Source organism: Sphingobacterium litopenaei, from assembly GCF_014692495.1.
Taxonomy (GTDB): Bacteria; Bacteroidota; Bacteroidia; order Sphingobacteriales; family Sphingobacteriaceae; genus Sphingobacterium; species Sphingobacterium litopenaei.
This window is the reverse complement of sequence record NZ_JACOIJ010000004.1, coordinates 1-221,922: the sequence shown is the minus strand read 5'-3', so window position 1 is coordinate 221,922 and position 221,922 is coordinate 1. Positions and strand designations below refer to the sequence as shown.

Annotated in this window: 173 protein-coding genes and 2 pseudogenes; 127 read left to right on the top strand and 48 right to left on the bottom strand. The window is 37.3% G+C overall.

Annotation, left to right across the window (positions count from 1 at the left end; translation table 11 throughout):
* The 35 genes from H8B04_RS04040 to H8B04_RS03870 form a co-directional block, all read left to right on the top strand.
* Positions 1-291 (top strand): zinc ribbon domain-containing protein (locus H8B04_RS04040; protein WP_190301513.1); only part of this gene is annotated, 291 nt, incomplete at its 5' end.
* 284 nt (positions 292-575) lie between these two features.
* Positions 576-1,193 carry a 50S ribosomal protein L3 gene (rplC, locus tag H8B04_RS04035; RefSeq protein WP_165292316.1) on the top strand — a complete coding sequence of 206 codons (618 nt, stop codon included), beginning with the start codon at positions 576-578 and terminating at the stop codon, positions 1,191-1,193.
* A gap of 5 nt (positions 1,194-1,198) precedes the next feature.
* The gene (rplD, locus tag H8B04_RS04030; protein ID WP_165292317.1) at positions 1,199-1,828 is read left to right on the top strand and encodes a 50S ribosomal protein L4; all 630 of its coding nucleotides are present in this window, start codon (positions 1,199-1,201) and stop codon (positions 1,826-1,828) included.
* A gap of 1 nt (position 1,829) precedes the next feature.
* Positions 1,830-2,120, top strand: coding sequence for a 50S ribosomal protein L23 (rplW, locus tag H8B04_RS04025; RefSeq protein ID WP_159633085.1), 291 nt, complete (start codon positions 1,830-1,832; stop codon positions 2,118-2,120).
* 7 nt (positions 2,121-2,127) lie between these two features.
* Positions 2,128-2,955, top strand: coding sequence for a 50S ribosomal protein L2 (rplB, locus tag H8B04_RS04020; RefSeq protein ID WP_132777942.1), 828 nt, complete (start codon positions 2,128-2,130; stop codon positions 2,953-2,955).
* Positions 2,955-3,221, top strand: coding sequence for a 30S ribosomal protein S19 (gene rpsS, locus H8B04_RS04015; protein ID WP_132777943.1), 267 nt, complete (start codon positions 2,955-2,957; stop codon positions 3,219-3,221). Before rplB ends, rpsS begins: the two co-directional genes overlap by 1 nt.
* Before the next feature lie 6 nt (positions 3,222-3,227).
* On the top strand, positions 3,228-3,659 hold the full coding sequence (gene rplV / locus H8B04_RS04010) for a 50S ribosomal protein L22 (protein ID WP_165292318.1): 432 nt from the start codon (positions 3,228-3,230) through the stop codon (positions 3,657-3,659).
* Between the two features lie 11 nt (positions 3,660-3,670).
* On the top strand, positions 3,671-4,465 hold the full coding sequence (gene rpsC / locus H8B04_RS04005) for a 30S ribosomal protein S3 (protein WP_165292319.1): 795 nt from the start codon (positions 3,671-3,673) through the stop codon (positions 4,463-4,465).
* Between the two features lie 56 nt (positions 4,466-4,521).
* Positions 4,522-4,944, top strand: coding sequence for a 50S ribosomal protein L16 (gene rplP, locus H8B04_RS04000; protein ID WP_045753978.1), 423 nt, complete (start codon positions 4,522-4,524; stop codon positions 4,942-4,944).
* A gap of 94 nt (positions 4,945-5,038) precedes the next feature.
* Positions 5,039-5,257, top strand: a complete 219-nt coding sequence (gene rpmC, locus H8B04_RS03995; protein ID WP_165292320.1) for a 50S ribosomal protein L29 — start codon at positions 5,039-5,041, stop codon at positions 5,255-5,257.
* A 14-nt stretch (positions 5,258-5,271) separates the two neighbouring features.
* A complete protein-coding gene (gene rpsQ, locus H8B04_RS03990; protein ID WP_099370336.1) occupies positions 5,272-5,526 on the top strand; it encodes a 30S ribosomal protein S17 in 255 nt (84 codons plus the stop codon).
* 1 nt (position 5,527) lies between these two features.
* Positions 5,528-5,896 (top strand): 50S ribosomal protein L14, encoded by a 369-nt coding sequence (gene rplN / locus H8B04_RS03985; protein WP_132777948.1) that lies wholly within the window; start codon positions 5,528-5,530, stop codon positions 5,894-5,896.
* 2 nt (positions 5,897-5,898) lie between these two features.
* Positions 5,899-6,240 carry a 50S ribosomal protein L24 gene (gene rplX / locus H8B04_RS03980; RefSeq protein ID WP_165292321.1) on the top strand — a complete coding sequence of 114 codons (342 nt, stop codon included), beginning with the start codon at positions 5,899-5,901 and terminating at the stop codon, positions 6,238-6,240.
* On the top strand, positions 6,240-6,809 hold the full coding sequence (gene rplE, locus H8B04_RS03975; RefSeq protein WP_159633100.1) for a 50S ribosomal protein L5: 570 nt from the start codon (positions 6,240-6,242) through the stop codon (positions 6,807-6,809). The genes rplX and rplE overlap by 1 nt, the downstream gene beginning before the upstream one ends.
* Positions 6,802-7,071: a 30S ribosomal protein S14 gene (gene rpsN / locus H8B04_RS03970; protein ID WP_149912421.1), complete on the top strand. Its 270-nt coding sequence runs from the start codon at positions 6,802-6,804 to the stop codon at positions 7,069-7,071. Before rplE ends, rpsN begins: the two co-directional genes overlap by 8 nt.
* Positions 7,072-7,214: 143 nt before the next feature.
* The gene (rpsH, locus tag H8B04_RS03965; RefSeq protein ID WP_149912422.1) at positions 7,215-7,613 is read left to right on the top strand and encodes a 30S ribosomal protein S8; all 399 of its coding nucleotides are present in this window, start codon (positions 7,215-7,217) and stop codon (positions 7,611-7,613) included.
* Positions 7,614-7,636: 23 nt separating this feature from the next.
* Positions 7,637-8,191, top strand: coding sequence for a 50S ribosomal protein L6 (gene rplF, locus H8B04_RS03960; protein WP_165292322.1), 555 nt, complete (start codon positions 7,637-7,639; stop codon positions 8,189-8,191).
* Positions 8,192-8,196: 5 nt separating this feature from the next.
* The gene (rplR, locus tag H8B04_RS03955; RefSeq protein ID WP_159633106.1) at positions 8,197-8,550 is read left to right on the top strand and encodes a 50S ribosomal protein L18; all 354 of its coding nucleotides are present in this window, start codon (positions 8,197-8,199) and stop codon (positions 8,548-8,550) included.
* Positions 8,551-8,562: 12 nt separating this feature from the next.
* On the top strand, positions 8,563-9,081 hold the full coding sequence (rpsE, locus tag H8B04_RS03950; protein ID WP_165292323.1) for a 30S ribosomal protein S5: 519 nt from the start codon (positions 8,563-8,565) through the stop codon (positions 9,079-9,081).
* 5 nt (positions 9,082-9,086) lie between these two features.
* Complete coding sequence (gene rpmD, locus H8B04_RS03945; RefSeq protein WP_099365466.1) at positions 9,087-9,266, top strand: 50S ribosomal protein L30; 180 nt, start codon at positions 9,087-9,089, stop codon at positions 9,264-9,266.
* Between the two features lie 126 nt (positions 9,267-9,392).
* Positions 9,393-9,839 (top strand): 50S ribosomal protein L15, encoded by a 447-nt coding sequence (rplO, locus tag H8B04_RS03940; protein WP_165292324.1) that lies wholly within the window; start codon positions 9,393-9,395, stop codon positions 9,837-9,839.
* 3 nt (positions 9,840-9,842) lie between these two features.
* Positions 9,843-11,183 carry a preprotein translocase subunit SecY gene (secY, locus tag H8B04_RS03935; RefSeq protein ID WP_165292325.1) on the top strand — a complete coding sequence of 447 codons (1,341 nt, stop codon included), beginning with the start codon at positions 9,843-9,845 and terminating at the stop codon, positions 11,181-11,183.
* Between the two features lie 8 nt (positions 11,184-11,191).
* Positions 11,192-11,974, top strand: a complete 783-nt coding sequence (gene map / locus H8B04_RS03930) for a type I methionyl aminopeptidase (RefSeq protein WP_165292326.1) — start codon at positions 11,192-11,194, stop codon at positions 11,972-11,974.
* A gap of 77 nt (positions 11,975-12,051) precedes the next feature.
* Positions 12,052-12,270: a translation initiation factor IF-1 gene (gene infA, locus H8B04_RS03925; RefSeq protein WP_010599888.1), complete on the top strand. Its 219-nt coding sequence runs from the start codon at positions 12,052-12,054 to the stop codon at positions 12,268-12,270.
* Positions 12,271-12,308: 38 nt separating this feature from the next.
* Positions 12,309-12,425: a type B 50S ribosomal protein L36 gene (gene ykgO / locus H8B04_RS03920; RefSeq protein ID WP_021071232.1), complete on the top strand. Its 117-nt coding sequence runs from the start codon at positions 12,309-12,311 to the stop codon at positions 12,423-12,425.
* Positions 12,426-12,454: 29 nt separating this feature from the next.
* Positions 12,455-12,832: a 30S ribosomal protein S13 gene (gene rpsM, locus H8B04_RS03915; RefSeq protein ID WP_165292327.1), complete on the top strand. Its 378-nt coding sequence runs from the start codon at positions 12,455-12,457 to the stop codon at positions 12,830-12,832.
* Positions 12,833-12,842: 10 nt separating this feature from the next.
* Positions 12,843-13,232 (top strand): 30S ribosomal protein S11, encoded by a 390-nt coding sequence (rpsK, locus tag H8B04_RS03910; RefSeq protein ID WP_159633127.1) that lies wholly within the window; start codon positions 12,843-12,845, stop codon positions 13,230-13,232.
* Between the two features lie 67 nt (positions 13,233-13,299).
* Positions 13,300-13,908: a 30S ribosomal protein S4 gene (gene rpsD, locus H8B04_RS03905; RefSeq protein ID WP_165292328.1), complete on the top strand. Its 609-nt coding sequence runs from the start codon at positions 13,300-13,302 to the stop codon at positions 13,906-13,908.
* Positions 13,909-13,994: 86 nt separating this feature from the next.
* Complete coding sequence (locus H8B04_RS03900; protein WP_165292329.1) at positions 13,995-14,987, top strand: DNA-directed RNA polymerase subunit alpha; 993 nt, start codon at positions 13,995-13,997, stop codon at positions 14,985-14,987.
* 145 nt (positions 14,988-15,132) lie between these two features.
* Positions 15,133-15,660, top strand: a complete 528-nt coding sequence (gene rplQ, locus H8B04_RS03895; protein WP_165292330.1) for a 50S ribosomal protein L17 — start codon at positions 15,133-15,135, stop codon at positions 15,658-15,660.
* A 207-nt stretch (positions 15,661-15,867) separates the two neighbouring features.
* Complete coding sequence (locus tag H8B04_RS03890; RefSeq protein WP_190301512.1) at positions 15,868-17,001, top strand: aspartate aminotransferase family protein; 1,134 nt, start codon at positions 15,868-15,870, stop codon at positions 16,999-17,001.
* Positions 17,002-17,028: 27 nt separating this feature from the next.
* Positions 17,029-17,994, top strand: coding sequence for a Rossmann-fold NAD(P)-binding domain-containing protein (locus tag H8B04_RS03885; RefSeq protein ID WP_190301511.1), 966 nt, complete (start codon positions 17,029-17,031; stop codon positions 17,992-17,994).
* Positions 17,995-18,004: 10 nt separating this feature from the next.
* The gene (argB, locus tag H8B04_RS03880; RefSeq protein ID WP_165292333.1) at positions 18,005-18,802 is read left to right on the top strand and encodes an acetylglutamate kinase; all 798 of its coding nucleotides are present in this window, start codon (positions 18,005-18,007) and stop codon (positions 18,800-18,802) included.
* 21 nt (positions 18,803-18,823) lie between these two features.
* Positions 18,824-19,624: a pyrroline-5-carboxylate reductase gene (gene proC, locus H8B04_RS03875; RefSeq protein ID WP_190301510.1), complete on the top strand. Its 801-nt coding sequence runs from the start codon at positions 18,824-18,826 to the stop codon at positions 19,622-19,624.
* Positions 19,617-20,687: a M20 family metallo-hydrolase gene (locus tag H8B04_RS03870; RefSeq protein WP_190301509.1), complete on the top strand. Its 1,071-nt coding sequence runs from the start codon at positions 19,617-19,619 to the stop codon at positions 20,685-20,687. Before proC ends, H8B04_RS03870 begins: the two co-directional genes overlap by 8 nt.
* Before the next feature lie 27 nt (positions 20,688-20,714).
* On the opposite strand, the gene H8B04_RS03865 is transcribed toward H8B04_RS03870, so the two are convergent.
* From H8B04_RS03865 to H8B04_RS03840, 6 genes and pseudogenes are all read right to left on the bottom strand, one after another.
* Complete coding sequence (locus tag H8B04_RS03865; protein ID WP_190301508.1) at positions 20,715-21,266, bottom strand: hypothetical protein; 552 nt, start codon at positions 21,264-21,266, stop codon at positions 20,715-20,717.
* A gap of 123 nt (positions 21,267-21,389) precedes the next feature.
* A complete protein-coding gene (locus H8B04_RS03860) occupies positions 21,390-22,859 on the bottom strand; it encodes a glycine--tRNA ligase (RefSeq protein ID WP_165292635.1) in 1,470 nt (489 codons plus the stop codon).
* 40 nt (positions 22,860-22,899) lie between these two features.
* A complete protein-coding gene (bcp, locus tag H8B04_RS03855) occupies positions 22,900-23,367 on the bottom strand; it encodes a thioredoxin-dependent thiol peroxidase (protein WP_190301507.1) in 468 nt (155 codons plus the stop codon).
* Positions 23,368-23,394: 27 nt separating this feature from the next.
* Positions 23,395-23,754: pseudogene (locus H8B04_RS17405) on the bottom strand (four helix bundle protein).
* 45 nt (positions 23,755-23,799) lie between these two features.
* Positions 23,800-25,521: a M23 family metallopeptidase gene (locus H8B04_RS03845; RefSeq protein WP_190301506.1), complete on the bottom strand. Its 1,722-nt coding sequence runs from the start codon at positions 25,519-25,521 to the stop codon at positions 23,800-23,802.
* Position 25,522: 1 nt separating this feature from the next.
* Complete coding sequence (locus H8B04_RS03840) at positions 25,523-26,134, bottom strand: fumarylacetoacetate hydrolase family protein (protein WP_190301505.1); 612 nt, start codon at positions 26,132-26,134, stop codon at positions 25,523-25,525.
* 342 nt (positions 26,135-26,476) lie between these two features.
* Between H8B04_RS03840 and H8B04_RS03835 the strand changes: the two genes are divergently transcribed.
* The 8 genes from H8B04_RS03835 to H8B04_RS03805 all read left to right on the top strand — a co-directional run bounded on the left by H8B04_RS03835 (position 26,477) and on the right by H8B04_RS03805 (position 36,477).
* Positions 26,477-27,370: a glycoside hydrolase family 76 protein gene (locus H8B04_RS03835; RefSeq protein ID WP_223815259.1), complete on the top strand. Its 894-nt coding sequence runs from the start codon at positions 26,477-26,479 to the stop codon at positions 27,368-27,370.
* A 52-nt stretch (positions 27,371-27,422) separates the two neighbouring features.
* Positions 27,423-27,623, top strand: a complete 201-nt coding sequence (locus tag H8B04_RS16985) for a hypothetical protein (RefSeq protein ID WP_223815258.1) — start codon at positions 27,423-27,425, stop codon at positions 27,621-27,623.
* A 497-nt stretch (positions 27,624-28,120) separates the two neighbouring features.
* Positions 28,121-31,066: a SusC/RagA family TonB-linked outer membrane protein gene (locus tag H8B04_RS03830; RefSeq protein ID WP_223815257.1), complete on the top strand. Its 2,946-nt coding sequence runs from the start codon at positions 28,121-28,123 to the stop codon at positions 31,064-31,066.
* An 11-nt stretch (positions 31,067-31,077) separates the two neighbouring features.
* A complete protein-coding gene (locus tag H8B04_RS03825) occupies positions 31,078-32,709 on the top strand; it encodes a RagB/SusD family nutrient uptake outer membrane protein (protein ID WP_190301503.1) in 1,632 nt (543 codons plus the stop codon).
* A gap of 126 nt (positions 32,710-32,835) precedes the next feature.
* On the top strand, positions 32,836-33,315 hold the full coding sequence (locus H8B04_RS03820; RefSeq protein WP_190301502.1) for a gluconate 2-dehydrogenase subunit 3 family protein: 480 nt from the start codon (positions 32,836-32,838) through the stop codon (positions 33,313-33,315).
* Position 33,316: 1 nt separating this feature from the next.
* A complete protein-coding gene (locus H8B04_RS03815) occupies positions 33,317-35,032 on the top strand; it encodes a GMC oxidoreductase (RefSeq protein WP_190301501.1) in 1,716 nt (571 codons plus the stop codon).
* Positions 35,033-35,330: 298 nt separating this feature from the next.
* Positions 35,331-35,987, top strand: coding sequence for an HAD family hydrolase (locus tag H8B04_RS03810; RefSeq protein ID WP_190301500.1), 657 nt, complete (start codon positions 35,331-35,333; stop codon positions 35,985-35,987).
* Positions 35,988-36,048: 61 nt separating this feature from the next.
* On the top strand, positions 36,049-36,477 hold the full coding sequence (locus tag H8B04_RS03805; RefSeq protein ID WP_190301499.1) for a Dabb family protein: 429 nt from the start codon (positions 36,049-36,051) through the stop codon (positions 36,475-36,477).
* Positions 36,478-36,519: 42 nt separating this feature from the next.
* On the opposite strand, the gene H8B04_RS03800 is transcribed toward H8B04_RS03805, so the two are convergent.
* The 5 genes from H8B04_RS03800 to H8B04_RS03780 form a co-directional block, all read right to left on the bottom strand.
* Positions 36,520-38,034 carry a S41 family peptidase gene (locus H8B04_RS03800; RefSeq protein WP_190301498.1) on the bottom strand — a complete coding sequence of 505 codons (1,515 nt, stop codon included), beginning with the start codon at positions 38,032-38,034 and terminating at the stop codon, positions 36,520-36,522.
* Between the two features lie 250 nt (positions 38,035-38,284).
* Complete coding sequence (gene nrdF, locus H8B04_RS03795; RefSeq protein ID WP_190301497.1) at positions 38,285-39,271, bottom strand: class 1b ribonucleoside-diphosphate reductase subunit beta; 987 nt, start codon at positions 39,269-39,271, stop codon at positions 38,285-38,287.
* 88 nt (positions 39,272-39,359) lie between these two features.
* The gene (gene nrdE, locus H8B04_RS03790) at positions 39,360-41,465 is read right to left on the bottom strand and encodes a class 1b ribonucleoside-diphosphate reductase subunit alpha (protein WP_165290754.1); all 2,106 of its coding nucleotides are present in this window, start codon (positions 41,463-41,465) and stop codon (positions 39,360-39,362) included.
* On the bottom strand, positions 41,425-41,829 hold the full coding sequence (nrdI, locus tag H8B04_RS03785; RefSeq protein WP_165290755.1) for a class Ib ribonucleoside-diphosphate reductase assembly flavoprotein NrdI: 405 nt from the start codon (positions 41,827-41,829) through the stop codon (positions 41,425-41,427). Before nrdI ends, nrdE begins: the two co-directional genes overlap by 41 nt.
* Before the next feature lie 25 nt (positions 41,830-41,854).
* Complete coding sequence (locus tag H8B04_RS03780; RefSeq protein ID WP_165290756.1) at positions 41,855-42,091, bottom strand: glutaredoxin family protein; 237 nt, start codon at positions 42,089-42,091, stop codon at positions 41,855-41,857.
* Positions 42,092-42,529: 438 nt separating this feature from the next.
* Here H8B04_RS03780 and H8B04_RS03775 point away from each other — a divergent pair, with 438 nt between their 5' ends.
* The 3 genes from H8B04_RS03775 (at position 42,530) to H8B04_RS03765 (ending at position 46,141) form a co-directional block, all read left to right on the top strand.
* Positions 42,530-44,932 (top strand): alpha/beta hydrolase family protein, encoded by a 2,403-nt coding sequence (locus H8B04_RS03775; protein WP_190301496.1) that lies wholly within the window; start codon positions 42,530-42,532, stop codon positions 44,930-44,932.
* Positions 44,933-45,025: 93 nt separating this feature from the next.
* Positions 45,026-45,433, top strand: a complete 408-nt coding sequence (locus tag H8B04_RS03770; protein ID WP_190301495.1) for an RrF2 family transcriptional regulator — start codon at positions 45,026-45,028, stop codon at positions 45,431-45,433.
* A 57-nt stretch (positions 45,434-45,490) separates the two neighbouring features.
* A complete protein-coding gene (locus tag H8B04_RS03765) occupies positions 45,491-46,141 on the top strand; it encodes an NAD(P)-dependent oxidoreductase (RefSeq protein ID WP_190301494.1) in 651 nt (216 codons plus the stop codon).
* 103 nt (positions 46,142-46,244) lie between these two features.
* Here the strand turns inward: H8B04_RS03765 and H8B04_RS03760 are convergent, their stop codons facing one another.
* The 17 genes from H8B04_RS03760 to atpD form a co-directional block, all read right to left on the bottom strand.
* A complete protein-coding gene (locus H8B04_RS03760) occupies positions 46,245-46,772 on the bottom strand; it encodes a DUF2911 domain-containing protein (protein WP_190301493.1) in 528 nt (175 codons plus the stop codon).
* A gap of 11 nt (positions 46,773-46,783) precedes the next feature.
* Positions 46,784-46,960 carry a hypothetical protein gene (locus tag H8B04_RS03755; RefSeq protein ID WP_190301492.1) on the bottom strand — a complete coding sequence of 59 codons (177 nt, stop codon included), beginning with the start codon at positions 46,958-46,960 and terminating at the stop codon, positions 46,784-46,786.
* A gap of 142 nt (positions 46,961-47,102) precedes the next feature.
* Positions 47,103-48,356: a threonine ammonia-lyase IlvA gene (ilvA, locus tag H8B04_RS03750; RefSeq protein WP_190301491.1), complete on the bottom strand. Its 1,254-nt coding sequence runs from the start codon at positions 48,354-48,356 to the stop codon at positions 47,103-47,105.
* Between the two features lie 55 nt (positions 48,357-48,411).
* Entirely contained in the window at positions 48,412-49,566 is a 1,155-nt protein-coding gene (locus H8B04_RS03745; RefSeq protein ID WP_165290763.1) for a 2-isopropylmalate synthase, read from the bottom strand.
* A gap of 37 nt (positions 49,567-49,603) precedes the next feature.
* Positions 49,604-50,677 (bottom strand): 3-isopropylmalate dehydrogenase, encoded by a 1,074-nt coding sequence (leuB, locus tag H8B04_RS03740; RefSeq protein WP_165290764.1) that lies wholly within the window; start codon positions 50,675-50,677, stop codon positions 49,604-49,606.
* A 51-nt stretch (positions 50,678-50,728) separates the two neighbouring features.
* Positions 50,729-52,216: an ATP-binding cassette domain-containing protein gene (locus H8B04_RS03735; protein ID WP_190301490.1), complete on the bottom strand. Its 1,488-nt coding sequence runs from the start codon at positions 52,214-52,216 to the stop codon at positions 50,729-50,731.
* Positions 52,217-52,223: 7 nt separating this feature from the next.
* On the bottom strand, positions 52,224-52,826 hold the full coding sequence (gene leuD / locus H8B04_RS03730; protein WP_165290766.1) for a 3-isopropylmalate dehydratase small subunit: 603 nt from the start codon (positions 52,824-52,826) through the stop codon (positions 52,224-52,226).
* Positions 52,827-52,926: 100 nt separating this feature from the next.
* A complete protein-coding gene (locus H8B04_RS03725) occupies positions 52,927-53,745 on the bottom strand; it encodes a methyltransferase domain-containing protein (RefSeq protein WP_190301489.1) in 819 nt (272 codons plus the stop codon).
* Positions 53,746-53,797: 52 nt separating this feature from the next.
* The gene (gene leuC / locus H8B04_RS03720) at positions 53,798-55,195 is read right to left on the bottom strand and encodes a 3-isopropylmalate dehydratase large subunit (RefSeq protein ID WP_190301488.1); all 1,398 of its coding nucleotides are present in this window, start codon (positions 55,193-55,195) and stop codon (positions 53,798-53,800) included.
* 90 nt (positions 55,196-55,285) lie between these two features.
* Entirely contained in the window at positions 55,286-56,767 is a 1,482-nt protein-coding gene (gene ilvC, locus H8B04_RS03715) for a ketol-acid reductoisomerase (RefSeq protein WP_165290769.1), read from the bottom strand.
* A gap of 35 nt (positions 56,768-56,802) precedes the next feature.
* On the bottom strand, positions 56,803-57,276 hold the full coding sequence (locus tag H8B04_RS03710; RefSeq protein WP_190301487.1) for a DinB family protein: 474 nt from the start codon (positions 57,274-57,276) through the stop codon (positions 56,803-56,805).
* Between the two features lie 4 nt (positions 57,277-57,280).
* The gene (ilvN, locus tag H8B04_RS03705) at positions 57,281-57,871 is read right to left on the bottom strand and encodes an acetolactate synthase small subunit (protein WP_165290770.1); all 591 of its coding nucleotides are present in this window, start codon (positions 57,869-57,871) and stop codon (positions 57,281-57,283) included.
* 1 nt (position 57,872) lies between these two features.
* Positions 57,873-59,615, bottom strand: a complete 1,743-nt coding sequence (ilvB, locus tag H8B04_RS03700) for a biosynthetic-type acetolactate synthase large subunit (protein WP_190301486.1) — start codon at positions 59,613-59,615, stop codon at positions 57,873-57,875.
* A gap of 143 nt (positions 59,616-59,758) precedes the next feature.
* Positions 59,759-61,459: a dihydroxy-acid dehydratase gene (gene ilvD, locus H8B04_RS03695; RefSeq protein ID WP_165290772.1), complete on the bottom strand. Its 1,701-nt coding sequence runs from the start codon at positions 61,457-61,459 to the stop codon at positions 59,759-59,761.
* A complete protein-coding gene (locus H8B04_RS03690) occupies positions 61,443-62,333 on the bottom strand; it encodes a branched-chain amino acid transaminase (RefSeq protein ID WP_165290773.1) in 891 nt (296 codons plus the stop codon). The genes ilvD and H8B04_RS03690 overlap by 17 nt, the downstream gene beginning before the upstream one ends.
* A 364-nt stretch (positions 62,334-62,697) precedes the next feature.
* Entirely contained in the window at positions 62,698-62,946 is a 249-nt protein-coding gene (gene atpC / locus H8B04_RS03685; protein ID WP_165290774.1) for an ATP synthase F1 subunit epsilon, read from the bottom strand.
* A 105-nt stretch (positions 62,947-63,051) separates the two neighbouring features.
* Positions 63,052-64,554 (bottom strand): F0F1 ATP synthase subunit beta, encoded by a 1,503-nt coding sequence (gene atpD, locus H8B04_RS03680; protein WP_165290775.1) that lies wholly within the window; start codon positions 64,552-64,554, stop codon positions 63,052-63,054.
* A 281-nt stretch (positions 64,555-64,835) separates the two neighbouring features.
* Between atpD and H8B04_RS03675 the strand changes: the two genes are divergently transcribed.
* Both H8B04_RS03675 and H8B04_RS03670 read left to right on the top strand, forming a co-directional pair.
* A complete protein-coding gene (locus H8B04_RS03675) occupies positions 64,836-66,443 on the top strand; it encodes a M14 family metallopeptidase (RefSeq protein WP_190301485.1) in 1,608 nt (535 codons plus the stop codon).
* A gap of 11 nt (positions 66,444-66,454) precedes the next feature.
* Positions 66,455-68,212 carry a M14 family metallopeptidase gene (locus H8B04_RS03670; protein ID WP_165290777.1) on the top strand — a complete coding sequence of 586 codons (1,758 nt, stop codon included), beginning with the start codon at positions 66,455-66,457 and terminating at the stop codon, positions 68,210-68,212.
* A 35-nt stretch (positions 68,213-68,247) separates the two neighbouring features.
* On the opposite strand, the gene H8B04_RS03665 is transcribed toward H8B04_RS03670, so the two are convergent.
* Positions 68,248-68,943, bottom strand: coding sequence for an NUDIX hydrolase (locus H8B04_RS03665; RefSeq protein WP_165290778.1), 696 nt, complete (start codon positions 68,941-68,943; stop codon positions 68,248-68,250).
* Positions 68,944-69,073: 130 nt separating this feature from the next.
* Here H8B04_RS03665 and H8B04_RS03660 point away from each other — a divergent pair, with 130 nt between their 5' ends.
* From H8B04_RS03660 to H8B04_RS03580, 17 genes are all read left to right on the top strand, one after another.
* A complete protein-coding gene (locus H8B04_RS03660; RefSeq protein WP_190301484.1) occupies positions 69,074-70,723 on the top strand; it encodes a ribulokinase in 1,650 nt (549 codons plus the stop codon).
* Positions 70,713-71,405 (top strand): L-ribulose-5-phosphate 4-epimerase, encoded by a 693-nt coding sequence (locus H8B04_RS03655; RefSeq protein WP_165290780.1) that lies wholly within the window; start codon positions 70,713-70,715, stop codon positions 71,403-71,405. Before H8B04_RS03660 ends, H8B04_RS03655 begins: the two co-directional genes overlap by 11 nt.
* A 29-nt stretch (positions 71,406-71,434) precedes the next feature.
* Entirely contained in the window at positions 71,435-72,934 is a 1,500-nt protein-coding gene (araA, locus tag H8B04_RS03650; protein WP_190301483.1) for an L-arabinose isomerase, read from the top strand.
* An 18-nt stretch (positions 72,935-72,952) separates the two neighbouring features.
* Complete coding sequence (locus H8B04_RS03645) at positions 72,953-74,650, top strand: sodium:solute symporter family transporter (protein ID WP_190301482.1); 1,698 nt, start codon at positions 72,953-72,955, stop codon at positions 74,648-74,650.
* 21 nt (positions 74,651-74,671) lie between these two features.
* Positions 74,672-75,814: an aldose epimerase family protein gene (locus H8B04_RS03640; protein ID WP_223815256.1), complete on the top strand. Its 1,143-nt coding sequence runs from the start codon at positions 74,672-74,674 to the stop codon at positions 75,812-75,814.
* Positions 75,815-75,839: 25 nt separating this feature from the next.
* On the top strand, positions 75,840-77,780 hold the full coding sequence (locus H8B04_RS03635) for a glycoside hydrolase family 97 protein (RefSeq protein ID WP_165290783.1): 1,941 nt from the start codon (positions 75,840-75,842) through the stop codon (positions 77,778-77,780).
* Positions 77,781-77,801: 21 nt separating this feature from the next.
* Positions 77,802-79,370, top strand: coding sequence for an alpha-N-arabinofuranosidase (locus H8B04_RS03630; RefSeq protein WP_223815255.1), 1,569 nt, complete (start codon positions 77,802-77,804; stop codon positions 79,368-79,370).
* Positions 79,371-79,395: 25 nt separating this feature from the next.
* Positions 79,396-81,366, top strand: coding sequence for an alpha-L-arabinofuranosidase C-terminal domain-containing protein (locus H8B04_RS03625; RefSeq protein WP_190301481.1), 1,971 nt, complete (start codon positions 79,396-79,398; stop codon positions 81,364-81,366).
* A 2-nt stretch (positions 81,367-81,368) separates the two neighbouring features.
* The gene (locus H8B04_RS03620; protein WP_190301480.1) at positions 81,369-83,729 is read left to right on the top strand and encodes a glycoside hydrolase family 127 protein; all 2,361 of its coding nucleotides are present in this window, start codon (positions 81,369-81,371) and stop codon (positions 83,727-83,729) included.
* A 25-nt stretch (positions 83,730-83,754) separates the two neighbouring features.
* Complete coding sequence (locus H8B04_RS03615) at positions 83,755-85,683, top strand: family 43 glycosylhydrolase (protein ID WP_190301479.1); 1,929 nt, start codon at positions 83,755-83,757, stop codon at positions 85,681-85,683.
* A 32-nt stretch (positions 85,684-85,715) separates the two neighbouring features.
* Positions 85,716-87,644, top strand: coding sequence for a family 43 glycosylhydrolase (locus H8B04_RS03610; protein ID WP_223815246.1), 1,929 nt, complete (start codon positions 85,716-85,718; stop codon positions 87,642-87,644).
* Positions 87,644-90,136: a sugar-binding domain-containing protein gene (locus H8B04_RS03605; RefSeq protein WP_190301478.1), complete on the top strand. Its 2,493-nt coding sequence runs from the start codon at positions 87,644-87,646 to the stop codon at positions 90,134-90,136. The genes H8B04_RS03610 and H8B04_RS03605 overlap by 1 nt, the downstream gene beginning before the upstream one ends.
* A gap of 294 nt (positions 90,137-90,430) precedes the next feature.
* Positions 90,431-93,562: a SusC/RagA family TonB-linked outer membrane protein gene (locus H8B04_RS03600; protein WP_190301477.1), complete on the top strand. Its 3,132-nt coding sequence runs from the start codon at positions 90,431-90,433 to the stop codon at positions 93,560-93,562.
* An 11-nt stretch (positions 93,563-93,573) separates the two neighbouring features.
* Positions 93,574-95,187 carry a RagB/SusD family nutrient uptake outer membrane protein gene (locus tag H8B04_RS03595; protein ID WP_190301476.1) on the top strand — a complete coding sequence of 538 codons (1,614 nt, stop codon included), beginning with the start codon at positions 93,574-93,576 and terminating at the stop codon, positions 95,185-95,187.
* A gap of 18 nt (positions 95,188-95,205) precedes the next feature.
* Positions 95,206-95,889, top strand: coding sequence for a hypothetical protein (locus tag H8B04_RS03590; protein ID WP_190301475.1), 684 nt, complete (start codon positions 95,206-95,208; stop codon positions 95,887-95,889).
* Between the two features lie 16 nt (positions 95,890-95,905).
* Positions 95,906-96,895 (top strand): DUF5007 domain-containing protein, encoded by a 990-nt coding sequence (locus H8B04_RS03585; RefSeq protein WP_190301474.1) that lies wholly within the window; start codon positions 95,906-95,908, stop codon positions 96,893-96,895.
* Between the two features lie 252 nt (positions 96,896-97,147).
* Positions 97,148-100,117: a beta-L-arabinofuranosidase domain-containing protein gene (locus H8B04_RS03580; RefSeq protein WP_223815244.1), complete on the top strand. Its 2,970-nt coding sequence runs from the start codon at positions 97,148-97,150 to the stop codon at positions 100,115-100,117.
* A 73-nt stretch (positions 100,118-100,190) separates the two neighbouring features.
* Here the strand turns inward: H8B04_RS03580 and H8B04_RS03575 are convergent, their stop codons facing one another.
* Both H8B04_RS03575 and H8B04_RS03570 read right to left on the bottom strand, forming a co-directional pair.
* Positions 100,191-101,588, bottom strand: coding sequence for an aminopeptidase P family protein (locus tag H8B04_RS03575; protein ID WP_190301473.1), 1,398 nt, complete (start codon positions 101,586-101,588; stop codon positions 100,191-100,193).
* Between the two features lie 3 nt (positions 101,589-101,591).
* On the bottom strand, positions 101,592-104,306 hold the full coding sequence (locus H8B04_RS03570; protein WP_223815243.1) for a DUF5695 domain-containing protein: 2,715 nt from the start codon (positions 104,304-104,306) through the stop codon (positions 101,592-101,594).
* Positions 104,307-104,540: 234 nt separating this feature from the next.
* Between H8B04_RS03570 and H8B04_RS03565 the strand changes: the two genes are divergently transcribed.
* The 29 genes from H8B04_RS03565 to H8B04_RS03425 all read left to right on the top strand — a co-directional run bounded on the left by H8B04_RS03565 (position 104,541) and on the right by H8B04_RS03425 (position 159,234).
* Positions 104,541-105,404: an AraC family transcriptional regulator gene (locus H8B04_RS03565; RefSeq protein WP_165291147.1), complete on the top strand. Its 864-nt coding sequence runs from the start codon at positions 104,541-104,543 to the stop codon at positions 105,402-105,404.
* Between the two features lie 107 nt (positions 105,405-105,511).
* A complete protein-coding gene (locus H8B04_RS03560) occupies positions 105,512-106,435 on the top strand; it encodes a dihydrodipicolinate synthase family protein (RefSeq protein ID WP_165291148.1) in 924 nt (307 codons plus the stop codon).
* Positions 106,422-107,873, top strand: coding sequence for an aldehyde dehydrogenase (NADP(+)) (locus H8B04_RS03555; protein ID WP_223815241.1), 1,452 nt, complete (start codon positions 106,422-106,424; stop codon positions 107,871-107,873). The genes H8B04_RS03560 and H8B04_RS03555 overlap by 14 nt, the downstream gene beginning before the upstream one ends.
* 3 nt (positions 107,874-107,876) lie before the next feature.
* Positions 107,877-108,875 carry a 4-hydroxyproline epimerase gene (locus H8B04_RS03550; protein WP_165291149.1) on the top strand — a complete coding sequence of 333 codons (999 nt, stop codon included), beginning with the start codon at positions 107,877-107,879 and terminating at the stop codon, positions 108,873-108,875.
* Positions 108,876-108,896: 21 nt separating this feature from the next.
* Positions 108,897-110,150, top strand: coding sequence for an NAD(P)/FAD-dependent oxidoreductase (locus H8B04_RS03545; RefSeq protein WP_190301472.1), 1,254 nt, complete (start codon positions 108,897-108,899; stop codon positions 110,148-110,150).
* 82 nt (positions 110,151-110,232) lie between these two features.
* Entirely contained in the window at positions 110,233-111,924 is a 1,692-nt protein-coding gene (locus H8B04_RS03540) for a DUF885 family protein (protein WP_223815239.1), read from the top strand.
* A 4-nt stretch (positions 111,925-111,928) separates the two neighbouring features.
* Complete coding sequence (locus H8B04_RS03535) at positions 111,929-113,341, top strand: APC family permease (protein WP_165291152.1); 1,413 nt, start codon at positions 111,929-111,931, stop codon at positions 113,339-113,341.
* Positions 113,334-115,571 carry a S9 family peptidase gene (locus H8B04_RS03530; RefSeq protein WP_190301470.1) on the top strand — a complete coding sequence of 746 codons (2,238 nt, stop codon included), beginning with the start codon at positions 113,334-113,336 and terminating at the stop codon, positions 115,569-115,571. The genes H8B04_RS03535 and H8B04_RS03530 overlap by 8 nt, the downstream gene beginning before the upstream one ends.
* Before the next feature lie 154 nt (positions 115,572-115,725).
* Entirely contained in the window at positions 115,726-119,121 is a 3,396-nt protein-coding gene (locus H8B04_RS03525) for a family 43 glycosylhydrolase (RefSeq protein ID WP_190301469.1), read from the top strand.
* Between the two features lie 311 nt (positions 119,122-119,432).
* A complete protein-coding gene (locus H8B04_RS03520; protein ID WP_190301468.1) occupies positions 119,433-122,594 on the top strand; it encodes a SusC/RagA family TonB-linked outer membrane protein in 3,162 nt (1,053 codons plus the stop codon).
* Positions 122,595-122,608: 14 nt separating this feature from the next.
* Positions 122,609-124,087, top strand: a complete 1,479-nt coding sequence (locus tag H8B04_RS03515; protein WP_223815238.1) for a RagB/SusD family nutrient uptake outer membrane protein — start codon at positions 122,609-122,611, stop codon at positions 124,085-124,087.
* An 18-nt stretch (positions 124,088-124,105) separates the two neighbouring features.
* Positions 124,106-125,239 (top strand): DUF4859 domain-containing protein, encoded by a 1,134-nt coding sequence (locus H8B04_RS03510; protein WP_190301466.1) that lies wholly within the window; start codon positions 124,106-124,108, stop codon positions 125,237-125,239.
* Positions 125,240-125,258: 19 nt separating this feature from the next.
* Positions 125,259-126,662 (top strand): DUF4859 domain-containing protein, encoded by a 1,404-nt coding sequence (locus H8B04_RS03505; protein WP_165291158.1) that lies wholly within the window; start codon positions 125,259-125,261, stop codon positions 126,660-126,662.
* A gap of 226 nt (positions 126,663-126,888) precedes the next feature.
* Complete coding sequence (locus tag H8B04_RS03500; RefSeq protein WP_206366851.1) at positions 126,889-130,206, top strand: SusC/RagA family TonB-linked outer membrane protein; 3,318 nt, start codon at positions 126,889-126,891, stop codon at positions 130,204-130,206.
* A gap of 10 nt (positions 130,207-130,216) precedes the next feature.
* The gene (locus tag H8B04_RS03495) at positions 130,217-132,214 is read left to right on the top strand and encodes a RagB/SusD family nutrient uptake outer membrane protein (protein ID WP_190301465.1); all 1,998 of its coding nucleotides are present in this window, start codon (positions 130,217-130,219) and stop codon (positions 132,212-132,214) included.
* Positions 132,215-132,331: 117 nt separating this feature from the next.
* Positions 132,332-133,636 carry a BNR repeat-containing protein gene (locus H8B04_RS03490; protein ID WP_165291160.1) on the top strand — a complete coding sequence of 435 codons (1,305 nt, stop codon included), beginning with the start codon at positions 132,332-132,334 and terminating at the stop codon, positions 133,634-133,636.
* Between the two features lie 165 nt (positions 133,637-133,801).
* Complete coding sequence (gene rhaT / locus H8B04_RS03485; protein WP_165291161.1) at positions 133,802-134,875, top strand: L-rhamnose/proton symporter RhaT; 1,074 nt, start codon at positions 133,802-133,804, stop codon at positions 134,873-134,875.
* A 17-nt stretch (positions 134,876-134,892) separates the two neighbouring features.
* Positions 134,893-137,007: a bifunctional aldolase/short-chain dehydrogenase gene (locus tag H8B04_RS03480; RefSeq protein WP_190301464.1), complete on the top strand. Its 2,115-nt coding sequence runs from the start codon at positions 134,893-134,895 to the stop codon at positions 137,005-137,007.
* 69 nt (positions 137,008-137,076) lie between these two features.
* Positions 137,077-138,351 carry a TIM barrel protein gene (locus H8B04_RS03475; protein WP_190301463.1) on the top strand — a complete coding sequence of 425 codons (1,275 nt, stop codon included), beginning with the start codon at positions 137,077-137,079 and terminating at the stop codon, positions 138,349-138,351.
* 17 nt (positions 138,352-138,368) lie between these two features.
* Positions 138,369-139,727: an FGGY-family carbohydrate kinase gene (locus tag H8B04_RS03470; protein WP_165291164.1), complete on the top strand. Its 1,359-nt coding sequence runs from the start codon at positions 138,369-138,371 to the stop codon at positions 139,725-139,727.
* A 93-nt stretch (positions 139,728-139,820) separates the two neighbouring features.
* A complete protein-coding gene (locus H8B04_RS03465; protein ID WP_190301462.1) occupies positions 139,821-141,128 on the top strand; it encodes a rhamnogalacturonan acetylesterase in 1,308 nt (435 codons plus the stop codon).
* Between the two features lie 374 nt (positions 141,129-141,502).
* On the top strand, positions 141,503-143,719 hold the full coding sequence (locus H8B04_RS03460) for a fasciclin domain-containing protein (RefSeq protein WP_190301461.1): 2,217 nt from the start codon (positions 141,503-141,505) through the stop codon (positions 143,717-143,719).
* A 14-nt stretch (positions 143,720-143,733) separates the two neighbouring features.
* Positions 143,734-146,991 carry a SusC/RagA family TonB-linked outer membrane protein gene (locus H8B04_RS03455; RefSeq protein ID WP_165291167.1) on the top strand — a complete coding sequence of 1,086 codons (3,258 nt, stop codon included), beginning with the start codon at positions 143,734-143,736 and terminating at the stop codon, positions 146,989-146,991.
* Positions 146,992-147,001: 10 nt separating this feature from the next.
* Entirely contained in the window at positions 147,002-148,468 is a 1,467-nt protein-coding gene (locus H8B04_RS03450) for a RagB/SusD family nutrient uptake outer membrane protein (protein WP_190301460.1), read from the top strand.
* A gap of 6 nt (positions 148,469-148,474) precedes the next feature.
* A complete protein-coding gene (locus tag H8B04_RS03445) occupies positions 148,475-150,283 on the top strand; it encodes a fasciclin domain-containing protein (RefSeq protein ID WP_165291169.1) in 1,809 nt (602 codons plus the stop codon).
* 15 nt (positions 150,284-150,298) lie between these two features.
* The gene (locus H8B04_RS03440; RefSeq protein WP_190301459.1) at positions 150,299-151,759 is read left to right on the top strand and encodes a fasciclin domain-containing protein; all 1,461 of its coding nucleotides are present in this window, start codon (positions 150,299-150,301) and stop codon (positions 151,757-151,759) included.
* A gap of 9 nt (positions 151,760-151,768) precedes the next feature.
* Positions 151,769-154,948 (top strand): SusC/RagA family TonB-linked outer membrane protein, encoded by a 3,180-nt coding sequence (locus H8B04_RS03435; protein WP_190301458.1) that lies wholly within the window; start codon positions 151,769-151,771, stop codon positions 154,946-154,948.
* 4 nt (positions 154,949-154,952) lie between these two features.
* Positions 154,953-156,800 (top strand): RagB/SusD family nutrient uptake outer membrane protein, encoded by a 1,848-nt coding sequence (locus H8B04_RS03430; RefSeq protein ID WP_190301457.1) that lies wholly within the window; start codon positions 154,953-154,955, stop codon positions 156,798-156,800.
* Positions 156,801-156,885: 85 nt separating this feature from the next.
* Positions 156,886-159,234 (top strand): glycosyl hydrolase 115 family protein, encoded by a 2,349-nt coding sequence (locus H8B04_RS03425; protein WP_190301456.1) that lies wholly within the window; start codon positions 156,886-156,888, stop codon positions 159,232-159,234.
* A 50-nt stretch (positions 159,235-159,284) separates the two neighbouring features.
* Here the strand turns inward: H8B04_RS03425 and H8B04_RS03420 are convergent, their stop codons facing one another.
* Positions 159,285-160,568, bottom strand: a complete 1,284-nt coding sequence (locus tag H8B04_RS03420; RefSeq protein WP_223815237.1) for a glycoside hydrolase family 28 protein — start codon at positions 160,566-160,568, stop codon at positions 159,285-159,287.
* A gap of 301 nt (positions 160,569-160,869) precedes the next feature.
* Here H8B04_RS03420 and H8B04_RS03415 point away from each other — a divergent pair, with 301 nt between their 5' ends.
* The 12 genes from H8B04_RS03415 (at position 160,870) to H8B04_RS03365 (ending at position 183,308) form a co-directional block, all read left to right on the top strand.
* A complete protein-coding gene (locus H8B04_RS03415; protein ID WP_223815262.1) occupies positions 160,870-163,677 on the top strand; it encodes a glycoside hydrolase family 2 protein in 2,808 nt (935 codons plus the stop codon).
* A gap of 892 nt (positions 163,678-164,569) precedes the next feature.
* On the top strand, positions 164,570-165,898 hold the full coding sequence (locus H8B04_RS03410; protein WP_190301453.1) for a rhamnogalacturonidase: 1,329 nt from the start codon (positions 164,570-164,572) through the stop codon (positions 165,896-165,898).
* A 103-nt stretch (positions 165,899-166,001) separates the two neighbouring features.
* The gene (locus H8B04_RS03405) at positions 166,002-167,768 is read left to right on the top strand and encodes a rhamnogalacturonan lyase (protein WP_262891402.1); all 1,767 of its coding nucleotides are present in this window, start codon (positions 166,002-166,004) and stop codon (positions 167,766-167,768) included.
* A gap of 12 nt (positions 167,769-167,780) precedes the next feature.
* On the top strand, positions 167,781-168,551 hold the full coding sequence (locus H8B04_RS16980) for a rhamnogalacturonan acetylesterase (RefSeq protein ID WP_206366861.1): 771 nt from the start codon (positions 167,781-167,783) through the stop codon (positions 168,549-168,551).
* Positions 168,552-168,600: 49 nt separating this feature from the next.
* Positions 168,601-169,338, top strand: a complete 738-nt coding sequence (locus tag H8B04_RS16975; RefSeq protein ID WP_223815236.1) for a rhamnogalacturonan acetylesterase — start codon at positions 168,601-168,603, stop codon at positions 169,336-169,338.
* Between the two features lie 150 nt (positions 169,339-169,488).
* The gene (locus H8B04_RS03395; protein ID WP_190301452.1) at positions 169,489-170,658 is read left to right on the top strand and encodes a glycoside hydrolase family 88/105 protein; all 1,170 of its coding nucleotides are present in this window, start codon (positions 169,489-169,491) and stop codon (positions 170,656-170,658) included.
* A 50-nt stretch (positions 170,659-170,708) separates the two neighbouring features.
* Positions 170,709-173,618, top strand: a complete 2,910-nt coding sequence (locus tag H8B04_RS03390; protein ID WP_317170636.1) for a DUF4982 domain-containing protein — start codon at positions 170,709-170,711, stop codon at positions 173,616-173,618.
* Positions 173,619-173,620: 2 nt separating this feature from the next.
* Positions 173,621-173,929 (top strand): L-rhamnose mutarotase, encoded by a 309-nt coding sequence (rhaM, locus tag H8B04_RS03385; RefSeq protein WP_190301450.1) that lies wholly within the window; start codon positions 173,621-173,623, stop codon positions 173,927-173,929.
* A gap of 3 nt (positions 173,930-173,932) precedes the next feature.
* Positions 173,933-176,677: a glycosyl hydrolase gene (locus H8B04_RS03380; RefSeq protein ID WP_190301449.1), complete on the top strand. Its 2,745-nt coding sequence runs from the start codon at positions 173,933-173,935 to the stop codon at positions 176,675-176,677.
* Positions 176,678-176,754: 77 nt separating this feature from the next.
* A complete protein-coding gene (locus H8B04_RS03375; protein ID WP_165291254.1) occupies positions 176,755-177,786 on the top strand; it encodes a GntR family transcriptional regulator in 1,032 nt (343 codons plus the stop codon).
* 326 nt (positions 177,787-178,112) lie between these two features.
* On the top strand, positions 178,113-181,175 hold the full coding sequence (locus H8B04_RS03370; RefSeq protein ID WP_223815235.1) for a SusC/RagA family TonB-linked outer membrane protein: 3,063 nt from the start codon (positions 178,113-178,115) through the stop codon (positions 181,173-181,175).
* A 33-nt stretch (positions 181,176-181,208) separates the two neighbouring features.
* Positions 181,209-183,308, top strand: coding sequence for a RagB/SusD family nutrient uptake outer membrane protein (locus H8B04_RS03365; protein ID WP_165291252.1), 2,100 nt, complete (start codon positions 181,209-181,211; stop codon positions 183,306-183,308).
* A gap of 81 nt (positions 183,309-183,389) precedes the next feature.
* On the opposite strand, the gene H8B04_RS03360 is transcribed toward H8B04_RS03365, so the two are convergent.
* Positions 183,390-183,989 carry a hypothetical protein gene (locus tag H8B04_RS03360; protein WP_165291251.1) on the bottom strand — a complete coding sequence of 200 codons (600 nt, stop codon included), beginning with the start codon at positions 183,987-183,989 and terminating at the stop codon, positions 183,390-183,392.
* 344 nt (positions 183,990-184,333) lie between these two features.
* On the opposite strand from H8B04_RS03360, the gene H8B04_RS03355 reads away from it, so the two are divergent.
* Positions 184,334-185,698 (top strand): glycoside hydrolase family 28 protein, encoded by a 1,365-nt coding sequence (locus tag H8B04_RS03355; protein WP_223815234.1) that lies wholly within the window; start codon positions 184,334-184,336, stop codon positions 185,696-185,698.
* Positions 185,670-187,835 (top strand): hypothetical protein, encoded by a 2,166-nt coding sequence (locus H8B04_RS03350; protein ID WP_223815232.1) that lies wholly within the window; start codon positions 185,670-185,672, stop codon positions 187,833-187,835. The genes H8B04_RS03355 and H8B04_RS03350 overlap by 29 nt, the downstream gene beginning before the upstream one ends.
* Before the next feature lie 52 nt (positions 187,836-187,887).
* On the opposite strand, the gene H8B04_RS03345 is transcribed toward H8B04_RS03350, so the two are convergent.
* The 3 genes from H8B04_RS03345 to H8B04_RS03335 form a co-directional block, all read right to left on the bottom strand.
* Entirely contained in the window at positions 187,888-188,466 is a 579-nt protein-coding gene (locus H8B04_RS03345; protein ID WP_223815230.1) for a DUF4136 domain-containing protein, read from the bottom strand.
* Between the two features lie 63 nt (positions 188,467-188,529).
* Positions 188,530-189,318, bottom strand: a complete 789-nt coding sequence (gene nadE, locus H8B04_RS03340; protein ID WP_190301447.1) for an NAD(+) synthase — start codon at positions 189,316-189,318, stop codon at positions 188,530-188,532.
* Between the two features lie 93 nt (positions 189,319-189,411).
* Positions 189,412-190,068, bottom strand: coding sequence for a porin family protein (locus H8B04_RS03335; protein ID WP_190301446.1), 657 nt, complete (start codon positions 190,066-190,068; stop codon positions 189,412-189,414).
* Positions 190,069-190,114: 46 nt separating this feature from the next.
* Here H8B04_RS03335 and gldB point away from each other — a divergent pair, with 46 nt between their 5' ends.
* Positions 190,115-191,152 carry a gliding motility lipoprotein GldB gene (gene gldB, locus H8B04_RS03330; RefSeq protein WP_190301445.1) on the top strand — a complete coding sequence of 346 codons (1,038 nt, stop codon included), beginning with the start codon at positions 190,115-190,117 and terminating at the stop codon, positions 191,150-191,152.
* Positions 191,153-191,188: 36 nt separating this feature from the next.
* Here gldB and H8B04_RS03325 read toward each other — a convergent pair whose 3' ends face one another.
* The 7 genes from H8B04_RS03325 to panC form a co-directional block, all read right to left on the bottom strand.
* A complete protein-coding gene (locus H8B04_RS03325) occupies positions 191,189-191,779 on the bottom strand; it encodes an FKBP-type peptidyl-prolyl cis-trans isomerase (protein ID WP_165291246.1) in 591 nt (196 codons plus the stop codon).
* Between the two features lie 59 nt (positions 191,780-191,838).
* Positions 191,839-192,498, bottom strand: coding sequence for a hypothetical protein (locus H8B04_RS03320; RefSeq protein WP_165291245.1), 660 nt, complete (start codon positions 192,496-192,498; stop codon positions 191,839-191,841).
* A gap of 75 nt (positions 192,499-192,573) precedes the next feature.
* The gene (locus tag H8B04_RS03315; RefSeq protein WP_190301444.1) at positions 192,574-193,068 is read right to left on the bottom strand and encodes a thioredoxin family protein; all 495 of its coding nucleotides are present in this window, start codon (positions 193,066-193,068) and stop codon (positions 192,574-192,576) included.
* A gap of 10 nt (positions 193,069-193,078) precedes the next feature.
* Positions 193,079-195,307 carry a TonB-dependent receptor gene (locus tag H8B04_RS03310; protein ID WP_190301443.1) on the bottom strand — a complete coding sequence of 743 codons (2,229 nt, stop codon included), beginning with the start codon at positions 195,305-195,307 and terminating at the stop codon, positions 193,079-193,081.
* A 181-nt stretch (positions 195,308-195,488) separates the two neighbouring features.
* A complete protein-coding gene (locus H8B04_RS16970; protein WP_317170635.1) occupies positions 195,489-195,851 on the bottom strand; it encodes a hypothetical protein in 363 nt (120 codons plus the stop codon).
* A gap of 16 nt (positions 195,852-195,867) precedes the next feature.
* A complete protein-coding gene (gene panD / locus H8B04_RS03300; protein WP_165291243.1) occupies positions 195,868-196,218 on the bottom strand; it encodes an aspartate 1-decarboxylase in 351 nt (116 codons plus the stop codon).
* A gap of 39 nt (positions 196,219-196,257) precedes the next feature.
* On the bottom strand, positions 196,258-197,109 hold the full coding sequence (gene panC / locus H8B04_RS03295) for a pantoate--beta-alanine ligase (RefSeq protein ID WP_190301442.1): 852 nt from the start codon (positions 197,107-197,109) through the stop codon (positions 196,258-196,260).
* 145 nt (positions 197,110-197,254) lie between these two features.
* Here panC and H8B04_RS03290 point away from each other — a divergent pair, with 145 nt between their 5' ends.
* Positions 197,255-198,082 (top strand): glycogen/starch synthase, encoded by an 828-nt coding sequence (locus H8B04_RS03290; RefSeq protein WP_190301441.1) that lies wholly within the window; start codon positions 197,255-197,257, stop codon positions 198,080-198,082.
* A gap of 53 nt (positions 198,083-198,135) precedes the next feature.
* Here H8B04_RS03290 and H8B04_RS03285 read toward each other — a convergent pair whose 3' ends face one another.
* Entirely contained in the window at positions 198,136-198,456 is a 321-nt protein-coding gene (locus H8B04_RS03285) for a DUF493 domain-containing protein (protein WP_165291240.1), read from the bottom strand.
* Positions 198,457-198,525: 69 nt separating this feature from the next.
* Positions 198,526-200,784 carry a GH92 family glycosyl hydrolase gene (locus H8B04_RS03280; RefSeq protein ID WP_223815228.1) on the bottom strand — a complete coding sequence of 753 codons (2,259 nt, stop codon included), beginning with the start codon at positions 200,782-200,784 and terminating at the stop codon, positions 198,526-198,528.
* 133 nt (positions 200,785-200,917) lie between these two features.
* Between H8B04_RS03280 and H8B04_RS03275 the strand changes: the two genes are divergently transcribed.
* Positions 200,918-201,904, top strand: a complete 987-nt coding sequence (locus H8B04_RS03275) for a LacI family DNA-binding transcriptional regulator (RefSeq protein ID WP_190301440.1) — start codon at positions 200,918-200,920, stop codon at positions 201,902-201,904.
* A gap of 1 nt (position 201,905) precedes the next feature.
* Here H8B04_RS03275 and H8B04_RS03270 read toward each other — a convergent pair whose 3' ends face one another.
* Complete coding sequence (locus H8B04_RS03270) at positions 201,906-202,280, bottom strand: methionine-R-sulfoxide reductase (protein WP_223815260.1); 375 nt, start codon at positions 202,278-202,280, stop codon at positions 201,906-201,908.
* Positions 202,281-202,695: 415 nt separating this feature from the next.
* Here H8B04_RS03270 and H8B04_RS03265 point away from each other — a divergent pair, with 415 nt between their 5' ends.
* Genes H8B04_RS03265 through H8B04_RS03190 form a run of 16 tightly spaced genes read left to right on the top strand, consistent with a single transcriptional unit; the run spans position 202,696 to position 219,741 of the window.
* Positions 202,696-203,979, top strand: a complete 1,284-nt coding sequence (locus H8B04_RS03265) for a cytochrome c3 family protein (RefSeq protein ID WP_190301439.1) — start codon at positions 202,696-202,698, stop codon at positions 203,977-203,979.
* Between the two features lie 38 nt (positions 203,980-204,017).
* Entirely contained in the window at positions 204,018-207,032 is a 3,015-nt protein-coding gene (locus tag H8B04_RS03260; RefSeq protein ID WP_190301438.1) for a TAT-variant-translocated molybdopterin oxidoreductase, read from the top strand.
* Positions 207,033-207,061: 29 nt separating this feature from the next.
* Complete coding sequence (gene nrfD, locus H8B04_RS03255) at positions 207,062-208,543, top strand: NrfD/PsrC family molybdoenzyme membrane anchor subunit (protein WP_165291235.1); 1,482 nt, start codon at positions 207,062-207,064, stop codon at positions 208,541-208,543.
* 5 nt (positions 208,544-208,548) lie between these two features.
* Positions 208,549-209,085, top strand: a complete 537-nt coding sequence (locus H8B04_RS03250) for a DUF3341 domain-containing protein (protein WP_165291234.1) — start codon at positions 208,549-208,551, stop codon at positions 209,083-209,085.
* Positions 209,078-209,713, top strand: coding sequence for a c-type cytochrome (locus H8B04_RS03245; RefSeq protein ID WP_317166099.1), 636 nt, complete (start codon positions 209,078-209,080; stop codon positions 209,711-209,713). Before H8B04_RS03250 ends, H8B04_RS03245 begins: the two co-directional genes overlap by 8 nt.
* Positions 209,714-209,732: 19 nt before the next feature.
* Complete coding sequence (locus H8B04_RS03240; protein ID WP_165291232.1) at positions 209,733-210,959, top strand: quinol:cytochrome C oxidoreductase; 1,227 nt, start codon at positions 209,733-209,735, stop codon at positions 210,957-210,959.
* A 42-nt stretch (positions 210,960-211,001) separates the two neighbouring features.
* Positions 211,002-212,318, top strand: coding sequence for a cytochrome c oxidase subunit II (locus tag H8B04_RS03235; RefSeq protein ID WP_165291231.1), 1,317 nt, complete (start codon positions 211,002-211,004; stop codon positions 212,316-212,318).
* 26 nt (positions 212,319-212,344) lie between these two features.
* On the top strand, positions 212,345-214,219 hold the full coding sequence (locus H8B04_RS03230; RefSeq protein ID WP_190301437.1) for a cytochrome c oxidase subunit I: 1,875 nt from the start codon (positions 212,345-212,347) through the stop codon (positions 214,217-214,219).
* 53 nt (positions 214,220-214,272) lie between these two features.
* Positions 214,273-215,319, top strand: coding sequence for a COX15/CtaA family protein (locus H8B04_RS03225; RefSeq protein WP_190301515.1), 1,047 nt, complete (start codon positions 214,273-214,275; stop codon positions 215,317-215,319).
* A 46-nt stretch (positions 215,320-215,365) separates the two neighbouring features.
* The gene (gene cyoE / locus H8B04_RS03220; RefSeq protein ID WP_165291230.1) at positions 215,366-216,274 is read left to right on the top strand and encodes a heme o synthase; all 909 of its coding nucleotides are present in this window, start codon (positions 215,366-215,368) and stop codon (positions 216,272-216,274) included.
* A gap of 5 nt (positions 216,275-216,279) precedes the next feature.
* Positions 216,280-216,864 (top strand): cytochrome c oxidase subunit 3, encoded by a 585-nt coding sequence (locus H8B04_RS03215; RefSeq protein ID WP_190301436.1) that lies wholly within the window; start codon positions 216,280-216,282, stop codon positions 216,862-216,864.
* 9 nt (positions 216,865-216,873) lie between these two features.
* Positions 216,874-217,614 (top strand): cytochrome c oxidase subunit 3, encoded by a 741-nt coding sequence (locus tag H8B04_RS03210; RefSeq protein WP_165291228.1) that lies wholly within the window; start codon positions 216,874-216,876, stop codon positions 217,612-217,614.
* 29 nt (positions 217,615-217,643) lie between these two features.
* On the top strand, positions 217,644-218,021 hold the full coding sequence (locus H8B04_RS03205; protein WP_165291227.1) for a cytochrome C oxidase subunit IV family protein: 378 nt from the start codon (positions 217,644-217,646) through the stop codon (positions 218,019-218,021).
* 2 nt (positions 218,022-218,023) lie between these two features.
* Positions 218,024-218,737, top strand: a complete 714-nt coding sequence (locus tag H8B04_RS03200) for a thioredoxin domain-containing protein (RefSeq protein ID WP_190301435.1) — start codon at positions 218,024-218,026, stop codon at positions 218,735-218,737.
* Position 218,738: 1 nt separating this feature from the next.
* Complete coding sequence (locus H8B04_RS03195; protein ID WP_165291225.1) at positions 218,739-219,281, top strand: DUF420 domain-containing protein; 543 nt, start codon at positions 218,739-218,741, stop codon at positions 219,279-219,281.
* Between the two features lie 4 nt (positions 219,282-219,285).
* On the top strand, positions 219,286-219,741 hold the full coding sequence (locus tag H8B04_RS03190) for an NAD-glutamate dehydrogenase (RefSeq protein WP_165291224.1): 456 nt from the start codon (positions 219,286-219,288) through the stop codon (positions 219,739-219,741).
* A 56-nt stretch (positions 219,742-219,797) separates the two neighbouring features.
* On the opposite strand, the gene pckA is transcribed toward H8B04_RS03190, so the two are convergent.
* Entirely contained in the window at positions 219,798-221,417 is a 1,620-nt protein-coding gene (gene pckA / locus H8B04_RS03185; protein ID WP_223815226.1) for a phosphoenolpyruvate carboxykinase (ATP), read from the bottom strand.
* Positions 221,418-221,698: 281 nt separating this feature from the next.
* Positions 221,699-221,908 (bottom strand): annotated as a pseudogene (locus H8B04_RS17400) (transposase).
* Positions 221,909-221,922: the final 14 nt, after the last annotated feature.

The window sequence follows — 221,922 nt, the reverse complement described above, 5'->3', positions numbered from 1 at the left end:
TGGAACGATAAACAGATTGTAAAAATCAATCGCTTCTATCCATCAAGTAAAACCTGCTGTGAGTGCGGTTGGATAAATCAAGACTTAAATCTTTCAATAAGAGAATGGACTTGCGAAAATGGACACGTTTTAGACCGTGATTTAAACGCTGCAAAAAACATTCTGAAAGAAGGATTAAAAATAATATCGTCAGGAACTGGCGATTACACGGGCGGAGACTCAAATAAGACTTTGGCAACAAAGCACAAATCTGTGAAGCCCGAAGCCCATTTGTCTTTAGCAAATGGGTAGTTCACTTGCTAATTTGAATGGGCACAATGGGATTATAAGTTTGTGAAACCTTATTTAGAAAATCTATTCTCTATTTAACATTGCGAACGTTCAACTTTTATCCCTTTATTTTGTAGTAACATGCTACTTAATACATATGATGGCTAAATAATTTATAAAAAATAATTCACTAATTATTTGATAGTTATAAATTTCTTTGTACTTTTGCAGTCCCTTATTGGGGAAAGTATGTCTTGAGCGAAGCCCTACTGCTTCGATGGACTTTAATTAATTTAATTTATAACATGTCAGGAATTATTGGTAAAAAAGTAGGAATGACCAGCCTGTTCAATGCTGAAGGGAAAAACATCCCTTGTACAGTAATCGAGGCTGGGCCGTGCGTGGTAACGCAGATACGTACGGTAGAGAAGGACGGTTATTCAGCTGTTCAACTTGGCTATGATGATGCTAAGGAAAAGAACACAACTGCTCCTCTTAAAGGACACTTCGCGAAAGCGGGCGTGACTCCTAAGCGTAAACTAGTTGAATTCAAAACTTTCGAGGATGAGAAATCACTAGGTGACATCGTTGATGTAACTTTATTCGAAGAAGGTGAGTACGTAGACGTAGTTGGTACTTCAAAAGGTAAAGGTTTTCAAGGTGTTATGAAGCGTCACGGATTTGGTGGTGTAGGTGGTGCGACTCACGGTCAGCACAACAGACTACGTGCTCCAGGTTCATTAGGTGCTTCTTCTTGGCCTTCACGTGTATTCAAAGGAATGCGCATGGCGGGTCGTACAGGTGGTGAGCGTGTAAAGGTTCAAAACTTACAAGTATTGAAAGTTTATGCTGAGCAAAACCTAATCGTAGTTAGTGGCTCTATCCCAGGAGCTAAAGGTTCTTACGTAATCTTAGACAAATAGTAGAGATGGAAGTTAATGTATTAAATTTATCAGGTAAAGAAACAGGTGCCAAGGTGCAACTTCCTGAAACAGTTTTCGGTGTAACACCTAACGACCATGCGATCTATTTAGATGTGAAACAATACTTAGCGAATCAACGCCAAGGTACTCACAAGTCTAAACAACGTAATGAAATCGCGGGTTCTACTCGTAAACTACACAAACAAAAAGGTACTGGTGGTGCTCGTGCGGGTTCTATCAAATCTCCATTGTTTAACGGTGGTGGTCGTGTATTCGGTCCTCAACCTCGTGATTACTCGTTCAAATTGAACAAAAAATTGAAACAAGTAGCACGTAAATCAGCGTTATCTTACAAAGCACAAGAAAACAATGTTGTAGTTTTAGATTCAGTATCATTCGATACAATCAAAACTAAAAACTATGTAGCTTTAGTTAACGCATTAAATGTAGCTGACGAAAAAACTTTATTAGTATTGCCAGCTTACGATAACAATGTTTATTTATCAAGCAGAAACTTGAAAAAAGCAAAAGTTGTAGTAGTGTCAGAATTAAATACATATGATGTATTGAACGCTACTAAATTATTGTTAACTACAGATTCTGTTAAAACTTTGGAGGAAGCATTCGCTAAGTAATATGGAGATTATTAAAAAACCTATTTTAACTGAGAAAGCTTCATTATTAACGGAGAAATTGAACCGTTATGCTTTCAAAGTAGATCATAGAGCTAACAAAATTCAGATTAAATCTGCTATCGAAGAAATGTTTGGTGTAACTGTAGTTGCAGTAAATACTTCAGTAGTAGCTGGTAAAGCAAAAAGCCGTTACACTAAAGCAGGATTCGTTTCTGGAAGAGCTCCTAAGTATAAAAAAGCCATCATCACAATTCAAGATGGTGAAACTATTGACTTTTACAGTGTTATATAAATAAAAAATGGCAGTTAAAAGATTCAGACCGGTTACCCCTGGTACTCGTTTCAGAGTAGGCGCAGACTATTCTGATGTTACTACAAACGTTCCTGAAAAGTCGTTGGTAGTAGGAGCAAACAAAAGATCAGGTGGTCGTAACAAGACTGGTAAAATGACTATGCGTTATATCGGTGGCGGACACAAGAAAGTTTACCGTATTATAGATTTCAAACGCGATAAAAAAGAAATCCCAGCAACAGTAGCTACTATCGAGTACGATCCAAACCGTACAGCACGTATTGCATTATTGCACTACGCAGATGGTGAAAAACGCTACATCATCGCTCCTACAGGATTACAAGTGGGTATGACTGTAATTGCAGGTGAAAAAGTTGCTCCAGAAGTAGGTAATACATTACCATTAGCAAACATTCCATTGGGTTCTATCATCCACAACATCGAATTGAATCCTGGTCAAGGAGGTTCAATCGCTCGTTCGGCTGGTACTTATGCTCAATTGTCTGCTCGTGACGGTAAATATGCTATTATCAAATTGCCATCAGGCGAAGTTCGCATGATCTTATTGACATGTGTTGCGACTATCGGTTCAGTATCAAATGCTGAAAAAGCTAACCAAGTATTAGGTAAAGCTGGTCGTAAACGTCACTTAGGTCGTCGTCCTCGCGTTCGTGGTGTTGCGATGAACCCAGTTGATCACCCTATGGGTGGTGGTGAAGGCCGTACATCAGGAGGTCACCCACGTTCTCGTACAGGTGTGTTAGCTAAAGGTTTCAAAACACGCTACAAAAAGAAAACATCGAATCGTTACATCATTGAAAGAAGGAAAAAATAATGGCTCGTTCAATTAAAAAAGGTCCTTACATCGATCACAACTTAGAAAGAAAAGTTCTTTCTCAGAATGAAACAAACAAAAAATCAGTTATCAAAACTTGGTCTCGTAGATCAATGATTTCACCTGATTTTGTTGGCCATACCTTCGCAGTGCACAACGGGAATAAATTTATTCCAGTTTATGTAACAGAAAATATGGTTGGTCACAAGCTTGGTGAATTTGCGCCTACGCGTACATTCAAAGGCCACGCAGAAAAGAAAAAATAATAGGTAATGGAAGCAACAAAAAAAGTTAAGAAGTCTGTACTTATCAGACAACGCAAAGAGCAGGCAAAAGCTCAAACAGGAGGAGCTTCTACTGCCAAATTATTGAATTGCCCTACTTCTCCACGCAAAATGCGTTTAGTAGTGGATCTTATCCGTGGCGAGAAAGTAGAGAACGCTCTTTACATTCTAAAACATTCAAGCAAAGAGGCAGCAGCTCGCGTAGAGAAATTGTTATTATCTGCAATCAAAAACTGGGAATCTAGTAATGAAGGTGCATCTGTAGCAGACAGCGCATTATTCGTGAAAGAAGTTTCAGTAGGTGGTGGTCGTCAATTGAAAAGATTACGTCCAGCTCCTCAAGGTCGTGGATATAGAGTACGCAAACGCTCAAACCACGTAACATTGGTAGTAGATAGTTTAAATAACGTTAACAACTAATTTATTATAGAATGGGACAAAAAGCAAATCCAATAGGTAGCAGATTAGGAATCATCAAAGGATGGGATTCTAACTGGTTCGGCGGAAAGAACTATTCCGATAAATTAGTTGAAGACCAAAAAATCAGAAAATATCTTTCTGTACGTATCGCTAAAGGTGGCGTAGCTAAAGTTGTTATTGAAAGAACTTTGAAACGCATCACTGTAACTATTCACACGGCTCGTCCAGGAATCGTTATCGGTAAAGGTGGTCAAGAAGTTGACAAGATCAAAGAAGAGTTGAAAAAATTGACTAAAAAAGATGTTCAAATCAACATCTTCGAGATCAAACGTCCAGAACTAGATGCTAAATTAGTAGCTGAAGGTGTAGCTAAGCAATTAGAAGCGCGTATTTCATTCCGTCGTGCAATGAAAACTTCTATCGCTTCTACAATGCGTATGGGCGCAGAAGGTATCAAAATCATGTGTTCAGGTCGTTTAGGTGGTGCTGAGATGGCTCGTACTGAGCAATACAAAGAAGGAAGAACTCCTCTACACACATTACGTGCTGATATCGACTACGCTTTAGCAGAAGCTTTAACTACTTACGGTAAAATTGGTATCAAAGTATGGATCTGTAAAGGTGAAGTTTACGGTAAACGTGACTTATCTCCTAACATTGGTCAAACTTCTAACACGAAAACTCGTGGCGGAAACGAAGGCGGTGAGCGTCGTGATAACCGTGGTGGTAATAACCGTGGTGGTCGTCGTGACAACAACCGTGGTGGAAACCGTGGCGGACAAAACCGTGGTGCTAAAAAAGATTAATTAATAACAAGATTTAAAATTGTCCCGTCATAGGGCGGGATTAAAAAAATACGAACATGTTACAGCCAAAAAGAACGAAGTTCAGAAAGATGCAAAAAGGCCGTATGAAAGGTAATGCTTCTCGTGGAGCAGAATTAGCTTTCGGTTCTTTCGGTATCAAATCAATGGAAGAAGCATGGATCACTAGCCGTCAAATCGAGGCAGCTCGTATCGCGGTAACACGTTATATGAAACGTGAAGGTCAAGTATGGATCCGTATCTTCCCTGACAAACCGGTTACTAAAAAGCCTGCAGAGGTACGTATGGGTAAAGGTAAAGGTGCTCCTGAATATTGGGTAGCAGTTGTAAGACCAGGCCGTATGTTATTCGAAGCAGAAGGTGTATCTTTAGAGATTGCTAAAGAAGCTTTACGCCTTGCAGCTCAAAAATTACCGGTACAAACTAAGTTTGTAATACGTAGAGACTACGTTGAAGCATAAAAATCGTTGGTAATGTCAATAGTTTAGCCTCTCGACCGTTACTCGGGAGGCATCATATAAACAGAATTGATAACCCAGCATAACACTGAAAACAATGAAAAATTCAGAAATCGTAGAATTAGCAAATGACGCTCTAACAGCTAAATTAGTTGAAGAAAAAGCAGCGTTAAACAAATTGAAATTTGCACATGCTGTTTCTGCTTTAGAAAACCCTAACGTTTTGAAAGCAGCTCGCAAAAATATCGCTCGTATCTCTACTGAGATCTCTAAGCGTAAAAATGCAGCAAAATCTGAAACAGCCTCTGAGGCGTAAAAATCAAAGTCGAAATGGAAAGAAATTTAAGAAAAACAAGAATCGGCTTAGTAGTTAGCAACAAGATGGACAAATCTATCGTAGTAGCTGTTGAACGTAAAGTAAAACACCCTATCTATGGTAAATTCGTTAAGAAAACTACTAAATTCAAAGCTCATGACGAAACTAATACCTGCGGTATCGGCGATACGGTATTAATCATGGAAACTCGTCCGCTGAGTAAAACAAAGAACTGGAGATTAGTTGAAATATTAGAAAGAGCTAAATAACATGGTACAACAAGAATCAAGACTAAATGTAGCTGACAACAGCGGTGCTAAAGAAGTTTTAGTTATCCGTGTGTTGGGCGGTACGCGCAAGCGTTATGCATCAATCGGTGATAAGATTGTTGTATCTGTAAAGAGCGCTATGCCTTCAGGAAACGTAAAAAAAGGATCAGTTTCTAAAGCAGTAGTAGTACGTACGAAAAAAGAAATCCGTCGTAAAGATGGTTCTTACATTCGTTTCGATGACAACGCTGCAGTATTATTAAATAATAATGATGAACCTCGTGGAACACGTATTTTCGGCCCAGTTGCCCGTGAATTACGTGAGAAACAGTTCATGAAGATTGTATCACTAGCACCGGAGGTTTTATAATTATGGCACAGAAAACAAAAACAACTCACAAAATCAAAATTAAAAAAGGTGATTTAGTGAAAGTTATCGCTGGTAACTCTAAAGGTGTTCAAGGAAAAGTATTGCAAGTTTTAGTGGATGCAAACAGAGCTATCGTAGAAGGCGCTAACATCGTAAAAAAACACACTAAACCTAGCGCAGCTAATCCTCAAGGTGGTATTATCGAGAAAGAAGCTGCTATCAACATCTCAAACTTAGCTTTGATTGATCCTAAAACAGGAGCTCCTACTCGTATAGGTCGCAAAGTTAATGCAGATGGCAAAATTGTTCGTTACGCTAAAAAATCAGGGGAGGAAATTAAATAATGACTTACGTACCAAGATTAAAAGCGAAATATGCGGAAGAAATCCGTACAGCGCTTAAAGAAAAATTCCAGTATAAAAGCGTTATGCAAGTTCCGAAACTTGAGAAAATTGTCGTATCACAAGGTATCGGTGCTGCAACAGCAGATAAAAAATTAATCGATAACGCTATCGCTGAATTAACATTGATCACTGGTCAGCAAGCAGTTGCTACTAAATCGAAAAAAGATATCTCTAACTTCAAACTTCGTAAAGGAATGCCAGTTGGTGCTCGTGTAACATTACGCGACAACAATATGTACGAATTCTTAGACCGTTTGATCGCAGTATCTTTGCCTCGTATCCGCGATTTTCGTGGTATCAATGACAAAGGTTTTGACGGAAGAGGTAACTACAACTTAGGTATCACAGAGCAAATCATTTTCCCAGAGATCAACATTGACAAAATCAACAAAATCGCTGGTATGGACATCACTTTCGTGACTTCAGCTGGAAATGATATCGAAGCGTTGGAGTTATTAAAACAATTCGGTTTACCATTCAAAAATCAAAATTCGAACAACAATGGCTAAAGAAGGATTAAAAGCACGCGAAGTTAAACGTCAAAAATTAGTTGCTAAATATGCAGCTAAACGTGCAGCTCTTAAAGAAGCTGGAGACTACGCAGCGTTAGACAAATTACCTAAAAATGCTTCACCAGTTCGTTTACACAACCGTTGTAAATTAACAGGTCGTCCTAAAGGATATATGCGTCAATTTGGTATCTCTCGTGTAACTTTCCGTGAGATGGCACTTGATGGAAAAATCCCAGGGGTAACAAAAGCTTCTTGGTAATCAAGAAAAAATAATTATTTTTGCCCGGATAAGTCTGAAATAAGGCTTATCAGGGCTTTTGCATTGCAATTTATTTTTTAACCGGCAGTAGGTCTGGCACTCCGTGAGAGTAGAAGAAACCGTTGTCACAATATTTTTACATAATGAATACAGATCCAATAGCGGATTACCTTACACGAGTAAGGAATGCCATTAAGGCCAACCACAGGGTTGTTGAAATTCCTGCATCGAACCTTAAAAAAGAAATCACAAAAGTTCTTTTTGACAAAGGTTACATTGCTAATTACAAATTCGTAGAAGAAGGACCTCAAGGTTCTATCAAAATCGCGTTGAAGTATAACCCAATTAGCAAAGTACCGGCTATTCGCACTTTGACACGTGTGAGTAAACCTGGTTTAAGAAAGTATGCAAGTGTTGACAACATGCCTCGCGTTTTAAACGGTTTGGGTATCGCTATCTTATCTACATCTAAAGGTGTAATGACAGATAAAGAAGCTCGCTTACAAAACGTAGGTGGTGAGGTTTTATGTTACGTTTATTAATCTAGGAAAAAAAACACGAAGAAATGTCAAGAATTGGAAAAGCACCTATCGCTATTCCTGCGGGAGTATCGGTGACTGTATCAGACAAGAATCTGGTTACAGTAAAAGGTCCTAAAGGTGAATTATCACAACAAGTAGATAGCGACATTACAGTAAAAGAAGAAGATGGTAACATCGTAGTATCTCGCCCTACTGAACAAAAGAAACACAAAGCATTACACGGTTTATACCGTTCACTATTAAACAATATGGTGATTGGTGTAACTGAAGGTTACAAAACTACTCAAGAGTTAGTTGGTGTAGGTTACCGTGCTGCAAACACTGGTAATACATTAGAGTTAACTTTAGGTTTCTCTCACCAGATCGTTTTCGTATTGCCAAAGGAAATTAAAGTTACAACTACTGCTGAAAAAGGTAAAAACCCTACTATTACTTTAGAGTCTGTAGACAAGCAATTGATCGGACAAGTAGCAGCGAAAATCCGCAGCTTCCGCGCTCCAGAGCCTTACAAAGGTAAAGGTATCAAGTTCGCGGGTGAAGTATTAAGAAGAAAAGCAGGTAAATCAGCTAAAAAATAATAACCATGGCAGGAAGTAAAACATCTCGCAGAGAGCGAATCAAACAAGGAATTAGAAAAAACCTTGCTGGCACAACTGAGCGTCCACGTTTATCAGTTTTTAGATCTAATAAAGGTATCTACGCACAAGTTATCGACGATACTACAGGTAAAACTTTAGCTGCAGCTTCAAGCTTATCTAAAGATTTCGTAGCATCAGGAAACAAAGTAGAACAATCTAAAGCTGTAGGTAAATTAGTAGCTGAGAAAGCTGTTGCAGCAGGTATTAGTAAAGTAGTTTTTGACCGTAATGGGTACTTATACCACGGCCGTGTTAAATCATTGGCAGAAGGTGCTCGCGAAGGCGGTTTAGACTTTTAATCAAGAAAGATAATGGCATTAAGCAATATTAAAAGAGTAAAATCAAGCGAAATTGAGTTAAAAGATCGCTTAGTAAGCATCCAACGCGTAGCAAAAGTAACTAAAGGTGGTCGTACTTTCAGTTTCTCAGCTATCGTAGTTGTTGGTGATGAAAACGGTATCGTAGGTTACGGTTTAGGTAAAGCTAAAGAGGTTACTGAAGCTATCACTAAAGGTATCGATGACGCTAAGAAAAACTTAGTGAAAGTTCCTATTATCAATGGAACTGTTCCTCACGCTCAATACGGTAAATTTTCAGGTGGTTCAGTTTTAATTAAACCAGCTGTAGGTGGTACTGGAGTATTAGCAGGTGGTGCGATGCGTGCCGTATTAGAATCTGCTGGTATCAAAGACGTATTAGCTAAATCATTAGGATCATCAAACCCACACAACGTAGTGAAAGCAACTATTGCAGCATTAGCAGATTTGCGTGATGCATATACAGTAGCTCAACACCGCGGTGTCGATTTAAATAAAGTATTTAACGGTTAATTATCATGGCAAAAATCAAAATTACCCAGATAAAGAGCGTTATCGACAGAAGCGAGCGCCAAAAGAAAACTATTGAGGCATTAGGTTTGAAAAGAATCAACCACTCAGTAGAAGTAGAAGCTACTGCGGCTATCATCGGAATGGTACGTAAAGTAAACCATTTAGTTGCTGTAGAAGCTATCTAATAAGCAAAAATATACTACATGGAAGGAGTGCTTCACTCTTTCCATTAGTTGTTTATTAATATTATTTGTTAATCGTTGTCTCCTGTATAGTGAAAGCGAAGGGGCAACACAATCTTAGTTTAAAAAATGAACTTAAGTAATTTAAAACCAGCAGCTGGTTCAACAAAAAGCAGAAAACGTATTGGTCGTGGTCAAGGTTCTGGTCGTGGTGGTACATCTACACGTGGTCACAAAGGTGCTGGCTCACGTTCAGGTCACTCTACTAAAATCGGTTTCGAAGGTGGTCAAATGCCTTTGCAACGTCGTGTACCTAAATTCGGTTTCAAAAATGCTAACCGCGTAGAATACAACGGTGTGAACTTAGACATCTTGCAAGCTCTTGTTGAAAAACACAACTTGACAGTTATCGATTTCGATACGTTGAAAGCACATGGTTTAGTTTCTAAAAATGATCTAGTAAAGGTATTAGGTCGTGGCGAGTTAAAAGCTAAAGTTGAAGTTAAAGCGCATGCATTCTCAGCGTCTGCTCAAAAAGCAATCGAAGCTGCAGGTGGTTCTATCGTAAAACTTTAATACATGAAAAAACTAATCACAACCTTAACCAATATATGGAAGATTGAAGATTTACGTAACCGTATCTTGAATACGTTGCTATTTCTTCTAATTTATCGTATCGGATGTCACGTGGTACTGCCAGGTGTCGATCCTAGTGCGTTAGCAAGTGTAGGCGAAAAAGAAGGCTTACTAGGCATGATCAACATGTTCTCTGGAGGTTCTTTCTCTCGTGCTGCAATATTTGCCCTTGGTGTAATGCCTTACATCTCGGCTTCTATCGTTGTACAATTATTGGGGATTGCAGTTCCTGCTTTTCAAAAAATGCAAAAAGAAGGTGAATCTGGTCGTAAAAAAATGACTCAGATTACACGTTACCTAACAGTAGCGATCACATTGGTACAAGCTATAGCTTATGTGAAGACTCAAATCGATGCTTCAGCAAAAACTATCGCAGACCCAATGTTCACTATTCTAGCTGCTATTGTTTTATCTGCAGGTACTTTGTTTGTGATGTGGTTGGGTGAGAAAATCACCGATAAAGGTATTGGTAATGGTATATCTTTGATTATCATGGCCGGTATCATCGCACAATTACCAGGCGGTATTATTGCCGAATGGGGTTCTCGTATGAGTCCTAGTGGTGGTGGTATTATTCCATTTATCGTAGAGTTTATTGCTTTATTCTTTGTTGTGATCTTTACTATATTGATCGTACAAGGGGTTCGCAAGATACCAGTACAATATGCTAAGAAAATTGTTGGTAATAAACAAGTAGGTGGTGTACGTCAGTACATTCCTTTGAAAGTAAACGCAGCAGGTGTAATGCCTATTATTTTTGCGCAAGCGATCATGTTTTTACCAATGTCGTTGGCACAATTTTTCCCAAGTCTTCAATCTGACTTCTTGACTTCATTGACGGATTTCACTTCACCAGCTTATAATATTACGTTTGCAATATTGATTATTGCATTCACGTTCTTCTATACAGCTATCATGGTGAATCCACAACAAATGTCAGAGGACATGAAGAAGAATGGTGGTTTTGTACCAGGCATCAAACCAGGATATGATACAAACTTATTCATTGATAATGTAATATCACGTATCACATTCCCAGGTGCAATCTTTATAGCTATTATAGCCATACTACCAGCGATGGCAAGTGCAGCGGGAGTTAACAATAACTTTGCTCACTTCTACGGAGGTACTTCGCTATTGATTTTGGTAGGGGTAGTGTTAGATACACTTCAACAAATCGAATCTCATTTGTTAATGCGTCACTATGATGGATTGATGAAGACTGGCCGTGTTAAAGGTCGTTCGGCTGTTGGAGTAGAAGGGTATGATCAATCAGCTATTTAATTCTTTAGATGTCTAAAGTAATTTATAAAACAGAAGAACAAATCGAGCAAATTCGAGAGTCAGCAAATGTACTCTCGAATTTACTTGCTGAAATTGCCAAGGTTATCAAACCTGGTATTACAACCATTTCATTGGACAAGTTAGCTTATGACTTTATTCAGGATCATGGTGGTACACCAGCGTTTTTAAATTACCATGGTTTTCCTTATTCCCTATGTATTTCTGTAAATGATCAAATCGTACATGGTTTCCCTAGTGACTATGTCATCAAAGATGGTGATTTAGTTTCTGTAGATGGGGGGGTAAATCTTAATGGTTTTATTTCAGATTCAGCTTATACATTCGGTGTAGGTGAAATATCAGAGGAAGCTCAATTACTATTAGACGTAACAAAAGCTTCTTTACAAAAAGGAGTAGAACAGGCTGTTGCTGGCAAACGTGTGGGGGATATTTCTTCAGCCATTCAAGAATATGTTCAACCTCATAATTTCGGTATCGTAAGAGAATTAGTAGGTCATGGTGTGGGTCTTAACTTGCATGAAAAACCTGAAGTTCCTAATTACGGTAAACGCGGTTCAGGACCAAAATTGGAACCAGGACTAGTGATCTGTATTGAACCAATGATTAATGCAGGCAAAGCTGGAGTGAAGTTTTGGGATGACGGTTGGACGGTGAGCACCGTAGATGGAAAGCTTTCTGCGCATTTTGAGCAGATGGTTGCGATTCGAAAAGGCACACCAGATGTATTGTTGAATTTTGATGAAATTGAAAAAGTTTTAAACAAAAAGTAGTTGGTATACAATATTTTTTGATTATCTTTGCACTCCTGTTAAGTGCAGGTTGTTAAAACGTAAATAAGAATTGATATATGGCTAAACAAGCCTCAATAGAACAAGACGGAGTTATCAGAGAAGCATTATCTAATGCTATGTTTCGTGTAGAATTAGAAAATGGGCATGAAATCATTGCTCATATTTCGGGTAAAATGCGTATGCACTACATCAAAATTCTTCCAGGAGACAAAGTTAAATTAGAGATGTCCCCTTATGATTTAACAAAAGGTAGAATAACGTATCGTTATAAATAAGATAGCGCTCTGTGAAGAGCTTTAACAATTTTATTACAATGAAAGTAAGAGCATCAGTAAAAAAACGTAGCGCGGACTGTAAAATCATCCGTCGTAAAGGAAAGATTTTTGTGATCAACAAAAAGAACCCTAAATTCAAACAACGTCAGGGATAATTAATTAACAAAATCGCTTAAAAAATTATATGGCAAGGATATCAGGTATAGATTTACCTAAAAACAAAAGAGGTGTTATTGGCCTTACCTACATTTTCGGTATTGGTCGTGCCACTGCTGCTTATATCTTGGATAAAGCAGGGATTAGTCAAGACGTTAAAGTATCAGAGTGGAACGATGATCAATTAGCAGCTATTCGTACTATCATCAACGATGAGATCAAAGTAGAAGGTGCATTACGTTCAGAAGTTCAGTTAAACATCAAACGTTTGATGGATATTGGTTGTTACCGTGGATTACGTCACCGTAAACACTTACCAGTTCGTGGTCAACGTACTAAAAACAACTCTCGTACTCGTAAAGGTAAACGTAAGACAGTTGCAAACAAGAAAAAAGCTACTAAATAATAAGTAAGAAATGGCTAAAAGTAAAAAAGTTACTAAAAAACGTATCGTTGTTATCGAGCCTGTAGGTCAAGCTCATATCAATGCTACTTTTAACAACATTATTATTACTTTGACTAACAATTCAGGTCAAACTATTTCATGGTCATCAGCTGGTAAAATGGGCTTTAGAGGTTCTAAAAAGAACACTCCATACGCTGCAGGTCAAGCTGCTTCAGACTGTGGTAAAGTTGCTTACGACTTAGGATTACGTAAAGTTGAAGTTTTCGTTAAAGGACCAGGTGCAGGTCGTGAATCAGCGATCCGTACATTACAAACTGTGGGTATTGATGTAACTACTATCAAAGATATTACACCACTTCCTCACAACGGTTGTCGTCCTCCAAAACGTAGAAGAGTTTAATAATATTATTGTTTAAGATAAGATTCGTCAGCTAAAGGCTGATTGATACTTCAAACAGAGAAAAGAAATGGCAAGATATACAGGACCTAAGTCCAAAATTGCACGTAAATTCAGAGAGCCAATTTTCGGCCCTGATAAAGCATTAGAGAAAAAAAATTATCCTCCTGGACAACACGGTCCATCAAAAAGAAGAGGTAAACAATCTGAATACGCTATTCAGTTGTTAGAAAAACAAAAAGCTAAATATACTTACGGAGTTTTAGAGCGTCAATTCTCTAACTTATTCGTAAAAGCGTCTGCAAAACACGGTATCACAGGGGAGAACTTCTTGAAATTATTAGAAGCTCGTTTAGATAACGTTGTATACCGTTTAGGAATTGCTCCTACTCGTTCAGCAGCACGTCAATTAGTTTCACACAAGCATATTACTGTTAACGGCGAAGTTGTTAACATTCCATCATATAGCATCCGTCCAGGCGATGTAATCGCTGTGCGTGAGCGTTCTCAAACTTTAGAAGCTATCACTACTTCAGTAGCTGGTAGAGCAATCAACAAATATGGTTGGTTAGAGTGGGATGCTAAAAATCTTACTGGTACTTTCTTAAGCTACCCAGAAAGAGCAGATATCCCTGAGAATATCAAAGAAAACTTAATCGTAGAGTTGTACTCTAAATAATAATTAATAGCGATATGCATAATCCTCGATGGATTATGCATATACTATTAAGAATACATTGTTGAAAAAATATTAAAATATTATAAATGGCAATTTTAGCATTTCAAAGACCGGATAAAGTTATCATGCAAAAATCTACAGATTTTGATGGTACTTTCGAATTTCGTCCATTAGAGCCAGGTTTTGGTGTAACTATTGGTAATGCTTTGCGCCGTATTTTATTGTCCTCATTAGAAGGATATGCAATTACGTCGATTAGAATTTCTGGCGTGTCTCACGAATTCTCTACTATCAAAGGTGTAGCAGAAGACGTAACAGAAATCATCTTAAATTTGAAACAAGTACGTTTCAAAAAAACAGGTGAACAAGGAGACAGCGAGAAAATCTTTGTAGTTATCAATGGTCAAGAACAATTCAAAGCTGGTGATATCACTAAGTTTTCTAACAACTTTACAGTGTTGAACCCTGACTTAGTAATTTGTAACATGGAGAGCTCAGTTACTATTGAGGTCGAATTGTCAGTTGCTAAAGGTCGTGGTTACGTAAATGCGGAAGAGAATAAAGTAGCTGATGGTCCTGTAGGTGTAATCGCTATCGATTCGATCTACACTCCGATTAAGAATGTGAAATATACCATTGAAAACTACCGTGTAGAGCAAAAAACTGACTACGAGAAATTGTTGTTAGACATCTCTACTGATGGTTCTATTCACCCAGAAGATGCTTTGAAAGAAGCTGCTCGTATCTTAATTCAACACTTTATGTTGTTCTCTGACGAAAATATGTTGTTAGAGTCACAAACTAAAGAAGAAACTAAAGTTGTTGACGAGGAAATCTTACACATGCGTAAGATCTTGAAAACAGAATTAGTGGATTTAGATCTTTCTGTTCGTGCATTGAACTGTTTGAAAGCTGCTGATATTCGCAGTCTAGCTGAGTTAGTAACTTATGACGTAGCTGACATGTTGAAATTCCGTAACTTCGGTAAAAAATCATTAAGCGAAATTCAAGAGTTGGTAAAATCGAAAGGTTTATCATTCGGAATGAACTTGTCTAAATATAAATTAGACGAAGACTAATATTAATTAAATAATTAAGCGACCTGTTGCATAATTCCTCGAACGAAGTTAATTAAGTAAGAATATAGAAGTCAGAATTTTTCTAATTTTTAAGTTCTAACCTCCAACTTCCAGCGAACGGTATGCGCAAAAAACAAAAACTAAAATGAGACACGGAAAAAAAGTAAATCACTTAGGCCGCACTGACAGTCACCGTAAGGCGATGTTAGCTAACATGGCGACTTCATTGATCAAACACAAACGTATTACTACTACTTTGGCTAAAGCTAAAGCATTACGTAAATATGTTGAGCCATTGATTACTAAATCTAAAACTGATACGACTCACTCACGTCGTACAGTATTCGCTTACTTAAAAGATAAAGACGCTGTAACAATCTTGTTCCGCGAGATCTCTGAAAAAGTAGCAACTCGTCCAGGTGGTTACACTCGTATCATTAAATTAGAAAACCGTTTAGGTGATAATGCTGAGATGGCATTCATCGAGTTAGTAGATTACAACGAAGTTTATGGCAAAACTGCTAAAACTGAGAAAAAATCTACACGACGTCGCGGTACTTCTAAGAAAAAAGCTGCTGAGACTGCTGACACAGTAGAAGTTGCTGAAGAAGTAAAAGCTGAAGAAACAGCTGCTACAGAAGAAGCTCCTGCTACTGAAGAGAATAAAGACTAATTTTAGTTTTAATCTTATAAACAAAGCCTATCATCAGCGATGATAGGCTTTGTTTATTTATTTGGGTTTTCAATCTTAGATGAAAGTTCACTTTACTATGGAATTTCTCTGTAATATCCTATGAAAGTTTGCATCATTAAGGCTACTAATTAACTATATTTGTCAAGTATTTTGTGAATACACCGACATCATTATTAATATTAAAAAATGAACCTATTTAATGTTTACCCGATCAATCCTATTAACATTGTTAAAGCACAGGGTTCTACAGTTTGGGATTCGGAAGGTAATGAATATCTAGATCTTTATGGAGGTCATGCTGTTATTTCAATTGGACATACCCATCCACATTATGTACAGCGTATTACTGAACAATTAAATAATATTGGATTCTATTCAAATTCTATTGAGATTCCTATCCAAAAGCAATTAGCTCAACAATTAGGTGAAGTTTCAGGTAAAGAAGATTACACGTTATTCTTGTGTAATTCAGGAGCTGAAGCAAACGAAAATGCATTAAAGCTGGCTTCTTTCCACACTGGACGCAAGAAAGTGATTGCTTTTACTAAGGCGTTTCATGGACGTACCTCTTTAGCAGTGGCTGCTACAGATAATCCATCTATTGTAGCTCCCGTTAATCAAACAGACAATGTTTTGTTTTTACCATTCAATGATGAAGAAGCTTTGACAAAGGCTTTCTCGGAATTTGGAGTGGAAATTGCAGCAGTCATTATTGAAGGTATCCAAGGCGTTGGCGGTATTCGTGAAGCATCAGTTTCATTTTTGAAATTAATTCGTTCATTGTGTGACCAATACGGAGCGGTGTATATAGCTGATTCGGTACAGTGTGGTTACGGTCGAACTGGTAACTTCTATTCGCACGACTATGCGGGTGTAGATGCAGATATCTATTCTATGGCCAAAGGTATGGGGAATGGTTTCCCAATTGGAGGTATTGCTATTGCGCCCAAATTCAAAGCTTCTTATGGCTTATTAGGCACTACTTTTGGTGGTAACCATTTAGCTTGTGCTGCTGCAGTAGCTGTATTGGATATTATCAGGCAAGATAATTTAGTGGAAAATGCCCAAACAGTAGGATCTTACTTAATCGAAGAATTAAATAAATTCGATAAAGTACTAGAAGTAAGAGGACGTGGTTTGATGATCGGCATTGAATTACCTGCAGAATTAGCTAATGTGAAGAAAGATTTGTTATTAAAAAATCGAATCTTCACGGGTGAAGCAAAACCAAATGTGATTCGTATTTTACCAGCGTTGAATATCACAAAAGAAATTGCAGATAGATTTTTAACTGCTTTGGACGAACGTCTTAAAGCGTAACATTAAATATTCATAGATAATATATCAATGAAAAAGTTTTTCTCCGTAGCGGATGTTGATAGTTTGGATGCTATCGTCAAAGAAGCTTTAGAATTAAAAGCAAATCCTAATGCGAATGAAGCCTTAGGTAAACATAAAATGTTAGGTTTGGTATTCTTAAACCCAAGCTTACGTACACGTCTTAGTACGCAAAAAGCAGCTATGAACCTGGGCATGAACGTAATGGTCATGAATATGGACAAAGATGGCTGGGCTTTGGAAACTCAGGATGGTGTGGTGATGAATGGTACAACAGTAGAGCACATTCGTGAGGCTGCTGCTGTCATGGGCGAATACTGTGATATCTTAGGTTTGCGTTCATTTCCTTCATTGAAAGATAAAGAAGCGGATTATACCGAAGATTTGTTCAACAAGTTTATCAAATTCTGTGGTGTTCCAGTAGTTTCGTTAGAAAGTGCAACACGTCACCCATTACAAAGTTTGACTGATTTAATTACGATTACTGAGCACAAAAAAGTAGCTAAACCAAAAGTGGTATTGGCTTGGGCTCCACATGTGAAAGCATTGCCACAAGCAGTGCCAAATTCATTTGCGGAATGGATGTCAAAAGCACAAGAGCAAGGTTTGGTTGACTTCACTGTTGCTCATCCTGAAGGATATGACTTAGCAGAAGATTTCACTAAAGGGGCTACTATTACCAATAATCTGGATGAAGCATTAGCTCGTGCTGATTTTGTATATGTAAAAAACTGGTCTTCGTACAAAGAATACGGTCAAGTCTATCCAGTAAGTGAAAATTGGATGATGGACAACAAAAAGCTAGCATTGACAAATGATGCTAAAGTAATGCACTGTCTTCCTGTTCGTCGCGATTTAGAATTGTCTTCTGAAATCTTGGATGGTCCTAATTCATTGGTGATCAAGGAAGCGAGCAACCGTGTGTGGGCTGCGCAAGTTGTATTGAAAAGAATGTTAGAAAGTCTAAATAAATAAGCAGATAAGTATGTCAAATAGTACATTGAATATTATTAAAATCGGTGGTAATGTAATTGATGATGATATTCAATTAGAAGCTTTCTTAGAAAAATTTGCAGCCATTCCAGGAAAAAAAATCTTGGTACATGGTGGTGGTAAGATTGCAACTCGTATAGCTTCCAAATTAGGTTTAGAAGCGAAAATGGTCGAAGGACGTCGTATTACAGATAAGGAAATGCTAGACGTGGTGACGATGGTTTATGCTGGTCTAACCAACAAGAATATTGTGGCAACGCTACAGAAATATAAATGCGATGCTATCGGTTTGAGTGGAGCAGACGGAAATGTGATCAAAGCGGTAAAGCGTCCGGTAAAGGAAATCGATTACGGTTTTGCAGGTGATATCTTAGCGGATTCTGTAAATTCCTTGGCGATTAAGAAATTCCTAGACGCAGGTTTCACTCCTATTTTTTCCGCTATTACGCACAATGGTAGTGGACAGCTGCTAAACACAAATGCAGATACTATTGCTTCTGCTTTGTCTACAGCAATGGCGGATCATTATGAAACCTGTTTAATTTACTGTTTTGAGAAAAATGGCGTGTTAATGGATGTGAATGACGAAAATTCGGTCATTGAAAATATTACTGCTAAGGATTTTTCAAAATATAAAGAACGCGGTATTATTAGTGATGGAATGATTCCGAAATTGCAAAATGCATTTGATGCGATAAACAAAGGAGTTAAATCCGTATATATAGGCAATGCTTCGAATTTGCATTTGTTTCAACAGCAAAAATTCGGAACCTGTCTTATCAATAAGTAATTAATTTTACAAACCTAAATCATGAGCAAGATAACAATAATAGGATCGGGAAATATCGGTTTATCATTAGCTAAAGGCTTGGTGAAATCTAATATTTACAAGGCTGAAAATATCGTCTTAACACGTAGAACTTTAGCTTCTTTAACAGAAGAAGCTGCGTTGGGTTTTGGTGTGAGTGCGGATAATTCTGAAGCGATTAAAGGCGCTGAAATCTTTGTTTTGGCAGTTCTTCCACAACAGATTAAAAAAGTTATGGAGGATATTTCAGCGATGGTAGAACCCCACCAAATTATTGTTTCTGTAGCTTCAGGAGTTTCTTGTCAGGATGTAAAAGAAATTTTAGGTCAGGATAAGATTGTCGTGCGTGCAATGCCAAATACGGCTATTGCTATTGGGCAGTCTATGACTTGTATAGCAACAGATAATGCAAGTGATCAAGCGGTAAACCAAGTTGAAAAGTTATTTGAAGCCGTAGGTTCGGTAGTGGTTATTAACGAAGATTTAATGACTTCTGCTACAGCTTTATGTGCTTGTGGTATTGCGTTCTTCTTGCGTGCTATTCGTGCCGCTTCCCAAGGTGGTGTTGAAATAGGCTTTCATGCGCATGATGCTTTAAAAATGGCCATTCAAACGGCAAAAGGTGCCGCAGATTTGTTATTACAGACGAATAGCCACCCAGAGAGTGAAATTGATAAAGTAACTTCACCTAAAGGCTGTACTATTGCAGGATTAAACGAAATGGAGCATAATGGATTGAGCTCTGCCTTCATCAAAGGAATTAAATTGTCAGCGAAAAAAGCTGGCGGACTATATAATGAATAAAAATATAGATCAACTTATTGAAGATAGTAAATCTCTATTGGCACAGCTGATAGAGATTCCTTCTTTTAGTAGGGAGGAGGAACAAACTGCGGATTGTATCAGTAGTTTTCTTATCGAACGTGGGATTTCGAATAATCAAGTAGGAAATAACGTAATTGCTTATAATACACATTTTGATCCTTCGAAACCTACTATTCTTTTAAATTCGCATCACGATACAGTAAAACCAAATCCTGGCTATACCAAAGATCCATTTAAAGCAATTATCGAAGATAATAAACTCTATGGATTGGGTTCTAACGATGCTGGTGGTTGTTTGGTTTCGTTGATAGCTACCTTTTTATATTACTTCAATGACGAAAATCTAGCCTATAATATCTGTTTAATCGCCTCGGCAGAAGAAGAGGTTTCAGGAAAAAATGGTATAGAGGGAGCATACAAGCATGTGCATCCATGTGATTTTGCAATTGTAGGCGAACCGACACTATTGGATTTAGCTGTAGCAGAAAAAGGTCTAATGGTCTTAGATTGTACCGCTCAGGGCGAATCTGGTCATGCTGCGCGTGAAGAAGGTGTCAATGCGATTTATAAAGCTATTGAAGATATCAATTGGTTTAATACCTATAAATTCCCAAAAGAATCGGAATTCTTAGGTCCTGTGAAAATGTCTGTCACGGTTATCAATGCAGGGTCACAACACAATGTTGTTCCAGCAGAATGTAATTTCGTGGTGGATGTTCGTACAACGGATGTTTATTCTAATATAGAGGTGTTGGATATTATCCAAACTCATGTAAAATCTGACGTGAAGGCGCGATCTACACGTTTAAATCCATCAACGATACCTGTAGAACATCCAATCGTTCAAGCAGGCTTATCCATGGGTAAGAAGATGTATGGCAGTCCCACAATGAGTGATCAAGCTCTTTTACCAATTCCTTCTATCAAAGTGGGGCCAGGAGATTCGGCACGTTCGCACACTGCGGATGAATTTATCTATCTGAAGGAAATAGAAGAAGGAATTAAGTTTTATATAGAATTATTAGGCAAAGTCTTAAAATAAAAAAGGAAGTCAACTTCCCCTTTTTTGTTATCTTAATTTCTTAACATCTCTTTCTGCCTTCTCAAAGTCTTGTTCTAGTTCTTTCAATTTAATTTGCTCTTTACTGATTTTGATAATTTCTTTTTCTCTGTCGATATCAGAAATTCGATTTCTACGAATTTTTTTATCTAAAGCATCTTCTAATTTTTCAATTTTAGCAGTTTGCTTTTTGATATTGTTTTCCAGCTTGTTTGCTTTTATTAAAGCTTTATCAAATTTTTTAGTTGCTTTTTCACGTGCTTTTTGTTGCTTTTGAAGTTTTTTAGCTTGCTTTTCAACTTCCTTTTGACGTTTTTTTAGTTCTTTTTCGGCTTTTAATCTTTCTTTCTCTGCTTTTTGGGCAGCCTTTTGAGCTTCCAAACTAGCTTTTAATAGCGCTTCTTCCTGTAGACGTTTTTGTTCTTCTGTAAGTACAGTAGGGGTAATCGTATCAGGCTTAGTTGATTCGATAGATGTATTTGTTTGGACTGGTTGTTGGGCTTTTGCGATACCTGAAATTGCAACTAATGCGGTGAGGGCTATAACTTTTAGAGTTTTCATTTCGTTTGTGTATTTATTTTTAGCTATTTGATGCTAAAAAATTTAACACAAATATAAAAAATAAAAAGAGTAGCATATGCAATTATGCTACTCTTTAATCTTTATCTTGTAGAGAAATCTCTATTATGCTAGTTGTGCTAACAAGCTTGTTAAGCTAACACGCTCTCCGATAATACGGCTTAAATCTTCGATAGCTACACGTTCTTGTTCCATAGAATCACGGTGACGGATAGTAACCATATTGTCTTCTAATGATTGGTGATCTACAGTAATACAGTACGGTGTACCGATTGCATCTTGACGACGGTAACGTTTACCTATAGCGTCTTTCTCGTCGTATTGAATGTTGTAATCCAATTTCAATTTTGCCATGATTTCACGTGCTTTTTCTGGAAGACCATCTTTCTTAGTCAATGGTAATACAGCCGCTTTCACTGGAGCGATAGCAGGGTGGAATTTCAACACCACACGTGAATCTTGTTTTTCTTCTGTCGAAAGATCTTCGTGAACCAATGAATTTGCCAATACAGTCAAGAATAAACGATCCAATCCAATCGAAGTCTCGATTACATAAGGGATGTAATTTTGGTTGATCTCAGGATCGAAATACTGCATTTTGCGTTTTGAATATTCTTGGTGTTGCTTCAAATCGAAGTCAGTACGAGAGTGGATACCCTCCACTTCTTTGAAACCAAATGGGAATTCATACTCGATATCTACAGCTGCATTAGCATAGTGCGCCAATTTAGCGTGATCGTGGTAACGGTATTTTGCAGCATCGGCTCCTAATGCCAAATGCCATTTTAAACGTGTTTCTTTCCATTTGTTGTACCATTCCATTTCCGAACCTGGACGTACAAAGAATTGCATTTCCATTTGTTCGAATTCGCGCATACGCATGATAAATTGACGAGCAATTACCTCGTTACGGAATGCTTTACCGATTTGAGCGATACCAAAAGGAATCTTCATTCTTCCGGTTTTTTGAACATTCAAAAAGTTAACAAAAATACCTTGTGCTGTCTCCGGTCGTAAGTAAACTTGCTCAGCACCATCAGCCATTGCGCCCATTTGCGTAGCAAACATCAAGTTGAATTGACGTACGTCAGTCCAGTTTTTTGTGCCCGAAATAGGGCATACAATATTATGCTCCTCAATAATTGTTTTCAAACGCACTAAATCATCTGCATTTAATGCATCATCTAAATCTTTTTGTAATTGAGCTGCTTTATCTGTTTTACCGTCTTTTTCATAACGATCGATTTTATCTTCAATCAATTGATCTGCACGGTAACGTTTTTTAGAATCTTTGTTGTCGATCATTGGATCATTGAATCCATCTACGTGCCCAGAAGCTTTCCAAGTCGTAGGGTGCATGAAGATTGCAGCATCGATACCTACAATGTTTTCATTCAACTGCACCATGGATTTCCACCAATATGTCTTCAGGTTATTTTTTAGTTCTGAACCTAATTGTCCGTAATCGTATACGGCACTCAAACCGTCATAAATCTCACTTGAAGGGAATACAAAACCGTATTCTTTAGCGTGTGATATAATGTTTTTGAAAAAGTCGTCTGTTTGTTTGCTCATAAGGGGTAAAAGTATAAAATTCTACGTCAAAAATCAACAGCTATTTGGCTTCGTATAAGTCCAAAATTTGTTGAGACGCATTCTTATTATCTACCTTCTTGATGATATGTTCAATTACTCCTTCTTCGTTAATGACAAACGTCGTACGGGCAGTACCCATATACTTTTTACCGTACATATTTTTCTCTACCCAAACACCATAGTCGTTAACGATTTTTTGGTCTTCATCCGCTAATAAGTTGAATGGTAATTCAAATTTTGCAATGAATTTTTGATGTGATTGTTCGCTATCGATACTTACTCCTAATACTTCAAATCCTTTGCCCAATAAGAATTGATAATTATCTCTGAAATTGCACGCTTCAGTTGTACAGCCCGGCGTATTATCTTTTGGGTAGAAGTATAAGATTACTTTCTTTCCAAGGAAATCCGATAGGTTTATGGTTTCACCTTTTTGATTTTTTGCAATTATTTCTGGAGCTTTTGCGCCTATTTCTAATGTTGTCATGTTTAGTTGTATTTTAGTTGTCTGTAGTCAGTTACCAGTTGATTTTAAATATTTAATTAGACCAGTGATGATTTTAGATATTTCAGTACATTGTTGATTAAGTTCAGTGGCTTTTGTATGATTAATATATTCTAACCTTTCAGCTAAATAAATCATTGATTTTACTTCGCTTGATGAGCCTAATACGATATATAAAAACCTAATAAATTCTTTGGATGATTGTCTATCAAAACCTTCGGCTATATTATTTCAAATAGAAACAGTTGCTCTGCATATCTGATCTTTAAAGGAAAAATCTTTAAGATTTCTAAATGAAGAATATATAGAAATAGCAAGATTCTGTGCTTTTTGCCAAGCTAGAATGTCTTCAAATTTTTGTATTTTCATCTTGCCTTAGAGATTAAATACTGACAACTGTTAACTTTTAACTGTTTACTTTGTAAACCTCGCCTCATACACTCTCTCGTTATCTTTCCAGTCTTTAACAATCAATTTAAATATATGTTCTCCTTTCGACAATGAAGGATCAAAACGATGCCATAGATGTCTATTCTTGGAATCATATTCCATCAAAACCCATTTGTCATCGATATAGCCATTAAAGGATTGTATCCCTGAAAAATTATCCGAAATGGTAAAATCAATTTTGCTTTGTGTGGCTACATTTTTACCATTTACCAAATTTCGAGGGGTAATAGTCGGTGCTATTGTATCCACAGCTACATAGAAATTTCCGAAGTTTCTGGTGTTAACAATAACCCAACCCTTTTCAAATTTTCCGCCTTCAGCACCTCCGTCCGTAGAGGCGATAAGAGCTTTACTTTCCAAGAGTGGTGGAAGATTTGTGGGTTTGATGGACAAGGAATAAGATGAAAACAGCGGAGTTAATGTATTGTGCACTTTGTGCAATGCAGAATATGCATTGGGCAGTTGAGTAGCTTCCTCATATACAAAGTCCAAATTATCGTATAACACTCCATTGGGAATTTCCAATTTTATGCTTTCCGTAGAAAACGTATGATTGGTATTGTATTCCAACATTTTACCTTTCAAAGGCACAGCAGCTTTTGCTGCAATTGAATTATTTGCTACTTTAAAATCTAACTCACTGCAGTTGCCAGCAACATCCTTTACCACATATTTGACGTTATAAACTTTATTTTCTGTCAACTCAATTACGCCATTATTTGTAAGCGTTTTGAATATTTCCAATGGATTTCCCGGATCTTTAAAAGACTTTTGAACTTTAGCCTTTGTCCTTTTCCAATGTGGATAATCGATATAAGAATGAATGGCACGTGTGGTGTTAAAATCCAATTCTTCGAATACAACAGAAGAAATTACTTGTCCATCTACAAAAAGTTCAATAGAATATACGCCATTTTGAAATCCTCCCGCACGGTGTCTATCAATTGTATTGATTCCTAATCCAAATTTTCCTGAAACAGGGATTGGTGTAGCTTGTGTCAAGCTATATCTTCCTGCACCAATGCTTTTTACTGCTAAGGTTTTTCTTGGTGTGAATTCATTGAATAGTTTATCATTCAGCTCATAAATCATTACACTATTTATGGTGGGATTGAACTTATCAGCAAAACGCAATCCAAACAATTGTGGGTTCAGTGGATGCTGTGTTTTGGTATCCCGAATTTCGAAATGAAGATGAGGACCTCCAGAACCACCCGTATTTCCTGCATTACCAATGAATTGGCCTTTTGTTAATTTTACTTGGTCTGGACTAAGTGTAATATCTACATCAAATCGTTGCTGTTTGTACTGTTCTGCGCGTACGATTTGGGTCAATTGCACATTGAAAGAATCCATGTGCAGGTACGCCGTCGTATATCCGTTTGGATGGTCAATATATACTGCATTACCGCCACCGCCAATCTGTACACGCACTCTGGAAACAAAACCTTCAGCCGCAGCATGCAAAGGAAGTCCAATTTTTTGTTGTGTACGGTAATCATCGCCTCCATGAAAGTGTGTGCTACGTAACTCGGCAAACGTGCCCGAAGCATCCATAGCAATATTCAATGGATTGCGAAAATAGCCTTGCGGATAATTACGTGATGCAATTATATTCTTATTCTGTGCTTTGATGTTAAAAAGTGTACTTACCACTCCAAGCAACAGAAAACCTAATTTTTTCATATTATTTGATTTGTGTCGTGAACATCAATGTGTCCCCGATATATCCTTCGAATTTGTCCCCAATAGCAATTGGACCGACCCCCACAGGAGTACCTGTGTAGATTAAATCTCCTTTACGAAGGGTGATGAATTTCGATATATATACTATTAACGAATCAATATCGAAAATCATATCTTTCGTATTGCCTTCTTGTACAATTTCCCCATTTTTTCTCAATGAAAATTTAATTTCATTGATATTTTCAAATTCTTCTTTCGTAATTAAAGGACTAATTACAGCCGAATGATCGAAAGCTTTTGCTAGTTCCCAAGGTAATCCTTTTTCCTTGTGCTTAGCTTGAATATCTCTAGCCGTAAAATCGATCCCTAAACCTATAGCATCATAATACTTATGTGCGAATTTTTTAGAAACATGTTTTCCTTCATTGCATATCCTGAAAACCACTTCGCATTCGTAATGTACATCGGAAGAAAACTCCGGATAATAGAAATCTTTATTGTCTTTTAAAACCGCAGTGTCGGGTTTCATAAAGATAACGGGTGACTCGGGAACTGGATTATTTAACTCTTTAGCGTGATCTATGTAATTTCTACCAATGGCAATTATTTTCATCTGTTTATGTCTTTTATACAAATGTACATAAAATGATAGAAGTGATTTTTGTTTCAAAAGTGCTATGATTGCTAATTTCAATTATTACTTAATTCTTGAAAGATTATATCTGATTTTTTACAATTCAAATTTTATCACTCCTAATATCCCTAAACTAAATTATTTTATAAAGTGCTTTATTTTGGGTTGATATCGGGATTTAGGTTTTGCTAAATCGATTAAAAATCATTTAATTAGAAAATAATTATAAACAAAACTCACAGAAAAAATATTGTTATCCACTATCCCAATCCAATTGTGGTAGTGTACACCATCTATATTATGATCAAAAAAATCTTTTTAATGCTCATTATCATTATGACCATTTCTATACATATATTGTTTGCGCAGAAAAACCGAAACCTTATTCGGGCGTCAGAAACTTTAGATTCTATATATAAATTTTTCAGCATTCCCAATAGCTATTTGTTGCGGGAACATTACCCCTTTACGGGGGATTTCAAAGCAGACTATTTGGGAGCAGGTGATAATTCTAATAAAGCAAATCCTTATGCTTATCTCTGGCCGTATTCAGGTTCTCTTTCTGCGCAGGTAGCATTTTATGAAAGCACAAGATATAAGAAAACTTTGAAGGCCATAGATAGTAAAGTGTTAAGGGGTTTAGATGAATATTTTGATAAGCGGTCGCCTGTGGGATATGCTTCATATGTTAATTCTGCACCGCAATCTGATAGGTTTTATGATGATAATGTATGGTTAGGAATTGACTTTACGGATCTTTATCTGCTTACAAAAGATAAAAAGTTCCTAAAAATGGCGTTAGAAATATGGGAGTTTGTAGCAAGTGGAAAGGATGAGAAACTTGGAGGAGGGATCTATTGGTGCGAACAAAGAAAGGAGTCTAAAAATACCTGTTCGAATGCTCCAAGTGTTGTTTACTTAGCCAAATTGTATCTTGCTACCAACGATAAAAAATATTTAATAGAAGCGGAGAATTTGTACAAATGGATCCAATCTAATTTAATGGATACAAAGGATTCTCTATATTATGATAATATCAACCTCAAAGGCGTGGTAGATAAACGAAAATACTCCTATAATACTGGGCAAATGATTCAAGCAGGGGCATTGCTGCATCAGCTAACCAAAAAACAAAAATATCTTTTGGATGCCCAAAATTCTGCAAAGGGTGGTTTTGATTACTTCTTTTATAATACTAAAGATAGCGATACATAAAGTATTAAAACAAAGTAATAATTGGTTTATAGCGGTCATGATGCGTGGGTATATGGAATTATATACTGTTGATAAAAATCCGATTTATATCCAAGAATTTCATAAAAATCTGGATTACGCATGGGAACATATGCGTGAGCGGACAGGGCTGTTTAATAAAGATTGGTCTGGAGCACAGCAAGAAAAGTCTAAATGGCTTTTGGATCAATTTGCTATAGTTGAAATGTATGCAAGAATATCAAACATGAAATAAGATTTGTTTATACTTTTCTCTGATTCAAAATAATAGTTGTATTAAAATACAACTTCATCATTTGGGTAGCTTATTTATAGGCTACTTTTTTATGTGCTTCGTTACAATTATTTATACAATTCAGGTTAATTAAAATCTGTCAAAAGCAATGAACTTAATTTTTTCATAAATAGGTACCTAGCTAATGTTGAACGCGTAAATGTTATTAAAACTTATAAGAAAACCATCATATGTTAGTCAATCTTTATTTAATATTTTGATTTAATATTTAAAAAATATTGTAAATGACTTTGCTAAATCGATTAAAATGATTTAATTAGTACAAATTATAAACTAATTCTACCACTAAAATATTTGTGTCTTATATCTTATTTCAAGGCATAAGTATGGAATCAACTGACGAGAACATTGACTAATTAAATTATATTATGTGGAATTCAGACAAACTTAAACTTCGGAAGGGCAGGCTTTGTGTCCTCACCTTAACCTTACTTGCTTTGAGCAATAGTTCAGTTTATGCGAATAAGCTTTCTGCTGAAGAGGTTTATTTTAATGCACTAAAACAACAATCGGTACAAGGAACAGTCGTTGACGCTTCTACGGGACAAGGAATTTCGGGGGTCACCATTAGTGTTAAAGGTTCATCCGTTTCAACGCAGACGGATGAAAATGGAAAGTTTACCATTACAGCGAATAATGGAGCAATTTTGGTCGCTTCTTATTTAGGCTTCGAAACCGCTGAAAAGTCTGTCAGCGGAACGCAAGTGACATTTTCGTTAATTCCTATTCAATCTAATCTGGATGAAGTAGTCGTAGTTGGTTACGGTACCCAAAAGAAAAGCGAGATAACTTCTGCTGTTTCTTCGGTAAAAGAGAAGGATTTTAACCAAGGCGGAATGCGTAGCCCAGTAGACCTTGTGCAAGGTAAAGTAGCAGGTTTAAATGTAACGCGTACGCAAGGGAGTAACCCAAATTCTGGAACGAGTATACAATTGAGAGGTATGGCTTCTATCAAAGGAGGTAATACGCCACTGATTGTAATTGATGGTATTCCTGGGGGCAATTTAGACCTGATCAAACAAGGTGATATAGAATCAATAGATGTGTTGAAGGATGGTTCTGCTGCGGCCATTTATGGTACACGCGGAAATGGAGGGGTCATTCTGATTACAACGAAGAAAGGTCGTTCTGGTGTTTCTGCATTTGAATACTATACCTATGGTCAGCATGAGGCTGTCGCTAGAAGACCGCGCATGTTGTCCGCTTCTGAATTCCGAGATCGCGTTATAAAAGGTCAAAACAAACCAGATTTGGATTTAGGAGCTTCCACAGACTTATATGATGAATTAATAAACCACAACAATTTTTCGACATTTCATAATTTTGTAGGTAGTGGAGGCGGAGAAAACTCTTCTTATCGTGCTTCCATCAATTATGAAAAAGCTCAAGGTATAGCCAAACAGAACGAAAGAGATCAATTTGGTGGAAGGGTTAATTTTTCCCAAACAGGTCTAGCAGATCGGTTAACCTTTACAGGGAATATTGCTGCAAATTTTAATAAAGCAGATCTTAACGGAGGAAAAACTGAATTTTTCGAACAAGCTATTCAGCGTAATCCAACAGCGCCGCTGTTCAATGATGATGGTAGTTTCTATCAAACGCAAGGGTATAATAACTTCAATCCATTGGATCGTATGGCCAATCGAATTGAAGATCGTAACCAACAGACTTTTTCGGGAGATGCCCGTCTAAAGTTGCAAATTATCGATCCTTTGAGCATCAGCACATTTGCTTCCTATGTTCGGGATAATACCATTAATAGACAGTATCGTTCTATTAAAGATTGGGACCAGCGTGAAGTATCTGACTACCAGGGTATGGCTTACGCGTGGAAGGGGAATGATCTGAATTGGGCAAAAACATTTGAAACGACCATCGACTATAATCAAACCTTTAGCGATGTACATACCATAACAGGATTATTAGGGTATAGTTATCAGTACAATACGTATGAAACATTCTCCATGTCCAATAATGGATTCACTACGGATGCTTTTTTGGATTGGAATATGGGGTCAGGAACAGCTTTGACAAATACTAAATTGCCGCGTCCAGGCATGAGTTCTTATAAAGATGACAATACTTTAATTGCCTTTTTTGGTCGTGTAAATTATAATTATGCGGATCGCTATTACCTTACTGCAATTTTGAGAAGAGAAGGATCATCACGTTTTGGTACAAATAACAAATGGGGGAATTTCCCAGCGATTTCTGCAGGTTGGAACATTACCAATGAAGAATTTTTTACTAATAAAGATTTAATAAATAATCTGAAACTGAGAGTGGGTTATGGGGTAACGGGTAATCAAGGTTTCCCGAATTACCAGTCTATGGTATTGTTAGGTACTGGTGGAGTATATCCGCAGGACGGAGTTTATTATCAAACATATGGTCCGACACAAAATCCTAATCCTTTCTTGAAATGGGAACAAAAAGCGGAAACAAACGTAGGTTTGGACTTCGGATTATGGTCTAATCGTTTGACAGGTTCATTAGATGTGTATACTCGTAAAACTACGGATTTACTCAATCAATATACAGCTCAACAACCCGCATATGTATCAGGAAGTATTTGGTATAATGTAGGTGAAGTGACTAATAAAGGGGTTGAATTTCAATTGTCGGGTTCACCAATTTCTAATGAAAACTTCACTTGGACTGTTGATTTTGCAGGTAATTACCAAAAAAATAGATTAGTGCAAATGTCCAACGATACGTTCAAAAGTAATTGGATGACTTTTGGCGGATTGCCTTCGCCAGGTAATTTGGGTGATGCTATTCGATTAGAAGAAGGGGGAGAAATTGGTTCTTTTTATGGTAAAAGATATGCTGGAATAAATGATGAAGGTAAATGGTTATTCTACAAAGCGGATGGGTCTACAGGTACTGCAGCTGAAATGAATGAGAATGATTTAACGTATATCGGTAACGGAGTTCCTAAATATCAAGCTTCTTTAGGTAATAGATTTAATTATAAAGGATTTGATCTGACTGTGTTTTTCAGAGGAAAATTTAAATATGATATTCTGAATACACCTGATATGTATTTCGGTAATCAAAAATGGTTGCCAAATAATGTGTTGCAAAGCGCATTTGACAAACATGATGCTATTAAAGATGATCCTCAATATTCTGATTACTACCTTGAGAATGGAAGTTTTGTGAAGCTGGACAATGTGACTTTGGGTTACAATTTCAAATTTAAAACGCAATATATCCGCAATCTTTATGTGTATGTGACTGGTAGAAATATTGCTACCATCACGAGCTACACTGGCTTAGATCCCGAATTGCAAGATGTTGGATTTGATGCTGGTATCGACAGCCGTGGATTCTATCCAAGAACGAGATCATGGACATTTGGGTTAAATATTGGATTTTAAAGTAGAGTAATATGAAAAAGATAAATAAAGTTCTGTCAGCAGTTGCGGTTCTGGGTGCTGGATTATTCTTTCATTCTTGTACAGACTTGACAGAAAATGTATATAGCAGTATAAACGAAAACAGTTTTTATAACAATAAACGTGAGGTAATGCAGGCTGCATTGCGTCCATTCACACATATGCAGGCTTGGTTAGCGCCAACAGGCCAAAGTGGATATTATTACCATTCGGAATTAAGCGCCGATCAATTGGCTTGGCCTCAAAAAGGAAGACATGGTTACGACAGTGGAGATCATATTCGTCAGCATTATCATACTTGGACGAGTAATGAAAGTAGATTGAGAAACGTGTGGACATTAATGTGGGGAGGAGTAGGCTATGTCAATAATGCCATTGCCGATATAGAAAGTTTGGATGTCACGAAGGTACAAGGCTTGACAGAAGAAGAGCGTGATGTAATTGTCTCGCAGTTGAAAGTGTTAAGAGCATTTCATTATATCAAAATAATGGATTTGTGGGGGAATGTTCCCATAGCAACAAAAGTGGCCGACCCCATTAATCCAGAGACACAATCTCGATCAGAAGTATTTGATTTTATTCATCAAGAGTTAGTAGACAATGTGGAGAATTTGCCTTTAACGTCGGCTTCAAATATAGGACAAGTATCACGCGCAGCAGGATATGCCATGCTGTCAGAATTGTATTTGAATGCCCAAAAGTGGAAAGGGCAAGCGATGTGGGATGAATGTATTGCGGTTTCGGACAAGATTATTAATGGTCAGGGTGGAGGAATTGGCGGTACGCCTAAATTATCGCCTGATATTAATTCCTTATTTAGCAATACCAATTCCGCGAATCCAGAATCATTGTTTCAGTTTCAGTTTAGTAGAGAAGCAGGTTTTACATTTGATTGGGCGGGTTTCTTCTTCGGATATGATTATATGAAAGAAGTGTTGAAAGTTGGCTATGGTGGATGGAACGCATTAGTAGTTATTCCTTCAGCATTTGACGCGTATGGAGAAGAGGATTTACGTAAAAAAGACTGGTTTTTGTTTGGTCCTCAATATAAATATGGTACTACCACTCCAGTGTTAGGAACAGAAGAATACAGCGGTAAGCCATTGGTATTTGTAAATAGTATACGTCGTGAAAGTGAAGGAGATCGTACAAGTCAAGGAAGTATGACAGAGGGTGAAGAAAACTCAGGTGCAAGATTCCATAAATACAAATCGGGCACTTTGGATGATCCTAATTATTGGGAGAATGATTATATCATTTACCGTTTGACTGAGATTTATTTCAATAAGGCAGAAGCAATCATGCGCAAAAATAATGGATCTGCAAATGCGGAAGCTGTGTCACTGATTAATGAATCGCGCAAAAGAGCTTTTGCGGAAGATGATTGGACGGCAAACCAATATACCACAGCTACTTTAACGCTAGATGAATTATTGAAAGAAAGAGGTAGAGAATTTATTTTTGAAGGTAAGAGAAGAACGGATTTAATTCGTTTTGGAAAGTATACCACCGCTTCTTGGTGGGATCACACTCCTTCAAATGATCCTAATAGAGAATTATTCCCTGTGCCGAATAATCAACTTTCAATAAATCCGAATTTAAAACAAAATCCAGGATACGAATAGCATAAGGGCTCTGCAATAGCAGAGCCTTTTTTATTCTACTACAATTACTTTTACGATAAGGATATGTTTTTAGCTAAATCGTTTTTATTAAATATTTCCTATATTCGGATTACCAATTAATTCGAAATGAAAAGAAGAACCGCCATTAAGCAACTCTTTATTCTTGCTGGAGGAATGGTCATTGCGACTTCATGTACGAGAGATCGTAAGAAATCTACTATTGCTTTGTCCAACCTTGATTTTTCGAAAGAGGATGAAGAACTACTTGCCGATTTAGTTGAAGCAATTATCCCCGAAACAGATTCTCCAGGAGCAAGAACCTTGAATTTACACTTGTTTGTGATGAAAATGGTCGATGATTGTCATTCTCCAGAGGATCAAAAATCTTTTGTGGAAGGGCTCAAAAAATCCAAACCACTTAAAGGTAAATCTTTAGGTGAGATTCAAACCTATTTTTCCACCTTGCCAAAAGAGGATACATTTTTTGCTATTCTGAAAAATAGAACCATAATGGGCTATCAAAATTCTGAATATGTGATGAAGAACAAAGTGATTTATGAATTGGTGCCAGGTAGATACGATGGCGCAGTAAAAGTTAACAGTTAATATGGCATATCTCAATATAGATTCGCAAAAAGATAGAACATATGATGCTATTGTCATCGGTTCAGGTATAAGCGGTGGATGGTCTGCGAAAGAATTATGTGAAAAAGGTCTCAAGACATTGGTTTTGGAACGTGGGCGCGATGTGAAACACATCAAAGATTACCCTACAACCAATATGTATCCTTGGGAATTTGAGCATCGCAATGAGATGCCTTATCAGGTAAAGCAGGATAATCCCATCGTGAGCAAGTGCTACGCATTCCATGAAGATGCGGCACACTTTTTTGTTAAAGATAACGAACATCCCTATATACAAGAAAAACCTTTTGATTGGATTCGTGGCTATCAAGTCGGTGGAAAATCATTATTATGGGCAAGACAGACCCAGCGGTGGTCCGATTTTGATTTTGAGGGACCTGCACGAGATGGTTTTGCGGTAGACTGGCCAATTCGTTATGCAGATTTAAAGCCTTGGTATGATCATGTAGAACGTTTTGCTGGTATAGCCGGTGATAAAGATGGATTGCCAGAATTACCGGACGGGGAATTTTTGCCAGCCTATCCGCTGAATGTCGTAGAGAAATATTTTAAGCAAAGTGTCGAGAACAAATATCCAACACGGAAAGTTATTTCGGCACGTTGTGCTCATATTTCTAAACCGCAGCCTATTCATATCCAGCAAGGACGTACCCAATGTCAAAATAGAACCTTATGTCAGCGTGGTTGTCCTTTTGGAGGATATTTTAGTTCGAATGCTTCCACTTTACCCTGGGCAGCAAAAACTGGAAACCTGACACTAAGACCAAACTCTGTGGTTCATTCTATTTTGTATGATGAACAAAAGGGGAAAGCCGTAGGAGTAAAAGTTATTGATCGAAATACGAAGGAAGAGATTGATTTTTATGCAAAAATCATTTTTGTGAATGCAGCAGCTATTAATACCAATTTGATCTTGTTAAATTCTACATCTACCCGTTTCCCGAATGGTTTAGGCAATGATAGTGAAACGTTGGGTAAATATGTGGCTTTCCATAATTATAGTGCCCGAATATATGCTGAGTACGAGGGGTTGTTAGATTATACTGTCGAAGGTCGTAATCCAGCAGGTGGTGCTTATATTCCCAGATTCAGAAACCTATATAAGCAAGAAACGAATTACTTACGTGGCTACGCGGCTGGATTCGGGGCTTATCGTTCTTCGTATGCTGATACTTCTGGATTAGGCGAAGATTTAAAAAAATCTTTGTTGAATCCAAAACTCGGAAGTTGGGGAGTAGGTTCGCACATGATGGGGGAGACTATTCCAAAAGCATCAAATTATGTAGCATTAGATAAGGACAAAAAAGATGAATGGGGTATTCCTTTGCTCAAGATTTCTATTGATTACGACCAGAATGATGAGAAGATGAAGAAGGATTACTTGGATACTTTGGAAGAAATGTTTACTGAGGCAGGTTTTACCAACATTCGTCGCGATGACAATTGGCAGGCACCTGGATTAGATATACACGAAATGGGTGGTGTTCGTATGGGACTTGATCCTAAGACCTCTATGCTCAATAAATGGAATCAACTGCATGCTGTACCGAATGTTTTTGTTACCGATGGTGCAGCCATGACCTCTACTTCTACTCAAAATCCCTCTCTTACCTATATGGCATTTTCAGCGCGCTCAGTTGATTATGCAATTAAAGAAATGAAAAAGGGAAGTTTTTAAAAATTTTATTTTTAAAGAAAAAAATGCTATTTCAAGTGATTGAGATAGCATTTTTTATGTGCGTCCGGCATGGGCGTGAACTCTAGGGTGTAAGTCCCGAACGTGCCTTGATAGTGGGAAACGTTAACTTAAGGCAAGGGTGTCCTTCGCGAGGGGGAATCTGAAGGAAGCCGGCGGTAAATCTCTGGCCTGACGCACAGAAATCGAATGAGGCCGTTGGAGACAGCCTCTTCTTTATTTACAATAAATCCATATTGCATGGTGCTATTTCACGATATATTTTGCGAACTTTAGTCCTATGATAGCATCTACCGTAAAAGCCGTATTATTTGATTTGGATGGCACATTAATAGATTCAGAATATTTTTACTACAGTAATTGGGCACCAATACTATCCGATGAATTCGACTTACATATTACTTTCGATGATTGGTTGAAGAATTTTGCTGGACACACCTTAGTCCGTAATGTTGGATTTTTGAAAGATCAATTTGGTATTGAGACTACGGAAGAATTTATGTGGACTGCCACGAGAGCCAATTATGCGAAATCGGATATGACTACAATTCGATTAATGCCTTTCGCGAAAGAAACCTTAGAAAATTTACGACAAAAGGGTTTGCGTATGGCGTTAGTCACATCCAGTTATACAACGACAGTAGATACAGTTTTAGGGCATCATGAATTACTCGATTATTTTGAATTTTTTATTACAAGGGAACTCGTTGAAAATCCAAAGCCTAATCCAGAACCTTATGAGTTGGCTACACAGAAATTAGGTCTTACAAAAGAACAAATAATAGCTGTAGAAGACACGATTACAGGTTTTACATCGGCTACAGCAGCTGGATTAACTTGTGTTGCGGTTTCCAAGCACACTACGGAGCGTCAAAGACTTGCTGTTGCGAAGTATCTAATCGAAGATTTGTCAAATCTTCTTCAACTTATTGTATAACGTAATATATTTACTATCTTGTTGTAAATGAACTACCTAATGTGATTCTAAATTTTAATTTATGAAAAGAAGATTTTTTCTTGGTGCTGGTATCGCAGGCATATCTACAAGCGTATTAGCCTCTTGTACAGTTTCCAGTAATCCTAACGAAGAGAAGGGAAACACTATGAAATCAGGTAATATAATACACCAAGTTTATTTTTGGCTTAAGGAGGGGATTACAGCAGAGGAGGAAAAGGATTTTTTAGAATTTTTTAAAATTCTAAAAACAGTTCCTGGTATTCAATCTTTTACTACAGGAAAACCCGCTGGGACGAATCCTCGATCGGTTGTAGATAATTCATTCTCTTATAGTATTACTGTTGTTTTTGAAGAACTCGCAGATATCAATGTCTATGAAACGCATCCTATACATACTGAGGCCGCGGCGAAATACAGTAAATATTGGACAAAAGTGCAGGTGAGAGATACAGAAGTATTGGATATATAAAACAAAAACAGGACTTATTTTAAGTCCTGTTTTTGTTTTATATTATTTTAATTTGATCTTTTCTTTGCCGAACTTAAACATACCAGCGTCTGTTGCTCTATTGCTTTGAATAGATTTTAATAGATGAGTATTGTTAATTCGTTGTGCATCTTTTGCGGAAACAGCAGAACGGGTCGCTGTAGAATACGATCCATTTTTAATATGGTAAATTGCTTCTGCAATAAATCCTTCTTCCACATCTCCGAAATCTTTCAGGAAATCTTCTCTAGTCAGTTTATTTGGAACAAGGCCTTCGAAGTAATTTCCGTAATTGTCGGCATTAAACATTTGGAAAGAAGTGACATAAATATCAGCCTGTGCTCCTTTTTTACCAATAGGAATACCCCAGAATCCAACCGGTTTGCCGTAAGTATTTTCAGATCCTATGATTTGAACATTCAAGTAGGGTTTCAATGAATTAATTAACAGTTCACTTGCTGATGCCGTAGAACTTGTCACTAAGAAATAAACTTTAGTTAAATTAAGATTTCCAAATTTGTTGAAATCAACCGGCTTAAAATCTTCTGCCAGTTCTTCCTGTACAATAGGATTTAGTTTATAATAGTACATTCTTTTTCCTGTCGCAGCAGCAGGGGCAAGTTTATTAGCTAAATATTCAGCAGTATAGGTTGATCCTCCACCATTGTAACGTAAATCTATGATGAGCTCTGATACCCCTTGTGTTTCGTAGCTATTAAACAGATTTTGAAGACTGGTATATAAAGAGTTTAATTGTCCCTGATTGCTGAGTATACTGATAAATGAACTAAAAGCAAAATAACCTACCTTTTTGCCTTCAATATCTTTAACCCAAGTACTTAAAATAGGATTGATATTATATTTAGCTTGAGTAATTGTTTTTTCTATAATTTCGCCATTCGGTTTCTGCCACTTGACATTCATAGAATTGGAATTTAGTGCATCATTAATTCCCTTGAAATTCTGAGCTTTTTGAGTGTTATAATCGTATTTTGTATTTCCATTAATACTTAATATTCTATCACCCCTTCGTAATCCGGCAACATACGCAGGTGAATTTAAATCCAACATTCTTACATATAGATCCGCATTGTTATTGTCTTTAGCGGATTCGGCTGTTTGCAGGTATAATACATATATACCATAACTTGTGCCTGTGCCTTCTTGAATTTCTTCTGCTACAGCACCTTGTCTATCCAAGAAGCTAAATCTGTCATAGGGTTGTCCTTTGGAATCTTTTGGAGTAAGTCCAATTAGGTAATCTAAAAGATCTTCAGCCTTGTCATAATCTTTGGTAATCCGTCTTACTTTTACGGTGTCTAGAATGTCATTGATATTGGATGGCACAATGCTTTCTTGCCATAAGGACAATAATTTTGTTAGATACAATGTGGAATCTCTTAGATACGCTTCTGGAGATTTATCCCAATTTTTAATAATCTCTTGATCTGTATCAGCCTTTGTAGGAGAGGTATTATCCTTTTCACAGCTTAATGCTAGCAAAAACAGAAAAGGTATAACATATAAAATTCTTCTCATATAATTTTTATGAATGTTAGTGCAACTGTATTCAGTTGTTATCTAAGGTAATAATTTTACAGCAATTGTTTTTAATTTTAACATTTGTGTTTTACTTTTTATAATCCTTTATTATTCTTTCTATCTCTTTGATAATTAATTTATTGTTTAGGTAGAATAACCAAGTGACATTGCATTTTCTTGTATAAAAAACTCCCTTCCAGAATTTCTGAAAGGGAGTTTAAAAAATCGCTTTATTATATAAAATTTCTTAAATATCTACGGAAGCATCCATATCAAAGTCATCATGCATCAGATGGACAATTTCAGTTGCTTTCTCGTAGTTAGTGGATTTCTTGGAGAAAAAATCATGTTGTGTCGTATCCGTATTCAAACCGTTCAATACAATAGGGTTGACTTGTTTTACGTCGAAGATAGGCTCGAAACCTAGGTTCATCAAAGCTTTATTACCATTGTAACGAACGTATTCTTTTACTTCAGAAGTCAAACCTACTACTGTATATAATTCTTCTGTGTATTTGATTTCGTTCTCGTACAAGTCGTTTAGTAATTTCAAGAACTTCTCTTTTACTTCTTCTTTGTTTGGCAGTTTAGCGAATACTTCTTGTGCAATTAATCCTACGAAAACACCATGGATAGATTCGTCTGCTACAATTTTTTTGATGATATCTGCAGAAGCAACCATTTGTCCTTGACCACACAACCATAATGGTAAGAAGAATCCAGAATAGAACAAGAATGACTCTAACAATACCGAAGCACCTAAAGCCATGAATAATTCTTCATCCGAAGGATTTTCTTTGTCAATAGCACGGTAATATTGGTCGATAGTAGAAGCTTTATATTGCAAGAATTTGTTTTGCGATACCCAACCAAATACATCGTTGATTTCGTTTGTAGTGGATACAGTCGTAAAGATTGTAGAGTATGATTTGGCGTGGATAGCTTCCATCATACACATATAAGACAATACAGCTTTGTTTTGTAAAGAGGTGATATGATCAATGATTTTAGGCATACCCGTATGACTTTGTAGCGTATCCAATAAAGTCAATCCACCTAAAGCTTTTTTGTAACACTCTTTCATATCCCAGCTAAGACCTTTCCAGCTGTCGATATCTTTTGAAGGAATGTATTCGGTATCAATCCAGAATTGTTTAATATTCTGTTCCCAGAACATTAATGCATAATCATTGTCTGGCGTATTCCAATTTACGGCCGTATATTGCTTACTCATTATTTGAAGTCAAAAATTAATAGTAAAAAGTCAAAAATATGAATAAGCTAAAGATTTAGCTTATTCATATGATGTATAAAATTTTAGGTTATGCTGAACATGAGATACACTCATCGATCGAAGACTTGCGTGTACGGGTATAGTATAATGATTTCAAGCCCAATTTATGCGCATAAATATAATATTTCGCTAAATCACGAGTCGAATCTTTTGAATTCGTGTGCAAAATAGTAGATACACCTTGGTCGATGTGGCGTTGGATTACTGAAATCAGTTTCAATACTTTCATTTGATCCATATCGTATGCTGACTTGAAGTAAAAGTAATTGTCATTTGTCAAGTAAGGCATAGGGTAGTATGTAGTACTATCTCCATATTCACGTACTTCGATGATATCCACAATTGGCATTACCGATGCCGTAGCGTTCATAATGTATGAAGTAGATTGGTTAGGAGCGATAGCCAAGCGGTAAGCATGATAAATACCATGTTCTTGTACTTGTGCTTTCAGATTGTTCCAATCTTCAATTGTAGGAATGTGCAATCCTTCAAACAGTTCTTTTACTTTGTCCGTTTGTGGTAAGTAATCTCTTTCTAAGTATTTGTCAAAATATGCTCCTGATGCATAATCTGATTTTTCGAAACCTACGAAAGTACGTCCACGCTCTTTAGCAATCTCCATAGAAGCTTCCAAAGAATAGTAGTTCATCATCATGAAGAATGTATTCGCAAAGTCTAAAGCTTCGCGAGATTCGTACATGATAAAGCTTTTTGCTAGGAAGCCATGTAAGTTCATTGCCCCCAAACCTACAGAGTGTAATTCTCTGTTGGCTTTGGCGATCGAAGGTACCATAGCGATATCTGTTACATCTGTTACTACCGTTAATGCACGCATAGCTGTTTTCACAGATTCTTTGATACGCTTGTTGTCCATTACAGTAGCAATATTCAACGAACCTAAGTTACAGGAGATACCGTAACGGATCGTGTCTTCTTTGCCATAGATTTCGATATCCGAAACTTCAGATACTTGCATGATCTCTGTACAAAGGTTAGAGAATTTTACACGACCAATGCCATTTAATGCATGTGCACGGTTTGTGTTCTCTTTGAAGAAAATATAGGGATATCCAGACTCTTTTTGTGTCTGTGCAATTTTCACTAATAAGTGACGCGCATTGATTTTCTTTTTCTTAACGTTCGGGTTGGTGATCAACTCATCGTACCATTGATCCATATCCATTTCGTCCAAATACTGACCATACTCTTGCATTACAGTATGTGGATAAATCAAGTAACAAGGCTCGTCTTTCTCTGCCAATTCCATGAACTTATCTGGAACGATGATACCAATAGACAATGATTTGATACGTACTTTCTCGTCCACGTTGATTTTCTTACAATCTAAGAATTCTTCGATGTCCGAGTGGAAAATATTTAAGTACACCGCACCAGCACCAGGACGTTGACCTAATTGGTTGGCATAAGAGAACGTATCTTCCATGATTTTCATAATAGGAAGTACACCTCCTGCGCGACCGTCTACGCCTTTGATAGCTTCACCGCGTGCACGGATTTTTGATATGTTGAATGAAACACCACCACCGATAGATGATAATTTCATTGCAGAATCTACAGCATAACCAATACCATTCAAGTTGTCACCGATTTCATCCAAGAAACATGAAACCAATTCACCAGAACGTTTTTTACCAGCATTCAAGAATGTCGGGGTAGCAGGCTGATATTCTTGATTAATCATGATTTCGGCATACTCGATAGCTTTTTGTACACCTTCTTCACGTGCTAAAAACAACGATACCGCTACAACACGGTCTTCATAGCGCTCCAGGAATTTCTCTCCGGAGTCATCACGAAGTGCATAACTTTGGAAAAATTTGAAGGCTGCCATGAAAGACTGAAAACGGAATTTTTTAGCATACACATAATTGTACACCTTTTCCATGTCTTCAAATGTAAACCACTCGTAGAAATTGATATAATAATTGTGTTCGATCAAATAATCAACTTTTTCTTTAAGTGTGTAAAAGAATACCGTATTCTTGTTTACATACTCTAAGAAATAGGCGCGCACAGCTTCCTTGTCTTTATGCAAGCTGTACTCGTCATCATGTTTGATCATGATTTCATTATTAAGCAATATCCAGTTTTTTGCTACCTCGTTTGCTATCATAGTATTGATTCTTAATTATGTCTATAAATTGATTAATATCTTCCATCGTGCCCGAAAGCTCAAATTTGAATGCTAACGGAATTTCAAAATGTGCCGCTACTTTGTCTGCTGCTACACCGAAGTTTCTACCCCAATTGCGGTTTCCGCTAGAAGTTACAGAATATAGCTTTGCACTATTTTTAGATGCAAAATCTTCCGTAATAGCTGGAATTTGACCAAAATTGGTCGTAAAGGTCACCAAATGACCTTCTTCTTCGATAAGCATATCTTTTTGAATGCGAATCGCTGTCCATCCAGTAATTTGTACCACTTTATCAATAAAGCGCTGTACATTTCCTGTTTTTGAGTCGTAATAGAGTATCATAAATAGATAGTTTTATGATAAATATTTATTGAGCTACAGCTTCTTCTAATTCTTGAGGTTTGAAACCGATCACACGGTGCTTCACTTCTTCACCGTCCAAAACGATTACTGTAGGGACAGTGCGAACTTTAAACTTAACAGCCAACTCCGGTTCATCAAATGGATTGATCGTCTCATACGAAATACCCTTACTGTCTAAGTACGCCGACACTTGTGCGCATGGAGCACAATCGTTTTTTTCGAATTTAATGATTCTTGCCATGTTGTATATTAAGTTTGACAGTAAATCCTATCCAAAAGTGTTTCTTTTGAACAAAAAATTTACTAAGATTTGTAAATAAACGCTGCGATCACAGATGATTTTCTGGGATCCTTAACAAATATCATATATTTTAGTTCCGAGAGGTAGTTATACTTTTCCACATTCTTCAGATCTTTCATTATAAAACTGCCTCAGTTGAATGGTTTTGTTTGTAAAAGACTGTAAATCAATATTTGGCGGGTGTGGATAACTTTAAAAATTTGTTTTTTATCCTAATTTTTGCATGACAATTGGATTAGAATTTTATTGTCAAAAAAGAAATTTATTTTGCTAATATTCTATATTATTTGTTATATTTTTAGAGGATTCAAAAAGAAAAAAACTTCATCCAAAAATTGATAAAATTATATCGCTTTTTTCTTTGATTATACTCTAATTATGAAAAAAATACCTTTCTTTTTTCTATTCTTATTAGGACTAAATGTCCATGCGCAAGAAAATGTTACTTTTCAAAAGCCTTCTTCAGAAATTTTGGCATTGGCGGATTATCAAAGGCCGCCCGCTGTCAGTTTAAGCCCCGATAAATCATGGGTACTATTAAGTTATAGACCTACTTACAAAAGTCTGGAGGAGTTAGGACAAGAAGAATTGCGATTGGCAGGTCTCCGGATAAATGCAAAGACTAGAATTGCGAGCACAGAAAATTATTTCTACAATATTCGTCTGCGTTCTGCGCAAGATGGAAAAGAATTTGATATTGCAGGATTGCCAGCCAATGCGTTGATTTCTAATGTGTCGTTTTCAATTGATAGTAAGTACATTGCTTTTACACATACCAATGATTCAGGAGTCTCGCTTTGGTTGGTGGATGTAGCAAACAAATCAGCAAAGCAATTGACAGATTATGATTTGAATGCCGTATTAAATGATCCGTATCAGTGGTTGCGTAATTCTCAAGGATTACTTATTAGCAAATCACCAGCTAATCGTCCCGCATTAATTGATCACAGCAAAGATTTGCCTTCTGGACCTGTTGTTTCGACGAGTGGTGGGCAAATTTCGCAATTGCGTACTTATCAGGATTTACTTAAAAATCCACAGGATGAACAGGATTTCGTTTCGTTAGGAACGGCAGAATTGTACTGGATTGATTTGCAAGGAAAGCAAACTAAATTTTTAGCTTCGGATTTATATACACAGGCAAATGTATCACCAGATGGTAAATATGTATTAGTATCAAAATTGAAAAAGCCGTTTTCCTATGTAGTGCCTTATATTTCCTTTCCGCAAGAAGCAAATGTATATGCTGTAGATGGTACCTTGATTCTAAAAGTAAATGAAACTCCTTTGCTGGAAATTCAGCCCAAGGGTTTTTCTTCAACGCGTCCTGGAAAACGTATGTTGACATGGCGAGCGGATAAGCCTAATACCTTGTTCTTTGTACAGGCATTGGATGGTGGCGATGCAAACAAAGCTGTTGAATACAGAGACGAACTTTTTACATGGGAATATCCTTTCAATGGAGAACCAAAATCTTTAACCAAAGTAAAAGATCGTTTCGCTGGAATTATTTGGGGTAATGATACTTATGCGTTGGTGTCCTCAAGCTGGTATGATACACGAAACAGTAAAACTTTTTTATTGAATCCAACTTCAGGTGATACGAAAGTGATCATTGATCGCAATAGTCAAGATGTGTATTCAAATCCGGGTTCAGTGTACCGTGAACGAAATCAATTCGGTACTTATTCTATGTTTATCAATAAAGATAAGACATATTGGGTTGGTCCAGGCTTTACAAAAGAAGGAGAGTTTCCTTTTATCGATGAGTTGGATTTAAAGACTTTAAAGAAAAAAAGAATTTATACAGCTCCATCTTCTGAATTGCAGGAACGCATTGCGGAAGTTGTAGATATCACAAAAGGCGATATTTTGATTTCGTTGCAATCGGCTAAACAATACCCAAATTATTATACTAAAAATATCAAATCAGGTAAAACGAAAGCCGTAACAGCAATTGAAAATCCGTTTAAAAGTTTAGAAGCTGTTCATAAAGAGGTGCTCAATTACAAACGTAATGATGGAGTTGAACTTTCTGGTACACTTTATCTTCCTGCAGGTTATGATTTCAATAAAAAAGAGAAATTACCACTGCTGATTTGGGCTTACCCACGTGAATATAAAGATAAAGCGACCGCAGGTCAAAGCACGGCAAACCCTAAAGAATTTACTTTTCCAAGCTATGGTTCATTTATTTATTGGGTGACCAAAGGTTATGCGGTATTGGATAACGCAGCTTTTCCAATAGTAGGAGAAGGCAAAGCTGAGCCGAATGATACGTTTATTCCTCAATTGGTAGCGAATGCGGAAGCGGCAATTAATGCAGTGGATGCTTTAGGCTATATTGATCGTAAGAAAGTAGCTGTCGGAGGACACTCATATGGTGCTTTTATGACCGCGCATTTATTGTCTAATTCTAATCTTTTTGCTGCGGGAATTGCACGATCTGGTGCGTACAACCGTACCTTGACACCGTTTGGTTTCCAATCGGAGCAACGTAACTTTTGGGATGATCCTCAATTGTATATGACTATGTCTCCATTCATGAGTGCTGATCGTATGAAAACACCGATGCTATTGGTTCATGGTGCTGCGGATAACAATCCCGGAACTTTTACTCTGCAAACTGAACGTTATTTCCAAGCCTTGAAAAATTTAGGCGCTCCAGTACGTATGGTGATTCTTCCACGCGAATCGCATGGTTATGCTGCTAAGGAGAATATTTTCCATTTACTTTGGGAACAAGATCAATTCTTAGAGAAATATTTGAAAAATAAATAATTACGAGGGGAGAATGTAAATTCTCCCTTATTTATAAATCTTTAATGTAATAAAATTTGTTACATTAAAAATTATTGTTACTTTTGTACCGATATGAATAATTTAAGATTCTCAACGGCTATACATATTTTGGTGTTGCTTGACAAAAATCAGGGAGAATTAATTACTTCGGATTTTATTGCAGGAAGCATCAACGTGAACCCTGTAGTGGTTCGTAGAGAAATCAAATTATTACGTGAAGCGGGTTTAATCGACGCTAAGAAAGGTAAAATAGGGGGCTGTGCTTTGGCTATTGATGCGCGAAAGATTTTGTTGGGGGATCTGTATAAGATTGTCAACAAAGAGAATATGTTGGGAAGAAAAAATCAGCCTAATCCGAATTGCGCTGTTGGAAGACAAATGAATGGGAGGTTAGATGAACTATTTGATCAGACCGATACGGTATTGATAGAAACATTAAACAAGCAAACCGTAAAAGATTTTTCGAATCAGTTCGAATAAAATTTTTTAAACATTATTGTAACAAAATTTGTTTCAATTAAATATAAAATAAGAGATATGAAAATTGCAGTTATTGGTGCCTCTGGATTTGTAGGTAAGCATCTAGTTTCGGAATTAGTAAACCGTAAACACTTTATTAAGGCTTTTGCACGTAATACAGAAAACATTCTAGCACATGAAAATGTAGAAAAAATTGCTTTAGATGTGAATGATGTAGAAAAATTAGCCACTAATCTTAAGGATGTAGATGTGGTGGTAAGTGCGTACAATGCAGGATGGACTAATCCGAACTTATATGATGATTTTTTGAAAGGATCTAAGTCCATTCAAGAAGCGACTAAAAAAGCTGGTGTAAAACGTTTAATCGTGATTGGTGGTGCTGGAAGCCTGCAAGCCACTCCAGAAATTCAAATTGTGGATACTCCTGAATTTCCTGCAGAAATTAGACCGGGTGCATTAGCTGCCAGGGATTATTTGAATATATTGAAAGAAGAAACAGAGCTGGATTGGACTTTCTTTTCACCAGCACTCGAAATGCATCCAGGTACTTCAGGCGTACGCACAGGTACTTACCGACTAGGAACCGATTATCCCGTAGCCGATGAAAATGGAAGAAGTGTACTTTCGGTAGAAGATGTTGCGGTAGTTATTGCTGATGAAGTAGAACAGCCAAAACACATTAAACAACGTTTCACTGCGGCTTATTAGAATTATTAATATTTTTTTCTTCATACTCCCGTGCGGGCGATATGATGTTTAATAACAAAGGACAAGATTATATGATCTCGTCCTTTTATTTCTGTTTTTAAAATTATTTTGCCGCCTTAATGGTAATCGGAATGATATATTCTCCCCACGCTAAATTAATTTTTCCGGATGCATCCGCAGAGATCGTAAATTGTTCTACAGAAGGATTACCCATTGAGTTTTTAACATTCACACGAAGCTGGTCATCTTTATCACTATAGCCAACGCCCCAACCCTGCCATTTTTTACTAAATATCACTGTTGTTTCAGATTCGCCTGGAATCGTCCACAAACCATATTTACCTTTTGGTAAGGCTTGCCCCTCTACCAAAACATCCTTGTCGAATGATATGATAGTTATTTCATTAGCACCAGTGCGCCACACTTCTCCAACTTTTGCAATATCTACACCAAGCTGCCTTCCTTTTAAAGAAGGTTTGCTGTAATCAATAGCAATATGAACACCGTCCGAGGTGGTAACATGAACCGAATCCGGTGGGCTAGGTCGTTTGGATTTGTCTTTTTGAGCAAAAGCAAAATTAAATGTAAAAAAAGCTAGTAGACATACTACTATTGTTAATTTAGATTTCATAGTTTTTAAGTTTATTCGTTATCTGTTGATTTATTATTTTTCTGAGGTCCATTCTTTCGAGCTCCTAGATTTGGTAATCCCTGATGTCTTTTCAATGTTTTCGTTTCGACAAATTGTTTATCAGATGTAGGATTTCCCATTGCTACATTTCTACTCTTGTCTTGTGCTGTTGTGATTTTGTTTTTCATAGCTAAAATAGTTTTAGTTTACAATCTAGTACCTATTTATAACGTCTGAAAAATTAAATTGTTCATTCATAGATAAATGAGTCATCAATATAATAAAAAAAGCTCAGGATTTCCTGAGCTAATATTTTAAGGTATATGATTTTTAGACTAAATATTCGAATAATGTCTGGTCTTTGTTGACCTCAATAAAGTCGAATTTATAAGCCTTCAATCGTTCAATGAATGGAATGTAATCTTTTGGATTATTTAATTCGATACCTATTAACGCAGGACCACGCTCGCGTTCTGTTTTCTTGATATACTCAAAACGCGTAATATCATCTTTAGGACCCAAAACTTCGGTTACTAAAAGACGAAGTGCACCAGGTCTTTGTGGGAATCGAACGATAAAGTAGTGTTTGAAACCTTCATAAAGCAAAGACATTTCTTTGATTTCACTCATGCGATCGATGTCATTGTTTCCTCCAGAAACTACACAAACGACTTTTTTACCTTTGATTTCCTCTTTGTGGAATTCTAAAGCTGCAATCGCCAAAGCGCCAGCTGGCTCAGCTACGATAGCATCTTTGTTATACAATTCTAATATTGTGGTACAGATTTTTCCTTCGGGAATAGATTTGACAGAATCCAATAATTGTGAGCTGATATCGTAAGTCAATTGACCTATTTTCTTTACTGCAGCGCCATCCACAAATTTGTTTATTTGTTCCAATTCTATAGGACCTCCATTCGACAGAGCTGCTTGCATCGAAGGCGCGCCTTCAGGTTCTACGCCGTATAATTTTGTCGTAGGCGAATATTTGCGCATATGATAACTCAATCCGGACGATAAACCGCCTCCTCCAATTGGAATAATCACGGCATCAACATCAGGAAGATCTTCTAAAATTTCCACCGCAACAGTTCCTTGCCCTTCGATAATTTGTACATCATCAAAAGGAGGGATGAAAGTCATATTGTTTTGTGCACAATAATCCAACGCCGCTTTTTGACAATCGTCAAATGTATCTCCTGTCAAGATAATTTCAATATTGCCATTTCCCCACATCTCAGTTTGGGTGATTTTCTGACGTGGTGTAGGACCAGGCATAAAGATTACGCCTTTGATATTTAGTCTTTTGCATGATAAGGCTACGCCTTGGGCATGATTACCAGCACTAGCACATACAACACCAGCAGCACGTTGAGCTGCTGATAAAGATGAAATTTTGTTAAAAGCACCGCGTATTTTGTACGAGCGTACGACTTGTAGATCTTCTCTTTTTAGATAAATATCCGCACCATATCTCTCGGACAAATGTATATTGTATTGCAAAGGAGTCCTTGTCACTACAGCTTTTATTCTTTCTTTAGCTTGTAAAGAATCTATCGGTAAAGTAGCAATATCTAAGCTCATTGTTTAATTGTTGTATAGGTGATTTTAAAAAAGGCTGGATTTGCCAGCCTTTTAATTATTGTACCAACGTCAATAAATCTTCGTCAGTGATTTCTTTTTTAGCATCTGCTAACGTTAAGAAACGTTGGTAAGTATCCGCTAATGTATCTTTATCTAATGTATAACCTAGACGTTCTAAGTGGTGTTTCAGCGCGTGACGACCTGAACGAGCTGTCAAGATAATATCCGCTTCTTCCAAACCAACATCCTCTGGACGGATAATCTCATAAGTCTCACGGTGTTTCAAGAATCCATCTTGATGGATACCTGAACTGTGCGCGAATGCATTACGACCTACTATAGCTTTGTTTGGTTGTACAGGCATATTCATCATATCAGACACTTTACGTGAAATGTATGTGAATAATTTGCTGTCTATATTAGAAGTTAAACCTCCGAAAGCTTGGTTATGTACTTTCAAAATCATAGCAACCTCTTCTAATGATGTGTTACCTGCTCTTTCACCAATACCGTTAATAGTACATTCTATTTGACGTGCACCATTTTGGACAGCAGCGATAGAGTTAGCCGTAGCTAAACCTAGATCGTTGTGACAGTGTGCCGAGATTATTGCTTGATCGATGTTTTTCACATTCTCTTTCAAGAATTTAATTTTAGAACCGTATTGATCGGGTAAACAATATCCGTTTGTATCTGGAATATTAACTACAGTTGCACCAGCTCCAATTACAGCCTCAACCATTTTAGCAAGGAATTCAATATCAGCACGACCTGCATCTTCAGCGTAAAATTCTACGTCTTCTACATACGATTTAGCATGTTTTACAGCGGCTACAGCGCGTTCCAAGATTTCTTCGCGTGTACTATTGAATTTATATTGAATATGTAAATCTGAAGAACCAATACCAGTGTGGATACGAGGTCGCTTTGCATATTTCAATGCTTCAGCTGCAACATCAATATCGTTCTTATTTGCGCGAGTCAAAGCACAAATGATTACATCATTTACAGCTTTTGATAATTCAACTACAGATTGAAAATCACCAGGACTTGAAACAGGGAAACCTGCTTCGATAATATCTACACCTAAGCGCTCGAGATCTTTTGCAATATCGATTTTTTCAGGTGTTGTCAATTGACAGCCCGGTACTTGTTCACCATCACGTAATGTCGTGTCGAAAATATATAAGTGATTCGGATCGTGTAACATAGTCTTTTCCTTTATATGTTTATACCTTGGTTATTTCTTATTTAATAAATTCTAAAACTTTAGCGCCCATTTCGTTTGTGCCCAAAATTTTGTCTGCAGGTGTTTCTCCATTTGCAATATCACTTGTTCTCCAACCCGCTTTCAATGTGTCAGCTACAGCTGTAGTTACTGCTTTCGCTTCTTCTTGAAGACCAAATGCAATATCCAATAACAATGCCGCTGATAGGATAGAAGCTAATGGGTTCGCTTTGTTTTGTCCAGCGATATCGTGTGCAGAACCGTGTATGGGCTCAAAGAAACCTGTACTATCACCGATAGAGGCTGAAGCTAACATACCCATTGAACCTGCAATTTGTGAAGCTTCATCAGTCAAGATATCACCAAATAAGTTAGCAGTCAATACGACATCAAATTTTTTCGGATTTTTAACCAATTGCATCGCTGCATTATCGATAAACATGTGTTCTGTTTCCACATCTGAATATTCTTTAGCTAATTCCTGAACCACTTCTCTCCAAAGACGTGATGTTTCCAATACGTTAGCTTTATCTACTGAACATAATTTTTTGCCACGTGTACGTGCAGCTTCGTATGCTTTGCGCGCAATACGCTCTACTTCATAACGGTGATAGTTCATCAAATCTGAAGCAAAAGTGTTGTCTTCGTTACGTTTTTTCTCCCCGAAATAAACGTCACCTGTCAATTCGCGGAAGAATAAAATATCTGTTCCACGTAACACTTCAGGTTTCAAGCTTGATGCATCTAATAATTCATCAAATAATAGAATAGGACGTAAGTTTGCATATAAACCTAATTCTTTGCGGATTTTCAATAAACCTTGCTCTGGACGAACTTTTGCTGAAGGGTCATTATCGTATTTAGCATGACCGATAGCACCAAATAATATCGCATCCGAAGCTTTCGCTTTCTCTAAAGTTTCATCCGGTAATGGATTACCAGTCGCTTCGATAGCAGTATGTCCCATGATAGCTTCGTCAAAAACGAATTCATGGTTATATTTTTCCGCAATAGCTTCTAAAACTTGTTTACCCCAAGTTGTTACTTCTTGTCCGATTCCATCACCTGGAATGATTAGAATATTTTTCTTCATTTTTTTCAAAAGTATAAAGTAAAAATCAAGAGATATAATCGCTCTCAACTCTTACACAATAGCGCTTTCTAAATGTTTATTTTTTACAGTTATATTTTCTATGGCTTTTACTTCGCCCTTCTCTAATACAATTCTATGTTCGATGCAGGATGGCAATTGCGTCTCGTAATGCCCAACATAAATCAATGTTTTGCCGTATTGCGCCAATTCATCTACTACATCGTTGAAATATTTGGCTTGGTCATTATCCAAACCTTGACAAGGTTCATCCAACACTAACAATGGCGGATTCTTAACTATTGTCCTTGCCAACATCGCTAGTCTTTGCTTTCCTAACGGGAGTGTTTGTAGATTTTGATTTTTGTATTCCGTCAAATCAAAAAACTCCATCAATTCTTCTATTTGTTTTTGCTCTTGGTATTTTACATCAATAAACCATCCGATACTGTCATAAAAACCAGAAGCAATGGTATGCCATACCGTAGCATTTTGGTCGAAATACCAATGCATTTCGGGAGAGATAATCCCGATTTTTTGTTTTATATCCCAAATACTTTCGCCAGAACCTCTTTTGTTGCCAAATAAAGAAAGGTCGTGGCCATAGGCTTGAGGATGGTCGCCATTGATAAGACTCAATAAAGTCGATTTACCAGAACCATTTGGCCCTTGCAACAACCATTTCTCACCAACATTTACCTTCCAAGAGACATCTTTCAAAACTACTTTTTCGCCATAGCGAATAAAAATGTTGTTCATCTCCGCAACAGTTTCGTAGTTTGTTTGTGGAATTTCATGTAAGAAGGCAGGTAATTCTTTCTTCTGACGTTTTTTATCTTTCGCAAATGCTGCTGGAGAATTCACAATTTCTATCTGGCCATTCACTACATGTGCAAAGCGATTGATAAAATTTGGTAATAAAGTATCGTTAGTAATAAGAATAAGCTGTACGCCTTCTTGTACTAATTCATCCAACCAAGTATTCAATACTGCTCTTGCGTTCTTGTCCAAACCTGTATATGGTTCGTCAATAATAAGAAGTTGCGGTTTCGTCCATAGCCCGCGGACCAATTGCAATTTCTTGTGTTCACCACTTGACAATTCAATCAATTGAGAAGATTGTACATCTTCAAATCCAAAATCCTGAATGCGTTGTCGAATAGCTGAAAAGTCTAAATTTTCTTTCTTGGCGAAGTGCTCCAACTCTGCTTTCACGGTCAAGGTATCGTGACCTTGATGGTGGTTGTAGCGTTGTTGGTAGTAGAAATTGCGGTCCCCTTCTAAATTGGTAAACTGATACCAGTTGGAAATATAGACAACTTTAGCAGGAAGGGATTTCGATGCATCGAAGTTTAATTTAATCGCATTATCTGCAGGAATTAATCCTGCTATAGCTTTAGCTAAAGTTGTTTTGCCAGAACCAGACGTGCCTCCAATAACATAATTTTCCCCTTGCTGGATAGACCAAGATAGGGAATTCAATACCACATTATTTGGGTATTGAATTGTTAAATTAGCAATATGGACGACTGGTTCTGTCATTTATTTTTTATCTATAAAAAGAAAAAGGTCTTGTTTGCTCGAAGTTTTCAATTTCAGCTTTGTGGCTTAAAATAAAGTCGATATCGTCATAACCGTTAATCAAACATGATTTTTTGTACGGATTGATTTCGAATTCGAATGATTCGCCAGTTGCTGCGATTGTCAATGTTTGTGCTTCCAAATCCACCACTAATTGTGCGTTGTTGTCAGCAAAAACTTGAGCGAATATTTTTTCTAAAAATTCTTCTGATACAGTGATAGGCAATACGCCATTGTTCAAGGCATTACCTTTGAAAATGTCGGCAAAGAATGAACTTACTACAACTTTGAAACCGTAGTCATCGATAGCCCATGCTGCGTGTTCACGTGATGAACCACAACCGAAGTTTTTACCAGCGACTAAGATTTGACCTGAAAACTTCGGGTCATTCAACACAAAATCAGCTTTTGGTTGATTGTTGCTGTCGTAGCGCCAGTCACGGAATAAGTTGTCGCCAAAACCTTCGCGAGTCGTCGCTTTTAAGAAACGAGCCGGGATGATTTGGTCGGTATCGATATTTTCAATCGGTAGTGGAACTACGCTTGAAGTTAATTTTTCAAATTTTTTCATCTTTCAAAGTAAAAAGTCAAAATTAAAAGGGCAAAAACCTATTTAATTTGAGTTTAAATGAATTATTATCTTGTGCTTTTTAAATTTTAATTTCTAATTTTTAATTAGCACGAGCTCTTACTTCTCTCAATTTTAGGGTCATACTGGTTGCTTCTTTATCTGCCCAATTGTTATAATCTGCGATAGCTTGCAAACGCTCGGCATCGGAAATGTAACCTTCTTCCACCATTTGTTTAGAACCTGCTACTTTGGACCAAACTTTGATTTTTTCAACGTGGCCAGGGAACATTCTTTCATAATGTTCGTCTGCGTTGAAAATCTCGATTTGGTCAAAGCCGTGTTCTTCAAAGATATCAATCAGGTCAAAACCGATGCGGTTGTTCATACCTGCATCTTTACGCCACATCAAAAACATGTTGTAAAAATTCTGCATGCTTTCTGGAATTTTTGGTGTCCAATTGATGGCTTCGTGGTTATAATCCAAAATCGAAATCTGACCATTAGGTTTCAACAAGGATTTTATTTTATCAATGGCTTTATCCAACGTAGAAATCCATTGAAATGTACGCGCAGATACAATTAGGTCAAATTTTTCTTCTGTTTCGAAATCTAAAAAATCCATATGGATAAGCTCTAGATTCTCCACATCAAAAAGCTTTTTGCCTTCGGCAATAAATGACTCGGTATTGTCTACACCAATAACATAACCCGTTGGACCAACCAACTGTGCTATATCCTTGGTAATCGAACCGGAACCACAGCCAATATCCAAAACTCTCAAACCTGGCTTCAAAGCCGATTTAAGTGTTCTGTAATCCTGTTCCAAAGTACGTTGGTTAAAGATAGAAGAAGCATTCTGACCTGTTCTATCAATGACCTTGTTTTCGGTAACAGTTACTGCCTGACAAATTTGACACATTTTGTTAAAGTAATAAGTTAAAATTCAATAGGATAAACCTTTAAAATCTATCTTAAATTAATTCTCTTACATCTACAACTTTACCTGTGATAGCTGCTGCCGCTGCTGTCAAAGGACTTACCAACATTGTACGTGCGTTAGGACCCTGACGTCCTTCGAAGTTACGGTTTGACGTAGATACACAGTATTTACCTGCTGGGATTTTATCTTCATTCATACCCAAACAAGCTGAACATCCTGGCTCACGTAATTGGAAACCTGCTGCTTCGAATACTTTGTCAATACCTTCCGCTTTCGCTTGCGCTTCTACTTGTTTCGAACCAGGAACAATCCAAACTTCTACACCCTCCGCTTTTTGTTTTCCAGAAACAAAAGCTGCTACCTGCCGTAAATCTTCGATACGTGAATTAGTACAAGAACCAATGAAGACGTAATCTACTGGTTTACCTAAAACTTGCTCACCATCAGCAAAGCCCATATAGTCTAATGCTTTTTGGTAAGATGGTTGTTCGCTTTCTGGTTGTGTAGCTGTAGTAGGGATGAATTGTTTTACACCGATCCCCATTCCTGGATTTGTCCCGTAAGTAATCATCGGTTGAATATCTGCTGCATCGAATGTCAACACAGCATCGAATTCTGCGTCTTCGTCCGAGTACAATGTTTTCCAGTAGGCTAATGCTTCCTCCCATTTTTCACCTTTAGGTGCAAATTCGCGACCTTTGATGTATTCGAATGTAGTTTCGTCCGGTGCAATAAGACCACCACGAGCACCCATTTCGATACTCATGTTACAAACGGTCATACGACCTTCCATACTTAACGAACGGATTGCCGATCCAGCAAATTCTACGAAATATCCTGTACCACCAGCAGCAGTAGTTTTAGAAATAACGTAAAGAATAATATCTTTTGCGCCAACACCTTTTTGCAATTCACCGTTAACTTCGATTTTCATCGTTTTAGGTTTTGATTGCAATAGACATTGTGTCGCGAAAACTTGTTCTACTTGTGAAGTACCAATACCGAAAGCAATAGCACCAAATGCACCATGCGTAGATGTGTGGCTATCACCACAAACCATAGTTTTACCCGGTAATGTGATACCCAATTCTGGACCGATAACGTGAACAATACCTTGGTAAGGGTGTCCTAAACCATACAATTCAATTCCAAATTCAGACGTGTTTTTAGTCAACATATCCACTTGGTAGCGCGATAATTCTTCTTTAATAGGAAGGTGTTGGTCTAATGTTGGAACGTTATGATCGGCTGTGGCAACAGTTTGATTAGGACGGAAGACAGGAAGACCTCTTTTGCGCAATCCATCGAATGCTTGAGGAGAAGTCACCTCATGAATCAAATGCGTATCGATATACAATATATCTGGAAAACCCTCCGCACGCTTGACGACGTGAGCATCCCAAATTTTTTCTACTAATGTTTTTCCCATTTCTCTTATGATAGTATAAGTAATTTCGAAAGGGATAAAGGCATTGAATGCGCTTTATCCCTTTGTTGTAATTATCAAAATTACGAAATATTAAACTGTTTTAATCGTCTTCATTGCAGTCATCGCTTTACGTAATTTACGTCCAACGATTTCTACAGGATGATTGCGTAAGATTTCGTTTACTTGTACCAATTTAACGTTATCTACAGAACCATCTTTACCTTCGTTGTAGTTTTTACCAACGATATCCGTATCAACTTTTTTCATGAAATCAGCTAATAATGGCTTACAAGCTTGGTCGAATAAGTAACATCCGTACTCTGCTGTATCCGAAATTACACGGTTCATTTCGAACAATTTACGACGTGCAATCGTGTTAGCGATAAGCGGTGTTTCGTGTAATGACTCATAGTATGCAGACTCAGGTTTGATACCCGCTTCTACCATTGTTTCGAAAGCTAATTCAACACCTGCTCTTACGAAAGCAACCATCAATAAGTAATTGTCGAAGTATTCTTGTTCTGAGATTTTAACATCGCCAGCAGGAGTCTTTTCGAAAGCCGTTTCACCTGTCTCTGCTCTCCATTTTAATAAGTTTGCATCGCCATTAGCCCAATCTTCCATCATAGTTCTTGAGAACTCACCTGACATGATATCGTCTTGGTGTTTTTGAAATAATGGACGCATAATATCTTTCAATTCTTCTGATAATTCAAAAGCTTTGATTTTAGCAGGGTTGCTCAAACGGTCAAGCATACCTGATACACCACCGTGTTTCAAGGCTTCAGTGATAACCTCAACACCGTATTGAACTAATTTAGAAGCGTAACCCGCATCGATACCTTTTTCAACCATTTTGTCGAAAGAAAGGATAGATCCTGTTTGTAATAAACCACAAAGGATAGTTTGCTCACCCATCAAGTCAGATTTAACCTCTGCTACGAATGATGATTTCAATACACCTGCACGGTGACCACCTGTACCTACACAGTAAGCTTTTGCTTCAGCCCACCCTTTACCTTGAGGGTCATTTTCAGGGTGAACAGCGATTAATGTAGGAACACCAAAACCTCTCAAGTACTCTGCACGTACTTCAGAACCTGGACATTTAGGTGCAACCATGATTACGGTAATATCTTTACGGATTTGCATACCTTCTTCTACAATGTTGAAACCGTGCGAATAAGATAATGTAGCTCCTTGTTTCATCAATGGCATTACCGCATTGATTACTGCTGTATGTTGTTTATCTGGAGTCAAGTTGATAACTAAATCTGCTGTAGGAATTAATTCATCATACGTACCTACTGTAAAGTTGTTATCTGTTGCATTTTTCCATGAATCTCTTTTTTGTTCAATAGCTTCTTTACGTAAAGCGTAAGAAACGTCCAAACCAGAATCTCTTAAATTTAAACCTTGGTTCAAACCTTGTGCACCCGCACCTACGATTACGATTTTTTTACCTTTTAAAGCATTTACGCCATCAGCGAATTCTGATGAATCCATAAATTCAGCTACACCAAGTTGGTTTAATTGCTCTCTAAGAGGTAATGTGTTAAAATAATTTGCCATTGTAGTACTATTTTAATTTGTCTTTTCTTAAGTTTTTATTTATTGTTGTTGATTATTCTTCTCTGTGCGATAGCATAGCCATAGTGAAGATTATCGTGACCTGAGGTCAAGGTGATAACCTCTTCGATAGTTGCCATCGTCTCGCCATAAGTATCTGTTGCAAAAGGAGCGATTTTGTTAAAAACACCAGCTGCGTAATCTTTTTCAAGTTGTTCGATAGTTTCTACAGCTAGACGTTTCAAATCATCTACTTCTTCTTGTGTAACGAAATACGTTGGTTTGCTTCCTTTTACGTAAGAAGCTACATATTTAATAGAACTTGCATCTTGACGAATGCCTGTACGCACATAGCAAAGCGCTTGTGTGGCTACCACGGCATGTCCAAAATTCCATATAATATTATTGTTAAAACCTGTCGGAATTTCATTAAGCTGTTCTAATGTCAATCCATCCAATAATTGGATAAATGCTTGACGGGTTTGTTTGATAAATTTAAATACTTGCTCCATACAATTACATCGTGAACACTTGGTCTTGTTGGTCTAAGAATTCGTTTTCTACAATTTCTGGTGCTGGCTCTTGTTGTTCGAATTGTTTTAATTTTTCGTGGAAACCAGCGCTCGCTTTGATGATAGCGATTCGTGCACCACGAACGAATTCGATTAAGCCGTATTTAGTCAATTCTTGAGTTAATTTGTCGATTTCTTCACGGTGGCCTGCTGTTTCGAATACGATGTAATCTGGACGAATAACAACAACATTTGCTCCGTATTCACGCAATAAACGTTCTACATAAACTTTTTCATTTACTACTTCTGTAGGTACTTTGTACAACGCTTGTTCTTGCCAGATTAATTCATCATTCGTGTTGAAATAAGCTTTCAATACTTCGACTTGTTTTTCGATTTGACGACAAAGTTTACGAACCACATCTTCTGATTCGGTAATCAAAATAGTGAAGCGGTGAATGCCTTCCACCTCAGAAGGAGAGGTGTTCAAGCTTTCAATGTTGATTTTACGTCTTGAAAAAATATTAGAAATACGACCTATCATACCGATAGCGTTTTCTGTATATAGGGTAATGGTAAATTCTTGCTTTTCCATTTTATTTTAATCTAATCTCTGATACTGAAGTTCCTTGCGCTACCATTGGGAATACATTGTTTTCTTTGCCAACCATTACTTCCAATAAATAACCGCCATCGTGAGCCAACATTGTTTTTAAAGCAGACTCTAAGTCCTTACGGTCTGAAATCTTATTTCCATCCAGATAGTATGACTTCGCTAATACGACAAAATCAGGACTTGTGATGTTCACGAATGAATAGCGTTTGTCGTGGAACAATTGTTGCCATTGACGTACCATTCCTAAGAACTCATTATTTAAAATCAAGATTTTAACCTTAGCACCGAACTGCATAATAGTGCCCAATTCTTGTAAAGTCATTTGGAAGCCCCCGTCACCGATAATAGCTATTACATCACGGTCTGGAGCTCCATACCACGCACCAATAGCTGCTGGCAAACCAAATCCCATTGTTCCAAGACCTCCAGAAGTTACATTAGATTTCGAAGAGTTAAATTTCGCATAACGACAAGCAACCATTTGGTGCTGACCAACGTCAGTTACGATGACAGCGTTACCGCCTGTCAATTCATTCAATACGCGAATTACTTCGCCCATCGTCATGATATCACTTGTAGGATTTAATTCGTTATAGATAACCTCTTTAATCTCTTCTTGCTCTAACTCACGGAATTTTTGTAACCATTCCGAATGGTCAGTTGGAGTAAGCAATGCAGTCAATTGAGGTAATGTTTCTTTACAGTCTCCCCAAACAGGAACTGTAGTTTTTACATTTTTATCAATTTCGGCAGGGTCAATATCTAAGTGAACAACTTTTGCTTGTTTAGCATATTTATCCAAACGACCTGTCACGCGGTCATCAAAACGCATACCTATAGCAATTAATACATCACACTCATTAGTCATTACATTAGGTGCATAGTTACCATGCATACCCAACATACCAACGTGTTGTGGATGGTCAGTTTCCAAAGCACTTAATCCCATTACAGTTGTAGCAGCAGGGAAACCACCTTTTTCTATGAATTCTTTAAATTCTTGTTCTGCTTTACCTAAGATTACACCTTGACCAAAAATCACGAAAGGTTTTTTAGCTGCATTAATAAGTTCAGCGGCAGCCTCCACGTATTCTTTGCGAACAATTGGAGCTGGTCTGTAACTACGGATATGATTACATTTTTCGTAACCTTCGTAATCGAACAACTGCATTTGTGCATTTTTGGTAATATCAATCAATACAGGGCCTGGACGACCTGTACGTGCTATATGAAATGCTTTTGCCAGCACAGCAGGAATTTCTGTTGCATCAGTTACTTGATAGTTCCATTTAGTCACTGGACTGGTAATGTTGACTACGTCAGTTTCTTGGAAAGCGTCAGTTCCTAATAATGATGCAAATACTTGGCCTGTGATGCAGACGATAGGGTTGCTATCAATCATAGCGTCCGCTAGACCAGTTACTAAATTAGTTGCACCAGGACCTGATGTTGCGAAAGCGACGCCTACACGACCTGAAGTACGTGCGAACCCCTGAGCAGCGTGAATGCCACCTTGCTCGTGACGGACCAGAATATGTTTTATTTTGTCATTATAATCATATAATGCATCATAAATTGGCATAATCGCGCCGCCTGGGTAGCCGAATACCGTATCTACTCCTTCATGAATCAAAGCTTCCAAGACCGCTTGCGAACCCGATATCTGTGTGTTGGCTGCAATGGTTTGGGTTTTCTTTGTTTCTGTTTTCTCCAGTGTACTCATTTTGTTGTTAGTATTAAGATATTAGTATTGTGTATTTAGACTTATCGTCTAATAATCCTAATTATTTTTTCATTGATATAAATTAGTAAAGAATATATGGCGTATTTAAATCTAATTACTAAATACTCTTTACTAAATACTTATTATAAATCCGTTACACAACCTTCTGATGCGTCAGCTACTGTTTTCGCGTATTTGTACAATACACCTTTGGTAACTTTCAATGGGGGTTGTGTCCATTTTGCACGACGTTCAGCGATTATGCTGTCTTCTACTTTTAGTGTGATTGTGTTGTTTACTGCGTCAATTTCGATTATATCGTTATCTTCTACTAATCCAATCAATCCACCTTTATAGGCTTCTGGTGTAATGTGACCAACTACAAAACCGTGTGTACCACCTGAGAAACGACCGTCAGTAATTAATGCTACCGATTTACCAAGACCAGCACCAATGATTAGTGACGTAGGCTTCAACATCTCAGGCATACCAGGAGCTCCAATAGGTCCTTCATTTTTAATAACGACAACATCGCCTTTTTGTATGCGTCCAGAAGCAATACCTGCTACCAAATCATGTTCTCCATCGAATACACGAGCCGGACCTACAAAACGTTCGCCTTCTTTACCCGAAATCTTCGCTACAGAACCTTTTTCCGCTAAATTTCCGTAAAGGATTTGCAAGTGACCTGTTGCTTTGATAGGCTCACTCAAAGGTTTGATGATAGGTTGGTTGTAATCAATAATAGATTTTACATCAGCCAAGTTTTCTGCTACAGTTTTACCTGTTACAGTCATACAATCTCCATGCAATAAGCCATTATCTAATAAGTAACGCAATACCGCTGGTGTACCACCATATTGTTGTAAATCTTGCATCAAGTATTTTCCAGATGGTTTGAAATCCGCCAATACAGGAGTCTCGTCAGACATACGTTGGAAATCATCTTGTGTGATATCTACACCTACAGCTTTACCGATAGCGATAAAGTGCAATACTGCATTGGTACTTCCTCCTAATATGATAATTGAACGTAAAGCATTTTCAAACGCTTTGCGCGTCATGATATCCGAAGGCTTAATATCTTTTTCTAATAAAATACGGATGTATTTGCCTGCGTCAAGACATTCTTGTTCTTTCTCTTTAGAAACGGCAGGGTGTGAAGATGAATATGGTAAACTCATTCCTAAAGCTTCAATCGCTGAAGCCATTGTGTTTGCAGTGTACATACCACCACAAGCACCAGGACCAGGACAAGTATGTTTGATGACACCTTGGAAATCTTCGTCCGAAATGTTACCACAAATTTTTTGACCTAAAGCTTCGAAAGCCGAAACGATATTTAATTCTTCACCTTTATAATGCCCAGGAGCAATTGTTCCGCCGTAAACCATAATTGCAGGGCGGTTCAATCGAGCCATAGCCATAATAGCACCAGGCATGTTTTTGTCACATCCAGGGATAGCAATTAATCCATCGTAATATTGACCGCCACATATAGTCTCAATACTATCTGCAATCACATCACGTGATACTAAGGAATAACGCATGCCATCTGTACCATTACTCATACCATCACTTACACCAATAGTACCGAAGGTAAGACCGACTAAATCATTGTTCCATACACCTTTTTTCACGACCTGAGCTAAGTCATTTAGGTGCATATTACATGTGTTACCATCATAGCCCATACTGGCGATACCCACTTGCGCTTTATCCATATCGGCATCAGTCAAGCCAATACCATACAACATCGCTTTGGCAGCAGGTTGTGTCTCGTCTTGAGTGAATATGCGGCTGTATTTATTTAATCCCTTTTCGTTATCAGATGATGACTTCATAATTCTCTTGCTCTAATACTAAGTTTTTATATTTTCTTTGGATCGTAGCACCAATGCTATGTTCCCATTCTTCTTTGTAAACGATATGGTCCACCTGTTTGATACCAATAATCTCAGCAGCAGTGCCACTTAAGAAGGCACTGTCAGCTGTATAGATATCCTGGACGGTTAGTTTCTTCTCGATGATTTCGAATCCCAATTCTTTGCAGATGCCAATCACCGTTTTTCTTGTTATGCCAGGGAACACATCTCCCAATGGCGGTGTATAGATTTTATAATCCTTTTCAATAAAAATATTCTCACTCGAAGCCTGTGCGACGTAACCATCTTGATCCAACATCAAGGCTTCATCGTATCCATTACGAATAGCATCTGTCGAGGCAAGAATGGAATTGATGTACTGTCCTGAAATCTTCGCGTCTATATGGAAAGATTTTGGGTTAGGACGCTCGTATTTTGAAATGTTAACGTTCAATAGATTTTGTCCTAAATAGGGACCCCATTCCCAAGCGGCCAACATGATATTCGCATCTTCTGAAGAGGTAAGGTGCATATTAGATCCAGAGAATACTAAGGGTCTTATATATGCTGCACGAAGATTGTTTATTTCCAATAATTCGTAACACTTTTCAATCAACGTTCTGTTGTTCCATTTATATGGAAGTCCAATAGACTCACAAGATTTACGTAATCTTTCAAAATGTGCTTCTGCCTTGAAGATACGCGTACCATTGTGTGTGTTGTAAGCGCGTAATCCTTCGAAGGCTCCATAGCCATAATGCAACGACTGACCAAATAAATCTACGCCAGCTGATTTCGCTAATACGAACTCACCATTTAGAAATATTTTCGTGTTCTGATTATAGTATTGCATATGTTTAAATTTTAAGGTGTCCTTTCCCTCCCCAAAGACTAGGTACACATCTTCGAATAAGAAGCTTCGTCAAGTTAAGACGAAAAAAAATTCTTTACAATAGACAAACACTTTATTTTAAAAAAGTTTATTGTTTCGTGTTTATTTATTTTTCTTAAATATATTTTATAATACATGTATTAAACAAAATAAAATTTTTCAATAGCTGAACCGAAATTAAAATTGGTTTATTTTCTAGGTTTTGAAAAATTTCGTATTATCCTCAAAATTCTTCCTAAAATGGTCTTGTAGCTAAAAAAAGTTGCAAAAAAATAGCCCTTAAAACCTGAAGTTTTAAGGGCTATTTTATCATTATCTTTTATCGTTATCCTTGCACTATTCCTTCCGCCAAAACGATGATATTGTTGTCCTTTACTTCAACTACACCACCTTTGATAATAATGACTTGTTCGCCATTACTACCTTTAATAATGACTTTGCCATCTTCTAACGTAGAGACAATAGCAGCGTGGTCTTTCAAAATTTGAAAAGATCCAGCAGATCCAGGTACTGTAACGGCTGTTACTTCGCCTTCGTATGCTATTTTGTCTGGAGTTATTACTTGTAATTTCATTCTTTTGTTAGATATGAGATGCGAGATATGAGATTTGAGAACGAATTCTTCAAATAGATATGAGATAAAAAATCTATTATCTCATATCTAATTTCTAATATCTAATTAAACTGCTTCTGCTAATAATTTCTTACCTTTTTCGATAGCTTCTTCGATAGAACCTACTAAGTTGAAAGCTGCTTCAGGGTATTCATCCACTTCACCATCGATGATCATGTTGAAACCTTTGATAGTGTCTTTGATGTCTACTAATACACCTTTCAAACCTGTAAATTGCTCAGCTACGTGGAATGGTTGAGATAAGAAACGTTGTACACGACGTGCGCGGTGTACTGTTAATTTATCTTCTTCAGATAACTCATCCATACCTAAGATAGCGATGATATCTTGAAGTTCTTTATAGCGTTGTAAGATTTCTTTCACACGTTGAGCTGTATTGTAGTGCTCAGCTCCTAATACACTTGGAGATAAGATACGTGAAGTAGAATCCAATGGGTCTACCGCAGGATAGATACCTAACTCAGCGATTTTACGTGATAATACTGTAGTTGCATCCAAGTGAGCGAATGTAGTCGCAGGAGCAGGGTCAGTTAAGTCATCGGCAGGTACGTATACCGCTTGTACTGAAGTGATAGATCCGTTTTTAGTTGAAGTAATACGCTCTTGCATCAAACCCATCTCTGTAGCTAATGTAGGTTGGTAACCTACCGCTGATGGCATACGACCTAATAAAGCTGATACCTCAGAACCTGCTTGCGTGAAACGGAAGATGTTATCGATAAAGAATAATACGTCTTTACCTTGACCATCACCTTCACCATCACGGAAATATTCTGCAACAGTCAAACCAGACAAAGCCACACGAGCACGTGCACCTGGAGGCTCATTCATCTGACCGAATACGAAAGTACATTTAGATTCTTTCATCAATTCTTGGTCAACAGTATCGATAGGCCATTCGCCTTTTTCCATACCTTCCATGAAGTGCTCACCGTATTTGATGATACCTGATTCCAACATCTCACGTAATAAGTCATTACCTTCACGTGTACGTTCACCAACACCAGCAAATACTGAAAGACCACCGTGACCTTTAGCGATATTGTTGATAAGCTCTTGGATTAATACTGTTTTACCTACACCAGCACCACCGAACAAACCGATTTTACCACCTTTAGCATAAGGCTCTAATAAGTCAATAACTTTGATACCTGTGAAAAGTACTTCAGTTTCAGTTGACAAATCTTCGAATTTTGGAGGTGTATTGTGGATAGGACGTCCATTAGTTTTGTCCAATTCGCGAATACCATCAATAGGATCTCCAACTACGTTGAAAACACGACCTTTGATCTCTTCGCCTACAGGCATTTTGATAGGAGCACCAGTGTCAACTACTTTCATACCACGTACTAAACCTTCTGTAGCATCCATCGCAATAGTACGAACACGTTCCTCACCTAAGTGTTGTTGAACTTCTAAAACGATACGTTGTCCATTTTCTTTTTCAATGTACAATGCATCGTAAATCTTAGGAAGATTTTCATTGTCGGCAAAGTTGACGTCAACCACTGGGCCGATAATCTGCGCTATTTTACCAATATTGGGCATATTATAGGGACTAAAATTTATTAATCAATTTATTCACAGCCTGTTTAATCAGGCTGCATTTTGGAATGCAAAAATAATGTATATCTTATTAAAAGCAAAGCGTTTGTTAAGAATAATTTAAAATTTATAATTAGCTCTTCGGATACGAAAATTTGTTGTTCAAAATTAATAAGATAATATACGTATATTATATCAAACAAGTTACTTATACTTAATAAAAAATTAGTGTTAAAAGACTATTTTTAGCCTATAGTATTTACCACTACTTCTAACCTAAGATTATGAAAAAGACCTTTTTGGGTTTGTTACTTATTAGTCCGTTGTTGTCTTTAGCACAGCTCAAATATCCTTCCTATGCTGAAGTACAATCTTCCATTAGCGGATACTCGACCAAGGGATTGGTTTCGCAAACTGTTATCGGAAAAAGTTATGGGAATGAAAATATTTCCGTCATCAAACTACAATTGGATGAAAAACCGAAGCCTACTTTGCTAGTAGTAGCCGGGATAGACGGTAAACATCCTGCTGGTACGATAGCTTCTTTGCAGCTGACCAAACAAATTTTAGCTTTACCTAAAGATTCTCTTCAAGCTTTGCTGAAAGACAAGTCTATTTGGATTATTCCGTTAGTAAATCCTGATGCTTACAAACGTAATTCATCTACAAAGCAATGGCTTTCGGGGAATAGTCGTAAAATAGACAATGATCGAGATGGTCGTTTGGATGAAGATTCTGCTAAAGATTTGAATGGGGATGGTATCATTTCACAAATGCGCGTAGAATCGCCGATTGGGAATTTTAAGGTGCGTAAAGATAATCCTAATTTGTTAGTCGCTGCTGATAAGTCCAAAGCTGAAAAAGGAAATTATATTGTATTTCCTGAAGGTATAGATCAAGACTTTGATGGACGATATGGCGAAGATGGTGAAGGCGGTGTAAATATAGATCGTAATTTTACTTTTGATTATCACGCTTTTTTAGCTGAAAGCGGCGACTATGCTGCATCTGAGCCCGAAACACGCGCATTGGTAGATTTTATTTTTGCTAATCCACAAATTGCTAGTGTCCTCCATATAGGTCTAGCGAATAATCTTTCCGAACCTGAACGATATGATGCGCGTGCGGCCAACGAACGTATTGTGAAATCTTGGAGTGTAAATGATGTAGAAATGTCTAAATACATTTCTACTATATATAAGGAACACACTAAATCTTTAGGTGAAGCAAGCAAAATGGTATCCTCGCCTGGAAATTTTTCAAATACGGCATATTATCATTTGGGAAAATTTAGTTTTTCCACTCCATTGTGGTGGCCTTCCGTTACTGATTCTACGAAGAATACAAATAAAACTACAGATGCCAATGAAACTTTCTATAAATGGGTGGATATAAATAATGTTCAGGGCGCCATCTTGCCTTGGTCAAAAGTTAATCATCCTGATTTTTCAAATCAAAAAGTTGAAGTTGGAGGTGTTGTCGATATTTTTAGAAATAATCCACCAGTAGAGTTTTTGGAAACTTCCGTGCAAGCGCATACCGGCTTCGTGGTAAAGCTCCTAGAGAATATGGCAAAATTGGTGTTTTCTACGCCTAAGGTGACTTCACTGGGAGATGATATTTACCGAGTGGAATTATCTGTAATGAATGTAGGTAATATGCCTACCTATCCTGAAATAGCAGATCGTATACGTTTTGTATCACGATTCAAAACGGTTTGTGATTTACAAAGTAATCAGCAGTTTTTGAGTGGAAAAAGGCTGCAGCTATATAGCGCATTAGGAGCAGGTGATTCAAAAACTTTTTCTTGGTTGATAAAAGGTAAAGGTGCCGTGAAAATCCAAGCTGGATGTCCCACTTCTGGAGAACAACAAATCGAAGTAAAACTTTAATCTGTCGTCCAATGAAAATTAAACATATAATTTTAGCCCTATTCTTGTGTACTCAAATGAGTACAAGCCTGTTGGCTCAAAAAGAAAATAAGGACATCGATATCCCAGGACTACGTGCAATTGGGACTCCGGCAAATCCAAAAGTTCCGATGAATTGGAATCGTTATCATGATAATAAGCAGATCGAGCAATTCTGTAAGGACTTGCAGAAAGCTTATCCTAATTTGGTGAAATATGAATCCATAGGAAAATCATACGAAGGTCGAGATATTTTTGTTTTGACGGTTTCAGATTTTAAAGATGGGAATACCGATCGCAAACCTGGACTTTGGATAGATGGAAATATTCATGCCAATGAATTACAAGGTTCGGAAATTGCTATGTATACAGCTTGGTATTTGGCCGAGAATTATCATCAAGTAGACTTTATTAAAGAGTTATTACGCGATAAAGTATTTTATATAGCGCCGACTATTAATCCAGACTCTCGTGATTATTTTATTTATGAACCGAATACGATGCATTCGTCACGTACAGGTCGTCGTCCTTTTGATAATGATGGAGATGGTTTGGTCGCAGAAGACTTGTACGATGATTTAGATGGAGATGGACATATTGTGACGATGCGTCGTAAATCCAAAACTGGTCGTTATAAAGTTGATCCTGAAAATCCCAATCGCATGGTGTTAGCAAAGCCAGGGGAAGTAGGAGAGTACGAACTTTTGGGATATGAAGGCATAGATAATGATGGAGATGGGTTGGTCAATGAAGATATAACAGGTACGTATGACCCTAACCGTGATTGGGGCTGGAATTGGCAGCCGAATTACGTGCAGAATGGTGCTTTATATTATCCTGGAACGCTGCCAGAAACTATGGCTGTGAAAAATTTCTTTTTTAAGCATACTAATATTGCAGGTGCACAATCCTATCATAATTATGGGGGTATGATTTTGCGTGGTCCAGGAGCTGCAGACGATGAACGTTATTATTCCCGTAAAGATGTGCAAGTGTATGATGCGTTAGGTAGGACGGGAGAAAAAATGTTGCCAGGCTATAATTATATAGTAATTCATAAGGATTTATATACGGTTTTTGGAGGAGAGATTGATTTCTTTGCTTTAGGTAGAGGTGTCTATACCTTTTCCAATGAACTGATGACTACTTTTAAATTATTCAATAATAAAGAAGCTGGAAGTGGTCAGAATGAATATTATGATTTTGATAAATTACTTTTGTTTGGTGATGCTTATGTGCCATGGAAAGAGTACGACCATCCTCAATTCGGTAAAATAGAAATCGGTGGGGCGAAGAAAAATTACACGAGAAATCATCCAGGATTTCTATTGCAAGAAGATGCGCACCGTAATACTGCATTTACTATTTTTCATGCATACCATACTCCGAAATTAGAATTCACTGATGTGAAGGTAAAGTCATTAGGTAGTAATTTGTATGAAGTAAAAGCCTCTGTGTGGAATACCCGAATTATTCCGACGCATTCGGATCATGATGTTCGCAATAAAATTAATAGACCGAATTACATTACATTAAAAGGTGTCGATGTTATTACAGGTATGCGAGTTTTGAATGATGACTTTAATGTCACGGAAGAACAAAAGTATAAACCCGAACAAATTGAAGTGCCTTCTATTGAAGGAATGACGGAGGTCAAAGTCAAATGGATTGTAAAAGGAAATCCAAACAAAGCAAAGATTATCGTAGATAGTGAAAAGGGAGGCGTGATAGAGACGGAAGTAAAAATATAAAGAGATAGGGCTGTAAATTTTACAGCCCTATCTTCTTATTCTCCGTACCAACCTGGTAAGAAGTTGAGGAAGGATATAATCTTTTCTTTGTATATTGATTTGTCTACTTTATAATAATAGGCACCTTTCTTCGAATTTTCTTTGTCCTTTTCATTCAGTTTGATCAATAATTTGGAGGCAAGAAGTTTTCTAGTGAAATTTCTTTTGTCCAATTGATTTTGATAAATCGCTTCGTATAATAAAGTGATTTGTGGAATCGTAAACTTATCTGATAGAAGTTCGAAGAGAATAGGGTAAAGCGCGGCTTTTTTCTTAAGCTTGTTATGCGCTTCCACCACCATTTCATTATGATCGAAAATCAATGGAGGACATTTTTCCAATTTAAACCATTTGGCTTTATAATCTGTACTAAGGATTTCGGTATTGATTAATGCAAAATAGCATAAGCTGACTACACGTTCCTGCGGTTCGCGGTTGGGATTGCCAAAAACAGCAAATTGTTCCATATATATATGGTCTAATCCAGTCAGGGATTTCAGAACTCGTTGTGCAGCGTCGCCAGGAGACTCATTTTCTTCTACGAAACCGCCCATCAAACTCCATTTTCCTTTTTCAGGCTCAAAATCACGTTGAATAAGAAGAATTTCAAGCTCTTCTTTGTTGAATCCGAATATGATACAATCGACGGCCAGAAGGATTTTTTTATTCTTTTTGTAGAAGTCTAAAGTCATGAGTTTAAATTAATAATTATATAAAAATTAAAAAAAAATTTTAAACTTCAAAAATAAGTGTTAATTTGACACTAATTATTGAGACATCTGTCTTATTGATGACAATTATAAACTGAAAAACAATTATAAAATGAATAATCCTTGTGTAATTGGGGTAGACTTTGGGAGCGATTCTGTGCGTGCAATTTTAGTGGATGCAACAAATGGTCAAGAGCTAGCATCACGTGTGAGCTATTATCCGAGATGGAAAAAGGGATTATACTGTAATCCGGGAACCAATCAATTCAGACAACATCCATTAGACTATTTAGAAACTATTGAAGAAGTCATTAAAGGCTGTCTTTCTGACGTAGAAGCCCAAACAGCCAATCTAGTGGTAGGAATTTCTGTGGATACCACTGGTTCTACACCAGTAGCGGTCAACCGAGAAGGAAAACCACTTGCAATGACTCCTGAATTTGCGGAGAATCCAAACGCTATGTTTGTGCTTTGGAAGGACCATACTTCAATCAAAGAAGCTAGTGAAATCAATCAACATGCAACAAAATATAAAACAGACTATTTAAAATATGTCGGTGGCGTATATTCTTCGGAATGGTTTTGGGCAAAGATGCTGCACATCCTACGCGTAGATGAAAAAGTGCAACGTGCAGCCTACACTTGGGTAGAGCATTGTGACTGGATTCCTTTTGAGTTAACTGGTGGAAAAGATGTTACACAATTAAAAAGAGGCGTGTGTGCGGCAGGACATAAAGGATTATGGGCTGAGGAATTTAATGGCTATCCACCTAATGAATTCTTTACAGCATTGGATCCTTTGCTAAAAGACCAGGTACAACGTCTAGGTACCCAAACATATACTTCAGATCAGGTGGTGGGCAATCTTTCGTCCGAATGGGCGGAGAAATTAGGGCTTTCGAGGAATGTGGTAGTAGGTGTAGGTGCATTCGATTGTCATATGGGAGCTGTAGGGGGAGAAATCGAGCCTTATTATTTAAGTAAAATTGTGGGCACATCCACTTGTGATATACTGGTAACACCCGAAAAATTAGACTTTACGTTAAAGGGTATTTGCGGACAGGTAAATGGTTCGGTAATACCAAATATGGTAGGATTAGAAGCTGGGCAATCCGCATTTGGGGATGCATATGCCTGGTTCAAAAATATCCTCATGTGGCCCTTACAACATATCTATGAGCTAGAAGAGTCGATGCTTCAAGGGATTGAATCGACTCTTCTTTTAAAATTAAGTGAAAAGGCAAATGAAATCGTGCCAGATGTAAAACATCCTTTAGCTGTAGATTGGTTGAATGGTCGACGTACTCCATTTGCTAATCAAAACTTAAAGGCTTCCATATTAGACTTAAACCTTGCATCAGATACTATCTCATTATTCCGAGCTATCGTGGAGTCCACTTGTTTTGGTGCGCGTAAAATAGCCGAATGCTTTGTGGAGCAAGGTGTTCCAGTAAAAGGGATTATTGCCATGGGAGGTATTCCTAAAAAGTCTCCTTTCATCATGCAAATGATGGCCGATATTCTCAATATGCCCATTAAGGTGCACAAATCGGATCAAACTTGTGCTTTAGGTGCAGCTATGTTTGCTGCAGTGGCGGCTAATGTCTATTCCAATGTGGGTGAGGCAATGGCAAAAATGGGACATGGATTTGAACAAACTTATTATCCAAACAGCGAAGTGGTGGGCATTTATCAAAAGAGATATGAACGATATATTGCTGCGGGTGATGTCTTAGAAAATAATTTATACGATGTACAATAACATAAAAGAAGAAGCATACGAAGCAAATATGAATTTGACTAAACTTGGTTTGGTCAAATTTACATTTGGTAATGTAAGTGTATTTGATCGAGATAAAGGGGTGTTTGCGATCAAGCCGAGTGGAGTTCCATACGAAATTCTGAAAGTAGATGATATGGTTATCGTGGATTTGGATGCGCAAGTCGTAGAAGGTACTCTTCGTCCTTCGTCCGATACCAAAACACATGCTGTATTATATAAGGAGTGGCCAGAGTTGGGAGCTGTAGTACATACACACTCAGTTTACGGAACAGCTTGGGCACAAGCTAATAGAAGTATTCCTATTTATGGCACGACGCATGCAGATCATTTGACCAAAGATATTCCATGTGCCCCACCTATGGCAGATGATATGATTGCTGGAAATTATGAATATCAAACAGGCTACCAGATTATTAATCATTTCAAAGAAGTGGGTTTGAACCATGAGGAAGTACAGATGATTTTGGTTGGAAATCATGCCCCATTTACATGGGGCAAAGATGGTAAACAAGCGGTGTACAATGCTGCAGTTTTGGAATATGTAGCGGAGTTGGCATTCCTGTCAGAAGGTATTAATCCTAAAATCGAACGCTTAAAAGCTTCACTAATCAAGAAACATTACGAACGTAAGCACGGAAGCAATGCTTACTATGGACAATAAAATTATTTAAATAAAAACCTAAATAAAACATGATATCATTAGAAACTTTAGAGGTTTGGTTTATTACGGGGAGCCAAGATCTATATGGGGAGGAAACTTTACGTCAAGCTGCAGATCATTCCAAAGAAATAGCTACATATTTTGATCAGCACGCAGGCATACCTGTACGTGTGGTGTTTAAACCTATTGTAAGAAACACGGAAGAAATTTATAAAACTATATTAGAAGCAAATAATACAGAAAAATGTATTGGCTTAATTACATGGATGCACACTTTCTCACCAGCGAAAATGTGGATTCGTGGTTTACAAATTCTAAATAAGCCTTTATTACATCTCCATACCCAATATAATCGTGATATTCCATGGGATTCTATCGATATGGATTTCATGAATTTAAATCAAAGTGCACATGGAGATCGTGAATTTGGTTTTATAGTGTCAAGAATGCGTTTGCCTCGAAAAGTGGTAACAGGCCATTGGCAAGATCCAGAAGTCATAGATCGTATTAACGTATGGGCGCGTGCTGCAGCCGCTTGGGCAGATTGGCAAGGCGCTAAGTTTGTTCGCTTTGGTGATAATATGCGCTACGTTGCAGTGACAGAAGGTGATAAAGTAGAGGCTGAAGTGAAATTTGGTTTCTCTGTGAATACACATGGAATTGGTGATTTAGTAAAAGAAATTGATGCTATTTCCGATGATGCAGTGCAGGCTTTGCTGAAAGAATATGAACAATTGTATATCATGTCGGAAGATGTACTCGAAGGCGGTAAATTTCGTTCAAATGTTTATGATGCCGCGAAGATTGAATTGGGATTACGTTCATTCTTAGAAAAAGGAAATTATAAAGGATTTACAGATACTTTTGAAGATTTGTACGGATTGCCACAATTACCAGGATTAGCTGTACAGCGTTTAATGGCAGAAGGTTATGCTTTTGCGGGTGAAGGTGACTGGAAAACTCCAGCTATGGTTCGTGCTTGTAAAGTAATGGCAACAGGGTATGAAGGGGCGAATGCTTTTATGGAAGATTATACCTATCATTTTGATCCTGCTAATGCTATGGTTTTAGGCTCACATATGTTGGAAGTTGATGCTTCATTGGCCGCGAGTAAACCTAAATTAGAAGTTCATCCTTTAGGTATTGGGGGTAAAGCAGATCCTGCGCGTTTAGTTTTTGATGCCAAAGGTGGTCCTGCATTCAATGCTTCATTAGTGGATATGGGTGATCGTTTCCGTTTGGTGGTCAATACTGTACAAGGCGTGGATGTTACTAATGAATTACCAAAATTACCTGTGGCACGTGTTTTATGGAAGCCAGAGCCTGATATGAAGACTGGATGTACAGCATGGATTTACGCCGGAGGAGCACACCATACAGTTTATAGCCAAAATCTTACATCAGAATATATGGAAGATTTTGCAAGAATAGCTAAATTGGAGCTGATTATCATTGATAAGTCAACCAAATTAGATCAATTCGAGAAAGAATTGAGAAATAGTGAACTGTATTATAAACTACAAAACTAATCTGCATTTATTAAACCTATGGAAAAGTTTGCAACTATTGACTACGTCATTTTTCTTATTTATTTTGTCGTGGTCGCTGGCTATGGATATTGGGTATATAGCAAGCAAAAGAAAGAATTGGCAAGTAGTAAAGATTACTTCTTGGCCGAAGGCTCATTAACATGGTGGGCAATTGGAGCCAGTCTTATTGCTTCCAATATCTCAGCAGAGCAATTTATCGGTATGAGTGGTAACGGTTTTACGGTGGGTATCGCCGTGGCTGCTTACGAATGGATTGCTGCTATTGCTTTGATTATCGTAGCGGTATGGTTTATTCCTGTTTATCTCAAAAACAAAATTTTTACCATGCCTCAATTCTTAAAACAACGTTATAATGAAACGACCAGTCTTATCATGGCTATCTTTTGGTTGTTCTTATATGTGTTTGTGAATTTAACTTCTATCCTATATTTAGGAGCGCTAGCCATCAGTAATTTGGGGGGTGGCGAGTACTTCCACGTGATTATAGTAGCATTAGCTGTATTTTCTATTGTCATTACTTTGGGTGGTATGAAAGTTATCGGTTTTACCGATGTTATTCAAGTGGTTGTACTGATTATAGGTGGTTTTGCAACAACTTATATCGCTTTGACATTAGTCTCTGAACATTTTGGATTAGGAAAAGATGTGTTAGCAGGTTTCAAACAATTAATGGTAGATTCTCCAAAACATTTTAACCTTATTGTAGATAAACCGACAGCCGAAAGTTCGCAAGAGGATGTAAATAAATATTTGATGCTTCCAGGAATTGGAATGTACTTAGCAGGTATTTGGATTGTAAACTTAAATTATTGGGGTTGTAATCAATATATCACGCAACGTGCTTTGGGTGCGGATTTGAAAACTGCGCGTACAGGTATCTTGTTTGCGGGTTTCTTAAAATTATTAATGCCTATTATCGTTATGTTGCCAGGTATTGCTGCTTATGTGCTTTACAAAAATGGTGCTTTACAAAATGAAATGGCTCCAGGAGGAAACTTTAACCCAGATAATGCTTATTCCGCGATTTTAGGATTCTTACCTAACGGAATGAAAGGTCTATCACTTGCCGCGTTGACTGCTGCTATCGTAGCTTCTTTAGCTGGTAAAGCTAATAGTATTGCGACCATTTTCACCATGGATATTTACAATAAATATATCGATAAAGGTGCATCTGAACGCAAGCTGATCAATGTAGGTAAAATCACTATTATCATATCTATTTTAGTGTCGGTATTCTTTACATGGGATGATTTATTAGGTATAGGTGGTGCAGGTGGTTTCACATTCATTCAAAAATATACGGGCTTTATTTCTCCAGGTGTATTTGCAATGTTCTTATTGGGTATGTTCTGGAAAAGAACTACAGGTTCAGCTGCTATTGTAGGTTTGATCACTGGTTTCGTTCTTTCGATTGTATTCAACAATTACGCTCCAGCATGGTTTGGACCAGAAACATTCTTATATACAGCTTATATCAATTCAGCTGGCGAATATGAGATTCCTTTCCAAATTTGTATGGGTCTAGCTTTCATGTTTACAATGATTATCATGGTATTGGTGAGCTTATTTGGTCCTAAAGAAAATCCTAAAGGATTAGAATTAGATTCTAAAATGTTCAAAGTAGAACCATCGGTAATGGTAATGATCGTCTTGACTATCTTAATTGTTGGGGCATTGTATGTTAAATTTTGGTAATTCATTATAAACTTAAAGATTATGAAAGCAAAGTATTATAGTCTCCTTTTTGCAGGGCTTCTTATGGCAAGTGCTTGTCAAAACACGAAGAACAATCAAACATCTTCGGAAATAGAAGCTACGGATACCAGCGTATTCTATGCGAGTTTGGACAATAAGGATGTCTTATTGTATAAAATCGGAAACGAAAAGTTGCAAGTAAGCATTACAAATTTTGGTGCGCGTATAGTTTCTCTTGAGGTAAAGGATAAAGACAGCAAAGATGTCGATGTACTTTTGGGGTATGATACAGCAGATGAATTTATCAAGAATACCAATAATTTTTATGGAGCTGTAGTAGGTCGTTTCGGTAATCGAATCGGTAAGGCTACATTCACTTTGAATGGTACAGCTTATCAATTAGAAAAGAATGATGGTGAAAATTCGCTACATGGTGGTACCAATGGTGTTTACAATAAAGTATGGGAAGTAAAATCCTTGTCCAAAGATGCTCTTACCTTGGAATACGTTTCTCCGGATGGCGAAGCAGGCTATCCTGGCAAGGTGACCATGCAGGTGACTTACAAAGTAAATAACGAAGGTGGTTTAGAAATCGAATATTCTGGCGAAACCGATAAAGAAACTATTTTGAACTTAACAAGTCATGGTTATTTCAACTTAAATGGTGAAGGTGATACGACTATTTTGGATCATGAACTATGGATCGATGCAGATAAATTGACAGAAGTAGATAGCAATTTGATCCCAACAGGAAGAAGCATTGCTATAAAAGGAACTCCTTTTGATTTTACATCGCCAAAACTTATTGGTGCAGATATCGATAAACAAACTCCACAGCTTAAATACGGCTTGGGTTATGACCACAATTTTGAATTGAATAAAAAAGATGGATTTTCTGAAGTAGCGAGTTTATATGCTCCAAAAACTGGTATTGAGATGAAAATCTTAACAACAGAACCTGGACTTCAATTCTATAGCGGAAATTTCATGAAAGATTCGGATCCGAAAGGAAAAGGAGGTAAAACTTATCCTTACCGTGCTGCATTATGTTTAGAAACACAACATTTCCCTGATGCGCCGAATCATGAAAGCTTCCCTTCAACGACTTTGCGTCCTGGAGAAAAATATAGTTCTAAGACAGAATATAGATTTTCTGTAAGATAACATAACATTAAATAATAGTTTGAAAATGAAATATTCTATTAGCTTCGTTCTTTTATTTGTGCTTTTTTATGTTCCTTCGACTGTGTTTGGAAAGAATACACCTATACAGATCGTCAGTCCAGATAAAAAGATTGAACTTTCCATTTCAACTGATCAAAAAGGAACTATAAAGTATCAAATTCTGCGTCAAGGTAACTTAGTTTTGGAAAGCTCCCAATTGGGTTTAAAAACTAAAACACAAGACTTTGCCACAAATTTGGTGTATAAAAGTGCGTCGGCTAATAGAATAATTTCTAAATCTTATACGGCTCTTCACGGCAAAAAAACACACTATTCTTATACCGCCAATGAGCGTGTGTTGACATGGCATAATGCGAACAAGAAAACATTGAATATCCGTTTTCAAGTGTCAGATGAAGGCGTTGTATTCCAATACGAATTGCCAAAATATAGCGAACAAATAGATTTTATAATCGAAGAAAAAACAAGTTATAACTTTAATCAATCCGCAAAAGCTTGGTTGCAGCCTATGGCTATTGCTAAAACGGGTTGGGAGCAGACGAATCCTTCTTACGAAGAACATTACCAAAAGGAAATTCCTGTTGGAACGCCGGAAAGTACAAAAACAGGTTGGGTTTATCCCGCATTGTTCGAAACCAATAATACTTGGGTATTGATTACTGAAGCTGGTTTGCAGCGCAATCATTGTGCGACGCGATTGCATTATGAATCACCAAATGGTGAATATCATATTGCTATGCCCGATGTTCGAGAAGTAATCAAAGACCAAAATCTTTATACAAAAATTGAAAATAATTTTGTGTCACCTTGGCGAGTAATTGCAGTAGGGGAACTTAAAAATATAGTGGAATCTGAATTGGCAAATGCCGTAGTTCCACAACCTAAAACTTCTTTTGCTTCTTTTGTAAAGCCAGGAAAGGCTTCTTGGAGCTGGATTAATAGCAAAGATGATTTTATCGTCTATGAAGAGCAGAAAAAATACATCGATTTTGCAGCAGATATGCGCTGGCAATATTGCTTAATTGATGTGAACTGGGACACCAAAATCGGTTTTAACAAAATTGCGGAGCTAAGCCAATATGCTCGTAGCAAAAACGTTGGTCTCATCTTGTGGTACAACTCTGCCGGAGATTGGAATACGGTAGGGTATACGCCGAAAAATAAATTATTAACCAAAGAATCTCGTCGAGCAGAATTTAAAAAATTACAGGATTTAGGTATCAAAGGAGTTAAGATTGATTTCTTTGGTGGTGATGGTCAGTCCGTTATTGCGTATTATCTAGATATCTTAGAAGACGCTGCTGATTACGAATTATTGGTGAATTTTCACGGCGCTACGTTACCAAGAAGTTGGGCTACTACGTATCCACATTTAGTGACTACAGAAGCTGTTCGCGGATTTGAGATGGTTACCTTCATGCAAGAAGATGCTGATCGACAAGCTGAGATCTGTAGCATTTTGCCTTATACGCGTAATGTGTATGACCCTATGGATTTTACCCCAATGAATCTATCTAAACTGCGTAGCAGTGTAAAACGAAAAACAACAGCCTCGTTTGAATTAGCTACAAGTATACTTTTTGTGTCGGGGATTCAACATTATGCCGAATCACCAGAAGGTATGGATGAAGTTCCAGCAGAAATAAAAGATTTGCTGAGAAATTTGCCTGATCAATGGGAGGATAGTAAGTTCATTAGTGGATATCCTGGAAAGGATATCGTGATAGCGCGTAAAGGAAATGGTGCATGGTATATTGCTGGTATCAATGGGGAACAAAAATCGAAAGAGTGGAAATTAGATTTAACATCATTCAAAGGGGATATTAAATTAAAAGTAGTGGATGGTGAATCACCTAATTTATTCCAAATAGATAAAAATACATCAACTAAACATGTTACTATACCTGTAAAACCCAATGGAGGTTTTGTGATGGTAATACAATAGCCTAATTAAAAAACATCTATTATGAAAAAGAAATTTTATGGCAAAGCACTTCGAACAAGTGCCATGCTCGGTATTCTATTTATTTCGCAGTCTCTATCGGCGCAAGTGTCGACCAATGCGATTAAGTTCAATACTTCCGATAAGAAAATCACTATTAACAAACATATTTACGGTCATTTTGCCGAACACTTAGGACGATGTATCTACGGCGGTTTTTATGTGGGAGAGGATAATACCACTATTCCGCATACTGCTGGGGTGCGTAATGATATTGTAGAAGCATTGAAAAAACTGAAAATTCCTAATCTCCGTTGGCCAGGTGGATGTTTTGCAGACACATATCATTGGAAAGATGGTATTGGTCCAAAAGAGTCAAGACCTACTATAGTAAACACTTGGTGGGGTGGGGTGACAGAAAATAATAGCTTTGGAACACATGATTTCTTGAATATGTGTGAGCTTTTGGAGACAGAACCTTATCTAGCAGGAAATGTAGGCAGTGGTGAAGTGCAAGAGCTAGCAGATTGGGTACAATATGTGAATCATGCGGGAACTAGCCCGATGGCGGACTTACGTAAAAAGAATGGAAGAGAAAATCCTTGGAAAGTTAAATTCTGGGGTGTAGGAAATGAAGCGTGGGGTTGTGGTGGTAATATGACACCTGAATATTATGCGGACGTATACCGCAAGTATGCAACTTTTATGTCGGATTGGACTAACACCGGTGGTTTGTACCGTATTGCCTCAGGAGCCAATGGCGGTGATTATAACTGGACTGAGGTTTTAATGAAGAAAATTCCACATAGCTTAGTGGATGGTCTTGCGCTGCATCATTATTCCAATGTAGAATGGAATAAAAAAGGTCCTGCTACTGGATTTACCGATGAACAATATTTCAAGACAATGAAATCGGCTTGGCATATGGAAGAATTGGTGAATAAGCATTCTGCCATTATGGATAAGTATGATCCTAGAAAACGTATTGCGTTAGTTGTAGATGAATGGGGCGGTTGGTACGAAGTTGAAAAAGGTACTAATCCAGGATTTTTGTATCAACAAAATACGATGCGTGATGCCATGATTGCAGGTGTGACATTAAATGTTTTCAATAATCACGCTGAGCGTGTGCGTATGGCAAACTTAGCACAGACTGTAAACGTGTTGCAGGCAGTAATCTTGACAGAAGGTGAAAAAATGATTTTAACGCCAACGTACCACGTAATGGAAATGTATAAGGTGCACCAAGATGCGACATTGATACCTCTATCGGTAGAAAGTAAAGATTTTGCCTTTGGCAATGAAAAAATTCCAGCTATTCATGCATCAGCCTCTGTAAATAAAGAAGGCGTAACACATATTTCTCTCGTGAATATTGATGCTACTGTAAAGCATGAAATTGTGATTGATCTGGATAAAAGTTATAAAGATTTGAGCGGAAGAATATTAACTTCTAAAACGCTAACGGATCACAATACATTCCAGGCTCCTGACAAAATTAAGCCAACAGCTTTTACTGGTGCTAAACTTAAAAACAATCAATTGAAAGTAGAATTGCCTCCTTTCTCTGTCGTAGTTCTTAGCTTAAAATAGGAACATTAACCAAAAAATGAACAAGATGAAACTTAAACAATATATTGCAATAGCAGCTTTGGCGATGCAGAGCCTACAATTTGGTTTTGCACAGCAAAAATCTTTGGTGGTAGATGTCAATAATTCTATAGCTAAAGTAAACCCAAATATGTGGGGTGTATTTTTCGAAGATATTAATATGGGTGCCGATGGTGGTATCTATGCGGAACTTATCAAAAACAGATCTTTCGAATTCTTCAGACCGATGATGGGTTGGAAAAATTTAGGACCTGTGAAAGAAGGTAACTATCTTATTTTGAACCGCCAGTCGAATAGCGAATCCAATCCCAGATATTTACAGGTCAACAAAAAAGAAAAAAATTCGATCGGACTACGTAACGAAGGTTTTCGTGGAATGGGGGTGAAGCAAGGAAATACATATGAATTTTCATTGTGGTATCGCCAACCTAGTGCAGGTATTAGTATTCGGGTAGAATTGGTTGATAGTGAAGGTAAGGTAATTGGTAGTACCGAACTGAAACCTGCACAAGCCAATAATCAATGGCAATATCAAGAAGTGAGTTTTACTTCAAGCAAAACCGATCAAAAAGCAAATTTGCAAATCTGGTTTGAGGGGCAGGGAAGTATTGATTTGGACATGATTTCATTATTCCCTACAGATACTTGGAAAGGTCGCAAAAAAGGTTTACGTGCGGATATGGTACAAACATTAGCAGATCTTAAACCTGGTTTTATACGTTTTCCAGGAGGCTGTATTGTGGAAGGTTTCGATCTTTCTCAACGTTTCCAATGGAAGAAAACGGTAGGTCCAATTGAGAATAGACAACTTATTGTAAATCGCTGGAATACAGAGTTTGCACACCGTTTAACTCCAGATTACTTCCAAACATTTGGTTTAGGATTTTATGAATACTTCTTATTGGCCGAAGATTTAGGAGCAGAAGCGCTTCCTATTTTGAACTGTGGTATGGCTTGTCAATTCAATACGGGCGAAGTGGTGCCATTGGACCAATTGGATCAGTATGTACAGGATGCATTAGATCTTATAGAATTCGCAAATGGCTCGGTTACTACACCTTGGGGTAAATTGCGTGCCGATATGGGACATCCTGCGCCTTTTAATTTAAAAATGTTAGGTGTCGGAAATGAGAACTGGGGTCCTCAATATATAGAGCGTCTAAAAGTATTTCAGGAAGCATTGAAAAAATATCACCCTGAAATTGAAATTGTAGCAAGTTCGGGAACGGATCCAGAAGGTGAACGTTTCCAATACCTCGATAAGGAATTGCGTGCCATGAAGATTGATATTATTGATGAGCACTTTTACAGAGATCCCGATTGGTTTTTATCGAATGCGAAGCGTTATGATAATTACGATCGAAATGGTGCTAAAATCTTTGCGGGGGAATATGCTTCGCATAGTAAAAACAATAAAAAACCAGAGTATCGCAACAACTGGGAAGCTGCTTTATCCGAAGCTGCTTTCTTGACAGGTGTAGAGCGTAATGCAGATGTGGTACAGTTGGCTTCTTATGCACCTTTATTTGCACATATCGATGGATGGCAATGGACTCCAGATTTGATTTGGGTAGATAATTTAAATGTGTATGTGACTCCGAGTTATCATGTACAGAAAATGTACAGTACGAACAAAGGGACTGATGTAGTTTCCTTACTACGTGATGGTAAAACCTTGACAGGAGAAGATAACTTGTATGGTTCGGCGGTAGTAGATAAAAAATCTAATGAGTTGATTTTAAAAATCATCAATGTGGGTGAAAAGACTGAGCAGCTTACTATTGATTTAAAAGGTATTAAGAAATCAGCTGGGCAAGCACAAGTAATGCTATTACATCATGATGATCCATTAGCGTTCAATGAAGTCGGAAAATCACCTTCTGTAACTCCGGTAAATTCAACTGTAAATTATAAAGGCAGGAAACTAACCTATACTGTGGGAGCTAAATCTGTAAACCTTCTAAAAATAAAATTATAGCCATGAAAAGATTTGTATGCAGAAATAAAATCATTGCTGTTGCTACTGCTTTAGTCTTATCCACAACAGCACAGGCACAGCAAAATAGCCCATCCATTTCTTTGTTTAAATTATCGGACGTAAGGTTAAAAGATGACTTATTTCTGCATGCGCAGAATCTTAATAAACGATATGTGCTGGAATTAGATGCTGATCGTTTATTGGCTCCTTATTTAAGAGAAACAGGTCTTACTCCTAAAAAACCAAGTTATACTAATTGGGAAAATTCTGGTTTGGATGGTCATATTGGAGGTCATTATGTATCTGCTTTGGCGTTGCTGTATGCGGCTACAGGAGATCAAGCGGCCTATGAGAAACTGGATTATGTCCTAAAAGAACTAAAAAGATGTCAGGACAATCTAGGTACAGGATATATTGGAGGAGTGCCAAGAAGTCAAGAATTTTGGGCTGATGTAAAACAGGGAAAGATAAGAGCTGGAGGTTTTGACCTCAATGGACGTTGGGTTCCGCTTTACAATATTCACAAAATATATGCTGGCCTTCGAGATGCCTATACGTTGGCAGGACGCGAAGACGCAAAGGATATGCTGATCAAGCTCACCAATTGGGGAGTAGATCTGGTAAGTGGTTTGTCTGATGAGCAAATACAAGATATGTTGCGCAGTGAGCACGGTGGATTGAATGAAGTATTAGCTGATGCTGCAGTCATTGCTAATGATCCACGATATATGCAATTGGCAGAAAAATTTACGCATTTGCAGATTTTAAATCCTCTAGTGGCTCACAAAGATGAATTGACCGGAAAGCATGCCAATACGCAGATTCCTAAAATCATAGGTGCCAAACGTATTGCGGACTTGGAGGGTAAGAAGGATTGGGATGATGGTGCTCGTTTTTTCTGGGAGACCGTTGTCAATAAGCGTTCGGTAGCTATTGGTGGTAATAGTGCCAGTGAGCATTTTCACCCTTCGACGGATTTTTCGAATATGATGTCAAATATTGAAGGTCCCGAAACGTGCAATACCTACAATATGATGAAGCTAAGCACGCAATTTTTCCAGTCGGACGGTGATAGCAAGTTTGTAGATTATTATGAACGTGCCATGTATAATCATATTCTTTCCTCTCAACACCCAGAGCATGGCGGTCTGGTATACTTTACTTCGATGCGTCCTTCACATTATCGTGTGTATTCGCAGCCTCATACCAGTTTTTGGTGTTGTGTGGGGTCTGGAATTGAGAACCATAGTAAATACGGTGAACTTATTTACGCCCATCGCGATAAAGAATTATTTGTGAATCTTTTTGTGGCTTCTGAATTGAATTGGCAGGAGAAAGGTTTACAAGTGATTCAAAGTACTGTTTTCCCTAAAGAAGGCAAATCAACATTAGCAATCAAAACAAAGAAATCGCAGGATTTTGCTTTGAAAATCAGATACCCTAGTTGGGTGAAAAATGAAAGCTTAACCGTAAAGGTTAATGGCAAAAGCTTTAAATCTTCTAAAGACGATTTAGGCTATTTTATGGTAAATCGTAAGTGGAAAAATAATGATAAAGTAGAAATTGAATTTCCAGTAGAAGTAAATGTAGAGCAGTTACCAGATCATTCTCCATATTATGCATTTCGATATGGTCCAGTGGTATTGGCAGCAAAAACAGATACAAGCAGAATGTTAGGCTTGTTGGCTGATGATAGCCGCGGAGGGCATATTGCTAAAGGAGATCAAGTTTCCATGACCGAAATACCGCATTTGGTTTCGCAGGCTTCTACTTTAGAAGAGCATGTTGAAATGGTTTCACCTCGTGATCTACGCTTCCAGTTGAATAGTCTTCAAGTGAAAAATCAACCAACCCAAATGGAATTAATTCCTTTTTATCAACTGCATGACAGCCGATATATTATTTATTGGCCCAAAGTAGAGTCAAGCAGTGAGTTGGAACAAAAATTAGTGAAGTACGAGCGTGATGATTACCAAAGACGTATAAATGCATTGACAGTGGATCATATTCAATGTGGACAGCAACAGTCAGAATCCGATCATGGTATACAGTATGATCAGTCTACTATTGGTTCGGATAATGGGGTGCAATGGCGTAATGCAACAGGTTGGTTTTCTTATCAATTGACCAATAGAAATAAACGAGCGAAGTATCTATGGATTTCGGACTTGGAAGGTAATAATAAAGATTATAATGTGCTTGTGGATGGTCAGATTTTAAAAGTTGATGAGCAAAAAGAAAATGGTCGCTATTATGTGCTGCCGCAAATTGACGATAAAATAAAAGTTACATTACAAGCTAAGGGAAATATTTCAGTGCCGAAAATTAAAGAAGTTAGATTATTAGCTCAAAAGTTCGATTAAGTAATCGAAATACATACTACCAATCATGAAACTAAATAAATTTTTAATACCACTATTATTGATTTTAGGTTCTTATATGTACGCGCATGCGCAGAATAAAGAGCCACATTATGCAGGCTATTTATTTGCATATTTTGAAGGTAAATCGGATCCGATGAAGCGAGAACATCTGCGATTTGCAACAAGTTCAGACGGCGTAAAATGGAAAGCCATAAACAATAATTTTGCAGTTATTTCGTCTGATACTATCGCTAGTACGGGTGGTATTCGCGATCCGCATTTGTTACGAGGAGCAGAAAAAGGTTTTTATCTTGTGGCAACAGATATGAAAACGTTTAAAGATGGGTGGGATACGAATCCAGGTATTGTTATGATGTATTCGGACAATCTGGTGGATTGGAAACATCAAGTTATCAACTTAGAAAAATCTTATCCTAAGAAATTTGCTAATGTAAAATGGGTGTGGGCTCCGCAGACATTTTATGATGCAAAGAAAGGTAAATACTTAGTGTATTTTACCGTTCGCTATCATCACAATGAAAAGCTAGATTTTTATGCTGCCTATGCTAATATGGATTTTACAGGATTTGAAGCAGAGCCAAAATTGCTTTTTAGCCCTAAATTTGGAGGCATTGATGGTGATATTATTTTTGACAAAGGAATTTATCATTTCTTTTATAAAGGAAATACAAAAGATGCTAACGGTAAAGAATTTGAAAATGGAATTAAAGTCGCCACTAGCAAATCCTTATGGGGACCTTGGCAAGAAAACGATGGTTATTTAGATAGCTATGCCAAAACCAATACGAAAGTAGAAGGCTCTAGTATTTTTAAACTTAATAATTCGGACGAGTACATTTTGATGTACGATGTATATTCAGATGGGCGCTATGAATTCCAAAGAAGTAAAGATTTAGCGACTTTTACCGAAAAACCCGAAGCTTTTACTAAGAATTTTGATCCTCGACATGGAAGTATTATTTCCATCACCAAGGAGGAAGCTAGAAATTTAGACCGCAAGTGGGGAGGTGTTTTACCAGAATTAGTACAGCCAACGGAAAAAGGTGATCGTTATGTATTTAAATCCAAAGGCAATCCTATCATTCAGCATCATTATACAGCAGATCCAGCAGCCTTAGTCCAAGGAGATACCTTATGGATGTATGTGGGGCATGATTTTGCGGGAGGTCAGCGCGGATACGTGATGAAAGATTGGTTGGTTTACTCTACTACTGACATGAAAACTTGGACAGAATATCCTGTTCCATTAAAAATTGAAGATTTTACATGGGCAAAAAGTGGTGATGCTTTTGCTGGACATGTTGCCGAGCGCAATGGTAAATATTATTGGTACATCAGTACGAACTGGACGGGTATAGGTGTCGCTGTAGCGGATCGTCCTGAAGGACCTTTTAAAGATGCTTTGGGAAAACCTTTATTAACCAACAAAGACTGTTTTGCCTCCACGCATTCTTGGGCATGTATTGATCCCGCCATATTCATTGATGATGATGGTACCCCCTGGATATTTTGGGGTAATCGTGAATGTTATTTTGCCAAACTTAAAGACAATATGATTGAGATTGATGGGGAAATAAAACAAGTGAATTTCGATGGGTTTTCATTTACAGAGGCGCCATGGATTCATAAATATAAAGGAAAGTATTATTTAACTTATGCTACTGAATTTCCAGAAAAAATAGCCTACGCTATGGCTGATAATATTCAGGGGCCTTATGAATATAAAGGTATTTTGAATGAAATTGCTGGAAATAGTAACACCAATCATCAATCCGTTGTAGAATACAAAGGTAAATGGTATTTCTTATATCACAATGGTGGAATTCAGACAGATGGCGGAAGCTATAGTCGCTCCGTATGTGTTGATTTGTTGGAATATAATGATGATGGCACAATAAAACGAATCAATATGACTACCGAAGGAATACAATAAGAAACTTTTTATAAAAAGCTTGAACTAATATTATGAAGTTAATCAAATTTAAACCGAACCAAATGATTGTGGGACTCATTTTGGTTATTCAATTTATGGGTATTGGGACCAATGCCCAGGAGTACAAATCAGGTCCGTCCGAAAAGGATTATGTGGGATACCTTTTTACCTATTTCAAAGGTAATGCAGTAGAAAATGAAGTCGTTTGTTATGCTGTGAGTACGGACGGCTACAACTTTAAGGCTTTGAATAAGAATGAACCTGTCTTAAATTCATCCGAAATAAGTCTGACAGGAGGTGTACGTGATCCGCATGTATTACGTGGGCACGATGATAAAACATTCTACATGGTGTTGACGGATATGACGTCATCTAAAGGTTGGGATTCCAATCGTGCTATGGTTTTATTGAAATCAAAAGACCTGCTGACCTGGACACATTCCAACATTCATATTCAAAAAAGATTCAAAGGCCATGAAGATTTGAAACGTGTTTGGGCACCTCAAACTATTTATGATGAAGCTGTAGGAAAATATATGGTTTATTGGTCGATGAAACACGGAGATGGACCTGATATCATTTATTATTCTTATGCCAATGCTGATTTTACAGATTTGGAAACTGAACCTAAACCGTTATTTATTCCAAAGAATGGAAAGTCTTGTATAGATGGAGACATCATCAATAAGAATGGATTGTTCTACATGTTTTACAAAACAGAAGGTCATGGTAATGGATTGCGCTTAGCGATTACAGATTCTTTGACATCAGGAAAATGGATAGAACAACCTGGTTACAAACAACAAACACGTGATGCGGTAGAAGGATCAAGTATCTTCAAATTAAATCATTCGGACAAATACATTTTGATGTATGATGTATATCATAAGGGACGTTATGATTTTTGTGAAAGTACAGATTTAGATAGATTTCATCTGATTGACCAAAAGATTTCTATGGATTTCCATCCTAGACATGGTTCTATTATTCCTCTTTCTAGATCCGAATTAATCGCCTTGACCAATAAATGGGGTAAACCTGAAGGTATTGAAATTCCTAAAGCGCAGAATCCAGTTTTAGAAGGTTACTATGCAGACCCAGATATCATCTATTCACATAAACACAAAAAGTACTTCTTATATCCAACCAGTGATGGTTTTGACGGTTGGGGAGGTTATTATTTCAAAACTTTCTCTTCTGAAAATCTAAAAGACTGGAAAGACGAAGGTGTAATTTTGGATTTGAAAAAAGATGTGCCTTGGGGCAACCGTAACGCTTGGGCACCGACGATTACAGAGAAAAAAATAGGCAAAAACTATAAATATTTCTATTACTTCACCGCAGCGCAGAAGATCGGTGTTGCAGTAGCTGACGAACCAACAGGACCATTCAAAGATTCCGGAAAACCTTTGATAGATTTCAAACCTGAAGGAATCAATCGTGGTCAGGAAATTGATCCGGCTGTATTCAATGATCCCAAATCGGGAAAGAGCTATTTATATTGGGGTAATGGCTATTTAGCTGTCGCAGAATTAGAAAAGGACATGCTTCGTATTAAGAAAAATACGATGAAAGTCATTACACCTAATGGCACTTTCCGCGAAGGAGCTTTTGTAATTTATAGAAACGGTAGATACTATTTCTTCTGGTCTGAAGATGATACAAGAAGCCAAAATTACAGCGTCCGTTATGGCTATTCGGATTCACCTACCGGCAAAATAATTGTTCCAGAAAACAATAAAATATTGCAAAAAGATCCTTCAAGAGGTATCTTTGGTACCGGTCATAATTCGGTGATCCAAGTTCCTGGAAAAGACGAATGGTATATTGTTTACCACCGTTTTAGCATTCCAAATGGTATCCATATGGGAGATGCAGCGGGATTTCACCGAGAAGTTTGTATTGATCCATTGACTTTTGACAGTGAAGGAAATATTTTACCAGTAAAACCTAGCCTATAATGAAACCTTTTTTTAATGCACTAATTACCTTTTTATTTTTTTGCTGCTTCGCAAACATTTTACACGCTAAACCTGGTTTTGGAACAACAACAAATATTAACCAGGGATGGTATTTTAAACTAAATGATATCCAAAATGGACAGAATCAACAACAGTTTGATCGTTCGTTTCAACGATTAGATCTGCCACATGACTGGACTGTAAAACAAACATTGAATCCTTCCTTAGCTTCTGCAACTGGTTATTTGCCTGGCGGAATAGGTTGGTATTACAAAGTTGTAAACATTCCGAAAGAAGACACTGGAAAAAAAGTTTTTGTATACTTCGAAGGTGTTTACAATCGTAGCGATGTGTATATCAATGGACAGCCTTTAGGACATAGACCAAATGGTTATATATCGTTTATGTACGATATGACTCCTCACTTAAAATATGGTGAAGAAAATGTCATTGCTGTTCGCGTAGATCATAGCCAAGATGCAGATTCGCGCTGGTATACTGGATCAGGAATCTATCGTGATGTGTGGTTAGTGAAATCAGAACCATTGCATATTGATTTGTGGGGGCTTTATTGTTATCCTGAATTGAATAAAGATGCAGGCACATTGCAAATAGAATTAAACTTGGTAAATGAACTTAGCAAAGCAAAAAATGTGAAAGTACAGTACGAATTATTAGACCCACAAGGAAAAGTTGTGGCAAAAAATAATGGTTCGTATGCCATAAAAGCAAATGATAAAGCCGCTTTCAAAACGCAATTGAAAGTTACTAAACCTCAACTATGGTCTTTAGAATCTCCTGTTTTATATCAATTGATAACTAAAATCTTTGACAAAGACAGGTTGGTAGACAGCACGACTGTGAAAACTGGTTTCCGCAAATTTACTTTTGATCCCAATAAAGGTTTTGCCTTGAATGATAAATGGATGAAAATGAAAGGTATCTGTTTTCACCATGATGCAGGTGTATTAGGTGCTGAAGTTTATCGCGAAGTGTGGAAAAGAAGATTGTTAAATTTGAAAGAAATCGGAGTTAACGCGGTCAGAACCAGCCATAATCCACAATCTCCTATTATCTACGAATTGTGTGATGAACTGGGCTTATTGGTAATGAATGAGGCTTTTGATGAATGGGAATTTCCGAAAAGGAAATGGCTTGAAGGCTGGAATGTGGGGACTCCAGGTTTTCAGGGAACGTATGATTTTTTCGAAAAATGGGGAGAACAGGATTTAGCTAGTATGGTCAAAAGAGACCGTAACCATTTATCAATTTTTGCTTGGAGTATAGGTAACGAAGTGGATTATCCAAATGATCCTTATTCGCATCCTATATTAAATGGAGACAAAAATCAAGGATTTACACAAGCAATTTACGGTGGTTACAAAAAAGATGCTCCGGATGCGATGCGATTAGGTGTTATTGCTAAAAAGTTAGCAGCAGTAGTAAAAAAATATGACTTGAGCAGACCCGTAACGGCTGGTTTGGCTGGTGTTGCGATGTCTAATGAAACAGAATATCCTGGAGCATTAGATATTGCAGGATATAATTATACTGAAGGTAAATACCATGAAGATCATAAAAAATATCCAAACCGTGTGATTTATGGAAGTGAAAATAGACATGAATTGGAAGCATGGAAAGCTGTTGCGGATAATGAGTTTATTTTTGGACAATTTCTGTGGACAGGGATTGATTATTTAGGAGAATCAGGACGTTGGCCTTCAAGAGGTTTTTATTCGGGATTGTTAGATCTGGGAGGATACATCAAACCAAGAGGTTATTTCAGACAATCTTTGTGGTCAGACAAGCCGATGGTTTATATTGGAACTTATCCTTTGGAAGGTGCTAATTGGGATAATAACACTTCTGTGTTGCAAATCAACGAGCGTAGAAAAAATGAAGAACCTTCAATCGATGCTTGGCCGATCTGGAACTACAAAAATGGTCAATTGATCCGTGTTGTGTGTTATACCAATGCTGCTCAGGCATATCTTGAATTGAATGGAAAGGTTGTGGGCGACAAGAAATCAGACAAAGGTAAGTTTGGCGTGTTATTTTGGGATATTCCTTATCAAGAGGGTGAGTTAATGGCAGTTGGATTAGATGCCAATGGAAAAGAAATATCCAGACAAGAACTCAAAACAAGCAAAAGACCAGAGTCTATCTTTGTCAAGCAAGGAGATGAAATTACTATATCGAAAGATGGAGAAGTAGGTCAGCTTGAAATTCAATTAGTAGATGAAAATGGTGTTCCTGTGCTTTTGGCAGAAGATGAAATTACATTTGAATCTACACACAACATTCGCTTATTGGGCATGGAAGGCGGAAATAATTCGGATATGACAAGTTATACCGATAATCGTCACCGTGTTTTCAGAGGGCGTATGATTATTTATTTCAAAGCAAATAATTCCAATGAAAATGAAGGAAGGATTATTCTTTCATCGCCTTGGTTAGTACAAAAAGAAATAAAAGTGAAGTTTAAAAATTAGTATTTTATTTTAAGTATAGTAAATCAATTTTTAAGGTTGCAATTTCTAGGAATTGTAGCCTTTTTTTGTTAAAAAAAATATAAATATGTTCAGTGTTTGGAGTAAATAATGTGTGTTCTTGTATTTTTTTATATAAAACCCATAATAATGGGAGTATTTAAAAGCAAGGTATGGGCTATTTGATATTTTTTTAGTTAAAATATGGTTATATGTAGATAATATTTGAAATATAGAAGCTTAATATTGAGATTAACTTTGGTAATAAAACTACCATTCATTACTAAATTATTTCCAATGAGAGCAATTTTACTACTTGCATCACTTTTGTTTTCCATACATTGTTTTGGACAACAAATAAAAGGTGTCGTGGTAGATCAGGACAACAAGCCCATAGCAGGGGCAACTGTCCAGAATTTACAAACATCTTTAACAACACAAACCAATTCTAAAGGAGAGTTTGCTTTAAATGGAGCACTCAATCAAGAGTTGGAAGTACATTACATTGGCTACGAGAAGCTTCGAATTAAAGTCAATCAGGCGGAAATGCGGATCCAGTTAATGGAAACGCTAAGTACCTTGGATGAAGCTGTGGTTATTGGTTATCAAACCGTGTCTCGAAAAAAAGCTACCGCTGCTATTTCTAGTATTTCGGGTAAAGATCTGGAAAATATTCCAGCAGCTAGTTTTGACATGTTATTGCAAGGAAGGCTTGCTGGTGTCAACGTGCAAAATTTCACAGGAGCACCTGGAGCTGCACCAACCTTGTCGGTTAGAGGATCTTCTGCAGTGAGTACAGACTATTCAGGAGATGATTATTACAATGTCATCTCTAGTCCATTGTATGTCATTGATGGTGTTCCACAACCTACCGAGCAATTCGTGGGACCAAATACGGGAACAGGGACCAACTATCTTGCAGGCCTTAATCCAAACGACATCGAGTCTGTGGATGTACTTCGTGACGCTTCTGCAGCTGCTATTTACGGGTCCAGAGCAGCTAATGGGGTGGTGATGATTACTACTAAAAAAGGTATTAATGGTGAACCTCGAGTACAAGTGACCGCTTATTCGGGGCTCACACAACGACCAGAGCTTAGAGAAGTTACGCTGGGAGCGACTGAGAGACGTCAAAAATTAGGCGTATTGCAAAATCAATTATCAGAAAATGATTTAAGATATCTTCCTTATTTATTAACCGATTCCTTAAATCCGGCATACAATGGCAACACGGATTGGCAAGATTTGTTTTATCAAAAAGGTTCAGTAAACAGTGTAAATATGGCTGTAACAGGGGGTAGCGGTACAACAAATTATCGTTTTAGTGGTGACTATTTCAATGAGGATGGTATTATTAAAGCCACGGGTTTCCAGCGTTACAGTGGTCGCTTGAATTTAGCGACTAAAGCGCTGAAAGAACGTTTGTTGATTAATCCTATTGTAGCTTATTCTTATTCCGCTCGTGATAGAGGTAACGGAAGTTCGACTAGCCCAATCGCATTAGGTGCTGGAAGTATGCCATCATCGTTATTTAATCTTTCAGAACAAAAGAAAGAATTCTTATTAGGCCAGTATGATTCGAATTTGGATGTAAATGAGAATACGAATTTGAATGCGAATTTGAATTTGCACCTACAAATTTTGCCTAACTTAAAATTCACATCACAATCTTCTTATATCATCAATTCCGCAAAACGTGACTATAACCGTCCCACTGAATTGATGAGTGGAGCAGGTAACTATTCTTATGCATATTCGTATGGTGATAATCAATTGCGTATTTCAAATATATTATCCTATACGAATTCATTTGGTAAACATAATTTGGATGTTTTCATAGGTCAAGAAGCAGAAAAGAATAAGCTTAATACTGTGGGAGCATGGGGTAGCCAAGGTGTTTCTGATCAGATTAAAGTTGTTAATGGATTTTTACAAAACAATATTGGTGCTTCCTCAGATATTCAGCGATGGACACAATTGTCTTACTTAAGCCGTTTGACATACGACTTTGATGACAAATATTTATTTTCAGCAGCTATTCGTGCTGATGGTTCTTCTCGCTTCGGAGCAAATAACAAATGGGGTTATTTTCCATCAGTATCTGCAGGATGGATTCTTTCGGAAGAAAATTTCTTAAAAGATTCTGATTGGTTGAGTTTACTGAAAGTTCGTGGTAGTTACGGTTTAACGGGTGCTTTGCCAGGAAGTAATTACTTACAATACAACTTATACAATGTGAATGCAGGAGGCTACCAAGGTAACTCTGGCTCAGCATCGTATAATGGGCAGGTCGTTATCATGCCAAATTTCTACAACGGTGTGGCACAAAGTAACTTAAGTTGGGAGAAAAATAAACAATGGAATATTGGTACCGATATCAACTTATATGGAGGTAAATATTCCTTTATGGTTGATATCTTCAACAAAGAGAATTACGAGGGCTTATTCAATGTAGAATTACCTGTTACAACGGGATATGATATTGCTCAAACCAATTCTGTAGCAATCCGTAACTCAGGTTTAGACTTTCAATTTTCTGCAAGTGTATTACCAAAATCATCGGCAATTGATTGGCGTTCTAACTTCAACATCTCGTATGTGAAGAATAGGATCATGAGTTTACCTAATGGTAACCGCGATTTGGTTATGAGTGGTGACCGCTTTGACAAATCTCATATCTTATCGGTAGGAAGTCCAATCAATGCATTCTACTTATATAAAACCTTAGGTGTATTTAGTACTTTGGATGATATTCCAGTAAATCCATATACAGGCGAACGATATGGTAATTCCAATGGCGTGTTTAATCCGGGAGACTTCTATTTTGCAGATTTAGATGGCGATTATGCAATTGACATCTTCAATAGCGGTATTAATCCTGATAAAATTCCTATGGGTGATCCGAACTTCAAATGGGTTGGCGGTTGGAACAACGTTTTCTCCTACAAAAATTTTTCGGTCACATTCCATTTTACTTATGGATTTGATCGTGATGTATTGAATCTATTTGAAGCCGATCAATTCTCAAACTCAACAGATGGTAATGCAGTAAGCAACTTTGTTTACTATTCCACTCCAAATTTGGATAAACTGGATATGTGGAAGCAACCTGGAGATCAAGCACAATATGCAAAATATGATTTAGGTACATACCGCTATTATTATACTTCTGCTCAATCATTTTTCCTAGAAAAAGGATCATATATCCGCTGGAAAAACTTTATTGTATCGTACAACTTACCTAAAAATACCCTTAGAAAATTAGGCATATCTAATATGCGCGTCTTTGGTTTGATGGATAATGTACTTATGTGGCAACAGTCTAAAAAATTACCAGATGCAGAAGCGGTGAATCCTTATGGAGAGTATAATGGTGCTGGTTATCCAATACCGCGTAAATACACAATAGGTTTAGAGTTGTCACTATAAAATTTGAGATCATGAATAAAATAATTAAATCAATAGCATCCTGCGCAGTTGTTGCCGCAATATCATTATGTTCTTCATGTAAAGATTTTTTAGTGGAAGAACCCGTTAACTCAACTTATTCCGATGCTTTTTGGAAGAAATCATCTGACTTACGTAGTGCATTAGCAGGTAACTATGCACTAATACGTGATGTAATGAGTTCTGGTAATTGGAATGTGAGTCCTCGATACTTTATGTATGGGGATGCTGTCGCTAAAAACTATTTCACCATGCAATACGCAGGTGATGGTCTGGAAGGCATTCAGAATGGTGATTACACCTTTCAATATAATGTGGAAAGTTTAGGTGATTGGACCAAATATTACAAAGCGATCACCATGAGCAATATCCTCATTAACAGAGTTCCTACGGTAGATGCAACACAATTTAACGATGTTGCCAACCCGGAGAAATTTAAAAATGAAATCTTGGGTGAAGCTTATTTCTTGAGAGCTTTAGCTTACTTTATGATGGTTCGTGTATGGGGCGATGTCCCTCTTATTACCGAAGAATATGATGACCCTATTACCGCTCCTGAATTGCCTCGTAGCCCAAAAGCAGATGTGATGACGCAAATTGAAGAAGATTGTATCAAAGCACGTGATCTTCTGGAATGGCAGTACAGTAATATTGGTGAAGCTAAAGTAACAGCAAATAAAGGTTCTGTACATGCTTTATTAGCCCATCTATACCTTTGGAGAGCGACGATGAGCAATGTACAAACAGATGCGGTAAATCTGGAAGATGTACAAAAAGCAGATGCTTCTATTGATCAGGTTATACAAAGTGGAATGTATTTCCAAACAGATACAAGCAATTATTACAAAACTTTTATCGGAAAATCTTCAGAAGGAATTTTTGAAATTGCTATTGACGAAAATAACCGTGAAGGTAGCAATATGCACGTAGCAAATTTATTTTTACGTACCTCACATATTCAATATTATGGCACTAATTCAAGATGTTACGTAAATCCAGAATATCTTACCAACCATTTTTACAAAATTGAAAGAGAATGGAACTGGTATTGGAATTATGATTTGAATCAGTGGGAATGGAAAGAAGGTGAAGTATACGCACTTGATGAGAAGGATGTACGCCTTAAAAAGAGTTTTACAGATTTAGATACAGATCGTCCTACTTGTATCAAGTATAGCAATGTAACGTATCGAAATACCTCTCAGAATCAAGATGCTTACCTATCGAATAACATTATCGTTTTTCGTTTGAGTGACTTGTTACTGTTGAAAGCAGAGATTGCACTTTACCGTGGTGAAGTAGGTAAGGCTATCGATATTATCAATGGCTTCCGCAAGCGTAATGGTGCAGATGCTTCTTCGTACTTAGCTAGCAATCTATCTAAAGATGATGTGATGTATGAATATGCTTTGGAAAGAGGCAAAGAAATGTATTTAGAAGGTCATTTAATGTATGACTTATTAAGAACACGTCAATACACCAATTTCGTAGGGTGGTTGTCAGGATCAAGATTCAAACAAGAAGGATTCTATTGGCCTGTTAACCCAGCCTTATTTAAAAACAACAACAAACTGGTCCAAACAAGTTATTGGAGAGGAAAAGTATAACACGTAATGATTCGATTTATGAAAAAGATATTATTTAAAGCTTTAGTACTGCTCTTTATTTGTCCCTCTTGTAAAAAAGATGAGTACAAAGTGGATGGAGGTACGAGTGATCCCAATGTAAATATGACGACATACGACTTTCTGAAAAGTCATGGCAAGTTCGACTCATTGGTACGTATTATAGACCATGCAGGTCTCAAAGATATTGTGAATTCCAATGTAACGTTATTTGCAACAACAAATTATGGAGTGCGTGATTATGTTGCAGCCAAGAAACAGGAAAAAATTGTTCAAGTTGGTAATGAGAATATTTCCTTCTCTATTACAGATATCCCTAAACAGGAGTTAAGAGATTCTATGATGATTTATCTTTTTGATGGTAAAATCATGCGTGAAAACTTGACAACGGACAACAAATATTTTGAAAGTAAGCTAGGCAATATTCCTAATGTGCGTTTCAATATCAAATTGAGAAGAACGTATTCATATAGTTCATATTTGGATTATGTAGATTTTGTGAATTTCACCAAAGTAATCAAGACGTTGGATTCGGAAGAACCGGATTATTCTAAAATTCCAGATGCCGAACTTGATCGCTCCTTTGATTGTCAAACATCCGGATTGATTAGCACCACAGGTGTAATTCACGTGTTGGACAATTCGCACAGATTGTTTTTTAATAGAGGTAAAATGGCCCAATAGTTTAAATTAAAAAGTTATGAAAACCAATAGAATAAAAATAGTAGCACTAGTGGGTTTAGGTTTGGCTGTTGGGGCATGTTCGAAAATCGAAAACGGCTTTCAAAGTGATAATATCCGCTATAAATCTGATATTATATATTGTAAAAGGGGAATGTCACTAACTATGTCCGATCGCATAAATGCAGACGGAAGTACGCCTCCCTATACCTTTGAATTGCTAAATCTTCGCGATGCGCAAACAGGGGAACCAGCTCCAGCAGAATTTTTTAACGATTATGAAATTCTGAGTTTTAAGAATGGAATGGTGTTTAATGCAGAGACTGATACAACCGTTGAATTGTTAAATCTAAAAAGAGAAGTGGTAAAAAAGCCACCTATGGAATTTAACACCGTAAGTGGTCAAGTTATATTCAATCGTGCTTCTGCGAATCTGCCATTAGGTCGATATAAATTCGATGTTAATTTCACGAATGCGCGAGGAACTAAGCTATTCAAAGATTTGGCTACCATTGAAATCGTTGATCCTAGTATTGATGATATGTTTGAGGTGACGTACGAAGCTGCCACAGGCTCTGATGCTTTGGAGAAATTTACCACAACTACAGCTCCAAAATTAAGCTGTAGTAAAGTGAGTAATGAAGGTGCTCGTGTAATCTTGAAAATAGTGGATAAAGCGGGACGTCCATTTAATCCTAAAGCTGGTGAAATCGTAAAACGCGGAGACCGTCCAATGTTCGAATCACATGTAAAATTCAATCCTGTAATTACAACAGATACAGCTCTCATCTGTGATTTCGAAGTAGCTCCTTTCCCATTAAGTAAGTTGGTGGACAAAGCGGGTACAGATTGGGGATACTTGAATTATTACCGTATTCCCGCTGCATTTGCACAAATAGATGGGCTACCTAACAATAATGTGAACCCAGTGTTTGGTTTCCGAGTGAAAATGGAGGGAACATACCTCGTCGAAGTGCGATTACCAAGTGTGACGCGCGTGACTCGCTAATATGTAGAGAAAAGGTGGAGTTTAGTTTCCACCTTTTCTTTTTTTGCACAATAGCTTTCTCCTAAAGCTATTTCTCATTTTGTTAAAATCCTCATCATATTAGCTAAAATCCTTGTGCAACTGTGTTAAGCAATTTTCTATTTTTAGAATTAATATATTCTGCAATTATATATCTATAATTTATTGATGATGATATCTATAAAAGCATTTTCAAAGATTTTACCTGTAATAATAAGCGTGTGTTTTTCCTATATGGGAAAGGCACAAAGTGGAGATCAAATATTAGATGGTATTGGGGAAACAGGAATGGTTTCGCGATATATTTTTAATGGTGATCTTAAAGATTGGTCTCGCAACAATTTACATGCTACTTATCAAGGCGGTCAGCCAAAATTCGTTACAGATACTAAATTCACAAAAGTCTTATCCTTTGAAAATAAGAAATCAGAATCCTTGTCCTTGCCAAGTGACGTCTTGTTAAATATTGAATCCTTAAGTATTTCTGCTTGGATATTTTCTAAATCAGATTCAAAAGCACAAACTATATTTGATTTTGGAAAAAATAAAAAGTCTTTGTTTTCTGCTTATCAAGAAAAGGGAAAACTGTATGTTAATTTCGCAGGAAGTAACTTAGAAGGGGCTTCTCTTCCTTTAAATAAATGGAGTCATTTAGTAGTGGTATTAGATGCTCCTGCAAAGACAATCAGTTTATATGCGGACAATAAATTATTAGCCGAAAAAACGGGTTTCACTATTGATTTCGCTAAATTATTTGGTTCCGGATCTGTGGAAGGTTCTACCTTATGGATTGGTAATTCTGCACTGAAGAAAGATGCTTCACTTCAAGCATTATTGCATGATTTTAGAGTTTATCGGGTGCCCCTAAGTAAAAGACAAATAGCAGGTATTTATAATAATGTAGTAAAAGGCGTACGTCAAGATCAAAGCCGCATGGGAAAAGTGGAAGACAATCTTCCAGAATTTCCTATTACACAATCTCAATTGTATAATAGTTATTTAGTAAAAGTGTCGGATGTACAGATCGAAACACAAGTGGGAGAGTTGCCAAGGCTACCAAGTTATATACAGGGCGAATACAAAGACAATATGGTAGGACCTAAGGTACGTGTCATTTGGCCTGCGCCAATTGATAATGCCGAAGTGTTGCAGGCTGGGCAGTATACCATTACTGGAAAAATTCCAGGATCATCTCTGATTCCAAAGGCGATAATAACAGTTAAATCAAGTACAACAAGTAAAGCTCCTGCAGTACAATTAGCAGCCTTTCCATTGGAACAGGTTTCCTTGAACACAGATGCAAATAACCAACAAACGAAGTTTATTGAAAATAGAGATAAATTCTTAGGAACATTAGCCAACACGGATCCAAATTCCTTCTTGTATATGTTCCGAAATGCTTTTGGACAATCACAACCTACAGGCGCTAAACCGCTAGGAGTGTGGGACAGTCAGGATACCAAACTTCGTGGTCATGCGACCGGACATTACTTAACAGCATTGGCACAGGCTTATGCTAGTACCAAAGCAGATAAGACGTTGCATCAAAATTTCGAACAAAAAATGTCCTATATGGTGGATGTTTTATATGATTTGGCACAACTTTCAGGTAAGCCAAATAGCAATGGTGAATCAGTTGCCGATCCATTGAAAGTTCCGGTAGGACCAAATAGAGAAGGTTATGATTCGGATTTGAGTGTTGAGGGTATTCGTACTGATTATTGGAATTGGGGAAAGGGATTTTTAAGTGCTTATCCACCTGACCAATTTATTATGTTGGAGAAGGGCGCTAAATATGGGGGACAAAAAAATCAGGTGTGGGCTCCTTATTATACTTTGCATAAGATATTAGCTGGACTTTTGGATGTATATGAGGTAAGCGGAAATAAGAAAGCTTTGGATATTGCTATTGGTATGACAGATTGGGTGCATATTCGTTTGAATGCTTTGCCAAAAGAAACGCTTATTAGTATGTGGAATACTTATATCGCTGGCGAATTTGGCGGTATGAATGAAACTTTAGCGCATCTAGCAGACATTACAAAAGACAGTAAATACCTTAAAACTGCACAGCTCTTTGATAATATAGATTTATTCTTTGGGAATGCGGATCATGCACATGGACTTGCCAAGAATGTGGATTCTTTCCGTGGGTTGCATTCTAATCAGCATATACCGCAGATCGTAGGAAGTATCGAAATGTACCGCGTATCAAATCTAGAAGAATATTACAAAGTCGCTGACAATTTCTGGTACAAAGCTGTAAATGATTATATGTACAGTATTGGTGGTGTGGCAGGTGCCCGCAATCCAGCAAATGCCGAATGTTTCACAAAGGAACCTTCTACTTTGTATGAGAACGGATTCTCGTCAGGCGGTCAAAATGAAACTTGTGCTACTTATAATATGTTGAAGCTGACTTCCAACTTATTTATGTTTGATCAAAAGGCAGAGTACATGGATTATTATGAACGCGCTTTATATAATCATATTTTAGCTTCTGTAGATGAAAATACACCAGCAAATACGTACCATGTTCCGCTTCGTCCAGGTTCTATCAAACAATTTGGCAATCCAAATATGACAGGATTTACGTGTTGTAACGGAACAGCCATAGAAAGTAATACCAAATTGCAAAATGCGATTTATCACAGAAGTATCGACAATAAGTCTCTGTATGTGAATCTATATATTCCTTCCACATTGGATTGGAAAGAACGCAATGTTATTATCGAGCAGATCACTAATTTTCCAAAAGAAGATCAAACACGTTTAGTGGTAAAAGGCGAGGGTAATTTTACTATGCACGTGCGTGTCCCACAATGGGCAAAAAAGGGTTTTGTGGTAAAGATAAATGGTAAACAAGAATTGGTTAAAGCTGAAGCGGGCACTTATTTAGCCTTGCAAAAGAATTGGAAAAATGGGGATACGATTGAGCTACAAATGGCGTTTGATTTCCATTTAGATCCTGTAATGGATCAGCAAAATATAGCTAGTCTTTTCTATGGTCCGATTTTATTAGCTGCACAAGAGCCAGAGGCTAGAGTGGATTGGAGAAAAGTGACGCTAAATGCTAAAGATTTGGGTAAGACTATACAAGGGGATCCGAAAACTTTAGAATTCCAAATTGATGGAGTGCAATTTAAACCGTTCTATGATACATACCGAAGACATTCGGTGTATCTAGATGTCACATTGAAATAGATCAAAGGAAGTCGTAATCCGTATCTATAAAATTTATCCCTCTAGAAATATTCTAGAGGGATTTTTTTATGAATTATGAAAGATGAGACGAGCGATAGTTTTCAATCTCTTCAATAGATTGTACAAGAGGAGGCCCCAATACACGGTAACCATCTGCTATTATCAAATAATTATCTTCGATGCGAATACCTCCAAAATTTTTATATGCTTCTAACTTATCGTAATTAATAAATTCGGATAGTTTTCGCTCAGATGCCCACATATCTATTAGCGTAGGAATAAAGTAAATTCCAGGTTCTACAGTCAGCACATTACCTACTTCTAGTTTCTTCGCCAAGCGCAAAGATTTCCATCCGAATGTTTGGGTATCCTTTGGTTCTTCTGTAGTGTAGCCAACATATTGTTCTCCTAAGTCTTCCATATCATGTACATCCAATCCCATCATATGCCCCGTTCCACATTGAAAAAACAGGGTAAAAGCGTTAGCTTGTACAGCATCTTCTATATTCCCTTTGACAAGACCCAAATCTTTTAAACCTTCCATTAAAGTAGTTGCCGAACGAAGATGTACATCGCGGAATTTTATTTGAGGAGAAAGTATACTACTAGCAGAATTAATGGCTTGATGTACGATGTTATAAATATCGCGTTGAGCGGCTGAAAAGTTGCCTGCTATAGGATAGGTACGGGTCAAATCAGCGGCATAACCTTTTTCTGTTTCGCATCCCGAATCATTCAGAATCATGTCACCCAATGAAACAACATGATGACTATGCAAGTTGTGTAGTATTTCACCATGCTTAGTCACAATTGGAGGATAAGCAAATGTACATCCTTGATCTTCTGCATAATGACGCATTGCATTGATGATTTCATATTCTTTCATACCTGCTTGGGTAATACGCATTGCTAACTTATGCATCTCGACAGTCGTAGTCAACGCTTTTTCAATCTCTTGAATTTCTTGTTCTTCTTTGATAGCGCGTTGCTGTACAACAGCTTTTATAAAAGATACCGAGGGTTGAAGATTGTTAATCGGTTGTTGCGTTAATTCGGAAAGTAGAATCTTATTATATGCCTGGTAAGGCGGTAGATAATGAATGGTACGATTTTGCGCAATAGCTTTCTGAAAGTAAGTATGAATTTCTTTGTTGGGAAGAATTTTGTGTACTCCCGACTTAGTAACTTTTTCGTGCAAAGACTCTAATCTACCGGTCCACACAATATTATCTATACTCGCTTCATCACCGAATATAATCGTTTCATTGGCATCTAAATCAATTGCTGCATAGATACCAGCAGCTTTTATTCCAAAATAATATAAAAAAGTGCTATCCTGTCTGAAAGGATAGCAGTTGTGCTCAAAATTAATAGGATTCTCCTTGTTCGTTAAGAACAAAAGAATCCCTTTGGTATTGATATTTTGTATTAATTGTTGTCTGCGTTGTATGTAAGTATCAGCTGAAAACATAATTTAAATCTTTTTTAGTTTAATCGACGAAGTTCCTTTAGGAATAAGATATCTGCCACTGGAATTTTTACTATAACTTTCCACTTTATAGTCACTTTCTTGGTTCAAAGATAAAATTATGTTGTCGATTTCTATATTGTTTACCGTACTGTTAAATGTTAAAGTAACATCTTTGGTTTTCTCATCATAAATGAATTTGCTGATCTCACCAACCTCGGTAGTTACCCACAGATTTTCTTCGGCTAAGAATACTCTGGCTTGTGAAGAGGTGGTCACTTCCACTGATATGTTATGCTGTTGCTGGGTTAAGTTTCCGGAAAATGCTAACCATCCAAATTCAGGGTGTTTGACAATATAAGTGCCTGAATTCACCGCATAACCATAGAAACCACTACCATAATCTCCAGAAATGCCATCATTGGCTAAGGTAGAAGGATAGGAGTGGAAAGCAGCTGGACCAAAACCATCCTCAGTAACATTAGCTAATGCGCCCATCATTCCAGCATGACCTACACGTAATAAATAAAAATCGTTCGGATTATTTCTGTATTCATGCAGAACAGGAATGGAATTTAATGCCGAGCCATAATGATGCAACTGGCGCTCGATACGGGATAACTTGCCTCCATACACAAAATCCCAATAGCGTCGTGCACTTCCATTATATCCCCAATGTGGCACTGTAGGCATGTAGGCTAAAATGGCATTTAAGGTTACCAAAGCTTTGTCATTAAATCCAAAATATTTGGACCATATATAGACTTCCTCCTGACCTGTAGAATCCCAAGGCATTTCGCTTCCGAAAGGGTAATTTAAGGTACGCCAATGCTCCGCTCTTTTGCGCATAGTGGATTCCAAATGATTAGCTTCAGTGGTTAATCCCTCTTTTTTCAAATCCTGGAGAATAAATAAAAATACACTTCCTTCCATCTGTCCGAATTGGGCATAATAAGGGGCTTTTTCAACCATAGCAATGGCTGTATGGTACGCGCGTCTTAAATAATTGGACCAACCTTCTTCGGTTACTAGATTCGTATAATTTCTGCTCAGTTTATATAATACCCAATGTGCGGCAGCAACATGCGGATAATTATACGAACGTCCGATATTATCAGCTTCTTTTTTAGGCCATGCAGACCAAGTTTTATAATTGATATCTGCACTGTACGTTCCTGCAGGCATAGAATCAGGCTCATAGTAGAATAAACTTTTTACTACGCCATATTTATTTTTGCCCTCTTTATGTTGTATTCTACCGTACATTGTTTCATTGGCAAAACGTTTAAGTTTGTTGATTTCTTCAGGCTGCGGTTGTAGCAATTGCTTCATAATCGCGGCTAACCAACTCGCGGCACCGGCTTCGTCACTTAAACCTGCGTACCAGGCGCGTTTTTCCTGTGTGATATGCGATTTAGTTTCGTAATCGTAAGATATAACGGAAGGTGATCTTCCAAATAAATCATTTGGATTCTCATACCATTGTACCGTAGTCAAGAAATGACCTAAATCTTTGACCACATCTTTTTCCGCTTTGATTACTTTGTAATGAACGGTTTGCAAGCTACCATCTTCATAAGTAATATCTACTCGAGCGCGTCCCCACTTTTTACCTTTTACCGTATAATTATCCCATTTATTAGCCGTGTTTGGTTCTTTGCGTAGTTCTAATGCGTCTGCTGGATAAGACTGTATTTTTTTGATCGCTTTTGTGGATTTCACAAATAATTTTGCGGTATTGTTGATCGGCAATACATATCCCGAGACACCAACGGCTATGGGTCTTTGTTGGCGGATTAATTCATTTTCAATCTGTTTGATACTAGGAGCAAGCACAAAACGTAACGCAAAGGATTTACTTTGTCCCGGCTTTAAAATGGTTGATGTGGGCGTATTCCACTGTTCTACACCTTTCCACTCGGTCTCCGCATAAGCTTTGCTGTGGATTACCCATTCGTGAAAACCTTCGAACGTAATACTTCGTGGGGTAGGGTCCGAATTCAAAGGGTTATAAGCCTCAAACCCCGCATTTTCATAAGGCAATACCAATAAACTTGGCCCATTGCCATGTAATCTGTTGACTTGTAGATAACCAGCATCTTTTCCGATGTACGGATCAAAAAACACATTGTCCATGTGCGCCGTATCGAGATTTTTCCAATCCAAATTATTGTTGAAGATCATAGGAATTCCTAAAGCTCCAATCTCATATTTGGATTTTGTCGTATTTTTTATTTCGAATTTCAACACCAAATCGCCATTGATATTTTGCCAATAACGATTCACTTGTAGTGGAATATCGCCTAAGGCTGCAGAAATATTGGCCGCCACAAGAGACTTTTTATCGATGATGGGCTTTACATCTACTCTTTTGGTAGATGAGGAATAATTCTTCCAATCCGAGCTTCCAACTGGCTTGATACTGATGTTTAAATCACCCAAATGGAAGAACTTATCTCTGTCCCGTTTATTCAACAGCTCATCGGGTGTATAATCAAATTTACTGTCCGTTTTTAACTTCAGACTTGCCACAGTTTGAGAAGAATTAAGTATAGATAGATTGAAGTTCGTAAGCTTAAAATCTTTTGATCCTTTATCGATTCCTAGTGTTGCAGGCTGTTTTTTGACTTCTTCCCAAAAGGGATTTTGTGTAAATCCCATTTTCGGATTGACCAAAGCAAAAAAGGAAAAAGCGAGGTATAGTATAGATGTTCTTTTCATATGCTTAGTTGTTGATGAATTAAATATCTTAAAGTAAATTGGTGTTCTTAGTTAAGAGAGTTCAGTAAGATGTAGAAGAATCTTTCTCTGTTACAAAGATGTCTGTAAAAAGCGCATTTCAATTACTGAATATTATCTCATTCTACTTTATTTTTAGCCTGTTACATTTTTTTGTTGTGTATTTGAGTTTAGAATATTTAAATTTAAGCAAACGTCTAACCTAATTAATAAACCATGAAAGCGTTGCATTATAATTTAAACATCCCGAATGATCGGACTATTTTCGTTCGCGAGGAGATATTGGATTCATTTTATCCGCACTTTCATAAGCATCCCGAATATCAGTTGGTGTGGGTAGCCGAGGGGAGTGGAAAGCTTATTGTGGATAATAATATGCATGAGTTTGAGTGTGGTGAAGTCTTTCTAATAGGTGCCAATCAACCGCATGTATTCAAAGGAGATAAACTGCCTTTACATGTCCGTACGGTGTCCGTATTTTTCAATTTGAAAGGCTCGTTGGAGTATATTTTTAACCTGCCCGAATTAAAAAGTCTTCAAAATTTTCTGACGAATTACAGCAATGGATTTCGTGTGCCCAAACATTTTCTTGAAGATGTTTGCAATAAGATTGAGGTCCTGCAAAACTCTGATGGGGCGGATAGACTAATCAATTTTATTTATCTATTGAAACTGCTGAATACCATTTCTAAAGATGTATCTCCTCTGTCTGGTGCGATTATCAAGGAAATAAATGATGTGGCTTCGATACGTATTGTAAGTCTATGTACGTACATCAAAAATAACTTCCGCAAGGACCTAAACCTAAATGACATTGCTGAAAAGGCTAATTTAACCCCTCAAGCTTTTTGTCGCTATTTTAAAAAATGCACGGGTAAGACATTTGTGTGCTACCTCAATGAACTACGTGTGAGCGAAGCGTGTAGATTATTGGTAAATGAGCGCTACGATTGTATTTCGATGATTGCCTATAACAGCGGCTTTAATAGCATAACCAATTTCAATAGAGTGTTTAGATCTATCACAGGTTTATCCCCTAAAGAATACGTATTGCGTTACCAAAGTTCCATTAATCAATAAGCATATATAAACAAGTTAATTAATGGTTGCTATTTGTCAATAGGTGGTTAGGGTTTGCTTTGGTTAATAAATACTTTTGAGAGTAAGTTATTAATTTAAAATTAGATATGGCAAATTTAAATTGGGAAGGAATTTATCCCGCAGTTTTAACACCTTTTGACGAACAGTATAATATAGACTTTGCGATGTTTGCAAAGAACACCGAAGCGCAAATCGAAGCGGGGGTGCATGGGATTATTCTTGCTGGATCTTTAGGTGAAGCAAGTGCTCTATCTCAAGAGGAGAAGTTTTTGCTGTTAGAAAAAGCTTTGGAAATCGTAAATGGCAGGATTCCTGTTATTCTTAATTTGACAGAGAATACCACTAAAGATGCGGTAGAATTTGCACAAAAAGCAGAAAAATTAGGTGCAGATGGATTAATGGTATTGCCTCCAATGCGTTACAGAGCTGATGATCGTGAAGTAGTAGCCTTTTTCAAAGCTATTGCGCAAAGTTCTTCCTTACCGATTTTGGTGTACAACAATCCTATTGATTATGCTACTTACATTAATCTAGATATGATGGAAGAATTGTTGGAAGAACCAACGATTCAGGCCGTAAAAGAATCCACACGCGATTTAGCCAACATTACTCGATTGAAAAACAGATTTGGTGATCGTTTGAAGATTTTAGGCGGCGTAGATACAATCTGTTTGGAATCATTAATGTTAGGTGCTGATGGTTTAGTAGCCGGATTAGTAGATGCTTATCCTAAAGAAACTATGGCGCTTTATAACTTAGCTAAAGCAGGTGAATACGAAAAAGCAGTAGAATTATACCGTTGGTTTATGCCATTATTAGAGTTGGATATTCATCCTAAATTAATTCAATATATCAAATTGGCAGCTACATATGAAGGTATCTGCACACCATTTACACGTGCTCCGCGTTTGCCTTTAGTGGGTGAAGAAAAAGAAAGAATTGAAAAACTTATAGAAGACGCTATAGCGCAAAGACCGCAATTAACGGATTATAATTATGCTACAATCTAACATAACTGAGCTTGATACTTTTGTCGCAAATGCTGTAGATGGTCACAAATATCTACAAAAATTATCGCGTCATGATCGAGCAGAATTAATGTATACCATTGCTTCGCATATTGAAGCATTAGGCGAAGAACTTATTCTTACAGCGCAAGAGGAAACTAATTTGCCGCAGGCACGACTTAACGGTGAGAAAGCTAGAACCATTCACCAATGGCGTTTGTATGCTGATGTGACAGCGTCGGGTGTGTTATTAGATGCGCGTATTGATAATGGGGAGGGCAAGAACGATATTCGAAAATATAATGTAGGTTTAGGTCCAGTTGTAGTATTTGGGGCGTCTAACTTTCCGTTTGCGTTTTCTACAGCAGGCGGTGATACCGCAAGTGCGATAGGAGCAGGTTGTTCGGTAATTTACAAAGAGCATTCGGCACATCCTCGCACCTCACGTATCATGGCTAAAGCCATATACGATGCACTTCAAGCTTTTGGTGCGCCTAACTCTGTCTTTGGTTATATATCAGGTAGTTCTCATGAAGTAGGTCAGACTTTGGTGGCACATCCTAATGTGAAAGCTGTAGCCTTCACAGGATCGTATCAAGGTGGAATGGCTTTATTTAAAATAGGAGCAAACAGACCTGAACCTATTCCTGTTTTTGCAGAGATGGGCAGTTTAAATCCAGTTATTGCCTTACCAGCATATGTAATAGCAAACAAAGAAAATTTTGCAAAAGAATATATTGCATCCTTAACACTGGGTTGTGGTCAATTTTGTACCAATCCAGGTCTTCTTTTTTTGGTGAAGAATGAAGATTCGGAGCATTTGAAACAATTTCTTAAAGAAGAATTAGCTGCTGTTTCTGTAAACCATATGTTGCATGCAGGCATTCGCAAATCCTATGATGCAGCGATTCAGTTGTTAAATGCAACAAAGGAAGCCACAGTTGTTGGACAATCATCAGCGGACAGCGAATTTCCTTCTGCTATCGTGTATACAGTTTCTGCAGAGGATTTTGTCGCTAATAAACAGCTGCAAGAAGAGGTCTTTGGACCTTGTGGCATCATCGTAGAATGTGATTCCATTAATCAAATGGAAGAAACAATAGCGACATTGGGTGGTCAATTGACCATTACATTTGCTGCAACAAAGGATGATGTGCAAGCCAATTCATCATTGATCGAATTAGTAAAAGACAAATGTGGACGTTTGCTATTCAATGGAATGCCAACAGGAGTAGAGGTTGTGTATGCTATGCAGCATGGTGGTATATTCCCATCAAGTACGGATAGTCGTTTTACTTCCGTAGGACCTGATGCCATGAAGCGTTTTTTACGTCCTATTAGTTTCCAAAACTGGCCAGATGATTTGTTGCCCGTGGAACTTCAAAATGCTAACTCTACACAAATCGAAAGAATCGAAAATAACAAGCGCATTTTACCCTAATTTATGAAGAAAACTTTTTTTTGTATCGATTCACACACATGTGGTTGTCCTGTACGATTAGTTGCGGGAGGAGGGCCATTTCTTAAAGGTAATAGTATGATGGAGCGTAGGCTCCATTTTATGCAAGAATACGACTGGATACGCTTAGGTTTGATGTTCGAACCGCGCGGCCATGATATGATGAGTGGGAGTATTTTATATCCACCCATAGATGAACAAAATGACGTTGGTGTATTATATATTGAGACCAGTGGTTGTCTTCCAATGTGTGGTCACGGAACTATTGGAACTGTCACCATCGCTATTGAAGAAGGATTAGTAAAACCTAAAGTGCCAGGTAAATTACGCCTTGAAACACCAGCGGGATTGGTGTTGGTGGATTATAAACAAGAAGGTGAAAAAGTAACTTCTGTAAAGCTAACGAATGTTAAATCTTTCCTTTATAAAGAAGCTTTGCATGTAGAATGTCCTGATTTGGGAGATATTTATGTAGACGTAGCATATGGAGGAAACTTTTATGGTATTATTGACCCGCAACCTAATTTTGGGGATATTTCAGATTTTACAGCGGCTCAACTCATTCATTATGGCAAGATCATTCGTCGTTTATTGAATGAGAAATATGAATTTATTCATCCAGAAGATCCAAATATTCACGGTTTAAGTCATATCCAGTGGACAGGAAAACCAACTAAAAGTAATTCATCTGGACGTAATGCTGTCCTAGTGGGCGAAAATGCTTTGGATCGTTCACCATGTGGCACTGGCACTTCGGCACGTATAGCGCAGTGGTTTGCTAAGGGCAAATTGAAAGAGGGCCAAGAATTTATTCACGAGAGTTATATCGGTTCTCAATTTACAGGAAAAGTAGAAGCCGTAACTGAAGTTAATGGACAACCGGCAATTATTCCGTCGGTAGAAGGATGGGCGAGAATCACGGGGTACAATACCATTTTTATAGACGATCAGGATCCTTACAAAGAAGGTTTTCAAGTTATTTAACAGCAATTAGAGTTTTTTAGAATGAATAAAGGTACGGTAATCATAGTTGGAGCCGGAATAGCAGGATTGTCCGCTGCTTATTATTTAATCAATGATGGATGGAATGTTCAGATCATTGAGCAAAATTCCTTAGATAATAACTGTTCGTATGGAAATGCCGGAATGATCGTACCTAGCCATTTCACACCGATGGCTTCACCTGGCATGATTTCGCAAGGAATACGTTGGATGTTTGATAAGAAAAGTCCTTTTTATGTTCGTCCTTCCTTAAGTTGGAATCTGATGGATTGGGGGCTGAAATTTATGAAATATGCTAACAAAAATCATGTAGATAACCATGTGGAACCATTGCGGGATTTGAATGTATATAGCAGCAAACTTTATGATAGATTAAGTCAAGAGTCGGATTTTGATTTTGAATTGGAACAAAATGGCATCATGATGCTGTACAAAACCAAGGCTTTGGAGCACGAAGAGATAGAACTAGCCAAGCGTGCACAAGATTTGGGATTGGATGTAGAAATCAAATCCGCTGCTGAAATTCAAGCTTTGGAATCAGATGTACAATTCGACATATTGGGCGGAATATTGTACAAATGCGATGGAAAGTTGAATCCTATGAAGCTGATGAAACAGCTTATTGCGTATTTGAAATCAAAAGGAGCAATTTTTCAGGAGCAAACTACGGTAAAAGGATATAATATTACGGGCAAAAAAATAAAAGAGCTGGTAACGGATAAAGGTAATTTCGCAGGTGATGAATTTGTCATTGCGCCCGGAGCATTTTTAATGGAATTGACCAATAAATTAGGATTGAAATTACCATTAATGCCAGGAAAAGGGTATTCTTTTCTTTATAACCCACCAAGTGATGTAAAATTGAATCATGCGGCTCTGCTTCTAGAAGCTAAAGTAGCAGTTACCCCAATGGATGGAAAAATAAGATTTGGCGGTACCATGGAACTAGGCTCGCCGAACAACAAAATATATCAAAACCGTGTAGAAGGAATTGTTAATTCTATTCCCAAATACTTGAAAAATCTCTCTGTTGATTATCCAAAACAAGACATTTGGTATGGATATAGACCCTGTACACCAGACGGCTTGCCTTATTTGGGAAGAGTAAGTAAATACGAAAATATTGCTATTGCTGCAGGTGCAGGTATGATGGGACTTAGTTTGGGACCAGCAATGGGTAAAGCGATTAGTCAAATACTTTCAAATCGGAAATTTGAAACGGATATATCGGTTTTCAGTCCTGATAGGTTTGAATAACTCAACAAATACAACCTGCATTATGAAATCTACCAAAATAACCACTTTTATTCTTACCCTTTTTTTTACAAATAATGTTGTGATGGCTCAAGACTTATATCAACATACCACCCCCATAGAACCACTCGTGATTCAATATGGTCACGATCAGCAAGCTATCAATTATTTTTATGGTCCTATGCCTAAGGGTTGGGGGAATCAAGCTGCAGCAGAGTCTCCTGAACAAATTCAACGTCTTATTACGCTGGATAAGGAATATCTACAAAAGCTAAAGGATTTTCCTTATGCGCAGCTAAATACAAACGGTCAGGTGGATTATATTCTCCTAAATAGGAAAGTGAAGTTTGATATGGAGGGTTTGCAGGAGCAATTGAAAACATATGAACGATTAAAAATTTATGTGCCTTTCGATCAAATTATTTATGATTTCGAAAAATTAAGAAGAAGAGGGACGACAATAAATGGGGAAGAAGTAGCTAAAAGTTTTCAGACAGCTATAAAGCAAGTAAAAGAAGCTGCTGAAAAGGTTAAAAGCGTACCTACTATTCCTTATAAAGATGTGGAATTTTTGAAAGAAGTGATAACGTCTTTAAAGTTGCGCTTGACCAGTGCCTTTGATTTTTACAATGAATACGATCCGATGTTTACCTGGTGGGTACCAACTCCATACAAACAATTGTCGGAAGAATTGACTGCGTATAGTAAATTGATCGCGGAAAAAAGTGATTGGAAGGTTTTCAATGATGGAAGTAATATTGGTGGAGCACCTATAGGCAAGGAAGCTTTCAATAAGCAACTCCAAGATGAAATGATTGCTTATACGACAGATGATTTATTGAGATTGGCGGATCAAGAATTCGCTTGGTGTGAAGCAGAGTTGTTAAAAGCTTCTCAAGAAATGGGATTTGGTAAAGATTGGAAAGCTGCTCAGGAAAAAGTTAAAAATACGTATGTTCCTGAAGGAAGACAACCTGAACTCATTCTGAAATTATATAACGATGCACAAGAATTTATTCGCAAACATGATTTGATGGATATTCCATCCTTAGCGGACGAAACTTGGGGAATGATCATGATGACGGCAGAGCGTCAGTTAGTAAATCCTTTCTTTACTGGGGGACGAGAAATCAGTATTTCCTATCCGACAAATACCATGACGCAGGAGCAAAAGTTGATGAGTATGCGCGGAAACAATCCTTATTTTTCGCGTGGAACAGTTCAACATGAACTCAATCCGGGTCATCATTTGCAATATTTCATGAACAGAAGATACAAACCTTATCGAGAAAGAGCTTTCAATACGCCATTCTGGACAGAAGGATGGACTTTGTATTGGGAATTATTGATGTACGAAAAAGGTTTTGCTCATACACCAGAAGAACGAATAGGTATGTTATTCTGGCGCATGCACCGTTGTGCGCGTATAAAATTTAGTATCAAGTTTCATTTAGGTGATTGGACGCCACAGCAATGTATAGATTACTTGGTGGACAGGGTTGGATTTGAGCGTGCAAATGCCCATGGTGAAGTAAAGCGTTCTTTCGAAGGCTCGTACGGTCCGCTTTATCAATTAGCGTATCTAGTTGGCGGTTTGCAGATGATGAGTATTAAGAAAGAAGTGGTAGATTCGGGTAAGATGACTTATAAACAATTTCATGATCGGGTGATTAAAGAAAATTATATGCCTATGGAAATGTTGCGAGCGATATTGACCGATCAAAACTTATCGCCAGACCATCAAACATCTTGGAAATTTTACCAATTCAAAAAATAATAAGATGGCAACAGACAAACCAATCTTTCAAAAGTCCTTGAGTTTATTAGACGCGACCATGCTTGTGGTCGGCAGTATGATAGGTTCAGGGATTTTTATTGTGACAGCTGATATTGTTCGCAATACGGGTTCTGCAGGCTGGATGATGATAGTATGGACCCTGAGTGGTATCATGACTTTAATAGCTGCAATCACTTACGGTGAATTAAGTGCCATGTTTCCCAAAGCAGGAGGACAGTATGTTTATCTGCGTGAGGCTTACAATCCTTTGGTCAGCTTCGTGTTTGGCTGGACCTTTTTTGCCGTGATCCAAACTGCAACAATTGCGGCGGTGGGTGTTGCTTTTGCAAAATTTACGGCTTATTTATTTCCAGTTTTGGACGAAGACGTCATCTTGTTGAACTTAGGGAGCTTCAAAATATCTTCAGCACAATGCTTGTCCATAGTTGTAATTCTTGTGCTGACATTTATTAATTCACGTGGGGTGAATGCAGGGAAATGGGTGCAGACTAGTGTGACTTTATTCAAACTGTTGAGTTTGTCTTTGTTGGTTTTATTTGGTTTTTTAGCCTTCAAACATGAGGTATGGAATCTAAATTGGTTTTCAACAGATACGTGGACGTTAAGAAAGCTGAATGTCGATGGAACTTTTGAAAATTACAGCACTTTTGCTGCGTTCGGTGCGATTTCAGCCGCAATGGTAGGCGCTTTATTTAGTAGTGATTCCTGGCATGCATCTTCTTCTGTAGCTGGAGAAATCAAAAATCCCCAACGAAATATCGGATTAAGTCTGGCTTTAGGTACTATCATCGTTACGATCATTTATTTACTAACCAATTTGATGTATACTTCGGTGTTGGACTTGAATACCATGGTCAATGCACCGAAAGATCGTGTAGCGATGAGTGTTGCTCAAGAAATTTTTGGCCCTGTTGGGATTACTATTCTTGCTGTGATGATTATGATAAGCACGTTCGGTTGTAACAATGGACTTATCATGGCTGGAGCGAGGGTTTATTATTCAATGGCAGAAGATGGTTTATTCTTTAAGAAAGCTAAAGGCTTGAATAAATTTTCTGTGCCAGGATATGCTTTATGGATACAAGGGTTAGTGTCAGCATTGTGGTGTATGAGTGGGAAATATGGGGACCTACTTGATATGATTACCTGTGTCGTGGTGGTATTTTATGTGTTGGCTATTTATGGAGTCATTCGTCTTAGAAGAAAAAGACCGGATCTGGAACGTCCTTACAAAGCGTTTGGTTATCCTGTTTTACCCGTTTTATACATCATTTTGGGCGTGGCATTTATTGTGTCACTCTTATTATTCAAACCGACCTATTCTATATTGGGAGCTGTGATTACGCTATTAGGCATACCCATTTATTACCTTATAAAATCAAATAAAAATGATTAGGAAAATAGTACCTGTAATTGTATTTATTGCAAACGTAATTACCGTATTTGCACAAGGAACTCTGGAAGATTATCAGCGTTCTAAAAAATTTCGAGCAGCTTTATCCGATGCACTTTATTATATCCCTACAAATATCAAATGGAATAAAAAAGGGGATGCTTTTCTCTACGAGCAGCGAACCTCCGAAGGCAAAGAGTTTGTTTGGGTGGATGCCAACGCCCGTAAGAAGGAACAGCTATTTGATAATAAAGCTTTAGCTGATCAATTAGAAAAAGCTTCTGGACAAAAAGTGGATATTAATTCTTTGAATGGCTATTCGATTAAGTTGTTAGGGAAGGACACCGTTGAATTTGCTTATAATAACGCATTGTGGCAGTGGAATAGAAGTTCTTCCTCCTTGAAGAAAGTACGTGACGTAGAAGAAAATCAAAGATCTGGAGGTTATTGGGGTCAGCGTCGTGATGACACTCAAGGAAGACCTGTAACTTCCCCCGACAAAAAGAAAACGGCTTATATCAAAAACCATAATCTTTATTATGCTTTGGTAGACGATCCTAAATCCGAAAAACAATTAACTTTTGACGGAAGCCCTGGCGAATATTATTCTGCACATATCCTCTGGTCTCCTGATAGCAAAAAAATAGTTGGAGTGAGAACAACAAAACAGGATGTGCGTATATTGACTTTATTGGAATCTTCACCTACTGATCAATTGCAACCAAAATTGCAAACACGCCATTACGCTAAACCAGGCGACGCTCTGCCGCAATATTATCCTGCAATTTGCAATATAGAGACAAACAAGGTTTTTGTGGCAGACAAGCAATTAATAGATAACCAATTTTCAATTGGCGCGTTGTCTTGGCGTGAGGATAGTAAAAGTATAGTATTTGAATTCAACAAACGTGGTCATCAGCAATATGCTCTAGTAAAATTGGATGCGGAAAATGGCCAAACTAAATACATCATCAATGAGGTAAGCAACACTTTCATCGACTATAGTGGCAAAAAATATAGATATGATGTAAATGATGGTAAAGAAATCATTTGGGCCTCCGAAAGAGATGGCTGGAATCATCTCTATCGCATCGATGGAGAAACGGGGCAAGTGCTTAATCAGATCACAAAAGGAGATTGGGTGGTACGTAAGGTAGTGTATGTAGATGAAAAAAATCGTAAGATCATCTTTGAAGGTAGTGGCAGAATTAAGAATCAAGATCCCTATCTAATTCACTATTATAAAATTGATTTTGATGGTAAAAATTTGAAGGAACTGACAAAAGAAGAGGCGAATCATACGGCATATTTCAATGAAGATTACTCGTATTTTGTCGATCAATATTCTTTAATCAATAAGGCACCTGTAACAGTTTTACGTGATCATTCAGGAAAAATTGTGATGGAATTGGAAAAAGGAGATGAATCCAAACTGTTTGAGTCAGGATGGAAAGCTGCTGAGGTTTTTACCTCAAAAAGCAGAGATAACAAATATGATATTTGGGGAATTATTGTTCGTCCAACGAATTTTGATCCTAATAAAAAATATCCTGTCATCGAATATATTTACGCTGGTCCACACAGTTCTTTCGTTCCGAAAACATTCAATGCAAATCCAAGTGGTATGCAGGAACTTGCAGAATTAGGATTTATCGTGGTTCAAATTGATGGCATGGGAACCTCCAATCGTTCGAAAGAATTCCATAACGTAGCATGGAAAAATCTGAAAGATGCAGGTTTCCCTGATCGTATAAAGTGGATTAAAGCCGCTGCACAAAAGTATCCTTACATGGATATTGATCGTGTAGGGATCTATGGTACCTCAGCCGGAGGACAGAGCTCTACGGGTGGCGTATTATTTCATCCAGAATTCTATAAAGTTGCGGTGTCGTCTTGTGGCTGCCACGATAATAGAATGGACAAAATTTGGTGGAACGAACAGTGGATGGGCTGGCCGGTTGGACCAGAATATGCCGAATGTTCAAATGTAGAAAATGCTTATCGCTTGCAAGGTAAATTGATGTTGATTGTAGGAGAGGTGGACGACAATGTAGACCCTTCTTCGACTTATCAATTAACTAATGCACTAATCAAAGCAAATAAAGATCATGAACTGATTCTTGTTCCAGGAATGGGACATTCTTCGGGTGGAGATTATGGCGAAAGAAAGCGTCGTGATTTCTTCGTGAAACACCTTATCGGTGTGGATCCTCCAGCTTGGAATGTATATTAAAATAGATTTACAATGAAAAGATTCCCTCGTGGAATCTTTTCTTGTTTTTGAATCGATTGTAAATAAGATAGATAAAAATAGAGTGCTTTACGCTAAAATCTGGTAATCAACATCTTGTTGCATGAAGTAACTTCATATACCAATTGCAACTGCCATGAATAAGCATATATTTATTTTCCTAAGCGCATTAATTCTCCTTTCCAAGTTAGTTCTAGGTCAAGAGCATATTAAGGCAGGGAATTTAAATCCTATTCTTCCGGGTTATTTTGCTGATCCTACGATTAAAAAGATTGGCGATACCTATTATATTTATGCTACTACAGATGGCAATGGTGGAGGTTTAGGGCCTTCGCAAGTTTGGACATCCAAAGATTTTTTGAACTGGACTATTCAGCCGATGAATTGGCCGAATACTCATTGGTATTGGGCACCCGATATGACTAAAGGCTATGATGGAAAGTATTATTTGTATTATAGCCAACCTGTAGAAATTTATGCTGCTTCTTCTACAAGTCCAACTGGTCCATGGACTCCGATGAATTCCGATGGAAAATCTATTATCCCTAACTATATGATTCCGGGTGTAATTACATTGGATGCTCAGACTTTTACGGACGATGATGGCAAAATATATATGTATTGGGGTACTTGGGGAATATATCCGGATCATGGTTGTGCGGTAGGATTGCTTAATTCCGATATGAGAACTTTCGAAAAAATCAAACTGATTCCTAATACGGATGCAAAAGATTTTTTTGAAGCACCTTATGTTTTTAAACGTAATGGTATTTACTATTTTATGTATTCATCAGGGCATTGTGAGGATCACACGTATAGAGTACAATATGCTATGAGCAAAGTAGGGCCTATGGGACCTTTCGAATATGCGACTAATAACCCCATATTATATACCAATGAAGATGGCACGATTCACGGCCCTGGTCATCATAGTTTAATCGAAGAGAATGGGCGATATTTTATAGTATATCATCGTCACAACAATCCATTTTCAGGGGGAGGATTTCACCGTCAAATTGCCGTAGATGAAATGCTATTCGAAGCCGATGGAACAATAAAAAAGATTGTTCCCACGCATCAAGGCGTAAGTACATTGATTAAGAATTCAAACTTCCCAAAAAATATTGCTTATAAAAAACCTGTATCAGCATCTTCTTTCTATAATGAAGATTTTAAACCTTCTTTTGTAGCAGACGATAATAATGGAACCTTGTGGCGCGCAAAAGACAATCATCTCCCAGGCTATATCACGGTGGATTTGGAAAAGGTTACGGATATCCGAACGGTCCTTTTGCAGTTTGAATATCCTACCTATGCGTACCAATATCGCATAGAAACCTCTACGGATGGTAATACATGGTCTTTATATGCTGATCAATCTAAAAACAATCGTTGGGCTAGTCCAATTTTAGAACACTTTGATGTGAAAGCGCGTTACGTTCGCGTGCATATTGTGAACACCCAGCATCCAGGACTAACAAAAGGGATTTGGAATATTAAAGTGTATAGCGAAACCTATCCGCAACATACGCTGTGGTCTGAGCCACAGCCTATGCCAACACCCGAATCTATTGTTGGGCAACTGGTGCACATTCAACCCAAAAATTTGGAGGAAGCATCTTCGTATACTTCCATCCCGAATAAAGGTCTTTTGGGCGGCGAATTTAAAGGACAAAGTCCATTAATCGTTAAGACCTTTTACGGCAAAAAAGCTTTTTATTTTGATGGGCAGCAAACATTAAAATCCACCTTTAAAGTTCCCACTAATCTGATCGGAAATAACCCCTTTACAGTTTCTATGTGGGTAAATAATCCTACTGTGGGACGTTATGAGGATGTGTTGGCATATTCTAAAGGAACACAAGATTTAACAAGAGCGGTATTTGGTGTCGGTTCGGATACCAATAAAGGTGCAGTGACACATGGCGCTTGGCCAGATTTAGGGTTTAAATCTACACCCAAAGAAGATCAATGGAATCATATTGTCTATTCTTTTGATGGCTATATGGAGCGAATTTACGTAAATGGTGAATTGCAGAAGGAGCAGAACAGAATGCTGTTTGTTAAACCAAATGACCACTTTATTCTTGGATCGTCTGATTTGTTAGACAACCATTTTTCGGGTTATCTAGCAGATTTGAAAATTTATAATACAGCCGTATCAGCTGACTTTATTCAACAAGAAATAACAAGTTTTAAATCCGACCCTTCTTATTTTTCGTTGAAGTCGGAAGAACTATCAATAGGTACAATAAAACAAGTTCGTAATAATGGAAGCGTGGATCTACACATGGTTACTCTTCAAAACGCAAAAGTAAATATTGTCGGAAATCGAACGGCCTTTGAGCTCCACACAGTAGAAGATTCATATTTGTCGGAAATATTAAAGTCGAATCAATATACCATTGAATTAGATGTTTTTGAGAATAATATTTGGAGGCACTATGTATATCTCAACAATTCAGGAAAAATAACGGTATTTCAGGATGGTAAATCAATTAAAACTAAAAAATTCAAAGCAATCCAGATTATCGATAATTTTAAACTTCTTGTGAGCACTCCCATACATTTTATTAATGTATATCCTTCACTTTTTGATGCTACCACAATAGCCTCCAATTATGCCATATGGGAAAATAAATTGAATTCGCCAATCGTATCTCTCATTCCAAAATTTAAAGATGTGTGTCGCTACATCAACCAGTATGATGCTTTTGCATACGTGGAGGATGAGGCAAAGGACATGAAATATTCTTTTTACATAGATGGTAAGTATACCGATTGGAAGGAGGAGCCATTTATATTATTTAAACCTCAATCGGTGGATTCTATATTGACAGTCTTCATGAAAGATCAGTTTGGTAATATAAGTAAACCAGCCAGTTGTGTCATTAGTGCTGTTAAGCCAAAATACAATGAGGATGTGCCAAATGATGAAATATACAGTTTAGGTGGTGCCAAAATTCCTTACTGGGGCAATATGCAAGTATCTTCTCATATAGATAGTACCAAAACTTCTATTAGTCTGAAAAAGAATGTTTGGCATCTAGGCTCAAAACATACCAAATGGGGATCAAATGATTTGCTTCCTCCATTTATGTATAAGGAAATTAAAGGTGATTTTACTATTCAGCTAAAAGTTCAGGATGTGGCAGGACTTCAGAGCAAAACTAGAACTTCAAGCGAAGCAGGCATTATGATTCGTACTGCAAAAGGAAATTCTTATATAAACAATACCATCCTTACAGGTTGGAATTTAGGAAATCTGTGGCGTAGTGTTGGACAAAGAATGCATAATGAAGGCAACAATGGTACAGGATTGCAGTTTGAGCCCTACATACAAGTACAAAAAATGGGTGATATGTTTTTCTTACGAACATCTAAAGATGGGGTGCATTGGAATGATCTTTCAAAATTGCCAATCGTCAGGACGGATATGAATAATGAAGTATTGCAAGTCGGTATCTATCAAATTGCGACTAATAATCAGGATGGATTTGGCAAATTCACAGACATCGAAATATGGCAGTAAAGGATCGTATTTTTCAGGTTAAAATTAGTTCATAATTAGTGAAAATGCGAAGTTTTAACAGCGCGATAAAGCACTAAATTTGATTAAATGTCAAAACGACATTTTTTAATTATTTCCGAAACTATCTAACCAATTTCTTGGAATACTGAGCCGATACGGATTTTTTACTTGAGGTGAAAACATATTTTAGAAACTGAAACAAGGTTTGATATTTCAAAAAACGTAAGAAAATATACAGTATTAATAAAGTCTGTGTGTCTAAAATATAGTCTACAACCAATCGCAAATTATCTTAATCAAATTATAAACTAATGAAGAATTTGTATCTATTTAGGATTAGAGGCTATCTGCTGATGCTTCTGATAGTATTAGGGTCGGTTCATGTCTTCGCCCAACAAACTGTAAAAGGGGTAGTGCGGGATAGGCAGGGGCAACCTTTAGGAGAAGTGAGCATCAAAGAGATGGGCAGTTCTGCTAGTACCAAAACTAAGGACAACGGGGCGTACGAAATTAAAGTCACGACCAAAAATGTAGTACTGCAGTTTACAAGTGTAGGCTATCAAACTAAAGAAGCTAAAGTTGGAAGCAATAACGTATTAAATGTTATTCTTGATGACATTACAACGAGTTTGGAAGAAACAGTCGTAGTTGGTTATCAAAATGTACAACGCCGAAAAATGACTGGTGCCGTTTCTACTGTTAAAGGAGCGGAGTTTGAAAATACGCCTTATGCAACTTTTGATGCCATGTTGCAAGGTCGTGTAGCGGGATTAACGGTGTTAAGTACATCCGGTGAACCAGGTACCAATAATATTGTCAATATTCGGGGTTCGAGCAATTTAGGTTTGGCGGATAACCAGCTTCAAGCTCCATTATACGTCATTGATGGTATTATCTATGATGTGAGTGATATTAGGGCAGCTTACGGGGAAGCCAGTCCTTTGCAAGCGATCAATCCTAATGATATTGAATCGGTAGACATCCTGAAGGATGCTTCTGCTTCTTCTATATACGGCGCACGTGCGGCAAATGGAGTTATCATCATCAAAACAAAAAGACCCGCTGCTGGGGTTCCTGAAATCCGTGTAGCAACTTATGCAGGTATTTCCAGTAGACCAGCGATGAAGCCTATTACAGTAGGTGCTGCAGAACGGAGAATGAAAATGGCTTTATTGTATGCAGGTGGCCAATACGATTGGTTCAATGACAATCAAATTCACCAAATGCTAACCGATAGTTTGAATCCTTCATTTAATCATGCTACAGACTGGCAGGGATTGTTTTTACAATCTGCACCTATTACCAACGTGAATTTCAGTATTGGTTCAGCGATGGAGAAATTTTTGTACCGGATCTCAGTTCAGCATTATTACGAAGAAGGGGTAATGATGGGATACGAGAATAAAAACTTGACACCGCGTTTGCTCTTGCAAGTCAATCCAATAGAAAACCTACAATTCGAAACCAACCTATTTTCTGGATTTACCAAAGGTAAGCATGGTTCAGGTGATGGTTCGAAATATCCATTTACCACCTGGGGATTCCCATCTTCATTTTGGCAAATAGGAGAATTGGAAGAGCAAGTATATACGGGGCGTTATGATGGCTTATTGGATGATGATCGAAGCACCAATATAAACGGAAATTTAGCAGGAACAGTTAAGAAATTCTTTCTTCCAGAATTATCATTACGTTCTCAATTTTCATTCAATGTCAATAATAACACACGTGATTTATATAGACCAAGATTGTTAACAGGATCTCAAAACGTTGCAGAAAACTGGGTAAATCAAAATAGACGTTGGGAATGGGAAAGTTATTTCAACTATGCCAAGCTAATCAATTCGGCACATACGGTATCGGGCGTATTGGGATTTGGTTTAGAAAAAAATGTCGCAAACACCAGCTATCTATGGGGTAGAAGTTTGAATAGTGAATCAATTAAAACCATAATTGGTATTGGTTCGGGAGCAAACTTATACGGTAATTCGTATATAAGTGAGCGCTCTCGCATGTCCATATTCGGAAGATTTGGCTACGATTACAAAGATAGATATTTGCTATCCGCAAGTTATAGAATGGATGCTTCATCGCGCTATAGTAAAGAAAATAGATGGGGTATCTTCCCTTCTATTTCTGCAGGATGGGCTATTTCAGAAGAAGAGTTCTTTAATAAAGATGAATCCTTTATCAGCTATTTCAAATTTAGAGGTAGTTACGGTTTGACAGGTCGAGATCCAGGCTCTGAATATGCACATTATACGATGTTAGGATATAGCGGAGCTTATTACGGATCAGTAATGGATAATGGCATGGGAGGAGGCAACGTCTCTACATATAATGGTACGAATGTTTCCTATCCAAATTATGGAACTTCCGCAACATCGGCAACAATTAAATGGGAACGCTCGCCACAGTTTAATGCGGGTATAGACATCAATATGTTAAATGATCGTATCTCCATTAATGCAGATTATTATGTACGTGATAGCAAGGATTTAGTTTACGGCCTTCAAATGCCAGCTACCTCTGGGTATTCGACTATTTCTACGAATTTCATTAGTGTTCGTAATACAGGAGTGGAGTTTACCATCAATTCCAGAAATATGAGACAAAGTTCTCCTTTCCAATGGAATACAAACTTCAATATATCGTATAACCGTAACTATGTGACTTCATTACCTGATGGCGGCCGTGAAATTAAAGTAGGTCCGACATGGATGGAAAGAGCTTTAAATGTAGGTATGCCACTCTATCCTTTCAAAGTTTGGGAAGTAGATGGCGTATATTCTACGAATGCTGATGTGCCTGTTAATCCATTGACAGGAGATCGTATCCGTCATGGTTCAGCTGGAGGTACACAGTATCAAGCTGGAGATCCGCGAAGAAAAGACAACAATGGCGATTATATTATTGATGATAATGATAAAGTAGATATGGGTAATCCTAACCCTGATTTTATGGGGGGTATGACACATACTATTTCCTACAAAAATTGGTCTTTATCCGCATTGACAACATTCGTTTTTGGACGCACCTTGTGGAATGGGTATGTATCAGACAAATTGCAAGATGCAGGTGCTGCAAATATATATTCTACTTATGGTCTTAATTCAGCTATCGCTGGTGATTTTAATATGTCGGACTTCTGGATGAAAGAGGGGGATGTAGCAAAATATCCTTCATTATTCCGTAATGCTGTAGATAACTGGCACATCGCTAATAGTACTTTCGTAGAGAATGCAAGTTTCGTGCGTATCAAAAATGTACGCCTGGGGTATAATATTCCGCAAGCTTTCTCTAAACGTTTTGGCATACGATCATTACGTTTATATGGAGTATTAGACAATATAGCCATTTTTTCATGGTCCACAGTGCCTGATCCAGAAGCGGTGGAACCTAATGGATATTCTACAGGTAATGGTTACCCAATCCCTAAAAAATGGACTTTCGGAATTGATATTTCTTTATAGTAAATAGCACAGAGATGAAAAGAAGTAAATTAATATTATATATAACGGGCGTCCTCATTTTTATGGGATCCTGTAAAGGGTTTTTAGATTTAGAACCCAAAAGCGAAGCTACGGATGAGAACTTTTGGAAAACTCAGAATGATGCCAATTCAGCAGTAGCTGGAATGTATGCGCTGTTACGCACAGCATTAAATGGTGGTTATGGAATTGCCCATTATGCCTATGGCGACTTAGCTTCGGACGAAATTAGTTCTTCCAATACCTATCCTTATAGCCATGTGGTGAATATGAACTGGAGCTTATCTTTGGCGGCCTCTAATACGGGAGATGCCATGTATTTGCTCCGTCGCTATGACAACTTTTATAAAGTTATTGATCAAGCGAACCGCGTGATTAAATATGTGGGCAGTATGGATAATAGTGTGTTTGATAATGCACGAACGAAGAACTTTTTACTTGGTGAGGCGTACTATATCCGTGCTTTTACTTATTTCTATTTAGGAAGAATATGGGGCGGTGTACCTATATTAACAGAAGCGATTGCACCAATTTATGCAGAGAATCAACCTGCTGCCACTCCAGAACAAGTAATGGAACAAAGTCTCAAAGACTTGCAGGAAGCGAAGAAATTATTGGATTGGAAGAATTTGGTGAATGCTGATTTTGCCGTACGTGCAAATAAAGGAGCTGCTTTTGCTTTAGAGGCTCATATCGGAGCTTGGGTTGGTAATTATAGCACGACCATCGCAGCAGCAGATTCCATTATTGATAGCGAAAATTACTTTTATGTTTCCCGTGACAGTATTGCCTATAAAACGATTTTCAATGGAAAATCTTCAGAAGGAATTTTTGAGATTTCTCAAAGTGCTAATAACGAAGGTACAAGTGTAGGTATTGGCGATTACACTTTGGCTACGCCGAAATACCATAGATTGCATGCTTCTCCGAAACTCACAGTAACCAAAATCCGTGTAGATGAGCTGTTTAACGATCGAGCTGATAAACGTCGCAAGTTTACGATGGATACAACAGTCAATACGTCTTTTGTGATTTGCAATAAATATTCAAATCTGACTTATCCAGAAGAAGGAAATAACGCTGTACCTGTATTCAAAAATAACATCATCATCTTCCGTTTTTCAGATATCAAATTGCTTAAAGCAGAAGCATTAGCAGCAACGGGTAGAGCTACAGAAGCCAAAGCACTTTTAGACGAAGTCAGAATGATGTCGGGATTAGGAACTTGGTCAGGAACAGGTTCGTTAATGAAAGCCATTTTTGATGAACGTGCTCGTGAACTTTTCTTAGAAGGGCATCGCTATTATGATATGGTACGCTTGTACAAACATCATGGCATTTACGAATTCCTTTCTACGCGAATGTCTCAGGAACAATTCCAACGCGGAAAATATAGGTGGCCTTTTGATCCAAGCTTGTTGAATCAGAATCCTTTATTAATTCAGACCCCATTTTGGGCGACGGTAGGTTTTTAATTTTTAGAAAGAAATAGTATGAGAACCTTAATATTAATTTTAGTTGTATGCGTCATTTCTTTCGCTTCATGTAAGAAAGCCGCATATCTCACAGACGATGGGCTACATAGTGAATATGTAGACATGTCTACGTACGATTATTTGAAATCACACCCCAATGGGATGTTTGACACCTTATTGCTTATTGTAGACCATTTTGGATTAAAGAATGAGCTTAATTCAGCTAAGACTTTTTGGGCACCATCTGATTATTCTATCAAAAGATTTTTCAAACTCAAAGAAGCTCTGCTCAAAGAGGAAAACGAAAATGCAGAATATACTTTTGATCAGTTTTTAAGTGATATCGAAGTGGATTCTTTGCGAGCGTATATATACAGCGATGCACAACATACTTTGTCTACAGCAAACACCAGCTATACACATCTGAATAATGGTACCTCCATCGATGGATTTGCATATAATAAGCAAAAGCAACCGCAAGGACAGTGGTCTTATCAAGACATCTATTACTTGTACTATATCAAAGTGCGTGGGGAAGCGGATCAAACGGCTCCAGACGGTAGTATACGTGTAGATCGCAATGATCAAGCAGATGTCAGGGTCTTGTGTCAAACTACAGGTATCAAGACCAACACAGGTACAGTTATTAACGTATTGAATAATTATCATACGTTTATTGCTGACTTTAATGAGTCGGGAGAATCAGGACCATTGATTGAAGATTTAGAAAACGGACTGCGCTTTACCTATGCAGTTTCCTTCAAAGCTGCTTCATCTTATTCTGGAGCTACGGTTACTGTGCCGAGCGCATGGATAGCTGAAACATTTGCCCTCGAAGCGGATGAAATTCCTTCCATGATACGTAATAGCATTGCTTTTGGGGCTGTTGAGCCAAATGGAACTTTCAACACCAATTATACTGCGAGCGCTCCAGGACATTGGTTTAGTGCTGATGGTACAGTAGTGCCTTGGGGTGATAATGCACGGTTATTCTCCGAATTTATGCCTGCCTCTTGGACTTTCTCTATCGGTCAATATCCAAATCGCTCTGCAGTGGGTGATACGTACACTATCAAGCAAGCGTTGGAATATACCAACCGAAGTAATAAGAAGCTGCGAGTGGAATTTGTATTTAATGTTAGAATAAATTAATAATTAATAACATATAGTTATGAATTGGAAAAATATAGGGGCAATAAGCTTAATGGCTCTTCTGCTTTCCTTTGTATATTCTTGTAAACCTGAAGTCATAGGTTTTCTGAATGATAATATGCGCTATGGAATGGCAGAACTACAAGCTGTGCAAGGATCGGCAGTGACAACGAATCCTTTGATTGCCAATGGAAGTACGACACCCATGACGGTGAAATTAGTAGCAGTACGTAATAAAGCAACTGGTGCGGTGGTTAACGACTTTTTGGCTGAACAAGAGTATTCCGTTTACTTAGGTCAGGTAGGTGCTAATATTATGACTTTGGATCAGCTTACACCTTTGATTGGTACTGCAAAAAGCCCTGCTATATCGGTGAATGAAACTGGAGGAAAGGTAGTGCTTACTCCAGCAACAGAGAATGTACCTGCGGGACTATACACTCTTGATCTGGAAGTGAGCAATGTTTCCGGCTCCAAACTTTACAATGAGATTTTGAATATTAACTTAATCGAATTGAAACCTGATAGCATTTTCTCAAAAAGTGCAACCTCTTCCGCACTTGCTTCGGAGTCGGATGTTCGTAATCTAACGAATGATGATTACACCGTGACAATTGATTATATTCCTGGAAATGAGAATAAAATCATTTTCATGTGGCTGGACAAAAATGGTAAAGCATTCAATCCAAAAGAAGGAGAAGTCTTAAAAAGAGCGAACCTCCCAAGTTTTGCGGATTGGTCGCCTTTTTATCCAGAACAATTAACAGATTCTTCTATCATATATCCATATCCTTATTTCAAAGGTTTGCCTTATCCGGTAAAAACAGTTGCTCGTGTTGCCAATACAGATTATACCAATCTGACTTCAAACTATAGAGTAAATGGAGAGTATACCAGTTTAGGAAGACACATCAATACAGCTACCACAGCTAGATTTTACAAACCAGGTACGCATATCATCAAATTCAAATTGAAAAATCTGAACCACCGATATCCTTTCTTCCGTACAACGACCATTACCAAGAATGTAACTTTACCTTTTGGAGCAGGATACGCTGCTACAGCAGTGCCGGTAAATAAGAATGAAATATTCGAGGCACTAAAGATTTCGGAAGCAGATTTTCAAAATGAGCTTTTGGATAAGGTTGGGTTTTATGCTATCCAAGCTGATGGTTCTAGAAATAGTTCTAATACCGCTAACGCCCCAGGAATGTGGGTAGATGAATTAGGAAATACGGTGGCATGGGGAGCTAGAGCAAAACTTTTCTCTGAATTTGATCGTAATTCCTACACATTTAATATTGGTCAATTCCCAGATAAAAATGTGGTAGGCGAAAGAATGACAATCAAACAATCATTTGTCTACGATGATGGTCAATATTACAATGAAGTACTTTATGTCTTTAATATTGTGATTCAGTAAGATACCTAAAAAGGGCTAAAATGAGGCAGTAATATGTTAAAATATTGCTGCCTTTTTTACTTTTTACAGGACATCTGGATAATATTTATTTTATATCTTCAGCCCCATTATAAACCTAATTTCATAACAAATAAATATTTCAAAAGAAGGTTTCTAGCTAAGAAAATCTTAATGCTGACTATTTAAATGTAGAAATTACACTTATTACATTACTAATCATAATATTATGAGAAAACTATTACGTAAGATGAGAAGCCGTATCAAACTTTTTGATGTTAAACCTACATCTTTTTTTAAAAGCAGTCTTGTTGGGATGAATCTATCTCTCCATGAGCCGCACAATAGGCTATGGATGGGAAGACTTGCTCCCATATTTATTTCATCGACCTTAATGGTCATTTCTCCTTCAGTTTTTGCGCAATCCTCAAGTATTCGTGGCAAGGTTACGACATCAGAAGGTCCTTTAGAGCGCGTTTCGGTAACCGTTGATGGGCAAAGAGAAGCAGTATTTACCAACGCCAATGGGGAATTTGTCCTGCGCAATACAAATGCTAAACTTTTGACTTTCTCGCATATTGGTTACAAAACTGTTTCCGTAGAATTAACAAGCCAGATGTTGGGAGCCGATAATACTTATGTGGTGAATGTAACGCTAGAGCCATCCGATGAATCTGTTTTGGATGAGGTAGTGGTAGTAGGTTTTGGTACACAAAAGAAAGTAAATCTAACTGGTGCAGTTGGAACCATTTCGGCTAAAGAGCTTGAAGCTCGTCCCGTACAAAATGTTAGCCAGATGCTACAGGGTGTTTTGCCTGGCTTAAATGTATCTACGCAAGGAGTAGGCGGATCTTTAAATGCAGGACGTAGTGTGAATGTGCGTGGAACTGGAACAATCAGTACTTCTTCCTCAGGAAGTCCCTTGGTTTTAATTGATGGTACAGCGGGTTCGTTAGATGCTTTAAATCCGCAAGATATCGAGAGTATTTCGGTATTAAAAGATGCAGCTTCCGCTGCGGTTTATGGATCTAGAGCACCGTTTGGAGTAATATTGGTTACAACTAAAAAGGGTACTTCTGGCAAAACACGTATAAATTATAACAATAATTTTAGATGGAATTCCCCTGTATTGTTAGCTGATATGATGAATTCATATGAATTTGCTAATTATTGGAACGATGCAGATTATAATGGAGGTGGTAGTGGACAAAAATTCAATGCTTCCATGCTTCAAAAAATTAAAGATTACATAGATGGCAAGTTAGAGCCAAACGATGTAGCGGCAGTGCGTGGTGACGGTAAATGGGATTATGATAATACGTGGGCCAATGTGGATTGGGTGAGAGAATATTTTCGAGATAGCGCTCCGACAAATGAACATAATTTAAGCCTAAGCGGTGGAGCCAATCAATGGACTTATTATTTGTCTGGAAATTATATGGATCAAGAGGGCTTACTCCGTTATGGAACTGATACGTATAAGCGTTATACGGCTTCGGGACGCATTTCGGGTAAAGTCTTTGATAATTTACGCATAGAATATCTAAATAGATTCGTGCGTACAAATTATGGACGCCCAACTTCTATGCCTGATGATTTTTATGATAATGTACTGAGAAGAGCCCGTCCAAACCGTGCAAAATATGATCCGAATGGATTTTTAATGGCTGATATCAATTACATCAATGCATTTGAAAATGGTGGACGCAGAAATGATGAACAAGATTTCCAAACTCAGCAATTCCAAGCCATTTATAATCCTATTAATGACTTAGAAATTACGGGTGAATTAAATTATAGAACTGAAACACAGTTTATCCATGAGGACGCCTTTAAGACCTATGCCTATAATGGTGATGGCGTACAACGTTACATTTCATTATTGAGCCCTGCAAATGATTACGTATACGAATACGCTAAAAAGATGTATTTCTTTAATCCAAATGTGTACGCTAACTATAAAAAGAGCTTCAATAACCATAATATTGCTGCCATGGTTGGTTTCCAGTCCGAATGGAATAAATACAGAGATTTAGACGCTTCACGCCGTAACTTAATCACGACTAGCTTACCTGTATTAAATCTTACAACCGATGCTACACCTACTATTTCAGGCCAGGTACAAGAATGGGCTACAGCAGGGTTTTTTGGTCGATTTAACTATGATTACAAAGGAAAATATCTGTTAGAAGGAAATCTTCGATACGATGGTACTTCGCGCTTTAGAAGCGATAAACAATGGAACTGGTTCCCGTCTTTATCAGCAGGTTGGAATATAGCACAAGAAGACTTTTTCCAGTCGATCTCTGCAGTTAATATGTTAAAGCTAAGAGCTTCTTATGGTATTCTTGGTAATCAAAATACCAATGATTGGTATCCTACGTATCAGGTAATGTCCAGCCTAGGTACATCAAATGGAGGATGGCTGGTAGATGGAAGTAGACCAAATACCGTGTCAGCTCCTGGCTTAATAAGTACAGCGCTAACTTGGGAACAGATTCGTAACTGGAACTATGGTCTTGATTGGGCTCTTTTAGGCAATAGATTGACAGGATCTTTTGATTATTATTTAAGGTATACAGATAATGGTGTTGGGCCTGGATTAGTATTACCTGCTACTTTAGGAACTGCGGTGCCTAGAACAAATAATATTGATATTGTAACTAAAGGTTTTGAATTTAGTTTAGGTTGGAATGATCAAAAAGGTGATTTTGGCTATAGCGCTAAAGTAAATCTTTCGGATAACAGAACTAAGGTTTTAGCCTACAACAACCCGACAAATAGTTTAGATACGTATATAGCTGGTCAGTATACAAACCAAATCTGGGGATATACTACGATCGGTATAGCGAAAACAAATGAAGAGATGAATGAACATTTGGCTAAACTTGGCAATGGTGGACAAAACCCAATTAGTGGTGGTGCTTGGGAAGCTGGGGACATTATGTACGCGGATTTGAATGGTGATGGAAAAATTGATGGCGGTGCTAACACTTTGGATAATCCAGGGGATAGAACCATTATCGGAAATTCTACGCCACGCTATGCACTTGGACTTGATTTGAGCGCAAACTATAAAGGCTTTGATGTACGTGCCTTCTTTCAAGGAATATTAAAACGCGATTGGGCTCCTTCGGGTATGGTATTCTGGGGAACAACTTCTTCGGGTGAATGGTGGTCAACTGCCTTAAAAGATCACTTAGACTATTTTAGAGCAGACGAATCTCACCCTCTTGGTCAAAACTTGGATGCATATTATCCACGTCCTCTATTTAGCGGAAAAAATCAACAAGCTCAAACAGGCTATTTATTAAATGCTTCTTATATAAGATTGAAAAATGTTCAAGTGGGATATACTTTCTCTAGTTCAATGCTACAATCTATTCGTATGAATAATGCAAGGATCTTTTTCTCTGGAGAAAACCTTGCCACATTTACCAAATTAAGTAAAACGCTTGATCCAGAATCTATCGGAATCGGTAGACAAGGAGGAACAGTGTATCCTCTGTCAAAAATTTTATCATTCGGTATTAGTGCAAATTTTTAATCTATAAACTATGACAATTTTAATTTCTTATATAAAAAAAGCAGCCCTATCCTCAGTATTAGTATTATCATTAGCAAGCTGTAAGGATTTATTAGATATCACTCCACCAAGCCAGGTCTCTCCAGAGAATTATTTCAATGATGAGAGCCATTTGGCAACATATACCATTACCCGTTACGAATCGGTGTTTAGAACTGTCGAAGGAACTGGTGGCGGCGGCTTATACTTAGACGACGCTGGAACAGATAATATCACCAATAGAAATGGAAATACTAGATTTTTACCTGGTCAATGGCGAGTAGGAACTTCAGGCGGTAGTTGGGATTTTAGTACTATCTACCAACTAAATTACTTTTTGGAAACTGTTCTTCCTAAGGTGGAGAAGAAGGAAATTGCTGGTAATGAAGGGAATATTAAGCACTATCTGGGAGAGGCGTATCTTTTACGCGCGTTGACCTATTTTAACAAGCTAAAAGAGTTTGGAGATTTTCCAATTATTACAAGCGTCCTTCCTGACGATGCAACGGCATTAATAGAAGCAAGTAAACGTTCTCCAAGAAATGAAGTGGCTCGCTTTATTTTATCAGATTTAGATAAAGCAGCAGAGTTGCTGATGACAAACTCCCCACAAGGCGGAAGAACAAGGATCACTAAAAGTTTAGCTTATTTATTAAAATCAAGAGTGGCTCTGTTTGAAGCTACTTGGTTAAAATATCATAAAAATACGCCGTTAGTTCCATTAGGACCGAACTGGCCTGGGGCAGAGAAGGACTATAACAGCAACTATCAATATCCTTCGGGTAGTATCGATAATGAAATTGGGTACTTTTTGGATAACGCTATGACTGCTGCTAAAGAAGTAGCAAGTAAACATGCTTTAACAGTAAATTCTAAAGTAATCAAGGAGAGTGCTGCAGATCCAGGAAATCTTTATTATGAAATGTTCGCTTCGGAGAGTTTAAGCAGCTTTGATGAAGTATTACTTTGGAGAGATTTCGATTTGTCCTTAGGCATCGTTCAGTATTGGAATCATTACATGTATTATGGCAATGGATATGGTTATACCAGACAATTTGTAGATAACTTTTTGATGGAAAATGGATTACCAATCTATGCTTCAGGGTCAGGATATCAGGGTGATGACTTTGTAGATCAAGTAAAAATTAATAGAGACTGGCGTTTGAAATTGTTCATGCGCGCACCAGGAGAGAAAAAAGCTTTTCTAAATCTTAGTGCTGGTGCTTCTCCAGAAGTAGAACCTAGAGTACCAGTGATTGATGGAACAGCACGTTTTCAAGAGGGTACAGGTTATTCCATTAAAAAAGGATTGTCTTACAATAATGATATGCAAGCCATTGTGGGTAGAGATGTTACAGCTGTGGTCGCTTTTAGAGCTGTTGAAGCGTATCTAAATTATATTGAAGCATGCTACGAAAAAAATGGAAACCTGGATACTGATGCTAGTAATTATTGGAAAGCTATCCGCAGAAGAGCAGGAGTTAATGAAGACTACAACGTAACAATTGCTGCCACGAATATGAATATTGAAGGGCAAAATGATTGGGGAGCGTATTCTAAAAACACCTTGGTTAACCCTACTCTTTATAACATTCGTAGAGAACGTAGAGCGGAGCTGATGGCAGAAGGTCTTCGCTATATGGATTTAATTCGTTGGAGAGCTATGGATCAACTTAATGGATTCAAAGTGGAAGGTATTAAAGTTTGGGGTCCGATGAAAGATGTATATGGAAATAGATTGGTATACGGAGGTACGACAACAAATACGGTTTCCGCACCTTCGCTAAGTACGTATTTAAGAATACATCAGATCTCGCCAAACAATCAATATTTCAATGGTTATTCCTTTACAGAGGCACATTATTTAAGTCCTATCGCGGCTAATCATTTTATTATTTCGTCTCCTGATGGAAGTAATCCGAATAATTCGCCAATTTATCAGAATCCAGGCTGGACTACTCAAGCAGGGTCTGCACCAACAGGATTTTAAAATTTACATTAGTATACATATAATCTAAATTTAGATTATGCTTTTCACAAAACAGATTTGTTAGATTTTAACAAATCTGTTTTGTATTTTGTAGAGCCTATTATAAACATCTAAATCATGCCTAAGAAATTTATTGTAACTTTTATCGTATTATTTGTTCATTCATTTTTATTTGCTCAGAAGAACATTCAAATCTCTGAAGTTGGTCAAGGTTGGGCCAAGAATACGGTCAACACCGCTGTATTTAGAAAAAATTCTTTAGTGAGTAATCAAAATTTCCAATATATCGCTTATTACGATGATAAAGGATTTTTGATCGTGGGGCAACGTAAACTAAATTCTTCTACCTGGACATTAAAAAATACGGGCTTAAAAGGGAATGCAAAGGATGCGCACAATGTCATAAGTATTATGCTCGATGGTGCAAACTATTTGCATGTAGCCTTCGATCACCACAATTCTAAATTGCGTTATATCCGTTCATTAGAACCGAATAGTTTAGAATTTTCTGCCGAAATACCGATGGTAGGAACCCAAGAAAAATATGTTTCGTATCCTGAGTTTTTTAAATTGACCAATGGCAATTTGTTGTTTATGTATCGCGACGGAGGCTCAGGCAATGGCAATTTGATGATAAACCGCTATATTTTTTCTGAAAAGAAATGGCTACGTTTGCAAGATAAATTGATCGATGGCGAAGGAAAACGCAATGCGTATTGGCAATCTTATATAGATGACAAAGGTAGAATCCATATTTCGTGGGTGTGGCGAGAAAGTCCTGATGTTGCAAGCAATCACGACATGGCATATGCCTATTCAGATGATGAAGGCATAACTTGGAAAAAAACAACGGGTGAGCTTTATCATTTACCTATCACTGCCAAAGATGCAGAATATGCCATTCGCATTCCCGAAAAGAGTGACTTAATAAATCAAACCGCCATGTCGGCGGATGAAAATGGAAATCCTTTTATTGTCTCCTATTGGCGAGATCAACATGCCGACAAACCACAATATAAAATCATCTATTTGAACAAAGGGAAATGGTTAACCCACTCCTTTGATTTTAGAAAAACGACATTTTCTTTGGGAGGACATGGAACAAAGCAAATTCCTATTTCTAGACCTCAATTATTAGTGAAAGGAAAAGCGCACAAAACTAAGATCTGGATGATTTTTCGGGATGAAGAAAGAAATAATGCGATATCGGTGTTGAGCTGGACAAAAAATAAGCCTAGCCGAATTCTCATCGAAGATATATACAACAATTCTGTTGCAGCTTGGGAACCTACCTATGATACGGAACTTTGGAGAAGCCAGAAAAGACTAAGCCTATTCGTACAACACACCGTGCAAGTGGATGGTGAAGGATTGGCTGAAAGTGATTCCACTCCAGTGCGTGTACTGGATTTGAAACCTTAATATGCTTCACAACTAAAATATTCAAGTCTATATAGTATTTGAATTATACATAACCAATATAAGCTGTCAGTACGGGGCTCACCCAACATGACAGTCCATAACAGTTAAATTAATTTTAACAAATAACTTAGATTTTACATAAACCTAATTAGATTTTAAACAATTATGAATGCAATTGCAGGGGTTTTATTTCATTTTATAGGAGGCTTTGCGTCTGGGAGTTTTTATGTCCCGTACAAGAAAGTGAAAGATTGGTCGTGGGAAGCGATGTGGATTTTAGGAGGATTATTCTCCTGGATTATTGTTCCACCATTGGCCGCATGGCTAACTATTCCAAACTTTTCGGATATCATCGCGCAAGCTGATAAATCTGTATTAGGATTTACTTTTTTGTTTGGCGTATTGTGGGGGATTGGAGGCTTGACTTATGGTTTGGGCGTCCGCTATTTAGGTGTTTCTTTAGGCAGTAGCATTATCTTAGGATTAAGTATGGTTTTGGGTGCATTGATGCCTGCAATCTACTATTTTTTCAATCCTGCGGATGGAAAGCATGGTATTGATTTCTTCTTTTCAACAGCTTCGGGTTTATGTGTGCTGGGCGGGATGCTTCTTTGTGTTGTTGGAATTTACTTATGTGGAAAAGCTGGCGTGCTTAAAGAAAAAAGTTTATCCTCTGCTAATGTGCAAGATAAAAAAGACTACAATTTTGGGATTGGAATTATCGTAGCATTGATTTCTGGAGCATTAAGTGCCTGTTTTAATTTCGCGATAGAAGCGGGAAAACCAATGGCCGATGTAGCTAATGAGCTTTGGAAAGCGGCTAATCCTGATCAAGGTGAATTTCTTTACCAAAATAACGTAACCTATATCGTGATTCTCTGGGGAGGTTTCTTGACCAACTTTGTATGGTGCGCTTACTTATTGTTCAAAAACAAAACCCTTACAGATTATTCAAAAGCATCTGCTCCATTAACTAAGAATCTATTGTTATGTGCCTTGGCTGGTACGACTTGGTACTTACAGTTTTTCTTCTACGGAATGGGAGAAAGCCGCTTGGGTAATGGTGCAAGTTCATGGATTCTGCACATGGCATTTATCATTTTGATATCTAATGCTTGGGGAGTTTTATTAAAAGAATGGAAGGGTGTAAGCAAATCTACGCACACTGCCATTATTTCGGGTATTGTAATTATCATCCTATCTATTTGTGTAGTAGGATTCGCTAAAACGTTAGAATAAAATATTTACTAAGATTTATGCAAACAAAAACATATCAACATGTGAATTACCTTTGGGATGAGGAAATAGCTAAATCCTTTGAGGGAGATGAAGTCGCGTTATTGTTATATCGATCCAATATTTTGGGTTCGGATCTAAGGATAACCAATTATGGAGGAGGTAATACATCATGTAAAATGGTGGATAAGGATCCGCTTACAGGTGAAGAAGTGGAAGTGATGTGGATTAAAGGTTCTGGTGGTGACATAGGTACACTCAAAAAGTCTGGTTTGGCAGCCTTATATGTCGAGCGACTTCGCAATCTAGAAAAAGTCTATCGTGGTATTGAACATGAGGATGAGATGGTAGAACTTTTCAACCACTGTATTTTTGATTTGTCATCAAAAGCACCTTCTATTGACACACCATTGCATGGATTTCTTCCTTTCAAACATATTGACCACTTGCACCCTGATGCAGCTATCGCTATTGCGGCAGCTAAAGATGGTAAGCAAATCACGGCAGATTTGTTCAAAGGAACAATAGGTTGGGTAGATTGGCAAAAGCCAGGCTTTGATTTAGGTTTGCAATTGCGCGATTGTTTAGAACAAAATCCAGGAATCCGTGGCATCATGCTGGGTTCGCATGGACTTTTCACCTGGGGGGACACGGCGTATGAATGTTATTTAAATTCATTGGATGTCATTGAAACCTGTGCTGCATACTTAGAAGAAAATTACGGCAAGACAAGACCTGTTTTCGGTGGTCAGAAAGTAGAAAGTTTGGAGCAAGAAGATAGATGGGCACAAGCAGCTGCTATTGCGCCTGTTTTAAGAGGTTTTTGTTCGAGCGAGCGTCCAATGATTGGACATTTCTCTGATGATGCTAGAGTGTTAGAATTTATAAATTCTAATGATTTGGAGAAGTTAGCTCCTTTAGGGACAAGCTGTCCCGACCATTTCTTACGTACGAAGATTCAGCCTTTAATTTTGAACTTGGATAAGAACGAGGATTTATCTGATATAGAAGGCATAAAAGCAAAATTGCTTCCTTTATTTGAGGACTACAGAGCGATGTATACGGAATATTACGAAACCTGTAAACATCCAAATAGTCCAGCTATTCGTGACAGAAATCCTGTGGTAATCATCTATCCGGGAGTTGGTATGTTTGCTTTCGCAAAAGATAAGCAAACCGCACGTGTAGCGTCTGAATTTTATACCAATGCCATCAATGTAATGAAAGGAGCGGAAGCGGTGAGTGAATATACTTCACTGCCGAGACAAGAAGCTTTCAATATTGAATATTGGTTGTTGGAAGAAGCGAAATTGCAACGTATGCCTAAACCCAAAGCCCTATCTGGTAAAATTGCTTTAGTAACTGGAAGTGCTGGCGGAATTGGGAAAGCAATTGCAAAACGCTTCGCACAGGAAGGAGCCGTAGTGGTTTTGAATGACTTAAACGAAGAGCGTTTAGCAGATGCTAAAGCCGAATTCATCGGTTTATTTGGGAAAGATAATGTAACAACTGCAGTATTGGATGTAACCAATCAAGACCAAATTGAAGAAGCGTTAAAAGTTGCTGCTTTGAGTTTCGGAGGAGTAGATATTATAGTCAATAATGCGGGATTGTCGATATCCAAATCCATTGAGGATCATACCCAGAAAGATTGGGATATTTTATATGATGTATTGGTAAAAGGTCAGTTCTTGGTGACACAGGGTGCGACGAAAGTGATGAAAGCTCAAAATATCGGGGGCGACATCGTGAATATTGTAAGTAAAAATGCTTTAGTAAGTGGACCGAATAATGCAGGATATGGCTCTGCTAAAGCAGCACAATTGCACCTGAGCAGATTGAACGCTGCAGAATTGGGCGCTTCCAAAATTAGAGTAAATGTAGTAAACCCAGATGCGGTTATCTCAGATAGTAATATTTGGGCTGGAGGTTGGGCCGAAGGTAGAGCAAAAGCTTACGGTATTACGGTAGAAGAATTACCAGCTTACTATGCAAAACGAACATTGTTAAATGAAATAATCTTGCCAGATGATATAGCCAATGCTTGTTTTGCATTTGTAGGCGGTGAACTAAATAAATCTACAGGCAACGTATTGAATGTAGATGGCGGAGTAGCCATGGCATTTGTTAGGTAACATTTTTTAAACATGTAAATAGTTAGAAAGATATTTTCTATTTTTCTAACTATCTAACCATTTATACTTATGAAAATCGAGCAATCAATTATAGATCAACATAACCAACAATTATTAGCTAAACATACTAAACAAGTCGATTTCTTAAAGGAAAGTATTTCAAACTTTGAAGAAATTGTTTCGAAAGTACAAAAATTCAATATTGCAATTCCAAGCTGGGCTTTAGGGACTGGTGGTACACGTTTTGGACGTTTTAGTGGAAAAGGTGAGCCAGGTAATTTAGAGCAAAAAATAGAAGATGTAGGTTTGTTGCACGCATTAAATAAATCTAGTGGTGCAATTTCACTTCATATTCCGTGGGATATACCTCAAGATGCTGAAAAAATAAAAGCATTAGCGGCATCATATGGATTGGCGTTCGATGCAGTGAATTCAAATACTTTTCAAGATCAGCCCAATCAAGCACTTAGTTATAAGTTCGGGTCGTTGCATCATGTAGATCCTGCGGTTCGCAAACAGGCGGTTGAACATAATATTGAAGTAATTAAACACGGTATTGCTTTAGGTTCTAAAGCGTTGACAGTATGGTTAGCGGATGGTTCTTCTTTCCCAGGACAATTGAATTTCCGTGAAGCTTTTCAAAATACATTAGAAAGTTTAAAAGAAATCTATAAGCATCTACCTTCAGATTGGAAAATGTTTATTGAATACAAAGCTTTTGAGCCTAACTTCTATTCGACAACAATAGCAGATTGGGGCCAATCTTTATTACTGGCGAATAAATTGGGTGATCAAGCTTATACTTTGGTGGACTTAGGTCACCATTTACCAAATGCAAATATCGAGCAGATCGTAGCTCTATTGTTAATGGAAGGCAAACTAGCTGGTTTCCATTTTAATGATAGTAAATATGCGGATGATGATTTGACAGCTGGAGCTATCAAACCTTACCAATTGTTTTTGATTTTCAATGAATTAGTAGATGGTATGGATGCCAGAGGAATCGATCATGCTACTGGTTTGGGCTGGATGATTGATGCTTCCCACAATTTGAAGGATCCTTTAGCGGATTTATTACAATCTGTTGAGGCCATAAAAATGGCTTATGCACAGGCTTTATTAGTAGATAGACAAGCGTTGAAAAAAGCACAACAAGAAAACAATGTGGTAGCAACGCAAGAAATATTACAAGATGCTTTTCGTACGGATGTACGCGCATTAGTAGCGGAGGCTCGTTTGCGTGAAGGTGCTGCGCTTAGTCCTATAAAACTGTTTACGGACATTAATGTTAGACAACAATTAATCGATGAACGCGGGGAATCGACTGTAGCGACTGGTTTATAATATTTAGATACGGAAGGATGGGAAAAGAGCGTATACCAGTCATAGCTATTTTTGATGTTGGAAAGACAAATAAAAAGTTGTTTTTGTTCGACGAACATTACCACATTGTATTTGAACGTTCAGCGCGATTTTTGGAAACTGTCGATGAAGATGGATTCCCTTGTGAGAATTTAGAGAGTTTACGATTGTCTGTTTTCGATTCCTTACATGAGGTTTTTCGTAAGACAGAATACGATATTAAAGCGATAAATTTCACGTCATATGGAGCTAGTTTTGTGTATTTGGATCAAAACGGAAGACCACTGACGCCGCTTTACAATTACCTAAAAGATTATCCTGCAGAGATGCAGGATGAATTGCATCAAAGTTATGGTGGTGAAGATAAGTTTGCTTTGAATACAGCCTCCCCACCACTGGGAAGTTTGAATTCTGGCAAGCAAATTTATCGTTTGATGAAGGAAAAACCTTCTATTTTCGATGAGGTAAAATACGCGTTGCACTTACCACAATACTTGAGTTTCTTGGTTTCAGGACAAGTGTATTCAGACATGACCAGTATTGGTTGTCATACCGCTCTGTGGGATTTTAATACAAAAGATTACCATCAATGGGTCAAGGATTGTGATATAGATCAAAAACTAGCGCCAATTGTAAATGGTAAGGACGTATTTTCAAGTACCTTTCCTGGTAGCACCTACAAAGTAGGAACAGGCTTGCACGATAGCTCTTCGGCCCTTATTCCGTATTTAGTTAATTTTCACGAACCATTCGTGTTGATTTCTACGGGTACATGGTGCATTTCGATGAATCCTTTCAATGATGAACCATTGACTAAAGCGCAACTAGATCAAGATTGTTTGTTCTATTTGACATACAATGGTACACCTGTGAAAGCCTCTCGATTATTTGCAGGATATGAACACGAGCTTCAGTCCAAACGGATAGCAGATCATTTCAATGTGACAACGGCTCGCTTCAAGCACTTTGAAATCAATTGGAGTATCGTAGAGAATCTGCATATGGAGCAAAATATTGACGATTTTTCGCTCAATACTTTTGGAGGATTAGATCTCACTCAATTCAATAATTATGAAGAAGCTTATCACGCTTTGATTGTTTGTTTGGTCAATGCGCAAGTAAAATCAACCGAGTTGGTACTTGCAAAGCAGAATATTAAACGAATTTTTGTGGATGGCGGTTTTAGTAAAAATCATATTTACATGAATTTATTAGCAAGAAGATTTCCAACTATTGAGATCTATGCAGCTTCAATGGCGCAAGCAACAGCTATAGGTGCAGCGCTTTTGATTCATGAACATTGGAACACTTTGCCTTTCCCCAATAATATTATTGAGTTACGTTATTATAGAGCATAAATAAACCGAAATAAATTTACTGCTATTTGCTAACGCTCTATATCTAAAAAGATAAGGGCGTTTGCTTTTCTTAGCCGTAAAAACCATTAACCTATGATTTTTAAAACGCTTTTATTATTGATATTGTCGACTAATCTAGTCCTTGCTCAAAGTAGACAAGTCTTTGATTTTACCCAAAAGAAATCGAAAGAAAAAGATGTTGTTCGAATCAATGAACCCGTAAGTTTTAAGAAGGAGATAGGTTATGGTTTTGATCTGAATACAAAAGATGCTGTACAGTTTTTAAAGAATAAGAAGCATTCCACCTTATTTAGTGACAAACCTTTTTATTTTTCCACCGCTGTGGAGGAAGGAAATTATAAAGTCACTATTGAATACCGAGGAGTAGAAAATCAAACGATCTATTCCACCGTGCGGTCGGAATCCCGTCGTTGGTCGTTGGATCATATCGAAATTCCCCAACGGAAAAAAATAATTAAACAATTCAGTGTACACATCAAAAATCCAAAGATTAAAGAAGGCTTGGACGTGCGATTGAAAGCTCCACGTGAAAATGAAAAATTAGATTGGGATAATAAGCTGACTTTAGAATTTCAAGGAGAAAATAATATTGAACGCATTATCATTGAGCCTATTAAAAAAGCAACTACTTTGTTCTTGGCTGGAAATTCTACCGTTGTGAATCAAGAGCACGAGCCTTGGGCTTCCTGGGGACAGATGATTCCAAGATATTTTGATACGAGCATAATCGTGGCGAATCACGCGGAATCGGGTTTGGCTTTAAGTTCTTTTTTATCATCAAATCGATTGGAAAAGATTCTTTCTATGGCCAAGCCAGGCGATTATTTGTTTATAGAATTTGGACATAATGATCAAAAGGAAACTGGTGAAAAAGCTGGTGCATTTAATGGTTATACTGAGCGCTTACGACTATTCGTTACCAAGTTCAGAGAAATAGGAGGGCATCCCATCATTGTAACATCCACGGAGCGAAGATCTTTTGGTGAAAATGGACATCTAAATTATACTTTAGGAGATTATCCTGCTGCGGCACGCAAGGTTGCTGAAGAATTGCATGTTCCACTTATAGACTTAAATAGCATGACAAGGGAATTTTATGTGGCTCTGGGAGTAGAAAATTCCAAGAAGGCGTTGGTGCATTATCCAGCTAATTCTTTTCCCGATCAACCTAATGTTTTACAAGACAATACGCACTTCAATACCTATGGAGCAGGACAGATTGCCAAGATGATTTTGCAAGGAATCAAAGAGTTAAATCTGCCTATTTCAAAAAATATAATTGATTTTCAAAAATATTCACCTGCCAAGCCAGATGATTTTGTAGGATGGAAATGGCCTTTGAGTATTTTATCGAGTCAAATTAAACCTGATGGAAATTGATAACTGTCTGAAGAACAGTTATTTATTTTTAGATCTCTTTTGTTAGTTACTTATTGTTCGGTAGTTGATAAAATGTCTGATATCGTGTTAGTTACAGGATAGTGCAGGTTGCTGTAATTTCAGGGATACAATATATTTGATATTACATTAGATTAGCATGTAACCAATTAATCACGACCAAAACATTAAAGGAAGTGATTTACCAATTATAGAAGAAACTTTTAAAAATTTTATCAGCAAGAAGCATGAAGTAGGTATTCTCAGGAATAATCTGTAATACCTTTTTCAACAAACTATTGTCTCCAGTTTTAAAATCTTAAGAAGGCGTGGACAATAGACCTATGATCAATAGTATAAACCTACAAGACAATTGTATGAGTATTAAAAGAACTGTTTTATTTACGTGTTTATGTTTCGCGATTATCATTGTGGGATGTAGAAAGGAAGCATTTGACGCTTATTACGGAAGACCGAAAGGATTAGCTAGTCCTATTTACCAACAGCTTGATTCCATGGGTGATTTTAAGTATTTTTTGTCCTGTATTGAAAAAGCTGGATATCGAAATACTTTAGGATCTGCCTCTTCGTGGACGGTATTCGCTCCAACGGATCGCGCTTTTCAACAATTTATGACCGAAAATAGTATTTCGGATACCAGCCAAATTGACAAAAAATTAGCTGAAAAGATTGTACGTACATCGATGATCTATGACGGCGAGCGTCTAGAAAAATTGGGAGATTATTTCCATTCAAGAGGATGGATTGAAGGACTTGGTTTTAGAAGACGTACCGTATATTATGATTTCGTCGAAGATGAAGTTCAAAGTGACGGAAAAATTAGAAAAATTATATCTACAAATCGCGGAGCTGGAGCCGCTTACATAGAGGCTGAGAACAATAATAAGCATATAACCTATTTTTTCAATGCCTATATGTCATCAAATGGGTTAAGCGCAACAGACTACAAAACATTCTATCCAAACTCCAATTATACAGGTTTAAATGTTCTAGGTGCAACTATTGACCCAGCACGCAGTAATATAATTGCAGAAAATGGATATATCCATGTGGTTGACAAAGTATTGATGCCAGAACCAAGTATTGACCAATATCTACGTAGTAACTCACAATACAGTGAATTCAAAAATATGTTAGACTTCTTCGCTACTTACAATTACAATGCAACCGTAACACGTAAGAATGAAGTCTTAACAGGCAAAAGAGATTCGGTATTCGTAAAAGGATATTCAAGTATAGCATTCGCACTGAATAATGAAAATTATATCAAAGAAGATGCGAATGACGCACAAATGAATAATTATTCTGTTACTATTCCAACGAATGCTGCAGTGCGTGATTACGCTAAACGTGTACTTTTAAAATACTATCCATCAGGAACAACAATTAAAGACCTATTCTATAGCAATCCCATAGTGCTATCAGAATACATTAATTCACATTTCTACAATACACAACTTTGGCCTTCTAGGTTTACTTCGCAGCCTAATATTGGTGGGGAGGTTACTAAACTTACGCCTCAAAACATTATTGAGTCAAAAATATTAAGTAATGGTGCTTTCTACGGCGTGAACTCTTCACAGCAAGCGAATGTATTTCAATCGGTATATGGAAATGTATTATTAGACCCGAAATATAGTTTTATGCGTACGGCTTTAGAACGTATGGGGCTACATATTACTTTACGTATTCCTACCATCCGTTATATGTTAGTTTTGATTTCGGATGAAAAACTATATGATATGGGATTTGCCTATGATGCATATAATACTTCAGATCCAATACGTTTCAAGGGTGGTAATGGTACCCCTGAAATGCGCGAAATCATTATGTCGCATATTATTCCTTTAGAAGCGGATCCTATTCCTACACTTTCTGGCAAGGGAATTTTAGAAAGTTTCGGTGGAGAATATGTAAAATTTGACAATATGAAACTCATGTCAAGTGGTACACAAGACAGTGCAGTGGATAAAAGATATGTTAAAATTGACTCCATTAGTATTGGTAATAGCCAATCAGGACCTCTTAATGGGGTGGCAGTATACCTCGATGGCGCCTTAACATCATCGAATACCAATACAGGATTTTTACTTCGTAATTTAGGTGCTGATAAAGCGGATTCACCTTATAACAGATTCTACAGATACCTCATTGCGAGCAGCTTATATAATGCTACAGATGGAATTGTAAAAGGTGTAGATATTGGAGCGAATTATACATTATTAATACCAAATAATGAAGCTATAGCAGCAGCAATAGCAAATGGTGATTTGCCAGCGGCCGAAAATACAACGAATGTGGTCCTTAAAAACAAAATAACACTTTTCTTACAATATCATATTGCTCGAAACTCTTTTGCTATTGATGGTAAAAAGCAAGGCACATTCGAAACTTTATGTAAAGATGTCGAAGGAAATACACAGGTAGTAGAAGTAGTAACAAACCAAAATAATAGACTTCAAATAAGAGATAACTCAAATAATTTGGTGGAAGCAGATGTTGCAAAAAGCAATCAATTAGGACAGCGTATTGTCATTCATTCTTTATCTGGTTATTTAAGAAACGGAATCTAATTCATTTTATAATTATGACAAGACATTTAAATATTTTATTCGTTATAATCGGATTTATCTTCTGTTTTTCCTCCACAGACGCTGTTGCGCAAACAGCAGAAACTGTGATTGTAGGTAAAATTACTGATAAAGAGACTAAAGAACCTGTGGCTGGAGCTACGGTGGTCTTAAAAGACAAAGAAAATCGAACTATCGTAGGTACCACATCGGATATTGAAGGAAATTATAGTTTACGTACAAAGATTAGTGGTTTACGCCTTAGTGTAACCAGTACAGGTTATAAGCCTTCGGGCAATATTACAGTTGGTGAAAGAACAACTATCAATGTACAAATTGAATCTACGTCGCATCAAGTTGAAGAAGTCGTAATTAGTGCATCAAAACCGGTAGATGATGGTACAGGAATGGGCATCTCTAAAGCACGTTCTACTGCTTCTATCGCTACGATCAATATGGCAGAATTAGAAGAGATGCAATCTGCATCTATTGACCAAGCTTTGCAAGGTCGTCTTCCTGGTGTCGATATTGCTACAGTATCTGGTGATCCAGGTGCAGGTATGCAAATTAAGATTAGGGGTACTACTTCTTTGAATGGAGCTTCGGACCCTCTAATAGTAGTGGACGGTATGCCGTATGATATTACTATTCCTGATGATTTTGACTTTGCTACTTCGGATGATAATGCTTACGGTCAATTATTAAATATTGCCCCTTCAGATATACAGGATATTTCGGTATTAAAAGATGCTGCTGCTACTGCTGTGTGGGGATCGCGTGGTGCTAATGGTGTATTGGTCATCAATACGAAAAGGGGTACAGTGAGCAAACCAACGTTAGGTTATACGTTCAAAGGTTCTATTTCAAAACAGCCAAGTCCAATCCCATTGTTGAATGGCGATCAGTATACAACTTTATTGTTAGAGGAATTTTACAATGCTGGAAGAGTGTTTTCTACTTCAGAAAATGCACAACAATTCCAATACGATCCATACAATACATATACCTATCACAATTTTAGCAATAATAGTGATTGGGTGGATGCAATTACACAATTAGGTTATTTTCAGGATCATAATGTCCAGATTCGTGGTGGTGGTGAAAAAGCGAGATATATGGGTTCGTTAGGATATTTTAACAATGCGGGTACGACAAAGGGAACTTCTTCGGACAGGCTATCAGCACGTATCAACTTAGATTATATCGTGTCTGAGCGTATTACTTTCCAATCGGATTTGTCATATACGCACGTGAATACCAATCAAAACTATTTCAGGACAGTAAGGGATATTGCATACCGCAAAATGCCAAACCAAGCAATTTGGGAATATGATGAGTATGGAAATTTAACTGGAAATTTATTTACGCCAATAAGTACAGCTCAAGGAACATACTCGGGAACGTATAACCCATTATCAATGGCAGAAAATGCATTGAGTAATCAATTGGGTGATGTGTTGAATTCAAGATTTGCGGTTCGCTATCAGATTATTCCACAGATCGTGACCTTGACAAGTAATTTATCTTTTAACATTAATAATAATAAAACCAAAACTTTCTTGCCTCAAATTGCAACAGGTAGACCTTTCACCGAAAATTCGGTAAACGTTGCGAATGACTCGGATTACGATAAGTTCAATATGAGTACCAAGACAAGCTTATTGATTAACCCAAATTTTGGATTAGACCATTTGTTCACGGGTAATATATCTTTATTTACAAATCAAGATCGCTACACTATTCAAGGTTTGTCATCAACAAATACGGGATCGTCTTATTTGCAGGATCCATCTATTCCTTCGCGTACCCTAACGGGAAATGCTACATCAATATTGACAGAAAGTCGTTCTGTAGGTTTGTTAGGCCAAGTAAACTATACCTTCAAGAATAGATACATTTTAGTAGCTAGTATGCGTATGGATGGTAACTCAAGATTCGGTACGGCTAATAGATTTGGTTATTTCCCATCACTGTCAGGTGCTTGGCGTATGGGACAAGAGAAATTTATTAAGGATTTAGGTTTTGTTAATGATATAAAATTCAGAGCGAGCTGGGGACAAAGTGGTAACGCACCTAGAAACGACTACTCGTATATCAATATTTACAATACTTTCGATTATGCGTATTTAGGAGAGAATGGTGTGTATTCATCTAATATCGAGTTATCGGATTTGCGTTGGGAAACTATCACACAATCGAATGTGGGTATAGATATCGAATTATTCAATAACCGTTTGATATTAGGAGGTGATGTGTACAAACGCAGAACTTCCGATTTGATGATGAATGATATCCAAATCGCTAGCTACAATGGTTTCAATTCATTAAGTATGAATGTCGGCGTAATGGATAATGACGGTTGGGAAGCAAGTGTTTATTATAATCCGGTACGTAATAATAAATGGAATGTTAATTTCAATTTCAATATAGCAAACAATCGTAATGTGATTCGTGAAATATCACCATTATATCCACGAGAAAATGCGCGTTCTTCATTGAGAAATAAAGCATTCTTCACGTATCTACAAGAAGATAACCCATTTGGATCGTTCTATGGATTCCGTTACCAAGGTGTCTACAAAGACAAAGACGAAACAATAGCTAAAGACCGTGAAGGCAACCAGATCATAAGTCCTGATGGTGAAACGATCTATATGCGCTTTAATTATCCTACGGTTGATTATGTTTTCCAACCAGGTGACGCCAAATATGAAGATATCAATTTCGATGGTGTAATTGACCACAAAGATATTGTTTACTTAGGTAACAGTAATCCAAAATTAACAGGAGGATTTGGTATAAATGTAAGTTACAATAAGCAATGGTCCTTATTGACATTCTTCAACTATAGACAAGGTTCGGATATCATCAATGCAACCAAGATGAATACAACGGATATGTTGAGCTACAATAATCAAAGTACAGCCGTATTGAGACGTTGGAGAAAAGAAGGTGATGTAACCGATATTCCACGAGCATTGTATGGTACAGGTTACAACTCGTTAGGTTCAAGCCGTTATGTAGAAGATGCGAGTTTCTTACGTCTACGTACAGTAACATTAAAGTATGATTTTGCAAAAGGATTCTTAGATCGCGTGAAAATGGGGCAATTGAGCACCTATGTTACTGTGGAAAATTTATTGACATTCACAAAGTATACAGGTCAAGATCCAGATGTAGCGGTGCGCTATAAAGATGCATTCTCCGTGTTGATGGACAATTCGATGACACCTCCGTTGAAGACAATAACTTTAGGTATTAATGCAAGATTTTAATTAAGAGACGATGAGAAAAATATATATTGTTGGTCTATTAACCTTATTGGGATTTGTAGTGACCTCATGTAATAAATGGTTGGATCTACAACCTCAAGATGGTATTACAAAAGCAGAATTTTGGAAAACGAAGGAGGATGTGCGTGCAGCTTTGATGGGTATCTATTCTTCGTTGAATGCCGGACCAGTAGAGACAAGGGTATTTTTGTGGGGAGAGCTAAGAGCTGACATGGTAAATGTGTCCAGTTACGCTGCGGATGATTATAGACTTGTCAAAAATTATAATGTATTAAGTACAAATGATATTGCAAATTGGGGAGCATTATACAATGTAATCAACAATTGTAATCTCTTGATTGATTTTGCTCCTGAAGCTAAAGCTGTAGATCCTACATTTACGGAGGCTACTTACAATAGTTACGTTGGTGAAGCTTTAACTATTCGCAGTCTATTGTACTTCTATTTAATACGTACATTCAAAGAAATTCCACTTAAACTTAAAGGTTCTTACCGTGATACTGATGTTCAAAATATCGGAGCAGTATCTGCTGACAAAGTATTGAGTCAATTGGAGCAAGACCTTAAACAAGCACAGACACTTGTCCCAGATTACCATGTAACTCTAGGAAACAATTTCTCTATTAATCCTTCTAACACAGGAAGAATTACTAAACCTGCAGTACACATGTTATTGGCCGAAGTGTATATGTGGAAGGAACAATATGCCCTGGCAGAAGTAGAATTGAACAAAGTGTTATCTACACAAAGGTATCAACTTATTGGGCGAGTTGCTTCTAATTCATTTGATATCTCTAGTTCAGAAACCATTTTTGAGATTAGTCACAAAGACTCTAGAGCAAATCCATTAACTCCACTAGTTTATGTGGGACGAATTCCTTACATCGCTTTAACAGAAGTTATCAATATGGATTTCTTCCCGCCTAATATGGAAGTAGACGTCGATAAATCTGACAGCCGTGGCGAAGGTGTATTGTATCTGAGCAGTGGTATGATTAGCAAATACGGAACAGAAAATCCTAGTTACTATAATTTCCCAATCTTTCGAATCTCAGACGCTTTATTGCTAAAAGCTGAAGCTGCAGCAGAGCAAGGTAGAGGTGCAGAAGCATTACAACTTATTGCCGAACTGAGAGAGAGTAGAGGTGCGATTGAAGCAAGTAACAGACAACTTAATGAGAGTGATTTAGACGATATTATTCAATTTATTTTTGAAGAGCGCGCCCGCGAATTCGCTTTCGAAGGAAAACGTTGGTTTGATGTGCTTCGTCTAGCTAAAAAAGACAATTATTCTAACATTGGAGTACTTATCGATGTCGTAACTAAGATAGTCGATGCATCAGTACAACAGTCAGCATTGAATAAAGTACGTGACGTAAACAGTCACTATCTACCAATACATGAAGAGGAATTATTCAAAGACAACACATTGGTTCAGAATCCATTTTATCTAAAATAAAACGATATGAAAAGATTTTCAAATCAATATTGGATATACGGCGTATTGACAATATTAGTAGTATTTTTCATGAATGCCTGTCAGAAGGTCAATTACAGAGAGACTACTACAGATGAAGTTAATATCACAGGATATTTAGAAAATAACAAAGATCAGTTTTCTTTATTCATTGATATTCTTTACCGCTCTAAATCAGCAGGATTTTTAGGAGCATATGGAACCTATACTTTATTCGCTCCTACAAATGATGCGGTAAACGAATGGATAAAAAGTAACGGCAAATCGAGCATTACGGACTTTAGTGAAAATGAATTACTTGATATCGTAAAATACCATGTCGTACGTGATACTGTGGGAACTACACGATTTACGGATGGTAAGATCAAATCACCAACATTATTTGGTGAATATCTGTACACCGATGTGGCTAATCAGACTTTCCGAGTGAATAGAACAGCTAGCATTACTAAAAGTAATATTCAGACTGGAAATGGTGTGGTCCATGTCATTAACAAAATGTTGACACCTCCAGCTTTAAGTTTAGCAGAAATTATTGACAGCGATTCACGCTATAGCATATTTGCGCAAGCATTAAAAGAAACTGGATTTTACGATACCTTATATTTCAAACGTGGAAATGTGGTGCCAGTAGAAAAACGTTTTCAAACGGTCATCGTAGAATCGGATTCAGTGTTGAAAGCACAAGGAATCAATGATTATACTGCTTTCAAACAAAAATATTCGCACTTGAATAACCCTAAAAATCCTAAAGATAGCTTGTGGTTATACATGGCATACCATATCGTAAATGACGGAAAGTTCTTGGAAGATATTATTCAGTCCATGACTTTATATACGTTAGCACCAAAAGAAATTATCAGTACGAAATTTGAAAATTCGAAAGTTTTGTTGAATGAAGACGTGTTCAATGGAGTTTTAGAGCCAGGAGCAGAATTAAATCGTTCGCGTTCTGATGTGTTAGCGTCTAATGGCGTACTGCACGAAAGTAAACAGTCATTCAGAATAAAAGTCCGAGCGCAAGTACCTGTTTATTTTGATATCGCTTCCTCGCCGGAATTGGTTTCTGCTTTAGGAGGATCATACCGTAATAAACGTGTATCCTTAATTGCGAATGGTCTGCCTATAGCCAATTCATTTACATTCTATCCGCTTAATGTAAGTACGATTGGAACAAATAGCTATGGAGTATCCCTTATTGGTGATAAGAGACCATACGCAAATGGTGATTTCCTAGATTTGACATTGAGTACTACAAGTCCAAATAGACCACATAGCTTTGAAATCAAAACACCTTTCTTGGTAAAAGGTAGATACAAAGTTTGGGTTTGTTATGTACAGAATGGTAACGGTGCCGATTTACAAGTGACATTCAACCCAGGAAAACCAGACGAACAAATTTTACCAAACCTTGTAATGGTTAACCAAACTTTAAATGGCGGGTCTGGTGTAAGTACAACAGTATTACGTGATGATCCAAATTCAGATAATTTGCTATTGGCACAAGGTTACAAACGCTATTATGCTACAGTGGGAGATTATAATCCAAATGGAATTACACAAGGTTTGAGACCAAAAGATGGTGACGGAACATTGAACGTAGGACGTTTGGCAGGTACAATCAACGTGGAAACTACCGACAGACACACCTTGAGATTTTATGCTATTAGTGAACCAAGATGGCAAAGTAATGGTGTTTGGTTGGATATGATTCATTTTATCCCTGCAGACGATCCAGAGCAATATTATCCGAGATTCCACCATTATCCAGGTGAATTATTCTATAGACCACAATAAATGAGAAAGATACGCATGAAGAAAATTTTAAATTATATAGTGCCGATGCTCTGCATTTGTCTTGCTAGTTGTAATGACAAATGGGAAGAACATTTTGGTAAGGATGATGCAAATACACAGAAAAACTTGTTCGAAGTTGTTTCTTCCACAACTGAATACAGTGCTTTTGCCGAATTATTGGAAAAATCGGGTTATGCTGAATCTTTAAAAGCTTCAAAAAACTACACGGTGCTAATCCCAACGAATGAAGCGATTAATGCGGCCAAAAACCAGTATAATTTCAATGACACCTCGGTAGTGAGAAGTTTTGTAGGCTATCACCTTATCAATTCGATCTATAGTGTAAATGATAATACAGATACGGTCAAAGCATTAAACTTCAGAAACAAATACGTAGAATTTACGCGTGGTACTTTTGATGGTATACAGCCGACTGTTAAGAATTTAACTGCTAGCAATGGACTATATCATGTGATAGGTCAACCTTTGAAGCCGTTAAGCAATATTTTTACGTTAGTTAAAACTGAATTTGAGAATACCAAACAAGTAGAGGCTATTTCGTCCTTTGATACAGCTTATGTTGAAAATGGAGAGACTTTCTATAAAAGTAGTCCAGTATGGATGTCAGAGGTACGTCGCAATATGACGACTGAGAACAGAAAGTATACTTATTTCGTGATTGATGATGCAAATTTTGAAGCCGAATTGAATAAACTAACTCCTTTTTTCAAAACGAATTATGTGGAAGGAAATACGCATCGACCTGATAGTACAACCACTTTCTTCACGAAGAAATTCTTGTTAAGAGATTTTATCGTTGAAGGTGATTTGTTGGAAAACCAGCTTAATAGCGAACTGACGTCGATTAGTGGTACTAAATTTACAATTCCTTCAGGAAGTCTAATATCAAGACACAAAGCGAGTAATGGTGTCGTTTATCGCGTTCATAGTATTGATTTCCAGTTACAGAATCAGATAAAGGAAAAAATTGTATTAGGTGTAAACCCAATAGGCTATAAGCAAACAGATAAAAGAGGAAATACCTACTTCAGGGATAAGCGTGATACTTTGGGCAACTTGTATCAGGATATTCAGATACATGGCCATAATGTGACAGCATTCTATGCTAAATATAGAGTCACAGGAATGAATGTCATAAGGTATAAAGTCTATGGTCGTGCAATTATGGGATTACCTGGTGATCCACAGACAGCAACTTTTACACAATATGTTCATTTCTTGGATCCTAATTTAATTGCGCCGAATGAAGTTGATTTATATAAAAGACCAGTTGTTAACCATTTAGGTGTTAATGATACGCGTTTTGCGTTTGGTGTACAACCGCTAAACCATGGTGAAGTATATCTAGGTGAAGTGTCTCAAAATCAGTATGGTAATCTTCCACTCCTTGTGATGTCTAACGGAACTGGGCCGATTATATTGGAATATTTACGATTTGTTCCCATTATTCAATAATCAATACGCATGATAAAGTTTAATAATATTTTCAATTTTAAGATTACTACTCTTTGCCTCTTCACGAGCTTGCAAGTGGGCGTTGCGTACAGTCAGGAAGCGAAAGCTATAGTCGTGACGACGCAGCAAAAATCGAATCTTGTGAAAGGTACAGTAATAGATAGCCGTACAAATAAACCTGTAGCAGGAGCGCGTATTACATATGGGCGTGCTGTAGCCAAATTAACGGATAATAATGGCGCATTTGAGGTAGAAGTAAATAATTCATGGGCAGTTATCCATGTTTCTATGGATGGATATATCCTAAAAACTGTCCCAGCACTGTTTGATAAACCTATGCAAATAAAATTGTATCCTATTGGCTTTAGCTCTAATTATGAGACTACGCAAACTGTTTTTGGAAACAATGATGTGCTACATACAGCTGGGGCAACTCAAAAAGCTTATATCAATGCGTGGGAACAAAATTCAGAATCTATAGCAAGTTATCTGCAAGGGAAAATGTCTGGTGTTCAGGTGGTTCGTAAATCTGGAACACCTTCTATGGGAGCAAATTTGTTTGTCCGTAATATTGGCTCTTTATATACACAAAATCAACCTCTGTACATCATTGATGGAGTGGTATATAATGCGGAAATGTTAACGTCTTCGATTACTTCAGGACATGAGAATAATCCTTTGCAACATGTGGATTTGCGCGATATTCAGGATGTAACGGTACTAAAGGATGCGGTATCTACAGCGATTTATGGAGCTAGAGCAGCAAATGGGGTGGTGGTGATTAATACGACACATGCAAAAGAGTTGGCCACAAAAATTGATTTTCAGGCTACTACAAGCTATAATTTCAGACCGAAAGCTATTCCTATGATGCAGTCTTACAATTATAGAAGTTACCTCAATGATGTATTGGCGACTTCTCCTTATACTGGAGAGCAAATAGCAGCTATGCCATTCAATATTGATAATACGAATTACAATTTGTATCCTATATATCACAACGAAACAAATTGGCAAAATGAAGTCTTGAAAAATTCATTGGATCAAAACTACTTTTTGCGTGTGACAGGTGGTGATAATATTGCAAATTATGCTTTATCAGTAGGTTATAATAATGAAAAAGGAATTATAGATAATACGCAGCAAGACCGTTATTCGGCACGCTTCAATAGTAATATGCGCTTAGCACAAAAGCTTTCTGCGCAAACAAATATTTCTGTGGGGTATGGTCAGCAAGGCCTAAAGGATCAGGGTTTGTCGCCTAAAACTAATCCGCTTTTCCTTTCCATGATTAAAGCTCCATTTTTGAATACTAATGATGTGGCGGAGGATGGTACATTGTCTCCAAACTATGCTGAAGCTGATTATTTTGGCTATTCCAATCCTATGCAATTAGTTTTCAATGGTATTAATAATAAGAAAGCCTATCGTTTTCATGGGTCTATTAAATTTGATTACAAATTTGATAATGCATTCACCTTTACCAATTTGACAGCAGTAACATACGATAAGGCACAAGAAGATTTCTTTATTCCGAAGAAAGGTGTAGCAAAGGATACGGTTAATAATATGGAGGTATATAGCAGACTTGGTACACAAGTCGCTCGCTACTACGGTATCTCTAACGATGCACGCCTTACTTATGAAAAAGAATTGGACAATGAATTAAAAATCCAAGCTATGGGAGGTTTCCGTTATCATCAACACGACGCCGAACAAGATTATGCTTTAGGTTTTAATTCAGCGACAGATCAGTTGGTAAGTATTGGTAACTCAACCGCAGCTTCGCGTACCTATGGAGGATATATTGGCAAATGGGCAAATCAAACTTATTATGCACTTTCCAATTTCACTTTCAAAAACAGGTATATTCTGAATGCTGCAGTTTCTTTGGATGGCTCTTCCCGTTTTGGAAGCAAAGTTAACCAAGGAGTAGCTTTAAATGGTCATAAATACGGTGTATTCCCAGCTATAGGTGCTGCCTGGATTCTATCCAATGAAGAATTCTTAAAAGGTAGTGAATCATTGAATTTAGCTAAACTTAGAGCCAGTTACGGTATTTTAGGAAATGATGATATTGGTAATTTCAATGCTCGCGAAGGCTATGTATCCCAAAATTTCTTAGGTGTTCAGGGCTTGGTGAGAGATGGTATAGGTAATCCATTTTTACAATGGGAAAATGTAGAAAAAATTAACGCAGGTCTCGATTTATCTTTTGCACAAGAACGCTTCAACTTATCGGTTGATGTGTACAGAAACCGAACGAAAGATATGCTTTCTTACAATAGAGGGAATACCGTTTCGGGTGTGACATATTATCTTTTCAATAATGGAAGTATGGAAACCAAAGGTGTGGACATCGGCGTATTCGGAAGAATCGTGGATTCTAAAGTGAAATGGGATGCGAATTTGACAATAAGCCATACTAAACCAGAAGTAATAAGCCTTCCAGAGACAGCTTATACATCATATGCGGGCGGTACGATGATTACACGTGTGGGGGAGGCTCCTAATGCATTTTATGGACATACCTTTGAAGGTGTTTATAGTACTTCGGCTGAAGCAGCAGCAGCAGGCTTGGGTGTCTTAAATACTGCAGGAGAAAAAATCCCTTTTAAAGCGGGTGATGCTAAATTCACGGATCGCAATGGTGATAAAATTATCGATGACCAGGACAGGACGGTGATTGGAAACCCTAACCCAAATTTATATGGAGGATTGAATAATACGGTATCGTATAAAAATTGGAAATTCGGTGCTTTGATCACTTATTCATTAGGTAATGATGTATACAACTACACAAGAGCACAATTAGAATCAGGCAGTTCATTCTACAATCAAACTGAATTATTAAATAACAGATGGAAAGCAGAAGGTCAAATCACCAATGTACCTAAAGCTTCATATAATGATCCAATGGGTAATGCAAGATTTTCTGATCGTTGGATCGAAGATGGTTCTTATGTACGCTTGAGACAAGTCTCTGTGGAATACATGATTCCTGTGGATAAAGCTATATTAAAATATGTACGCTTATATGGTACAGCTAATAATCTGTTGACATTTACCAAATATCTAGGATACGATCCTGAATTTGCTCAATCTGCGGATATTTTTCATCAAGGTGTAGACGTTACTTTGGAGCCTCAATTCCGTTCATTTCAATTTGGGGTACGCTTAGGGTTATAATATTATGGATATGATAAGATTTTTGAAAAGTTTTTTAATAGGTACGATTTGTACAAGCATACTCGCCATTTCGTGTAGCAAAACCTTGGATATTCAACCCGAGGATAAATTAGATCGCACGTTGATGTACAATACATTAGCGGATGCTGATGCTGCTGTATTGGGGATTTACGGACAGTTTGCTGCCTTAGGAGATAAATACATACTTTGGAATGAGTTGAGAGCAGACTTGGTCGATGTGACACGTAATGCTAACCCTTATCTGCAACAACTTTCTAATCATGAAGTAACGCAGGACAACCCTTATGTCGATCCTACATCATTTTATAAAGTCATCTTTAGCTGTAATGATGCGTTGTATAATTTCAAAATAATGGAGAGAGAGGGCAAATTAAGCAATGAGGAATATAACCAAAGGTATTCGGATATTATGGTATTGCGTACTTGGCTTTATTTGCAGTTGGGAATTCATTTTGGCGAAATACCCTATTTGGATACCAATATCGAAGATGTCTCCCAAATTAAAGAATTGAATAATATGCCTAAAACTAAATTCGAAGCTTTAATTGACATTTTGATCAATGATGTGAAAGATCTGCCGTACACGGAATACTTTGCTTATCCTACCGGAAGTTCCTTGATTTTTACAACAGATGGATATAATACAAATAAGATTTTTGCGAATAAACCACATGTCATTGGCGAATTATATTTATGGAAAGGAAATTACCTAGAAGCGGCTCGCTGGTATAAGAAAGCACTCACAGCGGAGGATAAGAATACCAATGTCAGTATTCAGTTTAATCACAATCGTGTTGGATGGTTTGATAATGCTGATGCTAATATCCAAGTTTCATTTGCTCGTGGACAAGAAGGGGCCTCTTTAGTAAATTCATTGACAGAAGGCTGGAGAAGTTTGTTCGCACTTCCAAACACCAATAGACATTGGAATTCCGAATGGAATTGGTCTATACCATATCATAATTCTTTTGCGCCAGGGAATCCATTTATTGAATTAGCGTCCAAAGAAGGAAATTATCAAATAAAGCCTTCTCAAAAATCAATGGATTTATGGAATAGCAAAACTAATATAAATGGTATTCCATGGGATGCTCGAGGTAAATTATCTTATACTGTGGATGCTGCCGGAGATCCTGTAATTACTAAATATACCGATAACTCGACTTCAACATTGACGCTTTTAAATAAAGGGGGACAATGGAATATCGCTAGGGCTGCAGGAGCGCATCTTCGTTTTGCCGAAGCTGCTAATCGGGACGGACATGGCCGTGTGGCGTATGCCTTACTTAATAACGGTATTAAATCCACCTTTTATTACGGAGGATTTACATCAAATAATACGACGCTTGCTCCAGGTAGTTTTTTCGAATTAGAATCACAGATTTCTCATCAAGGCTTTGGCAATGATCGCGTTACTTACTCCGAATCGTCACCTTACCACTTTGACGCTCGTGATAATCAGTATATTGTGCGTGGTGTGTGGTATAGAAACGTAGGAGTGCGTGGAAGAGCTATGCTGCCCGCATTACAATTTCCTGGCATCAAGTACGGACCAGGGACTGCAAATAATTATGGTAGCGTGATGATTGAATATAATGTGCCTATAGCAGATTTGGAAGATAAAATCATTGAAGAAGCAGCTTTAGAATTAGCTTTTGAAGGGGGAAGATGGTCAGATTTAATGCGTATAGCCCGCAGAAGAAATGATCCTTCGTTTTTGGCAGAGAAAGTATACGAAAAACTTTCCAAAGCCAATAATCCTAAAGCGGCGGAAGTGCGTTCGAAATTAATGAACATGAGTAATTGGTATTTACCATTCAAAATACAATAGTTTTATAAATAGTAGTTAGTGTTAAAATCTGGACCTTATAGTCCAGATTTTTTTCTTGATAAAGAATTCTTTAATATTTATGCCGATGAAGAAATTAAAGTTACAGTTTTGTGTCCTTATACTTATTATATGTTGTAACCCCTTGCATGCAAAGGTTATTTTAAATAAAGGAAAGAATCTTAGTGTATCTATTAATGGTTATTCAGAAGAAGTCGTCTTTACAGCTTTTTCTATTTTTAAGCGAGATTTTGAAAATGTATTTCAAGCAAAAATTGTGGACTATAGGGAAGATAGTGAAGTTATAATAGGCACGTTAGGAAAATCTTCTTCTATAGAAAATTTATTAAATCCTTTAGATATTCAAACGTTAAAACAACATAAGGAAGCTTTTTTGATTCAGGTTGTCGGCAATAAACTCCTAGTGCTAGGAAGTGACAAACGTGGTACAGCTTATGGAATTTTGGAATTGTCACGAATTATTGGAGTATCTCCTTGGGAATGGTGGGCTGATTCTACTCCTAATAAATTGAATCAATATATTTTTCATGATTCCTATAAAAGGATAGATTATCCGTCAGTAGCGCATCGGGGAATCTTTTTAAATGATGAAGATTTTGCTTTACTGCCCTGGAGTTCTCTTACTCATGAGCCAGAAAGTAAGCCCGGTGAAATAGGACCTAGAACACATGAACGAATCTTTGAATTGCTGCTTAGATTACGAGCTAATACATTCTGGCCTGCTATGCATGAGTGTACAGTAGCCTTTTATCTCACGCCAGAAAACAAGAAAATCGCTGATAAATATGGGATCTACATAGGGACTTCTCATTGTGAGCCCATGATGCGTAATACAAATGCGGAGTGGAAATTAGCAGGGGTAGGGCCATACGATTATGTAAATAATAGAGAACAAGTGGTTACGTTTTGGGAACAGCGCGTACAAGAATTAGCAGGTTCAGATAATATTTATACACTAGGCATTCGTGGTGTACACGATAGTAAAATGCTGGGAGCAAATACACTTGAAGAACAGCGCGTAGCTCTCAATGACATTATCAAAGATCAGCGAAAGTTGATAGCTAAACATGTAAATCCAAAAGTAGATGAAGTATCACAGGTATTTATTCCATATAAAGAAGTATTAGATGTATATAAACTAGGTTTAGAAATTCCCGATGATGTAACATTGGTATGGTGTGATGATAATTACGGTTATATACGCCATTTTCCAACTGGATCAGAACAACAGAGACGAGGTGGAAATGGTATTTACTATCATGTATCTTATTGGGGACGACCTCACGATTATTTATGGTTATCCACTACTCATCCTGCTTTGATTTATTCGCAAATGAAGACAGCCTATGAACGTGGAGTTAAAGATATTTGGATTCTAAATGTTGGAGATATTAAACCCGCTGAATTTGCTATTGAAATGTTCTTAGATATGGCATGGAACATGAACCTCATAAAAGACAGCAGAGAAGGAATAAATCAATATATTCAAACATGGTACTCTAGAGAGTTTGGTCCAAAAATAAGTTCGGAATTAATGCAAATAGTACATGAATATTATCGTTTAGCATATATTCGAAAACCTGAATTTATGGGAAATACTCGTACAGAAGAAAAAGACCCTTATACAAAGAAAGTAAAGGACTTGCCATGGACAGAAGCTGAAATACGTACAAGGATTAAGCAATACGAATTGCTTGAAAAACGCGTGCGGAAATTAACTCAGCAGATTCCAGCCAATAAACAAAGCACTTGGTTTCAATTGGTGGAATATCCTGTGACGGCTTCGGTAGCTATGAATCACAAGCATTTGTATGCACAATTGGCAAGATATTCAAAAGCATCATGGGATCAAAGTGATGCAGCTTTCGATAAAATCGTGAATTTAACTATGCATTATGATACGATTTCAAATGGTAAATGGAAAAGAATGATGAACTATAAGCCACGTAATTTGGAAGTATTTAATCGAGTTCCACGTGAGACATTTCAGACAACAATGGCAATTGATAAGCAATATATTACAATCCTTAATGGGTTAAGCTATAAAAGATTTAGTGGTGAGAAACCGAAATCATATGGCTTGGGGTATGCAAGTCAGGCTATCCATTTATCCAAAGGTTCATCTGTGGATTATACCGTAAAAGTGTCAAAAAAAGACTCTATATATATGGATTTTGCTTTGGCTCCCAACCATCCTGTTGATGGCCAAAATATTCGATTTGTGGTGAGTATAAATGATAATCCAGAACAAATTTTTGATATTCAAACCTTCGGAAGATCAGAAGAATGGAAAGAAAATGTACTAACGAATAGGACTGTAAGAAGCTTAAGATTCACAAATCCTTCAAATAAACTTAATATTCACATTCGAGCATTGGACGAAGGTATTGTGTTAGATCAAATTCTTATTTACTAACTCATTTCTATACCAGAAGTCTCACTTTCATGTGGACTTCTGGTATACAGTTAATTGTAAATAAAATTACTTACATGTTTGTTTTGTATTCTCTCCTGCGTACTGTTCTCTAGGTACACGTTTTTTAGTACCACATTTTGTGCTGGTAACTCAGGGTTTCCATTAATTTTAGTTACAAATTTTCCTTTTTTAGCTTGGATGTTTTCAAGAAAGATATTCTCAATTAGGGTTGTTTTTTTAATGCGTGTAGAAACAAGAGTTCGCCATTGATATAATACATCAGTGTCTATACCTAATATACCATCTTGAACATCTTGCGCTATTATATTTTTGAAATAAATATTTTTCACGTAGCCGCCCATACGTTCATTTGTTTTGATAAAAAGTAGGTGCATCAACTTAGCACCAGACCCAGCCACGCAATTGTCCACTAAAATATTTTCTACACCACCAGAAAGCTCACTGCCGATCGCTAACAATTGATGTCCATCCTTCATTGTACAATTTCGGATAACAATATTTTTAGATGGAGTCTGTAATCTCCAACCTTCTGGGTTTCGACCCGATTTGATCGCTATAGCATCGTCACCTTGATCAAATACACAGTTTTCAATCAATACATTCTGACTCATCTCTGGATCAATACCATCATTATTATGACCATGTGCGTATATATCAATATTACGTACAACTATATCTTTGGAGAGGTACAGATGAACAGTCCAAAAAGGGCTATTTCTAATCTTGATATCTTCTATCAATACATTTTCACAACGATTAAATTGAATAAATTGAGGACGTAAATTGGCGGTATCATTGACCATAATTCTTTTTTCAACAGGTATTTCGTCTTGTGCCCAGTTGTATAAATTTTTGATACTTTCCATATGGGGTTTTGGTCTTGGAAACCACTTTTTCCATATATCTAATTGTGCTTTTATGGTTCCCTTTCCTGAGATTGCTACATTTTTTAAACCAAAAGCATAGATCAATGGGGAATAATTATAACATTCTAAACCTTCCCAACTACTAAATACAGCAGGTAAGTAGTCTTGGGGATCTTCAGAAAATAGTAAAGTGGCTCCCTGAGAAATGTGTAGATTGACATTGCTTTTTAAATGTATTTTTTTAGTTAACCATTCGCCTGGAGGAATAATAACAGTTCCTCCTTTAGCTGTAGCTCGATTTATTGCTTCCTCAATAGCCCTTGAATTTTTTTCTTTGTCATTAGGTTCAGCGCCGAAGTCTAGAATGTTGTATTTAGGAAGATTCCTAAAATTGGGAATAAGAATATCTGGCATTTCAAAGGGAGCATCCACCTCTATTTTATCCATTATAATGACAGATGATTTCTGAAAGGACGATTGTCCATATGTTGAAAAACATAAAATTAGAAATGTTGCAATAAGCCAATTGGATTTCATAAAATATTCTTGCGTTTATAATCACTACGAAAATATTTAAAATTTTATTGGCGAGCTAGTAATCAAAGGAAAACCTTCATAAGGATAGTGCAGGATAGTAAGCAGGTTTATATTTTCTATTTTAGAGAAATAATCAGTTGTAAATTTCTAGATACCTATGCCACGATTTTTAAATAATTTCCTTGTCCTGTTTTTAATCATCTCTAATTCGATGTGCAGTTTGGCACAGAGAAAGGAAATTCAATTTTTGTCCGGTACAGATAATACCAATACGGTTGATTGGGATTTCTGGATTTCAGGTGGTCGCAAAGCGGGAAAATGGTCCAAAATTGCTGTGCCTAGTCATTGGGAACAACAAGGATTCGGTAGTTATAATTATGGACGTGATTACGTGACGTATGGCAAAAATTTTCAATTCAACGAAGAATACGCAGTTTACCGACATCAATTCACCGTTCCAGCGAATTGGAAAGGAAAAAAAATCAGTATAGTTTTCGAAGGTTCGATGACCGACACCGAGGTTAAAATTAATGGTCAAGTAGCAGGTGCAATTCATCAAGGATCATTTTATAGATTCTCTTACGATATCACCGATAAGATCAAGTTGGGTGGGAAAAATAATTTGGAAGTTGTGGTCTGGAAAATGTCTAAAGAGAAAACAGTAAATAATGCCGAGCGATTGGCAGATTATTGGATTTTAGGAGGGATTTATCGTCCTGTGTATTTGCAAGCTGTACCTACGCAACATATTGCTTGGGCAGCAATTGATGCAAAAGCGGATGGTACTTTCAAGACTAATGTACATTTAGAAGGCATTCAATCAAACACAAAAGTTAAAGTAGATATCAAAGATAAAGCAGGAAAAATTATTGCGAGTAAAACTTCCAATATTAATCCGAAGGATACGCTTGCTGTACTAGATTTATCGGTTTCAAGCCCCAAATTATGGACAGCAGAAACACCGAATCTGTATTGTGCTGAATATTCTTTATTACAAAACAATAAGACCATTTATTCAAGTAAAGAAAACTTTGGATTTCGTACTATTGAAGTTCGTCAAGGAGACGGAATTTTTGTGAATGGAACTAAAATTAAATTTAAAGGCGTAAATCGCCATGTGTGGTGGCCAGAGACAGGACGTTCGGTAAACCGAAATGTCGATTTGATGGACGTCAAACTGATTAAACAAATGAACATGAATGCTATTCGCTGTTCACATTATCCACCAGATAAGTCATTTTTAGAAATATGTGATTCGTTAGGTTTATATGTGATGGATGAATTAGCGGGCTGGCAAAAGGCATATGGAACTGAAGTCGGTCGTAAATTGGTCAAAGAAATGGTTATTCGTGACGTGAATCATCCAAGTATTATTTTATGGGTGAACGGTAATGAGGGGGGACATAATAAAGACCTTGTCAATGAATACGGTAAATATGATTTGTCAAATAGAACGGTTATCCACGCGCATCATCGCCCGGGCAATGAGTTAAATGGTATTGACTGTAATCATTATGAGGATTATTATTCGACAAAGAAAATATTAGAAGGACCAAATATTTACATGCCGACGGAATTCTTGCATGCGCAGGATGATGGCGGTGCAGCGGCTGGATTAGCCGATATTTGGGAATTGCATTGGAAATCTAAATTGGGTGCTGGTGGTTTTATTTGGAACCTTGCAGACGAAGGTATAGTTCGTACAGATTTTAATAATCAAATCGATGTGAATGGGGTAAATGCACCGGACGGAATATTAGGTCCTCATCGTCAAAAGGAAGGAAGTTTCTTTGCGATCCGCGAGATTTATTCCCCAGTTCATATTAAAATGAAAAATTTGCCAGCTGCGTTTGATGGTAAAATTGCGGTAGAAAATAGATACCACTTTACAAACCTGAAAGATTGCAAATTCGAATATAGACTGGTGAATTATCACAAACCGTATGATAATGAATCGGGAATTGCCAAAGAAGATGTCCATTCGGTAACTAGTCCTTCGATAAATCCTACAGATAGTGGATTTGTTCAACTTCATTTACCAGCTAATTGGAAGGACTACGATGCATTATTATTTACAGCTATCGATAACCATGGAGAAGAAATTTATACTTGGTCTTGGAAAGTAAAAAATAGTGCCCAAGTGACAGCTTCCATATTACCTTTAGAAACCAAAACAGCAGTAGAGCTGACCGAAGATTCAGTGAATTTCAGCCTTAAAGCAAATGGTATCACTGCTTTCATTTCGAAGAAAACAGGTTTACTGGTCGATTTGGCCAATGATTTTAGTATGAAAATGGCTTTCAAAAATGGACCTATTTTAGTTTCTGGCAAGTCTAATTTTGTTTCCATTGAGACAAAAGAGGAGGGGGAGAATAAAATAATAGAAGCTACTTATTCAGGTGATTTAAAATTCATTCGTTGGACGATGCGTCCTGATGGTTGGTTAAAATTGGATTACAGTTACGAACTGAATGGCAATGTTCCTTTCGCAGGTGTGAGCTTTGACTTCCCAGAAAGTTATATGCTTTCCGCAAAATGGTTAGGTAATGGTCCTTATCGTGTATGGAAAAATCGTATGCAAGGTGTAACCCGCAATGCTTGGGAGAAAATGTATAACGATGCAAAACCGGGTATTGGTCCGTGGAATTTCCCAGAATTTAAAGGATACTTTTCGGATATAAATTGGATGATGTTTAACAGTGTGCAAGGTAGATTTTTAGTTGCCACAGATCAAGATGATTTGTTTGTGCGCTTATTTGAATTCTATGGTATGTCAGGTCCACAAGGTTATCCACAGTTGCCATCTGGAAATATTTCCTTCTTGGATGCGATACCTGCGATTGGTTCCAAATTAGCTTTAGGAATCAACAATAATGCAGGGGTAAATGGTCCAGCAGGTGAGTTAAATAAAATGCAGGGTACTATTTCTAGAACATTGTATTTCTATTTTGGAACACCTAAAGGTTCGAAAGACAATACGCAATTCGAAATGCCAAAGGTCAATGTCCTAACAGATTAGCAGGTTTATAGTTTATTAATAATTGTATGGTTAGAAAGCAAACTCGTAGTGGTTTGCTTTTTTTTTATGTGCGCCCGGCATGGGCGTGAACTCTAGGGTGTAAGTCCCGAACGTGCCTTGATAGTGGGAAACGTTAACTTAAGGCAAGGGTGTCCTTCGCGAGGGGGAATCTGAAGGAAGCCGGCGGTAAATCTCTGGCCTGACGCACAGAAATCGAATGAGGCCGTTGGATGTGGGTGAGTCTGCATAACAAGACAAAGCCCTAAACTATCCGAAACATTCCGCGGTAGATTCGACAGGTATATGGAGAGAAAGTTCACGTTCTTACCCGGGGAGATCTGTCACACTGTTGCCGGCTGGAGGAGCGACTCCCTAAGGAACAAAATTTTGTAGTGATACATCATTGGTTTGACAGAAGTCAGCAGACGCCATAGTACTTTTTAATTTTTTTAGGAAGGAAGGGCTGAACATTAAACGTCCGTTTAAACTACGGGAAGTAGGATTATCGTAAAGAAAGCAGAAAACTCCGAATGGAGAGCTGCCCTGTAAGGGATATGCTGGAAGCAGAAAAGTAGCAGGGAGCGCTGAGCGATATCTTGAAAGAAAATAGAAAACACGGAAACATAGAAGGACTACTATATCTTACCGATATAATAGTCCCAAAGACTGTTAATGTTTAATGAACCGCCGTATGCCGAACGGCACGTACGGTGGTGTGAGGGGTCAGGTAATCAAATAATGATTACCTTCCTACTCTATTGTAACTAATTGGATATAAATAGCCAAAAACAGGATGCTACAGGTTGGATAATCGACTTATTGTTGATAGTTTAGTTATCTATCAAAGTCCAATTATAGGACCGAATTATAAACCCTTAGATAATATTAATCAATGAAAAACAGTATAGTTTACCTTCTAGCTTATCTCTGTATGGGAGTGTTTTCAGCGAAAGCACAGCAAAAATTTCCTAATGGAGAGTTGATCAGTTCTTGGTTTTCTGATGCCAAATTAGTGGATGTAAATTCATTGGGTAAAAAATATAAGATAACAGATTATGGTGTCATTTCTGATAGTACTGTAATTCAAACTAAGAAGATTCAAGAAGTAATTGATAAAGCATATCAAGATGGTGGCGGCGTTATCGTCGTGCCTAAAGGTGTTTACTTGAGTGGGTCTTTGTTCTTCAAGCCTAAGACACATTTGCATTTAGAAGAAGGTGGCGTATTGAAAGGAAGCGACGATATTTCCAATTTCGATTTGGTGATGACGCGTATGGAAGGACAGACGCTGAAATATTTTGCTGCTTTGGTAAATGCCGATGAAGTGGATGGGTTTACGGTTACGGGAAAGGGTATGTTGGATGGAAATGGTCTACGTTATTGGAAAGCATTTTGGTTACGTAGAGCTTTTAACCCAAATTGCACGAATATGGACGAAATGCGACCTCGCTTATTGTATGTTTCCAATAGTAAAGACGTTCATATTTCTGGAATTAAGTTGCGCAATTCTCCGTTCTGGACGACACATTTTTATAAGGTAGAAAATTTAAAACTTTTAAACTTACATATTACCGCGCCAAAAGAGCCTGTGAAGGCTCCAAGCTCAGATGCGGTAGATTTAGATGTTTGCAAAAATGTGCTCATTAAGAATTGCTACCTATCTGTAAACGATGATGCGATTGCTTTAAAAGGTGGAAAAGGGCCAAAAGCAGATGTTGATCCAAATAATGGACCTAACTCGAATATTATCATTGAAAATTGTTCATTTGGATTCTGTCACAGCGCATTGACCTGCGGAAGTGAATCTATTTTGAGCTTTAATGTTATTTTTAGAAATAATACAGTGGACCAAGCCCAAAAGGTTTTACAATTAAAAATGCGTCCCGATACACCACAGGAATACAAATTCATTACGCTAGAGAATGTAAAAGGTAATGCTAAAAGTGTGCTTTTTATCAAACCATGGACACAGTTCTTTGATCTAAAAGGCGAAAAGGATATCAAAATGTCTTATGCCAAAAATATTATTTTCAAAAATGTGGATTTACAATGTGATATCTTGTTTGATGTGATCAATTCTCCGCAATACAAACTTTCTGATTTTTCATTTATCAATATGAACGTTAAAGCTTCTCGTTCGGGTGACATTAAGCAAAGCTATATCGAGAACTTCCAATTGGAAAATGTCGTGGTAGATGGTAAAAAGGTAGTTAAACAATAATATCTAATTGTCTAATAGAAGTAGCTTTATGTATGCTGTACGAATTATAGTTGTCCTTTTCTTCTCGATATTGCAAGGAATATTTTGCTACGCACAGCGAAAGATGGAATACTTGGATAGAGGTCTCATTGGTATTAAAACCAGTGAATCTTCAGTTTTTCTAAGTTGGAGATTATTAGCAACTGACGAATATTCTACTGCTTTCAATCTTTATAGACAATACGCAAAGTCGGCAAAAACTAAATTGAATGCAGAACCACTTATTGCAGGTACAAATTTTCAGGATGAGACTCTTCAAGTAGGAGTGGATGTAACTTATATTTTGACAGTCCTAAAAAATAAAAAGGAAGAAGAAGTCGCAAGATATAACTTTTCAAAAGACCAAAATAATCAACCTTACCTAAATATTCCTTTGCGAACACCTAAGGGATATACTCCAGGAGATGTATCAGTAGGTGATCTGGATGGCGATGGATCATACGAATTGATCGTGCATCAAACCGGAATAGGTCGCGATAATGCGCACAATGGACTCACTTCTGAACCTATTTTTCAAGCCTACAAATTGGATGGAACATTCCTTTGGGAAATAAATCTGGGCAAGAACATTAGAGAAGGTGCACATTATACGCAATTTATGGTGTACGACTTGGATGGCGATGGTAAGGCTGAACTAGTTTGTAAAACAGCAGATGGAACAAAAGACGGATTAGGAAAGTACATAGGAAACCCGAATGCTGATTGGCGTGATACAGTTCCTTCTTCCCGCTTTTTCGGTAGAATACTCGAAGGACCTGAGTACTTAACAGTTTTTGATGGTCTGACAGGCGCTGCCGTTCACACCGTAGATTATTTACCGGCGCGTGGCGAACTGATGTCTTGGGGAGATCGCAATGCCAATCGTGCAGACAGGTATTTAGCCTGTATAGCTTATTTGGATGGTGTCAATCCTTCAGTGGTCATGACCAGAGGTTATTATGAGAGAACCGCTTTAGTGGCTTGGGATTATAAAGATAAGAAGCTGGTGAAAAGATGGGTATTTGATACCGAAGGTCGTAATAATCCTTATTCAGGTCAGGGCTATCACAGCTTGTCTGTTGCAGATGTAGATCAAGATGGCAAAGATGAAATAATATTTGGGTCTATGGTTGTGGATGACCATGGCAAAGGATTATACAGTACAAGATTAGGTCATGGTGATGCACTGCATGTTACTGATTTGGATCCCGACAGACCAGGGTTAGAGATATTTGGAATTCACGAGTTAAAAGGAGGAAGAAAAGGTATTGGTACTTCACTCTTGGATGCAAAAACGGGTGAACTTTTATTTAAAGGTGCTATTGATGAAGATATCGGTAGGGGTGTAGCTGCTAATATAGATCCCAATTATAAAGGTGCTTACATGTGGTGGGCCGGTTCATACAATGCGTATAATATGAAAGGAGAAGCAGTAGGACGTGCTCCGCGTTCTGTAAATTTTTTGATCTGGTGGGATGATGATTTAAGCCGTGAATTGTTAAATAGCAATTATATTGAGAAGTATAATGTTGGAAGGATATTCACAGCAGATGGTGCTTTTTCGATAAATGGAAGTAAAAGTACACCGAATTTATCAGCTGATATCCTTGGAGATTGGCGTGAAGAATTGATTCTTCGTTCAGCAGACAATCAATCTTTGCGGATTTATACGACAACAATTCCTACCCCGCATCGAGTGTATACACTTATGCATGATCCGCAATATAGATTAAGTATTGCCTGGCAAAATGTGGGATATAATCAACCACCACATACAGGATATTATTTGGGAACAGGAATGGGTACACCTCCAAAACCTAACATCAAAATTGTGAAGTCCAAAAAGAAATAGTATTGAATAGCTATGAAAATATTTAAAATAGTCTCCATAGGAGTAATAGGACTGATGTTAATGTCCTATATAATAAAACCTAAACCTACAATTTATATAATTGGTGACTCAACGGTTCGTAACAGCAATAAAGAATTTTGGGGATGGGGATCGTTATTAAGTGAATTTTTAGACACTACTAAGGTGGAAATTGCAAACCACGCCATGGCAGGTCGCAGTACTCGCACATTTTTAAAGGAAGGACGTTGGGCAAAAGTGGATTCGTTGATGAAAAAAGGAGATTTCCTCTTAATCCAGTTTGGACATAATGAAGGCAGTAAGCCTGACACTTCGCGCCAAGGGTATAGAGGTGTCCTGCGAGGAATAGGACGTGATTCTGTTGTGTTGGATTGGGGTAATAACCAATTTGAAGTCGTGCATACCTACGGCGAAAATTTAAGACGATTTGTGAAAACCGCCAAGAGTAAAGGCGTGCAGCCGGTGTTACTTTCTATGATACCACGTAATCAGTGGGATGCTGAAGGAAAAGTAAGACGTGCCAATCAAGATTTTGGTCTTTGGGCGAGGCAAATTGCAGAAGAAGAAAATATTCCTTTTGTGGATTTGAATGAATTGTCTGCGAAAAAATACGATAAGTTGGGGCCTGATCTTGTAAAGTCTAAATACTTTCCTGGTGATCATACACATACGAACTACGAAGGGGCGATGGAAAATGCCGCTTCTGTAATAGAAGGTCTTACGACGTTACAACATCCTATTATAAAATATTTAAAGTCATTATAATATGTTAAGAAATATAAGATTACTGTTTTTGGGGATTTGTACATTTTTAATGCTCAATTCTTTTTTGCAACAAGAAAATAAGACTCGGTTATTCGTAATTGGCGATAGTACAGTAAAAAATGGCAGAGGTGATGGTTCCAATGGTCAATGGGGCTGGGGCAGTTTTATCGCGAATTATTTTGATCAAAATAAGATAGAAGTACGCAATCAGGCTTTAGGAGGAACAAGTACAAGAACATTTTACAACAATCCAAAATTGTGGCAACAAGTATTAGATAATATTAGACCTGGCGATTACGTAATCATGCAATTTGGACATAATGATTCAAGTCCTGTTGTGGATACTTTGCGAGCAAGAGGTACTTTAAAGGGGAATGGAGACGAGTATGAAGAAGTGATTAATCCTTTGCTTAAGCAAAACGAAATGGTGTACAGCTATGGTTTTTATCTTCGTCGTTTTGTGAAAAATATCCAGGATAAGGGTGCTACTGCAATTATCTGTTCGCCAATTCCTCGTAATTCTTGGGAAGGAGAGAAGGTCCGAAAATCCAACTACGCTGATTGGGCAAAAGAGGCAGCTATTCAAAGTGGTGCTCATTTTATTCCATTGCAGGATTTGATTATCTCAGTTTATGAGAAAGAAGGACAGCAAAAAGTAAAATCTACTTATTTCGGCGAAAAAGATGCGACGCATACCATCAAAGAAGGCGCAGAATTAAATGCCAAATTAGTAGCCAATTATTTGAAATCAAATTCCAATATCGGCTTAAAAAAGTTTTTGAAATAAACTGAAGGAGCTTTAAATAAGATTTCGCAGGACACTACAGGTTGCTGTAGAAGCTTATTTACAGTATACTCGTACTATTAATGTAACCAATACAAAGCATTCTACCGATGCTTTTAAATATTTTTTGACGTTACCAGCTAATCATTTGATATGAAAAGAAATAAGATAGCCCTTATAAGTTCAATACTATGCTCCGTGTTTTTTATAATCGGATGTGCAACCACAAGTAAAATCTCCAACACAACGAATTCATCGATTAACAAAGACGAAGTGCTCGCTGTGTTGCGCACAACCAATAATTATTTTATGAATAAATGGCCTGATACAGGGAAACCAATTTATACGAATCGTTGGCGACCAAGTAACATATGGACTCGGGGTGTATATTATGAAGGGCTAATGGCTTTGTACAAAATCGATAAAGACAAACGCTATTATGATTATGCTGTAGATTGGGGTGAGAATCACAAATGGGGATTGCGTAATGGTACAACCACTCGTAATGCGGATGATCAAGCCTGCGGCCAAACTTACTTGGATTTGTATGAAATTGACCCTAAACCTGAACGTATAAAGGACATTAAAGCAAATATTGACTACGTCATAAAATCTGGAAAATATGATGATTGGACTTGGATTGATGCTATTCAAATGGCTATGCCTGTGTTTGCGAAATTAGGTGTCATGTATAAAGATGACACGTATTTCGATTACATGTACAAAATGTATGCGCACTCTAAAAATGTAGAAGGTGGAGGGCTGTACAACAAAGCTGATAAATTGTGGTGGAGAGATAAAGATTTTGTACCTCCTTACAAAGAGCCAAATGGAGAAGATTGTTATTGGTCCAGAGGCAATGGGTGGGTGGTTGCAGCATTGGTACGTGTGTTGGATTTAATTCCTGAAACTGAAAAGCACCGTGCTGAATATTTGCAGGATTACAAAGAATTAATGGAAGGCTTGTTGGCTTGCCAACGCGAAGACGGCTTCTGGAATGTGAGTTTGCATGATCCGACAAATTTTGGCGGAAGAGAAACCTCAGGTACTGCTCTGTTCGTTTACGGCATGGCGTGGGGAATTAATAATGGTTTATTGGATGCCAAAACCTATCGTCCTTCGATGGAGCGCGCATGGAATGCCATGTTCAAGGAAGCTATCCACCCTTCAGGTTTCTTAGGTTACTTGCAGGGAACAGGTAAAGAGCCTAAAGATGGTCAACCAGTAAGCTTTGCTTCAGTTCCAGATTTTGAAGATTACGGCTTAGGTTGTTTCTTATTAGCTGGTTCAGAAGTTTATAAATTACTGGATAAAAAATTATAATGAGACATATTGGTCTTACATACTTTTTAACTGTATGCTTTAGTTTTTTTGTGTATACAATATATGCGCAGGATAGTAAAGTATATAGTCTCAATGCCGAATGGCGCCTTCATATTGGCGATATCAAAGATGCGGAGAAAGAAAGTTTTAATGACTCCATTTGGAAGCAAGTAACGCTGCCTCATGCGTGGAATGAGAATGAATCTTTTGCGAAAGCTATTCATGAGCATTCCACAAATATTGTTTGGTATCGTAAACATCTAATTCTTCCTACCAATGTGCCATTGGACAAAGTTTTTTTAGAATTTGAAGGAGCAAGGCAAGGGGCAGAAGTCTATTTGAATGGGCAATTTATTGGTCGACATGAAAATGGTGTGATGGCTTTTGGTATGGATATTTCGAAAGCCATTAAAAGAACGCAAAAGAATATTATTGCTGTACGTACAGACAACAGTTGGTCTTATCGAGAAAAAGCCACTAATAGTACTTTTCAATGGAATGATCGAAATTTCAATGCCAACTATGGTGGCCTACCTAAAAATGTTTGGATTCATTTCAAACCTAGGGTATACCAGACTTTGCCACTATTTTCTAACCTTGGAACAACAGGAGTTTATACCTATGCAAAGAACATAGACGTTAAAAAAAGAAAACTTGATCTTTTTGTAGAATCTCAGGTTAAAAATGAAAGTAATCAAGCCCAATCAGGGAAATACAGTGTAGAAGTGCGTGACGCAGATGGAAAGCTTGTAAAAGAATTTTCCCAACCCTACAGCATTGCCAGTGGTCAAACAAAAATTTTGGTAGCTAAAGCACAGCTGCAAAATGTGAATTTTTGGAATTGGGGATATGGATACTTATATACCATTACGACCAAAATAAACAATACTGCTAATACCAACGATATTGTAGAAACCAAAACAGGATTTCGAAAAACAGCTTTCAGTGGAGGCATGGTATACTTGAATGATCAAGTCCTTATGATGAAAGGATATGCACAGCGGACCAGCAACGAATGGCCTGCAGTAGGACTTTCTGTCGCACCCTGGCTGAGCGATTTCAGCAACAGGTTGATGGTGGAAAGCAATGCAAATTTAGTGCGTTGGATGCATGTTACACCTTGGAAACAAGATGTGGAATCTTGTGATAGAGTCGGACTAATGCAAATGTTACCAGCGGGGGATTCTGAAAAAGATGTAACAGGTCGTCGTTGGGAACAGCGCAAAGAAGTCATGCGTGATGCGATTATTTATTACCGTAATAATCCTAGTGTATTGCTTTACGAAAGTGGAAATGAATCTATATCTGAAGAGCACATGGACGAAATGAAAGTAATTCGAGATCAGTATGATCCGCATGGAGGACGAGCAATTGGTTCGCGTGAAATGTTGGACAGCAAGATCGCAGAATACGGGGGCGAGATGCTTTATATCAATAAGAGTGCGCGTCATCCCATGATCGCTACGGAATATATGCGTGATGAAGCACTTCGAAAATATTGGGATGAATATACTTATCCTTACCACAAAAACGGTGAAGGTCCTTTGTACAAAGGAAATGATGCAAGTGATTACAATAGAAATCAGGATTCTTTTGCTATTGAAGCGGTAAACCGGTGGTACGAGTATTACAAAGTACGTCCTGGCACTGGTGATCGCGTAAGTTCTGGAGGATTAAATATTATATTCTCAGATTCAAATACACATTTTAGAGGCAAAGAAAATTACCGCCGAAGTGGCGAAGTGGATGCCATGCGGATACCTAAGGATGCTTTTTATGCTCATCAAGTAATGTGGAACGGCTGGGTTGAACCCGATCCAAAAGGATTGCATATTGTAGGACATTGGAATTACGCTGAAGGTACTATTAAAGATGTCCATGTCATTTCGGCTGGAGAAAAGGTCGACTTGTTTATTAACGAAAAAAAAATCGGTGAAGGACAACGTTCGCTGGAATTTTTATTCAATTTCCCGAATGTAAAATTCGAAAAGGGAACGCTCAAAGCGATTTCTTATGATGCTAGCGGTACCAAATTGAATGAGAAAATCCTTCGCACGGCGAGTGAACCTTATCGCCTAAAATTAACTTATCAGCACGGCAAGAACGGATTGTATGCAGACGGTAATGATATGGTATTGGTAGAAGTCGAAGTGCTGGATAAAGAGGGTAACCGCTGTCCTACGGCTACCAACATGATTGATTTCAAATTTATTGGACCTATGGAATGGAAGGGTGGAATTGCACAAGGTTCCAATAATTTTATCTTAGCTGAATCACTACCTGTAGAAGCTGGCGTAAATAGAGTTTTATTACGAACCTTATACAATCAAACAGGAGAAGTAAAATTAACAGCACACGCTAACGGTCTGCTTTCAGATGAAGTATCTTGGAAAGTAGAGCCTATCATAATCAATAACGGTCTTTTTGAAAAGTCTTCCAAACTAAATCTTCCATCGAATTTAGATAGAGGAGAAGGATTGTCTGAATCTCCGTTAAAAGTCAAGCGTATAACCTTACCAATTAAATTCGCTACAGCGGGGGCTAATCAAGACAAAGTAGTTGCTTCTTTTGATGATAATGAATTGTCGGATTGGGTAAACGATGGAAAAATGCAAACAGCTTGGATAGAATATAATCTGTCTAAAACCGATTTCATCGACGAAATAGATGTGAAATTAAACAATTTTAGATCTAGAGCCTATCCTCTGGAAATTTATATTGATGATAAATTAGTTACTGATATCGTGACTAAAACCACCTTAGGTTATTACACAATCACATTACCTCGTACTAAAGGTCAAAAAGTAAAAATTAAATTAAAAGGAGCATCGTATACTGCTCAGGAAAATTTACATGCTGAAATTGGCGGTAAAAGATTAGACGATGGGGTATCACGTAATGACGCGAACGCAAAAGGAACATTGAGCATTATCGAAATAGATATTCATAAAAAATTATAAGCATGAAAGTAGCTTTTAAAATGAAATTAAAACCTGGCATGAAGGCTGAATATGAAAAGCGGCATGCGGAAATATGGCCTGAATTGGCAGAATTGCTTAGCAAAAGTGGTATTTCGGATTACAGTATTTTCTTGGATGAAGAAACTAACACTTTATTTGCAGTGCAACGTCTTTCGGGAAGCTCTTCGCAAGAACTGGGAAGTAATACAATAGTTCAGAAATGGTGGGAATTTATGGCGGATATCATGGAGACAAATGCTGATTCCTCGCCAGTTTCAATCCCTTTGGTACCCGTTTTTCATTTAGACTAAATTATGAGGAATAAAAACATACTAGCACTGATTTGTGCATTGGGCCTAACGACTTTTACGTCTTCAGCGCAAAATCTGTGGCCTGAGGTGACTAAAGAAATGAAACCTTGGACAAGATGGTGGTGGATGGGTTCGGCAGTTGATAAGCAAAATCTCGAGCGCGAGCTACAATTAATGAACCAAGCGGGGTTCGGTGGAGTGGAGATAACGCCTATCTATGGTGCAAAAGGATTCGAAAAACGTTATATAAACTTCCTTTCGGACAAGTGGCTGGACATGTTGAAAGTCACTACGGATCAATCAGCAAAGTTGGGCATGGGCGTGGATATGAATTTGGGTACAGGATGGCCATTTGGTGGTTCATTTGTTACCAATGAGTATGCCGCTACTAAATTCTTTTTGGATGAAATAGATTTACAAAAAGGAGCAAAACTTACTTTTCCGTTGAAAGTAAGTGATAAAAAACAAACCTATTCCCAATTACAAGCGTTACGCGCTTTCAAAGGAAATGGGGCAGAAATTAATTTGGATCAATACCTAACTTCGACTTCGGGAGAATGGATCGCCTCAGATAATGTTAAAGTGATAGCCCTATTTACAGGTCGTACGAGGCAGCAGGTCAAAAGAGCCGCTCCAGGCGGAGAAGGTATGACGGTAGATCATTTGGGTAAGGCTTCTGCAAAATTCTATTTTGATCATTTTGCCCATATTTTCAATGGAAAAAATCTAAACGTTCGCTCTTTCTTCAATGATAGTTATGAGGTATATGGCGCGAATTGGACAGATTCTTTCTTAGCTGAATTCGAACGTATAAAAGGATACAAACTTCAGGATCATTTGCTGGATTTTTCAGGCAAAGGAACAGATTTAGACCGTCAAGCACGTATAAAAACAGATTATAGAGAGGTGATCAGTTATTGTTTGCAAAATAATTTCTTAGTCCCTTTCACAAAGTTTACGAATGACCATAATGCATTATCTCGTAATCAAGCGCATGGATCTCCAGGTAATCTGATCGACTTATACGCTAGTACGGATATTGCGGAATGTGAAACTTTCGGTTCTAGTTTTTTCAATATCCCAGGACTTCGTCGTGATAAGGAAGATGTACGTAACGTGGATCCAGACCCTATGATGTTTAAATTTGCTACGTCGGCTACGCACCTTTCAGGTAAAAAATATACCACCTCAGAAACATTTACATGGTTGACGGAGCATTTCAAGACGGCATTGTCGCAAGCAAAGCCTGAAGTAGAGCAGTTGTTTTTGGCGGGTGTAAATCACGTATTTTATCATGGTACGACGTATACGCCAAATGACGTATCATTTCCAGGTTGGTTATTTTATGCTTCCACAAATTTTGTTACTAACAATTCTTTTTGGGACCATTTGCCAGGTTTAAATAGTTACGTCACACGCGTCCAATCAGTAATGCAATCTGGTGTTGCTGATAATGAAATTTTAGTGTATTGGCCTGTGTATGACGTGTGGCAAGATACCACATCAGCTTTTAAGACCTTAAGTGTGCATCATGTAGACGAATGGTTGCATCCTTCTTCATTTTATAAACAATCCGTAAGGTTGCAGCGCCAAGGATATAGCTTTGATTTTATCTCGGATGCTTTTATCGCAAAGACCAAAGTGCAGAATAAACAGTTGGTGACATCCGAAAAGGCAAATCCTTATAAAGTAATTTATGTGCCCTCCACAAAGTATTTCTCTGTACAGACATTTAAAAATTTATTGCGTTTAGCCAGTGATGGTGCAACTGTAATTTTTGAGTCTTTACCTAAAGATGTAGAAGGCTATCACAATTATGAAGCTCGAAGGAAACAATTGGCTGACCAAGTAGCTTTGCTTAAATTAAAATCTGATGTAGCACATCAATATACTAAGTATGGCAAGGGAAAGATTTATGTAACTACAGATGTTCAAACAGCTTTAGAAACAGAACAAATTTTTTCGGAGCGATTGGTACGCACAGGTATTAATTTTACCAGAAGAGTGGTTGGAAATGAGGTGTATTATTATTTGGTAAATCACAACAAACGCAATGTGGATCAAAAAGTAGCGTTAAATAATGTTCGAAAATATTATTCTTTGTTGGATCCGCAAACTGGTAAAATTTATAATCTGCCGCAACAAGAAGGTCATATAAGATTGCAGATTCCTTCGGGCTATGCTTGGATCGTGTTAGCTTCGGATGAAAAGAAAGTAGAAAAGGATTATAATTATATCGAAATATTAGAAGAAGTAAATTCTTTCAGCCAACCATGGAAACTGACCTTTATCAAAGGAGGTCCTCAATTACCTAAAGCGGAGACTTTATCCAAATTAAGTTATTGGACGGCGCTGAATAAAGCCGATATGAATAAATTTTCTGGAATTGGAGTCTATGAGACTTCAATAGATTTGACAAAAAAGGAAGGGAAATCTTACCTTTTAAAACTTGGAGCTGTGGGGGAAAGTGCACGAGTGATAATAAATGGAAAAGATGCAGGCATAGTTTGGTCACATCCTTACCACATTGAAGTGAGCGACTTTTTACAGTCTGGCAAAAATACCGTACGTATTGAGGTGGCAAATTTAATGGCAAATCGTATGCGTGATTTGGATGCCCGAAAAGTAAATTGGAAAAATTATCACGAGATCAATTTTGTAAACATAAATTACAAACCATTTGATGCTAGCCAATGGAAAATCATGGATAGTGGATTAAATGGACCAATTCAATTATTCAGTTTTTAAAATAAGTAAATGTAAAGGTAGCTTGTGAGTATAAAAAAAAAAGTATTTTCTTTATACTTACACTAACAAATAAACCTATGAGCAGTTCTTCTTTTAATAAAAGTATTCAGATAAACGACTTTTCATCTACTCCAAAATATATTCAATTAGTAGATGCTGTAATTGATGGAGTTCGAAATAATTACCTCAAACAAGGTGATATTTTGCCTTCTATCAATGAACTAAGTATTTATCTTGATATTTCAAGAGATACTGTTGAAAAAGGGTACAAACAACTAAAAAGTTTAGGGGTCATTTCTTCGACACCTGGCAAAGGTTATTTTGTAGCAAAGACCGATGTCGCGAAAAAATTAAAAATTGCTTTATTCCTCAATAAACTCAGTGCACACAAAAAAATTGTGTATGATGCTTTCGCAAAAGAATTAGGTGATGAAGCTTCCTTAGACTTATTTGTCTACAATAGCGACATTTCGCATTTGAGAAGATTATTACTCAATTTGAATAAACAGTACGATCGCTATGTCGTATTTCCACATTTCAAAGAAGGCCGTGATCAGGCTCCTGAGGTATTGTCTCTGATTCCGGAAGAAAAGTTGATGCTATTGGGCAAACACATTGATGGTATCAGCGATAATGTGGATTGCGTATATGAAAATTACGAGAAAGATATCTACGAAGCTTTAGAAAAATTCCTTGAGCCTCTTTCGCGTTACCAAATGATAAAATTAGTTTTTCCAGACCATAGCGATTACCCCAAAGCGATTATTAAAGGCTTTTACAAGTTTTGTAATCAATATGCATTCGATCATATTTTAGTAGGTAATCTTGCCAAAGAACCCATCAAAAAAGGTGAGTGTTATATCAATCTTGCTGAAGACGATCTAGAACTCATACTAGAAAAAAGCATCAAGAAAGGACTAAAAATCGGAAAAGATATTGGCGTAATCTCCTATAATGAGACTGCCCTGAAAAAATTTATTTTGAATGGTATTGCGACCATTTCCACCGATTTTGATTTAATGGGTAAATATGCGGCCCAAATAATTAAGAATCAAGAAAAAAAACAAGTAGAAGTGCCCTTCTACGCAAATTACCGACCTTCCATCTGATACAGGACATCACAGGATGCTCAAATAAATATGCATACCTATCTTTAGTTATATGGATAGGATGTAGCTTATATGCATCTACTGTGAAATTATAGACCTGATTTATTTTCTTTTAACCAGGAGAAAATAATTGTAATGTATATCAAAAGACGATGCTTAATTCATTCGTGCGTGAAGGCATTTCTTATTGATTTCAATAGGGGAATTTTTCAACCATAGGATAACCAGAACAAACTATTAGATTTTATATAATGAAAAGGAAAAAACAAACTAATCAATTTTTCCAAAAGTTTTTAAGCATAAAAGCATTTCTGCTTGTATGTTTGATGAGTATAAGTTTTATTACAGCTTTTGGTCAAAATCAAGTGACTGGTAGAGTTACGGATGATGGGGGAAGTCCACTTGAGGGCGTAACAATCTCAGTGAAAGGAACGTCAAGGTCGGTAGCTAGTAATGCTTCAGGTCAATATACTATTGATGTACCAAATAACGCAGTACTGATTTTTAGAGTTATCGGCTACACTTTGCGAGAAGAGTCTGTAGGAGGTAGATCGACTATCAATGTGCAGTTATCACAAGATAATCTGGAGGTGGATGAGGTCGTGGTAGTCGGATATAACGTCGTTCGAAAATCTGATGTTACAGGTGCTGTAGCGAGTATTGGAGAAAAAGAACTTAAAGCTATGCCTGTCAAAGATGCGTTGCAGGCTATGCAAGGAAAAACAGCCGGTGTAGATATCACATCCAACCAACGTCCTGGAACAACGGGAGGTATCACTATTCGTGGACTAAGATCACTATCTGCAACGAATAGCCCGCTTTACGTTGTTGATGGTATGCCCTTGCAAGGAAGTGGTATTGATAATATCAATCCATCGGATATTGAGTCTATCGACATCTTGAAAGACGCTTCTGCTACCGCTGTTTATGGTTCTCGAGGCGCAAATGGTGTTGTTTTGGTGACTACCAAAAAAGGTAAAAAAGGAAGAACTTCACTTACTTACGCAGGAACGGCGACTGCAGAAAAAATGTACGATGTAATGGAATACATGTCCGCTGCGGAATGGATTGACTACGCACGCTTAGCAAAAACAAAATCGACTACGCCAAATTACAGTGAGGATTTTGCTCGTTGGGGATCAGTTGCTGCTTCTTGGGCAAATATTGCAAAAGGTTGGACACAAAATAATACCGTGTGGGATCCTTCATTGGTAGGTGAATTTGATTGGGCGTCAGTAGGAAGAAAGGACGCATTATCTACAGAACACACGTTAAGCGTTTCAGGTGGTAGCGAAGTAACACAAGGATATGGTTCTTTTGGTTACTTAAAACAAGATGCCACACAACCAGGACAACTATACGAAAGATTTACTTCAAAAATTAGCTTTGAAGCATCACCTACTAAATGGTTTACTATGGGTGCTAATTTAAATCTAACGTATGGTGACCAAGATTATGGATATAGTTTTACTAAATCTACTACTGGAGCAGGTGATTATTACAATGCGCTAAGAGGAATGCTTCCTTGGACTGTTCCATATGATGCCGATGGCAACTTTATTCGTAACCCAGCAGCGGGAGATATCAATATTATCAACCCTATAAATGAGTTGGAGCATAATACAAATCAACGTCAAAGTCTTGTGGCTACCGGTAGTTTGTTTGGTCAGATTGATTTAGGAAATATCTATTCACCATTGAAAGGGTTACGTTATAAAATTCAATTTGGTCCTGAATACAGACACTATAGACTGGGAATTGCTAATGCAGCTGAAGGTATAAACGGAGATGGAAATAATGCTGTAACATATAGTCCCGATAGAACTATTGCATGGACCTTAGATAATTTAGTTTTCTACGATAGGGACTTTGGTACGGATCACAAATTAGGGTTGACCTTCTTGCAATCCGCTTCTGGATACAACTATGAAAGTGCTACGATGCGCGCAACAGATGTATATAGTGCACAAGAATTATGGTATAATATATCTTCAGGTGGATTTGTGGGGTCCTATGGCACAGGATTGAGAGAGTATCAATTAGAATCCTACTTAGCGCGATTGAATTATATCTACAAAGACCGCTATATTTTAACTGCTTTCACACGTTGGGACGGTTCATCGGTGTTAGCTCCAGGCTATCAATGGGATTCATTCCCTTCGGTGTCATTAGCATGGCGCATTGACAAAGAAAATTTCATGCAGAATTCTTCTGTAGTGAATGCATTGAAGTTGAGAGCAGGTCTTGGTGTAGTAGGTAACCAAGGTATTGGTCCTTATGCTTCCAAAGGTGGTTTAACGCAAGTATTTTATAATTGGAATACAACGACTTCGACACCTGGCTATGTTGCTTCTGATCCTTCAGCAGCAAATCCTCAAAAAATGGCTAATCCGCAATTGGGCTGGGAGCGTACTACACAATTTAACGTCGGTTTGGATTATGGTTTATTCAACAATAGAATCAATGGTGCGTTAGATGTATATAGCACAAAGACTAATGATTTGTTGATGTCTATGCTGATTCCTTCCATTTTAGGATATACTTCAACTAATGCAAATGTGGGTAAAACCAAAGGTTGGGGTATAGATTTCCAATTGAATACAGTGAATATTCAAAAAGATGATTTCCAATGGAATACTTCTTTGACATGGTCTAAGGATAAAGGTGAAATTGTGGCATTAGCAAATGGCAATCTTCAAGATGTAAACAATAGATGGTTTGTTGGAGAAGAATTAGCTGTAGCTTATGATTACGTGTACGATGGTATTTGGAAAACTTCAGAAGAAGCGGAAGCTGCTAAGTATGGTCGAAAACCAGGACAAATCCGTGTAAAAGATTTAAGTGGAGCTGATGGTGTGCCAGATGGTGCTATTGATGGTAACAACGATAGACAAATAATAGGTTCGTACCGTCCAAAATGGTCTGGTGGTATATCAAATACCTTTAATTACAAAAACTTCGAACTTTCATTTTTCATCTATTCACGGTGGGGATTTTTAGTGAATGCAGGTGCAGCTACATTAGATGGAAGGTATATGCAACGTAAATTAGATTATTTTATTCCTGGAGTGAATGAAGATGCAGAATATTATATGCCAGGTTCAAACGGAGAAGCGGCGGATACGTACAGTTCTTCGATGAATTATAGAGATGGTTCATTCATAAAATTGAGAAATGTAAGTTTTGGCTATAATTTCCCTGCTTCCAAACTACAAAGAATAGGAGCTAATAATATTAAAATCTATGGTCAGCTTATGAATCCTGCCATGCTGTATTCTAAAATCGACTTTTTGGACACAGATCTTTCCAATTATAACAATAACTCTAATCAAGTGGGATCATCGGTTACTACCAGGGGATTTGTTTTGGGTGTAAGTGTTGGTTTTTAATAAGAGCGTCGTAAAATTTATAAAGTGAAAATCATGAAAAAAATTAATTATAAACTATTAGTAGCATCGCTATTAGGTGCGACCTGTATATCTTTTATGGAGTCTTGTAGTAAGGACTTTTTGAAAGAAGAGCTTATTACTACACCGAGTACAGATTTATTTAAAACACAAGCTGGGTTGGACGATTTGTCTACTGGTGCCTATTCCAAGCTAAAATTTAAGTTTAATTACACTTGGGGTATGGCATTATTCAATCTCGGAGTTGATGAATTCACCGATGCTAACAATGCCTCGCCCAGTTTTAATAGCTATGGAACGGACTTAAATCCGCAAGAAACTACTTATGGTGGTCAAAATATTGCCCCTTTGTGGGACAATATGTATTCTGGAATTGAATCTGCAAATACGTTGATTAAAAATGTTCCTTTGTATTATGATAAGTCAAGCTCTAATTACAATGTAAGATTAGGTGAAGGCTATTTTATGCGCGGCTATTTCTATCTACAATTGGTGACTCAATTCGGTGGTGTCCCTTTAAAATTGACACCTTCTGAAGGCGTAACAACTTACTTCCAACGTAACACTGAAGAAGAATGTTTCGCTCAAATTATTGCTGATTTAGAAGAAGCTTATAAATTATTGAATCCTACAGGTTCCGAATTTGGTCGTGTGACCAAATGGGCAGCAGCACATTATTTGGCTAAAGCACATTTGACACGTGCTAGTGAACTTTACAGTGGATGGAATACAAGTTATGTAGGTGCGGATTTGGATGCCGTGATCAAGTATGGTACAGAAGTAGTGAATGCACATCCCTTGGTGAGTGATTACACTGAATTGTGGGATTACCAAAAAGCGAATAGTCCTAACGAACGCGTTTCTGAAGTAATTCTTTCCGCACAATTTTCGGATGATCAAGCTACTTGGGGACGTTATGGTAATCAAATTCATTTATATTATCCAGCTGTTTATCAAGATCTAGCAGGTACTTCTCGCGATATTTCTGGGGGGCGTGAGTTCTCTTATGCGCGCTCTACAAACTATACATTAGATGTTTTTGACCGTGTCAATGACTCGCGTTTCTGGAAATCTTTTATTACTACTTATGGCAGTAATAATACTGCGGGGGCGCCTTCTTGGACAAATGAGCAAGCGGCTATGGGCCCTCCAGGAACGGTAGCAGGTACCAAGCGTTTTAGAGGTGGCGAATTAGCCATAAAATATATTGTTAACAGTGCCGGAGATAATAGATATACCAAAGTGGGAACTGATCTAACTTCTGTAGCAAAAGGTGGAATAATGCAAAATACCCACACGTTCGTACGCTACTTTAATGGTCAATCACAAGCTTGGGTGGGAGAACATGGTAATTATGGTTATTTCTTATCCCAAGGAACAAGTACGCATTCTCGTTACGTAGCCCTCTCCAAATATAGAGATGGATATCGCGTAAATATTGCTTCTCAATTTGGTACGCGTGATGCAATTATGGCACGATCTGCTGAAGATGTGCTAATGGTAGCAGAGGCTTATGTGCGTAAAGGTGAAGGAGAATATGCTAATGCCATACAATGGATCAATAGGTTGAGAAATCGAGCAGGGTTTAAACAAGGTGAAGACCGTACAAAACATGTAGATGGTGGGCAATCGTATATAAATAATCCTTATGCTGCTGGAAAAGGTGGTGGATTCTCTGCTGATGGCGCGATCTATTGGAATAAGAATACCTACTATGAATCCAACAATGATATGCCAGTAACGACTGCTTCTACGGTTTCATCTTTAGTAATCAATTCTGTAAATGATATTTTCAACTCACCTGTGGATGTTCCTATTTACAATAAACTAGGAGCCACCACAAATGCACAAAAGATGCTGCATTTTATCTTAAATGAACGTACAAGAGAGCTGTGTGGTGAGCTATACCGTTGGGAAGATTTAGCCCGCACAAAAACACTAGAAGTAAGATGGAAAGCATTCAACGATGGTTTCGTACGAGGAAATTCAGTCTTTAATCCAAATACACATTACTATAGACCGTTACCTCAATCGTTCCTAGATGCAATCACAAATGAAAATGGAGGAGCTTTAACTCCAGCAGAAAAGCAAGCTATGCAAAACCCAGGTTATTAGTGGTTATAATTTGAGTATAAATGTCAAAGCCAACTTATTTAAGTTGGCTTTTTTATGTTTTATTCGAGAAAAATTTTATGATTATGACTCTCTTTTCATTTGTTCATCCAGCAATTGACGCTTAAGTTTTTGTTCGGTTTCCATAGCTTTCTTCTTATAAGCCTGAAAATCATTTTGAACTTCTTCTGCTGTTTTTTGATGCTCTACCGCATCTACCTTAGCTTTTCTAAAGGAGAATAGAATAATAAAAAACGCCAAACCTAATATCGCAATAATAGACCATACCAACATGTGATATGATGGTTTTGAAAAGTCTATCCCCAAAAAGGAGATGCTATCGGTTTTCTCTTGTTCCACGCGCAAGCTTTCGCTTAATGTCTGTACCGAATCTTTTAAGGATTGTACCTGCTGAACAGATGAGGAAGAATTCGCTTTCAAGGAAGCTATTTCTTTAGTGTATTTCGCTATAGAATCACTTACATTCCGTTGAATGATATCAATATTTGACTTTCGTATAATCTTAAAATCAGCATCTTGATTTCTGGATTGATTCAATAAAACCTGAAATTGAGATTGAATTGGCAGGTTAGATTGTAATTTTTGCTGTAATGTAGGTTGGGGTTGAGCAAAACTAACGATGGAGACAAAAAGAAATACGAAAGAAAGAAATGATTTATACATAGCGATTTTTGATGCGTGTTAAAGTCTTTACGTAAAGTTGTTAAAATATTTGCTTATTTACAAGAATACCACATTTAAATAAATATTTCTGTATTTCAAGTTCTTTTTGGTTAATTTTTAGGACAACTAAAAGGTCTTAACCTTAAATGTCCTTAATCTAACGCCGTAATATTCTAGCTATAAATAGATTTCTCGGCTGTAATCGTTGATCTTTCAGGATACTGCAGGATAGGAAAAGAGGCTTTTTTGAGTATATTAGAAATCGATAACCAAAGTTCAATCTACTCTATTTCAAATCTATTGCTATGTTGATAAGAATAAACTTATGTATTTTCCTGTGTTTTATGACACTTATTGTATGGGGACAAGGAAACGTGTGGACGTCTTCCAAACAACCACTTCAGGAAGTTGAAAATCTCAAAAAACTTATTAAAGCTCCCTCATTTAGAAATAAAGATTATAATATAAAGGATTTTGGTGCCATTGGTGATGGTAAACACAAAAATACGGATGCTATTCGAGAAGCTATTGAAAAATGTAATAGTGATGGTGGAGGCCGTGTTATTGTACCTAGCGGCACTTTTTTGACAGGAGCAATATATTTAAAAAGTAATGTAAATCTTCACATTAGTGAAGGAGCTACATTATTATTCAGTCGGGATAGTTCGGATTATCCTATGGTATTTACCCGTTGGGAAGGTATGGAATGCATGAATTATTCCGCTTTCATCTATGCTTATGAAGAAGAAAATATAGCCATTACAGGATCGGGATTGTTAGATGGTAATGCTGATCTGGATCATTGGTGGTATTGGTGTGGAGCGCGTCATTACGGTTGGAATGAAAGCCGTCCCGGAGAACAAAAACCTGCACGTGCGAAGTTACACCAACAGATGGCTGATGAAGTAAATCCGCGCAATCGTGTTTATGGCGATGGACACTTTTTAAGACCAAATTTTGTTCAAACTTATTTGTGTAAAAATGTATGGATAGCAGATGTGAAGCTAATTAACTCGCCTATGTGGAATTTACATCCTGTACTTTGTGAAAATGTCCTTATTGAACGTGTAAAAATTGAAACATTAGGTCCTAATAATGATGGAATAGATCCAGAGGCTTGTAAGAATGTCTGGATTAGAGACTGTTATTTTGATACAGGTGATGATTGTATTGCTATTAAATCGGGGCGGGACCAAGATGGTCGAAATATAGGCCGTCCTGCGGAAAATCATATCATAGAGAATTGCATGTTTAAAGAAGGACATGGCGGTGTAGTTATAGGTAGTGAGATAGGGGGCGGGGCGCGCAATATTTATGCGCTTAATAATACCATGGATAGTAAAGAACTAGACAGAGCTTTGCGTATCAAAACGAGTTCGAGTCGCGGTGGAATAATTGAGAATATATTTTTCTACAACACAAAAGTTGGGCAATATAAGGAAGCTGCGGTTCGCTTCAATATGTTCTATGAGAAACCCGGAAATCATATTCCTACTATTCGTAATATTTGGGTGGAAAAATTAGATGTGACGCACGGCGGAAAATATGCGGTACTTTCTGCTGCTTATGAATCCTCACCAGTGACCAATTTTACCATGATTGATTGTAATATCAATGGAGTAAAAGAACCGTATAAAGTCGACTATCTAAAAAATATAACCTTGAAAAATGTAAAAATTAATGGGAAAACGTACACCTCTTTTTACTAAAAATATAGTAAGATTCAGTGTTTTAATTGTTGTATTTCTTTCTCTTCAATCTTTTCAAAACCCTAAAATCAATAGAAAGAAAATAGTTCAGCGACACAATGTTATCAACACTGAAGTCGATATTCTCTCCTCTCTAACGGTGGGGAATGGAACTTTTGCTTATACCGTCGACGTAACTGGAATGCAATCTTTTCCAGAATTTTATAGACCAGGAGTTTCTTTAGGGACGCAGTCAGAATGGGGTTGGGATAGCTTTCCCAATCCTAACAATTATAAGTTTGAAGAAACACTAAAAGCTTATGACTTTAATAATGAAGGCAGAAATGCCTTATATAGCATTCAGCACAAAGAAGAGGGAAGACCAAAAGAAGCAACTGAATATTTTCGTGCTAATCCGCACCGTCTGCAGTTAGGTAATGTTGGTTTAGAACTCTATTTAAAGAATGGAAAAAAGGCAGAAATCACGGATATAAAAAATATTGAGCAAACTTTAGATGTATGGACGGGGTTAATAACCAGTCAATTTACCATTGATAATATTCCCGTAAAAGTTTATACCGCTTCTTATCAGCAATCGGATAGAGTAGGTGTGAAGATTGAATCCGCACTGCTTGCACAAAAACGCATTAAAGTATATATAAGATATCCTTATCCTACGGGAAGATTTTTGGATGAGGGAACAAATTATACGAATGAAGAGCAACATAGCTCTAATATTATTGCACAAAATAATACTTCTGCTGTAATTAAGCATACACTACAAGGCTCGGAATACAACACAACTTTACATTTTACCAACGCACAGGTTTCTAAATCTAACGCGCATTATTTCGTTGTAGAACCCATTTCTTCCAAACAGAACTTTGAAATTTCTTTTGCTTTTCATTCTACACAAAAGCGTATAACAAAAGGATTATTTACTGAGGCAAAAAAGGAAAGTGAAATTGCATGGACAAAATTTTGGAATTCGGGAGCGGCTGTAGATTTTGAAGGTAGCACGGACTCCCGAGCGAAGGAATTAGAAAGAAGAATTGTACTGTCTCAATATTTGACTCGTGTACAATGCTTAGGCAATAATCCTCCCCAAGAAACAGGTCTGACATTCAACAGTTGGTATGGTAAGCCTCATACTGAAATGCATTGGTGGCATGGGGTGCATTTTGCATTATGGGGAAGACCTGAGCTTTTGGAACATACGCTAGAATATTACTTTAGAACTTTTAATAAGGCAAAACAGTTAGCACAACGTCAGGGCTACAAAGGTGTTCGTTGGATCAAAATGTCTAGTAATGAGGGCGATGAAAGCCCATCTTCTGTAGCTGCATTTTTAATTTGGCAACAGCCACATCTAATTTACCTGACCGAATTATTATACCGTCACAATCAGGATGTGAAAGTATTGCATAAGTATAAAAATCTTATTCATGAAACAGCAGAATTCATGGCTCACTTTACCTCTTATAACAAAGAAAAAGATCTGTACGATTTGGGATTTGGGTTAATTCCTGCTCAAGAAGTTTTTCCAGCTGCCCAAACCAAAAATCCACCTTATGAGGTCGCCTATTGGGATTGGGCTTTGCGAACTGCTCAACAATGGAAAGAACGCTTAGGAGAAAAGCGTCAACCTAAATGGGATGAGGTTATTAATAAATTAGCTCCACTTCCAGTTAAAGATGGCGTGTATTTATCTACTGAAACGGCTCCCGATTCTTATTCCTTTGATAAGTGGATGACCGATCATCCATCTGTATTAGGTACATTAGGAATGGTTCCTGCATCCTCTAAATTAGACAAAGGAATTATGAGAAATACTTTTGATGTAGTTTGGAAGCGATGGTCATGGCCAGATACATGGGGGTGGGATTTCCCAATGACAGCAATGAATGCGGCTCGTCTTGGACTTTCAAATAAAGCCTTAGATGCTTTATTTATGGATATCCGAACTAATACTTATCTCAAAAATGGACACAATTATCAAGACGATAGATTACGGATTTACTTGCCTGGTAATGGAGGAATATTGACGGCTGTAGCAATGATGCTCGAAGGGTGGGACAACTCTGATTCAGATTCACCCGGGTTTCCAAAAGATGGCACATGGAAAATCAAAAAAGAAGGGTTTAAGAAGATGCCTTAAGGACATCTGCAAAATTTATAAAATAAAAATAGCTCCATTTAGGAGCTATTTTTTATTTGGATGTCTTCAATGGATATTGTTTCATGATACCATTTATCATTTTCGGAAGTCCATTGATAGCTTTTTCTGGGTTATCTACCTCTGTGGTGCCGCGGGCTTGCCATACTACAGATTTTGTATTACGGTCCACAGCTTCTAAAATAATATGACCATATCGTATTCTTTCTTTTCCTACAGGATAATTTGGCGAATAATATCCGTAATATCCCCATGGACGATACCAACCCCAAGGACCGCCCCAGCCCCAACCATAACCGTAAGGAGAGCCATAAACCAATCTGCTTTTGTTATTCACAATAGCAACATATCGGAAAAGTAAATCTGGATTTTCTTTGGTATAAGTTAAGCCGCGTTGTTCAATTTCTTGATTGGCAGTAGTCATGATATTGTGCTTGGCAATATCATTGCTAAAATAATCTTTAGAAAGGGAATCTACTGGCGGTAGCCATCCATAAGTTTTATATTGTCCGAAATCTAAATTCTGAACACGAGTGGTATGATATTTATTGGACGAACAAGAGGCCATTACTATAATAGCAAAAGCCGCTAACATGACACTTAAATTTTTCATAATAAAGCCTAGTTATATCTTGTATGACAGGGAAATAAATAAAAGGTTTAATTTATATTTATTTTATTTCCACTCTTCTGGAATATGGCAAACAGGAATAGGCTGAATTTTATGTTGAGCTGCTTTGTGCATACGGTCAAAAATTTTGAATACTTCCAAATCTCTTCCTGTATAGTCACTTTCCGACTTGCTGCCGTATTCTTTTTGGATTTTTTCTAATTCAGGATATGTGGCACCAATTTGTTGTTCGTCTGTTCGCTCCGCGTCCCATAATCCATCTGTTGGGATGGCATTTTTAATGCTTTCTGGCAAATCCAATGCTCTCGCTAATGCATAAACTTCCGTTTTGTATAAGTCCGCTATAGGTGAAAGATCGACCCCTCCATCTCCATATTTAGTATAAAAACCAATACCGAAGTCTTCCACTTTATTTCCTGTCCCGCACACTAATAAGGAATTTATTTGTCCATAGTAGTAAAGTGTCAACATGCGTAAGCGTGAACGTGTATTAGCTAATGCTAAATCTCTGTTTGGTATATCGGATTGTTTTGCATCAAAAATGTTAGTCAATTCATCAAATGCAGAAGTCAAATTCACACTCGTTCCTTTTACATTGGTAAACTTGTTTTTTAAATACTCAATATGTTCTAATGCACGATCGACTTGATCCGTTTTTTGGTGAATAGGCATTTCAACCGCCAATATTTCTAGGCCTGTCATTGCACAAAGCGTCGACACGACGCCCGAGTCAACGCCACCAGAGACACCTACTACAAATCCTTTCACTCTTGCTTGGGTAGCATAATCTTTGAGCCAAGTAACAATTCTATCGATGATTTTTTCTGTTTGCATAATAGGAAATTTATCAAATAAAAAGAGGTAAATACGAATTTAAAGATTGGATTCGTATTTACCTCTATTTTTATTCATTTTATTAGAATCTTTTTAGAAGAATAGACCTAAATTAAGTGCTAAGTATGAAGTTTTTGGCTTTCCTTCTTTGATTGCCCTCGTAAATCCATTATTAAAGGTTAATCCCGTCATCAATCCTAAGTTTTCACTTAATTTCCATTCTTTACCGCCTCCAATTTGAAGTCCTAAACGAAACAAATCATCACCTTCTATGGATTGATTTTTAGTTGCTCCCGCTAGTTTCTCTTTTCCAGACACTTTAAATCCAGCTGTGAAACCAAATTGACCATAGAATCTTCCTGTTTCATCTTCAACAGATTTCAATTTAATTGTCAAAGGAACTTCCACATATTGTAAACGGATTTTGTCTCTATCAATAGCTTCTCCAGGAAAATCTACTTTTGAAGCAATGGAATTGATTAATAATCCTGTAGAGAAATAATAGTTATCTGCAAAGCCTAAGTCAGCAACCAAACCATAAGAGAAGCCTGCTTTTGCTGTTGCTTCATACTCATCATCATAACGCAACCAACCAATGTTAGGATTTATAGAAAGTCCTAAACGGAAATTTTTTTCTTCTGAACTATTACGTGATCTATTATAATAGTCTTGTGCATTTACCTGCATAGCAAAGAAAAGAATCGCCAATGTAGCTAAGGTAGTAATTGTAGTTTTTGTAAAATTTAGCATACTTATAATTTTAGTTTTAAATTTATGGTTATAACTTCGTTTACTAATGAAATTAAAACCGCTACAAAAGTATTTCTTTTTTTTTATAGTTGCTATAGCATCTTGTCTCGAAACAACTACAATAAAACGACCTGACGTATCAAATATTATTGTTCAAGTACATATTGAACGTTTTGATCAAGACCTAGCCCAGATAAAACCAGAAGATATTAGTTTGAAGAACAAAGCTTGGCAAGAGCAATATAACGTATTCTACAGCAACTATATGCAGGATATTTTGCAAATAGCAAATCCAGCGGATAGCATCCGAGTGAAGGAATTTTTAACTCAAATTATTAAGCAAAAGGATTTTGTAGATTTGAACAAGGCTGTGGCAAAAGTTTATCCATCAATGGAATCATATGAAAAAGAGTTAACGCAGGTTTTTAAATATGTAAAATACTATTTTCCAGAATATAATATCCCACGATTTATTACCTATGTAAGCGGTTTTGCTTATCAAACACCTATTGGAGAAGATTATGTAGGCATAGGATTGGATATGTTTTTAGGAGCGGAATCTGAATTTTATCCTGCATTGGTGCAGTCAATCCCTCTATATATTTCAAGGCGTTTCACGCCAGAAAACATAGTTCCACGTGTAATAGAAGCGGTATTGCGCGAAGATATTTATTCAATTCCTGATCAAACCCACAATACCTTGCAACACATGATATACAATGGAAAGATAATGTATGCAATGGATATGCTACTCGAAAATGTATCGGATGAACTTAAAATAGGTTATACAAAAGAACAATTGGCTTGGGCAAACAAGTACCAAAGTGATGTATGGACATGGTTTTTACAGGAAAATCTGCTATATAGTACAGATCATTTGCGTACTCAAAAATATTTTACGGAAGCTCCTTTTACACCAGAACTGGGGGAAAAGAATGAGTCTGCTCCCAAGCTCGGATCGTTTATAGGATGGATGATGGTCCGTAAATATATGGAAAGGCATCCCGAGACTTCATTGAAGGAATTATTTGCTATAGAAGATGCGCAAAAAATTCTAGAAGGTTCTAAATATAAAGGTAAGTAAAACAAAAAAGTCAATCCATTCAGATTGACTTTTTGTTTATTGAACAACATCTTTTATGTCTATGACTTCTATTTCAAAAAATAAAGGAGAATTTGGCGGAATCTTACCCATATCTCTATTTCCATATGCATAATAAGAAGGAGTTACTATTCTTATTTTACTGCCTTTTTGTAATCCCGTAGAAGTAAGACCTCCAAATTCAGAAGAACCTATACTTTTAGGAATAAATGCAATTTGCCAAGCTGAAATTAGTCCACTCAATTTACTGGTAAAACCTGCATCAGTTTGATTAGAGTCAAAAGTTGAATTATCTGATATTAATTTACCAGTATATTTAACAGTTACAGCAGGCATTCTTAATGCTTTCACCATTTGCCCGTAATAATTTAAGGTATCTACCACTTTGTATACATAACTTCCATCAGTACCGGGATTCACCACTTCATACCACATTCCTGTTTCATCACCCGCATATACCATATTCGGGAAATTTGTATTTGCATATGATTTGATAAGTGGTTTCTCCGTTTCGAATTGGGCAATAGGGTCAAATATCTCTTCCTTAGCACAAGATAAGAAGGAGAACGAGATGATAATAAGGTATAAAATTGGTCTTAAAAAATTCATGAATCTAAATTAATAAAAAAGAGACAAAAAATTAATTTTATCTCTTTTTTATTGACATTTTATTGTATTTCCAAAACTTCAAATTCGTACACTAAAGGCGAATTAGCAGGGATATCACCTACTTTATTCGCACCAAATGCCCAAAGAGAAGGTGTTATCATTCTTATTTTACTACCTTTTTTAAGTCCATCTTTTGTTAAACCACCCATATTAAGAATTTTAACATCTATGTTGTTAAATTTTACAGCATAAGGGAAGAATGCAAAATACCAAGCATTGTTAAATGTATTGTTACTAGAGCCAGCGAAAGAGTATTGACCACCCTGAGTGTCAGACTGTACTACAGTACCATTTAATAATTTAGCTGTGAATTTAGCCTTGAAAGTAGGAGGAACTAAATTCTGGTAATTTGTTCCATTCGATTTATATTCATAAGAATTGTCTGTAGGCTGTGATAATATTTCATACCAAATACCTCTTTTAGCCGTTTTTTTGTCTATGTAGGAATATTTAATAGTAACCGTGTCTTCTATTGGATTTGTAAAATTAGCTTCTACATAATCTTCAATTTTTAGCTTCTCATCGGTTAGAAGTGAATCAATTGCTTTTTCTTGTCTCCTGTTGTAATCATCATAATCAAAATCGTCAGATTTATTACATGAGGTAAAAGTCGTAGTCAAGAATGCTACTGCAGCAAGTAAGCCAAATAATTTTTTCATAAGAATATTAAAATAGTTTATAGGTATGTAACGATCAAAATCGCATTTTGCTACAAAGAAATCAAATTTTTTCACTTATGACGAATTCTTTGTTAAAGACTTACTTATTGTCAGTATTAATTCATTGATTTGTTTATTGTTCAATATTCCATTATGTCGGAACACAGGTTTAAAATTTTCATCTAAAAGTATCCAGAATGGATAGGATAAACTTTGATTACCAGTAAAGATCGTTACGAGTTCATGTATTCCAGTGTTTATTCCCTTGGGTCTAAAGTGATATGTTTTTCCCATAAAGTCTATTGGATCTTTTCGTTCTGCATCAAATTCGATAAAGTAAAATTCGTCTTTATGGTTGTGGAAATATTCGTTTTTTTGAAGCTGGTTTTTCTGAAGGTCGCAGTACTGGCACCAATCCGTGGACAAAAGGATAAGCAAAGGTTTTGGCTTTTGCGCCATCAAACTATCTACCTGCTCAATTTTATGCGGATTAAATTGTGCAGAACTATTTAGCCCTGCACAAATTCCAATCATTATTAACAGAAACTGAATTACATATCTTGCTTCCATACTAACGGTTTTACATTAGATTATATCGTAAACCTAAAAATCCACGAGCTCCTTGATTTGGACCGTAAACATAACTAGGATCAAATGGTAATAAGTTAGGATCGTCAATTCTTTCAAAAGGGTCGTGAGCTCTGGAGATAATTTCAATGCCGCCTTTGGTAGGAGTCCAGTTTAAGAAGTTTTTAACCCCTCCAAATATTTCCAAACCGTTGTGGAATTTTTTGGTTAATTGAATATTCTGAATACTCCATGCTTTTGATTTGTCTGGACGGGTATCATTTTCCCCTAGGACAGGTAAACGCATTGGCCCAATTAGATTTCCTGTGTAATCAATGTTAACGCCCAAAGGTTTTACAGTATACCCAATCGTCCAAGTTCCCATTACCTTTTCGGTCAACATCTGCCATTCTTTTACATCGTTTTCTACACTGTACACGTCCATGACAGTAGCTCCAATCATCGCTTTCAGTCCACTGGTATGCGCCCAATCCAAATTGAGGGATAAGCCTTTCGAAACAGCGTGTCCGTCCAGATTAGAATATATAATTTTGTTTACATCTGATTCGTAGTCAGGAATAATCTTATTATCGAAATAAGTGTAGAAAGCGCTCGCGTCAATTGCAAAAACAGAACCTCCATCCATATAAAATTTCTTAATGTAGTTTACGTTACCATTCCAAGAGGTTTCTGGTTTTAAATCTTCTTCAAAAGTCACATCACGTGATCCTGTTAAGGCGGCGTGATCTTCTGTGAATACATTAGCTACACGGTACCCATTACCAATTCCTACACGTAAAACTTGGGTTTTGTCCAATGAATTCCATTTATAATTTACACGAGGAGAAACGATACTCCCATGGACAGAATTGTAATCATAACGGGCTCCAAGTAATAATTTGTGCTGCGGATGTAATGTAATTTCATCTTGCACAAAAAATCCTGGAAGGTGAGTTTTTGAAGAATTGATGGTAGCTGGAGTATTGTCATTATAATACGTAGAACGATAAGCTAAACCTGTCAACAAATCATGGTTTCCTAGTTCTTTTCGCCAGGTTAACTGTCCGAATGCAATTTTTTGATCCGCCAAATATTTTGTTTCGCCATATACGCTATTTTGATTGTGACCGTTTACGCTAAAAGTGAAAGTCAAATTTTCTGTGGTAGGTAAATCGTAAGCACCCATCAACTCCCAACGTTTGGTATAAATACTTTCGCCATAAACATCGTTTCCACCACGGTATTTCCTCGCCCAATTCATCTCACCACCCCAACGGTCTTCGTACACGTAGCGTCCAGCTAAGGTGAAGAGCTTATTGTCTTTACGGTCAAAATTCCATTTATTGAAAACAGAAAGTCTATTCTGTAGAGTTACATCGGTAAAGTTATCCCCATTATTATCAATAGGATTAGCATAATTGAAGTAATTAGCTCCGACCAGAGACTGCGCAGAACCTACCTCAAATTTGCCACCTAAGTCTAAGTTGTATTCTTGCCAAGAAGTCCCAAATGCTTCTACATTTAGTCGTGGTGCATTATTTGGACTTTTGGTAATGATATTGATTAATCCTCCTACAGCTTCACTTCCATAAAGCGTAGAGGCAGGTCCTTTTACGATTTCAACACGTTCGATTAAAGCCTGTGGAATACCATTTAAACCGTACACTGTTGATAATCCTGAGACGATTGGTAGACCATCAATCATCACCATGGTGTATGGACCTTCTAAACCATTTATATGGATATCACCTGTGTTACATACGCTACAGTTAATTTGCGGACGTACACCGTTTATGTTTTGAAGCGACTCAAAAATAGTAGGTGCAGGGTTTGCTTGGAAAAATTTGGCAGTAAAAACTTCTACTGGAATCGGGCTATCCAATTTTGATACTTGTTTCAACGTTCCAGAGACCACGACTTCTTCGAGGTTGCGGTTGTCCGAGTCCAATACAATTTCAAATCCATTTTGATATTCAGTTGCAGCAAGATCTTTTTTGGCTGTCAAAAAGCCTACAGCGCGAACAGTGATTTTTGTTTTTCCGTCAGGGATTTGAATAGAAAATTGTCCTTCAGAATTTGTTGAAATCGCCAATTTCGTGCCATCAACGAATACAGTAGCATTATCTATGGGATTCCCATGAGAATCTTTTATCGTTCCTTTAAGTAAATTTTGTGCATGAAGTACGAAAGCAAAGCTAACAAATACAGCAGTCAGCATACAGCTTTTTATAAGTTGTAACATATATAAGTTTCTTGTTAATGATTAGTTGGTATGAAATGACTACAAAGAAATTGGAAAGGACTATATATAAATACATATAGCCAGCTCCATTACATGTTGCTGTCAAATCAATTTTATTGTGTTTTTTAGAAGAAATCATTATTTCACAAGGCTAAAGCGTTGCAAAATGTTTGGGGTATCATTAAACAAGTGAGGGAGGTCCTCGTAGGTAAGAATGAAATATTGTTACAGCCTTTGTAGCACGGTTGTAAACTATATCAAAGGGAATAGAAAATTCATTGAAGACGGGAACTTCGAAAATAGTGAATTCACTTTCAATAAACGTTCCTTGATAGAGTACATCCAAAAAGCGAATCTCCGCATCGTTTTTGTGATGATGTTTTTGTTTCTTGGTAAAATCGTACGGGTGAATGTGGGTAATTATTTCACCTTTGGATGTTACCTCTTTGTGCATAAATACTATTCCACTAATCACAATTAACGTCATCCAACACGTCAATAGTGAGGCGATGAGTCTGCGATATGTAGAAATAGTATTTATCACAAAATAGTATTACATATTATTTTGTCAATCTATTGTTGTCGTCTGGAAACACTAATCTTGGTTTGTGGGCTTTCGCTTCTTCTCTGTCCATCAAAGCATAAGAAATGATAATCACAATATCACCTACTTGTACCAATCTTGCTGCAGCTCCATTAAGGCATATAGTTCCTGTGCCACGTTTTCCAGGAATGACGTAAGTTTCTAACCTTGCACCGTTATTATTATTTACGATTTGTACCTTCTCGTTCGCAATTATATCTGCTTCATCCATCAAATCTTCATCGATGGTAATACTTCCAACGTAATTCAACTCGGCTTGTGTGACACGTGCGCGGTGAATTTTGGACTTCATTACTTCAATCATCATGCTGCAAAGTTACGCTTTATATTTAAAATCTAAATGTCATTAATCGTTCAAAAGTATATTATCTATTAACCTAACGCCTTCAATCCAAGCGACTATATGAGCAATATATTGTTTGTCTGCTTCAACAGTTTCTACTCTTTCAAGCGTGCGTGTTTCACTAATAGCAAAATATTCCAGTTCTACTTCACCTTCTTCTGTAATCATTTGTTCCGCTATGTGCTGCAATTCTGGGATAGCAACGTTTTCGTTAAAGCCTTTTTTAACGGCTTGTAGGGTGTGGGAAAGGATTAAAGCTTTTTCTTTGCCCGCTTCGGAAAGCCTTGCATTTCTAGAACTCAAAGCCAATCCATTTTTACTTCGTATAATAGGACAGATAATTAATTGAATATCTAGATTTTTGATTTCAATCATGCGCTGAATAACCATCACCTGTTGGAAATCTTTTTGTCCAAAGCAAGCTACATCAGGGTTCACCAAATTGAATAATTTATACACGATTTGGGTTACCCCTTGGAAGTGACCTGGACGTTGTGCGCCTTCCCAGATTTGATCTAATCGGCCCAAATCAATGTGCCATTGTTCTTCGGTATCAGGATACATTTCTTCTACAGAGGGAATAAAAAGAATGTCACAACCCTGAGCTTCTAACAGTTTAATGTCATTTTCTATAGGGCGAGGATACTTTTCTAAATCCTTTGGATCGTTGAATTGTGTAGGGTTGACAAAGATACTACACACGACTATATCTGCGTGTTTTTTAGCTTCTGAAATAAGGGACATATGTCCTTCGTGTAATGCACCCATAGTAGGTACTAAAGCTATTTTTTGGTGCTGCGCACGTGGAGTTTCAAGGTAGGTGCGAAGCGAATTTTGGGTGTTGAAAATTTCCATATCGATATGGGTAAAATAGGGGTCAAAATTGCATAATAAATTTGTAATTAGAAAGCTATAAATCGCAAAGAATTGTAAAATTTGTTTATTATTCGTATCTTTGTACACCGATTTTACTGTTTAAATAATAAAAAAACAATTGGAGATGGCTAAAACGAAAATATTGTTTATTACCCACGAGATGTCGCCTTTCCTTGAAATAAGTAAAATTTCTGAAATAACACGCCAGTTACCTCAAGCGATGCAAGAAAAAGGATTCGAAATTAGAATTCTTATGCCACGTTTTGGTAACATTAATGAGCGCAGAAATCGTCTACACGAGGTGATAAGGTTGTCGGGAATGAATATAGTGGTGGATAATAACGATAATCCATTGATCATTAAAGTAGCATCATTGCCAGCAGCTCGTATGCAGGTGTATTTCTTAGATAATGAGGAATACTTCCAACGCAAAAAGGTGTTCAAAGATGAAAATGGAAAATTCTTTGAAGATAACAACGAACGTTCGTTGTTCTTCTGTAAAGGAGCACTAGAGACTGTTAAAAAATTAGGATGGTCTCCGGATGTAGTGCACTGTCACGGCTGGTTCACAGCTATGATTCCTTTGTACTTGAAAAAAGTATATCAAGATGATCCTACTTTCAAAGATGTTAAAGTGTTCTATTCATTATTCAATGAAGATAATGATTTCGGAGCAGATACATTGACATCAAAATATGGTGAAATGGCAGCTCAAGAAGATGTAAGTGCTGAGGATGCGGCTGTATATGGTTCAGGCAGTTATGTTGACGTATACAAAGGTGCCTTGACTTACACGGATATCGTTGTGAAAGCAGATGATAACTTGAATGCGGACGTGTTGAAATTTGTTGAAGAGCAAAATATTCGCGTGTTCACGCCAGAGTCTATAGATGATTATGAAGGATATTCAACATTGTACGAAGAGTTCGCTTCAGAAGAAGTAGAAGCTTAATATTTCTACGTATAAGACAAAAAAGGCTTTCCAATCGGAAAGCCTTTTTTGTCTTATAGCATAATGACTTTTTCTATCGTAGATACTTTTTTGTAGTAATCAATTACTTCATCCGCTGATTGCACAAAGGTTTCGACTGTTAAGGAATTATATTTTCCTGTTTTCGAGTCTTTAGAAGAAATTTTCGTACTAGGATGCTCAAATATTTTTTCTACTTGCTCTCTTTTATCCACATCAGCAGGAATAATAAATTTGAATGTATATATTGATGGAAATTGCTCAATATCCATCAATTTTTGTCTAAAGTTATTATAAAAATCAGCACCATTGTTGTCGTTGATGTCATTGATGCTGATGTTGTTGAAGTCACTCATTATTAAATCCTTTCTATAACTTGTTTCTGGATATAGTCAATTTACGTGCCGTTGCTATTCTGTCAGTAATTAAGGACGAAATGTCTTGTTTGCTCCAAACTTTTTATTGGGTGTGGCAGACATCTCAAAGATAAGTTCTCCACCCTTTAAAATATCGTTATGTGTAATGTAGCTTTTCTCATACTTCTTCCCATTTAAGGATACCTTATTAATATAGATATTCTTTGTACCGTGATTTTTCACTTGGATGTGGAAAGTTTTGCCACTTGGTAAATTAATGCTGGCTTCTTCCATCAAAGGGGAGCCAAAAACATATTTTCCATTCATTGGATTTGCTGGATATATTCCCATAGAAGAAAATACATACCACGCACTCATCTGTCCTACATCATCGTTGCCACAAAGACCAGCAGGCTCATTTGTGTAATATTTGGTCATTGCCTTGTGTACCAATGCAGCACCTTTCCATTGTTCCCCTGCATAAGCATACAAATAAGGTACGTGATGATTTGGTTCATTGCCTTGTGCATATTGTCCTATCATTCCTGAAATATCAGGAGACGCATCGTCCAATTGTTCGGGCAAAGCAATGAATTCATCCAATTTATTCAAAAAGGCTTTTTCTCCTCCAAAGAGGTTTATTAAACCGTGTACGTCTTGTGGTACGAGCCAAGTATATTGCCAAGCATTACCTTCACAATAATCATTTTCACGATGTTTCGCCATCAGTGGGTCAAATGGTCTTCTGAATTTTCCGTCAGCATGACGACCCACAAAATGTCCGACTTCTTTATCAAAATATTGCTCATAAAGTTTAAAGCGTTTGTGAAAATATTCAGCATCTTCTACTTTGCCCAAATGCTTAGCTGCTTGATATGCTCCAAAATCAGCGATAGCATATTCCAATGCCCAAGCTACAGATTCATTTTGCATATGTTCGATAGGAATATATTTAAGGTCTCGAACATATTCCAAACCGTGTCCACTGCCAATTGCTGTGGTTTTAATGGCTTCATAAGCTAGCTCAATTTCGGAAGGATCTATTATTCCTTTCAGAATAGCGTCTGCAATGATAGGAATTGCGGGAAGACCTACCATAGTATTGGTTTCGTTTGCCCAAAGATGCCATACTGGAAGTTTGCCTTGTTGTTGGTAAATTTTTAGCATCGAACTAACGAAATCTTTATTCTTTTGGCCTTCAAGGATGGTCATCAGTGGATGTAAAGCACGATACGTGTCCCACAAAGAGAATACGGTGTAGTTTTGATGATTTTTGTCGTTATATACTTGTTTATCTGTGCCCATATAATCGCCATTTACATCGCTGAAGATTGTAGGGGCGAAGTAGGAATGATACAATGCGGTGTAGAATATCGTTTTGGTGTTTTCGTCTGCTTTGAAATCAATTTTGCTTAAGACATTATTCCATTTTGCCACAGCCCATTTTCTCGCTTGTTCAAAATTCCAATACGGAATCTCTGCTTTAATATTTTCTAAAGCATTAACTGTACTTACTGGAGAAATACCCACTTTCAGTTCTACAGCTTTGGTTGGATCGATAGATATAATAGCTTTTGTAGCTGTGCTTTTTGCAATATGGTAATCAGCAGCAGGGATGCTATCGTTATAGAGTTCTACTCTTTTGAATTTTGTATTTGATTGGATAGCAAAATAAACTTTTTGGTCATTCGCCCAGCCTGTGGAGAAACGATATCCTACGATTGTAGAATCATTTACCACCTTTATATAGGTGTCCGTAGGACTATCCCAATTCATTTTAAAGCCCAAATCAATTAGAATATGGGGATTGTCTTTTTTGTTAAAAGTGTATTTGTGATAGCCTACGCGCTCAGATGCGGTCATTTCGGCAAGGATGTCATAATCTTCTAGCAGCACTTTATAATATCCTGGAGACACGGTTTCGTTGGCTTTACTTATTTTTGAACCGTAACCCTCATTCATTTTATTGAATGGTGCTTGTCTTATATGCGTTTTGCCATTAGCTGGAAGAATTAATATATCATTTAAATCCCCGATACCAGTACCGCTAAGGTGCGTATGCGTAAAACCTAAAATTTCCTCGCTCTTATAGTTGTAGCCGCTACACCAATCCCAACCATTGAATTTATCCCATGTTTGTGAGATTTGACTAGGTCCCAATTGTACGGCACCATTTGGCACATTTGCGCCCACAAAAACATGTCCATGATCAGCAGAACCAATATAAGGATTGACAAATTGGGTGTAATCTGTCTTCTGTGCAAATGAAATCGAAGTGAAAGAAATGGATACTAATACAGCTAAAGCCGTGCTAAATATCTTTCTCATAATGGGTTTTAATTTAGAGTTTACAAAATACGCTGCAAGATAAAACCTTTTAGCAAATATATCATGATTTTATTTCAGAAAATTTGTAAGAATTCATTAGATTAGAGAATCTAAATTTTCAATTATTAAAAATATGAAGAAAAGGCTTTCTATTAGTGATATAGCTAACAATCTTGGGGTTTCGGTGACAACCGTTTCTTTTATTTTAAATGGCAAGGCCAAGGAGAAGCGCATTAGTGACGCATTAGCCAAGAGAGTGTTGGATTATGTCAAGAAAGTCGATTACAAACCCAATCAACTTGCTAAAAGTCTTCGTACAGGGAAATCCAAAAGTATTGGACTTTTGGTAGAGGATATTTCGAACCCATTCTTCGCGAATATTGCAGACCGTATTGAGAAGCTGGCTTATGACCATGGTTATCATATAATATACTGTAGTATGAAAAATGATGAGCAGCGTGCCAAAGAATTGATTCAGCTGTTTTACGATCGCCAAATTGATGGTTTCATTATTGCGCCTACAGAAGGATTAAGCGATGTTATTAATAATCTTTTGAAGAGCTCGGTTCCTGTCGTGTTGTTTGATAGACCGCTCGCTGATGTGGATACGCATACAGTTATTTCTGAAAATGTGGAAGGCGCTTATCAGGGCACAATGTTTTTATTAGAGCAAAAAAATGCAAAGCGTATAGGCTTCGTGACTACTAATAGTACCCAATCACAAATGAAAGGTCGTCTGGAAGGCTATATGAAAGCGGTAGATAATGTGGGTATGGATTTATTGGTGAAGAAAATCAATCCTGCGCAAACTGAAGAAGAAGTGGTTTCACAGTTGAAAGATTTTATTTCGGATAATAAATTGGATGCAGTGCTGTTTGCGACCAACTATTTGGCTATTAATGGATTGAAGGCTATAAAACAATATCAGCTAGAGGTAGATAAGTTAATTTCATTTGATGAAAATACTACATTTGGTCTTGTGAATCCTCCTGTTTCGGCTATTTCTCAGAATATCCAAGAAATAGCACAAGAGGTTGTTCGTATTTTGGTGAATCAAATTCATGGCAAACTCGATAAGATCGAAAAAGTCGTGATTCCATGTAATCTGATCGCGCGCTAAACTATTTTTCTGCAGGAACGAATTTCATCGAGATAGAATTGACACAATGACGTGTGTTTTTAGCAGTGAATCCTTCGCCTTCAAAAACATGACCTAGGTGTGCGCCGCAGGTATTGCATAAGATCTCTACACGTCTACCGTCCGCATCTCTTTCTCTTTTTACTGCTCCAGGGATTTCATCATCGAAACTTGGCCATCCGCAGTGGGATTCAAATTTGTCTTCTGATTTATACAATGGAGCATTACATCTTCTACATATATATGTTCCTTTTTCTTTGTTATCCAATAATTCTCCTGTGAAGGGCATTTCTGTTCCTTTGTGAACGATGATGTATTCTTCTTCGGGGGTCAATTTGTTAAAATTACTCGTATCCATAGTTTCTGTTTTTGTTGATTTCACAATATGTTTCTTTTGCTGTTGACAAGATAATGCAATTAACATTACCAGACCTATTATTATAATTGAAAAAAAACGATGCATAACTGTGAAAATATGTGTATTTTACTGTATAATAAATGACAAATGAAATAAAAAAATGTTTCTCTTGATATTTCTTTATTCATGTACTAACCAAAGATGTTATAAGTAGCTGTATAATGGCTTTTAAAGTTAATTATACAAAGAAAAGCAACTTATTTAGAATGATTTTAAATTGACAATTTGAGTCATTAAATTGTCAGGGATTGCTTATAAAGTCCTACTTTTGTGCATTGTTTGATGGGTGAGGACCCTTCATGCAGTGGATAAAGTAATTTTTATATTCATAAATAAATAGTATAAAGTGCTAAATATGAGAAATATCTCATCCGTATTGGGAAGATTTGCGAAGTCAATATCAGTTAGTTTGGTATTGTTGTTTGCTGTTACGATGTCGTCGAATGCGCAGGATGCTAAGGAAGGGGCAGCGTTATTTAAGGCGAACTGTACTGCTTGTCACAAAGTGGACAGAAAAATGACAGGTCCTGCATTAGCGGGTATGTCTGAGAGACACTCTGAAGAATGGTTGGTGAAATGGATTAAGAATTCAGCAGCGTTGATCGCTTCTGGTGATCCTGTAGCTAATCAAATTTATGAAGAGTATAATAAAGTAGCGATGCCTGCTTTTACACAATTTTCTGATGATCAAATCAAAGGAATTATTGCTTACGTAAAAGAGGAAGAAGCTAAAGCAAACGATCCTAATAAAGGTGGTGCTGCTGCGGCTGGTGCTGCTGCTAGTTCAGATGCGAACAATTTAATGATCTTAGGTATTGCTGCTGTATTGGTGTTAGCAATTGGAGTGATCGTTATTTTGAGCCGTGTTATCAAAACTTTAGAAAAAGTTATTGCTAACAATGCTGCTGCTATCGAAGCTGCTAAAGCACGCAACGAAGCTTACGAAGAGTCTGGTAAAGTAAAATTTGCACAGAAATTCTTGAAAAACAAAAAGCTTGTTGGCTTCACTGCTTTGATGGTTGTAGGTTTATTGGCTGTATTAGGTTGGCAAACGATGTGGAATGTAGGTGTGCATACGGGTTACAAACCAGTTCAACCTATTAAATTCTCTCACCAAATTCACGCTGGTGTTAACCAAATCGAATGTCAATACTGTCACGGTGGTGCATTCAAATCTAAGAATGCTTCTATTCCTTCTGCTAACGTATGTATGAACTGTCACAACACGATTACTGCTGCAGATCACTATGATGGTGAGACTTCTCCAGAGATTCAAAAAATCTATCGTGCAGTGGACTGGGATCCAGAAACTCGTACGTATGGTAATAACCCTCGTCCTATTGAGTGGGTTAGAATTCACAACTTACCTGATTTCGCATATTTCAATCACTCACAACACGTTAGTGTGGCTGGTGTTGAATGTCAAACTTGTCACGGTCCTATCGAGACTATGGAAGAAGTATATCAATACTCTCCATTGACAATGAAATGGTGTGTGGAGTGTCACAAAAACACAGAAGTTAATGCTGATAACAAATATTACGATCAGTTGATCGCTGCGCACGAGAAGTTGAAAAAAGGAGAGAAGATGACTGCTGCAATGATCGGTGGATTAGAGTGTGGTAAGTGTCACTATTAATAATTAATTAGGAAAACGCAATCTTATATACAGCTTAAATGGATAGCAATAAAAAATATTGGAAAGGTTTAGAAGAGTTAAATCAAACTCCTGCTTTCGTAGAGAATAGCAAGAGTGAGTTTGCTGAGCCTATTCCTGTAGAAGATGTATTAAACGAAGCAGGCTTAAGTACAAGAACACCTCGTCGTGATTTCTTGAAGGCTTTAGGTTTTGGTTTGGGAGCTGTTACATTGGCAGCGTGTAACCGTACGCCGGTTCACAAAGCTGTTCCTTATGTAATTAAACCAGAAGAGGTTACTCCTGGTATTCCTAACTACTACGCTTCATCATTCAATGGACAAAGTATTTTAGTTAAAACTCGTGAAGGTCGTCCAATCTTCATCGAGCCTAACCCTAACGGTATCGGATTGAACCAAGGTTCGGATGCTACAACTGTAGCTTCTGTATTGGATCTATACGATATGTCTAAATTACAGAATCCTCAATTAGACGGTAAAGATGTAGAATGGTCTAAATTAGATAGCACGGTAATCGCTGCTTTAAACAAAGCTGCTCAGGCTGGTAAGCAAATCGCTATCGTTTCGACGACAGTTAATTCTCCATCAACTTTAGCTTCTATCGCGAAGTTAACAGCTAAATATCCTACTGCTACTTTAGTACAAGTAGATGCTGTTTCTTACAGTGGTATTATTGAAGCGAACAAAAATTCATTTGGCAAGGCTGTTATCCCTTCTTACAATTTCGGAAATGCTCAAGTAGTTGTTTCAGTAGCTGCGGATTTCTTAGGTTCTTGGTTGTCAGGTGAAGAGCATTCACAAGATTATATCAAAAACCGTGACTACAAATCATTGAAAAATGGTAAAATGTCACGTCATATCCAATTTGAGTCTGGTCTTTCCATGACGGGTTCAAATGCCGATGTACGTATCGCTATCAAACCTTCTGAAGAAGGAGCTGTGTTGATTTCATTGTACAATGAAATTACAGGTCAATCTTTAGCTGGTGGTACTACAAACGCAAAAGCACAAACAGCAATTAAATTAGTAGCTAAAGAATTAGTAGCTGCTAAAGGTGCTGCAGTAGTAGTAGCAGGCGCTAATGACATCAACATTCAATCATTAGTAAATGTTATCAATACACAATTAGGTGCTTACGGTGCTATCATCGATTTAGATAATTATTCAAAACAATATCAAGGTTCTGATGCTGCTTTCCAACAATTTTTAACTGCTGCTAAAGGTGGTCAAGTAGGAGTAGCATTATTCTTGAATAGCAACCCTGTTTACAATTACTTCAACGCTGAGGATGTAAAAGCGGCAATTTCTAAAGTTGACTTTACATTATCATTCGCTGATCGTGCTGATGAGACAGCTTCATTATTGAAAGCTATCGCACCAGTTCCTAATTACTTAGAATCTTGGGGTGATGCTTCAGCTAAAGAAGGATTGTTTACAATTGTTCAACCTACTATCAACCCAATTTATAACACGCGTCAAGCTGAGCAAAGTTTCTTAGTGTGGGCTGGCGATACTACGAACATCTATGATTTCGTAAAACAAAATTGGGAAGCTAATATCTTAGCTGGTACTGGTAAATCTTGGAAAGAAGTATTACAAGCTGGTTTTATATATAAAGGTACTACTGCTGGCTCAGCTTATTCAGCTAATGCTGATGTAGCTTCTGTAGCTTCAGCTATCGTTGCTGATGCGAAAAAAGTAGCTGGCGACGTAGAATTGAAATTATACGAATCTCCAGTATTGCGCGACGGTCGCTATGCGAACAACGCATACTTACAAGAGTTGCCTGATCCAGTAACTAAAGTAACTTGGGACAACTTTGCAGCTATCAACCCTAAATTTGCTGAGCAATTAGGTCTTGGTGAAAATAGTAAAGTAACTGTAGAAGCAAATGGTAAATCAATCGAATTGCCAGTTGTATTACAACCAGGTCAAGCACTAGGAACTGTTTCTGTCGCTGTAGGTTACGGTCGTACTGCAGTAGGTAAAGCGGGTAACAATGTAGGTCAAAACGCTTATCCATTAGCTTCATTAATAAACGGTACAATTCAATTCGCTGCTAAAGCGTCAGTATCTAAAGCTTCTGGATCTTACGAATTAGCACAAACACAAACACATCACACTATCGAAGGTCGTAACATCATTCGTGAAACTACTTTCGCTAAATATCAAAAAGATCCGCACTCAGAGTCAGGTCGTTTCGCAGATTCTCACAAATCATATGACTTGTGGAACAAATTCGAAAGCCCTGGTCACAAATGGGTAATGGCTATTGATTTAAATGCTTGTACTGGTTGTGGTTCATGTATTGTTGCTTGTAATGTTGAAAACAATATCCCAGTAGTAGGTCGTGACGAGGTTCGTCGTCGTCGTGAAATGCACTGGTTACGTATTGACCGTTATTACACTATCGCGGATAACGAATCAAATGCGTATACTAAAGAAAAAGAAATCGCTAAAGCTGATGCTTTAGATTTCGAAAATGTTTCAGTTGTTTACCAACCAATGTTGTGTCAACACTGTGACCACGCTCCTTGTGAAACTGTATGTCCAGTATTAGCGACAGTACACTCTTCAGAAGGTCTTAACCACATGGCTTACAACAGATGTTTCGGTACACGTTACTGTGCAAACAACTGCCCATACAAAGTACGTCGTTTCAACTGGTTCAACTACTGGAATGATTCACGCTTTGATAACTACTTAAATAACGAGTTTACACAATTAGTATTGAATCCAGATGTTACTACACGTTCGCGTGGGGTAATGGAGAAATGTTCAATGTGTATCCAACGTATTCAAGCTGGTAAATTGAAAGCAAAAATGGAAAACCGTAAGTTGGTAGATGGAGATGTGAAAATGGCTTGTCAAGCGGCATGTTCGGCAAACGCTATTATCTTCGGTGATGCAAATGATCCTAATTCTGAAGTATCTAAAGCATTACGTAACGAGCGTGTTTACTATGTGTTAGAAGAGATCAATGTTCAACCGAATATCGGTTACATGACTAAAGTTAGAAACACATTTGAAGCATAATTTTATTCTTTATTTGAAATAAAACAACTATGTCATCGCATAACGAATCAATATTAAGAGAACCATTAATGACCGGTAAGGACATCACGTATGCACAAATTACGGATGATATCTTACTACCGGTTGAAAATAAACCCAACAAAGCTTGGTGGATTGGATTTATTGTAGCCTGTGTAGGAGCTAGCTTATGGGTTATTAGCGTTGGATACACGTTCTGGACGGGTATCGGTGCTTGGGGTCTAAACAAAACAGTAGGTTGGGCATGGGATATCACCGACTTCGTATGGTGGGTAGGTATCGGTCACGCCGGTACGCTTATCTCAGCCGTATTATTATTATTCCGTCAAAACTGGCGTAACTCCATCAACCGTTCTGCGGAAGCGATGACGATTTTCGCCGTTATCTGTGCCGCAACGTACGTTGTAGCGCACATGGGACGTCCTTGGTTAGCTTATTGGATTTTCCCACTTCCAAACCAATTCGGTTCTTTGTGGGTAAACTTTAACTCACCACTTGTATGGGATGCTTTCGCGATCTCTACATACTTCACGGTATCATTAGTATTCTGGTACTGTGGTTTATTACCAGATATCGCTTCAGTACGTGACCGTGCTACTGGTTTGAGAAGAAGAATCTATTCAATCTTCTCTTTCGGATGGAATGGTTCAGTAAAAACATGGCAACGTTTTGAAATCGTGTCCTTGATTTTGGCTGGTATTTCTACTCCACTTGTACTTTCGGTACACACTATCGTATCTATGGACTTTGCTACTTCGGTAATTCCAGGATGGCACACGACAATCTTCCCTCCATATTTCGTGGCAGGTGCGATTTTCTCGGGCTTCGCGATGGTACAAACATTATTATTAATCTTACGTAAAGTATTGAATTTTGAGCACTATATCACGATGTTCCACATTGAGTCTATGAACAAAATCATCATGACTACAGGTTCTATCGTAGGTGTTGCTTATTTGACTGAGTTATTTATTGCGTGGTATTCAGGTTCTGAATATGAGATGTATGCTTTCGCAAACCGTGTTGCTGGTCCTTACGCTTGGGCTTATTGGGCGATGATGACATGTAACGTAATCTCACCTCAGTTATTCTGGTTCAAAAAGATTCGTACAAGTATTCCTATTTCATGGGTATTGTCAATCATCGTAAACATTGGTATGTGGTTCGAACGTTTCGTAATTATCGTAACTTCATTACACCGTGATTACTTACCATCATCTTGGGCAATGTTCTACCCAACATGGACTGACGTTGGTATCTTTGTAGGTTCAATTGGTTTATTCTTCGTATTATTCTTATTGTTCTTACGTTTCTTACCAGGTATCGCAATCGCAGAGGTTAAGTTATTATTGAAAAGTTCTAGCTTACAACATAAAACTAAATTGGTACAAGAAGGTGCTTTCCCTGAGGATCAAGTTGAATTCTTCAAAGGATCATTGGAAAAATACGATTCAGTTTCACAAGAGGACATTAACGCATTACGTAAAAAATAACAGCAATGAGCAATACAAAATATATACTAGGTAGTTTTGCTGATCCTGATGATTTGATGCACGGGATTGAAAAATTGCAAGCAAATAATATTAGCATATACGACTGTTTTACGCCTATGCCGATTCACGGAATCGAAGCTAAATTGGGTGTAAAGCCTTCGAGATTACCTATCGCAGCCTTCTGTTTTGGTGCTTTGGGTACTACATTAGGATTTAGCTTATTATACTATACCATGGCTTATGATTGGCCAATGAATATCGGTGGTAAGCCATCATTACCATTACCTAACTTTGTACCGGTAACATTTGAGGTGACGATCTTGTTATGTGCATTAGGTATGGTAGCGACTTTCTTCTTCCGCAATCATTTATTTCCAGGACGCGCGCCACGCGTTATGGATTTGAGAGCTACGGACGATCGTTTCATTTTGGCAGTTGATGCGCGTGAAAATACAGATCATGCTTTAGTAGATTCTTTATTAAAAGAAGCTGGAGCAGTAGAGGTTAAATACAATGAAAGAAAATATGTTAGTTATGAATAAGAAGAATTTTCTTGGCGCTGTATGTATGGCTGTAGCTTTCGCAGCAGTAACTACTGCTTGTGGAGATGGTACTACGCGTAGCACAGGTTTGGAATTTTCGCGTAATATGTACGATCCGTTAGCATACAATCCAGATCAGCCAAACAATAATTTCAAAAATAAACAAACAGCTCAAACTCCTCCTGCAGGTACATTACCTCAAGGTTTCGAAAGATTTGCTGCTGAATATTCAAATACACCAGAGGATTACCAAAGAGCGGGAGCGGAGTTAACTAACCCACTTCCTGTGAATGAGGAAAACTTAGCGCAAGGACAACACTTATACTTAGTAAACTGTGCAGTATGTCACGGTAAAGAAGGTAAAGGTGACGGTTCTATTACTAAAGATCGTTCGGTGACAGATTCGAGAGGTACTCGTCAGTTAGAGAACTTCCCTAATCCTCCAGCTTACACAAGATCAGGTGGAGCGAATTCATCAAGAGGTGGATTAATGGCAGATTTGACTGCTGGTAAAATTTATCATACTATTTACTACGGTTTGAATACAATGGGATCACATGCATCTCAATTGAATCCAGAAGAGCGTTGGAAAGTAGTTATGTATGTTCAAGAATTACAAAAGAAATAATCTAACATCAATTTAATAAATGGGAACTCACAATCATCATCACGATTATAATTTCAGCGAGCAATATACATTTGCTGGTACAGCGAAGATTGTTAGCTTGGTTGCTGTTGTATTAGGTGTTGCTACCATTGCATATGGTTTGTCCACAGGAGATACAACTCGCACATTCGCCAATCTACTATTGATGGGATATTATTTTGCTTGTGTATGTGCTGCCGGTGCTTTCTTTATCGCACTTCAGATGGTAACTCAATCTGGTTGGTCAGCAGGTATGCTTCGCATTCCTCAAGCAATGGCTAGTGTATTACCTATTGCAGCTGTAGTTTTATTAATCATCGCGGCAGGAGGTATTTATACACATACATTGTACCACCACTGGACTGCACCAGAATTATTCGATCCAAATAGCCCACATTATGACGCTTTGGTAGCTGGTAAATCTGCCTTTTTAAACATCCCTGGATTCTTTATCCGTCAGGTATTGTTTATGGGTACTTACAGCATCTTTGCTTTCATCATTGCTAAGTTATCTTATAAAGAAGATTTAGAAGGTGGTCTTAATTCATACAAGAAAAGCTTCAAATTGTCAGCTATTTTCTTAGTAATCTTTGGTTTCACTACACCTATCTGGTCATTTGATACTATCATGTCATTAGAGGCCCACTGGTTCTCTACAATGTTCGGATGGTACAATTTTGCAGCTATGTGGGTTAGTGGTATTGCTGCTATCGTAGTAATCTTAGTATTATTGAAAAAAGCTGGATATATGGCATGGGTAAATGAGAATCACTTACATGACTTAGGTAAGTTAATGTTCGGTTTCTCTATCTTCTGGACTTATGTTTGGTTTGCACAATTCATGTTGATTTGGTATTCAAACATTCCTGAAGAAACTGTTTACTTCTACAAACGTTGGGAACCTGAATACAAACCATGGTTCTGGTTAAGCATCATCATCAACTTCTTATCACCATTGTTGATATTAGTAGATAGAGACGCTAAACGTAAGCAAAACATCATGTTGTTCACTGCAATCTTATTATTGTGTGGACACTGGTTAGACTACTATATTATGATCATGCCTGGTACAGTTGAAACAGATAGAGGTTTTGGAATTATAGAAATTGGTACAGCTATCGGATTTGCAGGTTTATTTACTTTCTTAGTATTGAATAAAATCAGTAAACATCCATTAGCGGCTAAACATCATCCATTCCTTGATGAAAGTTTAAACCATCAGATTTAATATAGAATTGAAAGAAGTTACGTTCAAACGTTTATATAAGAAATGAATTTAAAAATTAATAACGGGTTTAAATCCATAGCGGGTTTACTACTTTTAATCAGCTTATTTTTTGCGGCGCCAGTATCGGCTTTGCAAAATGATTCAACAGTAGTTGACACAACAGTGGTAGCAGATGTAGCTGCTACCACTGCTGCGGCAACTGTTGATAGTACAGCAGCAGATTCATCAGCAACAGCAACTGTGGCTGCGGATGATGCCAGTACTACTACTACAGCGACAGCTAAGGCAGAAGAAGTAAAGAAAATAGATCCTCAAGTCTATAAGAACTTCTTTTACTATGTATTATTGTTTTTAGTTCTTTGTACTATCGTTGCTGTTATTGGCAAAATTCATTCAGTCTATGTATTGACTAGAAAAATGAATGGTAAGTACAACGAGTATGGTAACAATAATCTACAAGCTGTATTGTTCCTTATTTTCTTAGTTGTATTCTTAGGTTTTGTTTACTACGGATATGATGTATGGGGCAGTTGGGCTTGGAGAGATGCTGTAACTGAGCATGGTAAAGACATTGACCGCATGTTTATGATTACTTTAGTGATTATTACAGTGGTTTTAGTTTTGACTCACATTGTTTTATTAGGCTTCACATACATTTATAGAGCTAGAGCAAAACGTCAAGCTTATTACTATCCACACAATGATGCTATCGAAAGATTATGGACAATCGTTCCAGCGGTAGTATTGACTGTATTAGTATTGTTTGGTTTCTTTACTTGGAGATCAATTACTAACGTACCAGAAGAATTGCAAAAGGAAGCTATTCAAATTGAAGTATTGGCAGAGCAATTCAAATGGAATATTCGTTACCCAGGTACTGATGGTCAAATTGGTAAACGTAATTACAAATTGACTACGCCTACTAACCCTTACGGTATAGATTTCAATGACAAATCTTCTTGGGATGATTTACAACCACAAGACATTGTTATTCCTGTAAATAAATCGGTACGTTTCCACATTATTTCAAAGGATATTATTCACTCATTCTTTATTCCTGATTTCCGTGTTCAAATCAACGCAGTACCAGGTATGACAAACTACTTCCAATTCACTCCAACAGTGACTACAGAAGAGATGCGTGATAAAATGAATGATCCTAGCTACGATTACATTATGTTATGTAACAAAATCTGTGGTGAAGGTCACTATAACATGGGTAAAAAAGTTATCGTTGTTACAGAAGCTGAATATAAAGAGTGGTTAGCAAAACAAGGCAAATACTTTACAGAAGATTTGCAAAAAGAGTTTGCGAGTAACAATGTATCAGAAGGTGTGAAAACAGCTTCATTAAATTAATTATAGAAGATTTTTTATAAAGTAATATGTCAAGTACAGTTATATCACACGACGCAGCTCATCATGATGCACATGGTCATCACCATGAGACGTTCCTAACTAAATATATATTTAGTGGGGATCACAAGATGATTGCGAAGCAATTCTTGATCACGGGTATCATTATGGCAGTTTTTGCCATGACATTATCTCTATTGTTCCGTATCCAATTAGCTTGGCCGGACAAAGAGTTCCCTATCTTAGAAGTATTCTTAGGTAAATGGGCTGAAGGTGGTCGTATTAAACCAGATTTCTTTTTATCATTAGTTACTATTCACGGTACAATGATGGTATTCTTCGTATTGACTGCGGGTTTATCAGGTACATTCAGTAACTTATTAATTCCATATCAAATTGGTGCACGTGATATGGCGTCTCCATTGATGAACATGTTATCATACTGGTTCTTCTTTGTAGCGTGTGTTATCATGGTAGCTTCTTTCTTTGTTGAAAGTGGTCCTGCATCACCAGGTTGGACAATTTATCCTCCACTTTCTGCTGTTCCTACAGCGATCGCTGGTTCGGGATTAGGTATGACATTATGGTTGATCAGTATGACATTGTTCATCGCTTCTCAGGTATTGGGTGGTGTGAACTATATTTCTACTATTTTAAATATGCGTACTAAAGGTATGGATCTTTGGAAAATGCCTTTAACTATTTGGGCGTTCTTCTTAACTGCTATCGTGGGTTTGTTATCATTCCCAGTATTGGTATCAGCAGTAGTATTATTGATCTTTGACCGTTCAGTAGGTACATCATTCTATTTATCAGACTTAGTAGTTCAAGGTCAGATCTTACCTAATGAAGGTGGTTCTCCAATCTTGTTCCAACACTTATTCTGGTTCTTAGGTCACCCAGAGGTATATATCGTAGTTATGCCTGCATTAGGTTTGACTTCCGAAGTTATCTCTACTAACTCACGTAAACCAATCTTCGGTTACCACGCGATGGTTTACTCTTTAGTAGGTATTACAGTATTATCATTCATCGTATGGGGTCACCACATGTTCGTGACTGGTATGAACCCTTTCTTAGGAGGTGTTTTCATGATCACTACGTTGATTATCGCTGTACCATCTGCCGTTAAATCATTCAACTACATGGCAACATTATGGAGAGGTAATATCCGTTTCACTCCAGCGATGATGTTTGCTATCGGTATGGTTTCATTCTTCATCTCAGGTGGTTTGACAGGTTTATTCTTAGGTAACGCAGCTTTAGATATCAATTTACACGATACATATTTCGTAGTAGCTCACTTCCACTTGGTAATGGGTTCTGCATCTATCTTTGGTATGTTGTGTGGTGTTTACCACTGGTACCCAAAAATGTTCGGTAGAATGATGAACGAGAAGTTAGGTTACTTCCACTTCTGGTTGACATTCATTGGCGCTTACTTGGTATTCTTCCCAATGCACTTCATGGGTGTTGATGGTGTTCCACGTCGTTACTATGCGTTCACAGAGTTCGCTTTCATGGAAAAATGGATGTCTGTAAACTTATTAGTTACTTGGGCTGCTATTATCGCAGGTGTTGGACAAGTTGCTTTCTTAGTTAACTTCTTCGGATCTATTTTCTGGGGTAAGAAGGCTACTCAAAACCCTTGGAACTCAAATACATTAGAGTGGACTACTCCAGTAGAGCATATCCACGGTAACTGGCCAGGAGAAATCCCTACAGTATATCGTTGGCCTTATGACTACAGTAAACCAGGTCACAACGAGGATTTTATCCCTCAAACTGTACCATTCTCTGAAACAATGAGCTCGAATATGCCTCATGATTTCGAAGGAAATGAAGAAGCTATTCGTATTCAAGAGCAATGGAATAAAGAAAATAATAGAGTAGTAGAAGGTTAGGTTTATCCTACCTTCTATTCCTTACATTTTGACAGATATAAATAGTGAGTGTAATGTATCCAGCTGGTGAGAAGAGATTTATAAATGTTAATAGATTTACTATTATCGTTTTGTTTCTTGTTATTATCGCTGGTGGAGTAGTAAGAAGTACCGGTTCAGGAATGGGATGTCCAGACTGGCCTAAGTGTTTCAACCGAATTGTTCCGCCAACAAGTGTTAGTCAATTACCTGAAGGGTATGAGCAACATTATATTGAGGGACGTGTAAAGAAGAATGAGCGATTTGCGAAAATCATTGATTTCTTTGGATACTCCAAGATGGCAGATAAGATTCGTCATGATAAATCTATTTTGGAACATGAAGAATTTAATGCCGCTAAAACATGGACAGAATATATTAATAGGTTAGTTGGAGTTTTAGCTGGATTCGCATTATTATTCACAGCCGTTTATTCATTCATTTATATCAAATCAAAACCCTCCATTGTTATTTGGAGTGTTCTTAATGTGTTCTTTGTAATTTTTCAAGCATGGTTAGGGTCAATAGTAGTTTCGACGAATTTGATGCCTTGGATTATTACTACGCACATGCTGTTGGCATTATTAATAGTTGGTGTGAGTATTTACACTTTCTATTCGGCTACTACATTGCGTAATAAGACCATTTTGGTTAATTATCCTTCTACTGGACTCAAAGCAATAGCTTTATTTTCTTTAGTGATTACATTAGTACAGGTTGTATTTGGTACTGAAGTTAGAGAAACCATTGATCATTTTAATGCAGAAGGACTATTAGCTCGAGATCAATGGATTGATGCTATAGGAAGTAATTATTTTATCCATAGGATATTAGCTTATGTGACATTGTTAATTACTGTTGTGTTTTTCTTCTTAGTGAAGAATAGATTCAGTAAATCGTCAATTCAAAGTCAATATGCATGGGTAATCTTAATATTAGTACTTATACAAATGTTGTCTGGAATTATATTAGCTAGATTTGCAGTTCCAGCTTTTGCACAGACAACGCATTTAGTAATTGCGAGTTTGTTTTTCGGAGCACAGTATTATTTGATGCTTTTGATGACGAAGCTGAAAAGATAGATAATAAGGTTATTATCTAGGATGGAAAAGGAGAAAGAGTAGTCAAATGAAAACTTTTATTTCGGATTTTAACAAGCTTGTAAAATTACGACTTACGTTAACTGTTGTGTTTTCTGCATCTATATCATTTTTGATAGGAGCGAAGCAGCAGGGTGATATCATGTGGTTCAATTGGTTATTATTAACGATTGGCGGATTTTTGGTAACAGGAGCAGCGAATGGATTTAATGAAATAATTGAAAAAGACATTGACAAATTGATGAAACGTACAATGGATCGTCCCTTGCCGGCAGAAAGAATGACCACAGGTCAGGCTTTAGTGTTGAGCTTATTTATGGGAATTCTAGGGACGTTAGTGTTAGTGAAGCTAAATTTCATTGCAGGTCTTTTGTCTGTATTTTCAATTTTTTTATACGCATTCGTATACACACCATTAAAACCTAAATCTAGAATAGCGGTATTTATAGGAGCAATACCTGGAGCATTACCTCCACTTATTGGCTACTTTGCAGCGTTCGAGTCTTTGGGATTTGGTTTAGCGTATGCTTCAGTAAGCGAGTCTGCTATTATCATAACGCCTTTTATTTTATTCTTAGTTCAGTTTTTCTGGCAATATCCACATTATTGGGCTATTGCTTGGGTAGCGGACGAAGATTACAAAAGAGCTGGTATCAATTTATTACCAAGTTTGAAAAAGAATAAAGCATCTGCGATATTTATTTTTGTATCAGCCTTATTGATGATTCCTGTAGGATTTTTGCCTATGTATTTCGGATTCGGAGGTTGGATATTCACGATAGTATCTTTATTGGGCGGATTAGCTTTTACTTGGTATGGATACAAACATCTTGTAGAACTTAAAGATGAATCGGCTAAAAAGGTGATGTACATATCGTTTTTGTATTTACCGTTGACACAATTAGTATTACTTTTTGATTTTATTCCTTTTAAATAATATAAATGGGAGCTAACGAAATAAAGTTGGAAGAGCAACAAAAGCAATTTAAAGCCAAGAAATTCAATCTTTGGTTGGGTATGATTGGTATGTTTATGATGTTTGCGGCGCTTTCAAGTGGTTTTATCGTTTACACAGCAAGTGGTGTTGATAAAGGAATTAAGACCATATTACCTCAAATGTTCATTTACAGTACTATAGTAATTTTGGTAAGTAGTTTGACATTGCATTTAGCTTTTAAAGCAGCTAAAGCGGGCGAACTCGCAAAACAAAAGCTATTATTGGTAGTAACTATCGTTTTAGGTATAGTGTTCTTTATATTACAGGTACAATCTTGGGGAGTTTTGACAGAGCAGGGCGTGTATTTTATTAATAACAATGCATCTCAATCGTTCATCTATATCTTCACTGGATTACACTTAGCGCACATTATCGCTGGTATTATTGTATTGATTAGTGCATTTTTTTGTGCTAAGCCATCAATTGCCACCGAGAAGAATGTGTTTAGAATGGATCTAGCTGCAATTTTTTGGCATTTTCTAGATCTTTTATGGATTTATATATATGTTTTCTTACTTTTGAATCAATAATAGTAAACAATGAGTACAACAACTGTATCGCAATTGGATAAGGTAAAAGACGGACCATGGTCAGGTGGTAAGTCGCCTTGGAATTTAGAGTATGGAAAAATCATGATGTGGTTTTTCTTAGTATCAGATGCATTTACATTTTCAGCATTCTTAATTTATTACGGTGCTCAAAAATTTGCGCAACCTACATGGATTGATGCGGATAAAATCTTCCAATCTGTACCAGGTTTAGCAGAGTCAGGACAACCTTTAGTTTTCGTAGGTATCATGACTTTCATCTTGATTATGTCATCTGTAACTATGGTATTAGCTGTAGAGGCAGGACATAGAAATTCAAAACAAGAAGTAGTAAAATGGATGTTGTGGACTATCTTAGGTGGTTTGGCTTTCGTAGGATGTCAAGCTATTGAGTGGACTCACTTACATCACCAAGGATTCTGGTTTGGCCAAAACCCAGCAACAGGTTTGACAGATCCAGACGCTATTGCAGCAGCATTACAACCTTATTTCTCTAAAGAAATTTCGTATACAGCAGCATTGCAATTTTCTAACTTATTCTTCACTATTACTGGTTTCCACGGTTTCCACGTATCGATTGGTATTTTATTAAATATCATTGTTCTTTGTATGACATTGAATAATACGTTCGAAAACAGAGGTACTTATTTAATGGTTGAAAAAGTAGGTCTTTACTGGCACTTTGTGGATTTAGTGTGGGTATTCGTATTTACATTCTTCTACTTAATCTAATTGTTGACTAATATTTTTATAAATTGAAAATGGCACATCACGATCATATAGCTACACACGATGCTCACGAGCACGGCGAAGGCATGGACAAAAAACGTATTTGGAGTGTATTCTTTGTATTGTTAGCATTAACTGCATTAGAATTCTTAATCGCGTTAGGTTTTGTTCACCACTGGGGTATTTTACAAAAAGGCGCTTTAGTTAATACTATTTATATCGTATTGACATTAGTAAAGGCATATTATATCGTAGCATTCTTCATGCACTTAAAGTTTGAAAAATCAAGCTTTATTGTGACTTGTGGTATCGTATTTTTATTCATCATTTATTTCATCGTATTGATGTTAGTAGAAGGTGGATATTTATTGACGCACTTGCAAGAACACGCGCTTTACCCTAATAACTAGAAATGAATAATATCTCTAAAAAGAGAAATATATCGACTATCATAATCCTGGCTATAGTACTAATTGTGCCAGGATTTTTGTATATAGCACTCAATAAAATTGGTTCAAATCAGTATTTGAAATTACCAATTTATGGTGAAAAGGTATTAACTGGTAAGATGAACCGCAAAATGGGTCGTGAAATACCAGATACTTTATACCATCATGTACCTTCTCTTGCTTTAGTAAATGCTAAAGGCGATCCTACACCATTTTTAAATAGTGATACTGTTGTCACTGTAGTACATTTATTTAGTGCAAAAGATGAAGGATTGTCAAAGACTCTATTGAGCAACTTAAAACCTGTAGTGGATCGTTTTAAGAATATTCAAAAAGTTAAGTTTTATTCGATTTCGCTGAATGAGAAAGAATTAAATGTAGATTTAGCAAGTATTCAGCAATTGTATGCCAAGGATTATCCAAATACATGGTTTATCGTACGTCCAGATTCATCCATCTTTGAATATGTACAAAAGAATTTTTTAATCGATGCACATGCTAATCCTGATGATACGTATTCTTTTAGTAACAATTATTTATTAATTGATACAGAAGGTCGAATCCGTGGGTTTTATGATATTAATCAAAATAAGGAAATGGAGCGTTTGCAAGATGAAATTAAAGTTCAGCTTGTAGAAGAAGCGCGTAATAATCCATTAAAAGTAGAAAAGAAATAATATGGCGATGACTCAAGAAGAGAAAAAGTACAAAGGTATTATATGGACTTTATCTGTTGTTATTCCTTTAGCAGTAGCTGCATTGTTTGGAGTGAATTTACGTAAAATGGGTTACGATGTAGAACCATTGTCTTTTTTACCTCCGATATACGCGACTATCAATGGATTGACAGCTGTTCTGTTAGTTTGGGCTGTTTCAGCAATCAAAAAGGGTAATGCGAAGTTACATGAAACCTTGATCAAACTTTGTATGGTTTGTTCGTCGTTATTTCTACTGATGTATGTAGCCTATCATATGACTTCTGATTCCACATCTTATGGAGGAGAAGGTCTCATTCGATATGTATACTTCTTTATTCTAATTACGCATATCGTTCTTTCTGTAGTTATTATTCCTTTTGTATTGTTTACATTTATAAGAGGAATTGCGGGAGCTTACGAAAGACACAAAAAATTAGCTCGAATTACTTACCCGATGTGGTTATACGTAGCAGTTACTGGTGTTGTAGTATACCTTATGATTTCACCTTATTATAATCATTAATACGATGGCTAGAGTTTGGATTTATCAGGCAGACCGATTTTTAACCGAATCGGAAGCTAATGAAATTAAGGAGTTAGCAGAACATTTTGTGTCTTCATGGACAGCACATGGATCTGCTTTGGCAGGTAAAGTAGCTGTGTTGGATAATCTATTTCTAATATTGGAAGTAGATGAAGAAGTGGCTGATGTAACTGGATGTTCGATTGATAAGTCTGTTCATTTTATTAAAGCGTTAGGTGAGAAGTTTAGTATTGATTTCTTTGACCGAATGCGTGTTTCTTACATAAATGCTGATGGACAATTGCAATTAGCTAGTAGAGAGCAATTTCAACAATTAGTGAAAGAAGGAGTTGTTACTTCGGATACTATCGTTTATAATAACTTGATTCAAAATACGGAAGAACTTGAATCCAACTGGAAAATCCCATTTTCTCAAAGTTGGCATAGCAAAGTTTTCTAAAAGGAAAAGCTATAAATTAACAAAGGCTGTACAAATTTTGTACAGCCTTTTGTCTTTTATAATGTAATGTTAGGGGCAGCGGATAATATTTCTTCGCTCGCTTGATCTTCGTATTGTTTGAAATTGTTTACAAAGAGCTTTGCTAAAGCTAAAGCTTGTTTGTCATATGCATCAGTATCAGTCCAGGTAGTGCGAGGATTCAATACTTCTGGAGGTACGCCTGGACATGACTGCGGTTTTAGTACGCCGAAAATAGCATGAGGAACATACTCTACATTATCTAATTCCCCACGCATTGCAGCATTGACCATGGCGCGAGTGTATTTTAAGTTCATGCGTTTGCCTTCACCAAATTTTCCTCCGGTCCAGCCGGTGTTAATCAACCATACGTTTACATCAGGGTGTTGTTCTAGTTTTTTACCTAACAGTTCTGCATATTGTGTAGGATGTAGAGGTAAGAATACACGACCGAAACATGCAGAAAAAGTAGTTTGAGGTTCTGTGATGCCCACCTCAGTTCCAGCTACTTTCGCTGTATATCCAGAAATAAAATGATACATGGCTTGCGCTTTTGTCAATTTTGATATTGGAGGCAATATGCCAAAAGCATCACATGTTAAGAAGAATATATTCTTTGGAATATACCCCAGAGACGGCTGTTTCGCATTTGGAATATAGTCTATGGGATAAGCAACACGTGTATTCTCAGTTAGGTTCGTATTGCTAAAATCTACAACATTACTTTTTTCGTAAAAGGAAACGTTTTCTAATAAAGCACCCGGTTTAATTGCGCCATATATTTCAGGTTCTTTTTCTGCACTCAAATCCACTACTTTAGCATAGCAACCACCTTCAAAGTTGAATACCGAATTGTCTGCCCAACCATGTTCGTCGTCACCAATCAATGCGCGGTTAGCATCAGCAGAAAGCGTTGTTTTACCTGTACCACTTAAACCAAAGAATAAAGAAACATCTCCATCTTTACCTTCATTGGCCGAACAGTGCATAGGTAGTATATTATGTTCGTGAGGAAGTATAAAATTCAGTACAGAGAAAATACCTTTTTTCATTTCTCCAGTATAGGCTGAGCCTCCAATTAATATAATTTTCTTGGTGAAAGAAACGATAGTAAAGTTAGGAGAGCGAGTGCCATCGATTGCAGGATTAGCTTCAAAATCAGGATTTTGAAGAATTACCCATTCATGCTCGAAATTTTTTAGTTCTTCATCAGATGGAGTGATAAAAAGATTATTGCAAAATAGATTTGCCCAAGGTCTTGTATTGATAACTGTTACATTGATTTGGTATCTTGGATCCGCACCAGCATAACATTTTCTTGCCCACACTTCTTTATTAGCAAATGAATCTTTCATCTTTTGATAAAGATTCTCAAAGATTTCTTCCGAAATTGGGATATTGACATCTCCCCAATCTATAGTATTGATGGTTAAATCATCTTTAACAATGAATTTGTCTTTTGGCGACCGGCCTGTAAATTTTCCTGTCTCTACACATAATGCACCAAGATCGTTCAGTTTTCCTTGTCCAAGATCTAAAGTTTGCTGTGTAAGTTCTTGATTAGATAAATTCCAATAAACCTTTTTTGCTTGACTTTCTACTTGAAGTATATCTTCCGCTATGTGGTTTGTCCCTATTTCCATACGCTCAGTTATCATAATTTTGAATTATGGCACTAAGGTAGGTAGTTATAAAATGCAGAAATTAACTTCTATTATTTTTACGAAAATTACTATAATATCTTAGATTCGTTATGTTTTTTAGATTTTAGAAAAAATATTTTTGTTATTCACTTTTTAAAAGTCTAAAAGACTTAATAAAAATCTAATTTTCCATTCTTTTTCTAAGGGTAAAAGAATCCTTAATATGACAAAATATGTTTATTTTTATAAAACGGAGCGTAAAACCCACAGGTCTTTAGCCTGTGGGATGTAAGCGACTAACTCTGATTGAGAATATACTCACGAATAGTATCAGGAGATGCTTCACCTATTGAACAAACAAAATAACCATCAGACCAAAAAGTATGTTCTTTTCAAAAATGTTTAAATAAGAATGACCTGTGTGGTGAACGCCAAATGTAATAAGTAGATTCTTGTTTTAACTTGCGAACAATAGAAGTAATTGAAACACGAGGGATATAACGAATGAGAAAATGGATGT

Bases quoted from the DNA above. Each gene is read 5' to 3' on its own strand.
- rplC (WP_165292316.1), top strand. From the start codon at position 576: ATGTCAGGAATTATTGGTAAAAAAGTAGGAATGACCAGCCTGTTCAAT.
- rplD (WP_165292317.1), top strand. From the start codon at position 1,199: ATGGAAGTTAATGTATTAAATTTATCAGGTAAAGAAACAGGTGCCAAG.
- rplW (WP_159633085.1), top strand. From the start codon at position 1,830: ATGGAGATTATTAAAAAACCTATTTTAACTGAGAAAGCTTCATTATTA.
- rplB (WP_132777942.1), top strand. From the start codon at position 2,128: ATGGCAGTTAAAAGATTCAGACCGGTTACCCCTGGTACTCGTTTCAGA.
- rpsS (WP_132777943.1), top strand. From the start codon at position 2,955: ATGGCTCGTTCAATTAAAAAAGGTCCTTACATCGATCACAACTTAGAA.
- rplV (WP_165292318.1), top strand. From the start codon at position 3,228: ATGGAAGCAACAAAAAAAGTTAAGAAGTCTGTACTTATCAGACAACGC.
- rpsC (WP_165292319.1), top strand. From the start codon at position 3,671: ATGGGACAAAAAGCAAATCCAATAGGTAGCAGATTAGGAATCATCAAA.
- rplP (WP_045753978.1), top strand. From the start codon at position 4,522: ATGTTACAGCCAAAAAGAACGAAGTTCAGAAAGATGCAAAAAGGCCGT.
- rpmC (WP_165292320.1), top strand. From the start codon at position 5,039: ATGAAAAATTCAGAAATCGTAGAATTAGCAAATGACGCTCTAACAGCT.
- rpsQ (WP_099370336.1), top strand. From the start codon at position 5,272: ATGGAAAGAAATTTAAGAAAAACAAGAATCGGCTTAGTAGTTAGCAAC.
- rplN (WP_132777948.1), top strand. From the start codon at position 5,528: ATGGTACAACAAGAATCAAGACTAAATGTAGCTGACAACAGCGGTGCT.
- rplX (WP_165292321.1), top strand. From the start codon at position 5,899: ATGGCACAGAAAACAAAAACAACTCACAAAATCAAAATTAAAAAAGGT.
- rplE (WP_159633100.1), top strand. From the start codon at position 6,240: ATGACTTACGTACCAAGATTAAAAGCGAAATATGCGGAAGAAATCCGT.
- rpsN (WP_149912421.1), top strand. From the start codon at position 6,802: ATGGCTAAAGAAGGATTAAAAGCACGCGAAGTTAAACGTCAAAAATTA.
- rpsH (WP_149912422.1), top strand. From the start codon at position 7,215: ATGAATACAGATCCAATAGCGGATTACCTTACACGAGTAAGGAATGCC.
- rplF (WP_165292322.1), top strand. From the start codon at position 7,637: ATGTCAAGAATTGGAAAAGCACCTATCGCTATTCCTGCGGGAGTATCG.
- rplR (WP_159633106.1), top strand. From the start codon at position 8,197: ATGGCAGGAAGTAAAACATCTCGCAGAGAGCGAATCAAACAAGGAATT.
- rpsE (WP_165292323.1), top strand. From the start codon at position 8,563: ATGGCATTAAGCAATATTAAAAGAGTAAAATCAAGCGAAATTGAGTTA.
- rpmD (WP_099365466.1), top strand. From the start codon at position 9,087: ATGGCAAAAATCAAAATTACCCAGATAAAGAGCGTTATCGACAGAAGC.
- rplO (WP_165292324.1), top strand. From the start codon at position 9,393: ATGAACTTAAGTAATTTAAAACCAGCAGCTGGTTCAACAAAAAGCAGA.
- secY (WP_165292325.1), top strand. From the start codon at position 9,843: ATGAAAAAACTAATCACAACCTTAACCAATATATGGAAGATTGAAGAT.
- map (WP_165292326.1), top strand. From the start codon at position 11,192: ATGTCTAAAGTAATTTATAAAACAGAAGAACAAATCGAGCAAATTCGA.
- infA (WP_010599888.1), top strand. From the start codon at position 12,052: ATGGCTAAACAAGCCTCAATAGAACAAGACGGAGTTATCAGAGAAGCA.
- ykgO (WP_021071232.1), top strand. From the start codon at position 12,309: ATGAAAGTAAGAGCATCAGTAAAAAAACGTAGCGCGGACTGTAAAATC.
- rpsM (WP_165292327.1), top strand. From the start codon at position 12,455: ATGGCAAGGATATCAGGTATAGATTTACCTAAAAACAAAAGAGGTGTT.
- rpsK (WP_159633127.1), top strand. From the start codon at position 12,843: ATGGCTAAAAGTAAAAAAGTTACTAAAAAACGTATCGTTGTTATCGAG.
- rpsD (WP_165292328.1), top strand. From the start codon at position 13,300: ATGGCAAGATATACAGGACCTAAGTCCAAAATTGCACGTAAATTCAGA.
- H8B04_RS03900 (WP_165292329.1), top strand. From the start codon at position 13,995: ATGGCAATTTTAGCATTTCAAAGACCGGATAAAGTTATCATGCAAAAA.
- rplQ (WP_165292330.1), top strand. From the start codon at position 15,133: ATGAGACACGGAAAAAAAGTAAATCACTTAGGCCGCACTGACAGTCAC.
- H8B04_RS03890 (WP_190301512.1), top strand. From the start codon at position 15,868: ATGAACCTATTTAATGTTTACCCGATCAATCCTATTAACATTGTTAAA.
- H8B04_RS03885 (WP_190301511.1), top strand. From the start codon at position 17,029: ATGAAAAAGTTTTTCTCCGTAGCGGATGTTGATAGTTTGGATGCTATC.
- argB (WP_165292333.1), top strand. From the start codon at position 18,005: ATGTCAAATAGTACATTGAATATTATTAAAATCGGTGGTAATGTAATT.
- proC (WP_190301510.1), top strand. From the start codon at position 18,824: ATGAGCAAGATAACAATAATAGGATCGGGAAATATCGGTTTATCATTA.
- H8B04_RS03870 (WP_190301509.1), top strand. From the start codon at position 19,617: ATGAATAAAAATATAGATCAACTTATTGAAGATAGTAAATCTCTATTG.
- H8B04_RS03865 (WP_190301508.1), bottom strand. From the start codon at position 21,266: ATGAAAACTCTAAAAGTTATAGCCCTCACCGCATTAGTTGCAATTTCA.
- H8B04_RS03860 (WP_165292635.1), bottom strand. From the start codon at position 22,859: ATGAGCAAACAAACAGACGACTTTTTCAAAAACATTATATCACACGCT.
- bcp (WP_190301507.1), bottom strand. From the start codon at position 23,367: ATGACAACATTAGAAATAGGCGCAAAAGCTCCAGAAATAATTGCAAAA.
- H8B04_RS03845 (WP_190301506.1), bottom strand. From the start codon at position 25,521: ATGAAAAAATTAGGTTTTCTGTTGCTTGGAGTGGTAAGTACACTTTTT.
- H8B04_RS03840 (WP_190301505.1), bottom strand. From the start codon at position 26,134: ATGAAAATAATTGCCATTGGTAGAAATTACATAGATCACGCTAAAGAG.
- H8B04_RS03835 (WP_223815259.1), top strand. From the start codon at position 26,477: ATGCTCATTATCATTATGACCATTTCTATACATATATTGTTTGCGCAG.
- H8B04_RS16985 (WP_223815258.1), top strand. From the start codon at position 27,423: ATGGAATTATATACTGTTGATAAAAATCCGATTTATATCCAAGAATTT.
- H8B04_RS03825 (WP_190301503.1), top strand. From the start codon at position 31,078: ATGAAAAAGATAAATAAAGTTCTGTCAGCAGTTGCGGTTCTGGGTGCT.
- H8B04_RS03820 (WP_190301502.1), top strand. From the start codon at position 32,836: ATGAAAAGAAGAACCGCCATTAAGCAACTCTTTATTCTTGCTGGAGGA.
- H8B04_RS03815 (WP_190301501.1), top strand. From the start codon at position 33,317: ATGGCATATCTCAATATAGATTCGCAAAAAGATAGAACATATGATGCT.
- H8B04_RS03810 (WP_190301500.1), top strand. From the start codon at position 35,331: ATGATAGCATCTACCGTAAAAGCCGTATTATTTGATTTGGATGGCACA.
- H8B04_RS03805 (WP_190301499.1), top strand. From the start codon at position 36,049: ATGAAAAGAAGATTTTTTCTTGGTGCTGGTATCGCAGGCATATCTACA.
- H8B04_RS03800 (WP_190301498.1), bottom strand. From the start codon at position 38,034: ATGAGAAGAATTTTATATGTTATACCTTTTCTGTTTTTGCTAGCATTA.
- nrdF (WP_190301497.1), bottom strand. From the start codon at position 39,271: ATGAGTAAGCAATATACGGCCGTAAATTGGAATACGCCAGACAATGAT.
- nrdE (WP_165290754.1), bottom strand. From the start codon at position 41,465: ATGATAGCAAACGAGGTAGCAAAAAACTGGATATTGCTTAATAATGAA.
- nrdI (WP_165290755.1), bottom strand. From the start codon at position 41,829: ATGATACTCTATTACGACTCAAAAACAGGAAATGTACAGCGCTTTATT.
- H8B04_RS03780 (WP_165290756.1), bottom strand. From the start codon at position 42,091: ATGGCAAGAATCATTAAATTCGAAAAAAACGATTGTGCTCCATGCGCA.
- H8B04_RS03775 (WP_190301496.1), top strand. From the start codon at position 42,530: ATGAAAAAAATACCTTTCTTTTTTCTATTCTTATTAGGACTAAATGTC.
- H8B04_RS03770 (WP_190301495.1), top strand. From the start codon at position 45,026: ATGAATAATTTAAGATTCTCAACGGCTATACATATTTTGGTGTTGCTT.
- H8B04_RS03765 (WP_190301494.1), top strand. From the start codon at position 45,491: ATGAAAATTGCAGTTATTGGTGCCTCTGGATTTGTAGGTAAGCATCTA.
- H8B04_RS03760 (WP_190301493.1), bottom strand. From the start codon at position 46,772: ATGAAATCTAAATTAACAATAGTAGTATGTCTACTAGCTTTTTTTACA.
- H8B04_RS03755 (WP_190301492.1), bottom strand. From the start codon at position 46,960: ATGAAAAACAAAATCACAACAGCACAAGACAAGAGTAGAAATGTAGCA.
- ilvA (WP_190301491.1), bottom strand. From the start codon at position 48,356: ATGAGCTTAGATATTGCTACTTTACCGATAGATTCTTTACAAGCTAAA.
- H8B04_RS03745 (WP_165290763.1), bottom strand. From the start codon at position 49,566: ATGTTACACGATCCGAATCACTTATATATTTTCGACACGACATTACGT.
- leuB (WP_165290764.1), bottom strand. From the start codon at position 50,677: ATGAAGAAAAATATTCTAATCATTCCAGGTGATGGAATCGGACAAGAA.
- H8B04_RS03735 (WP_190301490.1), bottom strand. From the start codon at position 52,216: ATGACAGAACCAGTCGTCCATATTGCTAATTTAACAATTCAATACCCA.
- leuD (WP_165290766.1), bottom strand. From the start codon at position 52,826: ATGAAAAAATTTGAAAAATTAACTTCAAGCGTAGTTCCACTACCGATT.
- H8B04_RS03725 (WP_190301489.1), bottom strand. From the start codon at position 53,745: ATGTGTCAAATTTGTCAGGCAGTAACTGTTACCGAAAACAAGGTCATT.
- leuC (WP_190301488.1), bottom strand. From the start codon at position 55,195: ATGGGAAAAACATTAGTAGAAAAAATTTGGGATGCTCACGTCGTCAAG.
- ilvC (WP_165290769.1), bottom strand. From the start codon at position 56,767: ATGGCAAATTATTTTAACACATTACCTCTTAGAGAGCAATTAAACCAA.
- H8B04_RS03710 (WP_190301487.1), bottom strand. From the start codon at position 57,276: ATGGAGCAAGTATTTAAATTTATCAAACAAACCCGTCAAGCATTTATC.
- ilvN (WP_165290770.1), bottom strand. From the start codon at position 57,871: ATGGAAAAGCAAGAATTTACCATTACCCTATATACAGAAAACGCTATC.
- ilvB (WP_190301486.1), bottom strand. From the start codon at position 59,615: ATGAGTACACTGGAGAAAACAGAAACAAAGAAAACCCAAACCATTGCA.
- ilvD (WP_165290772.1), bottom strand. From the start codon at position 61,459: ATGAAGTCATCATCTGATAACGAAAAGGGATTAAATAAATACAGCCGC.
- H8B04_RS03690 (WP_165290773.1), bottom strand. From the start codon at position 62,333: ATGCAATACTATAATCAGAACACGAAAATATTTCTAAATGGTGAGTTC.
- atpC (WP_165290774.1), bottom strand. From the start codon at position 62,946: ATGAAATTACAAGTAATAACTCCAGACAAAATAGCATACGAAGGCGAA.
- atpD (WP_165290775.1), bottom strand. From the start codon at position 64,554: ATGCCCAATATTGGTAAAATAGCGCAGATTATCGGCCCAGTGGTTGAC.
- H8B04_RS03675 (WP_190301485.1), top strand. From the start codon at position 64,836: ATGAAAAAGACCTTTTTGGGTTTGTTACTTATTAGTCCGTTGTTGTCT.
- H8B04_RS03670 (WP_165290777.1), top strand. From the start codon at position 66,455: ATGAAAATTAAACATATAATTTTAGCCCTATTCTTGTGTACTCAAATG.
- H8B04_RS03665 (WP_165290778.1), bottom strand. From the start codon at position 68,943: ATGACTTTAGACTTCTACAAAAAGAATAAAAAAATCCTTCTGGCCGTC.
- H8B04_RS03660 (WP_190301484.1), top strand. From the start codon at position 69,074: ATGAATAATCCTTGTGTAATTGGGGTAGACTTTGGGAGCGATTCTGTG.
- H8B04_RS03655 (WP_165290780.1), top strand. From the start codon at position 70,713: ATGTACAATAACATAAAAGAAGAAGCATACGAAGCAAATATGAATTTG.
- araA (WP_190301483.1), top strand. From the start codon at position 71,435: ATGATATCATTAGAAACTTTAGAGGTTTGGTTTATTACGGGGAGCCAA.
- H8B04_RS03645 (WP_190301482.1), top strand. From the start codon at position 72,953: ATGGAAAAGTTTGCAACTATTGACTACGTCATTTTTCTTATTTATTTT.
- H8B04_RS03640 (WP_223815256.1), top strand. From the start codon at position 74,672: ATGAAAGCAAAGTATTATAGTCTCCTTTTTGCAGGGCTTCTTATGGCA.
- H8B04_RS03635 (WP_165290783.1), top strand. From the start codon at position 75,840: ATGAAATATTCTATTAGCTTCGTTCTTTTATTTGTGCTTTTTTATGTT.
- H8B04_RS03630 (WP_223815255.1), top strand. From the start codon at position 77,802: ATGAAAAAGAAATTTTATGGCAAAGCACTTCGAACAAGTGCCATGCTC.
- H8B04_RS03625 (WP_190301481.1), top strand. From the start codon at position 79,396: ATGAAACTTAAACAATATATTGCAATAGCAGCTTTGGCGATGCAGAGC.
- H8B04_RS03620 (WP_190301480.1), top strand. From the start codon at position 81,369: ATGAAAAGATTTGTATGCAGAAATAAAATCATTGCTGTTGCTACTGCT.
- H8B04_RS03615 (WP_190301479.1), top strand. From the start codon at position 83,755: ATGAAACTAAATAAATTTTTAATACCACTATTATTGATTTTAGGTTCT.
- H8B04_RS03610 (WP_223815246.1), top strand. From the start codon at position 85,716: ATGAAGTTAATCAAATTTAAACCGAACCAAATGATTGTGGGACTCATT.
- H8B04_RS03605 (WP_190301478.1), top strand. From the start codon at position 87,644: ATGAAACCTTTTTTTAATGCACTAATTACCTTTTTATTTTTTTGCTGC.
- H8B04_RS03600 (WP_190301477.1), top strand. From the start codon at position 90,431: ATGAGAGCAATTTTACTACTTGCATCACTTTTGTTTTCCATACATTGT.
- H8B04_RS03595 (WP_190301476.1), top strand. From the start codon at position 93,574: ATGAATAAAATAATTAAATCAATAGCATCCTGCGCAGTTGTTGCCGCA.
- H8B04_RS03590 (WP_190301475.1), top strand. From the start codon at position 95,206: ATGAAAAAGATATTATTTAAAGCTTTAGTACTGCTCTTTATTTGTCCC.
- H8B04_RS03585 (WP_190301474.1), top strand. From the start codon at position 95,906: ATGAAAACCAATAGAATAAAAATAGTAGCACTAGTGGGTTTAGGTTTG.
- H8B04_RS03580 (WP_223815244.1), top strand. From the start codon at position 97,148: ATGGGAAAGGCACAAAGTGGAGATCAAATATTAGATGGTATTGGGGAA.
- H8B04_RS03575 (WP_190301473.1), bottom strand. From the start codon at position 101,588: ATGTTTTCAGCTGATACTTACATACAACGCAGACAACAATTAATACAA.
- H8B04_RS03570 (WP_223815243.1), bottom strand. From the start codon at position 104,306: ATGAAAAGAACATCTATACTATACCTCGCTTTTTCCTTTTTTGCTTTG.
- H8B04_RS03565 (WP_165291147.1), top strand. From the start codon at position 104,541: ATGAAAGCGTTGCATTATAATTTAAACATCCCGAATGATCGGACTATT.
- H8B04_RS03560 (WP_165291148.1), top strand. From the start codon at position 105,512: ATGGCAAATTTAAATTGGGAAGGAATTTATCCCGCAGTTTTAACACCT.
- H8B04_RS03555 (WP_223815241.1), top strand. From the start codon at position 106,422: ATGCTACAATCTAACATAACTGAGCTTGATACTTTTGTCGCAAATGCT.
- H8B04_RS03550 (WP_165291149.1), top strand. From the start codon at position 107,877: ATGAAGAAAACTTTTTTTTGTATCGATTCACACACATGTGGTTGTCCT.
- H8B04_RS03545 (WP_190301472.1), top strand. From the start codon at position 108,897: ATGAATAAAGGTACGGTAATCATAGTTGGAGCCGGAATAGCAGGATTG.
- H8B04_RS03540 (WP_223815239.1), top strand. From the start codon at position 110,233: ATGGCTCAAGACTTATATCAACATACCACCCCCATAGAACCACTCGTG.
- H8B04_RS03535 (WP_165291152.1), top strand. From the start codon at position 111,929: ATGGCAACAGACAAACCAATCTTTCAAAAGTCCTTGAGTTTATTAGAC.
- H8B04_RS03530 (WP_190301470.1), top strand. From the start codon at position 113,334: ATGATTAGGAAAATAGTACCTGTAATTGTATTTATTGCAAACGTAATT.
- H8B04_RS03525 (WP_190301469.1), top strand. From the start codon at position 115,726: ATGAATAAGCATATATTTATTTTCCTAAGCGCATTAATTCTCCTTTCC.
- H8B04_RS03520 (WP_190301468.1), top strand. From the start codon at position 119,433: ATGAAGAATTTGTATCTATTTAGGATTAGAGGCTATCTGCTGATGCTT.
- H8B04_RS03515 (WP_223815238.1), top strand. From the start codon at position 122,609: ATGAAAAGAAGTAAATTAATATTATATATAACGGGCGTCCTCATTTTT.
- H8B04_RS03510 (WP_190301466.1), top strand. From the start codon at position 124,106: ATGAGAACCTTAATATTAATTTTAGTTGTATGCGTCATTTCTTTCGCT.
- H8B04_RS03505 (WP_165291158.1), top strand. From the start codon at position 125,259: ATGAATTGGAAAAATATAGGGGCAATAAGCTTAATGGCTCTTCTGCTT.
- H8B04_RS03500 (WP_206366851.1), top strand. From the start codon at position 126,889: ATGAGAAAACTATTACGTAAGATGAGAAGCCGTATCAAACTTTTTGAT.
- H8B04_RS03495 (WP_190301465.1), top strand. From the start codon at position 130,217: ATGACAATTTTAATTTCTTATATAAAAAAAGCAGCCCTATCCTCAGTA.
- H8B04_RS03490 (WP_165291160.1), top strand. From the start codon at position 132,332: ATGCCTAAGAAATTTATTGTAACTTTTATCGTATTATTTGTTCATTCA.
- rhaT (WP_165291161.1), top strand. From the start codon at position 133,802: ATGAATGCAATTGCAGGGGTTTTATTTCATTTTATAGGAGGCTTTGCG.
- H8B04_RS03480 (WP_190301464.1), top strand. From the start codon at position 134,893: ATGCAAACAAAAACATATCAACATGTGAATTACCTTTGGGATGAGGAA.
- H8B04_RS03475 (WP_190301463.1), top strand. From the start codon at position 137,077: ATGAAAATCGAGCAATCAATTATAGATCAACATAACCAACAATTATTA.
- H8B04_RS03470 (WP_165291164.1), top strand. From the start codon at position 138,369: ATGGGAAAAGAGCGTATACCAGTCATAGCTATTTTTGATGTTGGAAAG.
- H8B04_RS03465 (WP_190301462.1), top strand. From the start codon at position 139,821: ATGATTTTTAAAACGCTTTTATTATTGATATTGTCGACTAATCTAGTC.
- H8B04_RS03460 (WP_190301461.1), top strand. From the start codon at position 141,503: ATGAGTATTAAAAGAACTGTTTTATTTACGTGTTTATGTTTCGCGATT.
- H8B04_RS03455 (WP_165291167.1), top strand. From the start codon at position 143,734: ATGACAAGACATTTAAATATTTTATTCGTTATAATCGGATTTATCTTC.
- H8B04_RS03450 (WP_190301460.1), top strand. From the start codon at position 147,002: ATGAGAAAAATATATATTGTTGGTCTATTAACCTTATTGGGATTTGTA.
- H8B04_RS03445 (WP_165291169.1), top strand. From the start codon at position 148,475: ATGAAAAGATTTTCAAATCAATATTGGATATACGGCGTATTGACAATA.
- H8B04_RS03440 (WP_190301459.1), top strand. From the start codon at position 150,299: ATGAAGAAAATTTTAAATTATATAGTGCCGATGCTCTGCATTTGTCTT.
- H8B04_RS03435 (WP_190301458.1), top strand. From the start codon at position 151,769: ATGATAAAGTTTAATAATATTTTCAATTTTAAGATTACTACTCTTTGC.
- H8B04_RS03430 (WP_190301457.1), top strand. From the start codon at position 154,953: ATGGATATGATAAGATTTTTGAAAAGTTTTTTAATAGGTACGATTTGT.
- H8B04_RS03425 (WP_190301456.1), top strand. From the start codon at position 156,886: ATGAAGAAATTAAAGTTACAGTTTTGTGTCCTTATACTTATTATATGT.
- H8B04_RS03420 (WP_223815237.1), bottom strand. From the start codon at position 160,568: ATGGATAAAATAGAGGTGGATGCTCCCTTTGAAATGCCAGATATTCTT.
- H8B04_RS03415 (WP_223815262.1), top strand. From the start codon at position 160,870: ATGTGCAGTTTGGCACAGAGAAAGGAAATTCAATTTTTGTCCGGTACA.
- H8B04_RS03410 (WP_190301453.1), top strand. From the start codon at position 164,570: ATGAAAAACAGTATAGTTTACCTTCTAGCTTATCTCTGTATGGGAGTG.
- H8B04_RS03405 (WP_262891402.1), top strand. From the start codon at position 166,002: ATGGAATACTTGGATAGAGGTCTCATTGGTATTAAAACCAGTGAATCT.
- H8B04_RS16980 (WP_206366861.1), top strand. From the start codon at position 167,781: ATGAAAATATTTAAAATAGTCTCCATAGGAGTAATAGGACTGATGTTA.
- H8B04_RS16975 (WP_223815236.1), top strand. From the start codon at position 168,601: ATGCTCAATTCTTTTTTGCAACAAGAAAATAAGACTCGGTTATTCGTA.
- H8B04_RS03395 (WP_190301452.1), top strand. From the start codon at position 169,489: ATGAAAAGAAATAAGATAGCCCTTATAAGTTCAATACTATGCTCCGTG.
- rhaM (WP_190301450.1), top strand. From the start codon at position 173,621: ATGAAAGTAGCTTTTAAAATGAAATTAAAACCTGGCATGAAGGCTGAA.
- H8B04_RS03380 (WP_190301449.1), top strand. From the start codon at position 173,933: ATGAGGAATAAAAACATACTAGCACTGATTTGTGCATTGGGCCTAACG.
- H8B04_RS03375 (WP_165291254.1), top strand. From the start codon at position 176,755: ATGAGCAGTTCTTCTTTTAATAAAAGTATTCAGATAAACGACTTTTCA.
- H8B04_RS03370 (WP_223815235.1), top strand. From the start codon at position 178,113: ATGAGTATAAGTTTTATTACAGCTTTTGGTCAAAATCAAGTGACTGGT.
- H8B04_RS03365 (WP_165291252.1), top strand. From the start codon at position 181,209: ATGAAAAAAATTAATTATAAACTATTAGTAGCATCGCTATTAGGTGCG.
- H8B04_RS03360 (WP_165291251.1), bottom strand. From the start codon at position 183,989: ATGTATAAATCATTTCTTTCTTTCGTATTTCTTTTTGTCTCCATCGTT.
- H8B04_RS03355 (WP_223815234.1), top strand. From the start codon at position 184,334: ATGACACTTATTGTATGGGGACAAGGAAACGTGTGGACGTCTTCCAAA.
- H8B04_RS03350 (WP_223815232.1), top strand. From the start codon at position 185,670: ATGGGAAAACGTACACCTCTTTTTACTAAAAATATAGTAAGATTCAGT.
- H8B04_RS03345 (WP_223815230.1), bottom strand. From the start codon at position 188,466: ATGAAAAATTTAAGTGTCATGTTAGCGGCTTTTGCTATTATAGTAATG.
- nadE (WP_190301447.1), bottom strand. From the start codon at position 189,318: ATGCAAACAGAAAAAATCATCGATAGAATTGTTACTTGGCTCAAAGAT.
- H8B04_RS03335 (WP_190301446.1), bottom strand. From the start codon at position 190,068: ATGCTAAATTTTACAAAAACTACAATTACTACCTTAGCTACATTGGCG.
- gldB (WP_190301445.1), top strand. From the start codon at position 190,115: ATGAAATTAAAACCGCTACAAAAGTATTTCTTTTTTTTTATAGTTGCT.
- H8B04_RS03325 (WP_165291246.1), bottom strand. From the start codon at position 191,779: ATGAATTTTTTAAGACCAATTTTATACCTTATTATCATCTCGTTCTCC.
- H8B04_RS03320 (WP_165291245.1), bottom strand. From the start codon at position 192,498: ATGAAAAAATTATTTGGCTTACTTGCTGCAGTAGCATTCTTGACTACG.
- H8B04_RS03315 (WP_190301444.1), bottom strand. From the start codon at position 193,068: ATGGAAGCAAGATATGTAATTCAGTTTCTGTTAATAATGATTGGAATT.
- H8B04_RS03310 (WP_190301443.1), bottom strand. From the start codon at position 195,307: ATGTTACAACTTATAAAAAGCTGTATGCTGACTGCTGTATTTGTTAGC.
- panD (WP_165291243.1), bottom strand. From the start codon at position 196,218: ATGATGATTGAAGTAATGAAGTCCAAAATTCACCGCGCACGTGTCACA.
- panC (WP_190301442.1), bottom strand. From the start codon at position 197,109: ATGGAAATTTTCAACACCCAAAATTCGCTTCGCACCTACCTTGAAACT.
- H8B04_RS03290 (WP_190301441.1), top strand. From the start codon at position 197,255: ATGGCTAAAACGAAAATATTGTTTATTACCCACGAGATGTCGCCTTTC.
- H8B04_RS03285 (WP_165291240.1), bottom strand. From the start codon at position 198,456: ATGAGTGACTTCAACAACATCAGCATCAATGACATCAACGACAACAAT.
- H8B04_RS03280 (WP_223815228.1), bottom strand. From the start codon at position 200,784: ATGAGAAAGATATTTAGCACGGCTTTAGCTGTATTAGTATCCATTTCT.
- H8B04_RS03275 (WP_190301440.1), top strand. From the start codon at position 200,918: ATGAAGAAAAGGCTTTCTATTAGTGATATAGCTAACAATCTTGGGGTT.
- H8B04_RS03270 (WP_223815260.1), bottom strand. From the start codon at position 202,280: ATGGATACGAGTAATTTTAACAAATTGACCCCCGAAGAAGAATACATC.
- H8B04_RS03265 (WP_190301439.1), top strand. From the start codon at position 202,696: ATGAGAAATATCTCATCCGTATTGGGAAGATTTGCGAAGTCAATATCA.
- H8B04_RS03260 (WP_190301438.1), top strand. From the start codon at position 204,018: ATGGATAGCAATAAAAAATATTGGAAAGGTTTAGAAGAGTTAAATCAA.
- nrfD (WP_165291235.1), top strand. From the start codon at position 207,062: ATGTCATCGCATAACGAATCAATATTAAGAGAACCATTAATGACCGGT.
- H8B04_RS03250 (WP_165291234.1), top strand. From the start codon at position 208,549: ATGAGCAATACAAAATATATACTAGGTAGTTTTGCTGATCCTGATGAT.
- H8B04_RS03245 (WP_317166099.1), top strand. From the start codon at position 209,078: ATGAATAAGAAGAATTTTCTTGGCGCTGTATGTATGGCTGTAGCTTTC.
- H8B04_RS03240 (WP_165291232.1), top strand. From the start codon at position 209,733: ATGGGAACTCACAATCATCATCACGATTATAATTTCAGCGAGCAATAT.
- H8B04_RS03235 (WP_165291231.1), top strand. From the start codon at position 211,002: ATGAATTTAAAAATTAATAACGGGTTTAAATCCATAGCGGGTTTACTA.
- H8B04_RS03230 (WP_190301437.1), top strand. From the start codon at position 212,345: ATGTCAAGTACAGTTATATCACACGACGCAGCTCATCATGATGCACAT.
- H8B04_RS03225 (WP_190301515.1), top strand. From the start codon at position 214,273: ATGTATCCAGCTGGTGAGAAGAGATTTATAAATGTTAATAGATTTACT.
- cyoE (WP_165291230.1), top strand. From the start codon at position 215,366: ATGAAAACTTTTATTTCGGATTTTAACAAGCTTGTAAAATTACGACTT.
- H8B04_RS03215 (WP_190301436.1), top strand. From the start codon at position 216,280: ATGGGAGCTAACGAAATAAAGTTGGAAGAGCAACAAAAGCAATTTAAA.
- H8B04_RS03210 (WP_165291228.1), top strand. From the start codon at position 216,874: ATGAGTACAACAACTGTATCGCAATTGGATAAGGTAAAAGACGGACCA.
- H8B04_RS03205 (WP_165291227.1), top strand. From the start codon at position 217,644: ATGGCACATCACGATCATATAGCTACACACGATGCTCACGAGCACGGC.
- H8B04_RS03200 (WP_190301435.1), top strand. From the start codon at position 218,024: ATGAATAATATCTCTAAAAAGAGAAATATATCGACTATCATAATCCTG.
- H8B04_RS03195 (WP_165291225.1), top strand. From the start codon at position 218,739: ATGGCGATGACTCAAGAAGAGAAAAAGTACAAAGGTATTATATGGACT.
- H8B04_RS03190 (WP_165291224.1), top strand. From the start codon at position 219,286: ATGGCTAGAGTTTGGATTTATCAGGCAGACCGATTTTTAACCGAATCG.
- pckA (WP_223815226.1), bottom strand. From the start codon at position 221,417: ATGATAACTGAGCGTATGGAAATAGGGACAAACCACATAGCGGAAGAT.